The 227050-nt window shown below is 55.7% G+C and carries 222 protein-coding genes, 5 tRNA genes, 1 other RNA gene and 1 pseudogene (2 of these 229 running past the window's edge); 126 read left to right on the top strand and 103 right to left on the bottom strand.

What is annotated here, in order from left to right; all coding sequences use genetic code 11:
* From AC2FIP_RS04250 to AC2FIP_RS04235, 4 genes are all read right to left on the bottom strand, one after another.
* Window positions 1-1125, bottom strand: the 5' portion of a protein-coding gene (locus AC2FIP_RS04250; RefSeq protein WP_142634257.1) for an HlyC/CorC family transporter. 183 nt of this gene lie to the left of the window's left edge; 1125 of the gene's 1308 nt are visible here — the first part of the coding sequence; its start codon is at window positions 1123-1125; the stop codon falls past the left edge of the window.
* Between the two features lie 63 nt (window positions 1126-1188).
* Entirely contained in the window at window positions 1189-2142 is a 954-nt protein-coding gene (locus AC2FIP_RS04245) for a site-specific tyrosine recombinase XerD (protein WP_496677775.1), read from the bottom strand.
* A 2-nt stretch (window positions 2143-2144) separates the two neighbouring features.
* Window positions 2145-3668, bottom strand: a complete 1524-nt coding sequence (locus AC2FIP_RS04240; protein WP_496785274.1) for a hypothetical protein — start codon at window positions 3666-3668, stop codon at window positions 2145-2147.
* A complete protein-coding gene (locus tag AC2FIP_RS04235) occupies window positions 3658-3825 on the bottom strand; it encodes a hypothetical protein (RefSeq protein WP_496696107.1) in 168 nt (55 codons plus the stop codon). The genes AC2FIP_RS04240 and AC2FIP_RS04235 overlap by 11 nt, the downstream gene beginning before the upstream one ends.
* A gap of 61 nt (window positions 3826-3886) precedes the next feature.
* On the opposite strand from AC2FIP_RS04235, the gene AC2FIP_RS04230 reads away from it, so the two are divergent.
* On the top strand, window positions 3887-4474 hold the full coding sequence (locus AC2FIP_RS04230; RefSeq protein WP_142634251.1) for a shikimate kinase: 588 nt from the start codon (window positions 3887-3889) through the stop codon (window positions 4472-4474).
* Entirely contained in the window at window positions 4475-5581 is a 1107-nt protein-coding gene (aroB, locus tag AC2FIP_RS04225; protein WP_496695191.1) for a 3-dehydroquinate synthase, read from the top strand.
* Here the strand turns inward: aroB and AC2FIP_RS04220 are convergent, their stop codons facing one another.
* Both AC2FIP_RS04220 and ssb read right to left on the bottom strand, forming a co-directional pair.
* On the bottom strand, window positions 5582-6652 hold the full coding sequence (locus AC2FIP_RS04220) for a site-2 protease family protein (protein WP_496785272.1): 1071 nt from the start codon (window positions 6650-6652) through the stop codon (window positions 5582-5584).
* A gap of 18 nt (window positions 6653-6670) precedes the next feature.
* Window positions 6671-7174: a single-stranded DNA-binding protein gene (ssb, locus tag AC2FIP_RS04215; RefSeq protein WP_496690674.1), complete on the bottom strand. Its 504-nt coding sequence runs from the start codon at window positions 7172-7174 to the stop codon at window positions 6671-6673.
* Window positions 7175-7381: 207 nt separating this feature from the next.
* Here ssb and AC2FIP_RS04210 point away from each other — a divergent pair, with 207 nt between their 5' ends.
* Window positions 7382-7960, top strand: coding sequence for a lytic transglycosylase domain-containing protein (locus tag AC2FIP_RS04210; protein ID WP_496785271.1), 579 nt, complete (start codon window positions 7382-7384; stop codon window positions 7958-7960).
* Between the two features lie 141 nt (window positions 7961-8101).
* Here AC2FIP_RS04210 and AC2FIP_RS04205 read toward each other — a convergent pair whose 3' ends face one another.
* The 5 genes from AC2FIP_RS04205 to miaA all read right to left on the bottom strand — a co-directional run bounded on the left by AC2FIP_RS04205 (window position 8102) and on the right by miaA (window position 15806).
* Window positions 8102-10189, bottom strand: a complete 2088-nt coding sequence (locus AC2FIP_RS04205; protein ID WP_142634241.1) for a dipeptide ABC transporter ATP-binding protein — start codon at window positions 10187-10189, stop codon at window positions 8102-8104.
* A 92-nt stretch (window positions 10190-10281) separates the two neighbouring features.
* Entirely contained in the window at window positions 10282-11745 is a 1464-nt protein-coding gene (locus tag AC2FIP_RS04200) for an ABC transporter permease (RefSeq protein WP_142634239.1), read from the bottom strand.
* Between the two features lie 13 nt (window positions 11746-11758).
* Window positions 11759-12805 (bottom strand): ABC transporter permease, encoded by a 1047-nt coding sequence (locus tag AC2FIP_RS04195; RefSeq protein ID WP_281972213.1) that lies wholly within the window; start codon window positions 12803-12805, stop codon window positions 11759-11761.
* 117 nt (window positions 12806-12922) lie between these two features.
* Complete coding sequence (locus AC2FIP_RS04190) at window positions 12923-14593, bottom strand: ABC transporter substrate-binding protein (protein WP_496785269.1); 1671 nt, start codon at window positions 14591-14593, stop codon at window positions 12923-12925.
* Window positions 14594-14912: 319 nt separating this feature from the next.
* Window positions 14913-15806 carry a tRNA (adenosine(37)-N6)-dimethylallyltransferase MiaA gene (miaA, locus tag AC2FIP_RS04185; protein ID WP_496785268.1) on the bottom strand — a complete coding sequence of 298 codons (894 nt, stop codon included), beginning with the start codon at window positions 15804-15806 and terminating at the stop codon, window positions 14913-14915.
* Window positions 15807-15901: 95 nt separating this feature from the next.
* On the opposite strand from miaA, the gene pyrH reads away from it, so the two are divergent.
* The 14 genes from pyrH to AC2FIP_RS04115 all read left to right on the top strand — a co-directional run bounded on the left by pyrH (window position 15902) and on the right by AC2FIP_RS04115 (window position 30780).
* Entirely contained in the window at window positions 15902-16654 is a 753-nt protein-coding gene (pyrH, locus tag AC2FIP_RS04180; RefSeq protein WP_496695200.1) for a UMP kinase, read from the top strand.
* Window positions 16655-16904: 250 nt separating this feature from the next.
* Window positions 16905-18131, top strand: a complete 1227-nt coding sequence (locus AC2FIP_RS04175; protein WP_496785266.1) for an aminotransferase class V-fold PLP-dependent enzyme — start codon at window positions 16905-16907, stop codon at window positions 18129-18131.
* A gap of 48 nt (window positions 18132-18179) precedes the next feature.
* A complete protein-coding gene (locus AC2FIP_RS04170) occupies window positions 18180-19604 on the top strand; it encodes a cryptochrome/photolyase family protein (RefSeq protein ID WP_496785265.1) in 1425 nt (474 codons plus the stop codon).
* Window positions 19605-19673: 69 nt separating this feature from the next.
* Window positions 19674-20882 carry a class I SAM-dependent methyltransferase gene (locus AC2FIP_RS04165; RefSeq protein WP_496695206.1) on the top strand — a complete coding sequence of 403 codons (1209 nt, stop codon included), beginning with the start codon at window positions 19674-19676 and terminating at the stop codon, window positions 20880-20882.
* A 16-nt stretch (window positions 20883-20898) separates the two neighbouring features.
* Window positions 20899-21339 (top strand): TrgA family protein, encoded by a 441-nt coding sequence (locus AC2FIP_RS04160; protein WP_496695208.1) that lies wholly within the window; start codon window positions 20899-20901, stop codon window positions 21337-21339.
* Window positions 21340-21367: 28 nt separating this feature from the next.
* The gene (locus AC2FIP_RS04155) at window positions 21368-22486 is read left to right on the top strand and encodes an NUDIX domain-containing protein (protein ID WP_496785263.1); all 1119 of its coding nucleotides are present in this window, start codon (window positions 21368-21370) and stop codon (window positions 22484-22486) included.
* Between the two features lie 66 nt (window positions 22487-22552).
* Window positions 22553-23587, top strand: coding sequence for a cysteine synthase A (locus AC2FIP_RS04150; protein WP_142634220.1), 1035 nt, complete (start codon window positions 22553-22555; stop codon window positions 23585-23587).
* A complete protein-coding gene (locus tag AC2FIP_RS04145; protein ID WP_496690667.1) occupies window positions 23587-26013 on the top strand; it encodes a DUF3772 domain-containing protein in 2427 nt (808 codons plus the stop codon). Before AC2FIP_RS04150 ends, AC2FIP_RS04145 begins: the two co-directional genes overlap by 1 nt.
* Before the next feature lie 88 nt (window positions 26014-26101).
* Window positions 26102-26191: transfer RNA gene (locus AC2FIP_RS04140), tRNA-Ser, on the top strand.
* A 363-nt stretch (window positions 26192-26554) separates the two neighbouring features.
* Complete coding sequence (locus tag AC2FIP_RS04135) at window positions 26555-27514, top strand: glycosyltransferase family 2 protein (RefSeq protein ID WP_496785261.1); 960 nt, start codon at window positions 26555-26557, stop codon at window positions 27512-27514.
* Entirely contained in the window at window positions 27511-27897 is a 387-nt protein-coding gene (locus AC2FIP_RS04130) for a GtrA family protein (protein ID WP_496695215.1), read from the top strand. Before AC2FIP_RS04135 ends, AC2FIP_RS04130 begins: the two co-directional genes overlap by 4 nt.
* 9 nt (window positions 27898-27906) lie before the next feature.
* The gene (locus tag AC2FIP_RS04125) at window positions 27907-28656 is read left to right on the top strand and encodes a methyltransferase domain-containing protein (protein ID WP_282021316.1); all 750 of its coding nucleotides are present in this window, start codon (window positions 27907-27909) and stop codon (window positions 28654-28656) included.
* On the top strand, window positions 28653-30062 hold the full coding sequence (locus tag AC2FIP_RS04120; protein WP_496785259.1) for a hypothetical protein: 1410 nt from the start codon (window positions 28653-28655) through the stop codon (window positions 30060-30062). Before AC2FIP_RS04125 ends, AC2FIP_RS04120 begins: the two co-directional genes overlap by 4 nt.
* Before the next feature lie 40 nt (window positions 30063-30102).
* Window positions 30103-30780, top strand: a complete 678-nt coding sequence (locus tag AC2FIP_RS04115) for a YrbL family protein (RefSeq protein ID WP_271946735.1) — start codon at window positions 30103-30105, stop codon at window positions 30778-30780.
* Between the two features lie 3 nt (window positions 30781-30783).
* On the opposite strand, the gene AC2FIP_RS04110 is transcribed toward AC2FIP_RS04115, so the two are convergent.
* Entirely contained in the window at window positions 30784-31662 is an 879-nt protein-coding gene (locus tag AC2FIP_RS04110; protein WP_496785258.1) for a LysR family transcriptional regulator, read from the bottom strand.
* 211 nt (window positions 31663-31873) lie between these two features.
* On the opposite strand from AC2FIP_RS04110, the gene AC2FIP_RS04105 reads away from it, so the two are divergent.
* Together AC2FIP_RS04105 and AC2FIP_RS04100 are read left to right on the top strand one after the other, a co-directional pair.
* Window positions 31874-32122 (top strand): hypothetical protein, encoded by a 249-nt coding sequence (locus AC2FIP_RS04105; RefSeq protein WP_496695224.1) that lies wholly within the window; start codon window positions 31874-31876, stop codon window positions 32120-32122.
* Between the two features lie 43 nt (window positions 32123-32165).
* Window positions 32166-33170, top strand: coding sequence for a GlxA family transcriptional regulator (locus tag AC2FIP_RS04100; protein WP_496785257.1), 1005 nt, complete (start codon window positions 32166-32168; stop codon window positions 33168-33170).
* 7 nt (window positions 33171-33177) lie between these two features.
* Here the strand turns inward: AC2FIP_RS04100 and AC2FIP_RS04095 are convergent, their stop codons facing one another.
* The 5 genes from AC2FIP_RS04095 to AC2FIP_RS04075 all read right to left on the bottom strand — a co-directional run bounded on the left by AC2FIP_RS04095 (window position 33178) and on the right by AC2FIP_RS04075 (window position 39159).
* On the bottom strand, window positions 33178-33738 hold the full coding sequence (locus AC2FIP_RS04095; protein ID WP_496785255.1) for a sarcosine oxidase subunit gamma: 561 nt from the start codon (window positions 33736-33738) through the stop codon (window positions 33178-33180).
* Window positions 33731-36676, bottom strand: coding sequence for a sarcosine oxidase subunit alpha family protein (locus AC2FIP_RS04090; RefSeq protein WP_496785254.1), 2946 nt, complete (start codon window positions 36674-36676; stop codon window positions 33731-33733). Before AC2FIP_RS04090 ends, AC2FIP_RS04095 begins: the two co-directional genes overlap by 8 nt.
* Window positions 36673-36960: a sarcosine oxidase subunit delta gene (locus tag AC2FIP_RS04085; RefSeq protein WP_281972199.1), complete on the bottom strand. Its 288-nt coding sequence runs from the start codon at window positions 36958-36960 to the stop codon at window positions 36673-36675. Before AC2FIP_RS04085 ends, AC2FIP_RS04090 begins: the two co-directional genes overlap by 4 nt.
* Before the next feature lie 14 nt (window positions 36961-36974).
* Window positions 36975-38225 carry a sarcosine oxidase subunit beta family protein gene (locus AC2FIP_RS04080; RefSeq protein WP_496785252.1) on the bottom strand — a complete coding sequence of 417 codons (1251 nt, stop codon included), beginning with the start codon at window positions 38223-38225 and terminating at the stop codon, window positions 36975-36977.
* 85 nt (window positions 38226-38310) lie between these two features.
* A complete protein-coding gene (locus tag AC2FIP_RS04075) occupies window positions 38311-39159 on the bottom strand; it encodes a LysR family transcriptional regulator (RefSeq protein ID WP_496785251.1) in 849 nt (282 codons plus the stop codon).
* A gap of 108 nt (window positions 39160-39267) precedes the next feature.
* Between AC2FIP_RS04075 and AC2FIP_RS04070 the strand changes: the two genes are divergently transcribed.
* Genes AC2FIP_RS04070 through AC2FIP_RS04045 form a run of 6 tightly spaced genes read left to right on the top strand, consistent with a single transcriptional unit; the run spans window position 39268 to window position 44956 of the window.
* On the top strand, window positions 39268-39867 hold the full coding sequence (locus AC2FIP_RS04070) for an amino acid synthesis family protein (RefSeq protein WP_496785249.1): 600 nt from the start codon (window positions 39268-39270) through the stop codon (window positions 39865-39867).
* Entirely contained in the window at window positions 39839-40618 is a 780-nt protein-coding gene (locus AC2FIP_RS04065; RefSeq protein WP_496785248.1) for an alpha/beta fold hydrolase, read from the top strand. The genes AC2FIP_RS04070 and AC2FIP_RS04065 overlap by 29 nt, the downstream gene beginning before the upstream one ends.
* Window positions 40615-41523 carry a flavin reductase family protein gene (locus AC2FIP_RS04060; protein ID WP_496785246.1) on the top strand — a complete coding sequence of 303 codons (909 nt, stop codon included), beginning with the start codon at window positions 40615-40617 and terminating at the stop codon, window positions 41521-41523. The genes AC2FIP_RS04065 and AC2FIP_RS04060 overlap by 4 nt, the downstream gene beginning before the upstream one ends.
* A gap of 12 nt (window positions 41524-41535) precedes the next feature.
* Entirely contained in the window at window positions 41536-42570 is a 1035-nt protein-coding gene (locus AC2FIP_RS04055; protein WP_496750519.1) for an LLM class flavin-dependent oxidoreductase, read from the top strand.
* 8 nt (window positions 42571-42578) lie between these two features.
* On the top strand, window positions 42579-44057 hold the full coding sequence (locus tag AC2FIP_RS04050) for an aldehyde dehydrogenase (protein ID WP_496700192.1): 1479 nt from the start codon (window positions 42579-42581) through the stop codon (window positions 44055-44057).
* Window positions 44058-44089: 32 nt separating this feature from the next.
* Window positions 44090-44956, top strand: coding sequence for an urea carboxylase-associated family protein (locus AC2FIP_RS04045; protein WP_496785245.1), 867 nt, complete (start codon window positions 44090-44092; stop codon window positions 44954-44956).
* Here AC2FIP_RS04045 and argE read toward each other — a convergent pair.
* The 3 genes and pseudogenes from argE to AC2FIP_RS04030 form a co-directional block, all read right to left on the bottom strand.
* The gene (gene argE / locus AC2FIP_RS04040) at window positions 44953-46110 is read right to left on the bottom strand and encodes an acetylornithine deacetylase (RefSeq protein WP_496785244.1); all 1158 of its coding nucleotides are present in this window, start codon (window positions 46108-46110) and stop codon (window positions 44953-44955) included. The two genes, AC2FIP_RS04045 and argE, sit on opposite strands and share 4 nt — an antisense overlap.
* Window positions 46107-46352: pseudogene (locus tag AC2FIP_RS04035) on the bottom strand (M24 family metallopeptidase); the annotation flags it as partial. The gene argE and the pseudogene AC2FIP_RS04035, both read right to left, overlap by 4 nt.
* Window positions 46348-46554, bottom strand: coding sequence for an aminopeptidase P family N-terminal domain-containing protein (locus AC2FIP_RS04030; protein WP_496677804.1), 207 nt, complete (start codon window positions 46552-46554; stop codon window positions 46348-46350). The pseudogene AC2FIP_RS04035 and the gene AC2FIP_RS04030, both read right to left, overlap by 5 nt.
* A gap of 155 nt (window positions 46555-46709) precedes the next feature.
* Here AC2FIP_RS04030 and AC2FIP_RS04025 point away from each other — a divergent pair, with 155 nt between their 5' ends.
* From AC2FIP_RS04025 to AC2FIP_RS04000, 6 genes are all read left to right on the top strand, one after another.
* On the top strand, window positions 46710-47753 hold the full coding sequence (locus tag AC2FIP_RS04025; protein ID WP_496785242.1) for a pyridoxal-phosphate dependent enzyme: 1044 nt from the start codon (window positions 46710-46712) through the stop codon (window positions 47751-47753).
* A gap of 576 nt (window positions 47754-48329) precedes the next feature.
* Window positions 48330-49421: an ABC transporter ATP-binding protein gene (locus tag AC2FIP_RS04020; RefSeq protein WP_496785240.1), complete on the top strand. Its 1092-nt coding sequence runs from the start codon at window positions 48330-48332 to the stop codon at window positions 49419-49421.
* 101 nt (window positions 49422-49522) lie between these two features.
* Entirely contained in the window at window positions 49523-50611 is a 1089-nt protein-coding gene (locus tag AC2FIP_RS04015; RefSeq protein WP_142634172.1) for an extracellular solute-binding protein, read from the top strand.
* 70 nt (window positions 50612-50681) lie between these two features.
* Window positions 50682-51956 carry an ABC transporter permease gene (locus AC2FIP_RS04010; RefSeq protein WP_142634170.1) on the top strand — a complete coding sequence of 425 codons (1275 nt, stop codon included), beginning with the start codon at window positions 50682-50684 and terminating at the stop codon, window positions 51954-51956.
* Window positions 51957-51961: 5 nt separating this feature from the next.
* Complete coding sequence (locus tag AC2FIP_RS04005; RefSeq protein ID WP_496704745.1) at window positions 51962-53173, top strand: ABC transporter permease; 1212 nt, start codon at window positions 51962-51964, stop codon at window positions 53171-53173.
* Between the two features lie 161 nt (window positions 53174-53334).
* Complete coding sequence (locus AC2FIP_RS04000; protein ID WP_496785239.1) at window positions 53335-54555, top strand: aminopeptidase P family protein; 1221 nt, start codon at window positions 53335-53337, stop codon at window positions 54553-54555.
* Window positions 54556-54576: 21 nt separating this feature from the next.
* Here the strand turns inward: AC2FIP_RS04000 and speB are convergent, their stop codons facing one another.
* Window positions 54577-55551: an agmatinase gene (gene speB, locus AC2FIP_RS03995; RefSeq protein WP_496785237.1), complete on the bottom strand. Its 975-nt coding sequence runs from the start codon at window positions 55549-55551 to the stop codon at window positions 54577-54579.
* 136 nt (window positions 55552-55687) lie between these two features.
* Between speB and AC2FIP_RS03990 the strand changes: the two genes are divergently transcribed.
* The 3 genes from AC2FIP_RS03990 (at window position 55688) to AC2FIP_RS03980 (ending at window position 58081) form a co-directional block, all read left to right on the top strand.
* A complete protein-coding gene (locus AC2FIP_RS03990; RefSeq protein ID WP_496785235.1) occupies window positions 55688-56530 on the top strand; it encodes a glycosyltransferase family 25 protein in 843 nt (280 codons plus the stop codon).
* Between the two features lie 127 nt (window positions 56531-56657).
* Window positions 56658-57026, top strand: a complete 369-nt coding sequence (locus AC2FIP_RS03985; RefSeq protein WP_271946797.1) for a group I truncated hemoglobin — start codon at window positions 56658-56660, stop codon at window positions 57024-57026.
* Window positions 57023-58081, top strand: a complete 1059-nt coding sequence (locus AC2FIP_RS03980; RefSeq protein ID WP_496695256.1) for an adenylate/guanylate cyclase domain-containing protein — start codon at window positions 57023-57025, stop codon at window positions 58079-58081. Before AC2FIP_RS03985 ends, AC2FIP_RS03980 begins: the two co-directional genes overlap by 4 nt.
* A gap of 5 nt (window positions 58082-58086) precedes the next feature.
* Here the strand turns inward: AC2FIP_RS03980 and AC2FIP_RS03975 are convergent, their stop codons facing one another.
* From AC2FIP_RS03975 to guaA, 8 genes are all read right to left on the bottom strand, one after another.
* Complete coding sequence (locus AC2FIP_RS03975) at window positions 58087-58701, bottom strand: TetR/AcrR family transcriptional regulator (protein WP_142634158.1); 615 nt, start codon at window positions 58699-58701, stop codon at window positions 58087-58089.
* Window positions 58702-58805: 104 nt separating this feature from the next.
* Window positions 58806-59675: a polyphosphate kinase 2 gene (gene ppk2 / locus AC2FIP_RS03970; protein ID WP_281994702.1), complete on the bottom strand. Its 870-nt coding sequence runs from the start codon at window positions 59673-59675 to the stop codon at window positions 58806-58808.
* A gap of 49 nt (window positions 59676-59724) precedes the next feature.
* Window positions 59725-60684 (bottom strand): alpha/beta fold hydrolase, encoded by a 960-nt coding sequence (locus AC2FIP_RS03965; protein WP_496785795.1) that lies wholly within the window; start codon window positions 60682-60684, stop codon window positions 59725-59727.
* Window positions 60668-61585 carry a homoserine O-acetyltransferase MetA gene (gene metA, locus AC2FIP_RS03960; protein ID WP_496785233.1) on the bottom strand — a complete coding sequence of 306 codons (918 nt, stop codon included), beginning with the start codon at window positions 61583-61585 and terminating at the stop codon, window positions 60668-60670. Before metA ends, AC2FIP_RS03965 begins: the two co-directional genes overlap by 17 nt.
* A gap of 39 nt (window positions 61586-61624) precedes the next feature.
* Entirely contained in the window at window positions 61625-62497 is an 873-nt protein-coding gene (locus tag AC2FIP_RS03955) for an ATPase (RefSeq protein WP_496700201.1), read from the bottom strand.
* A gap of 233 nt (window positions 62498-62730) precedes the next feature.
* Window positions 62731-63855 carry an OmpP1/FadL family transporter gene (locus AC2FIP_RS03950; RefSeq protein WP_142634147.1) on the bottom strand — a complete coding sequence of 375 codons (1125 nt, stop codon included), beginning with the start codon at window positions 63853-63855 and terminating at the stop codon, window positions 62731-62733.
* 125 nt (window positions 63856-63980) lie between these two features.
* On the bottom strand, window positions 63981-64880 hold the full coding sequence (locus AC2FIP_RS03945) for a DMT family transporter (protein ID WP_496749033.1): 900 nt from the start codon (window positions 64878-64880) through the stop codon (window positions 63981-63983).
* Window positions 64881-64976: 96 nt separating this feature from the next.
* The gene (gene guaA, locus AC2FIP_RS03940) at window positions 64977-66536 is read right to left on the bottom strand and encodes a glutamine-hydrolyzing GMP synthase (protein WP_496785231.1); all 1560 of its coding nucleotides are present in this window, start codon (window positions 66534-66536) and stop codon (window positions 64977-64979) included.
* 277 nt (window positions 66537-66813) lie between these two features.
* Between guaA and AC2FIP_RS03935 the strand changes: the two genes are divergently transcribed.
* Window positions 66814-68358, top strand: a complete 1545-nt coding sequence (locus AC2FIP_RS03935; protein ID WP_496785229.1) for a trimethylamine methyltransferase family protein — start codon at window positions 66814-66816, stop codon at window positions 68356-68358.
* Here the strand turns inward: AC2FIP_RS03935 and AC2FIP_RS03930 are convergent.
* On the bottom strand, window positions 68351-68659 hold the full coding sequence (locus tag AC2FIP_RS03930) for a DUF6477 family protein (protein WP_496785227.1): 309 nt from the start codon (window positions 68657-68659) through the stop codon (window positions 68351-68353). The two genes, AC2FIP_RS03935 and AC2FIP_RS03930, sit on opposite strands and share 8 nt — an antisense overlap.
* Before the next feature lie 241 nt (window positions 68660-68900).
* Here AC2FIP_RS03930 and AC2FIP_RS03925 point away from each other — a divergent pair, with 241 nt between their 5' ends.
* Together AC2FIP_RS03925 and AC2FIP_RS03920 are read left to right on the top strand one after the other, a co-directional pair.
* Window positions 68901-70007 carry a DUF6456 domain-containing protein gene (locus AC2FIP_RS03925; RefSeq protein WP_496785226.1) on the top strand — a complete coding sequence of 369 codons (1107 nt, stop codon included), beginning with the start codon at window positions 68901-68903 and terminating at the stop codon, window positions 70005-70007.
* Window positions 70008-70059: 52 nt separating this feature from the next.
* The gene (locus AC2FIP_RS03920) at window positions 70060-70980 is read left to right on the top strand and encodes a hydrogen peroxide-inducible genes activator (RefSeq protein ID WP_496700205.1); all 921 of its coding nucleotides are present in this window, start codon (window positions 70060-70062) and stop codon (window positions 70978-70980) included.
* Between the two features lie 46 nt (window positions 70981-71026).
* On the opposite strand, the gene AC2FIP_RS03915 is transcribed toward AC2FIP_RS03920, so the two are convergent.
* On the bottom strand, window positions 71027-71575 hold the full coding sequence (locus tag AC2FIP_RS03915; RefSeq protein ID WP_496687851.1) for a peroxiredoxin: 549 nt from the start codon (window positions 71573-71575) through the stop codon (window positions 71027-71029).
* A gap of 265 nt (window positions 71576-71840) precedes the next feature.
* On the opposite strand from AC2FIP_RS03915, the gene lipA reads away from it, so the two are divergent.
* Window positions 71841-72791 (top strand): lipoyl synthase, encoded by a 951-nt coding sequence (gene lipA, locus AC2FIP_RS03910; protein ID WP_496785224.1) that lies wholly within the window; start codon window positions 71841-71843, stop codon window positions 72789-72791.
* Window positions 72788-73933 carry an amidohydrolase gene (locus AC2FIP_RS03905; protein WP_496785223.1) on the top strand — a complete coding sequence of 382 codons (1146 nt, stop codon included), beginning with the start codon at window positions 72788-72790 and terminating at the stop codon, window positions 73931-73933. The genes lipA and AC2FIP_RS03905 overlap by 4 nt, the downstream gene beginning before the upstream one ends.
* Before the next feature lie 51 nt (window positions 73934-73984).
* Here AC2FIP_RS03905 and AC2FIP_RS03900 read toward each other — a convergent pair whose 3' ends face one another.
* Window positions 73985-75001 carry an alpha/beta hydrolase gene (locus AC2FIP_RS03900; RefSeq protein WP_496785222.1) on the bottom strand — a complete coding sequence of 339 codons (1017 nt, stop codon included), beginning with the start codon at window positions 74999-75001 and terminating at the stop codon, window positions 73985-73987.
* 179 nt (window positions 75002-75180) lie between these two features.
* Window positions 75181-75720: a hypoxanthine phosphoribosyltransferase gene (gene hpt, locus AC2FIP_RS03895; RefSeq protein WP_496695281.1), complete on the bottom strand. Its 540-nt coding sequence runs from the start codon at window positions 75718-75720 to the stop codon at window positions 75181-75183.
* A 72-nt stretch (window positions 75721-75792) separates the two neighbouring features.
* Between hpt and AC2FIP_RS03890 the strand changes: the two genes are divergently transcribed.
* Together AC2FIP_RS03890 and AC2FIP_RS03885 are read left to right on the top strand one after the other, a co-directional pair.
* Complete coding sequence (locus AC2FIP_RS03890) at window positions 75793-76239, top strand: type II toxin-antitoxin system RatA family toxin (RefSeq protein WP_142634123.1); 447 nt, start codon at window positions 75793-75795, stop codon at window positions 76237-76239.
* Window positions 76240-76277: 38 nt separating this feature from the next.
* Complete coding sequence (locus tag AC2FIP_RS03885) at window positions 76278-77573, top strand: MmgE/PrpD family protein (RefSeq protein WP_496695283.1); 1296 nt, start codon at window positions 76278-76280, stop codon at window positions 77571-77573.
* On the opposite strand, the gene pyrC is transcribed toward AC2FIP_RS03885, so the two are convergent.
* On the bottom strand, window positions 77570-78607 hold the full coding sequence (gene pyrC / locus AC2FIP_RS03880) for a dihydroorotase (protein WP_496785220.1): 1038 nt from the start codon (window positions 78605-78607) through the stop codon (window positions 77570-77572). The two genes, AC2FIP_RS03885 and pyrC, sit on opposite strands and share 4 nt — an antisense overlap.
* Window positions 78608-78768: 161 nt before the next feature.
* Between pyrC and AC2FIP_RS03875 the strand changes: the two genes are divergently transcribed.
* Window positions 78769-79677 (top strand): AAA family ATPase, encoded by a 909-nt coding sequence (locus tag AC2FIP_RS03875; RefSeq protein ID WP_271946832.1) that lies wholly within the window; start codon window positions 78769-78771, stop codon window positions 79675-79677.
* On the top strand, window positions 79677-80933 hold the full coding sequence (locus AC2FIP_RS03870; RefSeq protein WP_496785219.1) for a vWA domain-containing protein: 1257 nt from the start codon (window positions 79677-79679) through the stop codon (window positions 80931-80933). Before AC2FIP_RS03875 ends, AC2FIP_RS03870 begins: the two co-directional genes overlap by 1 nt.
* 3 nt (window positions 80934-80936) lie before the next feature.
* Here the strand turns inward: AC2FIP_RS03870 and AC2FIP_RS03865 are convergent, their stop codons facing one another.
* Window positions 80937-81437: a hypothetical protein gene (locus AC2FIP_RS03865; protein WP_246097135.1), complete on the bottom strand. Its 501-nt coding sequence runs from the start codon at window positions 81435-81437 to the stop codon at window positions 80937-80939.
* 225 nt (window positions 81438-81662) lie between these two features.
* On the opposite strand from AC2FIP_RS03865, the gene AC2FIP_RS03860 reads away from it, so the two are divergent.
* The 5 genes from AC2FIP_RS03860 to AC2FIP_RS03840 all read left to right on the top strand — a co-directional run bounded on the left by AC2FIP_RS03860 (window position 81663) and on the right by AC2FIP_RS03840 (window position 87563).
* Window positions 81663-82631 (top strand): XdhC family protein, encoded by a 969-nt coding sequence (locus tag AC2FIP_RS03860; protein ID WP_496785217.1) that lies wholly within the window; start codon window positions 81663-81665, stop codon window positions 82629-82631.
* Window positions 82628-83629: a molybdopterin-binding protein gene (locus AC2FIP_RS03855; protein ID WP_496785215.1), complete on the top strand. Its 1002-nt coding sequence runs from the start codon at window positions 82628-82630 to the stop codon at window positions 83627-83629. Before AC2FIP_RS03860 ends, AC2FIP_RS03855 begins: the two co-directional genes overlap by 4 nt.
* A 147-nt stretch (window positions 83630-83776) precedes the next feature.
* Window positions 83777-84262 (top strand): (2Fe-2S)-binding protein, encoded by a 486-nt coding sequence (locus AC2FIP_RS03850; RefSeq protein ID WP_496785214.1) that lies wholly within the window; start codon window positions 83777-83779, stop codon window positions 84260-84262.
* Window positions 84263-84316: 54 nt separating this feature from the next.
* Window positions 84317-86677: a xanthine dehydrogenase family protein molybdopterin-binding subunit gene (locus AC2FIP_RS03845; RefSeq protein ID WP_496785213.1), complete on the top strand. Its 2361-nt coding sequence runs from the start codon at window positions 84317-84319 to the stop codon at window positions 86675-86677.
* Between the two features lie 94 nt (window positions 86678-86771).
* Window positions 86772-87563: an FAD binding domain-containing protein gene (locus AC2FIP_RS03840; RefSeq protein WP_496785211.1), complete on the top strand. Its 792-nt coding sequence runs from the start codon at window positions 86772-86774 to the stop codon at window positions 87561-87563.
* Window positions 87564-87615: 52 nt separating this feature from the next.
* Here AC2FIP_RS03840 and AC2FIP_RS03835 read toward each other — a convergent pair whose 3' ends face one another.
* The gene (locus tag AC2FIP_RS03835) at window positions 87616-88515 is read right to left on the bottom strand and encodes a MurR/RpiR family transcriptional regulator (RefSeq protein WP_496785210.1); all 900 of its coding nucleotides are present in this window, start codon (window positions 88513-88515) and stop codon (window positions 87616-87618) included.
* 84 nt (window positions 88516-88599) lie between these two features.
* Here AC2FIP_RS03835 and AC2FIP_RS03830 point away from each other — a divergent pair, with 84 nt between their 5' ends.
* From AC2FIP_RS03830 to AC2FIP_RS03820, 3 genes are all read left to right on the top strand, one after another.
* Window positions 88600-89367: a beta-keto acid cleavage family enzyme gene (locus tag AC2FIP_RS03830; RefSeq protein ID WP_496785209.1), complete on the top strand. Its 768-nt coding sequence runs from the start codon at window positions 88600-88602 to the stop codon at window positions 89365-89367.
* Window positions 89364-90680, top strand: a complete 1317-nt coding sequence (locus AC2FIP_RS03825) for an aspartate aminotransferase family protein (protein WP_496785208.1) — start codon at window positions 89364-89366, stop codon at window positions 90678-90680. The genes AC2FIP_RS03830 and AC2FIP_RS03825 overlap by 4 nt, the downstream gene beginning before the upstream one ends.
* A 73-nt stretch (window positions 90681-90753) precedes the next feature.
* Window positions 90754-91143 carry a hypothetical protein gene (locus tag AC2FIP_RS03820; RefSeq protein ID WP_496785206.1) on the top strand — a complete coding sequence of 130 codons (390 nt, stop codon included), beginning with the start codon at window positions 90754-90756 and terminating at the stop codon, window positions 91141-91143.
* A gap of 48 nt (window positions 91144-91191) precedes the next feature.
* Here the strand turns inward: AC2FIP_RS03820 and infC are convergent, their stop codons facing one another.
* The 7 genes from infC to cobA form a co-directional block, all read right to left on the bottom strand.
* Window positions 91192-91773 carry a translation initiation factor IF-3 gene (infC, locus tag AC2FIP_RS03815; RefSeq protein ID WP_246097134.1) on the bottom strand — a complete coding sequence of 194 codons (582 nt, stop codon included), beginning with the start codon at window positions 91771-91773 and terminating at the stop codon, window positions 91192-91194.
* A 123-nt stretch (window positions 91774-91896) separates the two neighbouring features.
* Window positions 91897-92730 (bottom strand): ferredoxin--NADP reductase, encoded by an 834-nt coding sequence (locus AC2FIP_RS03810; protein ID WP_496708667.1) that lies wholly within the window; start codon window positions 92728-92730, stop codon window positions 91897-91899.
* A 109-nt stretch (window positions 92731-92839) separates the two neighbouring features.
* A complete protein-coding gene (locus tag AC2FIP_RS03805; RefSeq protein WP_496695306.1) occupies window positions 92840-93247 on the bottom strand; it encodes a DUF934 domain-containing protein in 408 nt (135 codons plus the stop codon).
* Window positions 93244-94005 carry a phosphoadenylyl-sulfate reductase gene (locus tag AC2FIP_RS03800; protein WP_496749015.1) on the bottom strand — a complete coding sequence of 254 codons (762 nt, stop codon included), beginning with the start codon at window positions 94003-94005 and terminating at the stop codon, window positions 93244-93246. The genes AC2FIP_RS03805 and AC2FIP_RS03800 overlap by 4 nt, the downstream gene beginning before the upstream one ends.
* Window positions 93995-95659 carry a nitrite/sulfite reductase gene (locus AC2FIP_RS03795; protein ID WP_496749014.1) on the bottom strand — a complete coding sequence of 555 codons (1665 nt, stop codon included), beginning with the start codon at window positions 95657-95659 and terminating at the stop codon, window positions 93995-93997. The genes AC2FIP_RS03800 and AC2FIP_RS03795 overlap by 11 nt, the downstream gene beginning before the upstream one ends.
* A 65-nt stretch (window positions 95660-95724) precedes the next feature.
* Window positions 95725-96039, bottom strand: coding sequence for a DUF2849 domain-containing protein (locus tag AC2FIP_RS03790; protein WP_142634089.1), 315 nt, complete (start codon window positions 96037-96039; stop codon window positions 95725-95727).
* Complete coding sequence (cobA, locus tag AC2FIP_RS03785; RefSeq protein ID WP_496785205.1) at window positions 96039-96815, bottom strand: uroporphyrinogen-III C-methyltransferase; 777 nt, start codon at window positions 96813-96815, stop codon at window positions 96039-96041. Before cobA ends, AC2FIP_RS03790 begins: the two co-directional genes overlap by 1 nt.
* Before the next feature lie 142 nt (window positions 96816-96957).
* Here cobA and AC2FIP_RS03780 point away from each other — a divergent pair, with 142 nt between their 5' ends.
* Window positions 96958-97437 (top strand): Lrp/AsnC family transcriptional regulator, encoded by a 480-nt coding sequence (locus AC2FIP_RS03780; protein ID WP_142634084.1) that lies wholly within the window; start codon window positions 96958-96960, stop codon window positions 97435-97437.
* 3 nt (window positions 97438-97440) lie between these two features.
* Here AC2FIP_RS03780 and AC2FIP_RS03775 read toward each other — a convergent pair whose 3' ends face one another.
* A complete protein-coding gene (locus AC2FIP_RS03775; protein ID WP_496785204.1) occupies window positions 97441-98622 on the bottom strand; it encodes a cytochrome P450 in 1182 nt (393 codons plus the stop codon).
* A gap of 47 nt (window positions 98623-98669) precedes the next feature.
* On the opposite strand from AC2FIP_RS03775, the gene AC2FIP_RS03770 reads away from it, so the two are divergent.
* From AC2FIP_RS03770 to AC2FIP_RS03745, 6 genes are all read left to right on the top strand, one after another.
* A complete protein-coding gene (locus tag AC2FIP_RS03770) occupies window positions 98670-100403 on the top strand; it encodes a sensor histidine kinase (RefSeq protein ID WP_496785203.1) in 1734 nt (577 codons plus the stop codon).
* Window positions 100400-101629, top strand: coding sequence for a sigma-54-dependent transcriptional regulator (locus AC2FIP_RS03765; protein WP_271946867.1), 1230 nt, complete (start codon window positions 100400-100402; stop codon window positions 101627-101629). The genes AC2FIP_RS03770 and AC2FIP_RS03765 overlap by 4 nt, the downstream gene beginning before the upstream one ends.
* A 362-nt stretch (window positions 101630-101991) precedes the next feature.
* On the top strand, window positions 101992-102993 hold the full coding sequence (locus tag AC2FIP_RS03760) for a DctP family TRAP transporter solute-binding subunit (RefSeq protein WP_496679567.1): 1002 nt from the start codon (window positions 101992-101994) through the stop codon (window positions 102991-102993).
* 113 nt (window positions 102994-103106) lie between these two features.
* Window positions 103107-103784 (top strand): TRAP transporter small permease, encoded by a 678-nt coding sequence (locus AC2FIP_RS03755; protein WP_142634075.1) that lies wholly within the window; start codon window positions 103107-103109, stop codon window positions 103782-103784.
* Window positions 103784-105160, top strand: a complete 1377-nt coding sequence (locus AC2FIP_RS03750) for a TRAP transporter large permease (protein WP_271946870.1) — start codon at window positions 103784-103786, stop codon at window positions 105158-105160. Before AC2FIP_RS03755 ends, AC2FIP_RS03750 begins: the two co-directional genes overlap by 1 nt.
* 156 nt (window positions 105161-105316) lie before the next feature.
* Window positions 105317-105628, top strand: a complete 312-nt coding sequence (locus AC2FIP_RS03745) for a DMT family transporter (RefSeq protein ID WP_142634071.1) — start codon at window positions 105317-105319, stop codon at window positions 105626-105628.
* Here the strand turns inward: AC2FIP_RS03745 and tpiA are convergent, their stop codons facing one another.
* Window positions 105629-106378: a triose-phosphate isomerase gene (tpiA, locus tag AC2FIP_RS03740; RefSeq protein ID WP_496785201.1), complete on the bottom strand. Its 750-nt coding sequence runs from the start codon at window positions 106376-106378 to the stop codon at window positions 105629-105631.
* Between the two features lie 125 nt (window positions 106379-106503).
* On the opposite strand from tpiA, the gene AC2FIP_RS03735 reads away from it, so the two are divergent.
* Window positions 106504-107418, top strand: a complete 915-nt coding sequence (locus AC2FIP_RS03735; protein WP_496785200.1) for an isopenicillin N synthase family dioxygenase — start codon at window positions 106504-106506, stop codon at window positions 107416-107418.
* On the opposite strand, the gene AC2FIP_RS03730 is transcribed toward AC2FIP_RS03735, so the two are convergent.
* Entirely contained in the window at window positions 107415-107780 is a 366-nt protein-coding gene (locus AC2FIP_RS03730) for a HesB/IscA family protein (protein WP_142634067.1), read from the bottom strand. The genes AC2FIP_RS03735 and AC2FIP_RS03730 overlap by 4 nt on opposite strands.
* Window positions 107781-107980: 200 nt before the next feature.
* Here AC2FIP_RS03730 and AC2FIP_RS03725 point away from each other — a divergent pair, with 200 nt between their 5' ends.
* On the top strand, window positions 107981-108310 hold the full coding sequence (locus AC2FIP_RS03725; RefSeq protein WP_496785199.1) for a hypothetical protein: 330 nt from the start codon (window positions 107981-107983) through the stop codon (window positions 108308-108310).
* Window positions 108311-108332: 22 nt separating this feature from the next.
* Here the strand turns inward: AC2FIP_RS03725 and AC2FIP_RS03720 are convergent, their stop codons facing one another.
* From AC2FIP_RS03720 to AC2FIP_RS03710, 3 genes are all read right to left on the bottom strand, one after another.
* Complete coding sequence (locus AC2FIP_RS03720; protein WP_142634063.1) at window positions 108333-108695, bottom strand: SUF system Fe-S cluster assembly protein; 363 nt, start codon at window positions 108693-108695, stop codon at window positions 108333-108335.
* Window positions 108696-108791: 96 nt separating this feature from the next.
* Complete coding sequence (locus AC2FIP_RS03715; RefSeq protein ID WP_142634061.1) at window positions 108792-109070, bottom strand: NfeD family protein; 279 nt, start codon at window positions 109068-109070, stop codon at window positions 108792-108794.
* Window positions 109070-109960, bottom strand: a complete 891-nt coding sequence (locus tag AC2FIP_RS03710) for an SPFH domain-containing protein (RefSeq protein WP_142634059.1) — start codon at window positions 109958-109960, stop codon at window positions 109070-109072. The genes AC2FIP_RS03715 and AC2FIP_RS03710 overlap by 1 nt, the downstream gene beginning before the upstream one ends.
* 173 nt (window positions 109961-110133) lie before the next feature.
* Here AC2FIP_RS03710 and AC2FIP_RS03705 point away from each other — a divergent pair, with 173 nt between their 5' ends.
* Window positions 110134-111045: a nucleoside hydrolase gene (locus tag AC2FIP_RS03705; protein ID WP_496700227.1), complete on the top strand. Its 912-nt coding sequence runs from the start codon at window positions 110134-110136 to the stop codon at window positions 111043-111045.
* A gap of 63 nt (window positions 111046-111108) precedes the next feature.
* Window positions 111109-112239 (top strand): tRNA guanosine(34) transglycosylase Tgt, encoded by a 1131-nt coding sequence (tgt, locus tag AC2FIP_RS03700; protein ID WP_271946882.1) that lies wholly within the window; start codon window positions 111109-111111, stop codon window positions 112237-112239.
* A 49-nt stretch (window positions 112240-112288) separates the two neighbouring features.
* Here tgt and AC2FIP_RS03695 read toward each other — a convergent pair whose 3' ends face one another.
* Entirely contained in the window at window positions 112289-113458 is a 1170-nt protein-coding gene (locus AC2FIP_RS03695; RefSeq protein ID WP_142634053.1) for a sugar-transfer associated ATP-grasp domain-containing protein, read from the bottom strand.
* A 351-nt stretch (window positions 113459-113809) separates the two neighbouring features.
* Between AC2FIP_RS03695 and lon the strand changes: the two genes are divergently transcribed.
* On the top strand, window positions 113810-116218 hold the full coding sequence (lon, locus tag AC2FIP_RS03690; protein WP_496785198.1) for an endopeptidase La: 2409 nt from the start codon (window positions 113810-113812) through the stop codon (window positions 116216-116218).
* 112 nt (window positions 116219-116330) lie between these two features.
* Here lon and AC2FIP_RS03685 read toward each other — a convergent pair.
* A tRNA-Val gene (locus AC2FIP_RS03685) sits at window positions 116331-116405 on the bottom strand.
* Between the two features lie 143 nt (window positions 116406-116548).
* Window positions 116549-118375 carry a M10 family metallopeptidase C-terminal domain-containing protein gene (locus AC2FIP_RS03680; RefSeq protein ID WP_496785196.1) on the bottom strand — a complete coding sequence of 609 codons (1827 nt, stop codon included), beginning with the start codon at window positions 118373-118375 and terminating at the stop codon, window positions 116549-116551.
* A 562-nt stretch (window positions 118376-118937) separates the two neighbouring features.
* Here AC2FIP_RS03680 and AC2FIP_RS03675 point away from each other — a divergent pair.
* The 3 genes from AC2FIP_RS03675 (at window position 118938) to uvrA (ending at window position 122162) form a co-directional block, all read left to right on the top strand.
* Window positions 118938-119014: transfer RNA gene (locus tag AC2FIP_RS03675), tRNA-Asp, on the top strand.
* 44 nt (window positions 119015-119058) lie between these two features.
* Window positions 119059-119135: transfer RNA gene (locus AC2FIP_RS03670), tRNA-Asp, on the top strand.
* A gap of 168 nt (window positions 119136-119303) precedes the next feature.
* A complete protein-coding gene (gene uvrA, locus AC2FIP_RS03665; protein ID WP_496785195.1) occupies window positions 119304-122162 on the top strand; it encodes an excinuclease ABC subunit UvrA in 2859 nt (952 codons plus the stop codon).
* 17 nt (window positions 122163-122179) lie between these two features.
* On the opposite strand, the gene AC2FIP_RS03660 is transcribed toward uvrA, so the two are convergent.
* The 6 genes from AC2FIP_RS03660 to AC2FIP_RS03635 form a co-directional block, all read right to left on the bottom strand.
* Window positions 122180-122506 carry a site-2 protease family protein gene (locus AC2FIP_RS03660; RefSeq protein ID WP_496785193.1) on the bottom strand — a complete coding sequence of 109 codons (327 nt, stop codon included), beginning with the start codon at window positions 122504-122506 and terminating at the stop codon, window positions 122180-122182.
* 470 nt (window positions 122507-122976) lie between these two features.
* Window positions 122977-123369 carry a hypothetical protein gene (locus AC2FIP_RS03655; RefSeq protein ID WP_496785192.1) on the bottom strand — a complete coding sequence of 131 codons (393 nt, stop codon included), beginning with the start codon at window positions 123367-123369 and terminating at the stop codon, window positions 122977-122979.
* A 95-nt stretch (window positions 123370-123464) separates the two neighbouring features.
* Window positions 123465-124337 (bottom strand): 3-hydroxyisobutyrate dehydrogenase, encoded by an 873-nt coding sequence (gene mmsB, locus AC2FIP_RS03650; RefSeq protein ID WP_496785191.1) that lies wholly within the window; start codon window positions 124335-124337, stop codon window positions 123465-123467.
* 3 nt (window positions 124338-124340) lie between these two features.
* The gene (locus AC2FIP_RS03645) at window positions 124341-125381 is read right to left on the bottom strand and encodes an enoyl-CoA hydratase/isomerase family protein (RefSeq protein WP_496785190.1); all 1041 of its coding nucleotides are present in this window, start codon (window positions 125379-125381) and stop codon (window positions 124341-124343) included.
* Between the two features lie 7 nt (window positions 125382-125388).
* The gene (locus AC2FIP_RS03640; RefSeq protein ID WP_142634037.1) at window positions 125389-126531 is read right to left on the bottom strand and encodes an acyl-CoA dehydrogenase family protein; all 1143 of its coding nucleotides are present in this window, start codon (window positions 126529-126531) and stop codon (window positions 125389-125391) included.
* Window positions 126532-126659: 128 nt separating this feature from the next.
* On the bottom strand, window positions 126660-127775 hold the full coding sequence (locus AC2FIP_RS03635) for a carboxylate-amine ligase (RefSeq protein ID WP_142634035.1): 1116 nt from the start codon (window positions 127773-127775) through the stop codon (window positions 126660-126662).
* Window positions 127776-127919: 144 nt separating this feature from the next.
* Here AC2FIP_RS03635 and AC2FIP_RS03630 point away from each other — a divergent pair, with 144 nt between their 5' ends.
* Window positions 127920-128765 (top strand): class I SAM-dependent methyltransferase, encoded by an 846-nt coding sequence (locus tag AC2FIP_RS03630; protein WP_496693212.1) that lies wholly within the window; start codon window positions 127920-127922, stop codon window positions 128763-128765.
* 77 nt (window positions 128766-128842) lie between these two features.
* Window positions 128843-129319, top strand: coding sequence for a fasciclin domain-containing protein (locus AC2FIP_RS03625; RefSeq protein WP_496695341.1), 477 nt, complete (start codon window positions 128843-128845; stop codon window positions 129317-129319).
* Window positions 129320-129374: 55 nt separating this feature from the next.
* Here the strand turns inward: AC2FIP_RS03625 and AC2FIP_RS03620 are convergent, their stop codons facing one another.
* Both AC2FIP_RS03620 and AC2FIP_RS03615 read right to left on the bottom strand, forming a co-directional pair.
* Window positions 129375-129962: a L,D-transpeptidase gene (locus AC2FIP_RS03620; RefSeq protein ID WP_185956612.1), complete on the bottom strand. Its 588-nt coding sequence runs from the start codon at window positions 129960-129962 to the stop codon at window positions 129375-129377.
* Between the two features lie 200 nt (window positions 129963-130162).
* Window positions 130163-131662 (bottom strand): CoA-acylating methylmalonate-semialdehyde dehydrogenase, encoded by a 1500-nt coding sequence (locus tag AC2FIP_RS03615; protein WP_496785188.1) that lies wholly within the window; start codon window positions 131660-131662, stop codon window positions 130163-130165.
* Window positions 131663-131763: 101 nt separating this feature from the next.
* On the opposite strand from AC2FIP_RS03615, the gene AC2FIP_RS03610 reads away from it, so the two are divergent.
* The 3 genes from AC2FIP_RS03610 to coaD all read left to right on the top strand — a co-directional run bounded on the left by AC2FIP_RS03610 (window position 131764) and on the right by coaD (window position 133741).
* Window positions 131764-132666, top strand: coding sequence for a LysR family transcriptional regulator (locus AC2FIP_RS03610; protein ID WP_496785187.1), 903 nt, complete (start codon window positions 131764-131766; stop codon window positions 132664-132666).
* A 60-nt stretch (window positions 132667-132726) separates the two neighbouring features.
* Window positions 132727-133164 carry a CBS domain-containing protein gene (locus tag AC2FIP_RS03605; protein WP_142634023.1) on the top strand — a complete coding sequence of 146 codons (438 nt, stop codon included), beginning with the start codon at window positions 132727-132729 and terminating at the stop codon, window positions 133162-133164.
* Between the two features lie 85 nt (window positions 133165-133249).
* Window positions 133250-133741, top strand: coding sequence for a pantetheine-phosphate adenylyltransferase (coaD, locus tag AC2FIP_RS03600; protein WP_142634021.1), 492 nt, complete (start codon window positions 133250-133252; stop codon window positions 133739-133741).
* Here the strand turns inward: coaD and gap (AC2FIP_RS03595) are convergent.
* The 3 genes from gap (AC2FIP_RS03595) to gap (AC2FIP_RS03585) all read right to left on the bottom strand — a co-directional run bounded on the left by gap (AC2FIP_RS03595) (window position 133733) and on the right by gap (AC2FIP_RS03585) (window position 136036).
* A complete protein-coding gene (gene gap, locus AC2FIP_RS03595) occupies window positions 133733-134737 on the bottom strand; it encodes a type I glyceraldehyde-3-phosphate dehydrogenase (RefSeq protein ID WP_142634019.1) in 1005 nt (334 codons plus the stop codon). The two genes, coaD and gap (AC2FIP_RS03595), sit on opposite strands and share 9 nt — an antisense overlap.
* An 82-nt stretch (window positions 134738-134819) precedes the next feature.
* Window positions 134820-134963: a hypothetical protein gene (locus AC2FIP_RS03590; RefSeq protein WP_496679620.1), complete on the bottom strand. Its 144-nt coding sequence runs from the start codon at window positions 134961-134963 to the stop codon at window positions 134820-134822.
* A 71-nt stretch (window positions 134964-135034) separates the two neighbouring features.
* On the bottom strand, window positions 135035-136036 hold the full coding sequence (gene gap, locus AC2FIP_RS03585) for a type I glyceraldehyde-3-phosphate dehydrogenase (RefSeq protein WP_142634017.1): 1002 nt from the start codon (window positions 136034-136036) through the stop codon (window positions 135035-135037).
* 184 nt (window positions 136037-136220) lie between these two features.
* Between gap (AC2FIP_RS03585) and AC2FIP_RS03580 the strand changes: the two genes are divergently transcribed.
* Window positions 136221-137183, top strand: a complete 963-nt coding sequence (locus AC2FIP_RS03580; RefSeq protein WP_496785186.1) for a DUF808 domain-containing protein — start codon at window positions 136221-136223, stop codon at window positions 137181-137183.
* Window positions 137184-137241: 58 nt separating this feature from the next.
* Here AC2FIP_RS03580 and tkt read toward each other — a convergent pair whose 3' ends face one another.
* On the bottom strand, window positions 137242-139266 hold the full coding sequence (tkt, locus tag AC2FIP_RS03575; RefSeq protein WP_496785185.1) for a transketolase: 2025 nt from the start codon (window positions 139264-139266) through the stop codon (window positions 137242-137244).
* Window positions 139267-139500: 234 nt separating this feature from the next.
* Here tkt and AC2FIP_RS03570 point away from each other — a divergent pair, with 234 nt between their 5' ends.
* The 3 genes from AC2FIP_RS03570 to AC2FIP_RS03560 are packed head-to-tail and all read left to right on the top strand — an operon-like array spanning window position 139501 to window position 140992.
* Complete coding sequence (locus AC2FIP_RS03570) at window positions 139501-140247, top strand: hypothetical protein (protein ID WP_496785184.1); 747 nt, start codon at window positions 139501-139503, stop codon at window positions 140245-140247.
* Entirely contained in the window at window positions 140247-140642 is a 396-nt protein-coding gene (locus tag AC2FIP_RS03565) for a cell division protein ZapA (protein WP_281994664.1), read from the top strand. Before AC2FIP_RS03570 ends, AC2FIP_RS03565 begins: the two co-directional genes overlap by 1 nt.
* A 5-nt stretch (window positions 140643-140647) precedes the next feature.
* Window positions 140648-140992, top strand: coding sequence for an MliC family protein (locus AC2FIP_RS03560; RefSeq protein WP_246097133.1), 345 nt, complete (start codon window positions 140648-140650; stop codon window positions 140990-140992).
* Here AC2FIP_RS03560 and grxD read toward each other — a convergent pair whose 3' ends face one another.
* The 6 genes from grxD to AC2FIP_RS03530 all read right to left on the bottom strand — a co-directional run bounded on the left by grxD (window position 140993) and on the right by AC2FIP_RS03530 (window position 148066).
* Window positions 140993-141355: a Grx4 family monothiol glutaredoxin gene (grxD, locus tag AC2FIP_RS03555; protein WP_142634005.1), complete on the bottom strand. Its 363-nt coding sequence runs from the start codon at window positions 141353-141355 to the stop codon at window positions 140993-140995.
* 1 nt (window position 141356) lies between these two features.
* Window positions 141357-141632, bottom strand: a complete 276-nt coding sequence (locus AC2FIP_RS03550; RefSeq protein WP_282021284.1) for a hypothetical protein — start codon at window positions 141630-141632, stop codon at window positions 141357-141359.
* Window positions 141633-141867: 235 nt separating this feature from the next.
* Window positions 141868-142104, bottom strand: coding sequence for a BolA/IbaG family iron-sulfur metabolism protein (locus AC2FIP_RS03545; RefSeq protein WP_142634001.1), 237 nt, complete (start codon window positions 142102-142104; stop codon window positions 141868-141870).
* Window positions 142105-142238: 134 nt separating this feature from the next.
* A complete protein-coding gene (gene purL, locus AC2FIP_RS03540) occupies window positions 142239-144398 on the bottom strand; it encodes a phosphoribosylformylglycinamidine synthase subunit PurL (protein WP_496785182.1) in 2160 nt (719 codons plus the stop codon).
* Between the two features lie 234 nt (window positions 144399-144632).
* Window positions 144633-146882 carry a mechanosensitive ion channel family protein gene (locus AC2FIP_RS03535; RefSeq protein ID WP_271946936.1) on the bottom strand — a complete coding sequence of 750 codons (2250 nt, stop codon included), beginning with the start codon at window positions 146880-146882 and terminating at the stop codon, window positions 144633-144635.
* Window positions 146883-147160: 278 nt separating this feature from the next.
* A complete protein-coding gene (locus tag AC2FIP_RS03530; RefSeq protein WP_142633997.1) occupies window positions 147161-148066 on the bottom strand; it encodes a LysR family transcriptional regulator in 906 nt (301 codons plus the stop codon).
* A 169-nt stretch (window positions 148067-148235) separates the two neighbouring features.
* On the opposite strand from AC2FIP_RS03530, the gene AC2FIP_RS03525 reads away from it, so the two are divergent.
* From AC2FIP_RS03525 to AC2FIP_RS03480, 10 genes are all read left to right on the top strand, one after another.
* Window positions 148236-151655 carry an indolepyruvate ferredoxin oxidoreductase family protein gene (locus AC2FIP_RS03525; RefSeq protein ID WP_496785181.1) on the top strand — a complete coding sequence of 1140 codons (3420 nt, stop codon included), beginning with the start codon at window positions 148236-148238 and terminating at the stop codon, window positions 151653-151655.
* A 78-nt stretch (window positions 151656-151733) separates the two neighbouring features.
* Complete coding sequence (locus AC2FIP_RS03520; protein ID WP_496748989.1) at window positions 151734-152612, top strand: lysophospholipid acyltransferase family protein; 879 nt, start codon at window positions 151734-151736, stop codon at window positions 152610-152612.
* Between the two features lie 8 nt (window positions 152613-152620).
* Entirely contained in the window at window positions 152621-153430 is an 810-nt protein-coding gene (murI, locus tag AC2FIP_RS03515) for a glutamate racemase (RefSeq protein WP_271946944.1), read from the top strand.
* Window positions 153431-153524: 94 nt separating this feature from the next.
* Window positions 153525-154553 carry an N-acetyl-gamma-glutamyl-phosphate reductase gene (gene argC, locus AC2FIP_RS03510; RefSeq protein ID WP_496785180.1) on the top strand — a complete coding sequence of 343 codons (1029 nt, stop codon included), beginning with the start codon at window positions 153525-153527 and terminating at the stop codon, window positions 154551-154553.
* A 7-nt stretch (window positions 154554-154560) separates the two neighbouring features.
* Window positions 154561-155007, top strand: a complete 447-nt coding sequence (ccmE, locus tag AC2FIP_RS03505; RefSeq protein ID WP_281972148.1) for a cytochrome c maturation protein CcmE — start codon at window positions 154561-154563, stop codon at window positions 155005-155007.
* Window positions 155008-155128: 121 nt separating this feature from the next.
* Window positions 155129-155740, top strand: coding sequence for a holin-associated N-acetylmuramidase (locus tag AC2FIP_RS03500; protein WP_496691290.1), 612 nt, complete (start codon window positions 155129-155131; stop codon window positions 155738-155740).
* The gene (locus AC2FIP_RS03495; RefSeq protein ID WP_496700243.1) at window positions 155731-156309 is read left to right on the top strand and encodes a holin family protein; all 579 of its coding nucleotides are present in this window, start codon (window positions 155731-155733) and stop codon (window positions 156307-156309) included. The genes AC2FIP_RS03500 and AC2FIP_RS03495 overlap by 10 nt, the downstream gene beginning before the upstream one ends.
* A 75-nt stretch (window positions 156310-156384) precedes the next feature.
* The gene (locus AC2FIP_RS03490) at window positions 156385-158349 is read left to right on the top strand and encodes a heme lyase CcmF/NrfE family subunit (protein WP_142633981.1); all 1965 of its coding nucleotides are present in this window, start codon (window positions 156385-156387) and stop codon (window positions 158347-158349) included.
* A complete protein-coding gene (locus AC2FIP_RS03485) occupies window positions 158346-158804 on the top strand; it encodes a cytochrome c-type biogenesis protein (RefSeq protein ID WP_496691288.1) in 459 nt (152 codons plus the stop codon). The genes AC2FIP_RS03490 and AC2FIP_RS03485 overlap by 4 nt, the downstream gene beginning before the upstream one ends.
* Before the next feature lie 71 nt (window positions 158805-158875).
* Window positions 158876-159652, top strand: coding sequence for an enoyl-CoA hydratase-related protein (locus AC2FIP_RS03480; RefSeq protein WP_496695361.1), 777 nt, complete (start codon window positions 158876-158878; stop codon window positions 159650-159652).
* 5 nt (window positions 159653-159657) lie between these two features.
* Here AC2FIP_RS03480 and bmt read toward each other — a convergent pair whose 3' ends face one another.
* Complete coding sequence (bmt, locus tag AC2FIP_RS03475; protein ID WP_496785178.1) at window positions 159658-160671, bottom strand: betaine--homocysteine S-methyltransferase; 1014 nt, start codon at window positions 160669-160671, stop codon at window positions 159658-159660.
* Between the two features lie 118 nt (window positions 160672-160789).
* Window positions 160790-161107: a DUF1476 domain-containing protein gene (locus AC2FIP_RS03470; protein WP_142633973.1), complete on the bottom strand. Its 318-nt coding sequence runs from the start codon at window positions 161105-161107 to the stop codon at window positions 160790-160792.
* 186 nt (window positions 161108-161293) lie between these two features.
* Here AC2FIP_RS03470 and purC point away from each other — a divergent pair, with 186 nt between their 5' ends.
* The 7 genes from purC to AC2FIP_RS03435 all read left to right on the top strand — a co-directional run bounded on the left by purC (window position 161294) and on the right by AC2FIP_RS03435 (window position 170256).
* A complete protein-coding gene (purC, locus tag AC2FIP_RS03465) occupies window positions 161294-162049 on the top strand; it encodes a phosphoribosylaminoimidazolesuccinocarboxamide synthase (protein ID WP_271946969.1) in 756 nt (251 codons plus the stop codon).
* Between the two features lie 129 nt (window positions 162050-162178).
* Entirely contained in the window at window positions 162179-162838 is a 660-nt protein-coding gene (locus tag AC2FIP_RS03460) for a MarC family protein (RefSeq protein ID WP_271946972.1), read from the top strand.
* Between the two features lie 95 nt (window positions 162839-162933).
* Window positions 162934-163164, top strand: a complete 231-nt coding sequence (gene purS, locus AC2FIP_RS03455; RefSeq protein ID WP_142633967.1) for a phosphoribosylformylglycinamidine synthase subunit PurS — start codon at window positions 162934-162936, stop codon at window positions 163162-163164.
* A gap of 22 nt (window positions 163165-163186) precedes the next feature.
* The gene (gene purQ, locus AC2FIP_RS03450; RefSeq protein ID WP_142633965.1) at window positions 163187-163855 is read left to right on the top strand and encodes a phosphoribosylformylglycinamidine synthase subunit PurQ; all 669 of its coding nucleotides are present in this window, start codon (window positions 163187-163189) and stop codon (window positions 163853-163855) included.
* A 36-nt stretch (window positions 163856-163891) separates the two neighbouring features.
* On the top strand, window positions 163892-165670 hold the full coding sequence (locus tag AC2FIP_RS03445) for a sensor histidine kinase (protein ID WP_496691283.1): 1779 nt from the start codon (window positions 163892-163894) through the stop codon (window positions 165668-165670).
* Window positions 165671-165682: 12 nt separating this feature from the next.
* Window positions 165683-167017 (top strand): sigma-54-dependent transcriptional regulator, encoded by a 1335-nt coding sequence (locus AC2FIP_RS03440; RefSeq protein WP_142633961.1) that lies wholly within the window; start codon window positions 165683-165685, stop codon window positions 167015-167017.
* Between the two features lie 506 nt (window positions 167018-167523).
* Window positions 167524-170256: an Rne/Rng family ribonuclease gene (locus AC2FIP_RS03435; protein ID WP_496785177.1), complete on the top strand. Its 2733-nt coding sequence runs from the start codon at window positions 167524-167526 to the stop codon at window positions 170254-170256.
* 45 nt (window positions 170257-170301) lie between these two features.
* On the opposite strand, the gene AC2FIP_RS03430 is transcribed toward AC2FIP_RS03435, so the two are convergent.
* Complete coding sequence (locus AC2FIP_RS03430; protein ID WP_271946987.1) at window positions 170302-170535, bottom strand: sulfurtransferase TusA family protein; 234 nt, start codon at window positions 170533-170535, stop codon at window positions 170302-170304.
* A gap of 105 nt (window positions 170536-170640) precedes the next feature.
* On the opposite strand from AC2FIP_RS03430, the gene AC2FIP_RS03425 reads away from it, so the two are divergent.
* The 4 genes from AC2FIP_RS03425 to AC2FIP_RS03410 all read left to right on the top strand — a co-directional run bounded on the left by AC2FIP_RS03425 (window position 170641) and on the right by AC2FIP_RS03410 (window position 174971).
* Window positions 170641-171393, top strand: a complete 753-nt coding sequence (locus tag AC2FIP_RS03425) for a cytochrome c biogenesis CcdA family protein (RefSeq protein ID WP_496785176.1) — start codon at window positions 170641-170643, stop codon at window positions 171391-171393.
* 63 nt (window positions 171394-171456) lie between these two features.
* On the top strand, window positions 171457-172671 hold the full coding sequence (locus tag AC2FIP_RS03420) for a hypothetical protein (RefSeq protein WP_496785175.1): 1215 nt from the start codon (window positions 171457-171459) through the stop codon (window positions 172669-172671).
* Window positions 172668-174017, top strand: coding sequence for a cytochrome P450 (locus AC2FIP_RS03415; RefSeq protein WP_496785174.1), 1350 nt, complete (start codon window positions 172668-172670; stop codon window positions 174015-174017). The genes AC2FIP_RS03420 and AC2FIP_RS03415 overlap by 4 nt, the downstream gene beginning before the upstream one ends.
* A 72-nt stretch (window positions 174018-174089) precedes the next feature.
* Window positions 174090-174971 carry a fructose bisphosphate aldolase gene (locus AC2FIP_RS03410; RefSeq protein WP_496785172.1) on the top strand — a complete coding sequence of 294 codons (882 nt, stop codon included), beginning with the start codon at window positions 174090-174092 and terminating at the stop codon, window positions 174969-174971.
* Window positions 174972-174977: 6 nt separating this feature from the next.
* Here the strand turns inward: AC2FIP_RS03410 and AC2FIP_RS03405 are convergent, their stop codons facing one another.
* From AC2FIP_RS03405 to fumC, 4 genes are all read right to left on the bottom strand, one after another.
* Complete coding sequence (locus tag AC2FIP_RS03405) at window positions 174978-175580, bottom strand: DNA-3-methyladenine glycosylase I (protein WP_496695376.1); 603 nt, start codon at window positions 175578-175580, stop codon at window positions 174978-174980.
* Between the two features lie 68 nt (window positions 175581-175648).
* Window positions 175649-175864 (bottom strand): ribbon-helix-helix domain-containing protein, encoded by a 216-nt coding sequence (locus AC2FIP_RS03400; protein WP_142633946.1) that lies wholly within the window; start codon window positions 175862-175864, stop codon window positions 175649-175651.
* A complete protein-coding gene (locus AC2FIP_RS03395) occupies window positions 175861-176037 on the bottom strand; it encodes a DUF4169 family protein (protein ID WP_142633944.1) in 177 nt (58 codons plus the stop codon). The genes AC2FIP_RS03400 and AC2FIP_RS03395 overlap by 4 nt, the downstream gene beginning before the upstream one ends.
* Window positions 176037-177431 carry a class II fumarate hydratase gene (fumC, locus tag AC2FIP_RS03390; protein ID WP_281994652.1) on the bottom strand — a complete coding sequence of 465 codons (1395 nt, stop codon included), beginning with the start codon at window positions 177429-177431 and terminating at the stop codon, window positions 176037-176039. The genes AC2FIP_RS03395 and fumC overlap by 1 nt, the downstream gene beginning before the upstream one ends.
* Before the next feature lie 206 nt (window positions 177432-177637).
* Here fumC and AC2FIP_RS03385 point away from each other — a divergent pair, with 206 nt between their 5' ends.
* On the top strand, window positions 177638-178201 hold the full coding sequence (locus AC2FIP_RS03385) for a hypothetical protein (RefSeq protein WP_271947005.1): 564 nt from the start codon (window positions 177638-177640) through the stop codon (window positions 178199-178201).
* 34 nt (window positions 178202-178235) lie between these two features.
* Here the strand turns inward: AC2FIP_RS03385 and AC2FIP_RS03380 are convergent, their stop codons facing one another.
* The 7 genes from AC2FIP_RS03380 to AC2FIP_RS03350 all read right to left on the bottom strand — a co-directional run bounded on the left by AC2FIP_RS03380 (window position 178236) and on the right by AC2FIP_RS03350 (window position 182976).
* A complete protein-coding gene (locus tag AC2FIP_RS03380; RefSeq protein WP_281972137.1) occupies window positions 178236-178694 on the bottom strand; it encodes an SspB family protein in 459 nt (152 codons plus the stop codon).
* A gap of 76 nt (window positions 178695-178770) precedes the next feature.
* A complete protein-coding gene (gene chrA, locus AC2FIP_RS03375; protein WP_496708426.1) occupies window positions 178771-180027 on the bottom strand; it encodes a chromate efflux transporter in 1257 nt (418 codons plus the stop codon).
* Window positions 180024-180827 (bottom strand): chromate resistance protein ChrB domain-containing protein, encoded by an 804-nt coding sequence (locus tag AC2FIP_RS03370; protein ID WP_496785171.1) that lies wholly within the window; start codon window positions 180825-180827, stop codon window positions 180024-180026. The genes chrA and AC2FIP_RS03370 overlap by 4 nt, the downstream gene beginning before the upstream one ends.
* 129 nt (window positions 180828-180956) lie before the next feature.
* Entirely contained in the window at window positions 180957-181388 is a 432-nt protein-coding gene (locus AC2FIP_RS03365) for an ester cyclase (RefSeq protein ID WP_496785170.1), read from the bottom strand.
* Between the two features lie 100 nt (window positions 181389-181488).
* Window positions 181489-181834: a transfer-messenger RNA gene (gene ssrA / locus AC2FIP_RS03360) on the bottom strand.
* Window positions 181835-181871: 37 nt separating this feature from the next.
* Complete coding sequence (locus AC2FIP_RS03355; protein ID WP_496785168.1) at window positions 181872-182234, bottom strand: DUF4345 family protein; 363 nt, start codon at window positions 182232-182234, stop codon at window positions 181872-181874.
* Window positions 182235-182241: 7 nt separating this feature from the next.
* A complete protein-coding gene (locus AC2FIP_RS03350; protein ID WP_496785167.1) occupies window positions 182242-182976 on the bottom strand; it encodes a FadR/GntR family transcriptional regulator in 735 nt (244 codons plus the stop codon).
* Window positions 182977-183132: 156 nt separating this feature from the next.
* Between AC2FIP_RS03350 and AC2FIP_RS03345 the strand changes: the two genes are divergently transcribed.
* The 17 genes from AC2FIP_RS03345 to AC2FIP_RS03265 all read left to right on the top strand — a co-directional run bounded on the left by AC2FIP_RS03345 (window position 183133) and on the right by AC2FIP_RS03265 (window position 198854).
* Window positions 183133-183855: a DUF2182 domain-containing protein gene (locus AC2FIP_RS03345; protein WP_496785794.1), complete on the top strand. Its 723-nt coding sequence runs from the start codon at window positions 183133-183135 to the stop codon at window positions 183853-183855.
* A 4-nt stretch (window positions 183856-183859) separates the two neighbouring features.
* On the top strand, window positions 183860-184564 hold the full coding sequence (locus tag AC2FIP_RS03340) for a DUF1326 domain-containing protein (protein WP_496785166.1): 705 nt from the start codon (window positions 183860-183862) through the stop codon (window positions 184562-184564).
* 140 nt (window positions 184565-184704) lie between these two features.
* Window positions 184705-185808 (top strand): dimethylsulfoniopropionate demethylase, encoded by a 1104-nt coding sequence (locus tag AC2FIP_RS03335; protein WP_496785165.1) that lies wholly within the window; start codon window positions 184705-184707, stop codon window positions 185806-185808.
* A gap of 85 nt (window positions 185809-185893) precedes the next feature.
* Window positions 185894-186889 (top strand): acryloyl-CoA reductase, encoded by a 996-nt coding sequence (gene acuI / locus AC2FIP_RS03330; RefSeq protein WP_496785163.1) that lies wholly within the window; start codon window positions 185894-185896, stop codon window positions 186887-186889.
* Between the two features lie 186 nt (window positions 186890-187075).
* Window positions 187076-187639 carry a ribosome recycling factor gene (gene frr, locus AC2FIP_RS03325; RefSeq protein ID WP_496785162.1) on the top strand — a complete coding sequence of 188 codons (564 nt, stop codon included), beginning with the start codon at window positions 187076-187078 and terminating at the stop codon, window positions 187637-187639.
* 9 nt (window positions 187640-187648) lie between these two features.
* Window positions 187649-188380, top strand: coding sequence for an undecaprenyl pyrophosphate synthase (gene uppS, locus AC2FIP_RS03320; protein ID WP_271947031.1), 732 nt, complete (start codon window positions 187649-187651; stop codon window positions 188378-188380).
* Window positions 188377-189159, top strand: a complete 783-nt coding sequence (locus tag AC2FIP_RS03315; RefSeq protein WP_142633917.1) for a phosphatidate cytidylyltransferase — start codon at window positions 188377-188379, stop codon at window positions 189157-189159. Before uppS ends, AC2FIP_RS03315 begins: the two co-directional genes overlap by 4 nt.
* Window positions 189159-190334, top strand: coding sequence for a 1-deoxy-D-xylulose-5-phosphate reductoisomerase (gene dxr, locus AC2FIP_RS03310; protein ID WP_496704647.1), 1176 nt, complete (start codon window positions 189159-189161; stop codon window positions 190332-190334). The genes AC2FIP_RS03315 and dxr overlap by 1 nt, the downstream gene beginning before the upstream one ends.
* Window position 190335: 1 nt before the next feature.
* Window positions 190336-191688 carry an RIP metalloprotease RseP gene (gene rseP, locus AC2FIP_RS03305; protein ID WP_496785161.1) on the top strand — a complete coding sequence of 451 codons (1353 nt, stop codon included), beginning with the start codon at window positions 190336-190338 and terminating at the stop codon, window positions 191686-191688.
* Window positions 191689-191780: 92 nt separating this feature from the next.
* On the top strand, window positions 191781-191909 hold the full coding sequence (locus tag AC2FIP_RS03300; RefSeq protein WP_496695396.1) for a hypothetical protein: 129 nt from the start codon (window positions 191781-191783) through the stop codon (window positions 191907-191909).
* A 128-nt stretch (window positions 191910-192037) separates the two neighbouring features.
* The gene (gene bamA / locus AC2FIP_RS03295) at window positions 192038-194398 is read left to right on the top strand and encodes an outer membrane protein assembly factor BamA (protein WP_142633911.1); all 2361 of its coding nucleotides are present in this window, start codon (window positions 192038-192040) and stop codon (window positions 194396-194398) included.
* A gap of 108 nt (window positions 194399-194506) precedes the next feature.
* Window positions 194507-194989 (top strand): OmpH family outer membrane protein, encoded by a 483-nt coding sequence (locus AC2FIP_RS03290; protein WP_496785160.1) that lies wholly within the window; start codon window positions 194507-194509, stop codon window positions 194987-194989.
* 72 nt (window positions 194990-195061) lie between these two features.
* Window positions 195062-195535 carry a 3-hydroxyacyl-ACP dehydratase FabZ gene (gene fabZ / locus AC2FIP_RS03285; protein ID WP_496691266.1) on the top strand — a complete coding sequence of 158 codons (474 nt, stop codon included), beginning with the start codon at window positions 195062-195064 and terminating at the stop codon, window positions 195533-195535.
* Window positions 195532-196317, top strand: coding sequence for an acyl-ACP--UDP-N-acetylglucosamine O-acyltransferase (gene lpxA / locus AC2FIP_RS03280; protein ID WP_271947043.1), 786 nt, complete (start codon window positions 195532-195534; stop codon window positions 196315-196317). The genes fabZ and lpxA overlap by 4 nt, the downstream gene beginning before the upstream one ends.
* 4 nt (window positions 196318-196321) lie before the next feature.
* Window positions 196322-197116: an LpxI family protein gene (locus AC2FIP_RS03275; protein ID WP_496708432.1), complete on the top strand. Its 795-nt coding sequence runs from the start codon at window positions 196322-196324 to the stop codon at window positions 197114-197116.
* Window positions 197116-198273, top strand: a complete 1158-nt coding sequence (gene lpxB, locus AC2FIP_RS03270) for a lipid-A-disaccharide synthase (protein WP_496785158.1) — start codon at window positions 197116-197118, stop codon at window positions 198271-198273. Before AC2FIP_RS03275 ends, lpxB begins: the two co-directional genes overlap by 1 nt.
* On the top strand, window positions 198273-198854 hold the full coding sequence (locus AC2FIP_RS03265; RefSeq protein ID WP_496785157.1) for a cadmium resistance transporter: 582 nt from the start codon (window positions 198273-198275) through the stop codon (window positions 198852-198854). The genes lpxB and AC2FIP_RS03265 overlap by 1 nt, the downstream gene beginning before the upstream one ends.
* Here the strand turns inward: AC2FIP_RS03265 and mnmA are convergent.
* A complete protein-coding gene (gene mnmA / locus AC2FIP_RS03260; protein ID WP_281994637.1) occupies window positions 198851-199996 on the bottom strand; it encodes a tRNA 2-thiouridine(34) synthase MnmA in 1146 nt (381 codons plus the stop codon). The two genes, AC2FIP_RS03265 and mnmA, sit on opposite strands and share 4 nt — an antisense overlap.
* A gap of 129 nt (window positions 199997-200125) precedes the next feature.
* Between mnmA and sciP the strand changes: the two genes are divergently transcribed.
* The 5 genes from sciP to AC2FIP_RS03235 all read left to right on the top strand — a co-directional run bounded on the left by sciP (window position 200126) and on the right by AC2FIP_RS03235 (window position 205791).
* Entirely contained in the window at window positions 200126-200419 is a 294-nt protein-coding gene (gene sciP, locus AC2FIP_RS03255; protein WP_281994636.1) for a CtrA inhibitor SciP, read from the top strand.
* 82 nt (window positions 200420-200501) lie between these two features.
* Window positions 200502-201218, top strand: a complete 717-nt coding sequence (ctrA, locus tag AC2FIP_RS03250; protein WP_496691262.1) for a response regulator transcription factor CtrA — start codon at window positions 200502-200504, stop codon at window positions 201216-201218.
* A gap of 123 nt (window positions 201219-201341) precedes the next feature.
* Window positions 201342-203468, top strand: coding sequence for an NAD-dependent DNA ligase LigA (gene ligA, locus AC2FIP_RS03245; RefSeq protein ID WP_496785156.1), 2127 nt, complete (start codon window positions 201342-201344; stop codon window positions 203466-203468).
* The gene (recG, locus tag AC2FIP_RS03240; RefSeq protein ID WP_496785155.1) at window positions 203465-205555 is read left to right on the top strand and encodes an ATP-dependent DNA helicase RecG; all 2091 of its coding nucleotides are present in this window, start codon (window positions 203465-203467) and stop codon (window positions 205553-205555) included. The genes ligA and recG overlap by 4 nt, the downstream gene beginning before the upstream one ends.
* 62 nt (window positions 205556-205617) lie before the next feature.
* Entirely contained in the window at window positions 205618-205791 is a 174-nt protein-coding gene (locus AC2FIP_RS03235; protein ID WP_496676229.1) for a hypothetical protein, read from the top strand.
* A gap of 186 nt (window positions 205792-205977) precedes the next feature.
* Here the strand turns inward: AC2FIP_RS03235 and AC2FIP_RS03230 are convergent, their stop codons facing one another.
* Window positions 205978-206616: a MarC family protein gene (locus AC2FIP_RS03230; RefSeq protein ID WP_142633886.1), complete on the bottom strand. Its 639-nt coding sequence runs from the start codon at window positions 206614-206616 to the stop codon at window positions 205978-205980.
* A 60-nt stretch (window positions 206617-206676) separates the two neighbouring features.
* The gene (locus tag AC2FIP_RS03225) at window positions 206677-207129 is read right to left on the bottom strand and encodes an iron-sulfur cluster assembly scaffold protein (RefSeq protein WP_281972123.1); all 453 of its coding nucleotides are present in this window, start codon (window positions 207127-207129) and stop codon (window positions 206677-206679) included.
* A 48-nt stretch (window positions 207130-207177) separates the two neighbouring features.
* Here AC2FIP_RS03225 and hisI point away from each other — a divergent pair, with 48 nt between their 5' ends.
* Window positions 207178-207567, top strand: a complete 390-nt coding sequence (gene hisI / locus AC2FIP_RS03220; protein ID WP_496707809.1) for a phosphoribosyl-AMP cyclohydrolase — start codon at window positions 207178-207180, stop codon at window positions 207565-207567.
* A gap of 4 nt (window positions 207568-207571) precedes the next feature.
* On the opposite strand, the gene gluQRS is transcribed toward hisI, so the two are convergent.
* The 4 genes from gluQRS to AC2FIP_RS03200 all read right to left on the bottom strand — a co-directional run bounded on the left by gluQRS (window position 207572) and on the right by AC2FIP_RS03200 (window position 211504).
* The gene (gene gluQRS, locus AC2FIP_RS03215) at window positions 207572-208468 is read right to left on the bottom strand and encodes a tRNA glutamyl-Q(34) synthetase GluQRS (RefSeq protein WP_496785153.1); all 897 of its coding nucleotides are present in this window, start codon (window positions 208466-208468) and stop codon (window positions 207572-207574) included.
* The gene (locus tag AC2FIP_RS03210) at window positions 208465-209079 is read right to left on the bottom strand and encodes a class I SAM-dependent DNA methyltransferase (protein WP_496704634.1); all 615 of its coding nucleotides are present in this window, start codon (window positions 209077-209079) and stop codon (window positions 208465-208467) included. The genes gluQRS and AC2FIP_RS03210 overlap by 4 nt, the downstream gene beginning before the upstream one ends.
* Before the next feature lie 37 nt (window positions 209080-209116).
* The gene (trmFO, locus tag AC2FIP_RS03205; RefSeq protein ID WP_496785151.1) at window positions 209117-210457 is read right to left on the bottom strand and encodes a methylenetetrahydrofolate--tRNA-(uracil(54)-C(5))-methyltransferase (FADH(2)-oxidizing) TrmFO; all 1341 of its coding nucleotides are present in this window, start codon (window positions 210455-210457) and stop codon (window positions 209117-209119) included.
* 261 nt (window positions 210458-210718) lie between these two features.
* Window positions 210719-211504: an enoyl-CoA hydratase gene (locus AC2FIP_RS03200; RefSeq protein ID WP_496785149.1), complete on the bottom strand. Its 786-nt coding sequence runs from the start codon at window positions 211502-211504 to the stop codon at window positions 210719-210721.
* Between the two features lie 58 nt (window positions 211505-211562).
* On the opposite strand from AC2FIP_RS03200, the gene AC2FIP_RS03195 reads away from it, so the two are divergent.
* Window positions 211563-212006: a PaaI family thioesterase gene (locus AC2FIP_RS03195; RefSeq protein ID WP_142633872.1), complete on the top strand. Its 444-nt coding sequence runs from the start codon at window positions 211563-211565 to the stop codon at window positions 212004-212006.
* Between the two features lie 59 nt (window positions 212007-212065).
* Here the strand turns inward: AC2FIP_RS03195 and AC2FIP_RS03190 are convergent, their stop codons facing one another.
* Complete coding sequence (locus tag AC2FIP_RS03190; protein WP_496704631.1) at window positions 212066-212293, bottom strand: DUF1127 domain-containing protein; 228 nt, start codon at window positions 212291-212293, stop codon at window positions 212066-212068.
* A gap of 99 nt (window positions 212294-212392) precedes the next feature.
* On the opposite strand from AC2FIP_RS03190, the gene AC2FIP_RS03185 reads away from it, so the two are divergent.
* The 4 genes from AC2FIP_RS03185 to rpsI all read left to right on the top strand — a co-directional run bounded on the left by AC2FIP_RS03185 (window position 212393) and on the right by rpsI (window position 215435).
* The gene (locus AC2FIP_RS03185; protein WP_496691254.1) at window positions 212393-213796 is read left to right on the top strand and encodes an aminotransferase-like domain-containing protein; all 1404 of its coding nucleotides are present in this window, start codon (window positions 212393-212395) and stop codon (window positions 213794-213796) included.
* An 11-nt stretch (window positions 213797-213807) separates the two neighbouring features.
* The gene (locus tag AC2FIP_RS03180; protein WP_496785148.1) at window positions 213808-214338 is read left to right on the top strand and encodes a GNAT family N-acetyltransferase; all 531 of its coding nucleotides are present in this window, start codon (window positions 213808-213810) and stop codon (window positions 214336-214338) included.
* A gap of 147 nt (window positions 214339-214485) precedes the next feature.
* Complete coding sequence (gene rplM, locus AC2FIP_RS03175; protein ID WP_113790645.1) at window positions 214486-214944, top strand: 50S ribosomal protein L13; 459 nt, start codon at window positions 214486-214488, stop codon at window positions 214942-214944.
* A 5-nt stretch (window positions 214945-214949) separates the two neighbouring features.
* Window positions 214950-215435 carry a 30S ribosomal protein S9 gene (gene rpsI / locus AC2FIP_RS03170; protein WP_281972117.1) on the top strand — a complete coding sequence of 162 codons (486 nt, stop codon included), beginning with the start codon at window positions 214950-214952 and terminating at the stop codon, window positions 215433-215435.
* Between the two features lie 102 nt (window positions 215436-215537).
* Here rpsI and AC2FIP_RS03165 read toward each other — a convergent pair whose 3' ends face one another.
* The 11 genes from AC2FIP_RS03165 to AC2FIP_RS03115 all read right to left on the bottom strand — a co-directional run bounded on the left by AC2FIP_RS03165 (window position 215538) and on the right by AC2FIP_RS03115 (window position 226439).
* Entirely contained in the window at window positions 215538-216626 is a 1089-nt protein-coding gene (locus AC2FIP_RS03165; RefSeq protein WP_496785146.1) for an SGNH/GDSL hydrolase family protein, read from the bottom strand.
* Window positions 216627-216779: 153 nt separating this feature from the next.
* Window positions 216780-217445 (bottom strand): YrbL family protein, encoded by a 666-nt coding sequence (locus AC2FIP_RS03160; RefSeq protein WP_496785145.1) that lies wholly within the window; start codon window positions 217443-217445, stop codon window positions 216780-216782.
* 144 nt (window positions 217446-217589) lie between these two features.
* Window positions 217590-218750: an ABC transporter substrate-binding protein gene (locus AC2FIP_RS03155; RefSeq protein ID WP_496688051.1), complete on the bottom strand. Its 1161-nt coding sequence runs from the start codon at window positions 218748-218750 to the stop codon at window positions 217590-217592.
* Window positions 218751-218779: 29 nt separating this feature from the next.
* Entirely contained in the window at window positions 218780-220666 is a 1887-nt protein-coding gene (locus tag AC2FIP_RS03150; protein WP_496785144.1) for an AMP-dependent synthetase/ligase, read from the bottom strand.
* A 5-nt stretch (window positions 220667-220671) separates the two neighbouring features.
* Window positions 220672-221445, bottom strand: a complete 774-nt coding sequence (locus tag AC2FIP_RS03145) for an ABC transporter ATP-binding protein (RefSeq protein ID WP_496785142.1) — start codon at window positions 221443-221445, stop codon at window positions 220672-220674.
* Entirely contained in the window at window positions 221442-222206 is a 765-nt protein-coding gene (locus tag AC2FIP_RS03140) for an ABC transporter ATP-binding protein (protein ID WP_496691247.1), read from the bottom strand. The genes AC2FIP_RS03145 and AC2FIP_RS03140 overlap by 4 nt, the downstream gene beginning before the upstream one ends.
* Window positions 222203-223300, bottom strand: coding sequence for a branched-chain amino acid ABC transporter permease (locus AC2FIP_RS03135; protein WP_142633851.1), 1098 nt, complete (start codon window positions 223298-223300; stop codon window positions 222203-222205). The genes AC2FIP_RS03140 and AC2FIP_RS03135 overlap by 4 nt, the downstream gene beginning before the upstream one ends.
* A gap of 3 nt (window positions 223301-223303) precedes the next feature.
* Window positions 223304-224179 carry a branched-chain amino acid ABC transporter permease gene (locus AC2FIP_RS03130; RefSeq protein ID WP_496785141.1) on the bottom strand — a complete coding sequence of 292 codons (876 nt, stop codon included), beginning with the start codon at window positions 224177-224179 and terminating at the stop codon, window positions 223304-223306.
* 74 nt (window positions 224180-224253) lie between these two features.
* Window positions 224254-225282, bottom strand: a complete 1029-nt coding sequence (locus AC2FIP_RS03125; protein ID WP_496785140.1) for an alcohol dehydrogenase catalytic domain-containing protein — start codon at window positions 225280-225282, stop codon at window positions 224254-224256.
* Window positions 225283-225483: 201 nt separating this feature from the next.
* Window positions 225484-226005 carry a hypothetical protein gene (locus tag AC2FIP_RS03120; RefSeq protein WP_281972111.1) on the bottom strand — a complete coding sequence of 174 codons (522 nt, stop codon included), beginning with the start codon at window positions 226003-226005 and terminating at the stop codon, window positions 225484-225486.
* 344 nt (window positions 226006-226349) lie between these two features.
* Window positions 226350-226439: transfer RNA gene (locus AC2FIP_RS03115), tRNA-Ser, on the bottom strand.
* 144 nt (window positions 226440-226583) lie between these two features.
* Here AC2FIP_RS03115 and AC2FIP_RS03110 point away from each other — a divergent pair.
* Window positions 226584-227050, top strand: the 5' portion of a protein-coding gene (locus AC2FIP_RS03110) for a DUF2059 domain-containing protein (RefSeq protein WP_271948056.1). It continues 355 nt past the right edge of the window; only the first 467 of its 822 coding nucleotides appear in the window; it begins with the start codon at window positions 226584-226586; its stop codon lies beyond the right edge, outside the window.

Below are 227050 nucleotides of genomic sequence, written 5' to 3'. Positions count from 1 at the left end.
ATCGCGGATCGTCATTGCGCCTTCAACAAGGTACTGGCCGTCTTCGGTTCGCGTTACCGGGACGTCCTCATCAATGTCAAACTCATCAGCAATCTCGCCGACGATTTCTTCGAGGATATCTTCAAGCGTGATTAGACCCCTGAGTGAACCATATTCGTCGACCACCAGCGCAAAATGGCTATGCATCCGCAGGAATTCCCGCATCTGATCGTCCAGAGTGGTCGTTTCAGGCACAAAATAAGGGGCGTTCGCTACCTTTGAGACATCGAACTCTTTCAGTCGGTTGTTTTCACGTTCGCTGCTTCCTGCATGAGCATACATAGCGCGGAACAGGTCTTTGGCGTGAACAACCCCAACGATGTTTTCTGGTTCGTCCCTAAAGACAGGCAGGCGTGTATGGGGGCTTTCAAGGCATTGTTTCAGGATCGCCTCGGGAGCGTCATCCGCATCAACCATCTCGATATTCGAACGATGGAGCATGATCTCTTCAACCGCACGTTCACCCAGATCCAAAGCGCCCAGAATGCGGTCACGGTCTTCCTTCTCGACCACGCCTTCGGAATGGCCCAAATGCAGGGCCCCAACGATTTCGTCGCGCACGGCCAGAATGTTGCTATCCGGGTCGATCTGTACACCGAAGAGGCGTAAAACTCCCCGTACCAATAGGCGTACGGCCGAAACGACCGGTGAGAATAGGGTGACAACCACGCTGATGATCGGAGCAACGGCGGATGCCGCTTTTTCCGAATTGGTTATGGCATAGGTCTTGGGCAAAACTTCAGCAAAGATCAGAACCAACAAGGTCATGACCAGGGTTGCCAATGCTACGCCGCTTTCGCCAAAGAGGCGCGTGAACATCGCTGTGGCCAACGAGGCCGCAAGAATGTTGACCAGGTTGTTGCCCAGCAAAACCGATCCGATCAGCCGTTCGTTGTCGTCGGTGATGTCCAGCGCCTTCTGCGCCCCGCGCGACCCTTTGTCCGCCTGCGCCCGCAGCTTGCCGCGTGACGAGGCCGTCAGAGCCGTTTCAGAACCCGAGAAAAACCCCGATAAGAAGAGCAATAGCAATATGGCACCGGACGTAAGCCAGAATGTGCCGTCGATCAGAGAAGTTGAGGGTTCCATCGGTCCTTAGCTGCTTGTGTTTCTGCGTCTGTTATGGGGGCGCGGCTTGACTGGATCAAGGAGTTAGCCCTTTTCAACTGGATCTTTAGCTAATGGGTGATGCTGCAACACCAGTTCAGCCAGCCGTTCTTCCAGGACATGAGTATAGATTTCTGTGGTCGCCACATCCGCGTGACCAAGCAATGTTTGGATCGATCGCAAATCGGCACCGTTGGCAAGAAGATGTGTCGCAAAAGCGTGACGCAAGGTGTGAGGTGTAACCTTTTCGGGCGAAACCCCACCGTGAACCGCCAGTTCCTTGATCAGATGATAGAACATATGCCGTGTCAGATGCCCGGCCTTGCCACGTGAGGGAAAAAGAAATCGGGAACTCTGCCCACCCTTTGTAACACGCTTTTCCTCAGTCTCATCCCGAGCCGCCAACCATGCCGAAAGCGCCTGTCGAGCCGGAGGGGACAGTGGAACCATCCGCTCTTTGCCGCCTTTTCCCAATACCAAGAGCATCCTCGGATCGCCGCGCGCCGATGACACCGGCAACGATACCAGTTCAGTGACACGCATCCCGGTGGCATACAGGATTTCCATCAGGCAGGTATTGCGCAGCTTTTCGATGTTGTTTCGCCCGCTTTCGCGCGCAGCAACCAATAACCGGTCCACCTCGGATACATCCAGAGTTTTCGGCAGCCGCTTTGGCCGTCCTGGGCCTTTGATCTTGATCGCGGGGTTTGTCGAACGCCAGCCTTCCTCGAATGCGAACCGATAAATCTGTTTTATGGCAGACAAACGGCGGGCGCGGGTGGATTGAGCCAATCCCTGTGCGTCGCAACTGATCAGGTAATCCTCAACCTGCTTGGCGTCGGCCTCGGCAAACCCAATTTTCCGGCGCCGCAGCCAGGCCGCAAAATCCTTGAGATCGCGGCCATAGGCAACAAGCGTATTTTGGGCAGCGCCTAACTCGGCGGCCTGTGCTTCCAGAAAGGTCGAAATCCAGATTTCGTCAGAGCCCGGAGACGTCATGATCACTTGCCCTGCAGGATCAGCAGGTTCAGCGCGGCGCGGCGCGCGGTATCTTCTAGACCGACCCGGCGCAGGGTTGCCATGGCTGCTGTCAGGTCGACCAGATTTCCCCGCGATCCATGGGCAAACAGGACCATCGTCTCCAGAAGCGCCTCACCGAGGCGGCCTTCGTCCAGCATGTTGCCAATATCGGTTGGCACCGGCGCCGCCCATGCAAACCCCTCTGCGATGGCATCCGCCAGCGGCGAAGGGGAGGGCGCGCGCCCCGGATCACCCTGAGCCAGCGCAGCCAGAAACTGACTTTCTTCAGAATTGTCCGGAGCCGACAACGCCGCTGTTTCATATAGATCTGACAGCAACAGAATGCGCCACCGCAGATCCTCGGCCGCGGGTTTCTGTAGTTTGACCTGAGAGAGGCGCCCGGCGAAAAGTTCAGCGAATGGCACTTCCAGGCCGACATTGCGCATCTGGTTCCAAACCACCGGCAGAGCTTTGGCGATCTTTGCGGAATTGCCAGAATCCAGTGCTTTTTCGAACCGCTGTATCGACGATACCCGGTCCCATACGGCTCCAGACGCCGCCGGAGACCGTTCTGTATAGAGCCCCAGCAGTTGATTTGGCGTTAGCGCTCCAACGCGGGTCAACCGTTCTGCGGCTTCGACCTGAGCCTTCCAGCCCGCAACATCCCTCAGATCCGCATTTGCGAAGACGCGGGGCAAAGCAGCCGAGGGCAAACGCTCGCCAATAGCTTCGAACAAGCGGAACATCAGGGGCGAGGGGTCGTCCGGTTGCGGCAGATACTCGGCGTCTTCGTACAGTTCAGGGCTTAGAAACCTGTCCAGAACCTCCAGCTCTTGTGGTGCCAGAACCTGTAGGGCATGGGCTGCCTCAAGCGTGAGAGCGGCCGAGTCCCAATCCCCACGCCGGGCCTTGCAGAAAATCTGAGCGGCATAGTCCCGTGACAAATGCGGCTGAGCAATCAGCGCCGTGCAACTGCGATCTTCATCCCCGGTCAGAAGGGTGGCGTCGAACCAGCGTTGAAATCGGTCGAGACTGTTCGTCGGGCCGGCCAGCTGTACCAATGATTGCGTGGGGTCCGCAGCGCCAAGATGCATGAGGCGGTCGAGCCGCGCCAAAAGCAAAATCTCTTCCCCTTTACTGGACGTCGGTGCCCGAGCTTCGGTTAAAAGCAACGTGAACAGCAAACGCTGCATTGCAGGGTTATACTTGACCGGGACGCTTTCGATCAGTTCGGACAGGCGTTGGGGATCGCTGTTCTGCCACATGTCGACAGGCAATCCTGTGACAGTCGAAGCAACCAGGCCCAGGGGTTGTGACAATGCCTGAAGTGGGGTCACAAGAACATCGGGCTGACCGCCGGGCTGCGCCACGGGTGGCTCAAGCAAAACCGTCCCCGGAAGATTTTCCGGAGGATTGGCCAGCCATTCAATAACAGAAAGGGGTTCCTGCTGCGCCTGCGCTGTTCCTGCAAGAAACAGCGCAACCACCGCCACTTTATTCGACATTCAGTATTACCGGCTCCCTGACCTCGCTTTGCGGCGCAGAGAAATCCGCACCAAAAAACTCACCCAGGTAGACATATCCCACCAGCCCGATGAAACACAGGCAAATCAGATATATCAGGAACTTGATCAGACGGCCCATGGTCAAACGCTGCCTCAATTTTCTCTTTTGACCAAGTTATAACTGGCATTTTTCCTAAGATCACGTCATTCACGATGAAATGAGCGAAATTAAGCATAACACCCATGCGGCATCTGCCGTTTCGGACTATACACTGCACAAAACAGTGGTGCTTGTAGGTATGATGGGGGCCGGAAAGACCGCCGTAGGCCGCGCATTGGCCGCTCGGTTGAGGGTTCCTTTCCTCGATAGCGATGCCGAAATCGAATCAGCGGCCAACATGACCATCCCCGAGATATTCGAGCGTGATGGCGAAGCCTTTTTTCGCAGCAAGGAAAGCCAGGTTATCGGGCGGCTTTTGGTCGAAGAAAAAGGTATCCTTTCTACTGGCGGCGGTGCCTTTATGACTGAACAAAACCGCGACATGATCACTCAACGCGGGGTGTCCGTTTGGTTGCGCGCCGATTTGGGTGTGTTGTGGAATCGCGTTCGCCACAAGGATACGCGCCCGCTTTTGCGCACCGAAAATCCGTTTGCGACCCTTCGTGCATTGTACGATCAGCGTGTTCCGATCTATGAACGCGCCGATCTGGCGGTTTCCTCCGACGGGGATGTCTCGATTGAAGATATGGTAGAGCGTGTCGTCAAAGCTCTGATGACGCGACCTGATGTTTTGGAACGGAAATAGATGCACCAAACCGTACATGTTGAGCTTGGGGATCGGTCCTATGATGTTGAGATCGGCCCCGATCTGCTGACGCAGGCCGGTCAGCGCATAGCGCCTTTGCTACCGCGACCCAAAGTAGCGGTTCTGACCGATGAAAACGTGGCGAGCCTGCATCTTGACGCGTTGCGGGATGGGTTGGCCAGCGCAGGGATCGAAATGTCCGCATTGGCGCTGCCCGCGGGCGAAGCGACCAAAAGCTGGCCGCATTTTGAGCGTGCGGTCGAATGGTTGTTAGCCGAGAAAATCGAGCGGCGTGACGTGGTGGTTGCGCTCGGAGGTGGGGTTATAGGTGATCTCGCCGGATTTGCCGCGGCCGTTTTGCGCCGGGGCGTACGGTTTGTTCAGATACCAACTTCGCTGCTTGCGCAGGTCGACAGTTCGGTCGGCGGCAAAACCGGGATCAACGCACCGCAGGGCAAGAACCTGATTGGCGCATTTCATCAACCCTCACTGGTGCTGGCGGATACTTCGGTTCTGGGCACAATGACCGACAGGGATTTCCTGTCCGGTTATGGTGAGGTCGTAAAATACGGGCTGTTGGGGGATGCGGCATTCTTTGAATGGCTCGAGGGCCATGGCCCCGATGTCTCGGGCGGGGATATGGCCGCGCGGGTTCGGGCCGTCACCCGATCCGTTCAGATGAAAGCCGACATCGTCGCTCGTGATGAGACCGAGCAGGGGGATCGCGCCCTGCTGAATCTCGGGCATACGTTCTGTCATGCGCTTGAGGCTGCGACCGGGTATTCTGATCGTTTGCTGCATGGTGAAGGCGTTGCGATTGGATGCGCACTGGCATTCGAACTGTCGGCGCGACTTGGTTTATGTTCGCAAGAGGACCCAAGCCGGGTTCGGGCACATCTGCGTGCGATGGGCATGAAAACCGACATCTCCGATATCCACGGGGATTTGCCCGACGCCGAAGCGCTGGTCGAGCTGATGGCGCAGGACAAGAAGGTTATCGATGGCCAGCTGCGTTTCATTCTGGCCCGAGGCATCGGGCAGGCATTTGTCACGTCGGATGTTCCGCGGGATGCGGTTTTGAGTGTCCTCAAGGACGCGCTGGGTTGATCAACGTCCGCGAATGATCATTAACTCGCCAATATTTTCACGGGTAATATAGCCGACCATCTGATCTGACCGCGTGCAGACGGCAACTGCGGGGGCACCCCCGTGGAACTGTTTCAGAACCGCTTCCAATCCGCTGCTCAGGGTCACTGTCGGGATTTCCTCGACCATGATTGAACTGGCCAATTCTGACCGGGGAATATCTTTGGCGAGGGCAGCAAACAGCCGGTCGCGCGTGACAAAGCCCTGCAGTTTCCCTGTTGCATCCAACAATGGAAATTCATGCTGGGTGGTGTGAATAACCGCTTGAGCGGCGGTTGCAAGCGTGTCGCTTGGCGATAGGGCGTGAAATTCGGTGATCATGGCGTCGCGGGCCAGAACCTGACGCGCCACTGATCGCATTGCGACGTCCTGGCTTTCTGCATTGGCGGCAACGAATACAAAAACCGCGATCAGAACCAACAACGGATTGCCTGTGCTTAGCCCCAGAAACCCCAATCCTACCGCCACTATCTGACCGGCAAATGCGGCAATGCGCGTGGCCTTGACCCGATCCATCCTCAGGCAGAGCAGCGCGCGAAAAACGCGTCCACCATCCATCGGGAATGCGGGGATGAGATTAAATGCGGCCAGAAGAAGGTTCACATAGGCGAGGCGGTTCAAAAGCCCGGTCTCGGGTGAATCAATATTGGCGAGTGTTTCAAATGGCATTCCTGCGCCCAAAAAGACGAGGATGATCCAGATGATGACGTTTACCGCAGGACCGGCCAAAGCCACCGATACCTCTTGCATGGGGTTCTCTGGCATCCGTTCCAATCGGGCAAGACCGCCGATCGGCAATAAAGTAATGTCCGGAGTTTTTATGCCATAGCGCCGCGCCATCAGCGCGTGACCAAACTCATGCGCGACCACACATGCAAAAAGGGCAAGCACGAAAATCAGATTCCCGATCGCGGCCTGCATCCCTCCGGTAGAATAGGCAGCGAATCCAACCCATGCCAACAAGAGGAAAAAGGTGACATGGACCTTCAGTTCCGACCCCAATAGTCGGCCGAGCGAGAAGGACCATGTCATGATGTGTCTCCGGTGTGCTTAGAACGGAATCTCGTCGTCGTCTATTCCACCAGATGCGGGTGCCGGGGCGCTGGATTGTCCGCCATAGGGGTCACCATAGCCACCACCTGCCTGGCCGCCACCGTAACCGCCGGATTGACCGCCGCCACCGCCACCGCCGCCGCCTTCTCCACGCGCATCCAGCAAAGTCAGCTCGCCGCGATAGGGGCGCAAAACCACCTCAGTGCTATAGCGGTCCTGACCGGACTGATCCTGCCACTTGCGGGTTTCCAACTGACCTTCGATATAAACTTTGCTGCCCTTGCGCAGATATTGCTCGGCAATGCGGGCCAATGGTTCTGAAAAAATCGCGACCGAGTGCCATTCTGTCCGCTCGCGGCGTTCGCCGGTGTTGCGGTCTTTCCAGGTCTCGGAAGTGGCGATGCGCAGATTGCAGACCTTGCCACCGTTCTGGAACGACCGTACCTCGGGATCGCGCCCCAGATTTCCCACCAGAATGACCTTGTTGACAGAACCCGCCATGTATTTCCCCGTTCTTAACTGACTTGAGTGCGCCCGAATCTGGCGCTGTGTATTTCTGAGACCCTATACGCCCTGAACCATGGTTGGAACATGGATCATGAGAAATGAACTGGTCGGGAGTTTGCACAGAGAAAATTTACCATGCTTTCATTATTGGCTGAAATACATATACTCACTCGGGTTCGTGACAGTGCGGGACAGGCATTAATGCGTTTCAGATTTTGTTTTTTATTGGTTCTATGCTTTGCGTTGACCTGTGGACTCGCTGCGGCGGATACGCTGTCTACCAAAAGCCGTAAGGACATCTTTCTGAAGCAATCCAAATATTTGGACGGCCGTGCGGCCACCCAGTACCGCGATTCAGATCGGTTGAAGCCTAAGACGCCTCAACCACAATTCAGTAAGCGATATTCCGGCAACTATCGGGGTGAGTACCTGACGATGGCGCGGCTAGCGGCTCGTAAACACGATGTTCCCGAAGAGCTGTTCCTGCGCCTTGTTCAGCAGGAAAGTGGATGGAATCCGCATGCCGTGTCACATAAAGGCGCGTTGGGTCTGGCCCAGTTGATGCCCGGGACCGCGCAATTATTGGGCGTGAACCCGCGCGACCCGAAACAGAATCTTGAAGGTGGGGCCCGGTATTTGTCCTGGCAATACCGCAAGTTCAAATCCTGGCGGCTTGCGCTGGCCGCCTATAATGCCGGACCTCAGGCTGTTGAAAAACACGGTGGCGTACCACCCTACAAGGAAACCCAGAATTACGTGAAGGTGATTTGGGGCGGTTAGGCCGCCCGATGAATTGCCGGATCAACAGGTGATGCGGCTTGGCCAAATCAGCGCGTTCAGTGACAGGCTGCTCGAGGTCGTGTCGCATAATTAGGGTGCCGGATCCACCTTACCGACACCCTTGTTGCGTACCCAATCCCATTACTCAGCGGCGATTTTTATGACGGGTTCCATACGTGCCAGGATGTCGTCTGCCAGATGGCATTTGACCTGATGACCGTCTGCCAGGGTTTTCACGGGTGGGACATCTCTTTCGCAAAGACCGTTGGGGACTTCGGATTTCCAGCGACATCGGGTCTGAAACGGACAGCCAGGAGGCGGGTTCATCGCTGATGGGATGTCGCCTTCCAAGACGATGTGCTGCTTCTCGACCGATGTATCGGCGATGGGGACCGCGCTCAGCAGGGCTTCTGTATAGGGGTGATAGGGCGGTGCAAACACCTGATCAGTGGTGCCCAGCTCGACCACATGGCCCAGATACATCACCATCACCCGGTCGCTGAGATAGCGCACGATCGACAGATCGTGGCTGATGAACAGCAGTGTGGTTTTGTGCTCGCGTTGGATCTCCATCAGCAGGTCGGTTACCGCCGCCTGCACCGATACATCCAGCGCCGAGACCGGCTCATCCGCCACCACGATCCGCGCATCCCCGGCAAAGGCGCGGGCAATGCCGACACGCTGTTTCTGACCACCCGAAAGCTGTCGCGGCATCCGCTCGGCAAAGGCGCGGGGCAGTTTCACCAAGTCCAACAGTTCGAGCATCCGCTTCTTGCGCTCGGCCTCGGACTTACCGACGCCAAAGATTTCCAGAGCGCGGATGATCTGACGGCCCACGGTCATCGAAGGATTCAACGTGTCGAATGGATTCTGGAACACCATCTGAACCTCGCCCACCGTCTTAGCGTCGCGCTCTTCGATGGGCACGTCCTCGATATTGCGGTTGTCCAGCAGGATCTGCCCGTCCGTGGCCGTCTCCAACCCCATAAGAACTTTGGCAAAGGTGGATTTGCCGCAGCCGGATTCGCCCACAATGGCAAGTGTCTCGGATTCATGCGCCTCAAAGCTCAGAGTTTCGTTTGCTTTGACTACCTTCGCTTCGCCGCCGCCAAACAGTGCATTTGCCGCAACCTCATAGTATTTCTTGAGATTTTCCATCTTCAGAACAACGCGGCCAATCTCACCTTTTTCCTTTTGCTCGGCCAGTGTGATGGGCGCGTTCCAGTCGATCTCCTGAAATTTCAGACAGCGGGTATGATGCCGGTCATTGCCTGGCACGGCCTCCATCAGAATGTTCTGCGCGTCACAGCGACCTTCCTCGAAATAGTCGCAGCGTGGGCCAAAGTTGCAGCCCGGAGGGCGCTCATGGGGCAGGGGGAAATTGCCCGGAATGGCCACCAGCGGGCGCGCGTTCTTGTCCGCACCCGGCAGTGGAATCGACCGGAAGAGCGCCTGCGTATAGGGGTGCTGCATTTCGTCGAACACATCCTTGATCGAGCCGCGCTCGACCGCTTCGCCGGAATACATCACGCACAGCCGGTCGCAGGTTTCCAGCACCAGCCCCAGATTGTGGCTGATGAACAGCATAGAGGTGCCGTATTTCTTGCCCAGATCCTTGACCAGCTCGACCACCGCGGCCTCGACGGTCACGTCAAGCGCGGTGGTGGGCTCGTCCAGGATCAGCAACGATGGCTTGGACATCAGCGCCATCGCGATCACGATGCGCTGCTGCTGGCCTCCCGACAGCTGGTGGGGGAAAGAATTCAGCATCCGTTCAGGGTCGGGCAAGCGTACATCGGTGACCACTTCCAGCGCACGGGCATAGGCCTCGTCCTTGCTGACGCCCTCGTGGATCATCGGTACTTCCATCAGCTGCCGACCGATCTTCATCGCGGGGTTCAGGCTGGCCATAGGTTCCTGATAGATCATGGCTATTTCATTGCCGCGAATATCGCGCAGTTCTTCGGCCGTCATCTCGGATAGGTCACGACCCTTGAACTTGATGGATCCGCCAACAACACGCCCGTTCTTGCCCAGATCCTGCATGACGCCCAACGCAACGGTGGATTTCCCGCACCCCGATTCCCCAACCAGCCCCACAGCTTCACCAGGCTGCACGCTGACCGAAAAATCCATCACTGCAGGGATCTCGCGCAACCGCGTGAAAAACGAAATCGACAGCTTGTCGATCTCCAATATCGGGCCCTCATAGGACGCAAGTTTGGTCATCTGTGTTGCTCCTCACCAGATCCCGGGGATCCCCTTCATCTGGCCAAAAATACCTCGGGGGTCCGGGGGCAGGGCCCCCGGCCGCTCATACATCAGTCCTTCAGACTTTCTTCGCGCAGGCCATCAGCCAACAGGTTCAACCCAAGAACCAGTGTCAACAGCGCCAGCGCAGGTGGCAGGGCAGGGTGCAGATAGATCGACAAGAGCTTGCGCCCTTCATTGATCGTCGACCCCCAATCGGGACTTTCGGGTGGTAGCCCGAGGCCAAAGAATCCCAAGGTCCCCAAAAGGATGGTCGTATAGCCAATGCGCAGACAGAAATCGACGATCAGCGGCCCGCGCGCATTGGGCAGGATTTCCCAAAGCATGATGTACCATGGACCTTCACCACGGGTTTGCGCTGCGGCAACATAATCGCGGGTTTTGATGTCCAACGCCAGGCCACGCACGATACGGAATACCGTGGGTGAGTTTACGAAAACCACCGAAACGAACACGACCAGAATGCCGCCGGGGATATTGAACAGGTCCAGATAGGTGGGCAGTCCCCAGATGTTGTAGCTGTTGGTTTCGATGATGTAGCCGTCTGTTGAAATCAGAGATAGATAGAGCCACATCGCGATGCCCAACACTCCGATCAGCAGAGGTGTGCGGAAATTGGGCCGCGTATAGAACCGCGAATTCAGCAGGACGCAAAGAAACAGGATCGGAAAGACGAACAACACAGCTGCCATATAGTTCGGCACACCGGTTGCCACGATCTCGGGCGTGACCAGCAGATAGAACAGCAGGATTACCGGGAAGGCCAGGATCAGGTTTGCCAGGAAGGACAGGAACGTGTCCAGACGTCCGCCATAAAACCCCGCAGGCAGGCCCAGAGTAATCCCGACCATGAAGGCAAATATGGTTGCCATCGGTGCGATCTGCACCACGATCCATGCCCCTTTGACCATCCGGCTGAACACATCGCGGGCCAGATTGTCCCCACCCAGTAGATACCAGGAATATGTTCCGTCCTCGGTGCTGGGCATTGGAGTTCCGGGCAACTTGTTCTTCATACCTGAAACTTGCGCCAGCGGATCATGCGTAACGATCAGGTCCAGCGCACCAAAAATGCCGGTAAAGACCCAGAACATCACAAGGCCAAAACCGATCATGCCGATGGGGCTGTCGAACAGTTTGCCGTACAGGCCAAGCTTGCGCTTGAAGGCGATTGACATTGCAAACAGGATGATCAGCGACATCCAGACAGGTAAAAACTGCCGAGAGATCGCTCCGATAATCCCGGCGCTTGTCCCCATCAAAATGCCAAGCACCACATATGCCAGACACAGCGCAACGCAGGCGAAAAAGCTGTATCTTAGCGCGATCTGCGTCAGGCCGCGCAGGCCGGTATCTGCATTGATTGTGCCGTCGATATTCACGACGACCGGCGTTTCGGGCAACACGATGCTGCCCAAGATCCAGACGATGATTGATACCCCTAGTGCAACCAGTGCGATCATCAGCAAGGGGTTCAGAATGGCGATAGAGCCGGTCCAGGTAAGTGGTTCCATGTTCTGTCCCTCCTTACGAAATTCGGATGCGTGGGTTGAGGTAGACATAGCCGATATCCGAGATCAGCTGCGTTACTAGCACCACAAAGACCGACACTACCGAAATCGCCAGCAGAAGCTGGATGTCGTTATTGCCTGCTGCCTGAACCAGCGCCCAGCCGAACCCTTTATAGTTAAACAGGGTCTCGACGATCACCACGCCGTTCAGCAGCCAGGGAAACTGCAGCATGATGACTGTGAACGGTGCGATCAGCGCGTTTCGCAGCGCGTGCTTCATGACGATATTCGGGAAGGAAACACCTTTGAGCCGCGCGGTACGGATATATTGCGCCGTCATCACCTCGGTCATCGAGGCGCGGGTCATACGAGCGATATAGCCCATCCCGTAGAGAGCAATAGTCAGTACCGGTAGAAAGAAGTTCTCAAAGGTCGGGTTCTCCATCGCCTGTGTCGCGGTGCCTTTGAACCATTTCAGGCCAACGGCAGACGAAGTGAAGATCGCGATAAAGATCACGCCCGAGACATATTCCGGGGTCGCTGTCGTCGTGATGGCGAATGTTGAAAGGGTTCGGTCGGTGGCCGATCCTTCTTTCATACCCGCAAGCACCCCAAGGATCAGCGCCGAAGGGACCATCAGCAACATAACCCAAAGCATCAGCCGACCGGTTAGGGCCAACCGAGTGCCAACAACTTTCGAAACTTCCTCTTTGAAAACGGACGAGTATCCCCAGTATCCCTGCAGGATGCCGCAGAAACTTGGCGAGCTTTCTGCAGTTTCGCCGGGCAGGATACATCTTCCTTGCACACTACCGTCGTCGTTGGTGTGCCGATAGGATGGCAGCACGCCCAACCATTCGCCGTATTTGATCGGCGTCGGCTGCAGATACCCGTTTTTCAGCAGATAGCTTTCAACCTGTTCGTCGGACATACGAAAATTACCCTGCGTTTTCGCAAGCTTTTCGAGGTTTGGATACAGGTTGGTGAGGAAAAAGACCAAGAATGTCAGGCACAAAGCTGTGATGAGCATGATGCCGACACGCTTTAGAATGAATAGTCCCATATTAGCCCCTGTTGGTGGCCAGTGCAGGTGTCAAAAGCCCCACACTTCGCTGTTTTTTGGTCGCCACGATACGGACGAAAAAGCCGCGCCCAATCGGCGCGGCTTGTATCTGTCGGCTTAGGAAAGAATGCCGAACTTATAGATTTGTGGCAGGTCGGCGATGTGCTTTTCAACCCCAACCATATTGTCCCGGTGGTGACGCATCGCCGTCCGCCAATAGGGTTGGATGGTCACGCCTTCTTCGATCATGATCGCCTGCAGCTTGGCCATGACTTCGCGACGTTTGTCGACATCCGCGATCGAGTTTGCCTCGGCCAGAAGCGCGTCGAACTCGTCATTGGCAAAACCAGCCTCGTTCCAGGCTACGCCCGATTTGTAGGCCAGCGCCAGAACCTGCGTGCCCAGCGGGCGGTGGTTCCAGTTGGTCGACGAGAAGGCGTATTTCGTCCAGTCGTTCCAGAAGGTCGAACCCGGAAGAACCGTATGACGTGCCTTGATGCCGGCATCGTTCAACTGAGCGACCACGGCCGCGGTCGTGTTGCGGCGCCAGTCGTCGTCGATGGACTGAACCTCATGCTCGAAGTCACCCATTCCGGCCTCGTCCATCAGCGCTTTGGCCGCTGCGGGATCAAAGGGCAGGCGGGTCACAGCCGAGTCATATTCCGGGTGCATCGGGCCAACATGGCAGTTGTCGGCAGGAATGCCGTATCCTGACATGCCCAGCTCCAGGCAGACGGCGTTGTCGACGGCCATGGCCAGGGCCTGCCGCACACGTTTGTCGGCGTAGATCTTGTTGCCGTCGGCATCTTCGGCCAGCTGGTTCGGGCGGATGACGATTGTAAAGCCCGATGGGATCTCGGACCGTGTCAGACCGATGCTGTCAAAGATGTCGACGAATTCGCCGACCGACTCCCAGTTCATGTCGATCTCTTCGGCCTCATAAGCAGCCAGGAAGGCCGCAGGGTCTGTGCCGTAGTCGATGAATTCGATCCGATCGATATAGCCACCCTTGCCCGCAGCATATCCCCACCAGTCGTGCTCTTCATTGCGGATCAGTACACCCTTTACGCCCACTTCGTGGCTTTCAGGGATCATGAAGCCAGTGCCAATCGGGTTGGCCAGCATATTGTTGGGATCGTGGCTGCTGTGCACGATGGCTGCCGGATAGTCGGCCATACCAGGAATGATCGTGATATCGGGCGTGTTGCAGGTTAGCTTGACCGTGTGATCATCGACCACAGTGATTGCACCTTCACCCGCTTTCTGGGTTGCCTCGTCAACCAGGGATGACATGCGCGATGCCATCGAGTTCCCCTCGACTGCCGCGTCACACCACATTTCGATGTTGCGGGCGACATCCGCTGCGGTGAAGTCATCACCATTGTTCCACTTGACGCCTTTGCGAACGTTCAGCGTGTGCTCAGTCGCGTCATCGTTGGATTCCCAGCTTTCCAGCAACATCGGCTTGAACGAACCGTCATTGTTGTATTCGACCAGATATTCCAGCCAGCCAGCCGTGAATGTCGCAATTTGCGTCCAGTCATAAGTACGTGGATCTTTCAGGCCGCGCACTTCCATCTGATAGCGGATAGTTCCACCGCGCGGTGGCTCTTGTGCTTGTGCCGGAGACGCCAGGCCGATCATTCCATAGGCGGCGGGGACGGTAACCCCCAATGCCGTCACGCGCGCCAAAAACTCGCGGCGGCTTAGTTGCCCGTCGCGGTACTCTTGCGCGTGCATTTCCGCGGCACGATGGATCGGCGCTCCGGTAATGGTTTGGTGTTTCATTAATGTCTCTCCCTGTGACATCGATTTTGATGAAGTAGCTCTGAACCGCTCAGACCAGTTGGTGCCAGGCAGCAGGTTCGTGTGTTCTTTTTTGGATAAGCAGCATCCCCATGGCGTCATTCGGCACCAGATTTCCCATGAGGTCAATGTCGGAAATCGTCATCAACTGCACAAAAGCGACATGTTGCGGCCGAAGTTTCCGTCATCGCGGATGCTTAAACTGTGCTCTAGGTAATTCGAATAGTGACCGCCAATCAGATTCGATCACTTCGAATCTGCGGTTGGTGTCCTGAAAATGGGTTTGTAACTACGTTAAGTATCACTTTGATAAATCAACGCGAATCCAGTTTTTCATGCGTGCGCGAAACCACGTGCGCTGACGTTTGGCAAATTGACGGGTCGAGATTGTGGCACGCTCGCGCGCGTCATCCAGTGTGATACGGCCTTCAAGATAGGCTACCAACTCGGGAACGCCGATGGCCTTGAAAGACGGCAGCGAGGCGTCATACCGGTTTCGCATCGCCTCAACTTCTTCCAAAGCACCACTTTCCAGCATCAGGTCAAACCGGCGCCTGATCCGATCCAATAGCCATTCTTTGTCGACATCAAACACAATGGGCACGGCGTCTTGCGGGTTCAGAACCGGAGGAGGGGTGTCGGCTTGCCAGTCCCGCAAGCTGCGCCCGGTGGCTTGCTGAACTTCCCACGCACGTTGAACGCGGGCGCGATTCCGGGTGTCAATCCCGGCCAGGGTTTTGGCATCGACCCCATCAATCAGTGTAGCTAGGTCCAGTTGATCCGCGGCAGCCCGAACTTTGGTCGGAGTCGCCGGGATATCGGCCATACCTTCGGTCAGGGCAGAAAAATACAAACCTGTACCGCCCACAATGATGGGGCGCTTTCCGCCGGACAGCAATGGCTTGACCTCGCGCAACCAGTGGCCAGTCGAATAGTCCTGATCATAAGGCACATGACCATAAAGCAGATGCGGCGCGCGGGCTTCTTCCTCGGCGGAGGGACGCGCCGAGATCACGCGCCAGCAATCATAAACCTGGCTTGCGTCTGCATTGACGATCACGCCGCCGAACGTTTCGGCGATCTTCAGCGCCAATGCTGATTTCCCCGATGCGGTAGGCCCGGCGATCAAGACGGGTTTGTCGTCAGGAATAGGGGGAAGGCTGTCCCAAAACTGCGTCATCTTGGCATTGGCCATTCAGGTTGCCTCATTCCTCATCATCCGCATTGAACCCGCGGAGCTTTTGCTTCATTTTGCGCCGGAATTAAACCCGTGCCAGCCCGGAGCGCAACATGACCCTTTCCCCCACAACCGACACTGTCGATACAACCAAGGCGAAATACAGCCGAGTGATGCTGAAGATTTCGGGCGAGGCGCTGATGGGAGATCAGGGTTTTGGCCTGCATCCGCCCACCGTTCAGCGCATCGCGCAAGAGGTAAAGTCAGTTCACGATCTAGGGGTCGAGATTTGTATGGTCATCGGTGGTGGCAACATCTTTCGCGGTCTCAGCGGTTCAGCTCAGGGGATGGAACGGACGACGGCGGATTACATGGGTATGCTGGCTACGGTCATGAATGCGCTTGGCATGCAATCGGCGCTTGAGGAGGTTGGCGTGTTTACTCGTGTGATTTCGGCCATTCGTATGGATGAGGTTTGCGAGCCTTACATCCGCCGCCGCGCTGTGCGGCATCTGGAAAAGAAACGGGTCTGCATCTTTGCCGCTGGAACAGGGAATCCGTATTTCACCACAGATACTGCAGCGACACTGCGCGCCAATGAGATGGCTTGCGAGGCGATCTTTATGGGTAAGAACGGCGTGGACGGTGTCTATGACAAAGACCCCAAAGAACATGCGGATGCGGTGCGTTATGACACGGTCAGCTACGATGACGTGTTGGCAAAGCGGCTGAAAGTCATGGATGCATCAGCCATTGCGCTAGCGCGCGACAATAACCTGCCTCTGATCGTATTCGGATTGGATGAGCCGGGCGGTTTCCGCGGTATCCTAGCCGGTGAGGGAACCTACACAAAAGTTCAGGGCTGACACCCGAACGATACTCATTTTCAAGGCCGGGCATAATTGCCCGGCTTTTTCTTTGGTTCAGGGCACAGTGTTCTTGACGATGGCAAAAGCTGTGGGCAATTTGTCGGCGTACTTGCGCGGCAAAGGCGCAGGTTCTGCGGGCACCTGATAGTGTCGGCTGGGCTGGAAGACCTGCCATGATTTCTGAGGGTTCCGAAATCATGCTCGGGCACCTCTTGGATAAGCAAGCATGATCAAGGAGGCACGTGCCATGAGCACTCTGGATATCAATTTTGTTCAGTCGCAGTTCCCGGCTTTTTCCGAACTCAGCCTGCAGGGACAGGCATTTTTCGAAAATGCTGGTGGATCATATACTTGCAAGCCGGTGCTTGATCGTTTGACGCGCTATTACACCCAGCGCAAGGTACAGCCCTATGCCCCCTATGATGCCAGCCGTCTGGCCGGAGAGGAAATGGACGAGGCCCGCGCCCGAATGGCTGCGATCATGGGTGTGGATGCAGATGAACTGAGCTTTGGTCCGTCGACCACGCAGAACACCTATGTTCTGGCGCAGGCATTCCGACAGTGGATGCAGCCGGGTGATGCGATTGTCGTGACAAATCAAGATCATGAGGCCAATTCGGGGCCTTGGCGCCGTCTTGCTGATGAAGGCATAGAGGTTCGCGAATGGCAGATAGACCCCGAATCCGGGTCTCTGAACCCGCAGGATCTTGAGGACATTCTGGACGAAAAGGTGCGTCTGGTCTGTTTTCCGCATTGTTCGAACGTGGTCGGGGAAATCAATCCGGTTACCGAGATAACTGCGATTGCACATGCGGCAGGCGCGTTTGTCTGCGTCGACGGTGTCTCTTACGCGCCGCATGGATTTCCGAATATCGGTGATCTGGGACCGGATATCTATCTGTTTTCGGCGTATAAAACCTATGGCCCTCATCAGGGATGCATGGTGATCCGCCGGGCATTGGGTGAGCTGTTGCCCAATCAGGGGCACTATTTCAACGGCGATGTTCTTTATCAACGCTTTACCCCTGCAGGGCCGGATCACGCACAGATCGCCGCCAGTGCGGGGATGGCGGATTACGTCGATCTTTTATGCGAACATCATGACGGACCCGGAACTGGTGCTGCAGCGCGGGGGGCGTTTGTCCACGACCTGATGCGCGGGCACGAGATCGCCCTGCTACAACCGGTTCTGGATGCGGTTAAAGATCGCAATGCAGTCCGTCTGATCGGAACCTCTGATGCCTCGCGGCGTGCGCCAACGGTCGCGCTGGCGCTGAACCGAAATGCTGAATCTGTTGCTGCCAGTCTTGCATCGCATGGGGTTATGGCCGGTGGCGGAGATTTCTATGCCGTGCGTCCTTTGCAGGCCATGGGTGTGGATCTGGGTCAAGGTGTTTTGCGAGTCAGCTTTACGCATTACACATCGAAACGAGAAATTGATCAGCTTTTGAATGCGTTGGACGCTGTTTTGTGATCCAGTTCTGGCACTGCTGCGTAGAAAGGTAAACAATACGGAGCAGTCATGGGACCCAAGAGCCCGCCGATAATTATGTGGTTCCGACAAGATTTGCGACTGTCGGACCATCCTGCACTCAGTGCTGCCTCGGCAACGGGGCGGCCAGTTATTCCGGTCTATATTTTCGACGATCTCGGGCAGGCCTTGGGTGCGGCTCCTAAATGGCGCCTCGGCAAGGGCCTTGAGGTGTTTGACCGCGCGTTGGCGCAGTTGGGAAGCCGTCTGATCTTGCGGCGCGGGGATGCGTTGGAGGTTCTGCAAAACCTAATCAACGAAACCGGATCCACCGAGGTCTATTGGTCTCGGGCTTACGATCCGGACACGATTGCCCGAGATACAAGGATCAAGACGGCTTTGACCAAACTGGGCGTACAGCCCAAATCGTTTTCCGGGCACCTGCTTTTTGAGCCCTGGACCGTCCAGACCAAGACCGGAACGCCTTTTCGCGTGTTTACACCAATGTGGCGATCGGTACAAAAACGCGAGGTTCCATTTCCACATGCGCGACCCGCCGCGCTGGTTCCGCCGAAGGAATGGCCGCATACAGATACTCTGGAGTCGTGGGAAATGGCCGCGGGAATGCACCGCGGGGCATCAGTTTGCGCCCGCTATGTACAGCCAGGGGAAGACGCAGCGTTCAAAACGCTCCATCGGTTCTTGGAACGGCTTTCGGGGTATCCCGAAGCCCGGGATCAGCTGGCCGAGGATGGAACGTCGGGCATTTCCGAATATCTATCGCTGGGTGAGATTGGACCGCGTAGCGTCTGGCACGCCCTTCAGGGCGCAGAGATGTTCGGCATGTCCGGTACCCAAGCCTATTTGCGACAGTTGGTTTGGCGTGAATTTGCCTATCATTTGATGTTCCATATGCCTCATTTGTTAAGCAACAACTGGAAACCGGAATGGGATCAGTTCCCTTGGGGCCAAAACACCTCTAGACCCGAGATCATTGCTTGGAAGCAGGCAAGGACAGGCATTCCCGTGGTCGATGCTGGGTTGCGACAGATGTACGTCACGGGTCGCATGCACAATCGCGCCCGGATGATTGTCGCCAGTTATTTGACCAAACATCTAATGGCGCATTGGAAAATCGGTATGGGCTGGTTTTCTGATTGCCTGACCGATTGGGATCCGGCCTCAAATGCGATGGGTTGGCAATGGGTTGCTGGGTCCGGCCCTGATGCGTCCCCGTTTTTCCGTATTTTTAACCCCGAGGCGCAGCAAAAAAAATATGATCCCTATTGCGACTATGTGCGGAAATGGGTGGCCGAAGGACAGTCAAACCCGCCCTCGAGCGCACTTGATTATTTTGAAGCCATTCCCTGCAAGTGGGGTCTTGATCCGTCTGCGCCATACCCAAACCCTGTTGTGGGTTTGGCCGAAGGGCGCGCGCGTGCCTTGTCGGCCTATGAGGGCCGAAAAAGCCGGTAAAGAACTGAAAACTTGCCAGAAACACAAACTCGTTTTAGCCTTCTACAACAACCGCACAGGGGAGAGCGGATGGTTCTAACTACAATCGAAGGGCAGACAGACCTGCCAAGATATTTTGCACATGTTCTGAATATGCTGAACCAGATGGAGCGGGGGCAGCTTGATATTGCCTTGCCAGACGGTCGTGTATTTCGAACCGAAGGTAAACGCCCTGGTCCTGTCGCACGGGTCGATATTCACAATCCGGACGTATTTGCGCGACTTATCCGGGAGGGTGAGCTGGGGTTTTCAGACGGATATCTGGAAGGCGATTGGAGCACACCAGATCTGCGTGCCTTCATGGATCTAGTGCATCTGGGTACCGAGACCGTGTACGACGATTTCACCGGGAAATTTCTGGTACAGGCCTATGAACGCCTGCGCTTTTGGCTGCATCGAAACAACCGTCGACAGGCTAAAAAGAATATCTCTTATCATTACGATTTAGGTAATGAATTCTATGGGTTATGGCTGGATGATACCATGACCTATTCCAGTGCATTGTTCGAAACCGGACAGGAAAGCTTGGAAAAGGCACAAACCGCTAAATACGCCAGTCTGGTTGATGAAATGGGTGCCAAACCCGGTGACCATATTTTGGAAATCGGCTGCGGATGGGGTGGTTTCGCCGAATATGCAGCAAAAGAGCGTGGCCTGCGGGTCACAGGCTTGACGATCAGCAAGGAACAGTTGAGCTTTGCCCGTCAACGCATTGAAAAAGAAGGACTTACGGATTTAGTTGATCTGAAACTGCAGGATTATCGTGACGAACGGGGCCAATATGACGGGATCGCCTCTATTGAGATGTTCGAGGCGGTTGGTCAGAAATATTGGCCGGTTTATTTCGACACCATCCGAGATCGCTTAAAACCTGGCGCACAGGCAACCTTGCAAATCATTACAGTCGGCGATCATCGCTGGGATGTGTATAAGAATGGTGTTGATTTCATTCAGAAATATATCTTTCCGGGGGGGATGCTTCCGGCTCCGACAATTCTGCAGGAGCAGGTGGCGAATGCGGGTCTGACCGTGGTGAAGTCAAAAGAATTCGGCAAAAGCTATGATCTGACACTGCGCCGCTGGTACGAGACGTTCAATGACAAATGGGACGAGATTTCGGGAATGGGGTTTGATGAGCGTTTTCGCCGCATGTGGAATTATTATTTGACCGCTTGCGGCGCGGCCTTTGACACCGGCAACTGTGATGTGACACAGATCACCATAGCGAAACCTACTTAGTAAACGGACCTTTAGAATGCCCAGCGCCTCACGTCTTGTCGCAGCCCTTTGTCTGGCGGTGGTGGCATTTTTGGTTTCCAGTATGATCATCGCAAATGGTGAAGAAGGCAAAAGCTATGGCTACTTCACTGTCGTCAACATGGCACTTGGGGTCGCGTGTGGTTGGAAAATCATGGGTAAACGGACCGGCAAAGGGTGGACCGCTGCCGTCAATAACGGACTGACAGGCATTGCCTCGCTGGTGTTTTGGGGTCTTTTCGTTCAGGGCACCTATGAGATGTTCCGCTTGGCCATGCGCCACCGTTATGATGGACCGTTCGAGGCCCTTACTGCGATTTTCAAAATCAGCGTTGGCTATGGCGAACAGTTGTTAGCTCCGGAAATTCTGTGGACTTTGGCTATTGGCGCTCTTATCGCCGGTTTGGCGACGGAAGAAGCAAGCCGCCGCTGGCGCTAGCACCCAAACACCAACGCGAGATACCCTTGTGAACGATCTGTTTTTCTATGGCACGCTTCGGCATCTGCCACTGCTGCAATTGGTGCTTGGCCGTCCGCTGTCACGCCTGACTTTGTCAGAGGCCAAGCTGAAGGATCACGCGGTTTACGGCGTGCGCGACGAGGCATTTCCGATGATCAAGCCAGAACGTGGGGCCGTTGCGGATGGCCTTCTGGTTCAGGGCCTCGAACCCGAGGATTTCAGGCGATTGATATTCTATGAAGGGGGGTTTGATTATGATCTGCAGCGGCAGCCCGTTGAATTGCCCGATGGCTCTGTTGTCGAAGTCAGCGTGTTCTTTCCCGAGCCTGACCTGTGGTCGCCCGGTGAGCTATGGTCCTTGCAGGACTGGGCAGACGCGTGGGGGGATCTGACCCTAACCGCCGCGCAAGAGGTCATGGGTTATTACGGCAAGGCCGATGCCGTCAAGATCGCGCGCAGTTTTCCTTCGATCCGAACCCGCGCCTGGGCCAAGCTGGCTGCACGCAAACGCGGAACCGGTGACGCGCGTGATCCGAAGAAGGATGTGATCGTACACGAGCATACCCATGCCTATATTGACTATTTCGGCATGCAGGAGGTTCAGCTTCAACACCGAAGGAATGACGGCACGATGGGGTCGATGCTGAACCGCAACGGATTGATGCAGGGCAGTGCTGTGGTGGTTCTGCCATATGATCCGGGGCGTGACTCGGTGCTTTTGGTTGAACAATTTCGGACACCGGTTTTCCTGATCGAAGACCCCGAGCCGTGGATGTGGGAACCCGTTGCAGGCATGATTGACCCCGGTGAAACGCCGCAACAGGCTGCGCGGCGTGAGGCGATGGAAGAAGCCCAGATCAACCTCAAGTCGCTTGAATTTGCCGGAGAGGCCTATTCGTCCAGCGGATCGTCCACCGAATACGTCTATCTTTACGTAGGGTTGGCCGATCTTGAGAAAACGATAGACGATGGCGGGTTGGCCTCAGAAGGTGAGGATATCCGCACCAAAATCATTCCCTATGCTCAGTTCATGGATCAAGTCGACGGGCATGGGTTCAAGGATTTGCCGCTATTGTCACTGGCGCATTGGCTGGCTCGGAACAGAGACAGGTTGCGTGGGGCGTGATCGCGGCTTGTGGTTGTTGCGTAGCAACTGTAAATCTTCGTTGATACGTAAAGAAATGAGGGCGCCATGCGCATTGCGAAAGACCTTGCCGACGCAGTAGGGAAAACTCCGTTGATCCGGCTGCGCCGTATCAGTGAGGAAACCGGGTGTGAAATTCTTGGCAAGGCCGAGTTCATGAATCCTGGTCAATCGGTCAAGGACCGTGCCGCTCTTTATATCATTCGCGATGCCATAGCACGGGGCGACCTGAAACCTGGGGGCACCATCGTTGAAGGCACCGCCGGAAACACCGGTATCGGTCTGGCGCTTGTCGGGGCGTCGATGGGCTTCAAGACCGTGATCGTGATCCCGGAGACCCAGTCCGAAGAAAAGAAAGACATGCTGCGTCTTGCGGGTGCACAGTTGGTTCAGGTCCCGGCAGCGCCGTATCGCAACCCAAACAACTTTGTACATTACTCTCGCCGTCTAGCTGAAGAACTGGCGCAGACGGAACCCAATGGCGCAATCTGGGCCAATCAGTTCGACAACGTCGCCAACCGTCAGAGCCATGTCGAGACCACCGGCCCCGAGATCTGGGAGCAAACCGGCGGTAAGGTCGACGGCTTTGTCAGTGCGGTTGGTTCAGGTGGCACGTTGGCCGGTGTGGCCGAGGCGCTGCAGCCCAAAGGCGTCAAGATCGCATTGGTCGATCCGATGGGGGCCGGGTTGTATTCCTATTACAAAACCGGTGAGATCGCGATGGAGGGAAGCTCGATCGCGGAAGGTATTGGCCAGGTGCGGATCACCAAGAACCTTGAGGGGTTCAAACCGGATTTCGCCTATCAGATGACGGATAACGAAGCGTTGCCCTATATCTTTGACCTTCTGCGCGACGAAGGTCTGGTCATGGGCGGATCGACCGCCATCAACATGGCTGGCGCCGTGCGCCTGGCCAAGGATCTGGGTCCGGGCCATACCATTGTTACGATTCTGTGTGATTATGGCACGCGCTATCAATCTAAGCTGTTCAACCCGGAATTCCTGCGCGAAAAAGAATTGCCTGTTCCTGATTGGATGACCGAGGCGCCGCGTAGCATTCCGGGCGTTTTCGAGGACGTATGATGTTGCGGCAGGTCCGCCTGTTTCTGGCCCTTGTTTCACTTTTGTTTGCAGTTCTGTCTGGTCCTGCAACGGCCCAGCTTTCGGATCGGCAAAGTGACTACTATCAGGGTTGGGTAAAAACGGCGGATCGGGCCGAAGATGTGATCGAGGCCAATCGGGCCTCGAACGCTTCGCTGGAAAATCTGCGATCGGAAATTCATACCTATCGAGATGTTTTCAACAGCGCGCGTGGTGCAAATACCGAACGTATTCAGACCCTGGAAAGCCAGATCAAGGCTTTGGGTCCCGGACCGGAAGGTGATGCAACCGAACCGGAAGACATTGCTACGCTGCGTTCACATCTTGAAAACCAACTGAACGCGCTGCGGGTGCCGCATATCATTTCCGACGAGGCCTTCAGTCGCGCCAACGGACTGATTGCAGAAATTGACCAGATCCTGCGAAATAGGCAGAAAAAAGAGCTGTTGGAGCGCGGCCCATCGCCACTGAACCCCAGCTATTGGCGACCAGCCTGGGTTGACCTGACTGAAGCGGGCCGAAGCCTTTTCAACGAGGCTGTGCAGAACTACCAAACAGACGTGGTGCATGAGCAGCTTCGCAAACAGGGGCTTGGAATTCTTTTGCTGGTCTTCGTGGCCATTGTTTTGCTGGGCTATGGAAAACGTTGGTCCGAGGCTGCTGGGAACTATCTGCGTACCATAGGGGGGCAGGGAACTGGCGTATGGACATTCCTGACATCGCTGTTTCGGATAATTCTGCCATGGCTGGGTGTTTTGTTGCTGGTAAAAGCCGTCGTCTTGACGGGGATATTGGGATTGCGGGGAACCCTTCTGATACAAAACGTACCGTTCTGGGCGGCCATTGTTCTGTACTACGACTGGATTGGTCGTCAGGTCTATGTAATGCAGCAGGCGCAGGGTTTCAGAAAGCTCTCGCCAAAGCGGATCACCGAGCTTCGAATCTACCTGGATCTGCTTGCCGTTTTTCTCATTTTGCATGATCTTGGGAACCTTTTCGAACAGATCGAGAATACTTCGGATGCGACGCGCGCGGTTGTGGGCTTCCCAGTTATTCTTGCAACTGCTCTGGTTCTGTTGCGTGCGCGGCAGATACGGCTTGCCGAGGTGCAGGCAGAACCTGATGGCAATGCCCGTGGAACCGGGGTCATCCAGCTGGTCGAATTCTTGCGCCGAGCATTGTTCCTGTTGGGAGTTGTCAGCCCAGTTCTGGCTGCCATCGGTTATAACAACGCGGCTGAGGCCATTGTTTTTCCAGCGGTAAAATCGTTGATCCTGATTGCCGCACTGATCATCCTTCAACGATTCCTGACTTCGGTTTATGGATTGATAACCCGCAAGGGTGAGGCAGCCCGGGACACATTGTTTTCGGTTCTGATTGGCTTTGCCATGGCCATTTTGGCCCTGCCGGTTCTGGCGCTGATCTGGGGCGCACGCGAGACCGATTTGTTAGAGGCATGGTCGCGGCTCCTTTTGGGGTTCGACATTGGGGGCGTGACCGTCTCGCCCAGTAATTTCTTTACTTTTCTGGTGGTTTTCCTGATCGGATACGGACTGACACGCGCCCTGCAGGGTGGGTTGCGGACCTCATTGCTGCCAAAGACGAGCATTGATCCCGGTGGTCAAAACGCGATTGTTTCTGGGACGGGGTATGTCGGTATCTTCCTGGCAGCCTTGGTCGCCATCATGGTTGCGGGTTTCGATCTGTCGTCTCTGGCCATCGTGGCCGGGGCGCTATCTGTCGGGATCGGATTTGGTCTGCAAACTATTGTCTCGAACTTTGTGTCCGGCATTATTCTTTTGGTCGAACGTCCGATCTCAAAAGGCGATTGGATCGACGTAAACGGGATGATGGGTTATGTGCGCGACATCTCGGTACGCTCGACCCGAATTGAGACCTTCGATCGAACAGATGTCATTGTCCCGAACTCGGACCTGATCAGCGGTGTTGTCACCAACTATACCCGTGGAAACACGATCGGACGCGTCATTGTCCCGGTCGGGGTAGCCTATGGTACCGATACCCGCGTGGTCGAGACAATCCTGGGCGAAATCGCCAACGCACATCCGATGGTATTGGCGAATCCGGCACCCAGCGTAGTGTTTCAGGGGTTCGGTGCGGATTCTCTGGACTTTGAAATCCGCGCCATTTTGCGGGATGTGAATTGGGTTCTTTCGGTGAAGTCCGACATGAACCATGAGATCAATCGCCGCTTTGTCGAAGAGGGGATCGAGATACCGTTTGCTCAGCGTGATGTCTGGCTGCGAAACCCCGAGGCCCTTCAATCGTCAGGTAACGCGCAAATGCCCCCATCTGAGCCTGTTTCAGAGACAAAAGCACCCCCGGCCTCTTCGCCCGCCGAATTGACCGAGGCTGATCTTTCCGACGGTGATGGTGACGAACCTTGAGGCAAGTTCGGGCCTGAAACGAGCCAGAGAATTTTACACTAATCGGGCCTTGCAAATCCCCAGGCGATAGTCCAAATAACGCCCGCACGGAGAGGTGGCCGAGTGGTCGAAGGCGCACGCCTGGAAAGTGTGTAGGCGGGAGACCGTCTCCAGGGTTCGAATCCCTGTCTCTCCGCCACAACACCAGCTCTTGTCTTGGACGCTTAGGTGTTTCACATCTCAGACATTGTTTTGGAGCCCCCGAGCAAAAAAGGCTCGGTAAGCGATTCACAAAACCCATGTTGAGCGAAATCATCCAATTTAGATGGCCCCGAATTACTGTTTCTTGCAGGCAAGGGAATTTCAGGATGCAAGGCAGTCAAACTGTTGGTTAGGGCCTATTCCTGTGTCGGTTGGGTAACTACAGGTGAAAACTCGGCGCCCGGCTTGTTTGCTGATGCGTGTGTTGAGATATCAATACATCTACAACGCCAAGTGAACGTTATTCCTTGGCTGGTCCGTTTTGCGTTAGGTGCGCAGCAAAATTGCGCCCGGAGGTTAGATGTTACTGTCTGTCGTCATTCCATGCATGAACGAAGAGGAGTCGATCCCCTTACTGGTGGAGCGCCTGATCGCTGCGACTGAACAGTGGAACGCCGAATCCGAGATTATTCTGGTGGATGATGGGTCTAATGACGAAACATGGCGCGCAATCTGTGCCCAAAGCGAGTTTCACCCGCGTATTCGCGGTTTGAAGCTATCGGGTAACCGCGGTCACCAGATCGCTCTGACAGCGGGGCTGAATGCAGCCCTAGGGCAGCGGATTTTCATGTTGGATGCTGATCTGCAAGACCCGCCGGAGCTGTTGTCGGACATGATGGCGATGATGGATCAGGGTTATGATGTGGTTTACGGGCGTCGGAGTGAGCGAAAAGGCGAAAGTTGGTTTAAGAAAGTAACAGCTCATAGTTTCTACCGCATATTGAACCGGCTTTCGGACGTACCCATTCCAAATGACACGGGCGATTTCCGGCTTGTCAGCCGTCGGGCGCTGGATGCGGTTCTGAGTATGCCGGAACGCGCGCGGTTCGTTCGGGGCATGTTCGCTTGGGTTGGTTTCCGTCAAATCGGGATCGAATACATCCGCGACCCACGGATCGCGGGCGAGACCAAATACCCGATGTCCAAGATGATCCGCTTTGCGCTTGATGCACTGGCAAGTTTTTCGATCAAACCGCTGCAGATCGCCACACGAATGGCATTTCTGACACTGATTATCGCCGCGCTAATGGCGGTCTACGTCTTTTGGTCCTTGATCCTTTACAACGCAGTTGCGGGTTGGGCGTCGACGGTTCTGGTGATCAGTTTCTTCTCGGGTATCCAGCTGTTGACGCTTGGAATCATGGGGGAATATCTCGGACGTCTGTATATCGAGGCCAAAAACCGACCACTCTATTTTGTAGATCAAGAGACCTCAGAGATTTCGGACACCATAGTAGAAGAGAAGACCGCGCAGAAATGAACGAACGGCGCCGCATAATCCGGTTTGCCATCGTGGGCTTAGGCGTGGCTGGTTACTACATGCTGGCTTATCTGGGCCTGTTGGGCGTGTTTCATTCGCCCTGGATCGCCAATGCATTGGCTTTTGGGTCCGCAATCCTGATCCAATATATTGGGCAAACAGTCTGGACCTTCGGGCAGGCGCTGGTGGTTCCTGCACAGTTTGGGCGGTTTCTTTGCATGGTCGGAATTGGGCTGCTGGTTTCAGCTGCGATTACCGGACTGGCCGGCCCTCGTTTTGGCCTGAGCGAAGTTGTCTCGGCCGCTGTCGTTGTAGTTGTTCTACCTGTGATCAACTTCGCGTTCCTACGGCTGTGGGTCTATAAACCGCAGAATTCAACCTAGAGATTGGCAATGTCGCATATCTATTCAAACGAGTTCTTTGACTATATTGACCAGGGCGCCCGGCGGTCCGCAAACAGGCTAATTGCTTGCCTTCTAGGAAAAATCTCTGCGGACAGTGTCGTGGACTTTGGCTGCGGGCGGGGTGTGTGGCTGTCGGAGTGGCAGGCCGCGGGTTGCAAGGATATTGCCGGTGTCGATGGCGACTATGTGGATCGTGACAAGCTTGCGATACCGGCTGAGGCGTTTATCGGTGCAGATCTGTCCAAACCGGTCGAGCTTGGACGCCAGTTTGATTTGGCTCAGTCGCTTGAGGTCGGTGAACACTTGCCGCATGACGCGTCGGCCAGCCTGGTTCAGAGTCTGACCACACATAGCGATCTGGTCCTGTTCTCAGCCGCCGTTCCGGGGCAGGGCGGCGAGTTTCACATAAATGAACAGCGCCTGTCCTTTTGGCAGGGTTTGTTCGCTGAACGGGGATACACGGCCTATGATTGTTTGCGGCCTGAGATGTTCGGGGATCAATCGATCGAACCCTGGTATCGGTATAATTCTGTCCTCTATGCGAACCAGTCAGGGGCAGCCCGGCTGTCTCAGGACGTGCTGGATACCAAAGTCGCGCCCGGCGCGTTGAAAGAGGTCGGCAGTTTAGGCTGGACCCTACGCAAGCTGGTTGTGCGTGCCTTGCCCCGGTCGGCTGTCACCGCGATCGCGCAGGTCCGGGCCTCTGTTATTGCAAGGTCATATGGCGACAAATCATGACGGAAAAAACACCTCGGCAGGAGTTTCTTTTTCTGTCCCTGCTTTGCACCGCTGCGTTGTTCCTGATCAACTGGCCACAGCTTTTCGACCCTTTCGTACGTCATGATGATTTCCCGGCGCTGCTGGGCTGGACCGAGATTGCCTACCACAAGGCCTTGGATGAAGGTCGTTGGTTGAACTACTGGTGGCAGTTCCGGCCATTTCTATGGCCCTCACAGATAAGCATGTATCTCTATAACATAGCCTGGGGCTTGTTCTCGGCTGCGGCGGCAGTCGCGATCATGGAGCGTTCGGATCCGATCTGGTATAAAGGTTATCTTGCGCTATTCATTGCGTTTTCGGTTCCAGCATTCCTAATTTCATACTGGTTCAACACGTTGCTGCCGGGGATCTGGGTTATCACCTTGTACAGCCTGGCAGTTCTGTTTCTTCCGCATCGTGTGTCGCTGGCCCTGTTGGTTCTGGCAGTGCCCTTATCCTTCATGGCCTACACGACCTATCCGTTCCTGTTGCTGACACTGATCCTACTGTCAAACAAGGCACCAAAAACCTATACAAACGTCGCTGTTACGTTGATCATTTTCTTTGTCAGCCTGGTTCTGGCGCTGCTGTGTGTTTACACCCTGAACTACTTCTACCATGGCATATTCGGTATTCCGGTTGCTGAATGGCGTGGGCCGAACGAAGTAAATTCGGTCGATGACCTGCTTCTGAACCTTACCAAGGTCAAAGTATTCCTCCGATCCATCATCTATACAATGGGCGGAGGGACAATCAGCTATGGCTTGATGCTCTTGGCCCTATTTGCAGGCGCCTGGGGGTTCCTGTTTACCCGAAGACGGCTGTTTGCCGTCGCGATCCTGATGGCTGCACTTGCTGGCCTGGCACCGCTTATCCTCAAGGCGATGATGTCGGGGGTGCAGGTCCCTGTCCGGGCATTGAACTGGCTTTGGATCTTGTTTGGGGTCGTGCTCACCACGTGTGGGGTTCAGTTTCTGCAGTCTTCAAAAAGATGGTTAAGTGTTTCGCGTATCTTGTTGATGTGCGTGTTGATGATCAATTTGATGCTCATTGGAAAAACATCGTTTATGTTCATCCCGCCTTGGCAAAAAGCAACGCGCGCATTGGCGCAAAGCCTGCCTGAACAGGCCGAAACCGTGTATATTTATGGACATTTTCTTGGCGTGAATGGTGCGGCAGACGCCAGAGTTCAATTCGAACGGGGGCTGCGGTTGCGGTTAAACTATCTGACCGGTGCCGAGATCATCATGTGCTGGAAGCAGCCCGATAGATGCGATGGGATTACACCTCCGTTCGATCCAGGCGACTGGGTCTCGACGCCTGTTGTCGCATCAACTGGTGACCAGGCCTTTATCCTTTTGCCGCGTCCCAATCTGGGGCCCTGATCAAAAGGTGAGTTGTAACAGGTTTGAGAAAATTCTATGAATGCGCCCACTTGGGCTGTCCGGCATTCAAGGACACAGACCCCAACCCCTGTTGGAACACCCGGACATGATTGACCTGAGCGACCACAAACCCCTGCGAAAAAGTCGCAACTATCTGATTTATCAGCACCCCGAGGTCGAAGGGGCGCTGCTGAAAGTGCGGGTGGACGAACCTGTGCGTAGCCATTTTCTGCCGCGTTATGCCGAATGGCGCTATGGCAATCTGCGCCAATGGAACCGCGAAGCAAACGAATATCTGGCGGCGCTCAACCGAGGATGCCCCGAGATCGAGAGGTTGGCGCAATTCATGGGATATGCGCCAACATCAGCGGGCCCGGCGATAGTGGTTGAAAAACTGACCGGCCCGGACGGAGATCTTGCGCCAACCCTGCATTCGGAACGCGTCGCGCTGGCCAAGGATCACGCCGGACGTGAACGTCTTCATGCTGAATTGATGGAACTGTTTGACGATCTCGAAAGCGGCCGGATCATTGTGGGTGACATGGGGTTCGAAAACATCGTTCGTGCGCAGGAAAGAGGCGGCAAGCTGACCGTGATTGACGGCGTTGGCGAGAGGGTTCTTTTTCCGCTGTCACTGGTCAGCGAAACAGCGTTTCGCAAGTCAATCGACCGTCGGCGACAGAGGATGTCGAGTGGCTTTGGTTTAATGAAGACCTGACCACTAAACTGCTACGCGCAAGGGAAACGCGCGTTCGACCTCTTTTGCTATCTCCGCAATCAGCGCTTTTGTCACGGCGTTGCGGTTGTTCATCTGAACCCGCGCGACATAGGCAAGCTCTGGAGGGGTAGGGAAGACATCGTTGATGACTTCCATGTCAGGTGTAATGTGCATCCCGTTCAATAGCGCTATGCCCAGCCCTGATCGAACAGCCGACTGGATTCCTGCTGCACTTGGACATTCCAGGATATTGTCAAAACGGTTGTCCCGCTGCTGACTGTCTTCCATTCCCCACCTTCGGTAGAAACACTGTGTGTCAAAGGACAGAAACGGAACCGGTTCTGACAGATTCAGACGATAGTCGGGTGATTTGACCCAATGAAGGGAATCCTGAAACAGGATCAGATCTTCGGGCTGCACGTCGTTGCGAAATATCTGAATCACCGCCAAGTCTAATTCACCGGCCTTCAACCAATCCTGAACATTCAGGCTTTGACCAGTGCGGGTTCGTACGCGAACATCGGGGTACAGCCGCGTGAAACGTCCAAGAATTTGGGCGATCCCGCTGGTTGTCGCATCCTCGGTCATGCCAAGCCGCAAGTGGCCGGTGAGCGGCCTGTTACCAAGTGAGGCCACCGCTTCGTCATGCAGAGTGGTAATTCGACGGGCGTATTCACAAAGACGCAGCCCGTCTTCGGTGAACAAGGGGGCACCTTTGCGGCGAGTCAGCAGTTTGCAATTCACTGCGCGCTCTAAACGGCCAATCTTATGGCTGACTGCCGATTGCGAAAGCGCCAGATGTCGGGCCGCACGGGTCACACCACCATAGGTCGCGATTGCGAGCAGCGCGCGCAAGGCGTCTATTTCCAAACGTTCGTTCATGAAATCCCATGACAGATTTTGATCATTGAATGATAATCATTCATTTGCGGCAAAGGCAAATGTCAGATTAGGTATCGCGAACACAATGTACGCGGAGCTTCGAAATGAACAATCTATACCCGGAGGATATCACAGACTTCGAACATCAGTCGGAATGCAAATCTGGCCCGCTGACGCAGTCTTCTTCTTTCGGCAAAGGTAAGTGTAATTGATGACGGAAGACAGAATAGCTAACCGCCGCCTGACAACATTGTTTGAGATCACCGGATCGGTTCTGGCTATGGCTTATGCCTTGCTGATTGCTTCGAATATTGGCGCTGAGATTCTTGGATTCTCCCTACTGTTGGTGTCGTCGGCACTGTTTGCCGCATGGGCATTGATTGATCGGCGCTGGACGTTTTTGCTGTTGCAGGCGTTCTACGCGACCTCTGCCATTATTGGACTGATCCGTTGGGCATAAACTTGGTGTAGGGTTGCCGCCAGGAACTTGTTAGGACGGATCTATGACGGATCAGGACAGAATCGATATCGGCTTTCTGCTGTTTGATGGCTTTCCGATGGCTTGTTTGACATCGGTGATTGAACCCCTGCGGGCGGCCAATGAAATCGCGGGTCATCAAGCGTTTAGATGGTCGCTGGTTTCTGAACGTGGCCAAAAGGTTCAGTCAAGCGCAGGGGTTGGGTTCGAAGCAGATCGCGCGTTGGCGGATTGCAGGAATATCGACATTTTATTCCTGCTCAGCAGCCCGTCTTCGGTCTTTGGCAACGCTGTTAGCGGCAATGCCTTGCTGCGTGGTCTTGGGAGGCACGGAACAGTTCTGGGCGGGATCAGCGGTGGCGTATTCCCTCTTGTGCGATCCGGTGCAATGGCAGGTCAGCCGGTCTCGGTCCACTGGTGCTATGAGGCGGCATTTGAGGCCGAGTTTCCCGATATGGACGCCCGGAGCGAAGTGATCGTGCGCACCGTGAAGCGCTATACCGCCGCCGGTGCAGCTGCAGGGTTCGACCTGGCACTGCATTTGGTTCACGATCGCTTGGGCGGTGACATTGCGCATGAGGTTGCGTGCTGGTTTCAACATCCGATGATGCGCGGTGCGGCAGTGCGTCAGCAGGTACCCAATGCGACAGCGCCGAAAACGGGAGACCGCCTTCCACCGCTTGTTTCACGCAGCGTTGAAATGTTTGCCGCCAATATTGGTCAAGCGATCTCGATTGCCGAAGTTGCGAAACAAATGGGCGTCACACCTCGTCAGATCGAGCGGGCATTCAAACAGGCAACCGGACACAGCCCCAGCCATTATTACCGCGCAATGCGGATGAAAGCGGCGCGTCAGATGGTAGTTTATACCAAAGATCCCATTTCCCAGATCGCGGCCGCTGTCGGCTATGGATCTGTCGCGCCCTTGGTGACACATTACCGGTCGGCTTTTGGCCTGAGCCCCAGCGAGGACAGGCGCCGCATCAACCGTTTCCGGGTTGAGGATAACGCCCCTTTGCCCTCGGTCTAGGCGCTGACTAAAGCGCCGATCGCATCGCCGTCAGGATCGCATGGTGCAGAGATTTGGCGGACGAGCGCGGACCGTACAGGCTGTAGTGATCCGAACCACGACACAGCACGAAACAGCCAATATGGTGGATCGAGCTGCGCGCCGCCGTTCCCTTAGTCAATATGCGCAGATCCAACTGGCACAAAAGCTCCAGCACTGCTTGAATGTTCGCACCAGCCAAGTCGAAACGCACCCAGGCATCGGTCTGTTCCGTGACAGAGGCCGCAGACCCAATGGCAGATTTTACTTGCGTAGCAAGGTCCTCGTGCGTGTCATGCGGTGCTTCAACCATCCATTGCTCTGGCCCCGCCCAAAAGGCGGTGATTGCGGTTCCTTCAAACCTCTGGACCTTTGGTGCCTCAGCGCCAATTAGTTTCTTCAATGCGGCTTTGGCCGCTGTTTCCTGACCGAGCCGCGCCGCGACTGATGCCAACGCCACGCCCGGTATCTCGGAACAGGTGACAGGCCCAACCGTGTCTACCCGAGGGTCAGCCGCGCCGAGGGCGGTTATCGCAACCAGATTATCCACGCAGACGTTCTCCTTCAGGGTCAACGAAATGGGCCGAGACGATTTCCACCTCGACCGTCAGGTCCGTCAGCGGCGAGACAAGGCGCATTTTCTCGCCCAGCCTGTCGCCGCCGTTTTTCAACAATCCCAGCCCGATGCTACTATTCAGAATGGGTGAGTAGACGGCTGAGGTGACATAGCCCTGATCGTGGGCTGCATCGACCGGGCCGTCAGTGTTCATCAGGTGGCCACCGGCGGTTACCTTGTTTTCAGGCTCCAACGGTTTGATCCCCACCAGCATCAGTGCATCGGGTTGGTTCAGTCCCTCGCGTTCCGACAGGGTTGATCCGATGCTGTCCTTCTTTTTGGACACCATGCGGCCCATTCCCAGGTTCAGGGCGGTTGTGGTGCCGTTCAACTCGCTGCCTGCAGCATGGCCTTTTTCGACCCGCATGACGCCCAGTGCTTCGGTGCCATAGGGGACAACGTCGAACTCTTCGCCCTCGGTCATCAGCCGCCGCATCAGCGCGTCGCCATAGCGAGAGGGAACCGCGATTTCGAATGCCAACTCGCCAGAGAACGAAATCCGGAACAGCCGCGCCCGATGGCCGCCACACACGGTGATGGTGCCGCAGGCCATGAAAGGGAAGCCCTCATTCGAGATGTCGAATTCCGGGTCGACGATCTTTTGCAACAGCTTGCGCGAATTGGGCCCGGCGACCGCATATTGCGCCCATCCCTCGGTGGTGGAAATCAACTGCACGTCCATGTCCGGGCACAGGCACTGGCGCACGAACTCCATGTGGCGATAGACCAATACGGCATTTGCGGTCGTTGTGGTTACGACGAAATGATCCTCGGCCAGTCGCGCGGCGGTGCCGTCATCCATGGCTATGCCATCTTCGCGCAGCATCAGGCCATAGCGGGTTTTGCCGACTGCCAGCTTGGCGAAAGCATTGGCATAGACGCGGTTCAGGAACGCTGCCGCATCGGTGCCCTGGACGTCGATTTTGCCCAATGTCGTGCAGTCGCACACCCCGACCGAGGCACGCGTCTGACGCACTTCACGGTCCACGCTCTCGCGCCAATGGGTCTCGCCGGGCAGGGGGAACCACTGCGCACGAAGCCAGTTTCCAACCTCGACAAACACCGCGCCGCGTTCTTCGGCCCAGTGATGTGAGGGCGTCAGGCGCGTAGGGTGGAACTCTTTGCCCTTCATCCGGCCTGCGAAAGTAGCAATCGGGACGGGGGTATAGGGCGGGCGGAAGATGGTGGTACCGGTCTCGGGGATCGACTTACCGGCCAGCTCGGCCATGATCGCCAGCCCGCCGATATTCGAGGTCTTGCCCTGGTCCGTGGCCATGCCCAGCGTGGTATAGCGTTTCAGATGCTCGACCGAACGGAAGCCCTCCTGATAGCTGAGACGGACATCCTTGACCGTCACATCGTTCTGTTGGTCAAGCCAGGCGCGTTTGCAGCCCTGGACGTACCAGAATGGTGTCTGCGCGATGGGCGCGTCCTCGGCCTCGGGCAGATCGGGTTTGGCACTGGTCAGGTCCAAAGCGGCGATTGCGGCCTCGGCGCCAGAGCGCAGCGCGCCGTGGGTCGACATATCGCCGTTTGCCGCGCCGGCAACGGACATGCCCACCGGCAGGTCCGCACCGGGAACAAAGGCGGCCAGCGTCTCATCCCAGGTGGGGCGGCCCCGCTGATGACAGGTCATGTGGACATTCGGGTTCCATCCGCCCGAAACGCCCAAGGCACCACATTCCAATGTCCGGGTTGAGCCATCGGGCAGGGCGACTTCGACAAAGCTCAGCCCCAGGCGGCCTTTAGTATTTGTGACCTGCGCACCCTGCAGAACTTCGTAATCGTGGCTGATAGGTGCGTCCTTGCGTACATCGATCACTGCGGTGATTTTAACACCTTTGGCGTGCAGATCAGCTGCGGTGCGGTGACCGTCATCATTGTTGGTAAAGACCGCGACGCGCTGCGATACCGCTGCTCCAAACCGGTTGGCATAGGTCCGCAGGGCGCTGGCTGTCATGATGCCGGGGCGATCATTGTTCTCGAATGCGATTGGCCGCTCGGTCGCGCCTGCGCACAGCAGCGCCTTTTGGGTATAGATGCGCCACAGGACTTGCCGGGGTTTGCCTGCGGGCAGGCTGGGCAGATGATCGCCCGTACGCTCGACCGCGCCATAGATGCCGTGGTCAAACGCGCCAATCACTGTGGTGCGCGGCATCAAGCGAACATTTGGCAGCGCGGACAGTTCGGCCACAGCCTGCGCCGCCCAGTCAGACGCCGCAGCATCGTCAATGATGAGTGTTTCGCTGTTCAGGCGACCGCCAAGGGCGAAATCCTCATCCGCCAGAATGACATCCGAGCCCGCACGACCCGCGGTCAATGCCGCCATAAGACCGGCTGGTCCGGCACCAATGATCAGCAGATCGCAATGGCGAAAACCCTTGTCGTATTCGTCCGGGTCCTCTTGCATCGAAAGCGATCCAAGGCCGGCTGCGCGACGGATGATCGGCTCGTACAGCTTTTCCCAGAAGGCTGCAGGCCACATGAACGTCTTGTAGTAAAAACCCGCAGACAGGAAGTTGGAAAACATGTCATTCACGGCCAGCGCGTCGAATTTCAAGCTGGGCCAGCGGTTCTGTGATCGCGCCTCAAGCCCCTCGAACATCTCGGTCACCGTGGCGCGCGTGTTGGGCTCTTTGCGGGCGCCCGAGCGCAGTTCGACCAGGCCGTTCGGCTCTTCGGATCCTGCGGTCAGCAATCCGCGCGGACGGTGGTATTTGAAAGACCGCCCGATCAGACGCACATCATTGGCCAGCAGGGCAGATGCCAAAGTGTCGCCGGGATGGGCGGTATAGCTGCGCCCGTCAAAGCGGAAGTTCAGCGTTGTATTGCGGTCGACCTGTCCGCCATTCAGCCGGTTCACCTGCGTCATTTGGAGCGCCCCCGTTCGCGGGCCACATCGCGGGCCAGTTCCACCTTTGAAATCTCGTGGGTCAGCGTGTTGCGCGTGACGACCAGCCAGGATCGGTCACCTGTTTCGTGGTACCAAAGTTCACGGTGCTCGCCTGCCGGGTTGTCACGCAAATAGGCATAGTCGTGAAAGGCCTCGGCGGCATTTTCCGCCTGCCAATCGGGGCGGTCAATCAGCGCGGCGTCGCCCAGATAGGTGAATTCTGATGCATCGCGAGGCCCAAGAAGGGGGTGGTTTATTATCATGTCTGGTGTCCCCTTTAATGCAGGTTGGGCTGATTGCCCGCGCCTTTTTCGTCGATCATCCGGCCCGTGCGGAACCGGTCCAACCGATAGGCTGTTGCGACAGGGTGCGGTTCGTCTTTTGCAAGCAGATGCGCAAAGCAATAGCCCGAAGCCGGAGTTGCCTTGAACCCGCCATAGCACCAGCCCCCGTTGAAATAGAGGCCCTCGACCGGCGTTTGGTCAATGATCGGTGAGCCATCCATCGACATATCCATCACGCCGCCCCACATCCGCAGCAACCGGGCGCGTCCGATCATCGGCATCAATGCCATGCCACCTTCGCAAACATCCTCGACCACGGGCAAGTTGCCGCGTTGGGCATAGGTGTTATAGCCGTCAAGATCGCCACCGAACACCAGCCCGCCCTTGTCGGACTGACTGACATAAAAATGCCCCGCGCCATAGGTGATGACACTGGGCAGGACAGGCTTTAGCCCCTCAGATACAAAGGCTTGTAGAACGTGGCTTTCGATAGGCAGGCGCAGTCCGGCCATCCCCATAACGCGCCCCGAACTGCCCGCAACGGCGCATCCGACTTTGGAGGCGCCGATAAAGCCTTTGGTTGTTTCGACCCCAAGACATTTGCCATCTTCGATCCGCAGCCCGGTAACTTCACAGTTCTGGATAATATCGACGCCATGCAGGTCGGCTGACCGGGCATAGCCCCAGGCCACTGCATCATGGCGCACGGTACCGCCGCGCCGTTGAACAAGGCCGCCCTTGATCGGAAAGCGAGCGTCGTCGAAATTCAGATAAGGGTGTTCGCGCTGCACCTGATCTGCGTCCAGCAATTCGGCATCGGCCCCGTTCAGGATCATCGCATTGCCACGTCGCGTATAGGCGTCACGCTGTCCGTCTGTATGGAACAGATTGACGATACCGCGCTGACTGACCATTGCGTTATAGTTCAGGTCCTGCTCGAGCCCTTCCCACAGCTTCAGCGAGAACTCATAGAACGGCTCATTCCCATCCAGCAGGTAGTTCGAGCGAATGATCGTGGTGTTTCGGCCCACATTTCCGCCACCGATCCAGCCTTTCTCGATTACGGCAACATTTCGTTGGCCGTAGATTTTGGAAAGGTAATGCGCGGTTGCCAGACCATGCCCGCCGCCACCGATTACGATGATGTCGTAATGGGCATTAGGTTCAGGTTCACGCCAAACCGGTTTCCACCCTTTGTGGCCGGTTAGCGCCTCTTTGATAACTCGAAAGCCGGAATATCTCATGAATCGGACCTTTTCTTCCAAACTTCATTATTTTCGGGCGCGGCGATATCCCCATATGCGACATGGGTGTGTCTGAATCAGACCCTCAGGCACAAGAAATAAGGCCGGAAAACCAATCGGTGAAATCCGATACCTCGGCTGAGTTGCGAAGGACGGATAAAAAATAGCCCTCACTGGCGGGTGCGGAATCTTTGCTGGCAAGGCGGACTTTGCCTGATTTCAGGGCTTGCTCTGCGATGATAGAATTCACCAGCGCAACACCGCTGCCTGAAACAGCAAGTTGCAGGGCGAGGCCATAGGAATCCACAAAATATGATGGCTTGCGCAGTTTCTGGCCGGTGATTTCACCCCATGACGCCCAACTGTCCGATGTGCCAACGGATTCGATCAGAGGCAGATCAAGCCAATTGCCGCTTAGATTCGGCGACACCACCGGGACAAGGCGATTGGGATTCAACGGTTTCGCATTTTTCCCGACTTGTTTTTCTGAACCAAAGCGTACCTCAATATCAGCGCGCGATGCTGCATATTCGTCGGGCCAGATAGTGCTGACAAATCGGAGTGAGGTTTCCGGGTGATGGGCCTGAAATTCGGGTAATGCCGGCGAGATGACCCATTCGATGATGCTGATAGAGGCAGCCACCGTGATATGGCGAGCTTTTTCTTCGGCCAAATAGGGTGAGGCTGCGGAGTGCAGCATATCCAAGGCTGCCTCGACCTGTGGCAGCAGCTTCCGCCCTTCATCCGTCAAAGAAAGACCGCGCGCGTGGCGGTGGAACAGAACGACGCCCAGACGGGTTTCCAAGGCTTTGATTTGTTGGCTGACTGCGGATTGCGTCAACCCGATCTCATCTGCCGCCGCGGTCGAACTGAGCCGCCGCGCGGCCGCTTCGAATGACCGAAACCACGTTAGAGGAGGGAGTGTTTTTGCCATCGGTAACTGACCTATTAGTGTTGTTAATACCTAAGGCTCAAGTTCTTTCGTTTGTCAAAAGATGTTTCTAACGGTGATATTTCCTCAAGCAGATTTGGGGAGACGGCAGTGCAGCCAAATATCAGAAAAATAGTGACTTTCGACGAAGAGGTTCTGGTTGAAGGGTTTCGGGCAGCGGACCGCCCGTGGCGCATGTTTGCCGTTGCGGCGATTGTGTCGAACCCCTGGGCTGGCCGGTATGTCGAGGATCTGAGGCCGGAAATTCTGGCCTATGGGCCTGTGCTGGGGCAAATGTTGACTGACCGGATGGTCACGCTTGCAGGCGGCGGCGAGGTGATCGAAGCCTATGGCAAAGCGGCGGTTGTTGGGCTGGATGGCGAGGTCGAACATGCCTCGGGCCTGATCCACACGCTGCATTTCGGGAATTACTATCGTCAAGCGGTTGGGGCCAAGTCCTATCTGTCCTTCACCAATACCCGCGGTCCGGCGAACACTCCGATCATGGTGCCCATGATGGACAAGAATGATGCCGGGCGTAGATCGCATTATCTGACGCTGCAGTTTGCAATCCCCGACGCACCGCGCGCGGATGAAATTGTGGTCGTGCTGGGTGGCGCAACCTCGGGCCGTCCTCATCATCGGATCGGCGACCGTTATCAGGACCTCAAGGATTTGGGCCATGACGTGGACAACCCGGCCTCGGTCTGAACTCAGCACCCTGGCGGTGATTGATCAGGGCCAAGGGCCATTGGTCATTCTGCTGCACGGGGTTGGCCTGCGGGCCGAGGCGTGGGGTGCGCAGATCGACGCTCTGGTCGCGGCGGGGTATCGTGTCTTGTGCCCGGATATGTCAGGACATGGTCAGTCGAGCTTTGATCATCCGACTGGCTTGGAGGCATACGTGCACCGCACGGCGTCCGTGCTAACAGAGCCCGCTGTCTTGATCGGCCATTCAATGGGCGCCCTGATAGCGCTCCGACTGGCGACGGATGTGCCAGATAGCGTTCTTGGCGTTGCGGCATTGAATGCGATCCATCGGCGTCCGGCTGCCGCGCGCAAGGCCGTCGTCGCACGTGCCTCGGCCTTGGACGTATCGGGGCCAAATGATCCCACTGTCACGTTGCAACGTTGGTTTGGCGAAGCCTCGTCCGCCGAGCGACTGGCCTGCCTGCGCTGGCTGGCTGAGGTTGATCCGGCGGCCTACAAATCCGCGTATACCGCTTTTGCCGAAACGGACGGTCCTTCCGATGATGAACTGGCCCGTATCGCTTGTCCCGCCTTGTTCATGACCGGCGCGGATGAGCCGAATTCGACGCCTGAAATGTCTCGGGACATGGCGCGTTTGGTTCCCTCGGGACAAGCGGCAATCATCGCAGGTGCCGCACATATGTTGCCGATGACTCATCCCGCCGAGGTAAATGCTCGGCTGTTGGAGTTTGTAAGGGATTGCCAGCCATGACCAGCATAGACCCGCGCGCTTTGCGCGACGCTTTTGGCAGCTTTATGACCGGGGTGACAGTGGTGACGGCACGGGATCCGCAGGGCGCGCCAGTTGGGTTCACCGCAAACTCGTTTTCGTCCGTATCGCTTGACCCGCCATTGCTGCTGGTGTGTCCGGGGAAGTTTCTGTCCAGCCACGATATTTTCGCCAACTGCACCCGGTTTGCAGTGAATGTGCTTGCAGATGGACAGCAAGAGATATCGAACACTTTCGCTGGGTATAAAGGGGACCGGTTTGCAAAGGTCGCGCACAGCAATGGCCTTTTTGATCTACCCCTAATCGACGGGGCGCTGGCGCAGTTTTGCTGCAAGACCCATCAGGTCCTTCCCGCCGGTGATCATACCTTATTGATCGGTGAAGTGGCAGAGTTCTCGCACTCGGTCGGGCAGGGTCTTGGATATGTCGGAGGGTCGTATTTCAGCCTGGGGCTCGAACGTGAAATCGACGCCATGGTACCGACGATATGCGGCGCGATCATCCGCAAAGATGACAGTGTTTTGCTGGAGCAGAGCAACGGTGCCTATCGTCCCGTTCAAATCGCCGGGGTCGAGCGGGGTGGGCAGCGAAACCGATTGACCCAGGGCTTGTCAGAACGTGGACTGAAGGTAGAGGTTGAACAGGTCTATTCCTCATTCGACGATGCGGAAACAAAGCAGCATTACACCTATTTTCTGGCCAGCTGTTCCCGACCAACGCCGCTTGAGGGCGCCGAATGGATCAGAACGGATGACCTTCCGAACCTAAAATACGTGTCCGGTGGTGTCCGCCACATGATGACCCGCTATGCGATGGAAGCCAAAGAGGGGGATTTCTCTCTCTACCTAGGTGACGCCTCGCAGGGCGACATTCACAGCTTACGATAAAGGAGCAGGTCAATGGAATTTTCCCTGTTTGCCCATATGGAACGTTTGTCGCCAGATCAGCCGCATGACGTTCTGTATGACGAATTCGTCAGCCTTGTGAAAATGGCGGACGAGGGCGGGATGCGCGCCGTCTGGACGGGTGAGCATCACGGGATGGAGTTCACCATCGCGCCTAACCCCTTTATCTCGCTAGTCGATCTGGCCCATCACACCCGGAATGTACGGCTGGGGACGGGTACGGTAGTCGCCCCGTTCTGGCATCCGATCAAATTGGCCGGAGAGGCCGCCGCGGCAGATCAGATTACCAAAGGCCGGATCGAACTGGGGATCGCACGCGGCGCATATTCTTATGAGTATGAGCGCCTGATGCCGGGGATGGATGCCTGGGAAGCGGGCCAACGGATGCGGGAAACAACCCCTTTGCTTCCGCAGATCTGGCAGGGCGATTGTGCGCATGAGGGTGAGTTTTATTCCTTTCCGGCGACCACATCTGCGCCGAAACCGTTTCAGAAAAACGGTCCGCCGATCTGGATCGCGGCGCGGGACCCCAATAGTCATGAATTCGGTGTCCACAACGGGTTTAACATCCAGGTCACCCCCCTGTGGCAGGGCATGGAAGAGATTGAAACGCTGATGGACCGCTTCAATGCAGCCTGCGACAGCCATACCGGACCGCGCCCCAAAATCATGCTGTTGCATCACACATATGTCGGCAAAGACGCAGACGATGTTGCGCAAGGCGTTCAGGAATTGCGCCGGTATTACAACTATTTCGGTGCCTGGTTCATGAATAAACGCCCGGTCGCACAGGGTTTGATCCAACGGATCACCCAGGACGAGATGGATGCAAACCAGATGTACACAAGTGATAAGCTGGCGCGCGACCTGACGGTTGGTACAGCGCAGCAGGTTATTGACCGGATCAAACGTTATGAAGATTTGGGCTATGATGAGTTTTCGTTCTGGGTCGACAGCGGGATGACGAACGAGCGAAAACGTGCCTCTTTGGCGCGGTTCATCGACGATGTCATGCCAGCCTTTCAGTGAGGAACACTATGGGAAATCTACCGCATTTTCAGCTTTTCATTGATGGCGCCTGGTCTGAGGGGGCGACGTCTCAGGTTATGACTTCTGCAAATCCCGCAACTGGGCAGGGGTGGGCTACGTTTTCCTGTGCGGCACCTGAGGATGTCGACAGGGCAGTCGCCGCCGCCAAACGTGCGCTTGATGATCCGCAATGGCGCGACATGACGGCCACCGCGCGCGGCAAGCTTCTTTATCGCCTGGCCGACCTAGTTGCCGAAAACGCTGCACGGCTTGGAGAATTTGAGACAACAGACAGCGGTAAACTGCTGGCAGAAACCTCGGCGCAAACTGGGTATGTCGCGGATTACTACCGCTATTTCGCAGGGCTTGCGGATAAGGTTGAAGGGACGGTTCTGCCCATCGACAAGCAGGATATGCATGTGTTTACCACGCGCGAACCCATTGGTGTTGTCGCGGCTATTGTGCCTTGGAATGCACAAATGTTCCTGACAGCGACTAAGTTGGGCCCGGCGCTTGCGGCTGGGTGTACCGTCGTGCTGAAGGCATCCGAAATTGCGCCGACCCCGATGCTGGAGTTCGCGCGTTTGATTGAACAGGCAGGATTCCCCGCGGGCGTTGTCTCGGTCATCACCGGGGATGCGGAAAACTGTGCAATTCCACTGACCCGCCATCCCGATCTGGATCGCATCGCCTTTACCGGTGGCCCCGAGACAGCGCGCCATGTGGTCAGGAATTCTGCCGAAAACTTCGCCGTCACTTCGCTGGAGCTTGGTGGCAAATCACCGATACTTGTTTTTGAAGACGCGGATCTGGATGGGGCCGCAAATGGCCTGATCGCCGGAAACTTTGGCGCGTCGGGGCAAAGTTGCGTTGCGGGCACGCGCGGGCTTGTGCAGCGATCCGTTCTGCAAGGCCTGATCGGCCGCATCAAAGAAAAGGCGGGTGCAATCGTTCTGGGTGACCCGCTGGATGCCGGTACCCATGTCGGACCGCTATGTACCATGGCGCAAGTGAACAAGATCGAAGAGACCCTGGCCAAGTCAGCGGAGCAGGGGGCCGTGGTCCATTTCGGCGGGCAACCTGCGGATCGGCCCGGCAATTACATGAACCCAACACTGGTCGAGTGCATATCGCCCGAGACCGAGACGTTGAAAGTTGAGATGTTTGGCCCGGTTATGTCTCTGCTGCCCTTCGATACCGAAGAAGAGGCCATAGCATTAGCCAACAGCACGGTCTTTGGGTTGGGGTCTGGCGTGTTCACGCAGAATCTGGCGCGGGCGCATCGGGTGTCCAAGCGGATCAAGTCGGGGATTTGTTGGGTTAATACCTATCGCGCGATCTCTCCTATCGCGCCGTTTGGCGGATTCAATCAATCAGGGTATGGCCGTGAAGCCGGGGTTGAGGCGATCCTGGATTACACCCGGACCAAGACCACCTGGATCAGCACCTCGCAAGAGCCGATGGCGAACCCGTTTGTGATGCGCTAGGTCTGTTGTCAGACAGATATCGGAGCGCGGTCATGAAGTTGAAACATCCGAATTTTGAACCTCCGGCAGACGCAAATGACCGGAGGGCGATCCCTCCAGTCATTTGCTATCCGCCCGAAACGATACCGCAACCTGATCTGGCTGCGTTGACTGACCTGAGGCAGCGCGCGGTGAAAACCGCCGAAGTCATAGCAGCCCCGCGTGATGCGGCCTGTATTGAAGTGCCCGCGGGGGCCTTTATTCGGGTGGTGTCGGTCGATGGCGCGCAGGTCGGTGATCTGAACATGTGGTACAAGCACGACCTGACCGAACGGTTCTATTCCGGCAAAACCCGCGCGCTGCATGGCACGCATCTGTCGACCGGGGATCGGATGTGGTCAAGTTTTCCGAATATGCGGCCCATGGCGACCATCGTTACGGATACTCTGGATTGGTATGGGTTCGATTCATACGGCGGATCCGTGCATGACGTAATCGGGACCCGCTGTGACCCCTATACCGGGCGATTGCTGTCTGGCGATGACTACCATTATTGCTGCCATTCCAACCTGACACGGGCATTGGCCAGCCATTGTGGCCTGCCGCTGCATGAGGCCGAAATGCACGTCCACGACGTGTTGAACGTCTTCATGTGCACCGGATTTACGCAGGACACAGGCCAATACTTCATGAAGGCAAGCCCGGTGCGTCCGGGTGATTATCTGGAATTCTACGCCGAGATTGACCTGATCGTCGGCCTTTCAGCTTGTCCCGGGGGCGATTGCTCGTCCGAGCATTCCTCGGACGCAGCCGCCTGTTATCCATTGGTTATGGAAGTCTATGACCCCGGTGAAGACATCCGAAACGCGCATATTCAGCCCAAGCGATCTGCTTATGATCGCACCCATGGGGCAGGTTAAGAGGTCAGGCGTTGCCCAAGCCGGTCCAGCATCCGACAGCATAGGTCGAGCTGTTCGATCTCGACGTACTCATCTGCTTTATGGGCCTGTGTGATCGAGCCGGGACCGCAGACAATCGCATGGGTGCCAAGCTGCTGAAACAGGCCAGCTTCAGTGGCGAATGACACAACACCTGTTCCGTTCGCCCCGGTCAGCTCGGCAACCAGTTTGCGGGCGGCGTTTTCTTCCATTGGCTCAAGGCCTGCAACCTCGGCCGTGATATCCTGCGTGATGTTGGCTTCACTATGGACGGCCTGCATTTCGGGCAGCAGGCTGTGCGTCACATAGTCAGTCAGGGTTTGCTTGACGAAATCTGCATCGCTGGCCTGAACCGGGCGCATTTCCCAGCCGATATCGGCTTTGCTGGCAATGACGTTATGGGCGACGCCGCTATTGAAGAACCCCACGTTTATAGTGGTCCAGGGTGGCTCGAAGGGGCTGTTTGTTGGCGCGCGGGATTTCAATATCTGGCGCAGTTCCAGAAGTTTTCCTACATAGCGTGCCGCGTATTCCGCCGCATTAACCCCATCATCGGGGGCCGAGCTGTGTCCTTCGAGCCCGACAAATCGTGTCGTGTATTCATAGCACCCCTTATGCCCTTCGATCAGGCACATTTCGGTGGGCTCTCCGATTATTGCGATATCTGGCACAATTCCTCGTTCGGAAAGATCGTTCACCATGTTCTGCGCGCCCAAACATCCGGTTTCTTCATCATAGGTGAAGGCAAAGTGCAGCGGTTGGGTCAGTTTTCTGGCATCCAGCGTTTCGGCAAGTGCAAGTGCGGCGGCGATGAAGCCCTTCATGTCACAGGTGCCACGTCCGTAAAGTCTGCCATCTTTCTCGGTCATCAAAAACGGGTCTGATGTCCAGTTCTGATCCGCGACGGGAACCACGTCCGTGTGGCCGGATAACAGGATGCCGCCGGGAATGTCTGGGCCTATGGAAGCAAATACATTGGCCTTGGTGCCAGTATCATCCCGGGTTTCGATGCAGCGTGCACCCAAGGCCTGCAACCTGTCCCTTAGATAGCTGATGATCTGAAGATTGCTGTCTGCAGATACCGTTTCAAACGCGATCAGATCGGCGAGGATATCTTGGGTTCTTTGCAGGGTCATGGCTTTACAAACAGCTTTCTTGGGCGGTTACAGAAACATTCGGCAGGACCGGTATCGGTGATCAGGATCGACTCGGTGATCTCTAACCCCCAGTCATTCAACCAGAGGCCAGGCATAAAGTGAAACGTCTTGCCAGGTTCCAGGATTGTCTCATCCTCGGGACGCAGAGATATCGTGCGCTCACCCCAGTCCGGGAGATAGCTCAGACCTACTGGATAGCCGCAGCACGCGCGGCGTTCAATGTGGACGTATCTGACAATCTGGCATCCACACTGTACGTCGTTCCCCATTCGTATCCTGATTGCGTTCCCACCGGATCGGGTCTGCGTCATGAAAGACCAAAATGCCCTGATGGACGTAGAACGACCACCCCTCGTATCCGGTTAGCCACGTCATGTTCGAAGGGGCTTCGAAGAACAGCGCGTCCAGCCCGGCCTTGGCCATGGCTTTTCGTGTTTTGGACAGCTGGCGGTTAAATTCCCCCCGTGTGAATACCGGATTCACTTGGCTCATCGGGTCCTCGTGTCGTGATTAGAGACGTGTTGACAGAACTTTACGAATCCGATCACGTCAATGGACAACTCAGGAAGGAAATACTGTTGAAACTCAGTTCAAACCCACACCGCGGCAAGGAAAAATTGATTCCTGATGCTCCATTTCCTTCGATAAACGCGGCTCGCGTAGCTGATTTGTTAACAGTATGCCCTGCAGCAGCAGAAACCAATCTGGTTGAAGCCAAGGATTTGGCCAATGTCGCCGATCTATGGGTCAAAGATGAGCGTGGGCGCATGAACCTCGGGTCATTCAAGGCTTTGGGGGCTGCCTATGTCATCGCCCGCCACGCTGCTGATCTGGCGCAGACACCGGATAAGTCTACTTTACGCGGGAAAACCTATGTCACCGCTAGCGCGGGTAACCACGGGATGAGTGTAGCAGCAGGTGCACGGATATTTGGGGCTGATGCAGTGGTCTATATCGCCGAAACCGTACCTGAAAGTTTCGCGGAACGCCTTCGTGCGCAAAAAGCCAGGGTCGTTCGTCAAGGCACGGATTATGCCGCCAGTATGGAGGCTGCTGGCAAAGCGGCGCAGGCTAACGGTTGGACATTGCTATCTGACAGTTCGTGGGACGGGTATTACGAGCTGCCGCACACCCTGATGGAGGGATATCTGCAGATGGCTGCAGAAGCGGTGCGCCAATGCCCAAATGCGCCCACGCATATCATTTTGCAGGCCGGGGTAGGTGGGCTGGCAGGGGCGGTTGCAGCTTATGCGCGCCATGCCTGGGGGGATGGACCCAAAATCATTGTCGTGGAACCCGAAGCGGCCCCTGCGTTGCAAGCCAGTATCGAAGCAGGTACCTGCGTCTTTGCGGATGGGCCTGACAGCATCATGGGGCGGCTGGACTGTAAAGAACCCTCGCTGATCGCGCTGAATGGTCTGGCGCGGGATGCAGACTGTTTTCTGACGCTCTCGGATGACGACGTGGTGCGGTATTTACCGGCCATGGCAGAGGCTGGGTTGGCGACAACTGCTTCGGGCGGGGCCAGCGTCGCAGCAGCGATGAATGCAGATGTCTGCGAGGCCCTGAACATTGGAAGCGATGCCCAAGTTCTGTGCATTTTATCCGAAGTACCGGATTGAAGAAGGTCAAGAAGCATCTGAATCCTGCCCTGGAATAAGCGCAGGAAGCAGCAAGTTAAGAGGGTGCAACTGCCCCCAAAGGCAGAATCCGATTGCGCCTGAAAACGCGGGGTTCGCAAATCCGTACCTCTGCCCTATCAAAATGAGATTAATAGCCCCCCAAAGCGCGGTTTCTAGATTGGATTGCACCAGATAATTTTGGCGTTTTCCGATCGGTCACGGATTTTCGACATGCGAATCTCTCAGCAACTCAGTATCGATGTCGAGGTCTGGGCCGGGAGATACGGCGGTTTAAATAGCAATTATAACTCATTTAAATAATTATATTTATGTTGTTGAATGGGAAGTTAAATCGAGGCGAATGAAGCAAGTTAATTACGCCATTCAAGGCCTTGCGTTGCGGACGAGATATCGAAATATCAGTTGAGCTGAAGTGAATTACAGGATTCTTTGTCGCCTAGCTGTCACATTTATGGTTGCGTGGTTGGTCCCCCATGTCCTTAAATAGGGTGGACTGGTCTTTGAGATCCGGATGAACCGGGCAAGCAAAGACCGCACAGGGGAGCCAAGTTGGTAATGTCAAATGACGCAGCGTTCGTCGAATTTCAGCGTGTTCAAAAATCTTATGACGGCGAGATACTCGTCGTAAAAGACCTTAATCTCTCGATGCCAAAGGGTGAGTTTCTAACTATGCTCGGCCCCTCGGGGTCAGGCAAGACAACTTGCCTAATGATGTTGGCCGGATTTGAAACCGCTACTCATGGCGAAATCATGTTGGACGGACGCCCGATCAACAACATTCCACCACATAAGCGCGGGATTGGCATGGTGTTCCAAAACTATGCACTGTTCCCGCATATGACTGTGGCTGAAAACCTTTCGTTCCCGCTTGAAGTGCGCAACATCGGCAAAAGCGATCGGGAAGAAAAAGTGAAGCGTGCGCTGGATATGGTCCAGATGGGCGCCTTTGGCAGCCGCCGTCCGGCGCAACTGTCCGGTGGTCAGCAGCAGCGGATCGCCTTGGCCCGTGCTTTGGTGTTCGAGCCTGAGCTAGTTTTGATGGACGAACCGCTGGGTGCGTTGGACAAGCAATTGCGCGAACATATGCAGTTCGAGATTACCCGTCTGGCGCATGAGCTGGGGATTACAACAGTTTACGTGACCCACGACCAGACAGAGGCGCTGACGATGTCGGATCGTGTGGCCGTGTTCGACGACGGACGCATCCAGCAGCTTGCGCCGCCGGATCTGCTCTATGAAGAGCCCGAAAATAGCTTTGTTGCCCAGTTCATTGGTGAAAACAACACCTTGGAAGGCGTTGTTAAGTCAATCGACGGCGACTCGTGCGTGGTTGCACTGGATGATGGATCAGAAATTGACGCCAAACCGGTCAATGTCAGCGCTGCTGGTGAACGGACCAAGGTTTCAATCCGTCCCGAGCGGGTCGAATTCAACAAAGATCGCCTGCATGCTGATGCGCATACGCTCAAGGCGACTGTCAAAGAATTCATCTATATGGGTGATGTCTTCCGGTTCCGCCTGTCCGTGGCGGGTAATGAAGACTTTATCATCAAGACCCGAAACGCCCCCGACGCGATTCGGTTGTCGCCCGGCCAAGAAGTCGAGATTGGCTGGTTGGCTCATGATTGCCGGGCGCTTGACGCCTGATGCAGAACATCCCGCGGTGAATCGCTGGGGGATAAATGACGGCCGGGTTGCCCCGTGATCCGGTCTGTTCAGAAATTTACGGGTATAACAGGGAGTTAACAATGAAAGTTAAGACCACTTTGATGGCAAGCGCCATTGTTGCTGTGGCCGGCGGCGCCATGGCCGAAGAAATGACTATCGTGTCTTGGGGCGGCGCCTATTCCAAGTCGCAGTTGAAGGCTTATCACGAGCCCTATTCGGAAAAGAGCGGCATCACTATCCTTAACGATGACAGCTCGGCCGAAGCGGTTGCCAAGCTGCGCGCGATGAACGAAGCGGGCAACATCACCTGGGACGTAGTGGATGTTGTTGCTGCGGACGCAATTCGTCTGTGTGACGAAGGTCTGGCGATGGAGATCGACCCAGACACAATGCTGGCCCCGGCGCCCGACGGCACCTCGGCTGCCGATGATTTCGGTGACCTGCTGGTCAGCGAATGCTTTATCCCGCAGATCGTCTATTCGACTACATTCGGCTATCGTACGGACCTGGTAGGTGACACACCTCCGACTGATGTCTGCGCCGTATTTGATCTGGAGGCCTATCCGGGCAAGCGTTCACTGGAAAAGCGTGCCATCAACAACATGGAATGGGCGCTGATCTGTGATGGCGTCGCCAAAGATGACGTTTATGACGTTCTGGCGACTCCAGAAGGTCAGGATCAGGCGTTGGCGAAACTGGGAACCATCAAGGACAACGTCGTCTGGTGGTCCGCGGGTGCCGACACGCCGCAGCTTCTGGCCGATGGCGAGATCATCATGGGCTCGACCTATAACGGCCGTCTGTTCAGCGTGATCGAAGAGCAGAAGCAGCCCGTTGCCATGCTTTGGGACGCGCAGATCTTTGACCTGGACGGCTGGATCATCCCCGCCGGTCTGAGCGAAGAGCGTCAGCAGCGTGCGCTGGACTACATCATGTTCGCAACGGACACGCAGCGTCTGGCGGATCAGGCCAAGTACATCTCGTACGGTCCGGCCCGTGCCTCGTCGGCTCCGCTGGTTGGTCAGCATGCCGAGCTTGGCATCGACATGGCGCCGCACATGCCGACCGATCCGGAAAACGCCAAGAACACGTTCCTGTATAACTACGAGTTCTGGGCGGATTACCGCGATGACATCGAAGCGAAATTCCAGGCTTGGCTTGCGAAATAATCGTTTGATTTCATGAAACAGTCGGGGGCGGTGCGCCGCCCCCAGACCCAAGCAGAGTCAAGGGGCACAGATGACTGACGCAAGCCAAAATGCGGGGCCGATGCTGGCAGCGGACGGAACGCCGCTTAAGCAATCGCTGGCACGTTCACTGCGGCGGCAGAAGTTACGAGCATTGATGCTCGTCGCTCCGCTTCTGCTATTTGTCATGTTTTCCTTTATCGTGCCGATTGCTTCAATGCTGTTCCGCTCGGTTGAAAACAGCATGGTTTCAGAGACCCTCCCGCTTACGGTGGAAGCCCTGCAAAGCTGGGACGCCCAAAGCGGTGAGCTTCCGGACGAAGCAGTATACGACGCATTCGTTCGCGACATGGTCGTTGCCGTTGATAGCAAAACCCACACCCGCCTTGGCTCGCGTCTGAACTACGAGGAGACTGGCATGTCTTCTTTGTTCCGCCGCTCTGGCCGGAAAATGGGCAAGCTTGACCCTGAAACCGATGGACCCTTCAAGGACCAGATTATCGAGATTCACGAGGGCTGGGGCGATCCTAAGACGTGGGCCGTGATCAAGACCCATTCGCCAACGGTTACCAATGGTTATTTCCTGAACGCGGTCGATATGCGCCGCACGCCCGAAGGCGCGCAGTCGCAGCCTGAAGACAAGCAGATTCTGATCAAGCTGTTTGGCCGCACATTGTTCATGTCGCTGGTGATTACAGTGTCCTGTATCCTGCTGGCCTATCCGGTTAGCTACCTGCTGGCGACCCTACCGATGCGGGTGTCGAACCTGCTGATGATCCTTGTCCTCTTGCCTTTCTGGACCTCACTTCTGGTGCGGACCTCGGCGTGGAAAGTGATGTTGCAACAGCAGGGCGTGATTAATGAAACATTGGTCTGGCTTGGACTTGTGGCCGATGATGCACGACTGGTGATCATCAATAACCAGATCGGCACGATCATTGCGATGACGCATATCCTGCTGCCGTTCATGATCCTGCCGATGTATTCAGTGATGCAGACGATCCCGGTGACTTACACGCGGGCGGCGAAATCCATGGGCGCGACCAACTGGACGACCTTCTGGCGCATCTACTTCCCACAATCCATTCCGGGTATCGGCGCGGGCTCTATCCTCGTGTTCATTCTGTCGATCGGATACTACATCACGCCTGAAATCGTTGGCGGCACAAAGGGTGTCTTCATCTCGAACCGGATTGCCTATCACATATCGTCCTCGCTGAACTGGGGACTGGCTGCGGCCTTGGGTACGATCCTGCTGGGTGTCGTCATGCTGCTCTACTGGGTCTACGACAAGATCGTGGGCATTGATAACGTGAAGTTGGGATAATCGACATGGCTGCACTTACACCGATATCCCGCAAACCGCTCTCAATGGTTCTGCCCAGCGTCGCCTTAGCAGGTGCCTTCGCCGGCGTCTTTGTCGGCGCGGGCAACGGCTCGATCCTTTTGGGCATACTAGGTGGCGCAGCTCTGATCGCCGCGCTGGCCTGGGTCTACATCAACGTTCTGAAGAACGAAAAACTGGCGCGCTGGATCAATATCCTGGGTTTCGGCGTCATAGGTTTCCTGTTGTCAGGTCCGATGGGTGGCATTCTGGGCCTGTTGGGCGGTTGGTTTTTTATCTTCTTTATCTATTGGCTCTATGAAGGCCGGTATCGCCGCAAACTGCTCAGCTATCTGACGCCAAAACAGGTGTTCTATCACTATCTGTTTCGGGTTATCTGCGGTGCGATCTTCGTGTTCCTGATCACCCCGATCCTTGTGGTTCTGCCGCTGTCGTTCAACGCGCAGGATTTCTTTACCTTCACCCCTGAGATGTTGAGTCTGGACCCCGAAGGGTATTCGCTAAAGCACTACCGCGATTTCTTCACCAACAATGAATGGCAGCGCAGCTTCAAGAACTCGCTGATCATCGCGCCGATTGCGACGATCATCTCGGTCTCGCTGGGCACGTTGGCGGCCATCGGCCTCAGCCAGAGCCACGTACCCGGCCGCCGCGTCATCATGGGCGTCCTGATCTCGCCGATGATCGTGCCGTTGATCATCTCGGCCACCGGCATGTTCTTCTTCTACAGCGATATCGGTCGCTTCATGGAAGGCACGCTGGGCATGAACAAGAACTTCGTGGGCTATGTGAAAGTTGTCCTTGCCCACGCCGTTCTGGGCATCCCCTTCGTCATCATCACCGTGACTGCGACGCTGGTGGGCTTTGATCGCTCTCTGACACGGGCGGCGGCGAATATGGGCGCGGGCCCGGTGCGGACGTTCTTCAAGATCCAGATGCCCCTGATCCTGCCGGGCGTGATCTCGGGCGGCCTCTTCGCCTTTATCACCTCGTTCGATGAGGTGGTTGTGGTGTTGTTCGTTGGCTCTGCCAGCCAGAAGACACTGCCATGGCAGATGTTCACCGGCCTGCGCGAACAGATCAGCCCGACCATTCTGGCAGTAGCGACCATCCTTGTGGTGATCTCGATTGCGCTGTTGACCACGGTAGAACTGCTGCGGCGGCGGTCTGAACGCCTGCGGGGGCTCAGTCCCGCTTGACGCGACTCACAAGGTGATTTAGCGATTTCACCATGCACCCCGGTCACGATGGCGTCGTGACATCTAGGCGGGTGCATGGCTCTCGGTTCCCGAGGCCGCTTGTCCTGAACGCCGGGACTTGTGGCCGGGCTTTGCCTGTCCGGCATCGAGGAGAGACCAAGATGAATGATCTAAACAATCGCCCCGAATTTTTTACCTGCCACAACGGTGACAAGGCGCCTTTGCCCTTTAGTAAGGCGGAATATGCACGCCGTCTGGCCAGCTTGCGCGCCACGATGGCCGCCCGCGATATTCCAGCAGTTCTGCTGACTTCCATGCAAAACATCGCCTATTACTCGGGCTTCTTGTATTGCTCGTTCGGGCGTCCCTACGGTTGCGTTGTCACTCAGGACAAATGCACCACCGTGTCGGCCAATATCGACGCCGGCCAGCCTTGGCGTCGCTCGGTTGAAGACAACGTGATCTATACCGACTGGAAGCGGAACAATTACTGGCGCGCGGTGGCTGATCTGATTGGATCAGCCGGTCGGGTCGGGATCGAAGGCGATCATATGACACTGGCAATGCGCGACACCGCACTGGATATGCTGGGCCAGCCTGAACTGGTTGATATCGCACCTGACACGATGGCCGCACGCATGGTGAAATCCGCCGAAGAGATCGAGTTGATCAAAGGCGGCGCACACACTGCAGATGTGGGCGGCGCAGCCATTCACGCGGCGATCCGCGAAGGCGCGACCGAGATCGATATCGCCATGGCAGGCCGTGACGCGATGGAGGCCGAGATTGCTCGTGCCTATCCAGAGGCCGAGTACCGCGACACCTGGGTCTGGTTTCAATCCGGCCTGAACACCGATGGCGCACATAACCCGGTCACCAAGCGGGCGCTGGAAAAGGGCGATATCCTGTCGCTGAACACATTCCCGATGATCTCGGGCTATTACACTGCGCTGGAACGCACCTTGTTTCTGGGCGAACCTGACGCTGACAGCCTGCGCATCTGGAAGGCAAACGTCGCCGCGCATGAGTTGGGGCTGAGCCTGATCAAACCGGGCGCGACCTGCTCGGGGATCACGGCTGAGATCAACCGTTTCTTCGCCGACGAAGGCCTGCTGCAATACCGGTCCTTTGGCTATGGCCATTCCTTCGGCATACTCAGCCATTACTACGGTCGTGAAGCGGGTCTTGAACTGCGCGAGGATATCGACACGGTTTTGGAACCCGGCATGGTCGTGTCCATCGAGCCGATGCTGTGGATTCCCGAAGGACAGCCCGGTGCCGGTGGCTATCGTGAGCATGACATTCTAGTGGTCGAAGAGGCCGGTGCCGAGAACATCACCGGTTTCCCCTATGGGCCTGAACACAACACGATCAGCGCCTGATCACATGGGCGGGAAGGGCGTTCAGCCCTTCTTGCCCCGTTCGTGAAAGATAAACCCGATGAAGTTCAGCAGCACCTGCGCCGCCAGAATCTGCGTGCTTTCGGTTGGGTCGTAACTTGGGGCGACTTCAACAAGGTCGATCCCGACCACGTCACCCCGTTTCGCCAGCCCCTGAAGAATTTCCAGCACATCGTAATACAAAAAACCGCCATGGCTGGGCGTACCCGTGCCAGGTGCGATTGAGGGGCAAAACGCGTCGATATCAATCGTAACGTAATACCGCGCGCCCTCGGGGATGCGCTCCAATACACCCTCGGTGCCCAACTTGCGCACCTGTCGTACGGACAAGATGTCCGAGCCGCGAGCGCGGGCATCCTCATACCCTTCCTTGGCGGTAGATGACACGTTTCGGATCCCCAACTGGGTCATGCCGGCGACATAAGGCTTTTCAATCGCCCGCCGCATCGGATTTCCGTGGCCAGCAGTGACGCCATGACGCTCGTCAACGAAATCCAGATGCGCGTCGATCTGGACCACATGGATCGGACCGTTCTGCGCGCACTCTGTGGCAAAGGCGTTGATGCAGGGGATATTCACCGAATGATCGCCGCCGATGGTGACGGGCAGGGCGCCTGCAGACAGAATGCGTTCGACGCCGTATTGAATATTGGCGTGGCTCTCATCTGTCTTGGTGTGGATAATGTCGGCATCCCCAATATCGACCATCCGCACTGATCCATCCAGATAAGTGGCGTCATACTCATGGTCATAAGCTCCGGCATGGCCAAAGCTGAACAGGGTTGAGGCCTCGCGTACAGCACGGGGCCCAAAGCGCGCGCCGGACCTCCATTGGGTGCCAAAGTCGAAAGGCGCCCCCATGATTGCGACATCTGCATCGATGTTCTCCCAATCTTCGACATAAGGTGACTTGCCGAAGGTTGAAATGCCGACGAAAGGCAGATTAAGTCGCCCGCCGCTATACCCATGTGATGACATGGCGAGTCCCCCGTTTCTTGCTATTCATTGGCAGCTTAGACAGGAATTTCAGGCGGCGATAGGTGGGGGTGATCTGTGGGCTTGATTGTCCGATTGTGCGATGTGTATCTGGTGCAGACATTAAAAAGGAAGAGCCGTGGGCCATCATGAACTGCCACCGGGAACGGGTGTCTACTATATCAATCTGGATCGGGTACCCGAGCGGCGCGACTTTATGGAGGCGCAGTTCGCCCATACCGGGCTGATTGGGGCCGCGCGTTTCAGTGCGACCGACGCGCAACAAGAAGGCGCACTGGATGGTCACGGCTATGTTGCCGGTTCTGGCAGCCGCTGGGGTCTGAAACAAAGTGAAGTCGCTTGTTTCGAAAGCCATCGCGCCGTTTGGAAGCGTGCCGTTCAGCAAGACCTGAAGGCTGTTGCGATCTTTGAAGACGATGTCGAAATGTCGACCCAAGCTGGCGGTGTGATTGCCAGATTGCTCGAAGCAGGGTCAGGGTTCGACTTCCTAAAGCTGGACTATTCCCCCCGGTCGCTGAGGTTTGGCCCGGAACAGCAGATATCCGGCGTACCGGTTCGCCCGATGCTGGAAATGGCACCCAGCGCGGCCGCATATATCCTGTCGCAGGCGGCCTGCCGTAAATTGTTGAAGTGGTCCGAGAAATACTCGGATCACCTGGATGATTTCGTATCTATCCCCCGCCCGGATTGGCAAATGTATCAGTGTTTTCCAGCTGTCGGTGTTCAAATGATCTGGTCGAAACAGCAAGCTCAGGCTGAAGATTCCGTGAAAGTCAGTGAACGTTCACAAAACAGAAAGACCAATAGCGGTCTGGATAAGGGACCCCTGTGGTTTCGCATTCGTCGCGAATTGCAGGCCGCGAAACGCAAGTTGTATTGGCGCCAGAGAGGCGAAGCCCGATTGCTTGAAAGCGGGGGGTATGTCGGATTTATCCCCTGTGCCGAAGACCTGAGGGTTTAGTTTAGATCATGGGCTGATCACGGCTTTCCAACCAAGCAAAAATAGTAATTCTCGATAAGCGTTAACAAAACTGTCAAATTGATATAATCTTCCAGTGTTGTTGGTGTTTTTCCGGTTTGGGGTTGGTGTGGGTCAGACAATCTATGAGCATTATGGCGGTTTCAAAACGATCAGCCGGATCGTTATGACCTTTTACGAAATGGCACTGGAGTCTGATCAGATCGGTGACCATTTCGAAGATATCGACATGCCAAGGCTGATTGATCACCAGACCAAGTTCGTATCGTCTCTGATCGGTGGCCCGACATCTTTTAGTGATGATCGAATTGAAGCGGTTCACAGAAATCTGAACATCTCGCACGCAGATTTCGACGAAATGGCAGATCTGTTTGGTGAAGCGCTGGCGTTACATGGAATGGAAGATCGGCACGTAAAGATTGCCTTGGGAGCGATCGAATCCAAACGTGCAATTATTGTTACGCGCGATGCGGCATGAGCATTCTTGCGATCAATGAACAACTGCTGCGCGCGATCGGTGTTGGTGTCGCAGTGGTTCGGGCTTCGGATCTTACATTCGTATTCTGCAACGGCCCTTTTCAGGAATGGTTTGGCCCTCCGGCTGATGGACAGACATTGTTGGATATTTTTCCTGACCTTGATGCGCGTGAACTTGAAGACGTAAAGCAATCGGGGCTCAGATACTCGGTCGAATTGCAGATCAAGCCGAAACGCAGGACATTGGTTTTCGCAACGGCAGTTTCTCTGGCAAACGGTCTTTCGGAACAGGTTCTGGTCATCGAGTTTCAGAACATCACCAAAATCCGCGAACTTGAAAGCATGATTGACAGCTACTCGACTATGGTCGAACGCAACACGCGCGAGTTGGAGCGTGAGAAGGAGCGGGTTGAAAGGCTGTTGCTGAACCTGATGCCGCGCGCTGTTTATGAAGAATTCAAGACATTCGGTGTGGTCACGCCGCAGCTTTACGATCAGGTGTCAGTTGTGATGCTGGACTTTGTGGGGTTCACGGATTTTGCCGCCAAGACGGACCCGACGGTTACCCTAAGCGAGTTGAATGACATCTTTACGGCCTTTGACCGGATCGTTGAACAGTTCGGATGTGAGCGGATCAAGACCATTGGCGATGCTTATCTTGCGGTGTCAGGTATGCCGGATGCTACGCCAGATCATGCGACTGCTGCTGCCCATTGTGCAGTCAGGTTCCTTCGCTATCTTGAGCGGAGAAATGAAAGCCATCCGCACAAGTGGCAGGCACGTGTGGGGCTGGGTATGGGGCCGGCGGTGGGATCAGTGGTTGGTATTCAGAAATATGTCTATGATGTTTTCGGACCCGCCGTGAACATCGCTTCCCGGCTACAAGTCTTTGCAAACCCAATGAATATTGTTGCGCCTGAAGAAATGAAATACGCCCTGATTGACGAGTTTCAGGTCTCTGATATCGGGCGTGTGGACATCAAGGGTATGGGTGAGATGGATCTGATTAATGTCACATCCGGTCTCAGCATTCCGCAACGGAAACCGGTGTTCTGACGGCCTTATTCGTCCGGAGGCACCAGCCCTAATCCCCGCAGATAAATACCAATCCCCGTTTCCAAAAGATCTTCGGGCGGGAAGGGTGCGGTGGCGCCGGTGTTACGGGCAAACAATTCGACTACACCGTGACTCAGCGCCCAGATATGTGCGCTGAACATTGAAGCCGGCGGACGTTTTTCCGGCGGAATATGTTGCGACAGATCGGCTGCAGCTTTTTCCAGAACATCTCTGGCCCGGTTTGCAGCCAGGGCAAGTTCTGGGGTGCGGTTGACGGAAATCCCACTTTCGAACATGGCGATATAGTGGCCAGGATTCTTGCGCGCAAAGGCCAGATAGGCGCGCCCGGTTGCTTCGAATGCAGCCAGCGCCGAAGGCTGGCCTTTGTCATAAGCGAATTGAATTAGATCGGCGAACATCTCGAACCCCTGGCGCGCCGCCTCGGCGATCAGGTCCTCGCGCCCGTGATAGTGGCGATAAACAGCTGCAGGCGTGACGCCTGCCGCTTTTGCAGCCTCTGACAGGGTGAACCCGGTCGGACCCTTTTCCTCGATCAGGGACAGAGCTGCGTCGATCAGAGCCTGTTTCAGGTTGCCGTGGTGATACCCGCGTTTTGTCATCCCTGATTCAGACGCCTTTTTTGTTCAATTCTTGAGGAACTAAGACATAAACCGGTAGCACGTATTCGTCCAATCTTTGTGATGATATTGGCCGGCAAGAAAGATCAGGCATCCCAGATATCTGGCCCGCCACATATCTTGGTGTCGATATCGCCAATCGCATTTTTGTCCTTTTCATCATAGTCCAGCGCATGAAGCACGGTTCGGATTGCTGCCAGCCTTGCCCGTTTCTTGTCGTCGGAACGAACTATGGTCCAGGGGCAGGCTTCGCTGTGACTGCGTGTAAGGGTTTCGGAAATCGAAGCAGAGTATTCATCCCATTTGTCCAAACCAGCGATATCGATTGGGCTTAGCTTCCAGTGTTTCAATGGGTCCGTTTCGCGCGCAAGAAACCGGTTCAACTGCTCGGCCCGTCCGACGTTCAACCAGAACTTGAACAAGCGGATACCATCGTCACACAGGCCGGTCTCTAACGGCAGAACCTGGCGGAAGAAGCGTTCACGCTGTTCTGTGTTGCAGAACCCAAACACATTTTCCACCACGCCGCGGTTATACCAGCTGCGGTCAAAGAACACGATTTCTCCGGCTGCGGGCAGATGTGGGATATAGCGCTGAAAATACCATTGGCTGCGCTCTTGATCCGATGGCTTGCTGAGCGCAACGTTCCGAGCCCCACGCGGGTTCAGGTTCTCACGGAACCGCTTGATCGTCCCGCCTTTTCCAGCGGCATCGCGGCCTTCGAAGATAACAGCGACACGCTGGCCGGTTTCCTTCACCCAAAGCTGCATTTTCACAAGCTCGATTTGCAGGGACTGCATTTGTTTCTCATACGCCTTACGCTTCATGCGTTCGTCATAGGGGTATGTAGGGTTCAGAATGTCATCCTTATCGGCCTCTTTGATCTCGTTCCGGACTTCTTCTGGTGCACGTTTTTTGTAATATTCCTCGATGGTGCCTTTGCCAGTTCGTGTCATGAGTCACCTCGCGATAAAATCTATATCTTACTATGGATTAGCCTCGGAATTAACGCAAACCCGCACGCTGAGCAGCCCGGATGATTGCGGCCGCTACTTCGGGTGCGGCAACGATCTGTGGCATATGGCCAATTCCCGGCAATTCGATCAGTTCAGCGCCGGGGATTTGGTCGATCAGGGGTTCCGCATGCCATTCCAACCCGACCGTTGTGTCGGCGGTGCCATGCACAACCTCGGTCGGGACCGAAATATCCTTATAGCGCGGCTGCAGCGCACGAACTTCGTCCAACAGATTGGCGCGTTGCATTGCGTTGGCATGCATCGAAGCCGGGCGCATGGTCAGCCCGGGGCCGAAATGTTCGGCATAGCCTTCGGGTGCAGTTTGGGGGGAAAAGACACCGTCTAGGGCCTGCTCGACATACCAATCGGGGACAAAGGCGTTGATCAACGGCAGCACAAGCGCGTTTCCGGGCTTGGTCGCGGCCATTCGGTTGAAACCATCCAGCGGCGTTTCCCAAGGGATCGCGGCGGGGGCAATCAACACCAGCGCCGAGATGTGTTCGGGCTGTGTAACCGCCCAGGCCAGCGACACCGACCCGCCATAGCTTTGCCCTGCAACAATGGGTTTGTCCGCGCCCAGCTTGACAGCTGCACGGCGTAGGATTTCGGCTTGTTCTTCAAGGGTTTCGCCGTCCGGATTGAAGCTGTCGGAATACCCCAGTCCGGGCCGGTCAAAAACAATGACACGGAAATCTTCTGCCAGAATTGGGGCGAGGGCAAAAGTCATGTCCCGAGTGTTGCCACTGGACCCGTGGATCAGCACGACATCGGGCCCGTGCCCCATGACTACGGCATGAACGCTGACTCCATCGACGTCGATCAGCTGACCCTCGGGTGGGAAACTGGCCTCGGCTACAGCTTCGTTCCGTGACACGCGCCAAGTTGTTACGGTGGCCAGGCCAGCAATCAGCAGGGCAAGAGCTATGATGGTTTTAAGAACCAATTTGATCCATATCGAACGGTGTTGTCTGATAGATTTCGTTAATCCAGTTGCCATAGAGCAGGTGCGCATGGCTGCGCCATCTGTTCTGAGGCTGGCGCGAGGGGTCGTCGTCTGGATAGTAGTTCATCGGCACGTTTATCGGTGTGCCGTTGTCGATATCGCGATCATATTCCTGCTTGAGCGTATCACTGTCATATTCAAAGTGGTTGAAGATATAAATCGCGCGATGGTCCTTATCTTCGACTAAGCAGGGGCCTACCTCATCACTACCCAGCAAGGTGGTCAGGCCCGTTGCGTTGTCGATTTCGGCCTGCTTCATCTCGGTCCACCGGCTGACCGGGATGACGCAATCATCGGAAAACCCGCGCAGAAACGGTGAAGAGGGGGCCAGATTGCGGTGCCGGAAACATCCGAAAGCCTTGGCGTCCAAAATATGCTTACGCACCCCATGGAAATGGTTGATCATCGCCATTCCGCCCCAGCACACGCCAAAGGTCGAATGGACATTTGTCTGGGTCCAGTCAAATACTTCGCTGATCTCTTCCCAATAGGTGACATCCTCGAATTCAAGATGTTCGATCGGGGCGCCGGTGATGATCAGGCCGTCAAATTTTTGGTCCCTTACCTCCTGAAACGGGCGGTAGAACTCGGCCATATGCTCGGCTGCGGTGTTCTTGGTCCGATGTTCGGTCATACGGATCAGCGACAGGTCGATCTGCAGAGGGGTTGCACCGATGAGTCGCGCGAACTGGTTTTCGGTCTGAATCTTCTTGGGCATCAGATTCAGCAACCCAATCCGAAGGGGGCGAATATCCTGACGCATTGCCTGATCCTCGGACATGACCATGACGCCCTCATTGGTGAGAACGTCATATGCGGGCAGGTCAGAGGGAATCTTGATCGGCATCGGATGCAAGCCTTTGGTTTGAGTGTGTAAGTGCCGTAGTTAATCGCGCTTTGGCCGGGTCTCAAGTGCACGTTCGATCAACTCATCGAAATCACCGTCGTCGCGAATACTGTGCATGTCGCTGGCAGCGATCGTCAGACCCCAGTTGTCGGCCATCGCCCTGTATCTCGGTTGCCGGTGCGCAAGAGCTTTGGCATAGGTCCAACGAATGAAGGCGTTGGGATCGACCTGTTCGGCGGAACAGCCCTGTTGGGTCAGATATTCGTCCCAGACACGTGTCAGGAATTCGGGCTGATAAGACATGGGCTTGGGCGCACGGTCAAAGCGCCTGATCAGCTCGGACGTGTGGTCGTCATCACCTTTGATCCAAATCATCAGCGTTTGGCGCGACAGTTCGGACAAGACCTGATCGCGCGGATCGTCGGGATCAACCCATTCGCAGATCGAACCGCCGGTATCGCAAATGAAATGCGGGTATTGGTACAATCTCTGCGCCCGATCCACGAAATACTCGGTATCCAGCAGAGCGTGAATTTCTGCCAAACGGAATTGTTCCTGACGGCGTTTATACTCTGTCAGCTCCATGCCGCCCTGTGCCGGGTTGCCCGGTTTTCCCAGATAGGCGGCGACAGGGGTCAAGTTCTCGAACGAGATATTTGATCCGATGTAAATGGAATCAGACAACAGCAGGTCACGCAGGAAAGGGACCTTCATGGCCTCGGCTTTGGCGTTGTCGATGATATACTCGCCCATGTATCGCGTGCCGATCCGGTAATCGACCGAATAGTGGAACCAGTCCCCGGAATCGCGCAGAACGTTGGACACATAGGTCTTTCCCAGGCCTGACATGCCAAAAAACAGCACCTTTTTGCGCGCGGCTTCCCGCCAGTCTTTTGCCGAGTTGTAGATCATTGTCCACTATCCCTTTTCCGACCTTGCTAAAACGGGCGGGGGGCGGCGTCAATCGCGCGTGCAGCGGTTGTTTAGAACCAACAGTCTTGGGCACAGGTTTCGTTATGCCAGAATGGGAGTAGATATCTGTTCCTTGCCACGCAGGACCGCATCATCTCAATTCGTGATCATGCGGATCTATGCAAAAAAGGCTCCGCCGGAGGGCGGAGCCTTGTGAACAGTTTTGCCGCTGATCAGTTCAGAGAGTAGGTCAACTGAAGGCCGACGCTCCAGGCAGAGTTGCCGCTGAATTCACCACCCGTGGTGGTTGTCGCATCGCCAATGTCCGTATAACGGACACCGCCCGAGATCTGAGCATTTTCCACGGTGTAAGTACCGCCTACGCCAATGCTCCAGAAACCGTCAGTCGGCCCCAAGTTTGATACTTCGGTACCATTCGACTTTTCGTAAGATGTGGATATCGCGCCAGAAAAAGCCTCTGAGAACTGATATCCCATTCCAAGAGTATAGGTGAATGTGTCGTCGTCAAAGTCGACGAGGTTGTCCCCAACGATCCCGACATAGGCGGCAGGTGCCACTACTGTCTGAGGCCAGTCAACCCAGCGGATCGATCCGAACACCAGCGTTTTTGGGGCAACCCCGGTCTGGAAATCCAGGTTGATGGATTGCGGTGTCTCGACCCTGGTCGTGTCATCGATTGTTTGTAACCCGGCGGGGACGGGCGGCACTACGTTGAACGACTCGGTCGACGACAGATCGTGAGTGATCTTGGAGTTGTAGACCAGCGAAACCCGAGCTGCGATTTCAGGTTTTTCCCAGGCAACCCCGACGAGATAACCAAAGTCAGTATCGGCATCCGCATCAAATTCGTATCCGGCTGCTGCCGGTACAACGACTTTTGCGCTAGCACGTTGCGCGCGAATACCGCCAATGGCGCTGAAGCCACCGTCAAGCTTGTAGCGCAACAATGCGGTGAGGGAGTCGACATCAGCGCTGGCCCTCAGAATCCCGCTGCGTCCTCCAAACGCTGCAGTTGGATTCTGCGACAGGGGATAGTCGGCGGAATACCCAATATCCGCACCGAATGGTTCGTCATAGATCAGCGCAAAGTCCAGTTTGTCAGTAAATGAACGTTTGTAAGCCAGGCCCGGTGAGAAGAAAGCATTCGACACATCACCTGATTCTACGCCATTTTGTTCACCGCTTACGTCAGGTGACGCATATCCAAGACGAAGTTGGACCACGGATCCCTCTTCGAAAATGATATTGATTCCCTGTCCACTACGGTCCAGACCACCGGCTTGAATGCTTGTTGCGCCCACGCACAAAGCACACGCCTGTAGAAGCGTCTTCTTCATCCATTCCTCCCAATTATATCGCTAAGTTGCGCGAATTTGTGGTGTCTGCGCACAACCGAGTTATTCTTACAGGTGGATTTCACTCTCTCAACAATAGCTGGTCAACGGGTGACTGAACGTTACCCTTAGTGAGTGTTGCGAGAATCTGTTGCTAAACTGTTACGGTTTTCCGACTGAACGTTGAGGAAGATACCCACAAAAATGACAGCAGCCCCCACGAGCGTCCACTGATCGAGAGCCTCATGATAGAAAAGCATACCGACAATCGCGATTGTAGGAAGGCGCGCAAAATCGAATGGGATCACAACCGTAGCCGGTGCGATTGAGAGTGCATTCGTAATGCAGAAATGCGCTAATAGGCCTGCAAGCCCTACAAGCAAAAGCCAAGGCGCGGTTGCCATCGTTGGTAACGCAAGTTCTCCGTCGATCGCAGAGGCTCCCAACCCAAGACCGGCCTGTATAACGGTCAGCCAGAACATGATGCACCCGATGCTTGCAGAACGCGTGAGTTTTTTGGTGGAAATTGTAGTCAAAGCGAAGAACACCGCCGACATCGCGGCGGCGACAATTCCTGCGCTTAACGGAACAGCCCCCGGTCGTGCGACTATAAGGATACCAGCAAAACCGATAAGTGCTGAAAGGACCCGCACGACTGTCAACCGCTCGGCCAGCAGCATCGGGGACAGCAGGATCACCCAGATCGGTTGCGTAAACTCAAGTGCAAAGACCTGTGCCAGTGGTGCCACGGAAACAGCGTAGAACCAGAGATTCTGACCGGTGAAATGCAGGGTATTTCTTACCCCGTGAAGGCCAATCCGTTCGGTCGATACCTGATGCCACTTTCCCGTAACCGTCAGGACAAGGCTGACCACGCACATGCCGACCAGGCTGCGATAAAACATGATTTCAAAGGTGTCATGGGTGACGCTCAGCTCACGTCCGGCCACGGCCATAGACGTAAAAGATGCGATTGCCCCGATCATCCACAGCGCGGCTTTGCCGATTTGGGGTTTGCTGCTTTCCATTGAGTTGCCCGCGCACTAGGAGTTCTACGATGTTGATTGGTAACTAAATATTTGTGTCGCAGAAACAAAAAAGCCGGGCGCTGGCCCGGCTTGTTTTCATTCCCACTCGATTGTGCCCGGAGGCTTCGACGTGATGTCATAGGTGCATCGGTTGATGCCTTTGACCTCATTGATGATCCGGGTGGCGGTTTCGCCCAGGAATTCATGACTGAACGGGTAATAGTCGGCGGTCATTCCGTCGACTGAGGTAACTGCCCGCAGGGCGCAGGCATAGTCGTACGTGCGGCCATCGCCCATGACACCGACGGTTCGAACCGGCAGGATCGCCACGAAGGCCTGCCAGATATCATCATAAAGCCCATGTTTGCGAATCTGGTCGATAAAGATCGCATCGGCTTCGCGCAGGATATCTAGTTTTTCGCGGGTGATTTCACCGGGGCAACGGATTGCCAGACCAGGGCCGGGGAAGGGGTGGCGGCCGATAAAGCTTTGGGGCAGGCCCAGCTCGCGTCCCAATGCGCGGACTTCGTCCTTGAACAGTTCGCGCAGCGGTTCGACCAGTTTCAGACCCATTTTCTCTGGCAGACCACCAACATTGTGGTGACTTTTGATCGTGACCGAAGGCCCGCCCGAGAACGAAACGGATTCGATCACATCAGGGTAGAGGGTACCTTGGGCCAGGAATTCCGCCCCGTCGATCGTGTCGGCATGTTTCTGGAACACGTCGATGAACAGCTTGCCAATTATCTTGCGCTTGGTTTCCGGGTCGCTTTGCCCCTCAAGCTCACCTAGGAACAGATCGCTTTCATCCGCGTGGATCAGCCGAATATTATAGTTGTCGCGGAACATGCCGACGACTTCGTCTGCCTCGTTCTTGCGCAACAGGCCGTGATCAACGAACACACAGGTCAGCTGGTCGCCAATCGCCTCGTGGATCAGGATCGCCGCGACCGAACTATCGACACCTCCGGACAGACCGCAAATCACTTGTTTGTCGCCCACTTGTTCGCGGATCGTCGCGATCATCTGCTCGCGATAGGCACCCATGGTCCAATCGCCGCTGAATCCGGCGAGCTTTACAAAATTCTCATAAAGCTTGGCGCCCTTTGGTGTGTGGTGCACCTCGGGATGGAACTGTACTGCATAAAACTGGCGGGACGTGTCTGCGGTGATCGCAAACGGTGCGTTGGGCGAGGTGCCATAAACCTGAAACCCCGGCGCGATTTCACTGACATGGTCGCCGTGACTCATCCAGACCTGTTCATCGCCGTCGGTGAACCAACCATCGAGAATATCCAGTTGGCCTTTGGGGGTCACAAAGGCGCGGCCGAACTCTGCGGTGCCATGGCCGCTTTCGACCTTGCCGCCCAACTGGTGCATCATCACTTGCTGCCCATAGCAGATACCAAGGATAGGAACGCCAATGTCAAAGATTTCCTGCGGGACCCGCGGAGACCCTTCTCGTGTCACGCTATCGGGACCGCCCGAGAAAATAACGGCCTTTGGGGCCATTTTCCGAACAAAGTCCGTCGTAACATTCTGATAAGGATGGATTTCACAATAAACATTCAGCTCACGCAGGCGGCGCGCAATCAGTTGCGTTACCTGGCTGCCGAAGTCGATGATCAGAAGGCGGTCATGGGTGTCTTGGGTCATGGGTCTGCTACTAGGTTGCGAAGATGATAAGCGCAAGGGATTTCAAGTGGTATAGACACGCCAGTTGGTCGCGGTTAGGGCCCGCTTGTCTGGTGGACGGTCCCGAAGCGAATGACGAAGAGCCGCGCGACTTCAAAAACATGTGCTGGGTCATTTTGTGGCGGTTGTCCCCGACATTTTGTCGCTTTTTCCCCTATAGCGCCGTTATCCACGACTGCCATTGCGGCGGGTTCCTGTAACACACATGTAAATTCAACAACTGATACGGGATTTTCTCATGACAGAGGCAAACACCCGGCGCAGGGCGAGAGGTGGCGGTGGCGCTGCCCGCCGGGCCGAACGTACAGCGGTTCGTATCGAGACCGCAAAGTACATCGAACGCAATATTCCGAATTTCGAGGTTCTCAACGAAGAAGCGTTGCAGATCATCGAAACAAATGCGGAAACGCTTCTGGCCGAAGTCGGCGTCAATTTTGTCGACAACCCTGCGGCACTGGAACGTTGGAAAGACGCGGGCGCCGATGTGGATGGCGAACGGGTGCGCATCCCACGCGGCCTTGCGCGCGAGTTGATCAAAACTGCGCCAAGCGAGTTCACGCAGCATGCAAGAAACCCTGAAAAGTCCGTGGTCATCGGCGGTCGCAATCTGGTTCTGGCGCCGGTCTATGGCCCTCCGTTCGTGCGTGATGCGCAAGGTGGCCGTCGCTATGCGACCATGGACGATTTCAACAAGTTCGTGAAACTGGCTTACATGTCAAAGTGGCTGCACCACTCGGGCGGTACTGTGTGCGAACCCACAGACGTTCCGGTGAACAAGCGTCACCTGGACATGCTGATGGCGCATATGACCTTATCGGACAAGCCATTCATGGGCTCGGTCACCGATCCCAGCCGCGCTCAGGATTCGGTGGAAATGTGTGAGATCCTGTTCGGCAAAGAGTTTGTTCAGGAAAACACGGTCATGACTTCGCTGACCAACATCAACTCGCCGATGACCTTCGACGATGTGATGATGGGGTCGCTGGAAGTCTACGCCAGGAATAATCAGGCCTGCATCATCTCGCCGTTCATCGTCGGTGGTGCGATGGCGCCGGTTTCGATAGCGGGGACATTGACACAGGTTCTGGCCGAAGTTTTGGCCGGTGTCGCCTACAGTCAGATCATCCGCCCAGGAGCGCCTGTTATCTTTGGTGCTTTCGTTTCGTCGATCGACATGAACTCAGGCGCGCCAACCTTTGGCACACCCGAGGCGTCAATGGTTACCTATGGCGCGGGACAGCTGGCGCGGCGTCTGGGTCTGCCGTTCCGCTCAGCCGGGTCGTTCTGTGGCTCGAAACTGCCCGATGCGCAGGCCGCTTATGAGACTGCGAACTCGCTGAACATGGGGCTGATGGCGGGTGTGAACTTCATGCTGCATTCCTGCGGCTGGCTAGAAGGTGGCCTGGTTGCGGACTTTGAAAAGTTCGTCATGGACGCAGATCAGCTTGGCGTTCTGCACGGTCTGGCCAAAGGTGTCGCCTATGATGAAAACGCCCAGGCCATGGACGCAATCCGCGAGGTCGGCCCGGGCGGCCACTATCTGGGTTGTGCTCATACGCAGGCAAACTTCAAAGAGGCGTTCTGGAAGTCCGACCTGCTGGACTACAAACCTTACGAAACCTGGGAAGACGAGGGTGCGCGCGATACGCGACAGTTGGCCTCGTCTCGGGTCGAGCATTTGATTGCCAACTACAAGCAACCGGAACTCGACCCGGGAATTCACAGCGCTTTGGCCGAATATGTTGAAAAGAAAAAGGCCTCTATGCCGGACGCTTTCAGCTGATAACTGAAAACTGTGAGGCGCGGCTGGCTTTGTACAGCTGCGCCTCACCCAATAGCGCGATCAGAAGGTCCAAATGACGGACCAGCGAATAGCCTGCATCTTCTGCCAGTCTCTGCGCGTTAACCTCTCGTTCAATATCCATCAAACGCATCAGCGCCGCACCCGACCCAGGTAGCGATCCGTACCCAAGTATGCGTTGCAGGTGGCGTTCCCGATCATAGTCCTGCGCCCCGTGCTTGGCTGCCCGTGCCAATAGGCGGGGGCGGCGGAGGGCGGAAATCATGGTCATCAGGTCCTGCATATTTGGGCTCCACATGTTGGATTAACGTTGGCCCATTTGTTTCACAACCTAAGCGGGTGTTGCCTTAATCGGGTTCTCCCCGAACTCTCGCTTCATGAGTGTTTATGAATTTGAATGAAATCTGGTCATCACCTCCGGCAGTTAACGAACGAGTAACGAAAGCGACTCTAGTTAGAATTGGTTAACAAAGTCACCGGGGGCGATAGAGAACAGATTGTTTCGTCGATGAGGGCACAGAACTATGGAAAACAACATGGCTTTCACCATTCCGGCTTGGGTACCTGAGGGGGCACAACGATACCTGGCCCACACAGAAACCGGCCAGTCGATCCGCGATATTGCGCGATCTGCGGGGTGCCATGCTTCGACCATTCTTAGACAAATCCGCCGAATTGAGATGCGCCGTGACGATCCATTGGTGGATGCAGCTTTGCAGTCGTTGGCCGAAGAACATTTTTCGGTCAATGATGCTTCTGATCGCGCGTTTTCAGCGTTCAGTCATGATTCACACGTCGAAAAAGAAGAGGAATTCAACCACGAGGCCCTAAGGGTACTGCGAAGACTGTGTGAGACCGGTTCGGTCCTGGCTGTCGCTGAAGAAATGAACAAAGCAGTGGTGGTGCGCGATACCGGCGACGCCGCTGCGACCAGGACTGCAGTGGTTGATTGCAGGATCGCACAGGCATTGGCGTTGAAGGACTGGATTTCCTGCGACAACCCAGGCCGGATATCGCGCTACCGGATTACCAGCGCGGGCCGCACGGCACTGAGCCAGTTAATGGCCGACTTCGAGAACCAGGCAAGGTCTCGCAACGAACATGGAATGGCAGACGCGCCTGCTTCGTTTCATGGGGCGCCCTCTCACGCGACGACAAATCGCGCCCATCCAGAACGTTCCAGAAGAATGCGCTATAGCGCCGCGGAAAGCCCGCTTATCGCGCTGGCCAGACGCCGGGACCGGGATGGAAAGCCGTTTTTAGATGAAGCACTTGTCGGGGCAGGAGAGCGCCTGCGCGAGGATTTTGAACTGGCTCAGATCGGACCTCAGGTTGCACAGAACTGGGACCATTTCTTGACTGCCGGTGGGCGCGGAAATTTTGGAAGCGACGACACTGGCAACCGGGGTTCTTCAGAAGCGCGCGACCGCGTAGAGCGTGCATTGTCTGATCTTGGACCGGGGCTGAGCGACGTGGCTTTGCGCTGCTGTTGCTATCTGGAGGGGTTGGAATTGGCGGAAAAGCGAATGGGGTGGTCAGCGCGGTCCGGCAAAATCGTTTTGCGTATCGCATTACAGCGCCTGAAACGTCACTACCAGGATCAGGAAGAGCGCAGCCGTATGATCGGATAACACTTTGATCGGTTTTGGTTGCGGTTTCAGGGTGGAGTGATAGCTAGGGGTTATGAATTTTACCCTTCGACAGCTCCTATACTTTAACGCCGTTGCGCAGCAGCGCAACTTTGGGCGGGCGGCGCAGATGTGTAACGTTTCGCAACCGGCATTATCGGTTCAGATCAAGGCGTTAGAAGAGACCCTCGGTGGTGCCCTGTTCGAGCGTAAGGCCCGTGACATATTGCTTACCCCTTTGGGGCGGGATGTGCTTGAATATGCGCGTCAGATACTTGGTGCCTCGGACAGGCTCGACCAGTTTGCCAAAGATCACTCAAGCGGGCATCGGTCTTTGTCGATCGGAATAATCCCGACGATTGCGCCCTATGTTCTGCCAGGTGTTCTGGCGGGGTTAAGGGCGGCCGATGTTTCTTTGAGAGTGCAGATACGCGAAGCGCGGACAGAGCGCCTGTTGACGATGCTGCGCGCTGGTGAGATCGACGCAGGTGTGGTCGCGCTGCCCTCCGGGGGAAGCGAATTGTTCGAACTTCCCTTGTTCGAGGATCGGTTCTTATTGGCTGGAAGTTCGGCACGGTTGCGCAATTTTTCCAGCGATACAGAGCGTTTGCGCCCTTTGGACCTTCAAAATGCACAGCTTATGCTACTGGATGATGGGCACTGCCTGACGGATCAGGCCCTGGAGGTTTGTGGTCAGGACCGCAGCAGCGGTCTGATTAACATGGGTGCCTCGTCTTTGGCGACATTATCCCGTTTGGTTGCCGAAGGGTTTGGATTGACGCTCATGCCAGAGCTTGCCGCCCGTTCCGAATCCGACGCGGTACCGGGTCTTGAGCTGATGCGATTTGCCTCGCCGCAGCCCGCAAGGACAGTGGGGCTAGTTCGTCGATCTTCTACCTCGCAAGAAGATTGGTTCGAAAGCCTGGCGGATACCATTCGGACCGTCGGCGAGAGCATTGTCACGCAAACGCGCTAGTCACAAAAAAGCCCGCCTGAAGCGGGCTTTTCTGTTGAGGACGAACTCAGGCCAGTTCCGGCTCTTTGACTTCGTTCAGATGTTTCATCAGGTTTTCCGGTGACGAAACGCCATAGGGATCCTCGGGGCAGTTATCCATCAGTCCAGGCTCTTCAAACCAGGCTTCTACGATGCCGTCATTGATGATGGCCGCATAGCGCCAGGACCGCATGCCAAAGCCTAGATTATCTTTGTCGACCAACATGCCCATTTTACGTGTGAACTCGCCCGAGCCATCAGGGATGACCTTGACGTTTTTCAAGCCTTGATCCTGTGCCCATTTGTTCATGACAAAGCTGTCATTCACGGACATGCAATAGATTTCGTCCACACCTGCGGCTTTGAAATCTGCGTGGCCGTTTTCAAAACCGGGCAACTGATAGGTCGAACATGTCGGGGTGAATGCGCCAGGCAGTGAGAACAGAATCACGCGCTTTCCTGCGAAATAGTCCGCCGTGGTCTTGTCTTCCCAGCGGAAGGGGTTTGGTCCTTCGACAGAGGCGTCTCGGACGCGGGTGTGAAAGGTCACTTCGGGCAGTTTGGTGCCAGATTTCATGATCGAACTCCTGTGAATCACGTACGGTTTTCGTGGACTTAAAAGGATTCCAAATCCGCTTCAATGGCGGATGTTCCAGGTGCGTCAGAATTTACCTGACAACGCGTAAGTTGCAGTTAATGATAGGAAATTATTTAGAATTTTGGCCCTGAGACGTCAAAGTCTTTCACCCTGATGCATAGCGGCTATGCATGGGTGGTGTAATAGCAGAGGTCAGTTTATGTTATGGGTAAACCGAATTGACCCAAAGTCAGAAAGACAGGCCGTGCGCGATCTGAACATTCCCGAACAAAGACACCCAGAAAAGGCTCATCGGCCCGACAATTCGCAGCCGAAAAAGCCCAGTTGGATACGCGTCAAAGCGCCCGGTGGTCAGGGTTATGCCGACACGCGCAAGATCATGCGTGACAACAATCTGGTTACGGTCTGTGAAGAAGCCGGATGCCCCAATGTCGGTGAATGTTGGAGCCAGGGCCACGCGACCATGATGATCATGGGCGAGATTTGTACTCGCGGCTGTACCTTTTGCAACATCGCCACCGGTCGCCCGGATTCGCTGGATGCGTTTGAACCGGGTCGCGTTGCTCATGCGGTTGAAAAGCTGGGGTTGAACCATGTGGTCATCACCTCTGTCGACCGCGATGACCTTGCAGATGGCGGGGCAGAGCATTTTGCGCAGACCATTCGCGCCGTGCGTCACCGGTCTCCGGGTACGACGATTGAAATACTGACGCCTGACTTTCTGAAATGCGAGCCGTCCGTTCTAGAAGTTGTCGTTGAGGCAAAGCCAGACGTCTTTAACCATAATCTTGAAACCGTACCCGGCCTCTATCCCGAAGTGCGCCCGGGCGCGCGGTATTTCCACTCTTTGCGTCTATTGCAGCGCGTGAAAGAGATGGACCCGTCGGTCTTTACCAAATCCGGGATCATGGTCGGTTTGGGTGAGGATGGTCAGCAGGTCCGGCAGGTCATGGATGATATGCGCGCCGCTGAAATTGATTTCCTGACCATCGGTCAGTATCTGCAGCCCACGCCCAAACACCACGGAGTCGATCGGTTCGTGACGCCCGAAAAATTTGCAGCCTATGAAAAGGCGGCATTTGGCAAAGGGTTCCTGATGGTATCGGCCACACCTTTGACCCGGTCGTCTTATCACGCCGGAGACGATTTCGCCCGGCTGCGCGAAGCCCGGAACAACAAGCTGGGGCTTGCATGACGCCAGCGCGCCTGGCTGAGCTGGTCAAACTGCGCCAAGCACTGCATCGGATCCCAGAAATTTCAGGGGTCGAGGAACAGACCGCCGCATTGGTTGAAAATCAACTGCGGTTTTGTAAACCCGACCAGTTGCTGACCGGTTTGGGTGGCCACGGGGTAGCCGCCGTTTTCGACGGTGTGTCCAAAGGGCGCACGGTTTTGATCCGGTGCGAATTGGACGGATTGCCGATCCCCGAAATCTCGAACCAGCCTTATCGGTCCATTCACGAAGGCCAGGGCCATCTGTGCGGACATGACGGGCATATGACGATGGTGATTGCCTTGGCCGAATGGCTTTCGGTCAACCGTCCCGCCCAAGGTCGGGTGGTGCTGTTGTTTCAGCCTGCGGAGGAAACCGGCAAAGGTGCTATGCAGGTGATTGCAGACCCGCAGTTCAGTTCAATCGTGCCTGACTACGCATTTTCGCTGCACAATCTGCCGGGGTTGCCAATAGGTCAGGTCGCTCTGTGTTCTGGGGCGGCAAATTGCGCCTCGCGCGGGATGCGTATCCGGTTGTTCGGCAAAACCTCTCATGCTGCCGCGCCTCAGGATGGGGTTTCGCCCGCCGGAGCGATCTCGCGCCTACTGCCCGCTCTGACGGCGCTTTCAGAAGGTGATGATCTGGGGCCTGAGTTTGCCTTGGTCACCCTGACACATGCGCGACTGGGTGAGGCCAGTTTCGGCATCGCACCGGGGCAGGGAGAGTTATGGGCCACTTTGCGTACAGTTACTGACGCGCGCATGGTGCAGCTTTTAGTCGATGCCCGCGCGCTGGTTGAACAGGTTGCCACCAGCGAAGGGTTAACCTGCAAAATCGAATATGATGACATATTCGACGCCTGTACCAATCATTCGGAGGCAGTTTCTATCTTGCAAGCAGCGGGTCGTTCATCCGGGCATCCGATGCAGATGTGTGACACCCCGCAGCGCTGGTCCGAGGATTTCGGCCATTTCGGCAAGCTCGCAAAAACGGCGATGTTCTGGCTAGGATCAGGGGCTGATCAGCCCCAATTACACAACCCCGATTACGACTTCCCTGACCAGGCTCTACCTGTTGGGGTCAGTGTTTTCACCGCCGTGATTGACGCGCTGCTGAACTCATAGACCATATTCAACCCTTTGCCGGTGATGGTGATTCACTGGTTTGCATGACAGTCAGATGTTTTCGCGCAGGATCTGTACCACTTCATCATGTGCGGCCCGTGCGGCGGGGATGTGTTTGGCAAAGTGAATAAAGGGGTGGGTCAGGTTCTTTTTCAGCCGGACGTCCGTCCTGACGCCCGCTTCTTTCAGTTTTTCGCCATAGGCGAGACCTTCGTCGCGCAGGGGGTCAAAACCGGCGACCATCAGCGCTGCGGGGCAGACTCCTTCGACGTCCCCAAGCAAAGGCGAGGCCAGGGGATCCAGAGCGTCTGCTTCGGTGCGAAGGTAATGTTCTGTATACCATTCCATCTCGGGCTTTTCGAGGAGGAACCCAAGGTCGAACAGCTCATAGGAGCGCGTCTGTTTGCTCATATCGACCCAAGGCACCCAAAGCATCTGGAACCTGGGCGGATGGTCGGCGGTCTTGCGCTGCTGAGCGACAACAGCCGCAATATTGCCCCCGGCACTGTCGCCTCCGATCGAAATCCGGTCGGGGTCGAATCCCAATTCGGCGGCTTCTGAAACGACCCCGTCATAGGCGGCCAGACAGTCAATGATTCCGACAGGGAACTGATGCTCGGGCGAAAGGCGATAGTCGACGGCCAGTACGACGCAGTTGACCTCGAATGCAATCCGGTTGCAGACCTCACGATGCGTCGTGAGCGATCCCATCGCATATCCGCCGCCGTGGTAGAAAACGAATACAGGCGCTTTCTCGGGCAGTCCATTGGGCCGATGGGTTTCACAATTTATGGGCCCGTTTGGGCCACTAAAGACATGTTTGGTGAAAGGCACATCCGGGCTGAGTGGAAAGGCCAGCCAATGGGCCTTGGTGTCGTAATCCAAGCGCTTTTGTTGGATCGGAGGGATAACGCCGGGCGGGTCCGAAAAATTCTTGACGATGTAGCTGATCAAGGGGTCCAGGGTCTGACCATCTTTCTGGATCGGAGGGCCGCCCAGCACGCGAAGGACAGGCGCGGGCAGGCGACAAATGGCGCGCGAGGCAGTCCTGAGCATTGCGTTTTTCAATTCGAGCCCTCTTTTCTGATACCATCCGAACATTGGATTAGTTTTTGAAAAGGCGCAGTTTTCCGGCTTTCAGTCAACCAAAAGAAACAGAGAAACCTGGCACCACTTACTGGTTGCCCTTGAACGGGCCCTGCGCTGCATCTGTGAATTTCTGGGAATCGGCGACTGGCAACCCGCGGTTATTCGGTGAACCTGACCTTGCCAATGAAAGGCAGGTTGCGGTTGCGCTGTGCATAGTCGATGCCATAGCCGACGACAAACTCATCAGGAATTTCAAACCCGATCCAGTCCGAACGGAAATCGACTTCGCGCCGGCTGGGCTTGTCCAGCAATGCGATCGAGCGAAGTTTTCCGGGGTCGCGGCTTTGCAGAAGATGAGTAACATGGTTCAGCGTGTGCCCGGTGTCGACGATATCCTCGACCACCAGAACGTCGCGACCCTCAATAGCGCCGCGCAGGTCTTTTAGAATGCGGACTTCCCGGCTGCTTTCCATCGCATCCCCGTAGGATGACGCCTCAAGGAAATCCACTTCAATGGGCAAGTCCAATTCGCGCACCAGATCGGCGATAAAGACAAAGCTACCACGCAGCAGGCCGACAACAACCAGCTTGTCGGTTCCGTCGAATTCGGCAGTGATTTCGCGGCAAAGTTCTTCGATCCTGGCGGCAATGGCCTTTGCCGAGATCATCTCATCAATCACATATCCGCGCTGGCTCATCACTGCCCCCTTGATCTTTGGCGCGCAACATACGACATGACGCGCCATTGTCACCTGCAAAAACCGGACGCCATGCCTATACATTCGGAAACGCGACACCTGCCTTACACTGCGCAACAGATGTACGATCTGGTTGCCGATGTAGCAAAGTATCCCGAGTTTTTGCCCTGGTGTGCGGCTGCACGTATTCGACGCTCATATGCAGCAGGAGAGGCACAGGTGATGGAAGCTGACCTGATCATTTCGTTCAAAGTGTTCCGCGAACGCTTTGGCAGCCGGGTTACCCTGTTTGCCGAACAACGCCGGATCGACACGGAATATCTGGATGGGCCCTTCAAATACATGAAGTCGGACTGGCATTTCGAGGACGCGGCAGAAGGCGGGTGCAACGTTTCGTTCCATGTTGATTTCGAATTCAAGAATGCCATTCTTCAGGGTATCATCGGAGTGGTCTTCAATGAGGCGATGCACAGGATCGTGAGGGCGTTCGAGGGCCGGGCAGAGGAATTGTACAGCTAAGTCTTTACCCGAAAGCGGCGCTTGCTAGACTGCGCCACATGACTGATTTTACCACAGCATTGGCCGATTTTGCCTCGGGGCCTGTTGCGACCTCGTCAGAGGCCCGTCTCGTAACCTCTCTGTCTGCGCTGGATTGGGTAGCTGTTGGCCGCGTCGGTGTTAGCGAACCCGTATCTCAGACCGTGCGCGCGCTGGTTCTGGATGAAGGGGGCAACCCGCAGGCCCATCTATTTGGCGGGGGGCTGGCTCCCGTCAGGGCAGCTGGTTTGGTTAACGGAACCATTTCCCACGCTTTGGATTATGATGACACGCATTTTGCGCATATCGGGCACCCTTCGGTCGCGGTTATGCCTGCGGCCTTTGCCCTTTGTGATTGGGACGACCGGATTCTTGTCGATATCCTTGAGGCCGCTCTTGTCGGGATGGAGGTTTCGATCCGCGTAGGGCTTTGGCTGGGGCGTGCGCATTACCAGGGCGGGTTCCATCAGACCGCGACGTCAGGTGCCTTTGGTGCGGCGGTCGCCGCTGGCCGGGTGCTGCGGTTCAATACGGAAAAGATGCGCCGGGTTCTTGGTCTGGCTGCCACCCGCGCCGCAGGGCTGAAAGCTCATTTCGGCACGATGGGAAAGCCCTATAATGCCGGGCTAGCTGCCGCTGCAGGGGTTGAGGCTGCGCTGTTGGTGTCCAAGGGGTTTGAACCCAACTCGGATGCGCTTGAGGGGCCCTATGGTTTTGGTGCAACTCATATGGGTCAGTCCGAACAGGCCGCTGCTCTGGATGGAATTGGAGAGACGTGGCTGTTCAAAGATGTAAGCCATAAGTTTCATGCCTGCTGTCATGGGTTGCACGCCGCATTAGAGGCCGCACGTGACCTGGATATTGCAGAGCCCGAAGTAGCCGAGATCAGGATCAGGACCCACCCACGTTGGATGACAGTGTGTAATCAAACCTCTCCGACCACCGGGTTGGGGGCCAAGTTTTCCTACCGGACGGTAATTGCTATGCAAGCGCTGGGATATGACACAGCCTTGCCAGACAGTTTTTCGGATAAGGTATGTGCGGATAGGCGCCTGCAATCGCTGCGGGACCGGATTTCAGTCGAAGCCGATGAGACGCTGTCTGAAACTCAAGCGGATCTGTCTTTGCTGCGCCGCGATGGGGCACGTAAACAGGCCAGCCACGATTTGCTTGGCCCTATGACATTGGCCGACCGGGAAGATCGGGTCAGAAGCAAGGCGGCCAAGCTGATCGGTGCCGAGGACGCAGACGCGATCTGGTCGATGCTGCGTACCGGTGGCCGCACCCGTGATCTGGCGAAAATGCTGGCGCGTTAGACGACGCGCCAGTGCAAGGGGAACCCGGGTTCGAATACTGTTACCGGGCCGTCGTCAGTTTCGATCTTGTCGGGATATTCAACGGGGTCGCCCTTGGTAAGGGTGATGGTTTCTTTATTCACCGGCAGGCCATAAAACGCAGGTCCGTTCAATGATGTGAACCCTTCCAGCTTGTCCAGCGCACTGGCTTTGTCAAACATCTCGGCCACCAGGGACATGGTGTTTGTAGCGGTGAAGCATCCCGCACAGCCACAGGCCATTTCCTTGTTTGCATCTGTGTGTGGCGCGCTGTCGGTGCCAAGGAAGTAGCAAGACATCCCAGAAGTTGCGGCGCTCATCAAAGCCTGGCGATGGGTCTCGCGCTTGGCCACGGGCAAGCAGTAGTAATGCGGTTTGATCCCGCCCACCAGGATGTGATTGCGGTTGATGATCAGGTGATGGGCCGTGATTGTTGCGGCCAGATCATCTCCACCGGATTGCGCATAATTTGCACCCTGAGCCGTCGTGATGTGTTCCATCACCACCCGCAAACCAGGAGTCGCCTGGCGCAGTGGATCAAGTATCGTATCGATGAAAACCTCTTCGCGGTCGAAAATGTCGACCTCGGCATCGGTAACTTCACCATGGACACACATCGGCAGACCGATCTCAGCCATTCTCTCAAGCACCGGGCGGACCTTGTCGAAATCACGCACGCCCGAGGCGGAATTGGTGGTTGCGCCTGCGGGATACAGCTTTACGGCCTTGATCAGCCCACTTGCATGGGCTGCGGCGACATCCTCTGCGTCGGTGTCTTCGGTCAGGTACAAGGTCATCAGCGGCTCGAACGGCATGCCTTCGGGCAGGGCGGCCAGAATGCGGTCGCGATATGCGGCGGCCTGATCGCCGTGCACAACTGGCGGAACGAGGTTCGGCATTATGATCGCACGGGCAAAATGGCGTGCGGTTTCGGGCAGAACGGCCTGCAACATGGCGCCATCGCGCAAATGCAGATGCCAGTCATCGGGGCGGCGAATGGTCAGCGTATCAGTCATGCGCACCCGCTAGCACAGCCTCGGCCAAAGACCAACCAAACCGTGAGGATCTGGTGCAAAAACTTCACCTATTTGCGGCGATGGCGTCTGGGTGGCGGGGCCGGGGCCTTGACGCCCCTGCGCTTGCATGACCTGTTAAGCAACGAAAGAAAGAGGGTTCCATGACGCAGCAAGATTCCATTGATACCGTGCAGCAGATGCTGGGCTCACAGGGTTACGTATGCGGTCGAGCCTTGGCGACAGTGGTGTTTTTGTCATTGAAACTGGGCCGTCCACTGTTTCTTGAGGGTGAGGCTGGTGTCGGAAAAACCGAAATCGCTAAAGCACTGGCCGCTGGTCTGAACCGCCGTCTGATCCGCCTGCAATGTTATGAGGGGTTGGACGCATCCTCGGCGGTTTACGAATGGAATTTCCCGGCGCAAATGGTGGCGATCCGAACTGCCGAAGCCTCGGGCGGCGCTGACCGGGGTTCGTTGCAGACCGAATTGTTTTCTGACGACTACCTGATCGAGCGTCCGTTGCTGCAGGCCATGCGCCCGGATGAAAACGGGGCACCCGTCCTGTTGATTGACGAACTTGACCGCACGGATGAACCGTTCGAGGCCTTCCTGCTGGAAGCGCTCAGCGATTTTCAGGTCACCATCCCCGAATTGGGAACTGTCAAAGCGCCGGAGCCACCGATTGTCATCGTTACATCGAACCGAACGCGAGAAGTGCATGACGCCCTGAAACGCCGTTGCCTGTACCATTGGGTCGATTACCCGGATTTTGACCGTGAAATTGAAATTCTGAACGCCCGCGCCCCCGAGGTCGCCGAGGCGCTAAGCCGAGAGGTCGTCGCCTTTGTCCAACACCTGCGCACAGAGGATCTGTTCAAGAAACCAGGAGTGGCCGAGACCATCGACTGGGCCAAATGCCTGCTGGCGCTGGACGTCATCAACCTTAGCCCCGAAGTGATCGGCGACACTCTGGGGGCGATCCTGAAATATCAGGACGATATCCAGCAACTGCAAGGGTCCGAGGCGAAACGTATTCTGGATGAAGCCAAGGCGTCGCTGGAACCTGCCTGATGGCTGAACAGCTCCCTCTCGACATCCCCGACAACCCAAAACTGGCGCAGAACATCACTCATTTCGCGCGGGCTTTGCGCAAGGCCGGGTTGCCCATCGGCACCGGGCGGGTCGTGGATGCGATCCGGGCGGTTCAGGTTGCGGGCTTCTCGGAGAAGCGCGACTTTTACTGGACGTTGCACGCTTGTTTCGTGACCCGACCCGAGCATCGGGCGGTCTTTGCACAGATCTTTCGCATGTATTGGCGCGATCCGCGGTACATGGAGCATATGATGTCGATGATGTTGCCAGCGATCCGCGGCGTCCAGGAAGAGCGCAAGGCCGAAGCTGCAGAGAAACGCGCGGCCGAGGCTCTGCTGGACGGCGTTGAACGGGACTTGCCTGACAGCTCTGACATCGAGGAAGAAACTGAGCTGGAGATAGATGCGTCGCGGACCGCGTCCTCGGAAGAACGGTTGCGCAATCTAGACTTTGAGCAAATGAGCACCGAAGAAATTGCCTTGGCCAAGCGCATTCTGGCACAGCTGAAATTGCCGGTAAAACCAATCGAGTCGCGCCGAGGCCAAGCCAGCCACCTTGGGCATCGGATCGACCGCGCCCGCACGCTGCGCGCATCCATGCGGCAGGGTGGTGAACTGCGGGATATCGCGTATTTGAAGCCGAAACAACGGTGGCCGAACCTTGTCGTTCTCTGCGATATCTCAGGATCTATGAGCCAGTACTCTCGTATCATCCTGCATTTCCTGCATGCGGTTTCAAACTTCAAAGGCGCGGGGTGGGCCAAGGTTCATGCGTTTACCTTCGGCACGAGGTTGACGAATATCACCCGGCACCTGCGCCAACGCGATGTGGATGCTGCCCTGTCGGCGGCAGGGGCCGAGGCGCAAGATTGGGAGGGTGGCACGCGGATCGGGGAATGCCTGCACGCTTTTAACCGTGACTGGTCGCGTCGGGTTCTGGGGCAGGGTGCGGTGGTGTTGTTGATTACGGATGGTCTGGATCGGGGCGAACCCGAGGTGCTTGGAAAAGAAATCCAGCGCCTGCATCTGTCAGCCCGCCGTTTGATCTGGCTGAACCCTTTGTTGCGATGGGATGGCTTTGCGCCAAAAGCGCAGGGGGTGGCGGCGATGCTTCCCCATGTTGACAGCTTTCGGGCCGGTCATTCCATTGCGTCGCTGGAAGATCTGGCCAAAGTCATCTCAAAACCGGATGACATGGGTGAGAAAGCGCGGTTGATGGCCGCGCTTTCGAAGTAGGTCTCAACCAAGCTGTTCTTCGTTGCACTTACGCGCCATTTCCATCGCTTTATACGTACCGGTCAGATCAACGGTGAAGGCGAATTCTTTTTCGGGGAACACGACCATAACTTTCTGTTTGGCAAGGTCTTCGGCAAACTTGGGGTCATCCGACAGCACATAGCCACCCGAATAGCCTTTGGTGATGTTGCCCTTCATGCCGGTGGCTTCTCCAAGATACAGGTTTTCGCCCAGCAGGATCGCCACAGCCTCGGTTTCGCCACGCTTGATGTTGGTTTCAGCTTTGGTGAATACGCCAACATATCCCACGCCGCGGTCTTCGGTCAGGCCCATTTGAACCACGTTTTCCGCGTCATCGACAGCTTCGATCAGGCAGGATTTCTTGTCTTCGTCGATGAAGATTTTCCATCCGTCCACTTCGCCATAGCGCAGGAAGGTATCTGCGCTGGCCACTGTCGCTGCTAGCATTCCCAATACTGATCCGAGTGTAATAATGTGTTTCAAGTCTCTGTCTCCTTTTGAAAATAATCTGCGTCACAGCTGCGCATGATCCGCGTTTAGGTCAGAATCGGGAGGGCTGGCAATCAATGCTTGGGATGTTCGGCTGAAACCCGCGGGGCTTTGCATAGCATTTGGAATTTCTTTCAAGGCCCATGAGTTAGCCTGATGGCTTACTTTTCATCCTGCCAAACCTGCCTATGTTGGTGCGGGAAACGCCAGGAGGGCGATATGGACAGATTCGACAACAGCCCCGAGACTGCTCTGGATTGGTATGAAACGGGAAAGCCAGTTGCGCTGGCTACGGTTGTTCAGACTTGGGGCAGTGCCCCCAGACGTGTTGGCGCTCAGCTTGTGATAGCAGGTGATGGCCGCTTTGAGGGGTCAGTATCGGGTGGTTGTGTCGAAGGTGCGGTTGTCGTCGAGGCGTTGGAAGCGATCGAAGAGGGTGAAGCGCGCCTACTTGAATTCGGGGTCAGTGACGAAGATGCTTTTGCGGTCGGGCTGGCCTGTGGCGGAACAATTCGGGTACTGGTCGAACCTATTGGATCGGTCCTTCCTGAAAGCATATTGCGCGATCTGGTCGCTGCACGCGCGCAGCGCGAGCCTGTGGCTTATGAGGTGAATATCGAATCCGGCCATCGTGCGTTGCAGCGCGATCGTTATCCCGAACGCATGCGCATGGACCGGTCCGGTTTCGAAGAGGATGCGAAGACATTTGTTTCGGTCCACAATCCGCCCTTGCGGTTGATAGTGGTCGGGGCCGTTCATATTGCTCAGGCCCTGGTCCCGATGGCGCGAATTGCGGGGTACGACCCTGCGATTGTGGATCCGCGAGATGCGTTTGCAACCGCCGCAAGATTCCCTCTGGAAACCGTGCTGACGGATTGGCCGGATGAGGCCGTTGCAAAGCTTGGAATGGATGCGCGAACGGCTGTTGTCTTGCTGACCCATGATCCAAAACTGGATGATCCCGCGTTAGAGGCAGCCCTGAGAGCCGGTGTGTTCTATATTGGGGCGCTGGGGTCTAATCGAACGCATGCGAAACGCGTCACCCGGATGAAAGAAGCCGGATTTACTGAAAAGCAGATTTCACAGATTCACGGTCCCGTAGGCTTGGATATCGGCGCCGCCGATCCCGCGGAAATTGCGATTTCAATATTGGCCGAAATGACTGCGGTGTTGCGGGGCAAAGCATGAAGTTTGGCTCGGTTCCTCTGCGCGAGGCCGCCGGTGCAATTCTGGCGCATTCAGTAAAAGCCCAAGACACAAAGCTGCGTAAGGGCCTCTTGCTCACGCAAACTCATCTGGATGAAATGGCCGCCGCCGGGTTGACCTCGGTCACTGTTGCGCAGCTGGAACCCGGTGATTGTCACGAAAACGACGCTGCCCGGAGGTTGGCAGAGGCTTTGGCCCCGGACCCGGCAACCGTGGGATTGCGCGTCACCGAGCCGTTCACAGGGCGCGTTAACCTCTTGGCGAGAGGCCCCGGAGTCACTGTTCTGGACGTACAGGCGCTGGAAGCGTTCAACTTGGTTAACCCAATGATTACCGTGGCCACAGTTCCCCAATATCAACAGATGGGATCAGGCGGGATGGTGGCGACGATCAAAGTCATTTCTTATGCCGTTCCCGGCGAAGATGTGGTGCGTGCCTCGGCGCTGGCACAAGGGGCGGTGCGCCTGTCTGGCCCGGTGTTTCGCAGTGCTGGCCTGATCGTCACAGACATCCCCGGAGGTGTTTCGAACGACAAGGGTATTGCCGCAATCCGAGGGCGTGTCGAAGCCCTGGGTATGGGTTTGGATGACATTCGGGTGGTGCCACATGAGATTCAGGAGCTGTCTGCTGCATTGACGGGCGTCAAAGGGGATATTGTCCTGATTTTGACGGGCTCAGCAACTTCGGATGCACATGATGTTGCGCCGCAGGCTGTTCGTGTTGCAGGCGGTCAGGTGGATCGGTTTGGAATGCCAGTAGATCCGGGCAACCTGTTGTTCACCGGTCTGCTGGACGCCAGACCTGTAATCGGTTTGCCGGGGTGTGCGCGCTCTCCTGCACTGAACGGTGCGGATTGGGTTTTGTCGCGCGTGGCTTGCGGGATTGAAACGACAGCGGCGCATATTGCAGGCATGGGGGTCGGTGGATTGCTCAAGGAAATCCCGACCCGGCCACAGCCACGCGCATCTATCAAGCGGTAAGGCGTTTGACATCAATTTAAGACCCAGATCGGGCCGCTTTGTTCGGCATTGTGATCTGTCCTAAACGGCGCCCTGCGAAATTTTTGTTCTCAAACAATAAGTCCCGTGTTTAACTCGACAGAGAAAAATATGACATGGGAGGAACTTATGACACAGGTCACCATGACCGTGAACGGGAGGTCTGTTAGCGGTGAGGTCGAGGGTCGGACGTTGTTGTCTGGATTTTTACGTGATCATCTGTCGCTGACCGGAACGCATGTTGGATGTGACACGGCGCAATGTGGGGCGTGTGTTGTTCATGTGAATGGCGCGGCGGTGAAGTCGTGCAACATGCTTGCGCTGGAAGCGGACGGGTCCGAGGTCGCCACGATTGAGGGCCAGGCCGCTGAGGATGGGTCTTTGAACGTGATTCAGCAGGCGTTTCAGGATCATCACGGGTTGCAATGCGGGTTTTGTACGCCGGGCATGGTGATGAGCGCCGCCGCCTTGCTGAAAGAGAACCCGCGCCCGAGCGAAGTCGAGATTCGAAAGTATCTGGAAGGCAACCTGTGCCGCTGCACAGGCTATCACAACATTGTCAAAGCGATCATGGCCGCATCGGGCCAGGACGTAAGCGGCATCGCTGCCGAGTAATACCGACGTAAAGAATTTTCGACGAAAATTCTTTTTCAGGGAGGAGAACAAGCAATGCCCAAAGACAGTGGCATCGGAGCCAGTTCCAAACGGCGCGAGGACGTGCGCTTTTTAACCGGAGCAGGCAATTACACCGACGATATCAACGTGCATGGCCAGGCCTATGTGCATTTTCTGCGGTCCGACATCGCGCATGGCCGGATCAAAAGCATCGACACCTCTGCTGCCGAGGCCATGCCGGGCGTGGTCAAAGTGTTTACCGGCAAGGATTTCGAAGGCGTGGGCGGCATGCCCTGTGGCTGGGAAGTGACCGACAAGCACGGCGCACCGATGCAGGAACCTCCGCATCCCATTTTGGCACAGGGCAAAGTGCGCCATGTGGGCGATCCGATTGCTGCTGTGGTCGCCGACAGCCTGGAACAGGCCCGCGACGCGGCTGAGGCGATCGAGCTTGATATCGAGGAGCTGCCCGCCGTGATCGACATGAAGGCCGCCGCGCAAGAAGGCGCGACGCTGGTCCATGACGATCTGAAAAACAACATCTGCTATGATTGGCAGCTGGGCGAAACCGATGATGCCAAGGTCAATGAGGTCTTTGCCAATGCGGCCCATGTCACCACGCTGGATCTGGTGAACAACCGTCTGGTTGCCAATCCGATGGAGCCGCGTGTGGCGGTGGGCGAGTACAGCCGCGGCACCGAAGAATACACACTTTATACCACGTCGCAGAACCCGCATGTGATCCGCCTGTTGATGTGTGCCTTTGTTCTGGGCCTGCCCGAACACAAGGTTCGCGTGGTCGCGCCGGATGTGGGTGGCGGCTTTGGCACCAAGATCTTCCACTATGCCGAAGAGGCGTTCTGCACCTTCGCCGCCAAGGCTTGTAACCGCCCGGTCAAATGGACCTCGAGCCGGTCCGAGGCGTTCATGTCTGACGCGCATGGGCGCGACCATGTCGGACAGATCGAACTGGCGCTGGATGCGGACAATAACTTTATCGGTCTGCGCACCAACACCTATGCAAATATGGGTGCGTATCTGTCGACCTTCTCCAGCTCGGTTCCGACATGGCTGCACGGGACGCTGATGGCGGGCAACTACAAGACGCCGGTCATTCAGGTCAACGTCAAGGCGATGTTCACCAATACGGTCCCGGTGGATGCCTATCGCGGCGCGGGCCGTCCTGAGGCGACGTTCCAGTTGGAGCGGGTCGTGGACAAGGCAGCGCGTGAACTGGGTGTCGATCCGATCGCCCTTCGACGGCAGAACTTCATCACCCAGTTCCCCTATGACACACCGGTGGCGCTGACCTATGACACAGGCGATTATAATGGGACGATGGACAAGCTTGAGGCCGCTGCTGATCTGGCAGGCTTTGCCGCGCGTCGCGCTGAAAGCGAGGCCAAGGGCAAGCTGCGGGGGCTGGGCGTCAACTGCTATATCGAGGCTTGCGGCATCGCGCCCTCGAACATCGTTGGTATGCTGGGGGCCCGTGCGGGTCTGTATGATGCGGCGACTGTGCGGGTGAATGCCACCGGCTCGATCAGCGTCATGGTAGGTGCCCATAGCCACGGGCAGGGGCATGAAACGGCCTTCCCGCAGGTTGTGGCGGACATGATCGGTATCGACGAGTCGATGATCGAGATCGTGCATGGCGACACGTCGAAGATTCCGTTTGGCATGGGCACCTATGGCTCGCGGTCTTTGGCGGTCTGTGGATCGGCGATGGTAAAGGCAACTGAGAAAGTGATCGACAAGGCCAAGAAGATCGCGGCGCATCTGTTGGAGGCGTCCGAGGCTGATATCGAGCTGAAGGACGGTCAGTTCAGCGTGGCAGGGACCGACAAGTCGGTGGCCTGGGGTGATGTCACCCTGACGGCCTATGTGCCGCATAACTTTCCGCTGGAGGTCGAGCCCGGGCTGGAGGAGACCGCCTTTTATGACCCGGCCAACTTTACCTTCCCGGCTGGCGCCTATGCCTGTGAGGTCGAGGTTGACCCCGAAACCGGTCGGGTCACCATCGAAGCCTTCACCGCCGCTGATGACTTTGGCAATATCGTCAACCCGATGATCGTGGATGGTCAGGTGCATGGCGGCATCGGTCAGGGCATCGGTCAGGCATTGCTTGAAAACTGTGCCTATGACGAAAACGGTCAGCTGCTGAGCGCGTCCTTTATGGATTACGCCATGCCGCGTGCCGATGATGTGCCGTTCTATGCGGTGGATCACTCGAGCCAGACGCCATGTACGCATAACCCGTTGGGTGTGAAGGGCTGTGGTGAGGCCGGGGCAATCGGTTCACCACCTGCGGTGGTCAACGCGGTGCTGGATGCGTTGAATTCAGGCGGCAGAGCCATCGATCATATCGATATGCCGGTGAGTCCATCGCGTGTCTGGACCGCGATGCACGGGTGAGAGGTTGGGGTGCGAGGGGTCAACCCCTCGCGCTCCCCGAGATATTTATAGCCAGATGAAGGGCAGAACAGAGCCTTTCGGAAAGGAAGACGAAATGTACAATTTCGAATTTGAGAAACCCTCGACCATAGCCGACGCGGTTGCCGCTTTAGGGGCTGAGGATGCGCAGGCGTTGGGTGGTGGGCAAACCCTGATCCCGACGCTGAAACAACGATTGGCGGCGCCATCGGCACTGGTCTCGCTCAGCGGAATTCCCGAAATGCAGGGCGTCTGTGTTGGGGATGACGGGTCGGTTTCTATCGGGGGCGCAACGCCGCATGCAGTTGTTGCTCAAGAGGCAGCGGGATCATACCCGGCGCTGGCCGCATTAGCCGGTCAGATCGGTGATCCGGCGGTGCGCAACCGCGGCACGATTGGCGGCTCGGTTGCGAATAACGATCCGGCGGCCTGTTACCCGGCGGGTGTGCTCGGATCCGGGGCCACGATCGTGACCAACGCCCGTCAGATTGCAGCAGATGCGTTTTTTGATGGCATGTTCTCGACCGCACTGGATGAGGGTGAGATCATCACATCCATCCGCTTTCCGGTGCCACAGGCCGCGAGCTATCAGAAGTTCTTGCAGCCAGCCTCGCGCTTTGCGTTGGTGGGTGTCTATCTGGCCCGGTTCGCCGACGGTGTGCGTGTGGCGGTCACGGGCGCCAGCGAGGATGGGGTGTTCCGCTGGTCCGAAGCAGAACAGGCGCTGAATACTGAATTCCGACCGGACGCGTTGATGGGGCTGAAGATCAACCCGGCCAACATGATCGGCGATCTTCATGGCAGCAAAGCGTATCGCGCGCATCTGGTCAGTGTGATGACCAAGCGGGCTGTGCTGGCCTGCATGTAATTAAGTCGGCTTTTAGTCGCAAAGCCCCGGGGTGTGTCCCTCGGGGCTTTTTCTATTTTCGGCGAATTTTCGGAAGCTTGTTTGGCTGCCAATAGGCCCCGGTATCTTCGCGCGCCTTTTGATAGGCCTCAACGCGGTGCGCTGCTGTTTTGCCACCGGCGTCAAATAAATGGCCGATGAGACATTCCAACACAGCCATGACACCGGTAAAGCTCGAGGTGTGATGTTGTGACCTTGTGCTGACGGTAAAGGCGACATCCGGTTCAACGCCCGGCGCAATTACTTCGCTATCCGATATCAGGATGACCCGAAGTCCTTTTTCCCGGGCGTACCTCACGGATTTTATCGTTTCGGCCGAATAGGGGCTTACGGTGATTGCCAGCAGGCAATCCTTGTCATCCGCGTCCAGCAGATCATCAGTGGCCGAGCCAATGTGGCGGGGGATCAACTGAATGCCCGGGTGCGCCATGCGCCCGTTATAGGAGAAATAATAGGCCAGCGCGTAACTAGCACGAGTGGCTGTTACGAAGCATCGGCGGGACCCGAGTATATGTTCAATGGCCAGGTGCGCTGTGTCGGGCCTCATCAATCGCAGCGACCTGACAACGACATTCTGTTCGTTGCGGGCAAGCTTGGCTTGAAGTTGACCATGGGCTCCTTCAGCGTGCATGTGGGTTTGCCAGGCAGGGCCAAGGAATTCTTCGTTATCCGTCGCCAGATTTTGACGGAACGGAGAGCGGAAGGCCTGAAACCCACCATAGCCCATATACTGGGCAAGCCTGACAAGGACATTTGCACTGACACCGATCTTCTCGGCAGTTACCCGTATCGGGTCGAGGCCAAAATCCGCGGGGTGATCTATGATGTATTTGGCTGCCGCCTGAAGTCTGGGCGGCATCTGGTCGATGTTTTTCCTCAGGTGATCTGTCAGCTGGCGTTGGGTCTCTGTCATGAAAAAAACATATGTTATGAAAGAAGGAGGTGTAAAACATAGGCCGCTTGCATAGATGCGGCAACAGGTAAACGGGGGCAGGGAATGTCACAGCATCGGTCGAAATCCGAACCCTACATTCTGGCGGCGCCCAATGGTGCGCGCCGAGGTGCGGCAGATCACCCAGCCCTGCCTGTCACAACCGTGCAAATTCTTGAAGCGGCCAGAGCATGCCATGAGGCCGGTGCGGCCGGTCTTCATCTTCACATTCGGGACACAGAAGGCCGTCACTCTTTGGACGCGGGACAGTATCTGGAAACACTTGCCGAACTTCGGCGGAGGGTTCCGGCCCTGGACATCCAGATCACAACCGAGGCGGCAGGGATTTTTGATGTAAGCAGCCAGTTCGAATGTCTGAGGAAGGTTAGACCGGCTTGGGCGTCGATCTCGGTCCGCGAAATCGCGCGCGATAACGATCTGGCTGACCGGATCTATGGTCTTTGCGCGGATCAGGGGACGCGGGTTCAGCATATTCTTTACGACGCTGAAGATGCGGCCCTATTAACAAGGTGGCAAAAGCGTGGTGTTGTGCGCGAACAGCAATCCGACCGTTTGCTTGTTCTGGGGCGCTATCGGACTGATCAGGAATCAAAGCCCTCGGATCTGGATGCGTTTCCTGACGGGGATTCGCCTTGGATGATCTGTGCCTTTGGAAAACGAGAGCATGACTGTCTGGTACATGCGGCGTCCTTGGGCGGTGATGTCCGGGTCGGATTTGAAAACAGCATCGCAGACCGGAACGGAGACACTTGGGACAATAACGCCACCTCAGTCGCGGCCCTTGTCGCCAGATTGAAAGAGGATAGATCATGAGCCACGTTTTCCCACGCCATACGAAATCTCAGCTGCCAGTCGCGGTTGGCGGCGAAGGCTGCTATCTGATCGATGCTGAAGGTAAGCGGTATCTGGATTGCGGTGATGCTGCTGTGTCCTGTCTTGGCCACTCAAACCGGGCGGTGATCGAGGCGGTTCAAAGCCAGGTTGAAAAGATCGCCTTTGCGCATACCGGGTTTATGACGTCCGAACCTGCCGAAGCCCTTGCGGACCTTCTGATTGATCATGCGCCCGGGGATTTGGATCGCGTTTACTTCGTATCCGGAGGGTCCGAAGCAACAGAGGCCGCCATCAAACTGGCGCGGCAGTATTTTCTTGAGATCGGTCAGCCCGAGCGCCGCCACGTCATCGCGCGCCGCCAAAGCTATCATGGAAACACTTTGGGGGCCTTGTCAGCGGGGGGAAATGCCTGGCGCCGTGCGCAATTCGCACCGATGCTGATCGAAATGACCCATATCGCGCCCTGCTACGAATATGCCGAAAAGCAAGATGGTGAGAGCAGCCACGCCTATGGTCAACGGGTGGCCGATGAGTTGGAGGCCGAAATTTTGCGTCTTGGCCCTGAAACCGTCATGGCGTTTATGGCCGAGCCAGTCGTGGGGGCAACGCTGGGGGCGGTCCCGGCGGTCGAAGGGTATTTTAGGCGCATACGTGAAATCTGTGATCAATATGGCGTTTTGCTGATCCTGGATGAGGTCATGTGCGGAATGGGGCGCACCGGGCATTTGTTTGCCTGCGATCACGATGGAATTGCCCCGGATATTCTGTGCATCGCCAAAGGTTTGGGGGCGGGTTATCAACCTATCGGCGCAATGTTGTGTACGAGCCGGATATATAAGGCGATCCAAATTGGGTCAGGGTTTTTCCAGCACGGGCATACCTATGTCGGCCATCCGGTGGCAACTGCGGCGGCATTGGCGGTGCTGAAGGAATTGACGAGCCAACAACTGCCCCAGCGCGCCGAGTTTATGGGGCATAGACTGCAATCTGCGCTGGAAACTGCGTTCAGCGAGCACCCTAATGTCGGCGATATTCGGGGCCGCGGGCTGTTCCGCGGTATCGAGCTGGTCTCGGATCGGGCCAGAAAAACACCGTTTGATCCCTCACTTGGTTTCGCGGGCAAGATCAAGAAGGCGGCGTTGAACGCTGGTCTGATCTGTTACCCCATGTCTGGCACGCGCGATGGTCGAAGTGGTGACCATATTCTGTTGGCGCCGCCTTTCATTATCGACGACGCACAGATTGAGGAATTGGTTGATAAGCTGGGGGTTGCACTCAAAGCCGCGATCTGACGCTCTTTTGATCTGACTTTCTCTTTTTACTCAATAGGGTATCGACAAAAGGTCAATTCCTGAAGGAGCGATGATGATTGTCGACATCTGGAAGAGTTTTCGGGACTTGCCCGCCTGGGTACAGATCTGGTTGGTGGTGCTGCTCATCCCGACCAATCTGGCACCTCTGGCGTATCTGGATCAGCCAAATGGTATTCTAATCGCAGCACTCGCAATCGGTGGGATGGCATTGAATCTTCCGATCATGCTGGCGACCCGAGGGATGAGCAAAGCGATGGCAATTCCGCATCTAATATGTTGGGTGCCAATGGTTTTCGTCGTGATTGCAGCATTTGCAAGCGAAGCCGAACTGGCGACCGGATATGCGAAATTTCTGGTGTTTCTACTGGTTATTGACCTGATTTCGCTGGCATTTGATGTGAATGACGCAAGGGTCTGGCTCAAAAGCCGAAGCGCAAAATAAAACCCCCTCAAACCGAGGGGGTTTCGAATAACTCAGTTGTCGCAGGGCTTACTTCTGCGGCAGCGGGCCGATCATCATGATCATCTGACGGCCTTCCATCTTGGGCATGTTCTCGACCTTGCCGATTTCCTTGGTGTCCACGGCAACACGTTCCAGCAGCTCACGGCCCAGATTCTGGTGTGCCATCTCACGACCACGGAAGCGCAGAGTCACTTTTACCTTGTCGCCGTTTTCAAGGAATTTGAACACGTTGCGCATTTTGACTTCATAGTCATGAGTATCGGTGTTGGGCCGGAACTTGACCTCTTTCACCTCAATGACTTTTTGCTTTTTGCGCGCTTCGGCCTCGCGTTTCTGCGTTTCGTATTTGAATTTACCAAAGTCCATGATTTTGCAAACCGGAGGGTTTGCATTCGGCGAAATCTCGACCAGATCCAGGCCGGCTTCGTCCGCGAGTTGCATGGCTTTGGCGGGATGAACCACCCCGACATTTTCACCTTCGGCGCCGATAAGGCGAATTTCGGGGGCACGGATCTTATCATTGACGCGCGGGCCGGTGTCTCTCTGAGGCGGCGCGTTGTGAGGTCTGCGAGCTATGGGTTCATTCCTTTGATGATTGCAGAATTTCAAGCCCGGAATTTAGACTGGGCTGCGGGACGTTTCAAGCGGCATAAGTGACCACCAGCGTGAATTTCCCATGATATTCCCGCGTTTTTGCCGATCTGATGTCGCATATCAGACCGGCAAACCGGATTAGCCAACAAAGGCCTTTTCAATGACGAATTCCTTGGGGTCGGAATTTGCGCCTTCGCGCAGTCCGAAATCCTCGAGGATTTTTTTGATATCCAGGTTGAAAGCCAATGATCCGCAAACCATCGCGCGGTCCGTATCCGGCTGGATGCCGCCCTCAATCCCCAGATCGGCAAATACTGTGCCGTCTTTCAACAGCTCTGTAATGCGGCCCATTTTGGGGCTCTGTTCGCGTGTGGTGGTCGGGTAGTAACGAATCTTGTCCGCAAAACCTTCGCCCATCAGCTCAGCCAGCATTTCGTCCTGGCGAATGTCTTCGATCAGCTGACGACCATATTCCAGCTCGGCCACTTCGCGGCAGGTATGAGTGATGATGATCTCGTCATAATCCTCATAGGTCTGCGGTTCGCGCAGCAGTGAGGCGAAGGGTGCAAAGCCGGTGCCGGTGGCAAAGAACCACAGGCGCTTACCGGGCAGCAGGGCGTCATGGACCAGCGTGCCAACCGGCTTGGGCCGCAGGATGATCTGATCGCCTGGTTTGATGTGCTGAAGTTTCGAAGTCAGCGGGCCGTCCTGTACCTTGATCGAATAGAACTCAAGCTCCTCATCCCAGGACGGCGAGGCGATGGAATAGGCGCGCAGCAGGGGTTTGCCGTTGTCGCCCAGCAGGCCGATCATCACAAACTCGCCCGAGCGGAACCGCAAGGACGCGGGGCGCGACACTTTGAATGAGAACAGGCTGTCAGTCCAATGCTTGACGTCTGTCACAGTCTGGGCGTCCGGCAGAACGGGGGCCTTCACGGCGGTTGCTTCGGTCACGGGTTTCATCTCTGTCATCGTTTCACTGCCGGTGGAGTAAACCGACATCTCCGTTTAATCTTTGATCCAAGTCAGGAAAAGGGGGCTCTTGCCCCTACGTTCCTATTTGAGGCTGCGAAAGGCGATTTTAGCCGCGCAGGCGGGCCTGATAGTTGTTGTCCTGCCAGTTGGCGCGAGCCACCCATTGATCTTCGGGCTGACGATCGGCCAGAGTGTCTTCAATCTCGACCTCATCAAAGCCGCTGCGCCGCGCCATGGCATACTGGTCGGCCAAGACATGGCCTTTGGCGCGCAAGCGACCGGTATAGCCTTTCAGGCGCAGGGTCCGCGCGATGGTAAAACCGCGCCCATCTGCAAAGGACGGGAAATCGACGCGCACCATCTTGGCGCAGCCCAGCCGTTCGGCAAGTTCATCCGGATCCGTGTCCGAGCTGACATCCAGCGCGACCACATCATTGGCCGCGTCTTCCAGCGTGACATAGCCATCAGTCCAATCATCGGGGGCGAACCCCTCATCGGTTACGATAACGTTCATGTGTTCTCTCCGGCGCGCATCATCTTGCCATCGACAAAATGAATGCCGCATTCTTCCTTGTTCTGATCGCGCCACCGTCCGGCGCGGGGGTCTTCGCCCTGTTTGACCGGCGAAGTACAGGGCGCACAGCCGATCGAAGGGTATCCTTTGGCCACCAGCGGGTGCCTGGGCAAGTTGTTCTCTTCCATATAGGCGCGTACATCTTCGGGCGCCCAATGGGCCAGCGGGTTGACCTTGATCCGGCCTGTGCCGTCCTCGACCTCAAAGAAATCAAGCGTGGCGCGGGACCCGGCCTGAAACCGTTTGCGCCCGGTGATCCAGCCATCATATCCCAACAATGCCTGTTGCAGCGGGAAGGTCTTGCGCAGGTTGCAGCACGCATCCATGTCCCGCAGACGCAGCGCGCCATAGGGGTCGTCGCGTTGAACATCCTCGTCATCCGCGCGGATGATCTTGACGTTTAGCAACCCCAACCGCTCGCTCACCTCCTGCTGATACTCCAGCGTTTCGGTGAACAGCATCTGCGTGTCGATGAACAGCACCGGGGTCATCTTGTCGACCACGGCCGCCATATGCAGCAACACCACCGATTCCGCACCGAAACTTGAGACCAGAGCGAGATCATCGATCTCTTCCATTGCTCCGTGCATCACGTCATGCGCGCTGTGGTGGCGGAACCGGGCGTTCAACTCACTGACCCGTTCGGTCAGTTCACGTCTATCCCGGCCCAGTTCAGTCTGGATCAGATCAAGCGGCATTCGCTCGCGCCTCGGGGTAGAGGGCCGCCTTGAACGGAGCCATTCCGACACGGCGATAGGTCTCGAGGAAGGTTTCTTCGGTGCCCTCACGCTGCTCCAGATAGGTTTCGACTATGCGCTCAACGGCCGGAACGATCTCATCATAGGCAAAGCCAGGACCCGTACGATCGCCGATTGCGGCGTTTTCCGTGCCGTCACCACCCAGAGTGATCTGGTAGTTTTCGACGCCTGCACGATCCAGACCAAGAATGCCGATATGGCCGACATGGTGGTGACCACAGGCGTTGATGCAGCCCGAGATCTTGATCTTCAGGTGGCCTATATCATGCTCCAGTTTGAGGTCTTCAAACCGGGTCGCAATTTCCTGAGCAACCGGGATCGAACGCGCCGTTGCCAGCGCGCAATAGTCCATGCCGGGGCAAGCGATGATATCGCTGATCAGGCCGATATTGGCGGTCGCCAGCTCGTATTCCTTCAGCTTTGCGTGGATCGCGGGCAGGTCCGATTTGTGGACATGCGGCAGGATCACGTTCTGCTCATGGCTGATGCGCAGCTCGTCATAGGCGAACTCTTCGGCCAGATCGGCCATCACGCGCATCTGCTCGGCAGTTGCATCACCCGGCGTCGCGCCGTGTTTCTTGATCGAGATTGTCACAATCGCGTGGTCCGCATTCTTGTGCGGCGCAATGTTTGTATCCACCCACGAGCGGAAGATCGGATCATTGGTGTAGGCGCCTTCAAACGACGCAACCGACGCTTCGCGGAAGGTAGGTGCAGCGAAGTGGCCCTTGATCTCTTCCAGCAGGTTCATATCCGCGCCTTTGAACTGCGGGCGGACCTGCAGGAAACGCTCGTTCACCTTGGCGCGGATGGCGTCGATGCCGTGTTCATGCACGGTGATCTTGATGCGCGCCTTGTACTTGTTGTCACGGCGACCGATCTGGTTCCACACGGACACGGTGGCCTCAAGGTAGGCCAGCAGGTCGTCGAAGGCGACGAAGTCAGACAGCTCTTTACCGATCATGGGCGTACGGCCCAGACCGCCACCGACGATGACACGGGCACCCAGAACGCCGTCACGCTCGACCAGTTGCAGACCGATATCATGCGCCTTGATCACGGCGCGGTCATTTTCGGACCCGGTGATGGCGATCTTGAATTTGCGCGGCATGAACTGGAATTCCGGGTGGTCGGTCGACCACTGGCGCAGCAGTTCCGCATAGGGGCGCGGATCGGCGACCTCATCCGCGGCGGCACCGGCGAAATGGTCGGCGGTCACGTTGCGGATGGTGTTGCCGCTGGTCTGGATGGCGTGCATGCCAACCTCGGCCAGCGCGTCCAGCATATCCGGGACGTCCTGCAGCTTGGGCCAGTTGTACTGGATATTCTGACGCGTGGTGAAGTGGCCGTAGCCCTTGTCCCACTTTACAGCCAGCAGGGCCAGTTGGCGCATCTGCGCGCTGTTCAGCGTACCGTAGGGAATGGCGACCCGCAGCATATAGGCGTGCAGCTGCAGATACAGGCCGTTCATCAGCCGCAGCGGCTTGAACTCATCCTCGGTCAGCGAACCGTCAATGCGGCGCTCGACCTGGGCGCGGAACTGTCTGTTGCGTTCTGCCAAAAATGCTGTGTCGAACTCGGAGTAGCGATACATGATTAGCTGTCCTTAAGTGCAGCCCCGAACCTGGGGCCTTTGTAGGGGAGAGAGAGGGCCAGAGATCAGGCCCGGGGCTGCGGGGAAGTTTCCTGTTTGCCGTGGGCATAGTTGGACGGACCAGTCCGGCGGAAGTCTTCCCGAAAATGGGTTGGCTCTGGGCCTTCGTCGCCAGCTATGGCATCCGCCAGATAGGCACCGACAATCTTGCCTGCCTGACGTTCGGCATCCAGAAGGCGGATCTGTGCGTGGGCTTCGTCTGTGATCAGCTCTGCCTCGGATAACTCACGCGACCAGCGGTCGTCCTCGGTCAGATAGATGACGTCACCTTCCAACAGATCGTTGGCGGTTACCACTTTGGGGGTAAAAGCGCGGGCCATCAGGCGTGCTCCTTTTTGAATTCAGTCAGGGCCTTGGCTGCCTGGCGGGGGGCAAGGCCGTAAAAAGTAAGGGTGGGGCCGTCCATGTCCGAGGCGTTCAGATCGGCGGGCATGTGATCCAGCGTCGTGGTCAATATGCGCTGATCGGGACGCGACGCGTTTTCGATCAGCGTCACAGGTGTGGCCCGGTCGGCGCCGTGCATGATCAGGCGGCCCTGAATAAACCGGGCAGACTTTTTGCCCATATAGATCGCCGCCACCGAACCGGGCTGCGCCAGGGCGCTCCAATCGTGATCGGCGAACCCCTTCATGTCGTGCCCGGTCAGGAAACGGATCGAAGAATTGCGCCCGCGGCGCGTCTGGCTTTGCCCGATGCCCGCAACTGCGGCCGAGGCTGCGGTGATGCCGGGGATAATCTGCCACGAGATGCCAGCTGCTTCGACGGCGTCGATTTCTTCGTCCAAACGACCAAATACGGTGGGGTCACCGGATTTCAGGCGTACAACGCGTAGACCCTTCAGGGCGTGCTCTACCAGCAGCGCGTCGATGTCTTCCTGTTTCCACGAGGGGCCAAACCCGGCTTTACCAACATCGACCAGGTCGGCCGTTTGCCCGGCAAGGGCCAGCACCTCGGCGCTGATCAGCCGGTCATGCAGGACAAGATCCGCGCGCTCGAACGCGCGCAGGGCTTTGAGCGTTAGCAATTCGGGATCACCAGGGCCTGCGCCGACAAAGTCGACATGGCCTGCGTCCTGATATGTTTGCGTCACTTGCATGTTTCGGTCCGGGTTGGTTTGACTTGACCCTCAATATAGGAAATATTCCCGGTATTGCGCCATATGCGCGCATAAATAAGAACAAGCGTTTCGCTGTGTTGATCAAGCGATACGAAAGTTTCGAAACGAGGAAGAAATTGGAATGTCAGTGCGGATTGATGACACGGATCGGAAAATTCTGGTTGAGCTGCAGCGCGACGCCAGCCAATCGCTGGACGAAATAGCAGCCCGCGTCGGCAGTTCCAAGACGCCTGTCTGGAATCGCATCCGCAAGCTGAAAGGGGCCGGGGTGATCGGTCAGCAGACGGTATTATTGGATGCCGAGGCGCTTGGTTTTGAGGCGACGTTCTTCGTGCTGATCCGCACCTCTGAACACGAGGCGGATTGGCAGCGAAAGTTCCTCAAAGCCCTGCGGGACCGCCCCGAAGTGCAAGAGGCGCACCGGCTGGCGGGGGATATCGACTATATCCTCAAGGTGCGGGTTAAGAACGCGCGCGCCTATGACGTGTTCTATCAGACTCTGATTTCCGAGGTGCGCGTCCACAATGTGACGGCACTGCTGTCGATGGAAGAGATCAAGTCGACGACCATGCTGCCGCTGAATGCCCTGATCGAGAACTAGCGGTCAGACCTGAACCATCAACCGCTTTAGCCCGTGAAAATGGTAGCTGTTGGAATATTCCGGTTCGGCGCTGAGCGCTAGGTTGGGACAGCGTTCGAACAGTGCCGCCAGCGCTATTCGCATTTCGAGTCGGGCCAACGGTGCTCCGAAGCAGAAATGCAGACCCGCGCCAAAGCTGCTGTTGGTCAGGATGGGGCGGGTTGGATCGAACTTATGAGGTTCGGCCCAGACTTGGGGATCACGGTTCGCGGCTCCAAGCAACAAAGCGACTTCGTCACCGCGTTTAAAACTGTGCCCGAACAGGTCGATCTCTTCATAGGCATAGCGCGTGAACATATGCAGCGGGGGATCAAAGCGCAGGATTTCTTCGACGGAGGCGTCAATCGTTTCAGGCTGAAAGGCAGCGGCTTTTACACCTTGTTGCAATACGGTCCTAAGCCCATTTCCCAGAGAATGAACCGTGGCCTCATGACCGGCATTCAACAGCAGAATGCAAGTTGCAACCAACTCGTCACGCGACAGTTTTTCACCATCTTCTTCAGCGGCGATCAACCGGGTAATCAGGTCATCCCGAGGGTCAGACCGGCGCTTTTCGACGTAAGACGAGAGAAAGTCGGTGAACTCTTTTGCCGAGGCCGCCGCCGCATCTTCGGTCTCGCGTGTGCGGCTGGCCTGATACATCGCCACCATGTCATGGGACCAGCGCAAAAGCTCGGGCGACATCTCTTCGGGAACGCCTAGAAGGCGGCAGATCGTAACGACCGGAACTTGCGTGCAATAGGTGTCCAGCAGATCGAACGGCGCATCCGGAAAGGCGTCGATCAGCTTGTGGCTGAGGTCTTGGATCGTTGGTTCCAGTGCCGCAATGGCACGTGACGTAAAGGCGCGCATGACCAGGCGTCGAAGCCGGGTGTGGCGCGGCGGCTCTGCTTCTAACAACGAATGAGATTCGACCATCAGCCAGGGGGCTAGATGCGCAGGACCTGGACGTTGCATTTCCGCCGGTACTTCGCGACCGAAACGACGGTCCTTCAGCAAGGCCTGAACCGCCCGGTGGGATACAGCAGCGTGCATCCGGTAGTCGGCCCAATACACAAGGTCGCCATGCGCGCGGGCCGCATCATAAATCGGATAAGGGTTCTGGACAAAATTCGGGTCAACAGGGGATTGATGCAAAGTCTTCATGGCGGGCACACTTGCCATGAGGCGCGTTGAATGCAAGACCCAATGTCATGCAAAGGGTATGGTTAATTTCGACATTTCTGATTGCTGTTGGGCTGCTCTCTGTTGGAGTGTGGTCATACGGCTTTCGTCAGGCTTTGTCGCCGCTGAGCGATAAGGCTGAGGCCGATCTGGAATTGGCCGCCGACCGCCTTAGCACACAAATGCAGGTCTATCAGGAACTGGCTGTCTTGATGGCCAGCCACCCGGCTGTTCGAACGCTTTTCACGCCGAGTGATCGCGCCATCGCGCAGGCTGTGTTGCTGGACGTGGCAGACAAAACTGCCGCCGTTAACATTGTCTATCTGGACCGTCTGGGCAGGGTACTTGCAGCCGCCCACCCGGTGCCTGAATTGACGATGGCAGACCATCCCGCATTCAGGCGCGCCATGCAGGGTGCTATGGGCAGTGCCCACGGGGTCGAGTCCACAAGCGGCGATCGAACCTATTCCTATGCAGCTCCTGCCTTTGGTCCCACCGGTATAGTCGAAGGCGCATTGATGGTTATAGCTGATGTGCAGGATGTCGAACAGACTTGGCGGGGCAGTACCGAGGCCATTTTCTTTATTGATGGGGAAGGTGTGGTGTTCATCTCGAACCGTTCCGACCTGTTGTTCTGGCGTCGGGCCGAAGGTCAACCGGGGCTGGTGCCGCCCGAGGGGCAGACGGTTGATTTCTCGTCGAATCTGATCGGACGACACGAGCTTTGGACCTTGAATTGGGGCCGGTATCTGCCACGGCGTGCGTTACACCTTACGCTCGATTTACCGGTGATAGACATGACAGCAGAGGTGCTGGTGGATGTGGCCCCGGCGCGCCGTCTGGCGAATTTGCAAGCAGCGGCGGTCGCTGCGATCTGTCTGGCCTTCGGGGCGCTTTTGTTCATGGCAACCGAACGCCGGCGTGCGCTTGCTGAGGCCAATGCGGTGCTGGAAAGCCGTGTGACGCGCAGAACCCATGCGCTGACCGCCGCGAATACCGCCCTGCGGCGCGAGGTTCATGAGCGGGAAGAGGCCGAGGTCGCTCTGAAGCATGCGCAGGAAGAGCTTATACAGGCCGGGAAGTTGAGTGCGCTCGGGCAGATGTCGGCGGGCATCAGCCATGAGTTGAACCAGCCGCTGATGGCCATTCGCCAATTCGCCGAGAATGGAACGGCTTTTCTGACCAGAGGTGACGAGTCAAAAGCCGCCGAGAACCTCACCAGAATTTCCGATTTGGCCGCGCGAATGGCGCGAATTATCAAGAACCTCAGGGCTTTTGCCCGCAATGAAAACGAGCCCATGGGCAGAGTTGATCTGGTTCAGGTAATAGAAACGGCGTTGGAATTGACCGAGGCCCGGCTGAATTCGGAAAACGTTCGTATGGAATGGCAGGCTCCAGATGTCCCTATCTATGCTTGGGGTGGCGAAGTGAGATTGGTGCAGGTGTTCGTAAATCTGATTAACAACGCCGCCGATGCCATGAGTGAGCAACAACAACGCATGATCAAGATCGCGATAAACAGTGACAAGACCCTGACGGTCACGGTCAGCGACACAGGTCCGGGGATCGAGAACTCGGAGAAGCTGTTCGAACCGTTCTATACCACCAAAGCTGTCGGTTCGTCTGAGGGTATGGGGCTGGGGCTGTCGATCTCTTATGGTCTGGTTCAAAGCTTTGGTGGTAATATTCGGGGCACCAACGCTCCGACAGGTGCGGTATTCACTGTGGAACTGGAGCATTTCAGCGAAGTAGGGGCAGCATGACCCGCAAAGTGCTTTTGGTCGATGACGACTCGGCAGTGCGCGAAGCGCTGGCCCAGACGCTGGAGCTTGCCGATTATGAACCCGTAACAGCCGGGTCCTTCGTGGCGGCGAAGGATCATATCCGGGCGGATTTCGCGGGAGTGATCGTGTCGGATATCCGGATGCCTGGTCGGGACGGGTTTCACCTGTTGACCTACACCCGCGATATGGATGCTGATCTGCCTGTCATCCTGTTGACTGGAGAAGGCGACATACCAATGGCAGTGCAGGCCATGGGGCAGGGTGCATTCGACTTTTTGGAAAAGCCCTGCGCCGCGGCAGATCTGCTAAAGGTGTTGGGCAAGGCATCCGAAGCGCGAGAACATGTCCTGCAACAACGCGCAATGAAAAGCGAACTCGAACGCGGCGATCCAGCGGCACGCCTGCTGTTCGGTCTCTCATCAAAGGCCGAAGAACTGAGGGAAAGGGTTCGTACAGTAGCCCAGACAGGGGCCGAAGTTTTGGTCACCGGACCGGCTGGCAGCGGAGTGTCCAAAGTTGCCGAGGTCGTTCACCTAATGTCGCCGCAAAGTCAGGGCCCATTTGTCAAACGTCCATCCGCCGGTTTGTCGACCAGCGATCTGGTTCATGTCTGCGAAGATGCAGCCGGTGGTTCCCTTTTTCTGGACGAAATCTCGGCCATGCCCGAGGCCACGCAATATGCAGCACTGGAGATGGTTGAACAGGGTGTAGGCGCCCGAATTCTGGCGGGCACGACCACTGACCTAGCCGAATTGTCTTCGGATGGACGGTTCCTTGCAGATTTGTTCTATCGTTTAGATGTGATGCGCGTTCGCATACCGTCGCTTGCCGAGCGCCCCGAGGATATACCTGTAATCTTCCGCCACTATGTAGCACAGGCAGCCGAACAGGCCGGGATAAAGGAACCGGAAATCACGTCGGACCATCTGGCATCGCTGATGACCAGAGACTGGCCGGGCAATGCACGGTCGCTGATGTCAGCCGCAATGAGGTTTGTGCTGGGAATGCCCGAGGATGTCTCGCAGGCCGCAGAACTGGGGTTGAGCGAGCAGATGGCACGGGTCGAAAGATCTCTGCTGATTGCTGCCCTTGGCCGGCATAACGGCAAAGCATCAGAAGCCGCAAAGGCGCTAAAGCTGCCTCGCAAGACCTTTTACGACAAACTGGCGCGATATCACATTCGTCCGGAAGACTACCGTAGGTGAAAGCTCCTGCCAGCTTTTCCCGCATTGTCATGCGGTTAAGCTGTTGGGTGTAGCAGTCCGCTGACGCGGACCGTGGGAAGAGCCAAAACCTGGTAAACGATTCGCGTTCGGCGAATCGCTATTTGTGCGGATATCCACACAATGGCGCATATATATGTGCGGATTCTCGCACGGCTTCCCGAATGGCTCAAATGGATACCAGACAGAAAGTTCGTAACACTCAGTAAATAAATGATAAAATACTACCCGGTAGTGAAGCCCACAATAAGTTGAGGGCTTGACCCCGATTCGGTTCACTCGCCGCCATGGGACGGCTTCTGCGCGTCCGGAGACGTAGTGAAGTATCTGGGAGAACTCGACTGATGAAATTTTTGACAACGGCAGCGACGGCCGTCGCTCTAACCGTAACAGCAACCGCAGGCATGGCCGCTTGTGAAGACGGCGAAATCGTCGTGAAATTCGCGCATGTGACCAATACCGATAAACATCCCAAGGGTATTGCAGCCTCGTTGCTGGAACAGCGCGTTAATGATGAGATGAACGGCGTGATGTGCATGGAGGTCTACCCGAACTCCACGCTTTATAACGACGATAAAGTCCTTGAGGCGATGTTGCAGGGCGATGTGCAACTGGCGGCCCCGTCATTGTCCAAGTTCGAGAAGTTCACCAAGCAATTCCGCCTGTTCGACCTGCCGTTCATGTTCAAGAACATTGACGCGGTAGACGCATTTCAGGCTTCGGCTGACGGTCAGGCGATGAAAGACAGCATGCAGCGCCGTGGCCTGCAGGGGCTGGCATTCTGGCACAATGGCATGAAACAGATGTCGGCCAACAAACCGCTGGTCGATCCGTCGGATGCCGATGGCCTGAAATTCCGCGTCCAATCCTCTGACGTGCTGGTCGCGCAGATGGAGGCGATTGGCGGAAGCCCGCAGAAAATGGCTTTCTCAGAGGTTTATGGCGCGTTGCAGCAAGGTGTCGTCGACGGACAGGAAAACACTTGGTCCAACATCTACGGCAAGAAGTTCTTTGAGGTTCAGGACGGTATCACTGAAACCAACCACGGTGTCATCGACTATCTGGTCGTGACATCGGTTGACTGGCTGGACAGCCTGGATCCTGCGGTGCGGGAACAGTTCCTGACCATTCTGGGCGAAGTGACAGAACAGCGGAACAAAGAATCCTTCTCGGTGAACGAGGAAGCTAAGGTCTCGATCACAAATGCGGGCGGTATCATCCGTGAACTTAACCCTGAACAGCGTCAGGCCTGGATCGACGCCATGAAACCTGTCTGGGAACAGTTCGCCGGTGACGTGGGTCAAGAAAAGATCGACGCCGCACAGGCTATCAACGCCGGGTTCTGATCCTGGTATACGCCGCGCGTCCGGGGACTGGGGAGTATTCGACGCGCAGGCAGGGTGGGCCGATTTGGCCCGCCCAAACAGCACTTATCTCAAAAAAATGTGGGGACAGATAGATGTCTGGTGCGCAATCCGGCCAAGGCGGGCTGGTCGACCATATCGAAGAAACCTTGATCGCATCGTTGCTGGGCCTGATGACGGCTGTGACATTTGCCAATGTGATCGCAAGGTATTTCTTTAATTCCAATATCCTATGGGCACTGGAGCTGACGGTTTTCGCCTTCGGCTGGTTGGTGCTGCTTGGGGCGTCTTATGCCGTCAAGAAACACGCTCATCTGGGAGTGGACGCCATCCTGAACATGCTCAGCCCGGCGCCTCGACGGATTTTGGCTCTGATCGCTGTAGCCTGCTGTCTGGTGTTTTCTCTGCTGATGCTAAAAGGCGCATATGACTATTGGGCCGTGTTCGCGGATCTGCCGCCCACATCGGGGCGATGGTTCCCTACCGGGTTCAACTTCGATGCGCGCAGTCAGAGCTTTTATGAGGTCGACGACATTCCGATGGTTGCCCCGCTGCGGTTTCTGGAGGATCTGATCAACTATGGCGAGGGCTATGAAAAACTGCCCAAGGTGGTGCCGTATCTGGTTCTGCCCGTGTCGATGCTGCTTTTGGTGATCCGCTTTGCGCAGGTTGCGGTACAGATTTGGCGCGGCGAAGCCGATCGGATGGTCGCTAGCCACGAAGTCGAGGACGAGATTGAAGAAGTCCGCGCTCAGCAAGGAGAGCACAACTGATGGATGTCATTCTTCTGTTCTCGATGGTCGTAGGCTTACTGTTGATCGGTGTACCGATTGCGGTGGCTCTGGGGCTCAGTTCGACCCTGTTTCTGCTGATCTATTCCGACAGTTCGCTCGCTTCGGTCGCAGGTACCTTGTTTGAGGCTTTCGAAGGGCATTTTACCCTGCTGGCGATCCCTTTCTTCATTCTGGCCTCGTCCTTCATGACCACGGGCGGCGTGGCTCGGCGCATCATCCGTTTCTCGATTGCCTGCGTGGGGCACTTGCCCGGAGGTCTGGCGATTGCGGGCGTGTTCGCCTGTATGCTGTTTGCGGCCCTGTCGGGGTCGTCTCCGGCTACGGTAGTGGCCATTGGTTCGATTGTGATCGCTGGTATGCGGCAGGTTGGCTATTCCAAGGAATTCGCCGCCGGCGTTATCTGTAACGCAGGAACGCTGGGTATTCTGATTCCGCCGTCGATCGTGATGGTGGTCTATGCCGCCGCTGTCGAAGTTTCTGTCGGGCGCATGTTCCTCGCCGGTGTGATCCCCGGTCTGTTGGCTGGGCTGATGCTGATGATTACCATCTATGTGATGGCCAAGGTCAAGAACCTACCCAAGGGTGAATGGAAAGGCTGGGGCGAAATCCTTGTCTCGGCACGCGAAGCAGGTTGGGGTCTGTTCCTGATCGTGATCATTCTGGGTGGCATCTATGGGGGTATCTTTACCCCGACCGAGGCCGCTGCGGTGGCCGCAGTCTATGCATTTTTGATTGCCAGCTTCGTCTACAAGGACATGGGCCCCCTCAGCACCGAGGGTGAGGAAAAGAATATCTCTTTGCTCAGAAAGCCTTATGCGCTGATCACGGCGATTTTTCACCCCGACACCAAGCAGACGTTGTTCGAAGCTGGGAAACTGACCGTTACCCTGCTGTTCGTTATCGCCAACGCCTTGATCCTTAAACATGTTCTGACCGACGAACAAGTGCCGCAGCACATAGCAACTGCCATGCTGTCGGCAGGTCTGGGACCGGTGACTTTCCTGATCGTGGTTAATGTGATCTTGCTGATCGGCGGCCAGTTCATGGAGCCTTCGGGCCTGCTGGTTATCGTAGCACCACTGGTGTTCCCGATTGCAATCGAGCTGGGCATCGACCCGATTCACCTGGGCATCATCATGGTGGTAAATATGGAGATCGGGATGATCACCCCGCCGGTCGGCTTGAACCTGTTCGTGACCTCGGGTGTTGCGGGCATGCCGATGATGGGCGTTGTCCGGGCGGCCCTGCCATTCCTGGCGGTCCTGTTCGTCTTCCTGATCATGGTGACCTATATCCCGTGGATATCCACCTTCCTGCCCAACACCTTCATGGGGCCGGAGATCATAACAAACTAGCGGGTCCAACCGCTGAGAAAAAGACCGGGCAGGGGATCTCTGCCCGGTCTCTGCGTCTTGAACGGGGCGCCAAGGGGATTATCTAAAGGGCAGAGGACGACCTCTCCATCACGGGACAGTATCCGGGACGACCCGGACTGATCAGAGGTCTCTTCTATGCCCTGGATTATCCTGTTGTTTGCCGGCCTGCTTGAAATTGTCTGGGCCGTGGCGATGAAACAATCTGCCGGGTTCACCCGGTTCTGGCCGACCGCCCTGATGGCGGTTTCGATGCTGGGTTCGTTCACCTTGCTGGCGCTGGCCATGCGGACGCTGCCTTTGGGAACAGCCTATGTCATCTGGACGGGAATAGGAGCGGTTGGCGCGTTTACCTTTGGTATTCTTTTTCTGGGCGAAGCCCTGACCGCCACGCGGATCTGCGCGGCAGTCTTGATCATAGCCGGGATGGTGACGATGAAAATGGCCTGATCAGGCCTTTTCCAGAGCCTGAATGATGCCCGAAAAATCGTCAGCCTTCAGGCTCGCCCCGCCCACCAATGCGCCATCCACGTTCGATACGGCGAAAATCTCGGCGGCGTTTGATGGCTTGACCGAGCCGCCATAAAGCAGCCGGACCGAACGTCCAACGCCTTCGCCAAAGCGCCGTTCCAGCCGCGCGCGGATAAAGTCATGCACCTGACCGATTTCATCCAGAGTGGGCACTTTGCCCGTGCCAATGGCCCAGATCGGTTCGTAGGCGACTATTAGGTTTTCGCCCGTTGCCTGATCCGGGATCGAGCCGGACATCTGACCGCCGATTATATCCAGGGTATTGGCGGCCTCGCGCTGTTCCAGGCTTTCACCGACACAGATGATTGCCTTTAGCCCACCATTCATAGCGGCAATAGACTTAGCACGAACATCTTCATTCTGTTCACCATGATCTTCGCGGCGTTCAGAATGGCCAAGAATGACGGCTGACGCTCCGGCGTCGGCCAGCATCTGGGCGCTAATGTCACCTGTATGCGCGCCCGAGTTTGCCGCGTGGCAATCCTGACCGCCTATCTGGATGTTTCCGCCCGGGACCTTCTCTTTGGCCCGATGGATCAAGGTGGCAGGTGGGCAGATCAGAATATCAACTGCCGGGGCAGCATGCATGTGAGAAAGGGCCTGAAGCTCGCTCAAGTCGGCAGCATTACCATTCATCTTCCAGTTTCCAGCCGCCAGTTTACGCCGCATATCGCGTCCCCTTGAAATAAATCGGTTTTCTGGTGACCGGATATCATTGCCAGTCAGGTCTGACAATTCCGGTTGCAGAGCCCGTTGCAAAACGGCAGTTTCCGCCGCGATGAGGAATGAGCAATATGATCGAACATCTTGATCTTAAAAAACTGGATCAGCGCGACACGGTGGAATTGGCCAAATTGACCCGCGCCGTCGGTGAAGTTGGGTTTCTGACCGTCTCCAATACTGGTATCTCCGCCAGTCGGGTGGAACGGGTCATCTCGGCATATCACGCATTCTTCCGGCTGCCAGAGGCCGAGAAACGGCGTGTTGATATGGCTGTGACCGGGTCCAACCGCGGGTGGGGCGCCTCGCGCTCGGAACAGGTAGATCCAGCTGCAAATCCTGACTTCAAAGAGGTGTTCGATTGCGGATACGAGCTAGCTGAGACCAATAGGTACTTTGGCAAGAACCTCTCGGTTTATGCCCCGAACCAATGGCCGGAGATTGTGCCCGAGTTTCGATCAATCATCGAGGCCTATTATGGTGACGCTTGTTCGGTTGCCATGCGGGTGTTGCGCGCCATTTCGGTGGCATTGGGCAAGGATGCCAACAGCTTTGACACTGCCTTCGACACGCCCATGGCCCTGTTGCGCGGCAATTATTACCCGCAAAGGCCAGTCTGGGCAGGCGAAAAGGATTTCGGTATCGGAGCGCACACTGATTATGGCTGTCTGACCCTGCTGGCCACCGATGGTCGAGCCGGGTTAGAGGTACAGATGCCGGACCAGAGTTGGGCTCAGGTCCAAGCGCAGCCCGGAACATTCATTATCAATTTTGGGGAGATGCTGGAGTTCTGGACGGCAGGGGCGGTCAAGGCAACTCTGCACCGTGTGATCGGTGGATCTGCTGAAAGGCTGTCGGTTCCTTTGTTCTTCAACCCGTCTTATGACACCAATGTTGCCCCGCCACATTCAGAGAATGTCATCCAGGCAGGAGAGCACTTGACGCGTCGGTTCAACGAGACCTATGTGCACTTGCAGGCAGCGTCTTAAGGCTGAGTTGCAATGCTTTCGTCGAACTTGATGGATTCTCCGCAACCGCAGGCATCTACAACATTCGGGTTGCGGAACTTGAAACCGGATTCAAGTAACGAGACCTCATAGTCGATCTCTGTTCCAAACAGGAACATCTGTGCCATCGGGGCGATCATGATCCGCGCGCCGTCCTGCTCGACCACTTCATCATTGGTGTCAGGCTGGTCGACATAGTCCATGGTGTATTCCATCCCGGCACAGCCGCCTTTCTTGACGCCAATACGCAAACCAGCATGACCGCCCGAAGTCATCAGGCGGGCAATCTGCTCTGCAGCCTTTGGTGTCATTGTTACGGCCTGTTTGCCGGGGATGCCGAACATCATGATCTCCGTCGTTGTTCGTAGTTGCTAATGTAGTGCCCCGAGGCATCAGGCTCAAGACATAGCAGGTTTTCTTACCTAAGTTTTCCTGTCGGAATAGTTTTTCTACCCCAGCGGGTAAGCAAAGCTTGCTTTGCAAATTACACTCGTCATAGCCTGACCCATGATCCACTTTTGGAAAATATTTGAGGCTGAATAGCATGAAAAGACTTTGGTTTAGAAAAAAAGATATTCTTACAATTCCTTCTCTGATGCTGTCTGTGTTTTTGGCTCAGACGGCGATCGCAGAAGAAAAGCAACATCCGGTAAACTGTGCAACGGCAGAAGGTGATTTGCGCGCGATTGCAACCGAACGAAAACATGCGGAGGAAGAGCAGGCCAAAAGTGTAATTGCCATTACACCTGCTGGGGCGCTTCTAGGCCTTGTGACTGGAACCGAAAAGAAAAGACTAACTATGTTATCAGGAGATTACATACAGAAGCTTAACCAGAGGTCGGACGAAATCAAATCGACCTGCGGAATTCAATAACAGCAGGCCTTCGCACTTGGTCTTACATAAATCCAAGTTCCAGGCGCGCTTCGTCTGACATCATTTCCATGCCCCAGGGGGGCTCCCAGGTCAGTTCCACGTCAACTTCTTTTACGCCGGCCACGGGTTCGATTGCCTCGACGATCCACCCAGGCATTTCGCCGGCAACCGGGCAGCCGGGCGCGGTCAGTGTCATGATGACCTTGACCGCGTTTTCCTGGGTGATGTCGATCGTATAGATCAGACCCAGATCATAGATGTTTACAGGGATTTCGGGGTCATAAACCGTTCGGCAGGCGTCGACCACCGGCTCATAAAGAGGGTGTTCAATCGTTGAAGGGGCAATAAGAGGTGTGCCTTCAAACTGTTCGCTCGGGTGAGTCATTCGTGCCTCGGGTTTGTTACCTGACGAATTATATAGGGAAAGCCTCGGGCAGCGTCCAGAGGCACAATGACACCCCCTTAAGGGGTGCCATAAGATTTAGTCGTTTATGTCATGTCTAAACTTCTTCACCTGGCCATGGGGCAGAGCAAAGACGCGGCGCAGGATCAGCCAGGCAATCAGCGACAGAGTCGCAAAGATCATAAGCAGGATCGGCAGCGACGGTACTATACCAGGGATTGCCAGCAGAATACCCGTCAGCCCGGCCCCGATGGCGAAACCCAGAAAGATGAACCCAGGTAGGACTATTTCGAGGATGCCCAAAGCCAACGCGCCAGCCAGCCATAGCCACCATGTTAACCAAAAGGGATCAGCCATTATGTACGTCCTTTCAACATGTTGAAGGCGTTTCCGAAAGCTTCAAGCGCATTGGCAGGCACAACGATAGTCTGCGAGCCATTGCCGGTGCCCAGCGTGTTCAATGCCTCAACCTGTTTCAATGCAACCTGGTACTGAGCCGCCTCGATACCGTTTTCCTTTATCGCCTGGGCAACAACACTGGTTGCATAGGCTTCGGCTTCGGCTTGAATGCGGCGCGCTTTGGCCGTTTGTTCGGCTGCATAGAGTTCGGCGTCGGCCTGAAGCTCAACAGAGCGTTTCTTGCCCTCGGCCTCGGTTACCTGCGCGCGGCGCGCGCGTTCAGCATTCAACTGTTGCAGCATCGCGTCACGGGTCGCCTGATCGAGGTTAACGTCCAAAATCTCGGCGCGCGTCACTTCGATCCCCCAGTCATCCACTGCGGTTTCGACGCTTCCTTGAATCTGAGTGATCAGTTGAGCACGGTTCGACTGAACTTCGTCCAGGTCCATCTTGCCGATTTCCGCCCGGACGATACCGGCAACGGTCGTCGCGATAGCACCATCTACATCGCGGATGCGGTAGACTGTCTTTTCCGGCTCTAGGATGCGGTAAAAGACCGAAGTGTCGATTTGGACCAGAACGTTATCTTTGGTGATTGCATCCTGCGTTGCATTGGGAAGCTGGCGTTCCAGAATGGATATCTTGTGCCGCGCAACATCCAGTAAAGGAACGATAAAGTTGATCCCAGGGCCAAGCACCGAATGCAAGCGCCCGAACCGTTCGACCACATATTTTTCTGATTGCGGCACGATTTTAATGCCTTTTAGCGTGATGATGACGATCAATGCCGCCGCGAGCAGGTAAATTATGTTCGAAGAAAGCAATCCAATGATTTGGTCTTCGGTCATATCTGTCCTCTTTTATTGTGTACGATAGTATACATTTGGGGGTTGAATCGCCCTTTTTCAACTCTGGTATGGAGGGATTGTGCTTGGATTCAAAACGCTGATCCATGGATTTTGGTTAGTTTTTGCTATTGTGACCGCTTTGCATCCCCTCGCGTTTGCGCTATCGGGCTGGGATGAAACTGATTATTGATACAGACCCCGGCATCGACGATGCGATGGCCATTGCATATGCCGCTGCAGCCCCCGAGATTGACTTGATCGGCCTGACGACCGTTTTTGGCAACACCCACGTTCATCAATCCAGCCGCAATGCACGGTTTTTGGTGGATAAACTTGGGTTGGACATTCCCGTCGCCCAAGGCGCTGCCTACCCACAGGGAACAGGGCACCACGCACCGTCCGAACATGTTCACGGTCCCGAAGGTTTTGGGGATATTACCGATATCCCGGAAATCGGGGCGAACCATGATTTGAATGCCACGGAATTCCTGGTGAAAATGGCGCGCCGCCACAAGGGAGAGCTGACGGTTTGTGCAATCGGCCCCTTGACTAATATTGCTGCGGCGATGCGTTTGGATCCTGAGTTTTCGCAGAACATCAAACAGTTGGTGATCATGGGTGGGGCGGTTTTCTGCCCAGGAAACATCACGGAACATGCCGAAGCAAACATCTATCACGATGCCCTTGCCGCAAATGAAGTGTTTGCAGCACCGCCGGCGACCGTTGTGGTTGGTTTGGATGTCACCTTGAAAACGCTGTACAAAAGTGCGGATTTTGACGGTCTGGCCCAACGCTCGCCCGATATGGGGGCTTTCCTGCGCGACATCTCGGTATTTTACCTGAAATTCTACAAGGATATCGGCGGGTTGGAGGGCTGCGGCCTGCATGACTCGACTGCTGTGATCGCCTGCACCCATGGCACGATGTTCGAGATGGTCGAAACCGGGGTTGAGGTAATTGTGGGTGGTACGGAATCCGGTGCTACGCGTCCGGACTCGACGCGACCGGCTGTGCTGGTATGCCGGGATGTTGACGGGGCAGGGGTTGTTGATCTGTTTACCCGGCAGGTTGCCTCTTTACCCTGACAACTTGCAATGGCTGAACAGATCGGGCAAATCCTGCCCGGTTCAGCGACCCGAGGATGCCCAATGACAGACCGTTTCTCATTTGACCTGAAGGCCACCGACGGCAAGGCCCGCGCCGGGGTGATCCACACGCCGCGCGGTGAGGTGCGTACTCCGGCGTTCATGCCAGTGGGGACTGCTGCGACGGTCAAAGCGATGATGCCGGAGAGTGTGCGTGCAACCGGTGCCGATATCTTGTTGGGAAACACCTATCACCTGATGCTGCGCCCAACGGCTGAACGCATCGACCGTTTGGGCGGGTTGCACAAGTTCATGAACTGGGATCGCCCGATCCTAACGGATTCCGGTGGATTTCAGGTCATGTCCCTGGCTGGTCTGCGCAAACTGACCGAAAAGGGCGTGACCTTCAAATCTCACGTGGATGGGTCCAAGCACGAGCTGACCCCGGAACGCTCGATGGAGATACAGCGCCTGTTGGGGTCGGACATCGTGATGTGTTTTGACGAATGTCCGGCCCTACCCGCAGATCGGGATCGAATTGCTGAATCAATGCGCTTGTCGATGCGATGGGCCGATCGATCGCGACAGGCTTTCGGCGACCGTCCTAGACATGCGTTGTTTGGGATCATGCAAGGCGGGCTGGAACAGGATTTACGCGAAGAAAGCGCCGAGGCGCTGAAAGCGATCGGATTTGAGGGTTACGCGGTTGGCGGTCTGGCCGTGGGCGAAGGTCAGGAGGCAATGTTTGGTTGCCTCGACTACGCTCCTGACTTTCTGCCAGCCGACAGACCGCGCTATTTGATGGGCGTTGGAAAGCCTGACGACATTGTCGGAGCTGTCGCCCGCGGGATCGACATGATGGATTGTGTCTTACCCTCACGGTCCGGTCGCACAGGACAGGTGTTCACTCGTTACGGCGTGGTCAACATAAAGAATGCCCGCCACGCAGATGACCCGCGCCCGCTGGATGAGGCCTGCTCATGCCCGGCTTGTTCGAACTACTCTCGCGCCTATCTACACCACGTGTTCCGCTCGAACGAGATGATTTCGGGCATGCTGCTGACCTGGCATAATCTGCACTATTTTCAGGAAATCATGCAGGGTATGCGCGATGCCATTGCTGCTGGCACATTCGATGTCTGGCAGGCGACCTTCCATGCGCAGCGCGCGCAAGGGGATATTGAACAGATTTAGGTTCAGCGCCTTTTCAGTCGACCTAACAAGACACCAGATTGAGGGCGCTTTACCTGCGTTTACCGAACAGCCAGCGCTTCTTTTGTGGTTTTGCATCAAGGTCGTAGCCAAACCCTTCGAAAAAGCTACGAACTTCTGGTGTCAACATCCCACGGCCACTTGCATATTGAGGCAGGTCGAAGCCACCGCCATAGTTCAGCTCGACAACGACCGGACCAGACTCGGTTATAGCGATGTCGGTCGACTGATATCGAATTGGCTGAAAGGTTCTTGCAGCACGGTCATTTATTTCGATCAATTCGTCCCAAAAAGGCAGTTTCAAGCCCATTAAACCGGGGTTGTCAGGATGGTCATCCAGGAATTCTGTTTCCATCTTGGCGCGGCGCGCGACGGTTTCGATAACACCGGTTTCGATATTGATCGAACAAGCAAGGTTCCCCGGTCTCCAGAAGGCGTCCGCAATATTGGGGCCCTGCGGAAGTTTAATAACGGCAACTGGGCAAAAGACGTCGTTTTCTCTTACCAGAGTAACCATTCGCACCGTTGCAAGGGCTGAAGCGTAGTCTTGGATTGCAGAGTGATTTTTGAGCAAAGGTTGCACGACATATGAATTCTGCCCAACGAACTCGTCTAGGAATGCCTCATAGGTGATCGGCGGTTGGCCTGCACAAGTGATAGTGGATTGATCCGCATCCTCGATCAAAAAGGCCCCAAAGCTTACCATCCCCTCGACGATCTTTCCAAAAAGCCCACCTTCCAGATGGTTGCAAACGAGATCGCGCAACGCCTCTGGAGTGTTGATCTTCGTAACCCCGGGGTAGTGTCGGTTCGAACGGTCGATGACGCCAACGGTTTCCGGGACAGGTACACCCGCTGTTTCAAGCAAAGTAGAAGCCAGTATCTTGTCTTCTGCGGCACTGTTCCAACCATGGTGGTTACACTTGTGGGCGATGGGCCAATGGAGATCATTGGAGATGTATGCCGCGCGTTCGGCGTCGGTAAAGCGGTCTTCGTGATGAAGGCCATTGCGCACATACTCAACCATATTCAAACGGCTGGGAGGCTTTGCCATTTGATTGAAGCTCCGTTGGACTTGTAAAACAGAGCGCCCAGAGCTTTTGGCGGCATGCGCTAAAAGCGTCGCATGATCGGAGTCGCGGGCAGATAGGTACCGTTGATGGTCGGATTCCGCAGCATTGATATTTTTTGGATTTGTCATCTCTACGACTCACAGTAATCGATCAGAAGTTGGGGTATGCAATCATATTGTTTGCAATGATGGCAGGCTTTGGGCAGCTGCCTGTTAGATAGTGTTGTACTTTTGCTGTTGGTTTCTGAATTTCCAGGCAGGCAATCGCCGAAGAAACCAAGCGGGGTCAAATTGAGAATTTGACAAGACCGATCATGTTATCGTCTTGCGGAGGCGCAACCTTCCGGTCATTGTTAGGTCCACTACAGGTAAGGTTGAAATAGGACGCTTGGCGCACCACCTTTACCTTCCAGACAGGAGACGGCCGGGGGTTGCCTAGATGAGGGACCAGTGCCGTCTTGCCAAAGATAAGGATTGAGCATGCAAGAGCCCCTGAATTCCTCATACCCAGTACTTCCGCTACGCGACATTGTGGTTTTTCCTCATATGATCGTGCCTTTGTTCGTGGGTCGGGAAAGGTCTGTCCGCGCACTTGAGGAAGTGATGCAGGACGATAAGCAAATTCTGCTGTCTAGCCAGATTGATCCAGGTGATGACGATCCGGAAATCGACGGAATCTATCGCTCGGGCGTGCTGGCAAATGTGCTGCAGCTGCTGAAGCTTCCAGATGGAACCGTGAAAGTTCTGGTCGAGGGGCAAGCGCGCGTACAGATTACAGAATACCTTGATAACGAAGAGTTTTTTGAGGCTCGTGCAGAATATCTGACCGAGATTCCGGGTGATGTGACCACTACACAAGCGTTGCTTCGCACCGTTGCCGACGAGTTCGAGCGCTATGCCAAAGTCCGCAAGAACATTCCCGAAGAAGCACTGACCGCTGTTGGCGAAACCGCCGAACCCGCCAAGTTGGCCGACCTTGTGTCGGGACATCTAGGTATCGAGGTCGAGCAAAAGCAGGAACTGCTGGAAACACTGTCGGTCAGCGAGCGGCTGGAAAAGGTCTATGGCCTGATGCAGGGCGAGATGTCGGTTCTGCAGGTCGAGAAAAAGATCAAGACCCGTGTCAAAACCCAGATGGAGAAGACGCAGCGCGAGTATTACCTGAATGAGCAGATGAAGGCCATTCAGAAGGAACTTGGCGATGGTGAGGACGGCTCGAACGAAGTGGCCGAGCTGGAAGAGAAAATCGCCGAGACCAAACTGTCGAAAGAGGCGCGTGAAAAGGCCGAAGGTGAGCTGAAGAAGCTGCGCAACATGAGCCCGATGTCGGCTGAGGCCACGGTCGTACGCAATTACCTCGACTGGATTTTGGCCCTGCCTTGGGGCACCAAGTCCCGCGTTAAAAAGGATCTGGGCCGGGCGCAGGAAATTCTGGATGACGATCACTATGGGCTTGAGAAGGTCAAGGAACGGATCGTCGAATATCTGGCGGTTCAACAGCGTTCGAAAAAGCTGAAAGGCCCGATCCTGTGTCTTGTTGGCCCTCCGGGTGTTGGCAAAACGTCGCTGGGTAAATCTGTTGCCAAAGCCACTGGGCGCGAGTTCATTCGCATCTCGCTGGGTGGTGTGCGTGACGAGTCCGAGATTCGGGGCCACCGTCGGACCTATATCGGTTCGATGCCCGGCAAGATCATCCAGGCGCTGAAAAAGGCGAAAACCACGAACCCGCTGATCTTGTTGGATGAAATCGACAAGATGGGGCAGGATTTCCGTGGCGATCCGGCCTCGGCCATGCTGGAAGTGTTGGACCCGGAACAGAACAGCACGTTCATGGATCACTACCTTGAGGTTGAATATGACCTATCCAACGTGATGTTCCTGACTACTTCCAACAGCTATAACATGCCCGGGCCTTTGCTCGACCGGATGGAGATCATTCCTCTGGCGGGCTACACCGAAGATGAAAAGAGCGAGATCGCCAAGCAGCACCTGATCAGTAAGCAGATCAAGAACCACGGTCTGAAAGCCAATGAGTTCGAACTATCCGATGAGGCGCTGCAATCGATTATCCGCACCTACACCCGAGAAGCTGGCGTGCGGAACCTCGAACGCGAAATCGCCAAGGTGGCGCGGAAGTCGCTGACCAAGATCATCAAGAAAGAGGCGGAGTCGGTCACGGTGACAGCTGACAACTTGGATGAGTTTCTGGGTGTGCCCAAGTTCCGCTATGGTCTGGCCGAACAGGACGATCAGGTCGGCGTTGTAACCGGTCTGGCTTGGACATCCGTTGGTGGTGATCTGCTGCACATCGAGGCGCTGAAACTGCCCGGTAAGGGGCGGATGAAGACCACTGGTAAGCTGGGCGATGTGATGAAGGAATCCATCGATGCAGCCTCGTCTTATGTGCGGTCAATCTCACCTAAGATCGGGGTGAAGCCACCCAAATTCGACAACCTGGACATCCACGTCCACGTACCGGACGGGGCAACGCCCAAGGATGGTCCTTCGGCCGGTTTGGCAATGGTGACCTCAATCGTATCGGTTCTGACGGGTATCCCGGTGCACAAGGATATTGCCATGACAGGAGAAGTTTCCTTGCGCGGCAATGCGATGCCCATCGGTGGATTGAAGGAAAAGCTGCTGGCGGCTCTGCGCGGCGGGATCAAGACTGTTCTGATTCCGGAAGAGAATGAGAAAGACCTGGCCGAAATTCCTGACAACGTGAAGGAGGGACTGAAAATCATCCCGGTCACGCATGTTTCGGAAGTTCTGAAACACGCTCTGGTTCGGGATCCTGAACCTGTCGAATGGGACGAAGCCGCAGAAGAGGCCGCCGCGGCTGCAGCCAAAACGGCTGAGAACACGTCCCCGTCCGCCAGGGCGCACTAAAGGTCAGAATATGGCAACCAGGGGCGGGGTTAGCACCTCGCCCTTTTTCTTTGGTCAGACCAAATAGTCAGCCAATTACTGTCTTTGCATGTCGGATCGCAGAGTAGAGAAATGGTGGGTGATAAGAGATTTGAACTCCTGACATCTTCGATGTGAACGAAGCGCTCTACCACTGAGCTAATCACCCGTGAGCAGGGGTCTTATAAGGAGTTCAGCAAAGCCGCAAGAGGTCTTTGCGCCTTTTGGGCCCCGGGGGTTACGCTGCAAATGCCCAGTCGAGGTGCCCATATACGGGCGGCCTTGTGGGGCCGCCCTTTCACTTTTTTGATGTCAAAGAATGAAATCGTCCTGGGTCAGATCGTGCAAGCCAGAGATCTTGATAACCATCTCAGGATTTTTGTCGCCGTCAGTATCCACAAGAACAAGTGTGAAGTCGTTCTTGGTGCCTGCGTTGTTTTTCTTGACGTAATAGATTTCGCCTTCGTCCGACGTCTGGGCGGGTGTTGTACCGTTGAAGACAAATGAATCATCGCCGTCAATTACGGTGCTTGCATCGATCGCACTTAGGTCGATCTTGTCTTCACCCTGAGTGAAATCGGTAATCCGGTCGGCATATTTCGCTTTGCGCGAACTTTCGGTTGTTGACGTAAACACAAAGTCATCGGCCCCTTCGCCGCCGGTCATGGTGTCCCTTCCGGCACCACCGATCAAAGTATCGCTGCCTGCGCCACCATTCAGGGTATCTTTGCCAAGGCCTCCGTCCAGGCGGTCAGACCCTCCATTACCCTGCAGGATGTTTCGACCGTCCGTACCTGTAATGTCGTCATTTTGCTCGGACCCATCGACGTTTTCGACACCCGTAATGGCATCGGTTCCGTATCCGGTCGCCTGAGTGTTAATGTCAGAAAGATCAACGGTTGCCGCGCTCGTGCCGGTAAAACGCAGCCAATCAACGCCCTTGCCGCCGTTAATGAAATCGTCACCGTCTCCGTCCTCGGCGACAAAGTTGTCCGTCCCTTTGTGACCGTTCAGCACGTCGTTCCCAACACCCCCGGTCAAGGTGTCATTGCCCTGACCACCAAGAACTATATCGTTACCCTCACCACCAAAAATAACGTCGCTACCGCCGACACCCACCAATAGGTTATCAGCTTCATTCCCGACGATGAGATCGCCCTTTTTGCCGCCCACAGCATTCTCAATGACGACTCCATTTGCGATCGTAAATCCGCCGGTTATGCCTTTGGCATGGGATGGAGTGCCGCCTGCATCGCTGCCATCAAGATCCGCGTCATTGAGGTTGATTGTGACGCTGCGCTTAACACCATTTGCTGAAATCGTATCGACCCCATCGGTGTCCCAGATGGATGTCCAGAAGGTCCCGGCGCCATTTTTGCCTTTGATTTTATAGACGTTGTCGTCGGTGTTGTGGTCCGTCGTTCCGTAGATCGCCTGCAGCGCAGCTATATCAAGGGCCATGGGCGAAGCCGTGCCGCCAGCCTTATATGTCTTCAGAGGAATAACTTCGGGATATCCCGAGTTGTAGGACATGATCGTGTAAACACCCTGATTCTGCCCATCTGTCCCGTAATCGGCGAAGGGCTGCGTAACCCCCGGGAAAATAGTCGAGCTGCCGCCTTCATCATGTGGGTGGGCTAGACCAAGGCCGTGAAGAATCTCATGAATGATTGTCGCAAACCCTTCACCGCCTTTGCGTAAGGCCTCTTTGCTAAAAAGAGGCGTATCATAGGCAAAGATGCCGAACAGGGCGTCAATGCCAGAATCCTGCAGCAGGGGGTCGTCACCCGGAACTTGATGGACACCAAGAGATCCGGGTCCGCCAAGATCGTTTTGCGTCAGTAAAGCGTAGGTGATGTTAACGTCATTAATCTCGCCTGCTGGTGTCAGAAAGCCGACTTCGTTGAACTCGATCGGTATGATCGTTTCGATAATTGCAAATGCTTTGCGGATTGCTTCCTTCATGTAGGAGGCAAAGCCACGGCGACCTAACGATCCATCATCGAAGGAGTATGTGATTGTGCCCGGAGCACTGACGCCTCCGGCGCTGGTGTCCCAAGAGGTGCCCCAAATCAGGCTGTCCACATAAACATGGCCGGTAGCACTTGCGCCCGGATAGAATGTGCTGGCAACTGACATCTTAAATTTCTTCCTTGTCTAACACGCCGTTTGTTCCCGGTTTTTCCGGAATACAAAATTGGCGCCGTATATATTGACCGGTTCTAGAATCGGTAATTCTTCCTTTGGCATCAGAAATTTCCAACGTTTTGGCCCGAGGATCAACCGAGCGTATGAAGTCTCTTTTGGCAGAGGTGTTTGTAATCGTCTTGCAGACCATTTGTGGTTGAAATGAGGCAGAACGCGGCAAGCTTTGAGTAACTCTCTGCCAGCAAGTCGATATGACTGTTCACTTTGGGTTTATGCCAGAATAAGCTTTGGGAAGAGTTTGGGGGCTGTCCTGAGATCTGGATCTAGCGGACCCATTCCAGGTGATGTGCTGCTCAAGGTTTCAGAATATTTTTGTCTGGCCAAAGGCAGCGGGTTGTGAATTATCGGCTGGTTTCTGTTTGGCCATTCGTCGTGTGACGAGAAAACATCTCTAACAAAAATTACGTTCTGAGAAAAAACTTCAATTCGCCGCTTGACGATGTCCGGGCGTGGCCATAATACACCCCAACGTTCAGCAACGAACGGGCAGCGGGCGGTTGTAGCTCAGTTGGTTAGAGTACCGGCCTGTCACGCCGGGGGTCGCGGGTTCGAGCCCCGTCAACCGCGCCATCGCTGCCATCCTTGGTCCAGGGTAAAGGCCACGAAATAGATGCGCGGTTGTAGCTCAGCTGGTTAGAGTACCGGCCTGTCACGCCGGGGGTCGCGGGTTCGAGCCCCGTCAACCGCGCCATTTTCCACTAGTTTTCAGAAATCATACCGTTTACCGGGTGACACTATTGGTTTTGTTGTCAGTAGGTGGCGGCAACATCTCTCTCGTTCACATTTTGTTCTAACTTTTCTGTTGGAGACTCAGTGTGGCTCGCTTATCTCTAGGACACTTATGTGTTGGGGGCCAAACATGGCTGAGCTGAAGAATATCGAGGTGCGCGGCGCGCGCGAACATAACCTCAAAGGCATTGACGTGGATATTCCGCGTGACCAGCTTGTGGTCATCACTGGTCTGTCAGGCTCGGGCAAGTCGTCGCTTGCCTTTGACACGATCTATGCGGAAGGGCAGCGCCGGTATGTCGAAAGCCTGTCGGCCTATGCCCGGCAATTTCTGGATATGATGGAAAAGCCAGATGTGGACCATATCAGTGGTCTATCTCCGGCTATTTCCATCGAACAGAAGACGACCTCAAAGAACCCACGGTCTACCGTGGGTACCGTGACCGAGATTTACGACTATCTGCGTCTGCTGTTTGCCCGCGCTGGTACACCGTTCAGCCCTGCCACGGGCAAGCCGATCGAAGCCCAGCAGGTGCAGGATATGGTCGACCGGATCATGACGATGGAGGAGGGCACGCGAGGGTATCTCCTGGCCCCGATCGTTCGGGACCGAAAGGGCGAGTATAAGAAAGAGTTTCTGGAGCTGCGCAAGCAGGGGTTTCAACGCGTCAAGGTTGATGGCGCGTTTCATGAGCTGGACGAGCCGCCGACACTGGACAAGAAATTCCGCCATGACATCGACGTTGTGGTCGACCGGTTGGTCGTGCGCGAAGGTATGGAAACGCGGTTGGCGGACAGCTTGCGCACGGCGCTTGATTTGGCCGATGGCATTGCGATTTTGGAAACCGCACCGCGTAAAGGCGACCCGGAACGGATTACGTTCAGCGAGAATTTTGCCTGTCCTGTCAGTGGCTTCACCATCCCTGAGATTGAACCACGCCTGTTTTCCTTCAATGCACCCTTTGGGGCCTGTCAGGATTGCGACGGGCTGGGTGTCGAGCTGTTCTTTGATGAACGCCTTGTCGTTCCGGATCAGACACTGAAACTTTATGACGGCGCCTTGGCACCCTGGCGCAAAGGTAAGTCGCCGTATTTTCTGCAGACCATCGAAGCCATCGCGCGACATTATGAGTTCGACAAAAACACGCCGTGGAAAGATTTGCCCGAAAAGGTGCAGCAGGTGTTCTTGCGCGGGTCGGGTGAGGAAGAAATCCAGTTCCGCTATGACGAGGGTGGCCGGGTATATCAGGTAACCCGCAGTTTCGAAGGCGTTATCCCGAATATGGAGCGCCGCTATCGCGAGACTGACAGCGCCTGGATACGCGAAGAATTCGAACGCTACCAAAACAACCGGTCCTGCGGCAGTTGCGAAGGCTATCGACTGCGGGCCGAGGCGCTGGCCGTCAAGATCGCCGGATTGCATGTCGGGCAGGTTGTGCAGATGTCGATCCGCGAGGCGCTGGCGTGGGTTGAGGATGCACCAAACCATCTGAGTGCTCAGAAAAATGAAATCGCGCGGGTGATACTCAAGGAGATTCGTGAGCGGCTTGGGTTCCTGAATAACGTTGGTTTGGAATACCTTACGCTGTCACGTTCAAGTGGAACGCTTTCGGGCGGGGAAAGTCAGCGTATCCGTCTGGCCAGCCAGATCGGTTCGGGTCTGACCGGGGTGTTGTATGTACTGGACGAACCTTCGATCGGGTTGCATCAGCGCGACAATGACCGCTTGCTGGGTACTCTCAAAAACCTGAGGGATCAGGGGAACACGGTCATCGTCGTAGAACATGACGAGGAAGCCATCCGCGAAGCCGACTATGTCTTTGACATCGGACCGGGCGCAGGCGTGCATGGCGGACAGGTCGTCAGCCATGGTACCCCGTCCGAGATCGCGACCGATGCAGCCTCGATCACCGGCCAATACCTGTCAGGCACACGCGAAATCCCGGTGCCGTCCGAGCGGCGGAAGGGGAACAAAAAGAAAGTGACTGTGGTCAAGGCCACCGGGAACAATCTGAAGAAAGTGACCGCTGATTTTCCTCTGGGCAAGTTCGTCTGTGTGACCGGCGTATCCGGCGGTGGCAAATCGACCCTGACGATTGAAACCCTATTCAAGACAGCCTCAATGCGGTTGAACGGCGCGCGGCAGACACCTGCACCGTGTGAGACGATCAAAGGGCTCGAGCATCTGGACAAGGTGATCGACATCGACCAGCGGCCCATCGGGCGTACACCACGCTCCAACCCGGCCACGTATACGGGGGCGTTCACGCCGATCCGTGACTGGTTCGCTGGTCTGCCCGAGGCCAAGGCGCGGGGGTATAAACCCGGTCGGTTCAGCTTTAACGTCAAGGGCGGTCGGTGCGAAGCCTGTCAGGGCGACGGCGTCATCAAGATCGAGATGCACTTTTTACCCGATGTCTATGTAACCTGCGAAACCTGCAAAGGCGCGCGGTACAATCGGGAAACGCTCGAGATCAAGTTCAAAGGCAAGTCCATCGCGGATGTCCTTGATATGACAGTGGAAGATGCACAAGAGTTCTTCAAAGCCGTGCCGTCGATCCGCGATAAGATGGACGCGCTGGCGCGGGTCGGTCTGGGGTATATCAAGGTCGGGCAACAGGCGACGACCCTGTCGGGCGGTGAAGCGCAGCGGGTGAAGCTGTCAAAGGAACTCTCCAAACGCTCAACTGGTCGGACGCTTTACATTCTGGATGAGCCGACGACCGGTCTTCATTTCGAAGACGTCCGCAAGCTGTTGGAAGTGCTGCATGAATTGGTTGATCAGGGTAACACGGTTGTTGTGATCGAACACAATCTGGATGTTGTCAAAACGGCCGACCACATCATTGATATCGGGCCCGAAGGCGGTGACAGTGGTGGTGAAATTGTCGCCACGGGAACGCCCGAAGATGTTGTTGCTGTGGAACGCAGCCATACGGGCAGGTATTTGAAACAGTTGCTGAACCCCGAGCGGGTCGCGGCGGAATAACCTCCGTCGCGGCAACTTCAGTATCTGGCGTATCGCAGCGTCTGCCAGTGGCGCAGTATTGGCGGAAAGAACAGGAACACGAAGCCGAAGCTGACATAGGCAAAAATCATCATCGGGATCCACAGCAGAACGCCAACCAGCCCAGTAAACCCGGAAACACGCGCGGCTGAGTTCGCCGACATAATGCGCGTGAGCAAAGCAAAGAGCAGACGCCCCCAATCCAGCGGCATCAGGGGCAGCATGTTAAACGGCGCCAGCCACAGGTTTAGCTCTGCCGTCACCACCAGAACCCAGCCAATTTCGGGCGAGTTGGAAACGGTTCCAGCAATGAACACACGGTCCACAGGGTCAGGTTCACAATCGGCCCCATGGCCACAATCAATTCGTCTTCATATGCCGAGGTTGACCGGCGATGTTCGCAGAATCCGCCGCCCCCATAAAGGACGACTCGATTGACGGGCACGCCCTGCACAAGACAGCCCCATGCGTGGCCCAACTCCTGCAGGAGAATCGAAATCAACTAAATCGCCACGAAGGCGAGCGCATAGGGCAGGTTGACCGGATCGACGTTAAATCCGACAACGATCAAAACCAGAAAATAAGGCTTTGGCTGAAATGTATCGGTACGTTCCATCGGCCGCGGGGCTCAAATAGCACGTTTTCAGTATTCATAATAAAACCTCGAAATAGTGAGGTTTATGATGATGTTAGATCGTGTCAAAATTTTAAAACAGGCCGGAAAATGCCCGAGCCTGCTTACTTTTTCAAATCGACTGTGGTTGGTTTTCGCCCGCTTGAATTCAGGCCGTGCTTGTCAGTTCAGGATGTCTGCAACCGCGCCGATCAGGTTCAGAACTTTGCGTGTATCTGGGTCGACCCGATACACGTAGTCGCCTGCGCGGACATAGCTTCCCCTATTCAGCCCATACCGAAACGGATCATCAATCCAGCGATAGTCGCCATTGATAAACTCGCCATTTCTGTACAGCTTTTTGGCCTGTCCCGGAGGGACACAGGGTACGTTTTTCTTAGCCAGACCCGGCGGGCAGTGGCCGGCGTTTCCAGTTGCAACAATACCGCCCTGAGGCGCAATGCGGATGACCTTATTCTTGTTCTTGCCGTTTCCTTTCCCGTTACCGGCCATGGCCGCCACCGGGGTCACGACCAGAGCAAGAACAGTAAGCGCTTTGACCAAATTATGCGTCATCGTAGCCCCCTGGAATCGATGTTGAACTTCTCCATTAGATGGACATCGGCAGGAAAGGGGTCAACCCAATGGGCAGGAAGCCGCCCAAGGGCATCCTAGTTCCGACCGCGCTTTTCAAATCGCGGAAGCATGGCCGAGAAGTCCAGCCCCAGCCCATCTTCGCTTTCGACGAATTGCTGATACAGCTCGGTCGCCAACATCCCCATTGGGGTGTCGGCATCCGAGCTTTCCGCCGCCTGCTGACTGAGACGCAAGTCCTTCAACATCAGTTCGGCGGCAAAGCCGGGTTGATAACCATTGTCGGCCGGGCTTTGCGGGCCGATGCCTGGGGCAGGGCAGTATGCGTTCATCGTCCAGCTATAGCCCGAGGAGGTGCTGACAACGTCGAACATTTTCTGCCGGTCCAGCCCCAACTTGTCGGCCAGCGCGAAGGCCTCGCAGGTTGCAATCATGGTGACGCCCAAAATCATGTTGTTGCAGATCTTGGCCGCCTGACCCGCGCCCGCGTCTCCGCAATGCACTGCCTTTTGCCCCATGATGTCGAGCAAGGGCCGGGCTTTTTCGAATGCCTCGGCGCTTCCACCTGCCATGAATGTCAGTGTCCCAGCCGAGGCGCCTCCGATACCGCCCGAGACGGGCGCGTCGACGGCCAAAACTCCCGCAGCCAATGCCATATCGGCAACAGCTCGGGCGCTGTCGACATCCACTGTCGAACAATCGACCCAGACGGCCTCTTCATTCATCGCTGGAATGATCTCATTTGCGACGGATCGAAGTATCTGGCCATTCGGAAGCATGGTGATGACGATGTCTGCGTTTTTTGCAGCGTCGGCCGCTGACCCAGTCAAAGTAACACCGGAAACCGACACCTCGGCCATATCAAACCCAGCGACTTCATGCCCGGCATTGGCAAGATTGACTGCCATTGGATTGCCCATGTTTCCAAGGCCGATAAACCCGATTTTCATTCTTTAATCCTCCTCGAATGTCAGGGCGACGCTGCCCAGGGGCCGCAGCATTGCGGAAATATCCACAGCGGGAACAGGTTTGCCATGGTGACGCCAATTTGGAGAGCGATCCTTGTCTATGATCTGCGCGCGGATACCTTCCAGAAAATCTCCGTGTTCCATGGCGCGCGCCGTAAAACGGTACTCCATCTCCAGGGCTTTTCGGATCGACAGATCCAGCGCCTTAAGCCGATGAATCATTTCAATGGTACAAGCCACCGATAGTGGAGAGTTGCGGCCCATCAACTTTTGCGCCGCGTCAGAGAACGGGGTTTCGGAGAAGCGCAACGCGTTGAGGATGTCGTTCAACCCCTCGCCATTGAAAAGCACGTCGATTTCCGCCTGAACCTTTTCAAGGTTACCTGTGGGTGGTGTCTGGGAATGCTCCACCAACAGGTCTGTGCTCCCGGAAGCTTCGAGCAGTTCGATCAGGCCGGGCCATTCTTCAATGGGGATAAAATGGTCGGCAAAGCCCGCATAAATGGCGTCCGCAGGGCCCATTCGGTGACCTGTTGTGCCCAAGTATTCTCCCAGTCGACCCGGAGCCAGCGCGAGCATCAGAGAGCCACCAACATCCGGCACCAAACCGATAGAGCACTCGGGCAGGGCAATCTGAGATGTTTCACCGACTATGCGATGGCTTCCATGGCACCCAATTCCGACGCCGCCACCCATAGTAAACCCTTGTAGGAAACTGACCACGGGTTTGGGGTATTCGAAAATCAGCGCATTCAGCCTGTATTCATCGCGCCAGAAAGTCTGCCCATAGGCATAGTCGCCTTTGCACCCGGTATCATAAAGTTCTGCGATATCTCCCCCGGCGCAAAATGCCTTATCGCCAACGGCGTCCAGTATGATCAGGTCAACTGACTCGTCCTCGCGCCAGTTGCGCATGGCCGTATCTATCGCCATGCACATGTCATAACTCAGCGCGTTCAAAGCTTTGGGGCGTGTCAGAGTGATGCGTCCAGCGCGGCCGGTAGTGTGAATTTCAATATCTGACATCGGGGTCTCAGCGTTGGGCAAGCATCTGACGAGAAACAATGACGCGCATGATCTCGTTTGTGCCTTCCAGAATTTGATGAACGCGCAGGTCGCGGACAAGCTTTTCGATACCGTAATCGGCGAGATACCCATAACCGCCGTGCAGTTGCAGGCATTGGTCGACCACTTTTGATCCGGTTTCAGTCACGAATTTCTTGGCCATTGCACAGAACTTGGTGGCGTCCGGTGCGCCCGTGTCCAGTTTCCAGGCTGCCTGACGCAAGAACGTCCGGGCCGCCTGCAATTCTATTTCCATATCCGCAAGCCTGAACTGCAGCGCTTGAAACTGATCAATCGACTTCCCGAATGCCTGACGCTCGGACATATACTGAAGCGTCATGTTCAGACCTGCTTGTGCCGCCCCCAAAGAACATGAGGCAATATTCAAGCGACCGCCATCCAGGCCCATCATCGCATATTTGAATCCGTCACCTTCTGTACCCACCAGATTGCCCGCCGGAACTTTGCAGTCGTCAAACTGAACCTGTGCCGTTGGTTGGCTTTTCCAGCCCATCTTTTGTTCAAGCGCGCCAAAGCTAAGACCTGGAGTGCCATCTTCGACATACAGAGTTGAAATCCCTTTGGGGCCATCCTGTCCGGTGCGCACCATACAGACATAAGCATCTGAGTATCCGCCGCCCGAGATGAAGGCCTTTGTTCCGTTCAGCGTATAACCTTCGTTCGTGCGTTCGGCGCGAGTTTTCAGCGCGGCTGCGTCCGAGCCTGATCCGGGTTCGGTCAGGCAGTAGCTGAGGACTGTATTCAGGTTAAGAATATCCGGCATGATCCGCGATTTCAGCTCATCCGCGGCAAATGTGTCCAACATCTTGGCGCACATATTGTGGATCGTCAGGAAGGCCGCGACTGAAGGGCAAGCCATCGAAAGGGCCTCGAACACCATCGTCGCATCCAGCCTACTAAGACCGGAACCGCCACTATCTTCGGACACATAGAGACCGCCAAAGCCAAGCTCCCCTACACGGGGCCAAAGGTCTTTGGGAATAGTGCCATCTGCCTCCCATTGCCGGGCGAAGGGTGCGATATGCTCCTGTCCGAACTCATAGGCCATATCGAAGATAGCAGTTTGCTCTTCGGTTGGTGCAAAATCCATTGGTTTCCTCCCACGTCGCCGGATGAATTGAACGAGTGTTTATTTCCTGATTCTTACAGAAATTTTGCACGCCCAGCAATTCCTGACAGGGATATTGCGAAAACGATTAGATCATACTTTGAAGCAGGTTATAAATCCTGATGGAATTCTTCGATCAGATGCTGAACCACAGCCCTGCCTGCATCCGCACCTTTGGCCGTCGCTTCGGCGTGAACACGTCGTTGCCGCGTGGCAGATGTGCCGTTTTGTGCGATTTGCTGTAGCCGGGCAAGTTCAGTCATGGTGCCCAGTGCTTCGGCATCTTCGGCCAGCATACCCATCAGTTCACCCATAAGTTCCGGCATGGGCTTGATGGATCGATCCCCGAAATCAATCATGCCTTCGCCGACTCCGTAACGCTGCGCACGCCACCGGTTTTCACCAATCAGGAACCTGTCATATTGCCTCCAACGCAAATTGCGGTCTTTCAGACGGCACAACATTCGGACCAGCGCCTGCACCATGGCGGCCAGCGACAATGTGTGCTCCAACCTCGGCTGTACGTCCATGATGCGTGTTTCAAGCGTTGGAAAGCGATGCGAGGGGCGCAAATCCCACCAGATTTTCGAGGTATCCTCGATCACGCCAAGTTCGACCAGAATGCCTGTCGTACGTTCATATTCCGACCAACTTGCCAGGACCGGTGGTAATCCGGTGCGGGGCAGGTTGTCGAATACGGTCAGACGATAGGAAGACAGGCCGGTATCCTCTCCGTTCCAATAGGGCGAGGATGTGGACAGCGCCAACAGATGCGGCAGGAAATAGGAAAGCTGCGGCATCAGGTCGGCCCGCAAGGATGGTTCTTCAACACCGACATGCACATGCATCCCGCAGATCAGCATCCGTCGCGCGACACCGCCCAGGGCATGCTGCAAGGCGTCATAGCGCTCTCGGCGCGTGTGGTGCTGTTTCTTCCAGTCCGCAAAGGGGTGGCAGGACACAGCAATCGGGGCCAGATTGTATTCGGCGGACCGATCCGCCACACCCGCCCTCAGGCGTTTCAAATCTTCTCGGGCCGTGCGGATCGTCGCATGGGGGCGGGTGCCAACCTCGATCTGGCACTGCAGAAACTCAGGGCTGACCTGGCCCTGAAAATCGGCCTGGCAGGCTTCCATCAGGGCAGCGGGTGCTTGGGCAAGTTCAAGGCTGTCGCGGTCGACCAGAAGATACTCTTCCTCAATGCCCAGCGTGTATTCCTGCTGCATGGCGGCCCTCTTTCTAGCTTTATGCGAAACAGTGAATACGGAAATACGCTTTTTGCCAAGTGTTTACCGGCAGAGTCCTTGCGGTCATCGGGCTAGCAACGGTAAGGAACGGGTCAAAGTTCAGAAGAACCCCGGAGCCTTTGTGTGAAACCCAGGAAATTCCCCCGGCTGAATGCCGTTCTCGACCGATTTGGTGTCAGGCTGATTGACAAAGTCACGGAACGGGACGAGCGCGCCCGGCTGGAGGCGTTCGAAAGGGCAGGCGGGCTGACCCGTCCGGCTTATTCGTTGTCACCGGGAATGGCCGATTTCGACATCTCGCAGCTGGTAGCCGAATATGGTGAACATGCCGCCGCTTTGGCTGCATTGAAAGATCCGTCCCGCAATCAAACCGGGTATAGGATCGGCAACGGGTATTATGACAGCCCAGATGCGGATGCGTTGTATCTTATGGTCCGTCGTTTCAAACCCAAGCGGGTGATTGAGGTTGGCTGCGGTAATTCAACGCGCGTGACACGGCAGGCTGTATTGGATGGCGGGCTGCAGACGCAAATCACCGCGATTGATCCTTATCCGCGCGCGGACATCGCGCATGTTGTCGATCAATTCGAACAGAAACGGTTGGAAGAGGTCGATCCAGCCCTCTTCGAACAGCTTGAAGCGGGTGACATCCTGTTCATCGATTCCAGCCATGTTGTCCGGATGAGCAATGATGTCGCGCATCTGTTCTGTCGCATCATACCGGCCTTAAAACCGGGCGTTGTGATCCATGTGCACGATGTTTTTCTACCCTACGAATACCCCAAGCGGTTCTTCTATGACTGCCCGGGATGGGGCGAGCAATATATGTTGCATGCATTGTTGCAATCTAGTGCATATTCAATGCTTTGGCCTGGATACTTCTTGCAACAGGATCGCCAGGATGCGGTCGAGGCGCTACCGTTTTTGAAAGATGGGCGCGCGCAAAGTATTTGGGTTCAGGTCAAATAAATCTGACACTAAATTGATCCGGTGCAGCGAAACGCCCGTACCCCTTTCCATAACAACCTGGATAGGAGATCTCAAATATGTTTCGCCGTACTTTCCTGAGCGCCGCCGCCGCAATCGCACTTACCTTGCCGGTTCAAGCGAAGGCCGCCGATATCGTGGATACCGCCGTATCTGCTGGATCATTCACCACACTGGTCGCAGCGGTTCAAGCGGCGGGTCTGGTCGATACGCTGAAAGGGGACGGTCCGTTTACGGTTTTTGCCCCCACGGATGAGGCCTTTGCCGCACTGCCCGAAGGGACGGTGGAATCGCTGCTACTGCCCGAGAACAAAGACCAACTGGTCGCAATCCTGACTTACCATGTGGTTCCGGCCAAAGTCATGTCTGGGGACATCGCTGGCAAGCGCGCCAAAGTTCTGACCGTGCAGGGTGATCGCCTGAGTGTGAATGGTAAAAACGGCGTCAAAGTGAATGGCGCCAAGGTTGTACAGGCCGATATCGAGGCCAGCAATGGCGTGATCCACGTCGTCGATGCGGTGATCCTGCCGGAATAATTGGCAACCACCGTGATCAAGCAAAAACCCCGGCCGTTATGGCCGGGGCATTCTGTCAGACCAATCTGACCTTGGTGCCAACCTGAACCAGCGGATATAACTCTTCAACATGCTGATTATAAAGGCCAATACATCCAGAAGAACTTTGGCGTCCAATCTTGCGTGTATCGTGCGTGCCGTGCACCAGATATGCTGGCCAGCCCAGATACATCGCCCGCGTACCCAGCGGATTCCCGGACTCGCCACCTTCTATTCGGATGGGCAGGTTCGGGTCGCGCTCGCGCATTGAGGCGGTCGGGGTCCAGCTTGGGTTTTCGCGCTTGCGTACTACCTCGGTATAACCACGCCTTGTGAGTTCTTCGCTCATAGGGACTGAGCTGGGGTACAGTTTGTACGTCCCGTCAGCCCCCCAATAGTGTACAGCGCGGCTTGTGATATCTGCCAGCAGGCAGCCGACACCTAACTCATCGAAGTGATCCTGCCAATTCTGGTGCGAGAATGAGGAGACATTCCGCCGCACAGCGAGCTGTGTGCTGATCGCCTCTTCGTCGAGCGGGAAAGCATCGGCGCTGCTTTGTGCCCGCACCAATGCAGGTGTCATCAACAGAGACGCTGCACCTAACAATGCAGAGCGACGGGTCATGCGGGGATCTGACAAATTGGCCTCCGGTTCAGGAACTGCTCGCGCGAAACTGCGTGTAACTTATGTTTTGCTGATCAGATTTCCTAGGGAGTGTTGAGTGAATTTATTGTGAAGCGAAGTCACAAGCGAAACTTGGCCGTGTATTAAAAAAGCCCGGCCAGTGGTGGCCGGGCTGTGTGGATCCGCCGCTTTCGTTTGGATCAGTCCATGGCTTTGAAGTTGAACTCGCCGCCTTCTTTGATGCCTGACGGCCAACGCGCGGTGACCGTTTTTGTGCGTGTATAGAATTTGAAGCTATCCGCACCATGCTGGTTCAGGTCACCGAACATGGATTTCTTCCAGCCGCCAAAGGTGTGATAGGCCAAAGGAACCGGGATCGGAACGTTGATGCCGACCATGCCGATATTGATCCGGCTGGCAAAGTCGCGCGCGGTATCTCCATCGCGGGTGAAAATCGCCGTGCCATTGCCGTATTCGTGATCCATAGCCAAGCCAATCGCTTCTTCGTACGATCCTGCGCGGACGGTCGACAAAACCGGACCAAAGATCTCTTGCTTATAGATGTCCATGTCGGGCGTCACGTGGTCAAACAGGTGAGGGCCGACGAAGAAGCCGTCTTCATAGCCCTGCAGGCTAAAGTCACGATTATCGACAACCAGCTTTGCGCCTTGTTCAACGCCCGAGCTGATCAAGCCCAGAATACGCTCTTTGGCAGCACCGGTCACGACCGGTCCCATGTCAACATCATCGCCGGCAGTGTAGGGGCCGACCTTCAGTTTCTCGATACGCGGAATAAGCTTTTCGATCAGCGCGTCGGCGGTATCCTCTCCGACCGGGACGGCAACCGATACGGCCATGCAGCGTTCGCCAGCCGCGCCGAAACCGGCGCCAACCAGGGCATCTGCTGCCTGGTCAAGATCGGCGTCGGGCATGACGATCATGTGGTTCTTGGCGCCGCCGAAACACTGCGCGCGTTTGCCGTTGGCCGTGGCGCGCGAATAGATGTACTGCGCGATAGGGGTCGAGCCCACAAAGGAAACGCCCTGAATGATCTCGCTGTCCAACAGGGTGTCCACGGCCTCTTTGTCGCCATTGACCACCTGGAACACACCTTTGGGCAAACCTGCCTCAACGAAAAGTTCCGCCAGCATCAAAGGTACTGAAGGATCGCGTTCGGACGGTTTCAGAACAACAGCGTTGCCACAGGCCAGGGCAGGGCCCACATGCCACAGAGGCATCATGGCCGGGAAGTTGAACGGCATGATCGAGGCCACAACCCCTAAAGGCTGGCGCATAGAATACATGTCGATGCCTGGGCCCGCACTGTCGGTGAATTCGCCTTTCAACATCTGCGGAGCACCGATGCAGTATTCGATCACTTCTAGACCGCGCTGCAGATCGCCTTTCGCGTCAGGGATCGTCTTGCCGTGCTCGCGGCTCAGCGCTTCGGCCAGCTTGTCCATGTCGCGGTTCATCAGGTGAACCATCGCCATCATCACGCGCCCGCGTTTTTGCGGGTTCGTTGCACCCCAGACCGGTTGTGCGGCTGCGGCGCTAGCAATGGCTGCTGTGGTCTCGGCAGCACTTGCCATCGGGCATTTGTACTGTACCTCGCCGGTAGCGGGGTTGAACACGTCATCATATCGGCCGGACGTGCCGGCGACATTCTCACCGTTGATGAAATGGGACAGTTCGTTCATTGCGAATTCCTCCGAAGGTCTGCGCGCAGAATAGGCTTGCATAAATGGCTTGAACAGAGGCAATGTCCCAAAGGTGTTTTGCAAAATTGCAAAGGTGAAGCGTGACACCTAATTGGGATGATATGAGGGTCTTTCTGGCCGTAGCCCGCGAAGAAAGCCTTTCGGCGGCGGGACGATTACTTCGGATTGACCCGGCTACGGTCGGACGCCGTGTAGCGCGGTTGGAAGCGTCTCTGGATGCGCCGCTGTTCACCAAATCGCAGCAGGGATATGTGCTGACCTCAGCTGGTGAGCGTTTGATGGACCACGGTCTAAAAGCCGAAGAAGCGATGCGCGCTGCAGCAGGCGCCATGGCAGAACCATCTGAGAGGCTGAGCGGGCAAATCCGGATCGGCGCACCGGACGGGTGTGCGAATTACTTGTTGCCGCAGGTGTGTGGCAAGATTTGTGACACCAATCCCAATCTGGACATACAAATTCTGGCCTTGCCGCGCGTCATCAACCTTTCCCGCCGTGAAGCCGATATGGCCGTGACCGTCAGCGCACCGACCGCTGGAAAACTGCTTGTACAGAAAATTACCGATTACAAACTTCATCTTGTCGCAACGCAGGAATACCTTGCCGATCACCCTGCGGTTCATTCCATCAGCACGTTAGGGGGGCATCGTATGATCGGATACATACCTGATATGATATTCGACCGCGAACTTGACTATCTGGTCGATCTGGGTGTTGACCGTGTCGCGCTGGCCTCGAATTCGGTCTCTGTCCAACTGCGGCAGGTTTCGCAGGGATCAGGGATCTGCATTGCGCATGATTTCACGCTGCCATTTCACCCGAAGTTGAAGAAAATATTGGTTGATCAAGTGAGTTTGACACGCAGTTTTCATCTGGTTCGACATCAAGGTGACCAACGAAACGAGCGGTTGAATCGGTTCGCGCAGGCCCTGTCCCAGGGGATTCGCGATGAAGTTGAGCGGCTTGAGGCTGAAGCTTCACCTTGACAGGCTATTTCATTCCGGCAACGCTTTGGAAAACACGAAGTTATTTCGGAGGTTACGTCAATGCTTGTTCAGGCCATTCTGAAATCCAAAGCCACCGGAGGCGTGGTGACAGTTGCTCCTTCGCGCACAGTTTCAGAGGTTGCAGGAATTCTTGCAGAAAAGCGCATCGGAACGGTGGTTGTATCAGAAGACGGCGGTAAGACCGCATCAGGCATCTTATCAGAGCGTGACATTGTGCGCGAACTGGCCGCAAGCGGCAGCGGATGCCTATCAAAACCCGTAAGCGCTTATATGACCCGCGAGCTGGTGACAGCGACGCAACAGGATACTGTCCAGGATATAATGTCGCGGATGACCGAAGGGCGCTTTCGCCATATGCCGGTTGTTGAGGACGGTAACCTCGTTGGCATTGTTACCCTAGGCGACGTTGTCAAAGCACAGCTTTCCGAACTGGCAATGGAAAAAGACGCATTGGAAGGCATGATCATGGGCCATTAAGCCCATAGAAACGCGACGCAACTACTTGCACCCATAGCCAAGTTATGTTTGCTTGCGCAGAAATTTCGTTGCGCAGGAGGCGGCAATGAGGGTTGGATTGTATCCCGGAACATTTGATCCGATCACCCTGGGTCATATTGATATCATCCGTCGCGCGGCTGCTCTGGTTGACAAGCTCGTGATTGGGGTAGCGATCAATCGGGAAAAGGGGCCGTTATTTTCGTTGGAAGAACGGGTCGAGATGATCGAAGCCGAGTGTTCCTTTCTTTCCGAACAGACCGGAACTGAAATTGTCGCCCATCCTTTTGAAAACCTGCTTATCAACTGTGCCCGCGACGTAGGTGCTCAGGTCATTGTCAGAGGCCTGCGTGCTGTTGCGGATTTCGAGTATGAGTTCCAGATGGTCGGTATGAACCGCGCATTGGACGACTCAATCGAGACGGTGTTCCTTATGGCTGAGGCCCGCCATCAGGCGATTGCTTCGAAGCTGGTGAAAGAGATCGCGCGATTGAACGGGGACGTGTCGAATTTCGTCACGCCCCGCGTAAATGACGCGCTGCGTGCGCGCTTAGGATAGCGCGCCCATCGCGGCCGCCGTGTCCAGCATCCGGTTCGAAAAGCCCCATTCATTGTCGTACCAGGCCAGCACCCGGACCAACGTGCCGTCTGTCACCTTGGTTTCAGCCAAAGATACGGTCGAACTGTGTGCGTCGTGATTGAAGTCGATCGACACTAGTGGGCGGCTTTCCGCAGCCAGGACACCGCGAATATTGGCCGCGGCATCAATGAACAACTGGTTGACCTCTTCTTCGGTTGTTGGGCGCGACACCTCGGCCACCAGATCCACAACCGAGACGTTCGGAGTGGGTACACGGATTGCCTGTCCAGTCAATTTACCTGCCAACTGGGGCAATACGAGACCTACGGCTGAGGCTGCCCCCGTAGTGGTGGGAATCATCGACAATGCAGCCGCGCGTGACAGATACGGGTCTTTTCCGGCGGTATCGTGAACTGGTTGGCTGGCTGTATAGGCATGAACGGTTGTCATGTTTCCGTGGACAATGCCCAAACCCTCGTCCAGCGCCGCAGCAACGGGTGACAAACAGTTGGTCGTGCAGGATGCGTTCGAAACGATCGTATCCTCGACGGTCAGCTCATGGTCATTTACCCCGAAGACGATGGTTTTGACCGCACCATCCCCGCGGGCAGGAGCAGAAATCAGAACTTTTTTGGCGCCGTTGTCAAAATGGCGCGCCGCGGCTTCGCGCGTGCGAAACACGCCTGTGCATTCGAGAACAACGTCAATATCGGACCAATCGAGTTTCTCAGGCTCACGTTCGCTGGTTAGGCGGATCGGGCCTGCACCGACATCCAAACCGGCGTCGGTCAGGGAAACGGGCTTTGTATAACGTCCATGCACACTGTCGAATTCAAAGAGATGCGCGTTAATTTCGGGCTTGGCCAAATCGTTTATGGCCACGATCTGAACGTCGGTCCGCCCAGATTCCATCAAGGCCCGCAAAACACCGCGCCCGATCCGTCCAAATCCATTGATTGCCAACTTGAGTGTCATGGTCTGCTCCGTCTGGGTGTCTGTTATTGCAAAGTTAGCGCTAACAAAGCTAGATCAAGGAAAAAGTCAAGAAAAACCTCTGTCAGCGCCAGAAGGCGAGCCAGTCCAGGAAGGTGTAAAGTTTCTTTCCCAGGAAGATCAGGTTCTCAGAGTCGAACATTGCGTAATCGACTAGCAGACAGCCAAGTATTAGAAGGCCAAGCCAGATAGCAATTTGATTGGTCATGTTGGCCCCGAATGAAAACACCCGCCCAGATAAACTGAGCGGGTGTAAAGGTACAACATTTCTACGGCGTTTTAGTTAAGCCGTCCCATGGCCACGGCGACGTCTGCCATACGGACCGAGAAGGCCCATTCGTTGTCATACCAAGCCAGAACACGAACCATGCGGTTGTTAACGACCCGTGTCTGGTCTGGTGCGAAAATCGAGCTTTCTTCAGTATGATTGAAATCGGTCGAGACCAGCGGCGCAGGCTCATATCCCACGACGCGCTGCATTGATCCCCGTGATGCTTCACGAACGATGGCATTAACATCTTCGACAGTCACGTCACGCGCCGCATGGAAAGTCAGGTCGACAGCAGAAACGTTTGGTGTTGGTACACGGATAGCCGAGCCGTCCAAGCGACCCTTCAGGTTCGGCAGAACTTCGCCCAGAGCTTTGGCTGCACCTGTTGAAGTTGGGATCATGGACATTGCCGCAGCGCGAGCGCGATACAGGTCACTATGACGGCGATCCAGTGTCGGCTGGTCGCCGGTATAGGCATGGATCGTAGTCATGATACCGTGTTCGATCCCGATACCTTCGTCCAGCACCTTGGCAAGCGGAGCAAGGCAGTTCGTGGTGCAAGAGCCATTCGAAACCATTCTATCTTCAGTAACCAGGCTGTTGTGGTTCACGCCATAGACAATGGTTTTATCAACATTCTTACCTGGCGCAGACAAAAGAACCTTCTGAGCACCGCGTTCCAGATGCGTTTTGGCTTTCAGGCCATCGTTGAATTTTCCGGTGCATTCCAAAACGACGTCACAACCTTCCCAATCAAGCTCGTTCATATCGTAAGTCGAGAACACCTCCATTGGGCCGCGGCCCAAATCCATGGTGTTGCCTTCGATCGAAACATCGCGGGGAAAGCGGCCGTGGATGCTGTCGTATTTCAGCAGGTGGGCGGTGGTTTCCAATGGGCCGGTCGCGTTGACCTTGATCACTTCGATGTCGTTGCGGGCCGATGCCGCAATATGCGACAGGGTGCAGCGGCCGATACGGCCAAATCCATTGATGCCGACCTTGATGGTCATCTGACGTCTCCAAAAATGCGCTTGCTCTGCGGGGCATATAGCGGCACAGACGCTTTCTCAAAAGGGCAAAAGTGACATATTCTTAACGTGTTAGCGCAAACCTTCGCCGGTTGCGCTAACGCTTGCGCTAGCCGCCGGATCGGGTAGGGTCCCCTGGCGACAGGTGAGATGAGAGGAAACACGCATGAGTGGTTTGTTGGCACTGTTGGATGATGTTGCTGGCATAGCAAAGGTTGCTGCGGCGTCAGTGGACGATGTGGTCGCTGCCGCCGGCAAGGCCGGGGCCAAGACTGCGGGCGTGATCATCGACGATGCAGCAGTTACTCCGAAATATGTGCAGGGCTTTGCCCCGGCGCGGGAATTGCCGATCATCTGGCGCATTGCGCGCGGCTCGATTTTCAACAAGATTATCCTGCTGTTGCCAGTCGCTTTGTTGCTGGCCAATTTTGCACCCTGGTTGATAACGCCCTTGTTGATGCTTGGCGGGTCCTATTTGTGCTTCGAAGGGGCAGAAAAGATATTTCACCTGCTTTTCCCTCATGGCAGCCACGTTATAGACGAAGATATGAAGGTCAAAGACCCGGGCCATCTGGAAGAGCAGAAGGTCAAGGGTGCGATCAAAACCGATTTCATCCTGTCCGCCGAGATCATGACAATCGCCCTTGCCGCCATCGAAGCACCGAATATCTGGATGCAGGCGGCAACGCTGGCCGTTGTAGGACTAGGTGTGACCCTGGCCGTTTATGGCTCGGTCGCCTTGATCGTGAAGATGGACGATGTGGGCTTATTTCTTGCGAAGAACGCACCAACGCCGATCGGGCGCGGATTAGGGCGTGGATTGGTCAAGGCGATGCCGGTTGTCATGAAAGTGCTGTCGATTGTCGGCACAGCTGCGATGCTGTGGGTTGGCGGCTCGATCATCATTCACGGGCTTGAGGTTCTGGGTTTTGGCTGGTTGGGGCATCAGATCCATGACATGGCCTATGCAGCCGGGCATGCGGTTTCGGCGCAATGGGAAGGTGCCGTGGAGTGGATTTCCAAAGCCACGATGGATGGCATATTCGGACTGGCCTGGGGGTTCGTGCTGATCCCGATTGCAACCAAAGTGGTCGCGCCGATTTTGTCTCGGAAATCTGAAACGCATTAATCAGAAAACGAAAAGGGCGGCGCATGGCCGCCCTTCGCTTGATGTTTGAAATTGGGAATTACGGCTCCAGCAATTCCTTGACCTTTGCAACTGTGGCCTCGGCAGTGATGCCGAAATGTTTGTACAGTTCATCAGCGGGGGCAGACGCGCCAAAGCCCGACATGCCGATGAAGCCTGCCTTGGCGTCACGGCCGCGTTCACCCAGCAGCCAGCGGTCCCAGCCTCCGGCGCGGACGGCGGCCTCGATGCCGACACGGACGGCTCCACCGGGCAGAACCCGCTTGCGATACGCTTCATCCTGCTCGGCGAACAGTTCCATGCATGGCATCGACACGATGCGCGTGCCAATGCCCTCGGCCTCGAGCATCGCCTTGGCTTCCATCGCCAGCGACACTTCCGAACCGGTTGCGATCAGGATTGCCTGACGCTTGCCTTCGGCTTCGGCAAGAACATAGCCGCCTTGTGCAGTCAGGTTTTTGGTTTTGTGATCCTTGCGTACGGTTGGCACGCCCTGGCGGGTCAGAGACAGGACCGAAGGGCTGTCCTTGAAGGTCAGCGCCAGTTCCCAGGATTCCGCTGTTTCAACGGCATCCGCCGGGCGGAAAACATAGGTATTCGGTGTCGCGCGTGAGATCGCCAGATGCTCGACCGGCTGGTGGGTCGGGCCGTCTTCGCCCAGACCGATCGAGTCATGGGTCATCACAAAGACCGTAGGTATCTTCATCAGCGCTGCAAGCCGCATCGAGGGCCGCGCATAGTCGGTGAACGCCATGAAGGTACCGCCATAGGGGCGGATGCCGCCATGCAGCGCCATACCGTTCATCGCGGCGGCCATGCCGTGTTCGCGGATACCATAATGGATGTACCGACCCTTGCGGTTTTCCGGCAGGAACACGCCCATATCGGCCGATTTCGTGTTGTTCGAACCGGTCAGGTCAGCAGAGCCGCCGATAGTTTCCGGCATGATCGGATTGACCGCGTTCAGAACTTTCTCGGACGAGGCACGGGTGGCCAACTTGGGCTGATCTTCCGACATCTGCTTTTTGAACGAGCGGATGGCACCGGCCAGTTTTTTGGGTGCCTCGAACGCATAAGAGCGGTTGAACTCGGCTTGTTTGCGTTCAGAGATCTGCGCGAAACGCTCCTCCCACGCAGACCGCTCGGCCGCGCCGCGAGAACCGATTGCTTCCCAGGCAGTTTTGACATTTGCCGGAATTTCGAACGCGCCATGCGGTGCGGCATAGGCCTCTTTGGCCGCTTTCAGCTGTTCCTGATCGGTCAGGGCGCCGTGGCCTTTCGAGGTATCCTGCGCGGCGTGACCCAAAGCAATATGGCTTTCACAGGCGATCATGGTCGGCTTGTTTGACGATTTCGCCTTGGTGATGGCCTCGTCGATGGCCTGCGGATCATGGCCGTCAATCTCGATGACCTGCCAGCCCGAGGCGGCAAAACGTTTCACCTGATCGGTCCGGTCAGCGATGTCGACCGTGCCGTCGATGGTGATGTTGTTGTTGTCCCAGAACACGATCAGCTTACCCAGCTCGTGACGGCCGGCCAGCGTGATGGCCTCTTGGCTAACGCCTTCCATTAGGCAGCCGTCGCCCGCGATGACATAGGTATTGTGATCTACGATCTTCTTGCCGTAATGAGCGCGCTGGATTTCCTCGGCCATGGCAAAACCAACAGCGTTCGAGATCCCCTGACCCAGCGGGCCGGTTGTGGTTTCGATCCCGTTGACAAGGAAGTTCTCGGGGTGACCTGCAGTTTTTGCGCCCAGCTGACGGAAATTCTTGATCTGTTCCAGCGTAACGTCAGCGTTCCCAGTGAGATACAACAGCGAATAGATCAGCATCGAGCCGTGACCGGCGGACAGGATGAACCGGTCGCGGTCGGGCCAGTTTGGGGCCGAGGCGTCGAATTTAAGGTGCTTTTCGAACAGTACAGTCGCGACATCGGCCATGCCCATTGGCATACCGGAATGGCCGGAATTGGCGGCGGCGACGGCGTCGAGGGTCAATGTGCGGATGGCCGCAGCTTTGTCCCAGTGTTCGGGGTTGGCATTGCGCAGCGCAGTCAGGTCCACGGGTGTTGTTCCTTTGGATTACAGGCAGATGGCCGCTCAATACCATTCAGCCCTCAAAGTGCAAGTAGAACTGGGTGCTACAGGGTTTTGCTGGATCAAGAATGTGACCCAAGTCGTTGAAAGCAAACAGTGGGTATTTTCGATGCCATTGGGTTAGACTAGGCCAAGACGCGTACAAGGTTGATTCGGATAACCTCGCGAAACAAGGAACCTTGATAAAAAGGTGGCAGGGGCATGAGCCAGATCGAAGAACTACAACGCCGTATTGTGGCCGCGATGGATCGGATTGGATCCGGCATTGCGACAATGGCGGAAGTTGGCGCAGGCAGCGGTGGAGAAGATAACACTCTGCGTGTAGCTCTGGATGATGAGAGGGTTGCGAATGCTCAACTTGAAGAGCGTCTCAGATCATTAAAAGAAAGGCACGCTTCCGAAGTCGATGCCATGCGCCTAGAAATCGAAGGCTTGCGTAATACCCCGTCCGATAATCAGGAAAGTGCAGCGCTGCGCGAGCAACTCGACGATGCCAGGGCACAGCTTGCCTCGGTCGAAGCCGCACGGGCCGAGTTGGCAAGCGCAAAGGCAGCATTGGAAGATCAGGATGTTGTCGAAGAACTGAAAGCCGAAAATGCCCGTCTTCGTTCGGAATTGGCGGATAGTGAACGCGTGGCGGAACTGAGCGCCGAGTTAGAAATGCTGCGCGCCGAACGCAGTAGCCATGGCTCGGCGATGTCGCGTCTGGATGATGATCTGCAGCGCATGCGCAAAGCCAACGAACAACTACGAATGTCGGTCGAAGAGCTGCGCGCAGCTGCAGAAGACGGAATGACCGATGCGGATCTGTTGAACCGTGCCACAGCTGCCGAGCTTGAGGCAACGCGCGCAGCGCAGGCCACCGATGCGGCCGAAGCACATGCCGTGCTGGCCCGGTTGGAACCGTTGCTGTCTCAGGCGAAACTGGCCGAAGGAGAGGTGGAATAATGCCTGAATTGACCATTCAAATCGGGGGGCGCGGCTTTGAGGTTTCGTGCCAAGAAGGCGAAGAGGTTTTCCTGCAAGCTGCTGCAAAATTGCTGGATGATGAAGCGCAGGTATTGTCGGATCAGATCGGTCGGATGCCTGAATCCCGGATGCTTTTGATGGCTGGATTGATGTTGGCAGACAAAGCCGCCGCCACGGGTGACAAAATCAACTCGCTAGAAAATAAGCTGGCGGAGGCCGAAGCCGAGCTTCGGAACCTGCGTAGCATGCCACAGCCCGAGCCGGAAAGAATTGAAGTTGCCGTGGTTCCACCTTCGGTCACTGACACCTTGGCAGAGTTGGCTGCTCGGGCCGAGGCAATGGCGGCATTCATAGAAGAAAAGTCAACGAAATGATAAATATGCGTACTATTGCTATTGCGACTTTCATGTCTGTGTCAGCGCAGGTTTCCTGGGCTGGGATCGATATTCTGCCCGTCACATTTACTTGTGATAACGGCGTGCCTCTTGAGGTTGCCTATTTCAATGCCGAGGACGGATCCAGCGCGGCAGCCATGATGGTCGACAATAAGCTGGTGACTTTGCGCCAAGCTCAGAGCGGCTCTGGTATCCGCTATGAATCCGACGGAACAACTGGCACTTACATCCTGCGCTCCAAAGGCTGGGACGCCACGGTGAGCTTTCTGGCGACAGGTGCAGATGCCGCCAGCGAGCAGGTCTTATTGGGAAATTGCGTCAGCCGCTGATCAGGCGTTTGCTTCTCTGATTTTATCAGCGGCTTCCTTGTTGTAGCCGACACCGTTTTCGTCAAACAGCGTGTCCAATTCGCCCGACAGGGTCATCTCGGTGATGATGTCGCATCCGCCTACGAACTCGCCTTTGACATAGAGTTGCGGAACAGTCGGCCAGTCAGAATAGTCCTTGATCCCCTGACGCAAGCCTTCGTCGGCCAGTACATTCACGTCAGCAAATTCTACGCCCATGTAGTTCAGCACGCCTGCCACGCGCGAGGAGAATCCGCATTGCGGCATTTCCTTGGTGCCTTTCATATATAGCACCACATCATTGGCTTTGACGGTCTCATCGATCTGGGTTTTCACGTCGGTCATGTTACTTTTCCTTGTCATCCGCATCCGGGGCGGTCGTTTCATCCTGTGATGGGGCGGCGACCCATCCTTCCTTTTCCAGCCGTCGGTGTTCGGCCTGCGCCAGGGCCAGCGGATTCAGCCCGTATCTCTCGATGCCGTCAACCTTGCTGATTTTGTCCGGGTTTGGACGCATGTCGACCAGTTTACGCTTTCTGTTTCGTTTCACATAGGCCTCGATCAGCGCGGCGGCAACTATCAAAGCCGCGATTGCTGATATCCAAGCCAGCCATGTACTCATTTTTTTGGAGCCATGGCTTTAGCATATTCTTGAGGGTCTCTGGTGATACGGGAAACTGTTACATGACCGCCACCGCCGCCCAACACGGTTCCGTGGTCAATCAGTTGCTCGCCTTGACCGGGTTCTGTGCCCCGAATTTTGTCAGCACGCTCATTCTTTATCGTAGATCTGAAAATGATGACGCTACCGACGAGGGCGATCAATCCACAAATTCCGTAAATCCAGAAAGTCGTGCTCACTCAGGCACTTTCGTCGTCAGCGCCAGCGCGTGCAAATCGCCATCCGGGCCGTCCATCTTGCCTTTTAGGGCCGCATAGACTGCTCGTTGCTGTTGCACCCGATTTTTGCCACGAAAGCTCTCATCCACGACCATGGCCGACATATGTACGCCGTCGCTGCCGCCGACCTGAATGTCCGCATCGGGAAACGCGTCGCGCAGCAGGTTCTCAATCTCGTGGGCGCTCATCGGCATGTAGGTTTCTCCTGAAAGTCTTTCCCAAGATGTAGTGCGCCGGGGCGGGGCGCGCAAGGGTCAGATAGACGCCCCGAAATGACAAAAACCTGCACTTGTCAAAGTGCAGGTTTTCAGAAGCGCAGGTGCCAAAATCAGGCGACGGCTTCGGCGAAGCTGTTGCGGAAAGTGGCAGTCAGTTCATCAAGCAAGGCCTCAGAAGAGCCGATGCGGACGCTGTCGCCCGTGAACCGCCCGACCGATACCAGTGGAACGCCAGCCTGACCTGCAGCAATCATCAGGGCTTCGGCCTGGTCAAAGTTGCAGGCGACCAGATAACGGGCCTGATCCTCGCCAAACAGGAATTCGGTCGAGGCGTCGTCAAGCGTTATGCCGACGCCGGTTGCTTCGGCCAGTTCGAAGGCTGCCAATGCCAGACCACCATCGCCAAGATCGGTGCAAGCCTTGATCATCTCTCGGTTTGCGCGGATGAACTCTCCGTTGCGCTTTTCGGCGTCCAGATCAACATGCGGCGCGTCGCCATCTTCGCGGTTGAACACTTCGGCCAGAAGGGCGGATTGGCCCAGATGCCCCTGCGTATCGCCGATGACCAGAGCCACGTGGCCGTCGCGGACCTCATTACCTATGATCTCGTCCGTGTGCGCCAGAAGGCCGACCGCTCCGATTGTCGGGGTCGGCAGGATCGCTTGACCGTCGGTTTCGTTGTAAAGCGACACGTTGCCGGACACGATGGGCATATCCAACGCTGCGACGGCCTTACCAATGCCTTGGATCGCGCCGACGAACTGGCCCATGATCTCGGGCTTTTCCGGGTTGCCAAAATTCAGGTTGTCGGTGGTCGCTAGTGGCAATGCCCCGACGGCGGTCAGGTTGCGGTAGGCTTCGGCAACAGCTTGCTTGCCGCCTTCTACAGGGTTGGCTCGCACATAGCGCGGGGTCACGTCACTGGTGAAAGCAAGAACCTTGTCGGTGCCGTGTACACGAACCATGCCGGCGCCCAGACCAGGCGTACGCACGGAATCGGCCATAACCATGGTGTCATACTGCTCGTAAACCCATTGCTTGCCCGCATAGTTGGGCGAAGCGAGCAGGGCGCGCAGACCGTCGATTGGGTCGATCTGAGGTACGTCGGCCAGATCTTCTGCTTGCGGTGTAGGCTCCCACGGGCGATCATATTCGGGCGCGGTTGAGGAGAGTTTGGACAGAACCAGATCGGCTTTGACCTCACTATTATGCATGATCAGAAAGCGATCTTCGGCGACGGTTTCACCCACGATAGCGAAATCCAGATCCCATTTATCGAAAACGGCGCGAGCCTCGGCCTCAAGCTCGGGTTTGAGAACCATCAACATGCGTTCTTGGGATTCCGACAGCATCATCTCATAGGCTGTCATGTTCTCTTCGCGCTGGGGGACGTTTTCCAGATCAAGCCGAACGCCCAGACCGCCTTTGTCACCCATCTCAACTGCGGAACAGGTCAGGCCCGCCGCGCCCATATCTTGGATCGAGATCACTGCGCCGGTTTGCATCAGCTCCAGCGTCGCTTCCATCAGGCGTTTTTCGGTGAACGGGTCGCCAACCTGAACGGTGGGGCGCTTTTCCTCGATCGTGTCGTCAAATTCGGCGCTGGCCATGGTGGCTCCGCCCACGCCGTCGCGTCCGGTCTTGGCTCCAAGATAGACAACCGGCATGCCGACGCCCGATGCGGCTGAGTAGAAAATCTTGTCACTGTCAGCCAGCCCGGCTGCGAAGGCATTCACAAGGCAGTTGCCATTATAGGCCGGGTGAAAGCGCACTTCGCCGCCAACGCAAGGCACGCCGAAACAGTTGCCATAGCCGCCGATACCTTCGACCACGCCATTGACCAGCTGACGGGTCTTGTGGTGGCCGGGTTCACCAAAAGACAGCGCGTTCATCGAGGCGATTGGGCGCGCACCCATGGTGAAAACATCGCGCAGGATACCTCCAACACCGGTGGCCGCACCTTGATAGGGTTCGATGTAAGACGGATGGTTGTGGCTTTCCATCTTGAAGACCACGGCCTGACCATCGCCGATATCGACCACACCTGCATTTTCACCCGGTCCGCAGATCACCTGGGGTCCAGAGGTGGGCAGGGTGCGCAGCCATTTCTTGGAGGATTTGTAGGAACAATGCTCGTTCCACATGGCCGAGAAAATGCCCAACTCGGTAAAGGTTGGCTCGCGCCCGATAATCTCCAGGATCATCTCGTATTCTTCGGGTTTCAACCCGTGCGCGGCAATCAGATCCGGTGTGATGGCGGGCTCTTGCATCGTTTGTCCTGTATCCATGGTGGCCGAGATTGCGGGCCTTGTAGGGCAAGGGCGCGTCTGTGGGAAGGGCCAAGTCAGCGCAGGGTCGAATAACGTAACCGGCATATGCCAATTTCGAGCTTTTCTGCGCTTTGTGTACCCAGAAAAAGAAACGGAACCGCGCCAGTGGCCGGTTCCGTCTATAGTACTTCCTGCCAGGCGGCCCAAAAGCCGCGTGGCGTCTGTATCTGGTCTTTAAGCTGGGGTTTCTCCCTTGTTGATCGAGTCCGCCGCAGCGGCCCCAACAGCAGCTTTTTGTTGTTCGGTAAGGTTCTCGGCCTCTTCCAGACCAGGAATTGCTACGCGAACTTCGCGGCGGGCAAAGTCGATGCCATTGGCATTGAACTCGGCCTTCACCCGGTTGAAGATTTCCTTGCGAAGCGTGAACTGCTTGCCCGGCTTGGCCATGAACTTGCCGCGGATGATCATGCCAACATCGTCAAAGTCGAAAACACCTTGCGATTTAAAGGGCTGCAAGAAGCCTTCTTTGTGGGTTTCGTCCGCCATCATCTCGGCGCCGATCTTCTTGAAGATCTTCTTGACCTTGTTGGGATCAGTGTCAAACGGCACGGTGAACTTTAGCTTCATGATCACCCAGTCACGGCTGAAATTGGTCAGCTTTTGAATCTCGCCATAGGGGATCGTGTGAACGGGCCCACGGTGATGGCGGAGCTGCATCGAACGGATCGAGATTTTCTCGACGGTGCCCATGGTGCCACCGACATCGACATATTCACCCACGCGAAACGCATCGTCGATAAGGAAGAAGACACCGCCGACGATATCAGCCACCAGCTTCTGAGCGCCGAAACCGATCGCAAGACCAAGGACACCGGCACCTGCCAGAAGTGGGGTGATGTTGATGCCCAGCGCGCCCAATGCGAGCAGGCCGAAGATGACCGCAATCGTGACTTGCGCCGTGATCCGCAGCAGGGGAAGAACCGTCGCCAGACGTGAGCCGCCTGCACCGCCACCCTCGCCACCGGCCTCTTCATCCAGCTCTTCTGCCGTTGTCTGTTCCTTGGCAAGACGACGGTTGATCCATAGTGAGACGACCTCGTTCAAGATGTATCCGACAGCGATGATCATCAGGAATTCGATAACCGTACCGCCAACGTCGGTTCCGATCCCGGCAGAGGCGACATGTCGAAGATCAAGCTGCCAGACCCGCGCGATCATAAAGACCACAAACAGGCCCGCCAGCACGCGACCGATCCGGATATAGCTGCGCTTGGCTGATTTATAGGCGCGTTCGGCCAATGGTCCGTCGCCCAACATTGGGGGTTGAAGATGGCGCACGAGGCCACGGATCAGCGTATCAAGCGCTGGTGCGATCAGCAGCCAGAACATCGTCGTGAAATGTGGCCCTTTGCCAAGCAGGGCAAGTGTTCTGGGATCACGCTGTGCGATCAGGAATTCGACCAGGAACCATATCACCACCGAAACGCCGATAGCGAAGTAGGGATAGTAATGAGCGACCTTTTCATCGAATTTGGTGTGATCCGGGTCCGTGCCCAACATCATCTGAGACAACCCTTCGCGCGCGGTCCAGGCGATGATCCCAATGTATATATGGATGCCAGCGTTCAGCCAGAAACCGATACGCGTATCGGCCGGGGTGATACCGTTAAGCAAGTTGAACCGTACGATAAAGAGCGTGAGGCCGATCAATAGAAGAAGGCCAATCAGGTTGCGATGCAGATATTTGGCCCAATGATCGTCTATGTTGACCAACCGGTAATGTGGCTTTTTGGGCGCCAGTACAAAGCGTGAGGCGGCTGCGCCCAGACGCGGAATCCAAATCAGGTAGAAAACGAATGGGGCGGCATAGGTAAGCTGTTCTGTCGTCAGCAAGCCCCGTCCAATCGCCCGGATAACAACATAGAACACAACAAGTCCTGCGATTTCCCGGCAGAAACGGCGGAACAAGTAACGTACCGCGCTCCAAAGATCAGCATCGGAATTCCCATCGGGCTCTTCGTGCCATTTGCGGGTGAGAAACCCAAACAATTTTTCAGCAGCGTATCCGGCCACCAGAACTGCTAGGATCAGCCCAAACAGGCCAAACACCCCGGTAGATCCGAATTTCGCTGAGAAATTGCTGAACGCCTCAACCTGGGCGCTGACAATATTTGGCAATGTGGTCAAAACCTGCGTCCAAGAGGTAACCATCTCGGCCCAGATTTCACTGATTTCGGTAAGCGGATCTTCATGGTTTTCGTTTGCTGCCGCCTGCTTTTCTGCAACCGCGTCGAGCCGTTCCAGCAAAATGGCGCGAACCTGATCGTCGGACATACGTGCCACCAAGCCATCAACCTGATCGGGCGTCAGGTCCTCTGGAATTGTGACCGTAGACGACGCCGTCCCACTGTCTTGTGCGTGTACTGGTACCGCAAGAAGAATGGCGGAAATCAACGCCAGTAATAGGCGGAGTGGATGGTGCATGAATTTTCCCTCGAACACGAATTTTTGATCTTTTACGGGATCATAGGCGCGGAGGTGGAAATTTCCCAGCAGTTTTCGGCTGTTCGGTGTCACCGATTAAGCCAGGACCAAAAAAAAAGGCCGAGCACTAAGCTCGGCCGTAGTCCAACAGGGAGGTATGAAGATGATGAGCGTTACAGCATCACCGCCTTCGAGTGCTCATTTAGGCATCAGTTTGATAACGATCAAGGCGTTTCAGTGTGATAGTCCGTCATGTCCGCTATGACGTTGACGCATAGCTATAGTTTCCCCATTTTCTTCAGGTGTTTACGCTGCGCGATGATCTCGTCCTGCACAAAATCGCGGAAGGCTGCCACGCGTTTGGAATGGCGTAACTCTTCGGGGTAGGCGAGATAAACAGGAACGTCAGCCGTTTCGATGTCTGAAAGTACCGGCAGCAGATGCGGGAAATCATGCGTGACATAATCGGGCAGCAAGCCAATTCCCAGATTGTGCAGTACGCCCTGCAAGACACCGAAATAGTTGTTCACTGTCAGCAACGACGCCGGGTTATAGGTCATCAGATGCCGTACCATTGCCGCACTGGCCCCTACTTGGGGGGCTGAGGGGGTCTGACAGATAAGTCGATGGCTCGAGATTTCTTCGAGGGAGGCAGGTTGACCGCTTTCCTTAAGATATTCCGGGGTAGCATAAAGCAGCATCTGTACTGTCATCAGGCGCTTGCGCACCAGATCAGCCTGGCTAGGCTCTTTCATACGGATGGCGACATCGGCCTCGCGCATTGGCAGGTCAAGAACGCGTTCCTCAAGCATGAGGTCGATATTTAGGTCCGGGTATTGTTCATACAGCTTTGGCAACCTCGGAGCGAGCCATAGAGTCCCAAAGCCAAATGTGGTTGTGACCCGCAGCACACCAAAGACTTCTTCTTCGCTGTCTCGTATGCGCGCTGCTGCCGCGTCCAGTCGCTTGGACATTGCCGAGGTGGCGTCGAACAGCAGCTCACCCTGTTCGGTCAGAATCAGACCGCGGGCGTGACGATGGAACAACGTCGAATCAAGTGACTCTTCCAATGCCCGAATTTGTCTGCTGACTGCCGATTGAGATAGGTTCAGCTTATCGCCTGCATGTGTCAGGCTGCCCGCATCTGCAACCGCGTGAAATATCCTAAGCTTGTCCCAATCCATCGCCGCAACTTTCGTTATCCTGCCGAACGCCTATATGAAATAGGTGACAACTTCCACATTCAAACGGCGAAATCCTTGCGTTTCAGAGGATAAGCTCTAGGCAGGTCAGTTATTATGACCTAATATGGAAGCAGATGAAGCACACTGATCTGACGAGGGGAGGCGTTTGATGAGTAAGCCACAAATTTCTTTGAACGACCGTTTCGACCTAAGCAAAAACACGGTTTTATTGAACGGCACTCAGGCGCTTGTGCGCCTTATGCTGATGCAAAAGGCGCGCGACACGAAATCGGGTCTGAACACTGCAGGATTGGTGACGGGATACCGCGGATCGCCTCTTGGAGCGGTCGACCAGCAGATGATGCGCGCGCAGAAACAGCTGACAGAAAGCGATGTCACTTTTCAATACGGTCTGAATGAGGATCTTGCGGCAACCGCGCTTTGGGGCAGTCAGCAGGCCGGGTTAAGGGGTGACGGCAAGTTCGATGGCGTCTTTGGTCTGTGGTACGGAAAAGGACCTGGTGTAGATCGGTCAGGCGACGTGATGCGCCATGCCAATATGGCAGGGACGGCGGCGCATGGTGGCGTTCTGATGGCCATGGGGGATGATCACACGGGCGAAAGTTCGACCGTTCTGCATCAGTCCGAGTGGTCGTTGGTTGATATGTACATGCCAGTGGTCAGCCCGGCCGGAGTACAAGAGATACTCGACTACGGCGTTTACGGATTCGCGCTCAGCCGGTTCGCCGGTGTCTGGGTCGGTCTCAAGACCATGAAGGACACGATAGAGGTGACTTCGGTTGTTGATGGCAACCCCGATCGCATGAATGTCGTGGTGCCCGAGTTTGATATGCCCGAAGGAGGGCTGAACATCCGGCTTGGCGATACGCCTCATCTGCAGGAAGAGCGCATTATTGATTACAAGCGTTTTGCGGCTGAAACGTTTTCACGCGCTAACCGGATGGACAAACGTGTCTGGGGCAAACCCGGTGCAAAGATAGGTCTGGTGGCCGCTGGCAAGAACTGGCTGGACCTTACCCACGCGCTTTCCTTGCTGAATATTGATGAGGCCGAGGCCGAGCGCCTTGGCATCACGACCTATAAGGTCGGACAGACGTTCCCACTGGACATGGCCGGATTTCACGACTGGGCAGAGGGTCTGGACCTGATCGTAATCGTTGAAGAAAAACGCAAGCTGATCGAGGTTCAGGTCAAAGAAGCGATCTTTGACGACCGCCGTGGTCGACGAGTCTATGGCTGGTACAAGGGTGGTGCTGGGACGCTGCATCGGGAAGAGCTGTTTCCCACCCGCGGTGCCCTTGATCCGAACATGATCGCAGAAAAGCTGGGCGGTATCCTGATTGAAGAAGGCCGCGATACCGACGGGGTCCGTGCAGGTTTGACCAAGTTGACCGAAGCGCGCCGGGCGGACAATGCCGAGGAAATAGCCTCACGCCTTCCGTATTTCTGTTCTGGATGCCCGCATAACAGTTCGACCAAGGTACCAGACGGAAGCCGGGCCTATGCAGGCATCGGATGCCATTACATGGTTCAATGGATGGATCGAAGCACATTTGGCTTTACTCAGATGGGTGGCGAAGGGGCAAACTGGATCGGGGAAGAGCCGTTCTCGACCACCAATCATGTGTTCCAGAACCTCGGAGACGGCACCTATAACCATTCCGGTGTTCAGGCGATCCGGGCAGCTTTGTCGGCGGGTACGAACATCACCTTCAAGATTCTGTTCAACGATGCAGTCGCAATGACGGGCGGGCAGGGCAATGAGGGTGATCTGACCGCCGAAAGGATCGCGGCCGAGGTCAAGGCTATGGGCGTCACACATGTCGCGCTGGTCTATGACGAAAAAGAAGATGTAAACTTCAAAGCCTTACCCGCAGGAGTAGAGAGCTTTGAGCGTGCCGAACTGATGACTGTGCAAGAGAAATTCCGCACCTATGAGGGCGTCTCGGTCATCGTCTATGTCCAGACCTGTGCCGCTGAGAAACGCCGTCGCCGTAAACGCGGAACCTTTCCCGACCCGGACAAAAGGGTCTTTATCAATACGGATGTCTGTGAGGGCTGCGGTGACTGCGGCATCCAATCGAACTGTGTTTCGATTGTTCCCAAGGAAACCGAACTTGGCCGGAAGCGCGCGATTGACCAATCGAGCTGTAACAAGGATTTTTCGTGTCTGAGTGGGTTCTGCCCCTCCTTTGTGACGCTGGAAGGCGCGAAGATTCGCAAAGAAGCGACGACCGAACTTGATCTGCCCGATCTTCCGATGCCCGAGCTGCCTGAAATAGTGGGCACACATAATGTTGTCATCACCGGCATCGGTGGGACCGGAGTTGTCACGCTGGGCGCGATTCTGGCACAGGCGGCCCAGATTGACGGCAAAGGCGCCGGAATGATGGAGATGGCAGGCTTGGCCCAGAAAGGCGGTGCGGTTCATATTCATTGCCGTATTGCCAACCGGCCAGAAGATATCAGTGCAATACGTGTGGCAACGGGTGAAGCCGACACATTGATCGGTGGTGATTTGGTTGTGTCCGCCGGGGCCAAAACACTTGGCCTGACACGCTTGGGTCAGACCGGAGCGGTGGTCAACAGCCACGAAACCGTTACCGGTGACTTCACGCGCGACACTAAGTTTAGGATTCCTGGTGAGAGGCTGGAACTGGCGCTGCAAGCTCGATTGAAAGAAGACGTTTCCCTGTTTGATGCCACTGAGCTTGCGCGCGCAGTGATGGGAGATTCAATCTATTCGAACATGATGGTTTTTGGGGCCGCATGGCAGCGCGGGCTGATACCCGTCAGCCTCGATGCGGTGATTGCAGCCATTGATCTGAACGGAACGGCGGTAGAACGCAACAAAAGAGCCTTTGAGATCGGTCGTTGGGCGGTTTTACACCCGGAAAAAGTCGATGAGATTCTACGGCCAAGTGTTTCCGACCTCCCGAAATCACCAGAGCAGGTCATCGCGTTCCGCGCCGATCATCTAACCCAGTATCAAAGCGCTCGTCTGGCGAAACGCTACCGCAAAATCGTTGACTCGTTTGAGGATGCAGAAATTCGTGATGCTGTCGCAAAAGGGTATCATAAACTGTTGTCTTACAAAGACGAATACGAAGTAGCCCGGTTGTTACTGTCCAGTCGGGAGAAAGCCGCCGCTGAATTTGATGGCGAATTCAAAATGACATTCCACCTTGCCCCACCGCTGCTTGGTGGCAAAGGACCAGATGGCCGACCCCGCAAACGGAGTTTCGGCGAATGGATGCTGAACCCGCTGAAATTCATGTCTCGGCTAAAAGTTCTTCGAGGTACTCCGCTGGATATCTTTGGCTATAGTGTCGAACGTCGAATGGAGCGTGAGCTGATCAAGCAATATGAACGTGATCTCAAAGAGATCACTCCGCTGATTTCCATCCAAACAAAGGATGCCGTAATTTCGCTCGCTAAGTTGCCCTTGGATATCAAAGGTTTTGGACCCGTCCTTAAGGCGAATGAGGCGAGCGCCGCCAAACGCAGAGAGGAATTGTTGACCACGATACGGAACGGAGGACCTGAATTACAGGCCGCCGCCGAGTAATTCGTCACAACCGTGTCACGACAGCTAGGCAAAATTGTTACTTGCATTTAAAATGCAGGTACAAAACCGGAGACTTCCATGCCCTCGCGACGCCATGTTGCACGTGACATTTCTTATGCCTATTCCGCCGAAACCAAAAGCGGACGGATGGTCATCAAGCTTATGGAGAACACCACAGGCCGCCTGCGCCTTATCAGGCGTGCTGATGGGTACGAAAAAGACGTGGCCAACGGGCGAGATTTCTGGTCGGTCATGGTTGAGAGATACGGTTTGTCTCTGGATGTGGTTGGCGGGTCATTGTCTAATATTCCCCGTGATGGCTCTCTGATTCTGATTGCCAATCACCCATACGGAATTCTGGATGGGTTGATGATGGGGCACATGTTGTCCAGTACGCGTGGGGATTTTCGCATTCTGGCCAACCATGTGTTTCGTAAGGCAGAGGATCTGAATCGGGTCGTTCTGCCGATTTCATTCGACGATACAAAAGCTGCGATGAAGCAGAACCTGGAGACCCGGAAGAAAGCTTTGAACTATCTGGGCGAGGGCGGCGCGATTGGCATATTTCCCGGCGGTACCGTCAGCACAGGGGCAAAGCCTTTCTCGTACCCGATGGACCCGGGCTGGCGTGGCTTCACAGCGCGGATGGTTGCCAAATCAGACGCGACAGTTGTGCCGGTCTTTTTTGACGGTCATACCTCACGCCTGTTTCAGATTGCCAGCCATCTGCACAATACATTGCGCATGGGATTGCTGATCAAGGAATTCAAAAAACGCGTTGATACCCCGGTCCAAGTGGTGATCGGAGAGCCCATCGGCCGCGACGTTCTGGACCCGTTGGCCAAGGATACGCGCAAGATGATGGATTTCTTGCGCAAAGCAACGTATGAGCTGTCTCCAAAGCCACTAAAGTCTTATGACTATGGCTATGAATTTGAGGAACGGCATCGCGCCTAAAGGGGCAAATGGCAGTAGGCATTTTTGATTCTGGTTTGGGCGGTCTGACCGTTCTGAACGCCGCGCAGAAACGTCTTCCCGACGTTGATTTCCTGTATTACGCGGACAGCGCACATGCGCCTTACGGGGTGCGTGATGTAGAGAATATCTATGAGCTGACCCGGGGTGCGGTGAACGACCTCTGGAACCGGGGTTGTGATCTGGTGATTCTGGCCTGCAATACGGCCAGCGCTGCTGCTTTGCGGCGGATGCAGGAAGAGGGCGTGCCTCAAGGCAAGCGCGTCTTGGGCGTTTTTGTTCCTTTGATCGAAGCGCTGACTGAGCGGCAATGGGGCGACAACAGCCCGCCGCGTGAAGTCGCGGTCAAACATGTCGCTTTGTTTGCGACCCCGGCCACCGTATCCAGTCGTGCGTTTCAACGCGAATTGGCCTTTCGTGCGATTGGCGTAGATGTTGAGGCGCAGGCCTGCGGTGGGGTCGTTGATGCCATCGAGGAAGGCGACATGATCCTGGCCGAAGCGCTGGTGCGAAGCCATGTGGACGCCCTGAAACGCAAGATGCCAGAGCCTCAGGCCGCAATACTGGGCTGTACGCACTATCCCTTAATGGCTGAGGCGTTTCAGAAGGCCTTAGGACCCGACGTTGAGGTGTTCAGCCAGGGTGATCTGGTTGCCGAAAGTCTGGCAGACTATTTGCAGCGGCACCCGAACATGCAGGGTGCGGCGAAGGGCGGTTATCTGACCACTGGTAAGCCAGGCGTTGTCAGTGATCGCGCCACCCAGTTCCTCCGACGACAAATTACTTTTGAGGCTGTCTGACTTTGGTCAAAGACGCGGCCTGAAAGAACCCGTAATCCCATGACCGTCACAGTGACGGGCATGAACAGTGGCATACAGTTTCAAGAGGTCCAAGATGACCCACAAAATCGCAATTCTGGGCGCTTCGGGTTATACCGGCGCTGAACTGGTTCGGTTGATCGCCGAGCATCCGAATATGGAAATCGCTGCACTTTCTGCCGAGCGGAAAGCCGGACAGTCGATGGCGCAGGTGTTCCCTCATTTGCGGCACCTGCAGCTTCCGGTTCTTGGCAAGATTTCGGAAATCGACTTTTCAGGGATCGACCTGTGCTTTTGCGCGCTGCCACATAAAACCAGCCAGGAAGTTATCCGCGATCTGCCGAAGGACCTGAAGATCATCGACCTGTCCGCCGATTTCAGGCTACGCGACCCTGAGGAATATGAAAAATGGTATGGCAACCCTCATGCGGCTTTGGAGCAGCAGGAGGAGGCCGTTTACGGCCTGACCGAGTTTTATCGCGATCAAATTCGCACGGCCCGCTTGGTTGCCGGAACAGGCTGCAACGCCGCCACCGGACAATATGTTTTGCGCCCTTTGATTTCGGCCGGTGTCATTGATCTGGATGACATCATTCTGGACCTCAAATGCGCTGTGTCTGGTGCCGGGCGATCGCTGAAAGAAAACCTGCTGCATGCCGAACTTAGCGAAGGGTATAACGCATATGCTGTTGGCGGTACGCATCGGCATTTGGGGGAATTCGATCAAGAATTTTCTGCCCTTGCAGGGCGCCCGGTCAATGTTCAGTTCACTCCGCATCTGGTTCCAGCAAACCGGGGTATCCTAGCCACTACATATGTCAAAGGTGACCCCACGAGCGCTTATGAAGCGCTTGTGAAAACCTATGAAAGCGAACCATTTATCCAGATGCTGCCATTTGGCGAAACACCCTCGACCCACCATGTGCGCGGCTCGAATTTCTGCCATATCGGCGTGGTCAGCGACCGGATCGAGAGGCGCGCCATTGTGATCGGAGCACTGGATAACCTGACAAAAGGTAGCAGTGGCCAAGCCTTGCAGAACGCTAACCTGATGTTAGGTGAAGCTGAAACTGCGGGTCTGATGATGGCCCCACTTTTCCCATGAGGAACAAATGAAAACGCTCAAGAAACGTCGTCGCGTTCAAATCATCCTTCTGTCAATCGTTGCTTTGGCAGTGTCTACGGCGTTGATCGGATACGCTATGCAGGACGGCATCAATTTCTTCCGCTCGCCCAGTGAAGTAATGGCAGAGCCGCCAAAACCGACTGAAATATTCCGGATCGGTGGTCTGGTCGAAGAGGGTTCGATCGTGCGGGGGCAAGGGGAAACCGTGCGTTTTGTGGTGACGGACGGCGGCGAAAGCGTGCCGGTCACGTTTACTGGAGTTTTGCCTGATTTGTTCTCGGAAAACCAGGGTATGATTGGCACCGGAAGTTACGTAAACGGAGTCTTTGAAGCCTCAGAAATTCTTGCGAAACACGATGAGACCTATATGCCAAAAGAGGTTGTGGACGCGTTGAAAGAACAAGGTATTTACAAGGAGGCCGGCGAGAGCTGAGCCATAGGCTTTGAGATCGGAATTCGGGCGTTGCGTGGATCGACATGCAGCGCCCTTTCTATTTTCGTTGTATTAACAGAATTGTCCGAGCGTCTGTCTGTCCCAAGTTGGAGAACAGTACATGCAGACGGTTCGGCAGATCGCGGAACAGATAGTTACGCGTGAAGGTGGTTTTGTCGATGACCCCGACGATCCGGGTGGAGCGACAAAATTCGGCGTAACAATCCATACCATGCGCAGATTGCAACTGGACCTGACGCAGGACGGGATGGTTGATGTATCCGATGTAAGGCGGCTGAGCCGGTCGCAGGCCGTTGAAATCTTTATCCGCCACTATTTCTCAAAACCGCGATTACACCTACTGCCTAACATTCTGCAGCCATCTGTTTTCGACATGTACGTGAATTCAGGCGCTCAAGCTGTTAAAATTATGCAATATTTGCTGCGTGAAATGGGGTATCGTGTCGTCGTAGATGGCGTTGTAGGCCCGCAGACGGCGCAGGCATGTAGTGCTGCGTCTGAACCGGACCCTGTCGCGCTGCGGGATGCCTATGGCGTTGCCAGGAGAAACTATTATTTCCGAATAGCGGAACGGCGTCCAGCCTCTCGCAAATATGCTCGGTCCCGGTCTGGGGCAAAAGGTGGCTGGATACGACGCGCTGAGGAATTCCTGTCACCGACCTATCATCTTAGCGACGCAGAATTTCAAAGGAGGGTTTCTGAATGGGGCTGATCTCGGGGATATTTGCGTTCTTGTTTGGCGAGGGCCGGAATGTCGTGCGTGAAACAACCGAAGTCTTTCGTGAAAATGCTGAGCAGGGCGCTAAACGCGACCTGACGCGACAACAGGGAGTACTGGAACAGTATAGGGCTGAGTTCGAGCGGGTTCAAAAAGGTGCATTTGACCGTTTTATGGATGGGCTCAACCGGCTGCCGCGCCCCGCCATGGCCTTGGGAACATTGGGACTGTTTGTCGCCGCTATGGTAGATCCGCTTTGGTTTGCCGCTCGGATGCAGGGGATTGCGTTGGTGCCTGAGCCCTTGTGGTGGTTGTTGGGCGTGGTCGTCTCGTTCTATTTCGGCGCAAGACACCAGACCAAGGTGCAGGATCTGCAGCGTGAAATTTCGGCAACGATGACACGTACTCCGAAAGTTATGGAAAACATCGAAACACTGGCAGAGATGCGGGACCGTTTGATTGGGGTCGCTGATACTGGGACAGATGCAGGCTTAGCCGATGAGGTCCTAAAGCCCGATTTCAACCCTGCGCTCGAGGATTGGCGGCGGGGTCGGTCCGCCTGACCCGCGACACTATGTGCGTCCTGCAGAGGCGAAAGTGATTGGTGATTGTCCCTCAACAGGAATATATGCGGGACCATGATTACAGAACTTGGTCACTTCGCGCTGATACTCGCCTTTCTCGTCGCCATCGTTCAGACGGTCATTCCGCTGATAGGGGCGGCGAAACGGTGGACTGGCTGGATGTCCTTCGCAGAAACCGCCGCTATTGCACAGTTTCTGTTAGTCGCCTTCTCTTTCGCGGCGTTGGTCTGGGCCTTTACCACCTCTGATTTCTCATTGCGGATAGTGGTTGAAAACAGCCATTCCGCCAAACCGATGCTGTATAAAATCAGCGGCACGTGGGGCAACCACGAAGGGTCAATGTTACTGTGGGTCCTGATCGTCGCAGTTTTCGGGGCCATGGCCGCTTTTTTTGGCGCAGGGTTACCTCCGACGCTCAAAGCGCGCGTGCTGGCGGTTCAGGCAGCCGTAGGGGTGGCGTTTTACGCTTTTATCCTGCTCACCTCGAACCCATTTGACCGTCTGATTATCGCCCCGTTCGATGGGCGGGACCTCAACCCATTATTGCAAGATCCAGGTTTGGCATTCCACCCGCCGTTTCTGTATCTGGGCTATGTCGGCCTGAGCATGGCATTCAGCTTTGCAGTGGCCGCGCTGATCGAAGGGCGCGTGGATGCATCTTGGGGGAGGTGGGTGCGTCCCTGGACGCTGGCCGCATGGATTTTTCTGACCATTGGGATCGCGCTTGGATCCTGGTGGGCCTACTACGAGCTGGGCTGGGGCGGGTTCTGGTTCTGGGATCCGGTCGAAAACGCTTCTTTCATGCCGTGGCTATTGGCGGCAGCCCTGTTGCATTCTGCTATCGTGGTCGAAAAGCGTGAAGCGCTGAAGAGCTGGACCATCCTTCTGGCGATCATCGCCTTTGGCTTTTCGCTGATCGGGACGTTCATTGTGCGATCGGGGCTTTTGACTTCGGTACATGCCTTTGCCAATGATCCTGAACGCGGCGTGTTTATCCTGATCATTCTTGTGGTCTTCATTGGCGGTGCGTTGACACTCTATGCGGCACGCGCGCAAGCGATGGAGGCCAAGGGCGTGTTTGGTATGGTCAGCCGCGAAAGCGCCCTGGTGCTGAACAATATTCTACTGGCGGTCAGCTGTTTCGTTGTGTTCTTCGGAACCTTGTGGCCGATGGTGGCCGAGATGGCATTTGATCGCAAACTCTCGGTCGGCGCGCCGTTCTTTAATGCGGCGTTCACACCGTTCATGGTTGCGCTGGGGATTGTATTACCGCTTGGTGCAATGCTTCCGTGGAAACGTGGAAAGCTTGGCAAGGCGGCGCATTCGTTGCGGTTCGCATTCCTTCTGGCAGTTGCGCTCGGCTTGCTCGTTTGGGTCATGCAGACCGGTCGCAGCGCATTGGGACCCGTGGGGCTGTTTCTGGGGGCCTGGATCACATTTGGCGCTATTGTGGACCTTTGGAGCCGTACTGGAAGAAAAAACAACCTACAGCGTCTGTTCAGACTGCCCGGTGCCGATTGGGGCAAGGCTGCAGCCCATACCGGACTGGGGGTTACGATCTTTGCCATCGCCGGGCTGACCGCATGGGAGGTCGAGGATATCCGCGTTGCGCAGACGGGGCAGCCTTTCGAGGTTGGCCAGTTCACCCTGACACTTGAACAGGTTCGGAATGTCGAGGGGCCCAACTATTTCTCAACCACAGCCGATGTTAAGGTCGAACAGGCCGGTCGAACAATCGCAACACTGCATCCGGAAAAACGCGACTACCCAGTTTCAAGGATGCCAACGACTGAAGCTGCGATTGACTATCGGTTTCTCAGGGATCTTTACGTCGTCATTGGAGATCAGCAGGCAAATGGTGGCTGGGTCGTGCGGACTTATATCAAGCCTTTAGCGAATTGGATTTGGGGCGGGTGCCTACTGATGGCGCTCGGAGGCGTTCTTAGCCTGTGCGACAGGCGTTTTCGCGTTGCGGCAGGCGCGCGCAAGACGCCGACGCAGGGGGTTCCGGCGGAATGAAACGGTTTCTACTGATACTGCTTTTATTGGCAACGCCAAGCATGGCTGTCCAACCTGACGAGGTGCTTGATGATCCGATCCTGGAACAGAGGGCGCGGGATCTGAGTGCCGGCTTGCGCTGTCTGGTTTGCCGCAACGAAAGCATAGACGAAAGCAATGCAGGATTGGCCCGTGACTTGCGCCTGTTATTGCGCGAACGCCTGGTGGCCGGCGACACAGATGGACAGGCGATTGACTTTATCGTTGATCGCTACGGCGAATATGTTTTGCTAAGGCCAACAACGTCAGGATCGAACATCCTTTTGTGGCTGGCCGGTCCGATCATGCTTTTGATCGCTGTGGCGACTGGTTTCAGCTTTTTACGCAAAAGATCGGCGGAACAGGACCGAAGGGAAGGTGACGGCCTCCTTAGCGACGCCGAGAAAGAACGATTACGCGAAATCCTCAAAGATTGACCTTCGGTTCACCTTTTCCTTCATTGGAAATTGAGGCAGGGTCGCAGGCGCAGCGAACCTTGGAGGGGTGGATGGAATACGAAGCGATCCTGTTGGACATTGCGGATGATCTGGCAGTGGTAACTCTGAACCGCCCAGAGAAGTTGAACGCAATGACCGCTCAGTTGCGGGCCGAAGTCACGCACGCGATGAAATACGCTGCCACCCATGCCCGCGCGATTGTTTTGACCGGTAAGGGAAACGCTTTTTGCTCGGGTCAGGATTTAGGTGATGCCTCAAGCACCGGGAAGATTGATCTTGAGCGCACGCTGCGCGACGAATACGAGCCCATGCTTGAAGCAATCTATAATTGCCCGGTTCCAACAATCGCCGCAGTAAATGGCGCTGCTGCGGGGGCAGGGGCCAATCTAGCGCTATGCGCGGATATCGTGATCGCGACGGAGAGTGCTTATTTCCTGCAGGCTTTTGCCCGTATCGGCCTGTTGCCCGACGCTGGAGGCACCTGGTTTATGCCGCGCCAGATGGGGTTCGCCAAAGCCATGGGCGCTGCTCTTTTTGCCGATAAGATCAGTGCTCGTCAGGCCGACGACTGGGGCCTGATCTGGGAAGCCGTTCCCGACGCGGAGTTCGAAGCGCATTGGCGCAAGCGGGCCATGTATCTGGCCAAAGGTCCAACCTCAGGGTTTGGCGCCATCAAAAAGGCTATTCGCGGCACCTATGAAAACACTCTGCCGCAACAGCTCGAGGCAGAGGCGCATCTGCAAGGTGAATGTGGCCGCAGCCGAGACTTTTCCGAAGGCGTCGTTGCCTTCATGCAAAAACGCCCCCCGAAATTCGAAGGGCGTTGAGGTTGTCAGGCGCGGCGGCGTTTACGCACGCGGCGTTCCGGAAGGGCGGACTCGCCAGTCCCGTCAGTTGCGGATGAGAACGGGCCCAACGCGTCCGTGATCTGATCAAGGGTTGGGCGTATACCGGAGGGGGAAGCGTCAAGCGCAGCTCTCATGTGCCGCAGATGCTCGGGCATTGTGCCGCAACACCCGCCGATAATGCTTGCGCCAGCCTCTCGTGCCATGGTCGCATAATGGCCCATCAGTTCCGGCGTGCCGTCATAATGAATATGTCCATCCACATATTTCGGAATACCGGCATTGCCTTTTGATATCAGCGGCCGTTCCGTACCTTGTGCGACAAATCCAAGGACAGTGCGCAGAATATCAGACGCGCCAGTCCCGCAATTTGCGCCAAAGGCAACCGGCGGGTTAGGGAGCGTTTCAACCAACTGAGCAAAGTCGGCGGATGTGACACCCATCATTGTGCGGCCAGCCGTGTCAAAGCTCATCGTGCCACACCAAGGCATATCGACCAGCGCAAAGGCTTCTGCCGCGGCCCTGAACTCTTCTGGGGCGCTGATGGTTTCGACCCAAAGAACATCGACACCGCCGTCCTTCAATGCCTGCGCCTGTTCGTGGAACATTTCCACGGCATCGGCATGGGACAGGGCACCAACAGGCTGCATGATCTCGCCGGTTGGTCCGACCGATCCCGCGACGATAACCGGACGGTTGGCTTTGTCAGCAACCTCACGGCCAAGTTCTGCGCCTGCGCGGTTGAGTTCACCGACCCGGTTCTGAGCCTCGTGCAGTTTGAGACGCGCAGATGTCCCGCCGAATGTGTTGGTCAGGAAAAGGTCGCTGCCTGCGTCTACTGAGCCCTGATAGAGCGCGCGGATTTTATCCGGTGCATCGACGTTCCAAAGCTCGGGCGCATCGCCCGACTGCAGGCCCATGTTGAATAGGTTTGTACCTGTTGCTCCATCCGCCAAAAGAGTCGTGTTGGAGTCCAGAAGTTTGCTGAGCGCATTTGTCATAAGAATATTCCGAAACTGGCGAGCCGCGCTAAAAATGCGAGACGCCCCGTGTCTCATGACCGGGGCGTCAAATCAAATTCATAAATCTCATGAAGATCATGAATATTGCGGGGAGACCTTAGTTAGTTTCGTTGAGAACCTGTGCTTTGGCCTCGACCAGAAACTCGGCCATCTTTGCACGGATATCGTCATCCGAAGACAGATCCCCGAGATCGCCGGAAACTTTGCGCACGACATCCTCGTGCCCGGTTTCTTCCAGGTCTGAAATCACAACGGATTTTGCGTATTCATCGGCTTCATTACCGGTTTTGCCCAGTTTTTCGGCCGCCCAAAGGCCAAGCAGTTTGTTGCAACGCGCCTGTGCTTTGAACTGCATTTCTTCATCATGGGCGAATTTTGCTTCGAATGCATTTTCGCGCTCGTCAAACGTAGTCATCAGTTGGACCCCTTGGGTTGGTAGTTCTTTCCTTAATGATATGACGATACGACGATCCGGGTGCAAGGTATTTGCGCTGCGTCAAAGCCTCTCGGGCCTCGGAACTTGCGGGAAGGTGGGGGTTGGACTAAGAGAGCGCCAAGGCGAAGGAACTTTTTCCCTCGCGACAGTCTGGAAAGGTCGCTCATGGCGCGTCGCAAGAAAATTTACGAAGGTAAGGCCAAGATTTTGTATGAAGGCCCTGAACCGGGTACAATCGTGCAGTATTTCAAGGATGACGCCACCGCCTTCAACGCTGAAAAGAAGGACGTGATCGACGGGAAAGGTGTGCTGAACAACCGCCTGAGCGAATACTTCATGAACGGACTGAATCAAATCGGTGTACCGACCCATTTCATCCGTCGCCTGAACATGCGCGAACAGTTGGTCCGCAACTGCGAAATCGTACCGCTTGAAGTTATTGTGCGCAATTTCGCGGCTGGCACGATGTCCAAACGCCTTGGCATTGCCGAGGGGACACAGCTGCCGCGCCCGATAGTGGAATACTGCTACAAGGACGACGCGTTGGGTGATCCTCTTGTCACCGAAGAACATATCGCCGCCTTTGGATGGGCCAGCCAGCAGGACATGGAAGACATTCTTAGCCTCGCATTGCGGGTGAATGATTTCATGAGCGGTGTGATGCTGGCGGTTGGCATTCGTCTGGTCGATTTCAAAATTGAAATCGGTCGCGTCTATGAAGGTGACTTCCAGCGCCTGATCATAGCGGATGAAATCAGCCCAGACAGCTGCCGTCTTTGGGATATCGAAACCGGCCAGAAGCTGGACAAGGACGTGTTCCGCCGCGACTTGGGCAGCCTGACCGACGCCTACTCGGAAGTTGCGCGTCGACTAGGCGTTCTGCCGAAAAGCAATGTGTCCAAACCGACCTTGATCAACTGATCGAACGCCGAAGAACAACGCAAAAACGCCGCCGATATTGGGCGGCGTTTTTATTTGAGATCGGGTATTTGACAGGGCCGCAGCTTGTCCGGCATTGTTTGTTGAACAAGCGTAATCGGGTGAACAAAAATGGCCGAGCTATTTGATCAGGCAGTATTTTTAAAGTTCCTCGCTGCGCTGCTGGCGATTTTCAACCCGCTATACGGCATCCCGATCTTCCTCAGCATGACCGAGGGGTACAGCCCGCCAGAACGTAAACGCGTTGCAATGGTTGTGACAGCCACAGTGGTGATTGTATCACTGATTTCGGTACTGATCGGCGAAGAAATTCTGGCGCTTTTCGGTATCGACATTCCGTCTTTTCGCATCGCCGGTGGGTTGATTATTCTAGGGGTTGGCATGTCGATGCTGAACGCGTCTGACCGGTCAGAAAGCGATCAAAAAGCCGTTAAAGATGGCGCGCAGAAGAAGAACATTGCGGTTGTTCCCCTGGCTATCCCGTTGACGATTGGGCCCGGCACTATCGCGACAACCATTGTGTTCGCGCATAGTTTGCCCGACGGCGCCGAGGTAGTAACGTTGGGGGCGGCCGTTTTGATTGCCTGCGCTATTGTCGGGCTGGGATTGTTATTCGCTGACCCTATTTCCAGGTTCTTTGGGCCGACAATGATCAATGTGATCACCCGTGTTATGGCCATCATTTTGGTTGCCGTAGCGGTTGAAATGGTTCTGACAGGGACCTTCAACGCAATAGATACGCATTATCCCGCGCTAAAGGGTTCCGGGTAGGTGCTGACAAGGGTTGTCGAACGCCGACAGTCGCGCTATCCCCGCGCACAACGGAACGGGCCTCAAATACCGGCCCTCAGCTGGAGTTGCAGTAAATGAAAGCACGTGTGCATGTGATGCTGAAAACCGGGGTACTTGACCCGCAGGGTGAAGCGGTGCGCCACGCATTGGGTGCCATGGGTTTTGATCAGGTTGAAGGCGTCCGTCAGGGCAAGGTGATTGATCTTGAACTCGCCGAGGGTGCGACGGAATCGGACGTCACCGAGATGTGCGAAAAACTGTTGGCTAACACGGTCATCGAACGCTACGAGATCGAACTGGTCTGAACCGCTTGTAGGAGGGCTAGCCATGCGCGCAGCTGTCATCGTTTTCCCCGGTTCCAACTGTGATCGGGATCTTGCCGTTGCCTTTGAACAGGCCGGGTTCCAGGTAGATATGGTCTGGCATAAAGATGCCGCTCTGCCCAAGGGCGTGGACATTGTCGGTGTACCCGGCGGGTTTTCTTATGGAGACTACCTGCGCTGCGGAGCGATTGCCGCACAATCCCCGATCTGCAAGGCCGTGGTGGACCACACCGAACGTGGTGGGTATGCGGTTGGTATCTGTAACGGTTTTCAGATCCTGACCGAGACCGGAATTCTGCCCGGCGCTCTGCTGCGCAATGCAAACCTGAAATATATCTGCCGGACCGTTGGCCTGAAGGTCGCAACCAGCGACAGCGCCTTTACCCAAGGCTATAACGCTGGCGATGTGATCGGCATTCCGATTGCACATCATGATGGAAACTATTTCGCGGATGAGGCTACATTGTCCGCGCTCAGGGATCACGACCGGATCGCATTCACCTATACCGAGAATCCAAACGGCTCGGTTGGCGACATTGCGGGCATTCTGTCTGAAAACCGCCGTGTTCTTGGTATGATGCCGCATCCCGAACGGGCGGCAGACGAAGGGCATGGTGGCACCGATGGAACGGCATTGTTTCGCGCATTGTCGGGCATTGTCGCACCGGCGTGACTTGAGCTTGCATCTTAGCCCGCGTAACTTTCGTGGATGAGTTCCGACACACGCTCTACCTGGTCTGCACTGTTCAAACCGCTCCGCGCTGCGCCTCTTGGCTGGCCTTTGCGCGCGGCTGTTCTGGTGCTTTTGCTGGCAACGGTTGCGACGATATGGATAACCAACAGCCTGCTGACGGATCGGTTTACTGAATCCACGCGAAACCGGGCCGAGCTGCGCCTTGCTCTGTATTCCGGGAACCTGCTGAGCGAGCTGCGCAGAAATGCGATTGTACCGCAGCTATTGGCACGCGACCCGACGCTGATCTCGGCGCTGCAATCCAGTGATTTTACCCTGTCTACGCAGCGACTTATTTCTTTTGTCGAAGAGATAGGCGCCGCATCCTTGATGCTTTTGGATCGGGATGGCCGATCTGTTGCCGCAACTGATCGCAACCGGCTGGGCGAGACGCACAGAAACGCGCCGTATTTTGTAGATTCCATTCGGTCAAATTCGACGATCTTCACCGTGATTGAAAAGGAATCCGGTGGTTACAGCTTTATCTATTCGCGCCGGATGGAGGCCTCGTCGGACATCCTTGGTGTCATCGTTGTCGAGGTTGATCTGCAGAAATTCGAACGCGCCTGGGCAGGGATCTCCGATGCTGTTCTGGTCGCTGACAGTACGGGCACCATTATTCTGTCGACTGAACCGCAATGGCGCGGAGTAGAGGAGGGGGCCGCCATGCTGCGGCAGCCGCCGCAAAGTGCCATCCAGCGCGCAATCAGGGCTACGACCGATTGGACGGCTCTGCCCCCCGACGCCTATTTACAGGGCGAGGCGGTGATCCGCATGGAGACACGCATTCCATTCCGCGGCTGGACCATGACCTCGTTCACGACCTACGCCTCGATCCGTGAGAAGGTAAACAGCGTTCTTGCATTGGAAATCATGGGTTTTGCGATTCTGTTAGCGCTTGCCTTCTATGCGCTCAGCCGTCGGGCCACGTTTAGAATGGCCCTGTTCCAGCGCGAGTCGGCAGAGCTTCGCGCATTGAACGCAAGGCTGCAGCGGGAAATCGCTGAGAGGGAACGGGTTGAAAAGACGCTGGAAGTGGCCGAACAGACGCTTGCCCAAAGCTCGAAACTCGCCGCCTTGGGCGAGATGTCGGCCGCTGTCAGCCACGAGCTGAATCAACCTTTGGCTGCAATGAAGACCTATCTTGCCGGCGCGCGTTTGCTGCTGCGACGGAACCGCCCCGAAGAGGCGCTGGCCAGCTTTGGCCGCATCGACGGCCTGATTGAACGGATGGGCGCAATAACACGCCAGCTCAAGTCCTACGCCCGCAAGGGTGCGGATGCGTTTTCACCAGTTAACCTTGGCGAAGCGCTCGCTTCGTCCCTCTCCATGATGGAGCCGCAACTGCGTCAAAGGCACGTCAAGATTACGCAGATACTGCCGGAAGAAACCGTACTAGTCATGGGCGACCGCATGCGGATCGAACAGGTGATGGTGAACCTCTTGCGTAATGCCTTGGACGCCACCAAGTCTGTATCGGAACCGGATGTTGAAATCATACTGGCCGCGGGTGACCAAGCGGTGCTGACTGTACGCGATAATGGCTATGGGATTGAAGACATCGAAAACCTGTTTGAGCCGTTCTACACGACCAAACAACCCGGCGATGGAGTCGGTCTGGGGCTTGCCATCTCATCCGGTATCGTGAACGACCATGGGGGACGGCTGACCGCGCGCAACAGCCAGCACGGTGGCGCGGTGTTTGAGATGCAACTGCCGATACTTGGAAGCGATGGCCTTGAGGCCGCTGAATAACGAGGAATGAATATGGCACAGGCCATGAAAATCGCCATTGTTGATGACGAACAGGACATGCGCCAGTCGATCAGCCAATGGCTGGCACTGTCGGGATATGACACTGAAACCTTTTCCAGTGCCGAGGATGCACTGAAAGTTCTGGGTCCGGATTATCCGGGTATCGTCATATCGGACATCAAGATGCCTGGTATGGACGGGATCCAGCTGTTGAAAAAGCTGATGGGCGCGGACAGCACCTTGCCGGTCATCATGATCACCGGCCACGGTGACGTGCCAATGGCGGTTGAGGCCATGCGCGTGGGTGCGTTTGATTTCCTCGAAAAGCCGTTTAACCCGGATCGGATGTCCGAACTGGCCAAACGTGCCAGCAATGCCCGCCGGTTAACGCTGGACAATCGGGCCCTGCGCCGCGAGCTGTCCGGTGGCACTCAGATCATGAACAAGCTCATCGGTGCCAGCCCCGTGATGGAGCGCCTGCGCGAGGATATTCTGGATCTGGGGCAGGCTGACGGTCATGTTCTGATCGACGGAGAAACCGGCACCGGGAAAACCCTGGTTGCACATGCGTTGCACGCTGTTGGCAGTCGCGCAGGCAAAAAATTTGTTCTAGTTTCCTGTGCTGCCCTCGAAGAAGAGGCCTTGGGAAAGCGTCTGTTCGGCCCGATGATGCCAGAAGACAGCCAGTTGCCCGCGATTGAGGAAGCCCGGGGTGGAACCCTGGTTCTGGAGGATGTCGAGGCGCTCAGCGATACGCTTCAGGCGAAACTGCTGAGTGTCATGAATGATCAGGGCACGCCTGCTGAAACCCGCATCGTCGCCATTTCCAACCTGCAGGAAGCTGGGAAAACCAGCGAGGACGTTCTGCGCCCCGATCTCTTCTACCGGCTTGCAGCATTGCGGATCACAATGCCGCCGCTGCGTCAGCGCGGTGAAGACATTCTGACCCTGTTCACACGGCTGAGCGAGCAATTCGCCGAAGAATACGGCTGCGATGCACCTCAGGTCAGTGCGCAAGAGGCGGCTCAGCTTTTGCAAGCGCCGTGGCCCGGAAACGTACGGCAGCTGATAAACATCGCGGAACGTGCCGTGCTGCAATCCCGTCGCGGATCGGGGACGATTGCGTCTCTGTTGATGTCTGATCACGAAGAAATGCAGCCCGTGATGACGACCGAAGGCAAGCCGCTCAAGGAATATGTCGAGGCATTCGAGCGGATGCTGATCGACAATACCATGCGGCGGCATAAGGGGTCGATTGCCTCGGTTATGGATGAACTATGCCTGCCGCGTCGGACATTGAATGAGAAGATGGCCAAATATGGCCTGCAACGTTCCGATTACCTGTGACAGGCTTGAGGCGATGCCTTTGTCGCCCTTTGGGTGATACCAAGTAATGTTTTTAGCTGGATAACGAGATCCCGACCGGTGGTCGGGGTCTTCAATGCAGTTTGCCCATTGTCTTTTCCACAGGACTGCTTTTATTGTAACCAGACGGGCCGGGCGGATTTGACGCCGAAAAGTCCCGATCTTTGAGATTCGCTGCTACGCCACTGGTGGAGACCAGGTCCCACACTGGCCAAGCAGACCGATTGTGCCCCTTAACGGGGTGATTGAACGCCTGAGCCCGCAGAAAAGCGGGCGAAAGGAATAAATGGGCAGGCAGCGGTTGTTCGCGCCTGTCGGAGAAGAACCGCGATGACGCGCGCGCAACGACTGAGTGTACGGGCAGGGGGCCACAGTGCCAGACCCTGCAGCGCGCCGTCTGAAATCGCCCTGACAAGACACCACCCCAAAAGCACCCGTCCTCCTGGACGGGTTAGGACAACGCGTTTGGCGCGGTGCACCAAGGAAACATGGCTAAGAAAATGCTTATCGATGCCACCCACGCGGAAGAAACCCGCGTCGTGGTGGTTGACGGAAACAAGGTCGAGGAATTTGATTTTGAATCCGAAAACAAACGTCAGCTAGCTGGCAACATATATCTAGCAAAAGTTACACGGGTCGAACCCTCGCTGCAGGCAGCTTTTGTTGACTATGGCGGAAATCGCCACGGATTCCTGGCGTTCTCCGAAATTCATCCCGACTATTATCAGATTCCCGTCGCTGATCGCGAAGCTCTGATGGAAGAAGAGCGCGCCTATGCCGAGGCAATGCGTGCGCGTGATGAGGCTGAGGAAACCAAGCCCAAAAGACGCCGTTCGCGCTCGCGCGCCAAGGCCGCCGATATCAAATCGGATGATGCAGTGGAATCGGTCGAGGTCTCGTCCGAACCCACAGGCATGGAAACGATTGACCTGGATGAGAGCGATGAGGCCAATGATCCTTCTGTAGAAGAAGGAACATCTCCGGCCGATCATGTGGCAGAAACTCCGGTAGAAGAGCCGACGGACGAACCGGAGGCGGAAGAAGCAACCGCAGAAACTGAAGACGCGCCTGCGGAAGAAGTCGACCAATCAGATGCTAGCGCTGATCAGGACGGCACGGACAAAGAATCCGAGGCGCAGGAAAGCACCGCGACTGAGACGGACGCGGATGACGCGACAAGCGCTGAAGCCAACGCCGAGGACGCCCCTGACGAGGTTGGCGACGACGAAGAAAACACCCGTACGGACGCCACCGCAAAAGACGAGACCATTGAGTCGGTTGCCGACGAAGATGACAGCGAAGACATCCGTCCACCGCGCAAACCGCGCGCGCGCCGGTACAAGATTCAAGAAGTCGTGAAAGTACGCCAGGTTCTGCTTGTGCAGGTCGTCAAGGAAGAGCGTGGCAACAAAGGAGCAGCTCTGACCACTTATTTGTCACTTGCTGGCCGATATTGTGTTTTGATGCCGAACACCGCGCGGGGCGGCGGCATCAGCCGTAAGATTACCAACGCGCCTGATCGCAAAAAGCTTAAGGAAATTGCGGCTGAGATTGACGTCCCGACAGGGGCCGGTCTTATCATTCGGACCGCCGGGGCGAAACGCACCAAATCCGAAATCAAGCGCGATTACGAATATCTGCAACGTATGTGGGAACAGATCCGCGAGCTGACGTTGAAATCCATCGCGCCTGCGAAGATCTATGAAGAAGGCGACCTGATCAAACGGTCGATCCGCGATCTCTATAATCGCGACATCGACGAGGTTCTGGTCGAAGGCGAAGGCGGATATCGCATCGCCAAGGACTTCATGAAAATGATCATGCCGTCGCACGCCAAGAATGTGCAGCGGTACGAAGACGCGCTGCCATTGTTCGCGCGCTATCAGGTGGAAAGCTATCTGGCGGGGATGTTCAACCCGACGGTACAGCTGAGATCGGGTGGCTATATCGTGATCGGCGTAACCGAAGCGCTTGTCGCGGTCGATGTGAACTCGGGTCGGGCAACCAAAGAAGGTTCGATCGAGGAAACGGCACTGAAGACCAACCTTGAGGCCGCCGAAGAGGTAGCCCGCCAGTTGCGTCTGCGTGATTTGGCCGGTCTGATCGTCATCGATTTTATCGATATGGACGAGCGGAAGAACAACGCCGCCGTCGAAAAACGCCTGAAAGAAAAACTGAAAACAGACCGTGCGCGCATCCAGGTTGGTCGCATATCTGGTTTTGGTCTGATGGAAATGAGCCGACAGCGCCTGCGTCCCGGTATGTTGGAGGCAACGACACAGCCTTGTCCGGCCTGCCATGGCACCGGCCTGATCCGTTCGGATGACAACATGGCGCTGAGCATTCTGCGCCAGATCGAGGAAGAAGGTACGCGCCGTCGCTCACGTGAGGTGCTGGTGCGCTGCCCGGTCAGCATCGCCAACTTCCTGATGAACCAAAAGCGCGAGCATATCGCACAGATTGAGGCGCGCTATGGTCTGTCGGTTCGCATCGAAGGGGATGTGCATCTGGTAAGCCCTGATTTCTCGATGGAGAAGTTCAAGACCGCCAGCCGGATTGTTCCCGAAGCCAGTGCGCCGGTTGTATCGGTTGATGCCACGCTGATGGAAATGGTCGACGCCTCTGAAGAAGAGACCGTCGAGGAAGAAACGCCGCAGGCTGAAGATGAAACCAAACCCAAGCGCAAGCGCCGTCGGCGTCGTCGCAAGAAGGGCAATGGTGGTGCCGAGGGGCAGGATTCTAACGGGCAGGAGGCTGATGAAGATACAGCTGAAGCGTCCGAGGAAGCTGTGGAAGAGCCTGCAACAGATGCCGTAGAAGCGGTGGAAGAGACGCAGGAAGAAGCGCCTGCCAAGCCTAAACGCCGCCGGGCTCCGCGTCGCAAGAAGAAGGACGCCGAAGATGCCGAGACGATAACCGAACAGGTCGTCAAAGCTGAACCAGAGGCCAAGGTCGAATCTGAAACGGAAGCTCCGGCAGAAATCGAAACTGTCGAAGCCGAAGCAGCACCGAAACAGGAAACGGTTTCGGAAACTGCCGTGCCGACAGAAGAAACGCCGGAAGCGGCAGAGCCTGTTCAAGAGGTTGTTGCGGTTGAAGCCACTGAGGAACCAGAAGTAGAAGTCACAGAGCCTGTGCTGGAAGTGGTTGCGGATGAACCGGAAACGCCATCGGAGCCTGCCAAGCCAAAACGGCGCGGTTGGTGGTCGTTGGGCCAGTAACTTGAAAAGGCGGGCCTCAGAGCCCGCCTTTTTCTTTGATAGGCCTCAAACGGACTTCTGGATGGTGTAGACCTGATGCCCGTCAGATTCTTCCTGTGACAGCAAGCGATGTCCACTTTCCATGCAGAAATGTGGAACATCAATGACTGCAGCGGGATCATCCGCCAGCACTTTCAAGACCGCTCCCGCGGGCATTGACTTGAGCCGTTTACGGGCCTTCAGGACGGGCAGAGGGCACAGCAGCCCCAACGCGTCCAGTGTCTCGGTTTGGTTTGACATGTACCTGAGATATTTCCACTTTCAGACGGTGTCCAGCGTGCAACCACGAGGATGTGACCGAATGGCCCCGTGACGCGGGCGACTTCATGACATATGTGCTGAAACATGTTCGGAATTGATATCATTGACGCAGGGCTGATGCCCGCCATGTTCATCGCATTGCTCGGTGGGTTGATCAGCTTTTTATCGCCCTGCGTGCTGCCGATTGTGCCGCCCTATCTCGCCTATATGAGTGGCGTCACGATCAACGAGATGCAGGATGAGGCCCGTGCACGCAGAAAGGCGACACTTTCGGCGCTGTTCTTTGTTATGGGGCTGTCCACGGTGTTTCTGTTGCTTGGCTTCACAGCCTCTGCGTTTGGGGCGTTCGTGCTGCAGAACCAGGTGCTGTTCGCCAAGATCTCGGGCGCGGTTGTCATAGTCTTTGGCCTGCATTTCCTGAACGTTTTCCGCATCCCATTCCTTGACCGTGAGGCCCGGATCGAAGCCGGCGACAGCGGCGGGTCTGTCTTTGGGGCCTATATTCTGGGTCTGGCCTTCGCCTTTGGCTGGACGCCCTGTATCGGCCCGCAACTGGGTGCGATCCTGTCGCTGGCTGCCTCCGAGGCATCCGTCGCACGTGGGACATTGTTGCTGGGCGTCTATGCAGCGGGTCTTGGCATACCTTTCCTGCTCGCCGCGATGTTCCTGAACCGATCCATGTCGATGATGAACCGAATAAAGCCCCATATGGCACTGATCGAGAGGATCATGGGTGGCCTGTTGCTGTTTGTTGGTATCATGCTGATCACCGGCCTGTTCACTGAGTTCAGTTGGTGGCTGTTGGAAGCCTTCCCGGCGCTGGCAAACTTTGGGTAACCCTCTTATCTGACTTACTTTGGCTGTAATGCTGCGCTAACCTGCGTCGCAGAAGGTAAGACCATGAGCAGTCAGACAAATCAGCCTCGGGTGAAACGGCGTAGGGTATTCTATATTCCCGGATATGACCCGATCCCGCCACGGCGCTATCGCGAGCTTTACCGCAGTGAAAGCGCAAGACAGTCGGCTATTTCAGGGTATGAAATCTCGGTCTCGCCCAAAACCGGAGAGGGCTTGTATGGATGGCACGTCCAATCGGTTCAGGACGGGGCTGAAGTTCACACAGATGTCGAGGTGCTGGTCTGGTCCGACATCGTACGCTCCAGCATGTCGAACTCGATTGCGGCCACCTATCTGCAGATGCTGCGTACGGCATGGATCTATATCTCGACCGGCGTGTTATGGCGCCTGATGCGATTGCGCAAAGGTCCGGTGATAGCCGCGCTTTATCCGATCGTGATGCTGATCGCACAGCTTTTGGTCGCAATGGCTGTGGTCATCGGATTGACGGTTCTGCTTGCGCCGGTCCTGTCTTTGGTGGCGTTGGTTCTGTCTATTGGTGTTGCCTATGTGCTGATGCTGTGGTTCCGGAAAATCGACAACAAGCTGTTCGTCTATTACCTGATGCACGATTACGCCTATTCAGCGGCTTCAGGCGGAAAAACGCCTCCTGAATTGGCCGGACGCCTATCGGAGTTCACAAATGCGATTGCCGCAGCTCTTACCGATGAAACGGATGAGGTTCTGATCGTCGGCCACAGTTCCGGCGCTCATCTGGGTGTCACGGTTCTGGCCGATCTGATCCGATCCGGACGGGTGGGCACAGACGGGCCAGAGCTGTCCTTTCTGACATTGGGGCAGGTGGTTCCCATGGTCTCGTTCCTACCCAACGCATATGATTTGCGCGCGGACCTGAGGTTTCTTTCGAAACGCGAAGACTTGGCTTGGGTCGACATTTCTGCACCCGGGGACGGCTGCGCATTCGCTCTGTGTGATCCTGTCGCTGTAAGCGGGGTCGCGGATGCCGATCAGCGCTGGCCTTTGGTGCTATCTGCTGCGTTTACGCAAACGCTGTCAGCAGAACGGTGGCGCGCCCTGAGGTGGCGGTTTTTCAGACTGCACTTCCAATATCTCTGCGCCTTTGATCACCCGGACAGATATGACTATTTCCGCGTGACTGCCGGGCCTCTGTCGCTTGGGCATCGGTTCGCAGGGCGTAAACCCTCGGGATCACGGATTGCGCAATCCGTGTCCAAATATGTATCGGTGCAGCCATGACCCCGCCAAAGCCCACATCGCGGCCAGACAGGGTTTCGCTGTGGCGCTATTTCAGGTTGTTTCGCAAGGACATCCTCTCGGCACAGCCGCAGCGATTGTACCGCGCATGGATGGCCGAGTTTAAGACGCCGTTCTTTCGATCATACCTGACGAACCAACCAGAGCTTGTTGAAACCGTTCTGAAAAAACGCCCCGATGATTTTCCGAAATCAGACCGTATTGGCGAGGGTCTGCGGCCGTTGCTGGGGAATTCGGTCTTTCTGACCAATGGAGAAAACTGGAAACGCCAGCGCCGGGTTATCGACCCGGCGTTTGAGGGCGGGCGCCTGAAAGATACCTATCCGGCCATGGTTCAGGCGGCAGAGGCCTGCGTCGCGCGTCTGCGCGGGCAGGCCGGTTCTGTCATCGAGTGCGAAGAGGTTACCAGTCACGTCGCCGCGGATGTGATCTTTCGAACGCTTTTTTCTGTACCGATTGAAGACCGCGTTGCGTCTCAGGTTTTTGAGAAATTCCGAACCTATCAAAGAGAGCAACCGCTGTTGAATTTGGCGGCGTTTCTGCCTCTGCCCAAATGGATGCCGCGGCTACATTCCAGAAAAACTCGCAAGACCGCGCGTGAAATCAGGACGCTGATCACCGAAATGACCGCTCAACGCGCGAGGATGATTGAAGCCGGGCAGGCGCCGCATGATCTGGCAACAAAGATCATGACAACGGCTGATCCCAAGACCGGCAAGTGTTTTGACACGCAGGAGATGGTTGATCAGGTGGCGATCTTCTTTCTGGCAGGCCACGAGACCAGCGCTTCTGCGTTGGCTTGGGCATTGTACCTTTTGGCGACCCACCCGGATTGGCAGGACAAGCTGGCGGCCGAGGCGCAAGGGCTGGACCTATCCGATTTTACCACCGTATCGCTGTTGAAGCTCAGCCGCGACGTGTTTCGCGAAACGCTGCGCCTGTACCCTCCGGTCCCGATGATGGTGCGAGAGGCCTCATGCCGCGAAAACTTCAGGGGCCGGGCGATTAAACCGGGCTCACAGATAGTCATCAGCCCATGGCACCTGCATCGGCACGAACGTCTGTGGGCAGACCCCGACGGGTTCGACCCGGCCCGCTGGGCCAAGGGCAATGAGGAAAGCTGTCCCAGAGAGTCTTTCATCCCATTCTCGGCCGGGTCGCGCATTTGCATCGGTGCCGGATTTGCAATGGTCGAAGGTCCGCTATTGCTGTCGTCACTATTGCGGAAGTTTAGGTTCGAAATCTCGGACACGCCAGAGCCGGTTCCGGTGGCTCATCTGACCGTCAGATCCAAAGATGGAATTTGGTTGCGCCTGGTTGAGCGCTAACAAACTACCATCGACATGCTCCATGCTGTATGCGGTTGAAAAACGCGGAATCATTTCGAACGGGAAAGTCATATGTCCAAAACACAACAGCGCGAGCAGATGTCCAACGGTGCCGGTTTTATTGCTGCACTGGACCAAAGTGGCGGCTCGACCCCCAAGGCGCTGGCGCTTTATGGGGTAGACGCGTCAGAATACCGCTCGGACGCAGAGATGTTCGGCGAAATCCAGAAGATGCGCGCGCGTATCATTCTGGCGGATGGCTTCACAAACGACAATGTCATCGGCGCGATCCTGTTCGAACGCACGCTCGGCGAAGAGATTGATGGCCGTAAAGTCGCAGATTTTCTTTGGAACGTAAAAGGCATTGTTCCGTTTCTGAAGATCGACAAGGGCCTCGAGGATGAGGCCAATGGCGTTCAGGTCATGAAACCGATCCCGGGTCTGGCCGACACTTTGGCTAAAGCCGAAGGCGTTTTCGGCACTAAGGAACGTTCCGTGATTCATGAGGCCAACGCCAAAGGCATCGCAAACGTTGTCGCGCAGCAGTTCGATGTGGCGCGTGAAGTCGTTGCCGCCGGGTTGGTTCCGATTGTCGAGCCCGAGGTGAACATCAACTCGACCACCAAAGCCGAAGCCGAAGCAATTCTAAAATCGGAAATCTTGCAGAACCTAGATCAGTTGGATGATGGTCAGGATGTCATGCTTAAGCTTACCATCCCCAGCCAGGCTAATCTGTATGACGATCTGGCTGACCACCCCAGAGTTTTGCGGGTCGTAGCCCTGTCCGGCGGATATTCGACCGAACAAGCCTGTGATCTGCTGGCGCAGAATAGCAAGATGATTGCGTCTTTCTCTCGTGCGCTGACCGAAGGACTGTCGAAAAAGCAGTCAGATGCCGAATTCAATACGGCCCTCGGCAGCAATATCGATAAGATTTCTCGCGCCTCTGCCTAAGCTTCGCTATTCCGGTTTAGTGAAATCGCGGCGCATCTGCGCCGCTTTTTCCCGCATTGAGCACTCGGTCGCATGATCGTTTACAAGACCCATGGCTTGCATGAATGCAAAAACCGTGGTCGGGCCCACAAACTTCCATCCCCGCTTTTTAAGGTCTTTGGACATGGCAATAGATTCAGCCGAAGTTGAGGCTGTTTGTGGCGCTGGCGGTGAACTGGCCTCATAGCGCCAGACATAAGCTGCAATCGACCCCTCAGCTGCCACCAGCTCCTGGGCGCGCCGGGCGTTGTTGATGACTGCTTCGATCTTTCCGCGGTGCCTGACAATGCCTGCATCCAGCAAAAGACGGGTGACATCTGCCTCATCAAACTTCGCTATTGCGTTGTAATCAAAATGTTTAAATGCTTCTCGAAAGTTCTCGCGTTTGGAAAGAATGGTGCGCCAGCTGAGGCCGGACTGAAAGCTTTCAAGGCACAGCTTCTCAAACAAACGCTGATCGTCGCTGACCGGATAGCCCCATTCATTGTCGTGATAGTCGAAAAACTCTGGCGCAGACTGACACCATGCACAACGCGGTTGACCGTCTGGGCCGGTAATTGTCTTGCTCATCGCGATGTACCCCTTTTGTTCTGGTATGAGCATAGGCGTTTTTCAGAGGTCAAATCAAGAACGGAAAGTCAGCCGCGATACCAGTTCAGAATATAAACGCGTATTGCCGAAGCCAATCCGACCTCAGGGTCGCGGTTAAAATCAATTTCCGCAGCTAAGGCGTTGATTGCCATATCTTTATCAGCCGCAATGGCACGAAAGGATTTCCAAAACTCGTCCTCAAGAGATACCGAGGTTCGATGACCTTTAAGCGTCAATGAGCGTTTGATGGGACGTCCACTCATTTGTCGATCTCGTGTCCATCCAAGTCGCGCCGGGACTTTTCCAGGTGTTTTTTACTTGCGTCTTTCTCGGCTTTGTTGCGCCCAAATGACACGGCGTTCTGGTCGGCGCGGGCCTTTTTCTCGGCCCGCGCCTTGTCTTTTCTGTACCGGTTCAGATTGACCGGCTTTGCCATCAGTCCTTGGGCCCAATCATTTGTTCGGGGCGCACAACCGCGTCAAAGGTTTCGGCGTCGACAAAGCCAAGCGCGATGGCCTCTTCCTTAAGGGTGGTGCCGTTTTTATGCGCGGTCTTAGCAACAGTCGTTGCGTTGTCGTACCCAATGGTTGGCGCCAGCGCGGTGACCAGCATCAGCGATTCCTTCATCAGCTTTTCGATGCGTGGTTCGTTAGCCTGAATGCCTAGCAACATCCGCTCGGTAAAGCTGTCTGTGGCATCACCAAGCAACTGGATCGACTGCAAAAGATTGTAGGACATCATGGGGTTATAGACGTTGAGTTCGAAATGCCCCTGGCTGCCGGCGAATTTTATGGCGGCATCGTTGCCCATGACATGTGCTGCGACCTGAGTCAGTGCTTCGGCTTGTGTTGGGTTTACCTTGCCTGGCATGATGGACGATCCAGGCTCATTCTCAGGCAGGATCAATTCGCCCAGTCCGGAACGCGGTCCAGATCCCAAAAGTCTGATATCATTTGCAATTTTATAGCAGCTGCCAGCAATGGTCGCCAAAGCACCCGATAGGAAAACCATCGCATCATGGGCGGCCAGCGCCTCGAACTTATTCGGAGCGGTAACAAAGGGCAGGCCGGTGATATCTGCCATGTTCGCAGCGACCGCCTCGCTCCAACCGGTTTGGGTGTTCAGGCCAGTGCCAACAGCGGTTCCGCCCTGGGCAAGCTCGTAAATTCCCGGCATCGCGGCGTTAACCCGTGCGATACCCTGACGAATTTGATGGGCGTAGCCGCCAAATTCCTGACCCAGCGTCAGCGGCGTGGCATCCTGCGTATGGGTCCGGCCGATCTTTATGATGTCTTTGAATTCTTCGGCCTTCTGCTCCAGCCCCGAGGCCAGCTTTTCCAGACCCGGCAGCAGAACGTCCCGAACGCTCATACCTGTGGCGATATGCATGGCCGTCGGGAACGTGTCGTTCGAGGACTGGCCCATGTTGCAATGATCGTTCGGATGAACCGGGTCTTTTGTGCCGATTGTACCACCCAGGATTTCGATAGCCCGGTTCGCAATAACCTCGTTCGAGTTCATGTTCGACTGGGTGCCGGATCCTGTTTGCCAGACGACCAGCGGAAAGTTGTCATCGAACTTACCTTCAAAAACCTCACCCGCGGCCTGAATCACCGCATCCGCAATCCGCGCGTCCAGTTTCCCCGTCGACTTGTTCTGCATGGCGCAGGCTTTTTTGATCACACCCAATGCCCGCACGATGGCCACAGGCTGTTTTTCCCATCCGATCGGGAAGTTCATAATCGAACGCTGGGTCTGTGCACCCCAATATTTGTCTGCGGGAACTTCCAACGGGCCAAAGCTGTCGGATTCGGTGCGGGTTTGAGACATCGGTCACTCCGTCATGTATACCATTGCATGCCAATTACAGTCAGCAGCGTCGCGGTGCAATCGGCCAGTTGCGCGCACCATAAACTTATGCCTGACAAAGGTATAGGCGCAGAGCTGCGTCATTTTTCTCGTCGCAATCGCCATCACCGCCATTGTACGCGCCGGTGGGTGAGCTACTATAGAGTCAGAGCACGCCGGAGGCCGCAATGCGTCTGAATCACCCGACCACTTGCCTGAAATTCATTATCTATTCCTTTGCCACCGTTCTGTGGGCCTCCTTGGTGGTAAATCCGCTTCATGCGGCAGATATTGAGCCCTTTGTTGGCAGTTACGTTGGGTCTGCCAATGTCGTCGATGCAAACGGGACCGAAACACCTCGTGATATGAGTGTGTCAATCCAGGAATTGAAGAACGGGTTCAATGTTAGTTGGAAGACGACAACTTACAAACTGAATGGCCGCGTCAAGGAACAGGCATTCTCGATTGATTTTCAGACCTCGGACAGATCGGACATCTTTTCCGCGGCCATGAAGCGCAATGTATTCGGCCATGAAGTTCCGCTTGACCCGATGCAGGGGGAACCGTTCGTCTGGGGCCGGATTGAGGGTCAAACTCTGACCGTGTTTTCGTTGTTCATTGCAGAAAATGGCGGCTATGAGCTGCAGCAATATGACAGAACGCTGGCAGAAGGCGGTCTGAATCTGTCATTTTCCCGTTTCCGCAACGGTACCAAATCACGTTCCGTAGAGACGTTCCTGACGAAAGAGTAAGCCCCGCAAACCGCGAGGCTTTCCAGCGCATATACTATTTTCTGAAGCTGTCCAGCGACACGACATCAGCGTCATGCTGTTGCGGTTCTTCTTCGACCTCGATTATCTCATCGTCCATCGGATCAAAGTCATCCTCTTCATCCGGGCTTTCAAAACGCAGGCCAAATTCCACAGAGGGGTCGACAAATGTTTTGATCGAGGCATAGGGGATGTACAAAGGTTCCGGCGCGTCGCCAAAGTTGAGCGTGATGGCAAATCCGCTTTCGCCGACCTCAAGATTTTCGAACCAATGCTGCATCACGACAGTCATCTCTTCCGGATAACGATCATGCAGCCAGTCGGCAATTTCCACGCCGTCACACCTGGTGTCAAACGTAATGAAAAAGTGGTGCGCACCCGGCAGGCCATTTTCTGAAACGCTGGTCAGAACCGTCTTGATCAGCCCGCGCATGGCGGTGTGCATCAGGTTCCCATAGTCGATGTCTTGCGACATGTGTCATCCTCAAAAGTGGCTTCCCTCAGCATAAGGGATTCCTTTGGAAACGAAAGGCCGGTTACACGCTGACTGTTCAGAGAAAAAACAGGCCGGTGCCAGCAGCTAGCATAACCATTAGCGTAAGCGCCATGCCGAATTTAAGTTTAAAAATCAACGCTCCGGCGAAGACAGTCAGCACAGCGGCTTTCACATCCAATGAGGTCAATTCAGGCCAGGGCAGGCTGATTGGTCCAAAGGTTTTATTTGGCAGTTCTGAAAACAGCACATTCAGGGCAAACCACACGGATAGGTTGAGAATCACCCCAACTACAGCAGAGGTAATACCTTGCAGGGCCGCCGATAACCGGGGCCGCGCAGCGATGTGGTCAAGATAGGGGGCTGTGAGGAATATCCACAGAAAGCAGGGAACGAATGTTGCCCAAAGTGCAACGATACCTGCGGCGATGGCCAGCATCGATCCGCCCGAGATCTGACCGGTCAGCATAGCGACAAATTGTGTTACCAAAATCAAAGGCCCCGGTGTCGTTTCCGCCAGACCAAGCGCGTCGATCATCTGATCTGTGGATATCCAGTTATACTGATCCACAACGGTCTGCGTCATGTAAGCTAGAACAGCGTAGGCCCCGCCAAATGTCACAACTGCGAGGCGGGCAAAGAACCAGCCAAGATCGCTGAGAAGTTTCTGACCAGAAAGACTTAACAGCCACAACGGGCCAAGCCACAGAACCAACCAGATCGAAGCGTTCCGCAGCACTTCGCTTAGGCGCGGGGTGGGGGTGTCGACCGGTCGGGCGGCGACGCCGTTGAAGCTCAGATACCCCCAAAGGGCTGCCGCCGCGATGATCGCGGGGAAGGGGAGGTCGAACAGAAAGATTGCCAGAAACGCGAGGCCCGAGATCGCACGATGTGAGACGTCCGACAGCGCTTTGCGGGACAGGTTTCGCAGGGCCTGTAGCACGATGATGATCACCGTAGCTTTCACGCCCAGAAACGCGGCCTGCACCAGAGGAAGCGCGCCATAGGCCGCGTATAGTGCCACCAATGCTGAGATGATGATCGCACCGGGCAGAACAAACAGGCTGCCTGCGATCATACCGCCCGAGACGCCGCGCAGACGCCAGCCGGAATAGGTTGCAAGCTGCATCGCCTCGGGGCCGGGCAGCAACATGCACAGCGACAGCGCCCGAAGATAGGTTTCCTCATCCAGCCAGGGGCGCTTTTCGACGAGTTCCTGATGCATCAATGAAATCTGAGCTGCGGGTCCGCCGAAGGACAGCAATCCAATGCGGCCGAACACTTGGATGAGTTCAGGGAATGTTGGTGTGGTCATTTTTCGACTGCCGGCCAATCGTGTTTCTCGTCAAACCCGTCGCGGGCCCAGAGATACAAGGCATCGTACAGATGCATCCCGGCCTCGATGGCCTGATGGTCGTCTTTATATAGGCGCGATAGCCCCACCGAAACCGCAAGAAGCCCGGCTGCTTCGGGCGCCAGATCATGCCTGTTCGTATCCGCGGCCCGGACAACTGTCGCAAGCCTGTTCATTGCGGGCGTAGCAAGCTGGAAATCTTTTACCAAAGCATCAAATGTGCAGTTATCCCCACGATGGCTCCACCGGACGCCCTCAACATCGAACGGGGTGGCGTTAAAGACTTCGGATACCTTTGCCACTTCGGATGGGGCAACAAACAGAAAACGTGCGTTGGGGTCGATGAACCGGCGGATCAACCAGGGGCAAGCGATGCGGTCAATCTTAGGCCGATGGCGCGTTACCCAGAGTGAAGGAGACGCTGGTATATCTGTAAATTGGATGCGTGGTGCATCGGGCGTGTCGCGCCATGCGTATATGCCGCCTTCCAAATACTCAGCGGCAATGCCTTCGCTCCTCAGCCAGGAAACAACGGCCTGACTCAGTTTTTTGCCCTTTTGGCAGATGATGATGCAGGGGCGGTTAGCGATGAGCCCCTTCAACCCATCCAGATCCTGCGCCGGGTGACGAACCGAGCCCGGTATCAGATAGGGGTCCTGTTCAAAATCGGCATCGGTGCAGATATCCACCAGAACCGGCGCCCGAGGCGTTCCGATCAGACGTAACAGTTGTTTCGGTGTGATTGCATTAGGCGCAGGCATGGCATGTCTCCTGTGATAAACGGATACATGCGAAACTTGGGCTGGCGCCTCACGGGGCGTTCGCAATCTTACCCCATGGGCTTTGCTACCGCGACAAGCCAGTCGAGGTCAAGATTGCGAAACCAGTTGCTAGGCCCAGTCGAGCCGTTGCCCTGTCATACAAACAGGCAAGGTGTCTTCGGGAAACTGGCCAAGTTGTTCGAACAGGGAAATAAAGTCGAACTGGTTATAGGCCTCGACTATACGCCCCTCTTTAATGCGGCCAATCATACTGCCAGATGCCTGCAGCGGCGCACCGTTATCGGCGCGCGTTGTGCTTACCTTTAATATTGCGGATACCCAATCGCCATTTTCGATGATTTTGGGAAGCTCAACATGGATATCGCCCAGAATGTGGCGAAACGCCAAGACCAGATCCCGAAAATCATCGGCCCCCACCTGCATTTCCGGAATCAGTCCTTCGGCTGTCGTTTCCGGCGCGAAATATCGATCAATCGCATCGGTATTTCCGTTTTCCCAAACCTCTGAATACCATTCTCTGAGTATATCTGCGTGTGACATCCCAGCTCTCCTTTTCCTCACGGGCCGAGCATGACGCGAATGAGTGAACAAACTCTGAACGTGAACACAGACAGGGTTAAACAGCAGACATTTAAGGGAAAATGCAGGTTTCTGTTGCCAGGTACCTGCGAACCCCGCCTTACGCTGCTAGGCGCAAGGGCTTAAGTTTCGGTCTTGCTACTGCTTACGCAGCAACTGCAACCGGAGCACGATTGTCATTTGCAATTGTACTGTTTGGGCCGGTACGGTGGCACCCCGCCGAGACAAAGCTAACCCCTTTAGACGTTCGTCGATCCTATTTCGGCCCCGCGATCCTCAAATGAAGGATGTTGGTGGAGCCGCCGGGTACCGCCCCCGGGTCCGATCCGCTTATTACGAGCGCGTTTATGTCCATAGTCCCGAAGGACATCCCCTATATAGGTGAGCCACAAGGGGAAAGCAAACCCCATACTTCAACGAAAAGACGGATTATATAATAACGCCTTAGCTTGGTCGGTTAATGTTTGCCAGGATCAGCCACAGCGCCAATATCAGCTCGATTCCCCCAAATGTCATCGCTTTGATCAAAGGGGGGTGATCCAGAATGACGGAAACAAACCGGCCCAAGGCTGCGCCGGCATAAACAACGCCCAACATAGCATAGGCCATGGGAGTGTTCAGCCAAATGACCGCAATTCCTGTGACGACAAAAAGCCCACCGACCGAAGCTCGCATTTCGCTTAGACCCATGGTGCTGTTTGTGGGTGCCAGGTCTAGCGAGGCCGCGGTCCAGGCGGGCGCAAGAAACCCAAAGAGGCCGAAGCCGATTGTCAGAACCGCCGCTGCAATATTCAATATCGACGTCATTGTACCCTCATTCGGTTGGTTTGCGCCGCTGTTTGGCGGCGTCCAGGGCAAGCTTACGGGTATAAGCTTCGAGATCCACCAGCGCTGAATCAACCGCAGCAGCGTCACGCCGATCCAAAGCATCGGCAATCTGGTTGTGTAACACGATGATCTCTTCTCGGGACCGCGCCGTAAACGTGATCATGTTCATCAAAGGCTGCATCGCCTCGACGGCGCCGGCCAGTTGATAGGACAACACCGGATTGCCGGCCCCATCGACCAATGCCCGGTGAAAGGTCACATCCGAGGCGCAAAAGGCTTCGTCTGTCAGCCCGGGTTGAGCCTGCCGAAATATCTCGGCACGCATCGTCGCCAGATGATCCGCCGTCCTGCGTTCGGCTGACAAAGTAGCGCAGGCGCGTTCCAGCGAATACCGAGCCTCGCAAGCCGTTTCAAAACTGACCGCATTCATGGACAGCAGCAACGTGGATGTGGTGATCTGTTGGGAATACGCATCCTGATAGCTCAGCCGGTTGACAAATGCGCCACCGGTCGCGCCACGTTGGGTGCGGATCAGGGACTGTGCCGCAAGGCGTTTAAGGGCCTCACGCACGGTTGGTCGGGACACCTGAAACTGGTCGGACAGTTCCGCCTCAGAAGGCAGGCGTTCATCGACAATCAACTGACCTGAAATGATTGCATCGCGGATTGATTGGGCGATCTGAACCGAAAGATCAGCGGGTTTCTTGGGGTCGATTTTCATTTTGAGCAGGACCGCAGGCAAAATTTCATTTGTCTGACATTTAAAAGTCTGACATTTGAATTGCAAGGACTGAGTCGGGAGGGACAAGTGAATCGCGCGGTTCTACGAAATGGATTTTGGTTGGGATTTTACGCTCTGATCCTGTGGGCGTGGTGGATGATGTTCGTGATGAACCGCGCCATGGATCTGGACTGGATCGGTCGTCCCGGAGCAATGGGGCAGGCGATGCGCGCCATGGATCCCAGGATGGACATGTATATGCCCATGGCAGAGTTCGGCCCGCTGTTTTGGATGTGGGCCATCATGATGGCTGCGATGATGTTGCCGACCATTATTCCAACTTTGCGCAGCTATGATGATCTGATCCGCAGTGCAAACGGGACGCGGTCCGGCTGGATTGGTGTCTTGGTGGGTTATTTCGTGGTCTGGGTCGGGTTTGCCGCGCTCATTACCGGGGTGCAGTTGGTTTTGCTGTTTGGTGGTGTTGTAGACATGCTGGGCATTGCGAAATCCGGGTTTGTTGCGGGCGGGTTGATGATTTCCGTCGGCGCCTTTCAGTTCACCCGCGCCAAAGAGCTGTGCCATAGGGTCTGCCATGCGCCGATGACCTACTTTCTTAGCCACTGGAAAACCGGGTTCGCGGGTGGATTTCGCATGGGGCTTGGACTTGGCGCATTTTGCGTTGGATGCTGTTGGGGCTTTATGGCGCTCGGCTTTGTGGGAGGCGTCATGAGCCTGCTGTGGATGGGTCTAGCTACCTTTTTCATGGTTCTCGAAAAACTACCCCAGATCGGTCACGTGATTACACGACCGCTGGGATTTGCTCTTATCGCGGGCGGCTGTGCCTTGCTCGTGTACCCCTTTATCTATGGAGGATAAGCTATTGGCTAAGAACAAAAAACCAGAGGCAGATCGCCTGCCGATCAGCCAACGTATCGACAGCCGCATGCCCAACCCCAAGCGGCGTGAGATGAGCCCGACGAATTGGGCGATCAAGGGAGAGCTGATCCTTAACTGCTCGTGCGATCTGTTCTGCCCCTGTGTCGTATCGCTGGGCGCGCATCCTCCGACCGAGGGTCATTGTCATGCCTGGATGGGGATTGTCATCGATGAGGGCCATTACGAGGGCGAAGATCTGTCGGGCCTCAATGTTGGCCTTCTGGTCGATATTCCGGGTCGCATGGGTGAGGGGCAGTGGAAAGTTGCCGCCTATGTCGACGAACGGGCCAGCGGTAAGGCCTATAACGGGTTGCTCCAGATATTCAGCGGTCAGGCCGGGGGCACGACCGGCTTGTTTACCATGCTGGTCAGCGAAATTATCGGGGCCGAACGTGCTCCGGTTCAGATCGAACGCGACGGGACCAAGCGCCGCATAATGATTGGTCGGAAAATCCAGGGCGAAATCGAGATGTTGGCGGGCAAAGACCCCGAGCATCCGGTGATGGTCTCAAACTCGAAATACTGGATGGGACCGGACATTATCGTGGCGCGCGGAACCAAATCCAGGGTCCGCGATTACGGTCGGGTCTGGGATTTCGGTGGAAAATCCGCAGAAATTTGTCCAATCGACTGGCAGGGGCCGAAATAATACGAAATCACAAAGGATTACGTGCAATACGTGATCCAAATTTTCAATCGCCAGACACGCCATCGCGGCCTGCTGCACCAGATGCTGACGGGACCGCAGGCTTCGAATTGTGATCTGGCATTATGCCCGAGGAGGCTTGAGTGGCCAATATTTCCTTCTCTCGCCGGTTGCGGCGCACACCTTTTTCTGAAGGGGTCGAAGCCGCAGGCGTAAAGGCATTCACGGTTTATAACCGGATGCTATTGCCAACTGTATTCGACAGCGTCGAGGCTGACTACCGGCACTTGAAAAAGCATGTGCAGGTCTGGGATGTCTCGTGTGAGCGACAGGTCGAACTCAGAGGTCCCGACGCGGCACGCCTTATGCAAATGCTGACGCCACGCGATTTGAGAGGCATGTTGCCCGGCCAATGCTATTACGTCCCTATCGTTGATGAGACCGGTGGCATGTTGAATGATCCGGTTGCGGTGAAACTGTCCGAGGACCGCTGGTGGATCTCAATCGCGGATAGCGATTTGTTGTTATGGGTCAAAGGAATCGCGAACGGCTATCGGTTGGATGTTCTGGTGGATGAGCCGGACGTCTCACCCCTGGCCATACAGGGACCGATGGCGGATGAGTTGATGTCCCGCGTATTCGGCGAGCGCGTCAAAGACATCCGGTTTTTCAAGTTCGACATGTTCGAGTTTGCGGGCCGTGATCTGGCCATCGCAAGGTCGGGCTATTCCAAACAGGGCGGGTTCGAGATCTATGTCGAAGGCAGCGATATCGGAATGCCGCTGTGGAATGCGCTGTTTTCGGCCGGTGAGGATTTGAACGTGCGGGCGGGTTGTCCCAACCTGATCGAACGCATTGAGGCTGGGTTGCTGTCCTACGGAAACGATATGACCGACGACAACACCCCGCATGAATGTGGTTTGGGCAAATTCTGTAACACGCATACCGCAATCGGCTGCATTGGCCGGGACGCATTGTTGCGGGTCGCGAAAGAAGGGCCGATCCAGCAAATCCGTCCGATTGAAATCGCCGGGTCGGCTGTTGGTGCCTGCGTTGCTCCATGGTCGGTTTACGCGCAGGGGAAAAGGGTGGGGCAGATTACATCTGCCGCCTGGTCTCCGGATTTCAACACCAATGTTTCCATTGGGATGCTCAAACTCAGCCATTGGGACGCGGGCACAAGGGTTGAGGTCGAAACGCCCGACGGTATGCGTGAGGCGACTGTACGGGAAAAATTCTGGATCTGATCGAAAACGCCGCATCGGGTTCAGAAACAGGATATTACACGGGGTCAGGGCTTTACTCTGACGTCCAAAACAGGAGGACATTTTGATGTTCAACGCACTGGTGATGGAAAAAGACGAGGAAAGCGGGCTGGCCAGCCCCTCGGTTCAACAGCTTTCGGAAGGGGATCTGCCGCAGGGTGAGGTTACCGTGGCGGTTCAGTATTCAACGGTAAATTATAAGGATGGTCTTTGCCTGTCGCCCAAAGGCGGGGGGCTGGTACGCAGCTATCCGCATATTCCTGGCATCGACTATGCGGGGACGGTCGAGTCGTCTTCGGATGAGCGATATAAACCGGGTGACAAAGTGGTCCTGACCGGTTGGCGTGTCGGTGAGGCGCATTGGGGTGGGTACTCACAAAAAGCCAATGCCCGTGCCGATTGGTTGGTTCCGCTGCCCGATGGGTTGGAGCCCCGCCAGGCGATGGCCGTCGGAACCGCTGGGTTCACCGCGATGCTGGCGGTTATGGCACTTGAGGATCATGGGCTGAAACCGGGGCAGGGTCCGGTTTTGGTCACAGGGGCAGCAGGTGGTGTTGGCTCGGTCGCGACGGCGATTCTTGCCAATTTGGGATACGAAGTGGCAGCCGTCACCGGACGGCCGGAAACCAGCGATTACCTGAAGTCTTTGGGCGCCACGACCATTGTGCCACGAGAAGAGTTGAACGAGACAACTAAGCGCCCCCTGGAAAGCGAGGCATGGTCTGGCTGTGTGGACGCGGTCGGCGGCGCAATGCTGGCACGCGTTTTGGGTCAGATGAAATACGGCGCTTCGGTCTCGGCCGTGGGGTTGGCTGGCGGCGCGGGCCTTCCGGCAACTGTTATCCCGTTCCTTTTACGCGGTGTGAACCTCTTGGGGATCGACAGCGTGATGCAGCCTTATGAAAATCGGCTGCGGGCCTGGCAGCGGATAGCAACCGACCTTCCGATGGACAAGCTTGAGGCGATGATCCATCCCGCAAAGCTGAGCGATCTGCCCCAATTAGGGGCGGATATCTTGCAAGGTCAGGTTAAAGGTCGTGTTGTCGTAGACGTAAACGCCTGATCCGGAATGAATATGTCTGACCGACCGCATTGATTTGCGGTCGGTTAATTTTGTGGCTGCAGGTTCGCGAAAATCCGGCAAACACCTCTGGTCAATGGCGTAAATACGGATCATCATTGCTATACATCCCAAATTGAATGGCTTATGAGCCATGCAAACAGTACCTGAAGACGGGGAGTGAGCAGAATGTCTGAAGATTTCGAACTGGACACAGACGACCTGAAGCGCCGCATGGACGGCGCAATGTCAAACCTCAGAACCGAATTTGCATCGCTGCGCACCGGGCGTGCCTCGGCCTCGATGCTCGAGCCGGTGATGGTCGATGCCTATGGTTCGATGACGCCGATCAACCAGGTGGGAACGGTCAATGTGCCCGAGCCGCGTATGGTAACGGTCAATGTCTGGGATAAAGGGCTGGTCGGCAAAGTGGAAAAAGCGATCCGTGAAAGTGGGCTGGGCATCAACCCTCAGCTCAACGGAACGATCATCATGCTACCGATCCCGGAACTGAACGAAGAACGCCGTCGCGAGTTGGGCAAAGTCGCCGGGCAATATGCCGAACACGCACGGGTCTCGATCCGGAATGTGCGCCGCGACGGGATGGATCAGATCAAGAAGGCCAAGGCCGACGGTATGTCCGAAGATGACCAGAAGTTCTGGGAAAGCGAAGTGCAGGATCTAACCGATCAGATGATCAAGGTAGTAGATGCCGCGCTTGAGACCAAGCAGGCAGAAATCATGCAGGTCTGAGACCGGGTGATGCCCTCTTCCTCGCATACCATGCCCGAAAGAGGGCCCCAGCATGTCGCGATCATCATGGATGGTAATGGTCGCTGGGCGCAGGCCCGCGGGCGACCTCGTCTGTTTGGCCACCACGCCGGGGCAAGACGTGTGCGCGATGTGGTCGAGGCCTGCCCGAGGCTTGGTATCAAATATCTGACTGTTTTTGCGTTTTCGACCGAGAACTGGAAACGCACTCAGGTCGAAGTTGCCGGTCTGATGAGCTTGTTTCGGCGCTATATTATCAAGGAAACCCGGACGCTCCGAGACTCGGGTGTTCGGGTGCGTTTCATCGGTGACAGGGTCAGGTTGGATGCCAAACTGATCGAATTGATGGATACGCTTGAGGCCGAGACCGAGGGAAATGATCTGGTTCACCTTACCATTGCGTTGAACTATGGCGGTCGGGATGAAGTCGCGCGGGCTACCAAACGTCTGGCCCAGGATGTCGCTGACGGGCGCTTACATCCTGATGATGTAGACGAAGAAACGCTGCCGAAATATCTGGACACACATGTTCTTCCCGATCCTGATCTGGTGATCCGAACCAGCGGCGAGGCGCGTATTTCCAATTTTCTGTTATGGCAATCCGCCTATTCGGAATACGAATTCATCGACACGCTCTGGCCAGACTTCACTGCGGCAGAGCTTGAGCGCCTGTGCCGGAGCTATGGCAGCCGCGACCGACGGTTCGGAGCTGTACCGGCATGAGTGACGGGCGCTGGTCCGACCTGACTGCCCGCGTATTGTCGGCGGGAGTCCTTGTTGCCGTTGGCGCTGTCGAGGTCTGGCTGGGCGGTCTGTGGTTCGAAGCCTTCATTTCCATTGCTTGCGGGCTGATGACCTGGGAACTGGTCCGTATGATCGACCCGGGCAGGAAAGCTGTTGCGATCCAGCTTGCCATATTGACCGGTTTTGCGGTGGTGCTGAGTTACCATCTTCCGGCACTCTACAAACTTCCCTTCTTGCTTGCTCCGGCACTGGTCGGGGCAGGGCAGGTCAGCCGGTACCGGGGTATCTATACTCTCTTCGCGCTGTGGATCGCGGCCGCGGGGCTGGGCTTTATCTCAATCCGGACGAATATGGGATTTGTCTGGATGGTCTGGCTGATATCGGTCGTCGTCGCCACGGATGTCGCCGGATATTTTGTCGGAAAGGCATTGGGTGGACCAAAATTCTGGCCACGAGTCAGCCCGAAAAAGACGTGGTCGGGAACAGCAGGAGGCTGGGTAGCGGCTGCCATTGTTGGCTTAGCCTTTGCGGCTTACGGCGGCTTCGGAACTTGGTTCATCGTGATCTCGGTTCTGGCGTCAATGGCCAGCCAGGCCGGCGATATTGTCGAAAGCGCGGCCAAACGAAAATTCGGCGTCAAGGACAGTTCGAACCTGATTCCCGGCCATGGCGGCTTCCTTGATCGATTCGATGGGATGATGGGGGCCGCTCTGTTCGTTCTGCTTGTGGGGTTGATTTTTTCCCCCGGAGCCATGTGATGCGCAAAATCTCTGTTTTTGGCGCGACGGGTTCTATCGGGCAAAACACGATAGATCTGATTGACCGAAATCCATCAGCGTATGATGTTGTCGCCCTGACCGGTGGAGCCAATATCGAACAACTTGCGCGTGACGCCAAACGTTTGAAGGCGGATATCGCGATTACAGCCCACCCAGACCGGCTTGAGGACCTGCGAGCGGCCTTGGCCGGTTCTGATGTCGAGGTCGCCGCCGGCGCGAATGCTCTGGCCGAAGCTGCGGCGCGACCGGCTGACTGGGTCATGTCTGCCATCGTTGGGGCTGCGGGGTTGCAACCAGGGCTGACGGCGCTTGAACAGGGCGCGACGCTGGCTTTGGCGAATAAAGAAACGCTTGTCTGCGCGGGTTCTTTGGTTCTGGATACTGCCCGAAAGCACAATGCCCGATTGCTACCGGTGGACAGCGAACATTCTGCCGTTTTTCAGGCTCTGGTCGGTGAAGATATGGCATCGGTCGAGCGTATCATCATCACTGCCAGCGGCGGCGCCTTCCGGGATTGGCCACTGAGCAAATTGGCCTCAGCCACGGTTGAGCAGGCCTCGAGCCACCCGAACTGGAATATGGGGCAGCGGATCACGATTGATAGCGCTTCGATGTTTAACAAGGCGCTCGAGGTGATCGAAACACGCGAATTCTTCGGAATATCCCCGGATATGATCGAAGTGATTGTGCATCCGGAATCCATCGTTCATGCGATGGTCGGGTTTAACGATGGCGCGGTTATGGCCCATATGGGCGCGCCAGATATGCGCCACGCGATCGGATATGCCCTGAATTGGCCAAAACGTCAGACCCTTCCGGTCGAAAGGCTGAACCTTGCAAAGCTGGGACAGTTGCGATTTCAGGAACCAGACGAAAACCGATATCCGGCTTTGCGGTTAGCGCGCGACGTCATGGAGCGGGGCGGGCTGTCCGGAGCGGTTTTCAACGGAGCCAAAGAATGTGCACTCGACCATTTCATTGCAGGTCGCATTGGTTTCCTTGATATGGCAGACATCGTGGCCGCCGTCTTGGATCGTTTCGATGCACAAGACAACCATATTGACGCCCCAATGACCCTTGATAACGTGCTGCAAACCGACCATCTGGCACGTATATGGGTCGATAACGCCGTTGCGCAACGAGCAGGAAAATAAATTGGACGTACTCTCACTGATCCCACAATTCGGCAATTTGATTTACACCATATTCGCCTTTGTGATCGCGTTATCCGCCATCGTAGCCGTACATGAATACGGGCATTACATCGTTGGCCGTTGGTCCGGCATCTACGCCGAAGTGTTCTCAATCGGTTTCGGTCCCGTTCTCTGGAGCCGTATCGACAAAAGAGGAACGCGCTGGCAGATCGCAGCGCTTCCATTCGGCGGGTATGTCAAGTTTCTGGGTGATGCCAATGCAGCATCCGGCAAAGACGAAGCGGCAATGTCTGAAATTTCCGAGCAAAGCCCGGAGGAGCTGCGCCGCACAATGCATGGCGCGCCACTTTGGGCCAGGACGGCAACTGTTGCGGCAGGGCCAATCTTTAATTTCGCAATGTCGATACTGGTCTTTGGCCTAATTTTCTTTACGCAAGGCGCAACCAGAGACCCTCTGACCGTTGGGTCTCTGCATCCTCTGCCGGGGACAGTTCAAGAGCTGCGTGAAGGTGATGAAATCCTCGCGATTGCAGGTATTGACCTGCCAGATTTCGAACAAGAAGGATCGTGGAGCGAGTTCGTAGACTCTTTGCCCGTTGACCCCGTTCTTGATTACACAGTTCTTCGTGACGGTGACACATTGGACGTTTCCGCACCTTGGCTGTTCCCCCCCCTGATTCAACAGGTTGTTCCGCGCAGCGCAGCAATGGATATCAGCCTGGCACAGGGGGATGTCATAACAGCGGTTAATGGCGACCCGGTTTATGCCTTTGAACAGCTCAAGGACCATGTGGAAGGCTCTGATGGGCGGCCACTGCTGTTGAATGTCTGGCGTGACGGAGCGGAACTGGAGTTTGCCCTGGCTCCTCGCCGCACGGATGAGCCGCAGTCTGATGGTGGTTTTGTAACGCATTGGAGGATCGGGATCGTCGGCGGCATGATGCTAGAACCTGCAACCGAAAGGGCGGGCATCCTGACATCTCTTGGCGGCGGTGTGCGACAAACATTGCGTATCATTGACGGGTCTCTTTCAGGTATCTGGCACATGGTGACCGGAGCGATCAGCACCTGCAACATGTCCGGCCCGATCGGAATCGCCGAAACCTCGGGTGCGATGGCCAGCCAGGGAGCGCAGAACTTCATCTTCTTTATCGCCGTTTTGTCAACTGCTGTCGGTTTGCTGAACCTGTTTCCGATTCCGGCTTTGGATGGAGGACACCTGGTATTTTACGCATATGAGGCCATCTCGGGGAAACCACCCAGCGACAAAGCGCTGCGGATTTTGATGGGCATCGGAGTGTCAATCATTCTGGCTCTGATGCTGTTTTCCGTCTCAAATGACCTGTTTTGTTGATTTGGGCGGAGCTTGCACAATCTAGTCGCAATTCCGCCCCAATTCCCTCATAGGATGTGTTCGTTTCATAATTTTGTCTGTCAGAGGCGATCATGGCGAATGCTATCAAAAAATCATATCGCAGCTTTAGCTTCCTGCTTGTGCTGAACTGGGACTCGATCTTGTTTTTCGGCGCCACTGCGTTGGCTATGGGTGGATGCGCTTATCTGATCACCATGTGATTCTGTTCCTTTCTTTTTATTTGCTGAACAGCGGCCCATTGGGCCGCTTTCTGTTTTTCGGCTTTTGACAAGGCCAGACAATCCCGTTACTCAGCTTTAAAGTCTTAAAATTCTGGGTAGAGAAAAATATGACCGACAGGCGAGGCGCAGGCACATCCTGCGGGGGGCAAAAGCCGGTAAACAAGATTTTGTGGCAGGCCCTAACATTCTTTTTCCTATTTGCCACAGTTAGTTTGCTGTCACTGCCGCAGGCTGCTCAGGCGCAAAGCTACACCATCAACTCGTTCGAGGTTGAGGGGAACAGGCGCATCGAGACATCGACAATCATTGCACGTTCGGGAATCGAGCCTGGGCAGACGGTGACAGCTGGACAACTCAACGATGCCTTCCAACGGCTGCTTGACAGTGGTGTTTTTGAAACAGTCGATTTGACCCCTCGTGGCAGCACTTTGGTCATCAAAGTTCAGGAATATCCGACGATCAACCAGATCAGCATCGAGGGCAACAAGAGGCTTAAGGATGAGCTGTTGCTCAATGCCGTTTCGTCTCAACCCCGCCGGGTCTTTACGCCTCAGGTCGCTGAAGCTGACGCAGACATGATTGCCGAAATCTATTTGGCTCAAGGACGTGTTGCAGCAACCGTCATCCCCAGAATCATCCGCCGCAGCGACAATCGGGTAGACCTCGTTTTTGAAATCTCCGAAGGTACGACGATCGAGGTTGAGCGCGTAAGCTTTGTTGGCAACCGGGCCTATTCCGACCGGCGTCTGCGCCGTGTGCTTGAAACCAAGCAAGCCAATTTCCTGCGCACGTTCCTGCGGGGCGATACTTTTATCGCTGACCGGATCGAGTTCGACAAACAAGTCATCCGTGATTTCTACTTGTCGCGTGGCTATGTCGATTTCCGCGTCAACAGCGCCAATGTTGAATTCACACGTGAGCGCGACGCGTTTTTCCTGGTGATGAATGTAACTGAAGGTCAGAAATTCTCATTCGGCAAGATCACCACCGTAAGCGAAATACCCGGTGTGGATGCGGCCGAATATCAGGCCGCACTCAAGATCAAGCCGGGTGTCACCTATTCTCCTTCACTGGTCGAAAACTCTATCGCCAGGCAAGAGCGTTTGGGCATTCGGCAAGGGGTGGACTTTCTGCGGGTTGAGCCGCGCGTCACGCGCAATGCACGTGATCTGACGCTGGATGTTGAATTCGTTCTGACCAAAGGACCGCGTATCTTTGTCGAGCGTATCGACATCGAGGGCAACACCACCACGCTTGACCGCGTGATCCGCCGTCAATTCGATACCGTCGAGGGTGACCCATTCAACCCGCGTGAAATCCGGCAGGCGGCTGAACGTATCCGGGCATTGGGCTATTTCGCTGTCGCTGACGTTGAACCGCGCGAGGGTTCGACGCCCAGCCAAGTGATCGTGGATGTCGACGTCGAAGAACAGCCAACAGGCTCGCTCAGCCTCGGTGGTAGCTACTCGATCTCTGACGGTTTCGGCATTGCGATCGGCCTAAGTGAGTCAAACTTCCTAGGCCGTGGACAGACCGTCGGGGTTACGATTTCGACCGCACAGGATTCAGAAGAGTACTCCCTGAATTTCACCGAACCCTATCTTTTGGGCCGCAAGCTTCGCTTTGATCTTGGTCTGGGTTTGGCGTCGACCGACTCCAGTTTTGCCAGCTATAACACCGAGCGTGTGTTCTTTAACCCTCAGTTGAGCTATGCGATCGGAGAGCTGTCTTCGTTGCGCGTTCGCTATGCCTGGGAAAACAGCGAGATGAAGCAGCAGGACAACGAGGCAAACGGCGCGGTCATCGCCTCTGAGATTGATCAGGGTGAACGCACGACTAGTTCTTTGGGTGTGTCCTATGTATATGACAGCCGCCTTGGTGGGCTTAACCCCAATGCCGGTGTTCTGTTTGAGGTTGGCCTGGATGCCGCTGGACTGGGTGGGGACAACAAGTTCTACAAAACCAGCGCACGCGGGATTGCCCAAACACGCGTTCTGAGTGAAGAAGTCGTTCTGCGTGCATCGCTTGAAATGGGTGCAATGCACTGGACTGGCAACGATTTCAGCCGGACGTTGGACCGCTTTGTGTTGGGCCCCAATAAATTCCGCGGGTTCGAGCCAGCCGGTTTGGGGCCACGGGATCTGTCAAATGGTCAGGATGACGCTATCGGCGGGAATTACTATTGGGTCGCGCGTCTGGAATCGGACTTTCCTCTGGGCTTGCCCGAAGAATTGGGCCTGCGTGGAGGCGTGTTCTATGATTTCGGTAACCTGTACAATATCGACGATGTAAACACTTCGGGTGCCAACATTGTCGGTGCGGATGGGTCTATCCGTCATGTTCTGGGTGTTGCAGTCCTATGGGAAACACCGTTTGGCCCGCTGCGCTTTAACTTTTCGCAAGCGCTCAAGAAAGAGGACTTTGACAAGGAACAGAATTTCGACCTGACCATTCAGGCGAGGTTCTGATCTCGGATGCGAGGTGGTCTTCAAACCTATATGCAGGGCCCCATTCGGGCCCTGTGTCTTTTTCTGACCTTAACCCTGGCAGGACCGGTTACCGGACAGCAGCTTGGCGTGACACAAGCCAGCGTCCTGACAATCTCCAGCGAACGGCTGTTTTCTGACTCGGCGTTTGGACGTCGCATTCTCAGTGAGATCGAAGCAGAAGGGGCTCTGCTGGCTGCCGAGAACGAGCGGATCGTTGCAGAGCTCAGCGCGGAGGAGAAGGACCTCACCGAAAAGCGCGCCTCTCTGTCTGCTGAAGAATTTCGTCCCCTCGCAGAGGCGTTCGACAGAAAGGTTCAGAACCACCGAGAAGGGCAGCGCGCCAAGCTTGATGCCCTTGCGCGTCGCAGTGAAGATGCACAACAGATGTTTTTTGAACTCGCCCGCCCAGTATTGATCGATCTTTTGCGCGAATCTGGCGCCTCGGTCATTATTCAACGCTCCAGCGTGTTTCTCAGTTCGGATCTGTCCGATGTGACAGATGCCGCCATCACCCGAATTGATACAGCCATTGGTGATGGAACAACACTTGACGAAGGTACAGGCGAATAGGTTTGCTTGCCCTCGGGTCGCGGTGTTGCTAACCACATTGAAAAGAGAAATCCAGAACAGGATATCAGAACTATGAGCACGGACACCAAAAGCGCCGACATTCAGCTGATTCAACGGATATTGCCGCACCGCTATCCGTTTCTGCTGGTCGACAAGGTGGTCGAGATTTCAGGCTATCAGTCAGCGGTCGGCATCAAGAACGTCACCATGAACGAGCCGCATTTCCAGGGCCATTTCCCTGGTACACCGATCATGCCTGGTGTGACCATTGTTGAAGCAATGGCGCAGACCGCAGGTGTTATGCTTGGCGTTGGGATGGATGTCATCGACAGCGACTTGTTGATCTATTTCATGAATATCGACAAGTGCAAGTTCCGCCGCAAAGTCGTGCCCGGTGACGTGCTCGAGATGCATGTTGAAACTGTGCGCGGCAAGAAGGGTGGCAAGATTTTCAAGTTCTCTGGCAGGGCCACGGTTGATGGAGAGGTCGCAGCCGAAGCTGAGTTCTCGGCTTATGTTGATTGGGACATGGAAAAGACAACATGAGCGGCATTCACCCTAGCGCAATCATCGAAGACGGTGCTCAGATCGGAGAGGGCTGTGTCATCGGCCCTTTTTGTTTTGTTGGTTCAAGGGTGCGGTTGAAAGACCGGGTAGAACTGAAGTCGCATGTTGTTGTTACCGGTGACACCGAGGTGGATGAAGACACCATAATCTTCAATTTTTCGGTCATCGGTGAAATCCCGCAAGACCTTAAGTTCGGCGGTGAAGATACGCGGCTGGAAATTGGCAAACGAAACCGTATCCGTGAACATGTAACAGTGAATTCTGGAACAGACGGCGGTGGCGGTGTAACCCGGATTGGCGATGACTGTTTGCTGATGGCTGGTGTTCACGTGGCTCACGACGTTCAGATTGGCAATCGCGTGATCATGGTGAACCATTCTGGTGCCGCGGGACATTGCATTATCGAAGACGATGTTATCGTCGGTGGGATTTCGGGTTTGCATCAATGGGTTCGTGTGGGCCGAGGGGCGATTATCGGCGCGCTGACGATGGTGCCCAACGACGTGATTCCCTATGGGCTTGTTCAAGCGCCTCGCGGCGAGCTGGACGGCCTGAATCTTGTTGGCCTCAAACGGCGTGGTGTCGCACGAGCTGATATTTCAGCTTTACGCGCAGCGTTTCGCGAATTGTCCGATGGTGACGGAACTTTTATGGACCGTGCCAAGCGCTTGGGTGAAGATGCCGAAAGCGAATATGTCCGCGAAATCGTCAATTTCGTAACCGGCGATTCGGATCGGTCCTTTCTGACACCGAGGAAGTAATATCATGTTGGCACTGATCGCGGGAACAGGTGTGTTGCCGGACGAAGTGGTTTCCTGTCTGGCTGAACGGCCCTTGATCTGTGCGATGGAAGGCTTTGCCCCGGATACTCTGTCTGCCGACATCGTTTTCCCGCTGGAACAGCTTGGATCATTCATCGCAGATCTCAAAACCCGTGGCGTAACTGAAATCTGTATGGCCGGAGCGGTTCAACGTCCCGCCGTTGACCCGTCGCGCATTGATGCCGCGACGATGCCGTTGGTGCCTATTCTGGTGCAGGCGATTCAGTCCGGCGATGACGGCGCATTACGGGCTGTCATTGGGATATTCGAAAACTCAGGCCTGAATGTCCGTGCCGCGCATGAGATTGCGCCTGAACTGCTGCCTCCGCTTGGTTGTTTGACAGAGGCACAGCCCTCAGACGCGGATCGCGCAGATGCGGATCGGGCATCCAGTATCCTGCGTGCCATGGGGGCAGCTGATATCGGCCAGGCCTGTGCAGTTTCCAAAGGGCAGGCTTTGGCGATCGAAGGAATTTTTGGCACCGCATGGATGCTCGAGTCTCTGACTCAACGGCCCGATGCGGGGGGTGGGGTGCTTTTCAAGGGTCCAAAGCCCGATCAGGACTTTCGCGCGGATCTGCCAGCTATTGGACCTGAAACCATTTCCAGCGCCGTCGCAGCTGGTTTGTCCGGGATCGTGATCGAAAAGGGCGGGGTGCTTGTATTGCAGCGACAACGTGTAATTGCTGAGTGCGATCGCCTGGGTTTGTTCCTTTATGTGCGTGAGCGAACCAACTGATGCGGGTGTTTCTGGTCGCCGGCGAACCTTCGGGCGATCGATTGGGCGGCGCGTTGATGGAAGGGCTACGTGCCCTTGTCCCAGATGTTACATTCGACGGGGTCGGCGGACCATTGATGCAGGCCCAGGGTCTGAACAGCCACTTTCCGATGTCCGAATTGTCAGTGATGGGCCTGATCGAAGTATTGCCAAAATTCTTTCACCTCAAGCGCCGGATATCTGAGACAGCGCAGGCCGTGCTGGACACCAAACCTGACGTATTGATCACCATCGACAGTCCGGACTTCTCGTTGCGCGTTGCCAAGCTGGTCAAAGCGGCAAGCGATACTCGAACCGTCCACTATGTGGCCCCCAGCGTTTGGGCGTGGCGACCGGGGCGTGCGGATAAGATGGCCAAGGTCATCGACCATGTGCTGGCGTTGCTTCCGTTTGAGCCGCCCTATATGGAACGCGCCGGGATGGAATGCGATTTTGTTGGCCATCCGGTTGCAAACGAGCCCATCGCCTCTGATCGCGATATCCAGGAGTTTCGCGCCGCCTATGATCTTGGGGATGCTCCGCTTGTTCTTGCCTTGCCGGGGTCGCGCAAGGGTGAGGTTGACCGTCTGGCGCCTGTATTTGGTCAGGCCTTGGGGCAATTCCTAGCCGACCGGCCGGGTACGCGGGTTATTGTTCCGGCGGTTGCACATATGGTCGAGGCCGTAACTGAACATCTGAAGACGTGGCCAGGGAATCCCGTCGTGATCGACCCGCGCAATGTTCCGACCGAAGAGGCGGTTCAGCAGAAATGCGCAGTCTTTGCCGCAGCGGACCTTGCTCTGGCGGCATCGGGTACCGTGTCGCTTGAACTTGCAGCCCAGGCAACACCCATGGTGATTGCCTACCGCCTCAGCTGGCTGACCCAGAAACTGGCAGTACGTATGGTCAATCTGGACACGGTTACATTGGTCAATCTTGTCTCGGAAACGCGTTCCATTCCGGAATGCCTGCTGGATGACTGCCTGCCGGACAAGATTGCCGTAGCGCTACGCGAGGTCGCCCTGAAACCTGACGCGCAGCGCAACGCGATGGATCTGACAATGGAGCGCCTGGGCCGTGGCGGCGACGCCCCTGGTTTCAGAGCTGCAAAGGCCGTGTTGGCCAGAATGCCGTCCTGATGGCCGAGTTCATCCTCTTTGGTTTTTCGGCCTTTCTGGCATTGATACTGACCAATCTGGATAATCTTGCCGCATTGGTGGCTCTGATCTTGGTGTCAGGGGACAAACGGGCCGTCTTTGGCTTTCTGTTCGCACAGGGCTTGGTGATTTCGGCGTCCTTGCTGTTCGCCATGGGGATCGAGGGTGTGATACCGGGCTGGGCCGGGTATCTGGGGGTGATCCCGCTGACACTGGGCTGTCTGGCCGCCATCCGCCAATGGCGCGGGCAGGGCGCCGATACACCGGCGCATCTCGAAGCCGGAGCGTCAATTTTGGTGACAACCTTACTGTTTACTAGCCTGTCGATGGACACTTTGGCCGTTCTGGCGCCGTTACTGGCGGATTCCACGCCCGCGTTTCGGATCGCCGGAGCCCTCGGCGCAGGGCTTGCCGTGGTAGGATTGGCCACGCTGGCGCTGCTGGGCGCCAAATCTCCGCTCATCAGTGGTCGCATCGCGCGCAAGCTTGAGATGCTTGTTCCTTACGTGATGATCTGCGCTGGTCTTTATATTCTCAGCAACTCGTGGACCGACGCAGTTTAGTATCCGCGCCAAATCCAGCCGCCGCCAAAGATGCGGCTGCCTTCGGACGCATAGAAGACACAGGCCTGACCGGGCGACACACCTTCTTCCGGGGTCAGCAACTCGACCTCGGCCGTGGTTTCCGAAAGCGGGCGGATGATGGCCTCACGCGGGGGTCGGGTCGAGCGAACCTTGACCAGGACGTGCCATTCATCGCGTGACGTAAACGGCTCATCACCCAGCCAGTTGATCTCACGCACCGGAATGGTGCGGGTGGCCAACATCTCTTTGGGGCCAACCACAACCTGTTTCTTGTCGACATCCAGCTTCACCACGTAAAGCGGATCGCTGAGGCCTCCGATACCAAGCCCGCGGCGCTGACCAATGGTATAGTGGATCACCCCGTTATGCTGGGCCAGCACACGACCATCCGCATGAACGATCTCACCCGGTTCCGCCGCGCCGGGGCGCAGCTTTTCGATTACGCTGGCATAGTTGCCGTTGGGCACGAAACAGATGTCTTGACTGTCGGGCTTGTCGGCAACAGCCAGCCCATATTGCGCAGCCATTTCGCGCGTTGCGTCCTTGGAGGGCAGGTGGCCCAGCGGAAAGCGCAGGAAATCCAGCTGTTCCGGGGTCGTCGAGAACAGGAAATAGGATTGATCGCGGTTGGCATCCTCGGCGCTGTGCAATTCCGGCCCGTTGGGGCCTGTCTTGCGCTGAATATAGTGGCCGGTGGCCATGCAATCAGCCTCAAGATCCTTGGCGGTTTCCAGCAGATCCTTGAATTTCACCCGTTCGTTACAGCGAATGCAGGGAACCGGCGTCGCACCGGCCAAATAGCTGTCGGCGAATTCGTCGATCACGGCGTCCTTGAAGATGTTCTCATAATCCAGAACGTAATGCGGAAACCCGCGTTCCTCGGCCACGCGGCGCGCATCGTGAATGTCGATACCGGCACAGCAGGCCCCCTTTTTGGCCAGCGCAGCACCGTGGTCATACAGCTGCAGGGTGACGCCGATGACGTCATACCCCTGATCCGCCAAATGCGCGGCAACGACCGAGCTGTCCACACCTCCGGACATGGCAACTACCACCCGCGTTTCAGACGGGGGCTTGGCAAAGCCAAGAGAGTTCAGCGGTGTCTCGGTGTCGAGGGCCATGACGGTTCCAGTACGGGTTAAGAAAGACCGGCAGAATATAGGAAAATTCTAGATACTCTCAAGGGGCGGTTTCACAACACATTAAGTAGCATGGTGTCAGCTTTGTCGCAGCACGAAGAGGACCGAAAGATGTATTTGCACAAAGTAGAGGGGCCCAGGTCGGTAACCCTGCCGGATGGAACGGTTTTATCCCGGGCTGATCTGCCGCCAAAAGAGACAACCCGCTGGGTGGCATCCCGTAAAGCGATTGTAGTCCGGGGCGTTCTTTACGGATTGATCACGCTTTCGGAAGCCAAAAACCAATATGGCCTCAGCGATGAAGAATTTAATTCCTGGGTTTCTGCGGTCGCAGAACACGGAACGGACGCTTTAAAGGTCACCACGATAAAAAAATATCGACAACCTAAAGGAGAGTGTGAATAAATGATTCAACGGTAACGTCAGATTAACCATTTTTGAGCAGGCTCGATTTTAATTGGTAAATTGAGCTGAATTGGAGCAGTAAATGCGTATACTTCTTGTCGAGGATGATCCAACCACGTCCAAAAGCATCGAACTGATGCTGACACATGCCAATCTGAACGTATATGCGACAGATTTAGGCGAAGAAGGGATCGACCTGGCAAAACTTTACGATTACGACCTGATCCTCCTTGATCTCAACCTTCCGGATATGAACGGGCATGAAGTGCTGCGCCAGTTGCGGGTTGCGCGGGTGGAAACGCCGATCCTGATCCTGTCGGGGGCCGACGATACAGAAAGTAAAATTAAAGGCTTCGGATTTGGTGCTGACGATTATCTGACCAAACCATTCCATAGAGAAGAATTGGTTGCACGTATTCACGCCATTATTCGCCGCTCAAAAGGGCATTCTCAATCCATAATCCACACCGGGCGCGTTGCAGTGAATCTGGATGCGAAAACCGTCGAAGTGGAAGGCAAGGCTGTTCACCTGACCGGCAAAGAATATCAAATGCTCGAACTTCTGAGCCTTCGAAAGGGAACAACCCTGACTAAAGAGATGTTCCTTAACCATCTCTATGGGGGAATGGATGAGCCCGAATTGAAAATCATTGACGTCTTTATCTGCAAATTGCGCAAAAAACTTAGCAATGCCACCGACGGCGAAAATTATATCGAGACCGTCTGGGGCAGGGGGTATGTGTTACGCGATCCTCAGAAAAACAGCGTCGATGAACCTCGCATTGCGGTTGGCGCCTAGGCGCGCAAGTTTTTCGTCGCCAAGGGTCCGGGGCGACACCCTCGCTCACTGAACAGCACGTCTGGACCTAGCCATGCCCTCGCCCTATCACTGAACTCCAAGAACATTTGACGGGGCGAGGGCATGAGCAATTCCATTTCTGTATCAGACCTGACGGAAGATCAGGCACGCAATGAATTGGCGCGGCTGGCTGGGCTTTTACATCATGCGAACGCATTGTATCACCAGAAAGACGCCCCCGAGATTTCTGATGCCGACTATGATGCGCTGAAACTCAGAAACTCAGAAATCGAGTCGCGATTTCCGCAACTCAAGCGATCTGACAGCCCATCGGATATCGTTGGTGCCCGCCCCGCCGATGGGTTCTCCAAGATTTCACATGCCGTGCGCATGCTGTCTTTGGGCAACGCTTTTCATGACGAGGGCGTCTCTGATTTCGATCGGTCTGTCCGAAAATATCTAGGGTTGGATGACGAGACGAGTTTGAGCTATACGGCTGAGCCCAAGATCGACGGTCTCTCCCTTTCGCTTCGGTATGAGAGGGGTAGGCTTGTCCAGGCGGCCACGCGGGGAGACGGAGAAGTCGGGGAAAATGTTACCGCAAATGCGCTGACTATTTCGGATATCCCACAGGTAATCACCGGCGCACCAGACATCCTTGAGGTTCGCGGCGAGGTCTATATGTCTCACGACGACTTTGATCGTCTAAATGAGAGCCAGTCCAAGAAAGGCGAAAAAACCTTCGCCAATCCGCGAAATGCCGCCGCAGGATCCCTTCGTCAGTTGGATTCCGCAATTACCCGTTCTCGTCCCCTCAAGTTTTTTGCTTATGCCTGGGGGGAGCTGTCTGAGCCTCTGGCAAGCACCCAATACGAAGCCATACAGCGCCTGAAGGAATTCGGATTTTCAACCAACCCGCTAACCCGTTTATGCGCGGATACAAAGCAGATTCTGGATCACTATCGCAGCATCGAGCTGCAGCGCGCGACGCTTGGATATGACATTGATGGTGTGGTCTACAAGGTAAACGATCTTGCGCTGCAATCACGGCTTGGGTTCCGGTCCAGCACACCACGTTGGGCAATTGCGCATAAATTTCCGGCCGAGCTTGCCTGGACCCGTCTTGAAGCGATCGACATTCAGGTTGGCCGCACCGGCGCGCTGAGCCCGGTGGCCAGGCTGCACCCGGTTACTGTCGGCGGTGTGGTCGTGTCGAACGCAACGTTGCACAACGAAGATTACATTTCTGGTAAAGACGCAAAAGGCGGCGAGATACGCGAAGGCAAAGACATTCGGATCGGCGACTGGGTTCAGGTTTATCGCGCCGGCGATGTGATCCCGAAGGTTGCCGATGTCGACATTTCGAAACGCCCGGATGATGCCGAAAAGTTCATCTTCCCGGAAAAATGCCCCGAATGTCACAGCGATGCGATCCGCGAGGAAGGTGACGCGGTCCGTCGCTGTACCGGTGGCGTTATCTGCCCTGCGCAAGCCGTTGAGAAATTGAAGCATTTCGTCTCACGCAAGGCCTTTGATATCGAAGGGTTTGGAGCAAAGCAGATTGAGATGTTCTATGACGATCCCAATCTGCCAGTTCGGACCCCGGCTGATATTTTTACTCTGAAACAACGAGATAGTGCAAACCTGAACAGGCTGGCTAATCGCAAGGGATGGGGGGCGCAGAGCGCCACCAATCTGTGGCAAGCGATTGATGAAAAACGAGTTATTCCACTGGGTCGGTTGCTGTTTGCACTGGGCATTCGACATGTCGGCGAGGCAGCGTCGAACCTAATCGCAACGCATTACGGATCATGGGATGAGCTGGAAAAAGCGGTTACCATAGCGCATAGTCAGACCGGGTCAGAATGGGATGAGCTGCTGAACGTTGACGGTGTTGGTGAGGTTATGGCCCGCGCATTGGTTTCAGCCTTCGCCCAGCCTGCCGAACGGCAGAGCATCGACGATCTTGTGGCTCAGCTTGATGTCCAAGACGCGAAACGGCCCGATACCTCGGGTAGCCCCGTTGCGGGAAAGACCGTGGTTTTTACGGGAATGCTTGAAAAGATGACCCGCGCCGAAGCCAAAGCACGTGCCGAGGCATTGGGCGCTAAAGTGTCGGGGTCGGTGAGCAAAAAGACCGATCTTTTGGTTGCGGGACCGGGCGCTGGATCAAAGGCGAAAAAGGCGGCTGAGCTTGGGATCGAGACGCTCGACGAAGATGGCTGGTTGCAGCTGATCGACGGCAAATGAGCGGTCGTCCCGAATCTCTGTTCCCGCTGTTTTCGCGGCTGGAAACGCTTGACGGCGTGGGGCCGAAGACGGCTCAGGTCTTGGCGCAGTCAGGTGTCGAGACCCCGCGCGACGTCTTGTTCGGGCTGCCTTATGCGGTGATTGATCGGCGCAGGCGCGATACCATTCAAGGCGTCGATTTGCCTTCGACGCTGACCGTAGAAGTCAGCGTTGGCATCCATCGCCCCCCTAGAAACAAGGGCGGTGCGTACCGTGTCCATGTTGAAGACAGCCAGACTGAATTTCAGTTGGTGTTCTTTCATGCCCGCGGCGATTACTTGCAAAAAGTGCTCCCTCAGGGCGCGCGCAGGGTGATTTCTGGCAAGATCGAGCTTTTCGACGGCATTGCTCAGATGGTTCACCCGGATCACATGCTGCCGCCTGCGGATGCAAAGGATATCCCTGAGTTTGAGCCTGTCTATCATTTGACCCAGGGGCTGACCCAGAAAACTGCCTTCAAGGCCGCGCGTAGCGCGGTTGCACTCTCGCCGGAATTGACGGAATGGATTGATCCCGCGCAGGTCGCAAAAGAGAACTGGCCAGACTGGCTGAGCGCTGTACAAGCAGCGCATAATCCGCAGGGTGCGGATGATGTCGCGTCTTTTTCTCCAGCGCATGAGCGTTTGGCCTATGATGAGCTGTTCGCGCATCAACTGACGTTGGCATTGGCCCGCCAAAGAGAGCGCAGGGTCAAGGGGGTCGCCAGCGCTGGTACGGGCAAGCTGCAATCCCGTGTGTTGTCGAACCTGCCATACAAGCCCACCAACGCCCAACAGCGCGCTATTCAAGAGATCGCAGGGGATATGGCCTCCGATACGCGCATGAACAGATTGCTTCAGGGGGATGTTGGGTCCGGCAAGACTCTGGTAGCGTTCATGGCACTGCTGGTCGCGGTCGAGGCGGGCGGGCAGGGCGTCATGATGGCCCCAACCGAGATACTCGCTCAGCAGCATCTGGAAGGGTTGCGCCCCCTCGCCGAAGAGGCGGGCGTGGTTCTGGAAATCCTGACCGGTCGCGACAAGGGGGCGGATCGGCGTGCCAAGCTGTTGGCGCTTCAACGGGGGGATATTCACATTTTGGTGGGCACTCACGCCGTATTTCAAAGCGATGTCGCGTTTCAGGAATTACGGCTGGCAATCGTCGACGAACAGCACCGATTTGGGGTCCGTCAACGTATGGAGCTGTCGGAAAAAGGCAAGGGGGCGGATGTGCTGGTCATGACCGCAACGCCGATCCCGCGCAGTCTGGCCCTGACCCAATATGGTGACATGGACGTGTCCGTGCTTGATGAAAAGCCGCCGGGGCGAAAACCTGTCAAAACAGCGATTGTCAGTACTGAGCGGATTCAGGAAGTCGTCTCGCATTTGCAAAAGGCTATTGCTGAGGGCCGCCAATGCTACTGGGTCTGCCCGCTTGTCGATGAGTCTGAAGTCTCGGATCTGACCGCGGCTGAGGAACGGTTCAAAAGGCTGCGTGCCATTTTGGGGGACGGGGTCGTAGGGCTGGTTCACGGCCAAATGCCGCCCGCCGACAAAGACGCTGCGATGAAGGCATTTCAGCAGGGGCAAACCAAAGTTCTGGTGGCGACCACGGTAATCGAGGTTGGCGTGAATGTTCCAAATGCCTCGATCATGGTCATCGAAAGGGCCGAGATTTTTGGCCTGGCGCAGCTGCATCAGCTGCGCGGTCGTGTTGGGCGAGGCGAGGCAGAATCGACATGTCTGCTGATGTATCAGCCGCCCCTCGGCGAAGGGGGGCGCAAAAGGCTGGAAGTTCTGCGCGAAACCGAAGACGGGTTCAAAATCTCTGAGACAGACCTGCAAATGCGCGGAGCGGGCGATCTGATCGGTACCGCGCAGTCAGGTCTGCCGAAGTTCCGTATCGCCGATTTGGAAAGGCAGGCCGGTTTGATGGCAGTTGCGCAGTCTGACGCAAGGGCTCTGCTGGGCGCGGACGCCAAACTTGAAACGCAAAGGGGCAAGGCGGCTCGTGTTCTTTTGTGGCTGATGAAACAGGATCAGGCAATCCGTTTGATATCAGTTGGTTAGACGAAAACAGGAACATTAGTTCACAAATGTTCTCAAAAAGTTCTTTACCAAGACATCAAAATATGAGAACAAAAGGTCAACAAAGGATTAAAACCCTGACCGGAGGAACCCATATGCTGACCCAGATCAAGACCACCCTAAGTCGTTCCCAGTCGACGCTGTTGCAGGACGCAGCAGGTGCGGTTGCACTGGTGGTCATACTTATGGTCGCACTTCATCTTCCCGGAACGTATTAAGCCTTTCTGCCTGCGATCTCGTGCCGATCACGCCGCGCTTGTCATCCCCATTTCAATCAAGGGTGACCTGCCTGTCCCAATACCCTTGAAGGGCCATGCCTCGGCCCCGCGCGGATATCCGGACCCCACATGAGAAACGCATTACCTGCCGCCGCCCTTTCCGCCCGGAAGGAGCGGCGGTTTTTTTTAGAGCTGGCCGGTTTTCATAATTTCCAACAACGCCGACAGAACCGAGTTTACTGCGACCGATGCCAGGATCATCCCCATGACACGGCTGATGATGGCGGCGCCTGAATGGCCGATCAGCCGAATGATCGGTTCGGCCAGCAACATCAGGACAAAGGCAATCGCAACAACCGACAGCATGACCAAAGCCGTGATCCCCTGATCAGCAACACTGTACCTGTTGTTATCGGTCAAGATGACGATGGCCAGCATCGCACCTGGTGAGGCAAGCGAGGGGACGGCAAGAGGAAAGATCGCTGGGTTGTGTTTGTGGAGTTCGTCTTTGATGTCGTCCTCGGCAGCGCGCTGCTCGACTTCCTGTTTGGGCTCGCCAAAAATCATGGTCAGCGCGAACAGGAAAAGGATAATGCCGCCAGCGACTTGAAAAGAGTTCAGGCCGATATCCAGTGCCTCGATCAGCAGTTGCCCGAAGACCAGGAAAAACAACAGAATCCCGGCGCTGATAAGCGAGGCCACAAGCGCCATTTTGCGGCGTGCAGCGGCCCCAAGCCCTGCGGTAACAGCGATGAAGACCGGGATTGTTCCAATAGGATCAATAACAACCCAAAGCGTGACAAAATGCTCAAGTAAACCGTTCAAAACTGGAATTCCCTTCGTATATTCCGAAAGGCTATAACGTTTCGCCCGTCAAAACCATGTTTAGGCGCAATTTGCACGTTCCGCCTGTTCAAATGCCTCTGCGGTTGCATCAAGAACCAGCAGGATCGAGGCATGGCGGTTCTTATATTCCCGTGCGGGCATCAAAACTTCTAGCCCATCAAATGGGGCCTCGGGTGCCGATCCATCCTTTTTCAGCATGGCGGACAGTTGCTCGCGCGCCTTTTCGACCTGAGCACGCGTTGTTCCGACGATTGCCCCGCCAACAACCGAAGCGGAGGCCTGTCCCAAAGCGCAGGCTTTCACGTCCTGACCGAACTCTGAAATTCTGCCATCCTGAACTTTGACATCAACCGTGATGGTCGACCCGCATAGGGGCGAGCGTTTTTTCACCGTAGCGTCAGCATCATCAAGCCGGCATAGGTGTGGGATGTCAGCAGCAAGGGCCAGAATTCGGCCAGAGTATAGCTTTATCAGGTCATTCTCGCCGGACATGGCTTTCCCTCGTTGAATGTTCCCAATACATAGTGGCCATCCACCGGGATGCAAAAGGTTTTTGTCATGTCTTCCTCAGTCACGTTCGATGCATCAAGTCTGAAATTCAATGAGGCCGGGTTGATTCCCGCCATCGCGCAGGACGAAAACACGGGCGAGGTGTTGATGATGGCCTGGATGAACCAGAGCGCCATTGAAAAGACGCTTGAAACCGGACGCGTGACCTATTGGTCGCGCTCGCGTCAGTCGTTCTGGATCAAGGGCGAAAGCTCGGGCCATGTTCAGGAATTGGTCGATTTCCGCGTGGATTGCGACCGGGATTGCCTGCTTGTTCTTGTGCGCCAGACCGGCCCGGCCTGCCATACCAACCGTCGGTCGTGCTTTTACACAGCGGTCAGAGACGGGGACGAGGTCGAAATCATGACCCCTATGGCTTGATCGGTCAAAGCCCCACCATCGCCCGAATATCTTCGGGCGTCGCCCCTTCGTCGCGGAACTTGGCAATGGCTCGCGCATCGTCGCGTTTAGCCAGCCGTTTGCCGGCCTGATCGCGTATCAGGCAGTGATGCAGGTAGATGGGTGTCGGCAAATTCAACAGCGTCTGCAGCAGAACGTGGATACGTGTGGCTTCGAACAGATCCTGACCGCGAACCACATGCGTAACTTTTTGTGCAGCGTCATCCAGAACGACCGACAGATGATATGACGTCCCCATATCCCGACGCGACAGAACGACATCCCCGATCGTGTCCAACATCTCGGCCTGGGTGAACCGGACTTTACCGGATTCCGCGCTCGGGCCTTCTCCGATCTCTTGAAACGATGCGGTGTTATTATCGTTCTGAAACAGACTTTTAGCTTGTTCTACAGCTGCCGCCATATCCAATCGCAACGGAACATCCAGAGGGCGCGGTTGCTCCGTTGAACCCAGCTGTTCCCAGCGTACACGACAGGTCCCCGGATAGATAATCCCGTCCGGACCAAGAAGTGGGGCTCCTTCCTGGGGAGCGCTGGCCGCGTTGGCGATGTCTTTTCGGTTGCAGCTGCACGGGTACAGCAGCCCCCGCGACCACAGATCGTCCAGCACGGAATCATAGATTGCGGTTCGCGTGGATTGGCACAGCACCGGTTCAGGCCAAGACAGGCCAAGCCAATGCAAATCATCGTAAATCTGGGTTTCCCATTCCGGACGCGAGCGAGATCGGTCGATGTCCTCGATTCTCAGCAAAAACAGCCCATTATTCGACTTTGCAAAATCATGGGCCAAAATCGCCGAATACGCGTGGCCCAGATGCAGTGGTCCTGTGGGCGAAGGTGCAAATCTTGTTACTAAAGTCACACTTTTTCAACAATATAGACGTCAGACTTCATGTCCATTCCCGGAAGGTGCGGGCCGTATTCGCGGAACAGCAATCGTGCCGCGCCCATATCCAGCCAATCGCTGAGGCGAACGGTATAGCTGTGATCTTCAAGCGTATGATCATTAAAGGAAAAAGCAATAAGGCCGCCTGACGGTAACGCGTTGATGAGCATATCCAAAGTCTCAGGTGGTGCGGCACCCACGCCGATGACCCCGATTGCGGTGATGACCTTATACGCGCCAGACTGCAGAGGGCTGGGATCTGCGATGTCAAAGCTGATCAGGTTGCGATAAACCCCTTTGGCCTTGGCGCCCTCTAACATCTGCGGGGTGGGGTCTATTCCATCGACGACCTCAAACCCGACCGCGTTCAGCGCGACACCTGACAGGCCGGTACCGCAGCCATAGTCCAGAATTGGGGTTTTGGGCTCGGGCAGTTGCGACCAGAGAGCCCGGGCGATACGTCCCGGGGTCGCATAACCGTTTGACCCAACCTCATCATCATAAGACGAGGCCCATTTTTGATAATGTGCTTTGGTCGCCTGAGGCGAATCCAGCCCATAGACATCCTTTAGGAATTTATCGCTCATACCGATATGTTAGGACGTCGGGGCCGGACCCGTCCAGTCACCAATGCGCCAACCACTTGGTCCATTCTTCCTTGGCCCGGTCAGTATAGGCCTTGTAGCGGTCTTTTCGGCCACGCCGACCGCCTTTTAACCCATCGACAGGACGGAACAGACCGAAATTCACGTTCATAGGCTGGAATGTCTTTGCCTCGGCACCGCCAGTGATGTGGTGGATCAAAGCGCCCATGGCACTGTCCTGCGGAACTTCGGGAACGGTACGGCCCAACATCTCGGCAGCAGCCAGACGTCCGGCCAAAAGACCCATCGCGGCGCTTTCCACATAACCTTCGACACCGGTAATTTGACCAGCGAACCTGATATTGGGCTTTGATTTCAGTCGCATCTGGGAATCCAGCAATGTCGGAGAATTGATGAACGTATTGCGATGAATACCGCCCAGCCGCGCAAAACTGGCATTCTCCAACCCCGGAATCATGCGGAACACATCGGTTTGGGCTCCGTATTTCATCTTGGTCTGAAAGCCGACAATGTTGAACAATGTTCCTAGCGCGTTATCCCTGCGCAGTTGAACCACCGCGTGAGGCTTTACCTCGGGCTGATGCGGGTTCGTCAGGCCGACCGGCTTCATCGGTCCGTGGCGCAACGTTTCACGACCGCGCTCGGACATAACCTCTATCGGAAGACAGCCATCGAAATAGCCTGCGGTCTCTCCTTCATGGAACTCGGTCTTGTCCGCGGCCAGCAGGGCGTCGATGAAGGCGTCGTACTGGTCTTTGTCCATCGGGCAATTCAGATAAGCGGTCCGCTCTTCTTCGGTTTCGCCCTTGTCATACCGCGATTGCATCCAAGCTTTGCTCATGTCGATGCTGTCTGCATAGACGATTGGTGCAATGGCATCAAAGAACGCCAACGACTCGGCGCCGGTTTCCGCGCGGATTGCTTCTCCCAATCCAGCAGACGTCAGTGGGCCGGTGGCGAAAATCCATTGGCCGTCATCGGGCAGGGCGGTCACTTCTTCGCCAGTGATTTCGACAAGGGGGTGAGCCTTTAACCTGGCCGTCACAGATTCCGCAAACGGGTCGCGATCTACAGCCAATGCGCCCCCGGCCGGCAGTCGGTGCGCATCTGCCGTTTTCAAGATCAACCCTTCGGCCTCGCGCATTTCCCAATGCAGCAGTCCAACGGCGTTCTGTTCGTCATCATCCGACCGGAATGAGTTCGAGCAGACCATCTCGGCCAAGTTGCCGGTCTGATGCGCAAAAGTTCCGACTTTTGGGCGCATTTCGTGAATCACGACCTCGACGCCCATTTCCGCCGCCTGCCATGCGGCCTCGGACCCGGCCATGCCGCCGCCCACGATATGCAATTTCTGTGTCATAAGCTGCCACATAGGGCACAGAAGATCGCAACGCAACACAGCAGCGATGGCGCACGGGAAATCATGTTTTCGAGGGATTTTTGGGGTCGCCGATGCGGGAATGTCTGCGCTAGTGAGAGAAACCAGCTCGGAGGGACCTTCCGCCCACGGCGACCCAAAAAGTGTTCAAGGCCTTAGCCTCGTCTCAGCATTGCCACAGTAACGCCCATTTGAAAAGTCCAAAAATGGCGACATTGCGGAAAAATATGCATGACAAATTCCTTATTGGCTCCAATTTGGATCTCTTTTTCCGATAAATGCAGATATTCCTTCTTCGGTATCCCGATGCATCATATTCTGAGCCATTACCTCGCCGGTATAGGAATAGGCCTGATCCAATGGCATATCCAACTGGCGGTAGAAGGCCTGTTTTCCGACTTTCACGGCAGATCCCAGTTTTGAGGCAAGCTGCTCGGCCAGTGAAACAGCCTCATGCTCCAACAGCATTTCTGGCACCACGCGATTGACAAGACCCAGCTCAGTAGCTCGTGACGCCGGAATGAAATCCCCGGTCGTCAACATCTCGAAGGCGTGTTTGCGTGGAATGTTTCGGCTAAGAGCAACCATTGGGGTCGAACAGAAAAGCCCGATATTCACACCGTTTACGCCAAACCGCGTCCCTTCGGCAGCTACAGCAAGATCGCAGGTTGCAACCAACTGGCATCCGGCCGCCGTAGCAATGCCGTGCACCTGGGCAATAACCGGCTGCGGAAGCGACTGAATTGAAAGCATCATTTTCGCACAGCGATTGAATAGGTCCTGGAAATAGGCTTTGCCGCCGTCTTCAGATTGGCGCCCTGCTGTCATCTGTTTCAGATCATGACCCGCACAAAAAGCTTTGCCTTTACCAGAAAGGATCACCGCCCGGATGGAACTGTCTTCGCGCAGGGCATCAAGTTCAGTCTGTAGCGCAGCCAGCATTTCGTCACTTAGGGCGTTGAGTCGGTCTGGCGCATTCATTGTAAGCCTAGCCACGGCGTCTGCGTCATTTCGTTCCAGAATTCCCATCTTGCCCTCCGATCTGATGTGAGGCCAACTCTAGGTCGGCAAATCCAGGAGGGGAAGTATGTCATTGGCAATGAATCGGGAGGAACTGGAGGATTATATGAGCCAAATCTTCCCCCAGGTCAGTCAGGATTATTCGGTCCAGGATCTGACCGAAGAGTCCATCGTCATGAGACTTGCCGTTGGCGATCGTCATTTGCGCCCCGGTGGGACCGTCTCGGGGCCGTCTATGTTTGGATTAGCTGATGTAAGCGTTTACGCACTGATCCTGGCGCGCAGGGGCCAGCAGTCTCTGGCCGTGACAACCGGTTGTTCAATGGACTTCATGCGTAAACCGGATGGAAATGCAGATTTGATTGCGCGCTGCACCTTGCTGAAGCTAGGAAAAACCCTTGCCGTAGGTGACGTTCTAATATTTTCGGAAGGGTCAGACAAACCCGTCGCACGCGCAACGATGACCTATTCTTTGCCACCAGAGGGGTCAGCTGCGGCAGCTTTTGGGTGAAAAAATGGCCGGGATAAACCCGGCCAAGGAAGAGGTCCCATATAGGGACTGGGGATTACCTAGCCCTGCCAAAAAGGGCGTTCGACCTCTCGTCTGGCCTGATAATTAGTCAGGCCCACATCCTTCAGCAGCCTGTCATCGAGATTGGACAAGTTAATTCGGCTGCGGCGTTGCCGCTCCCATTTTGTGACCGTCGCCGCAAACCGCACGGCCAGTGCGGCAATCAGCGGCAGCCGGGGGCTGTCGTTAAGCGCTATCAGGGCGGGGTTGTGCATTGCGCGTGTCATCTTGGGGTTCCTTTCAAATTGTATTGACACAAACGTAATATGTTCGGTATGAACACTTGATACATTTATAATTGTGCTGCAATCAAAGGAAGAATTGTAATGGATACAATTTGGCCAGAGTCACTGCCTAAATCCAAAGGGCCAAAATATACACTGGTCGCCGATACAATTCGAAAAGCTATAGATAACAATCTTTTGGAAGTTGGTACAAAGCTGCCGCCGGTGCGGGAACTTGCCTATAGGTTACAAATCACACCGGGCACCGTTGCGCGCGCCTATACGATACTCACAGACGAAGGTCTGCTCAGCGCCGAAGTAGGACGTGGTACATTTGTGGCCCCGCCCAAGGCGCCTCTGCTCGATGATGTCTGGGCTCGGCAACTTCATCTCAGAGATGACAAATATGAAGCCAATGTCAGCCTGTTCAGCCCAAGGCTCGCCGATATGGGGCAGGTGGCCCTGATCCGCGAATGTATGCAGAAAGTGGCACAATCCGATCCACGCCTGTTTATGAACTATCCAACCCGCGATGCGTATAAACCTATGCGACAGGCTGTTGTAGATTGGCTTTCCGATTTGCCATTGGGACCAATTTCGCAGGACGATATCGTTCTGACCCACGGCGGACAAAACGGCCTTTGCCTTGTATTTCAGACAATATTACGCGGACCAAAGCCGATCGTTCTGGTTGAGGATCTGTCATATGCGGGGTTCCGACGGGCCGGTGAGTTGATGCGTGCAGAGGTCGTTGGCGTAAAGATGGACAAATGGGGCGTGGATCCCAACGCTATGGAGCATGCCCTTCGCCAGTCGGCGGCGCAGGCCATATGTGTCTCACCCGAGGTTCAAAATCCGACCGGCTCACATACACCACTGGAACGCCGCAAAGAAGTTGTGGAAATCGCGCGGCGGTTCGGCGTCCAGATAATCGAGGACGACTGCTACCGCATGGGTGATGCAAGAGCGCCCAGCTATCGCGCCCTGGCGCCGGAAAGGGGATGGCATGTGTCGTCGATCTCGAAGATTTTGACGCCCGCACTGCGTGTCGGGTTTGCCATAGCGCCGCGCGAGCGCAGCGTTGATCTGCGCCGTTCAGCGGAATATGGCTATTTTGGCCTTGCTCAGCCGCTTGCCGAACTGGCGCGGCTGATGTTGTCTGATCCGCGGACGCGCCAAATCGCAAAAGATGTCCGGACCCGGATGGGGGAATATGTGCGCGTGGCCGTAAACGCCCTAGGTGGGTTCGACCTGAACTGGGCCTCAGATGTACCTTTTGTCTGGCTGAACTTGCCTTCTGGTTGGCGAGCAGCTGCGTTCAGCCGCGCGGCCGAGCGAGAGGGAATTCAACTGCGGTCTGCCGATGAGTTTGCTTTGCGTGACGGGCGCGCACCCAATGCGGTTCGCATAGCCATGAACGGGCATGTATCGTTGGATCAATTCGAGGACGCAATGCAGCGTCTCAGGCGTCTGCTGGATAATCCACCCGAACAGATTTCGGTGTAAGAGGACGCTTGATGGATATTCGCGAAATGCGGGGCAGGGGATTTGTCGTCACACCTATGCTCAATAGTGACTTCGAAGACCTGCACCTTGCAGCCAGCGATCCGTTGATTTGGGCCGGGCATCCCGCCAAATCCCGCCATCAGAAAGAAGTTTTCGCCCCTTATTTCGATTTTCTGTTGAGCGCAGGTGGGTCAGTGACAGTACGCGAAGAGGCGACAGGCCGGGTCATCGGGTGCTCTCGCTATTATGAGCCTCCCGAAGTTCCCGGGGGCATCGGCATCGGATACAGCTTTATTACCCGTGATCACTGGGGCGGAGCCAGCAATCGGGCGATCAAATCGCTGATGGTAAATCGGGTGTTCGGCGAACTGGATGAGGTCTGGTTTCATATCGACCCAACCAACTTGCGATCACAAAAAGGGACCGCGAAACTTTGGGCGCGGTACGTTGATACCCAGCAACTTGTTCTTGGTACCGGGGCTGGGCAGTGGATGCGTTGGGTATTGACGGAAAAAGATTGGCAAAAACATGGGGTAAAATAATACCTATTTTGTAATGCATTGTTTTTGCTAAGTTAAAACTGATTTGTGTGTATTGACCCGCCTTTCGCGTGGGTTTAAACCCCATCCATCGAATTCGGACCGCTCCGTATGGGGGCGGTCTTTCACATCAAACAGGACTATCCTGCCATGAAAACCTTTTCTGCAACACCTGCAGACATCGACAAGAAATGGATCCTGATCGACGCCGAGGGCGTTGTTCTGGGCCGTCTTGCCTCGATCGTCGCCATGCGTCTGCGTGGCAAGCACAAAGCGTCGTTCACCCCGAACATGGACATGGGCGACAATGTCATCGTGATCAACGCTGACAAAATCCAGATGACCGGCAAGAAGCGCGAAGAGAACTTCTACTGGCACACTGGCCACCCGGGCGGCATCAAGTCGCGCACCAAGCAGCAGATCCTCGAGGGCAAATACCCCGAGCGCGTCGTGACCCAGGCGGTCAAGCGCATGCTGCCGGGCAACCGCCTATCGCGTCAGGTTATGACCAACCTGCGTGTTTATGCCGGTGCCGAGCATCCCCATGAGGCGCAAGCGCCCGAAGTTCTGGATGTTGCATCCATGAACAAGAAAAACACCCGGAGCTAATGACCATGGCTGATCAGATCAATACTCTCGAAGAGCTGAGCGCCGTTGCAGGCGTTGAAGCCGTGGCCGAAGAAGTCATCGTGCGTGAACCCGTACGTGACGAACTGGGTCGTGCCTATGCCACCGGCAAGCGTAAAGACGCTGTTGCCCGCGTTTGGATCAAGCCGGGCTCCGGCAAGGTCACCGTGAACGGCAAAGACCAGGACGTGTATTTTGCACGCCCCGTTCTGCAGCTGATCCTGCGCCAGCCTTTCCAGGTTGCCGGCGTAGAAGGTGAGTTCGACGTTGTTGCAACCGTCAAAGGCGGTGGCCTGACCGGTCAAGCCGGTGCGGTTAAGCACGGCGTGTCGAAAGCGCTGCAACTGTACGATCCGTCGCTGCGTGGCGCACTGAAAGCCGCTGGCTTCCTGACCCGCGACAGCCGCGTTGTGGAACGTAAGAAATACGGTAAGCGCAAAGCGCGTCGTTCGTTCCAGTTCTCCAAGCGTTAATCGCTGGCACGAACCTTCAAGACTGTTTCAAACGGCCGCACAATGTTGCGGCCGTTTTTCTTTTGTTGATTGGGATTTAGTTTGCCGAATCTGTTGTCGAACTCAGCCAGCTGCTTTGGTTTCGATCAGCGGGGCCAGAATCTGGAACATGAAGTCAGACAGAACCCTGTTGCCGTCCGCATTCAGATGGCCATCGTATCTGAAATACAGGTCTTCACCCTTGGTGCTGTATTCCTCAGCGAGGTAGGGCAGCGCTTCGTGCCACTGAAACCCTTGCTCGGCCACCATCCCCTCCATCAGGCGGTCGGGTAGGCCGGGATCGACCTCGGGATCAGAAGATGTTTTCGCGGCCTGAAGAACCTGAAACAACTGTGGGACGGACACGACCACAAGCTCGGATCCCTGCGACTGCGTGAAGGTTGCCATGCGGGAAAACACCTGCTTTGTCGTCTCGACTTTGGCTTGAAACAGATCGCTCATCGGGGTGGTGAAAAAGGCCTTTCGCGGCGTCATCAGGTACAGTTGGGTATAGGTCTGATCGTTCGCCATCAGCATTCGCTTTAACAGCGTTACCGAGTGTAGCGAGGATTTCTTGATATTCCCCGAGCCTACAACCGAACTGACATCGCTAAAGGCGACATCAACGCCATCAACGGTCCGAATGGGCTCATTTGCGAACATATCATTGGGAAGAAAGGTCACCAGCACGATATCAGGGTCATATTTTTCGCTTAACCGCTCAAGATACAGCGCCTGTTGAGATGTGTTATATCCCGGAACACCTGCGTTGATCAGCTGAACAGGCATGCCTTGATCCAGGAACTTCTGGGCCAAGAGTTCTGGCCAGATATCGCCCAGCTCATTTGAGGCGCCGAAGGTAAAGGAATCTCCCAGCAACAGGATCTTGATGGTTTTTCCATCGTCTGATGCACTGGCTGGAAAGCGGGTTTCACGAAACCCGTTTTCGTCGACTTTATACTCAACCGTGAATTCTGGTGCATTTATGGCGACGACGGTGTTTGGCCTGTTCGTATGCCCGACGACCGGGTCCTTCAATCCAAGTGGACCACCCTCTGGATATGTTGTCAGAACGCCTTGTGGTGACAGCCAACGGATGCCCAGCTCCACACCAGCAAGAAGCGTTGCAGAGATCATTACGATGATCAGAAAGTTCAGAGTTTTTGACCGCATTTTTTATCTAACTACCTAGAATACCATTTACCGAATTGGTCCCGTTATCGTTGTAATGACGAGGACGCACAAAAAACATTTCTGAATGTTGAGATTAACAGCCCGCACACGTCAAGCGTGAGACGAAAAGAAAGTCACTCCAACACGGATTTGTCAGTCCGTTTCACGTCCTAAAGCCTGTTGAGCCAAAGCAAGGAATTTCTGCCGAGTCTGGTCGATCTTTCGTTTGTTCAGGCTTGGGAACCACCGGCGAACAGGGATCGCCTGCTTATTTCCGAAACTGTCTATCCAGACCCATCGTCCAGACCCGTGGGCCAGCGTCTGATAGACGATGTTGCCGGGGTTCTGGTTACTGACCAAAACGTTCTCTTTGACCAAAATGTCAAAATGCGCGTTCAACGAATCCAAGTGATGCGGCTTAAGGTGACGGCTTTGGACCAAGCCAATAAGACTGGGCGATAGCTGTCCGTCAGGCTCGGAAATCCGCTCGTACATAAGCGCCAGACCCAGGTCCGTCTGAACCACACCTCGCACCTCACATACGGGGATAGGGGCAGCGGATTTCTGGTGACGCACCATAAGATCAAACGACTCGTGAAACTCGCGCAGAAATCCTTTGAACGCCGTCGAGCGTCGAAACATCCGATCAAACCAGGTATCCGTCACAAGATGAGCTTCGTCATCTATCGTCTGAGGTTGCGGGATCTTCAGCAGAGTGTCCGGCAGATCAGGGTGTTGATAGACAAATTGCCGATTACCCTGCGCGATGATCTTACGATCTTTCAACGATAACAGATTTTCGATTCGAGTTTTTTCCATTTCGCCTAACTATAGTGGTTTTGCATTGGAACCAATTATCCGCAGGTGGATAGCCCAAAACAAAATGAAAAAGCCGTCCGTATTGGAACGGACGGCTCATGGTTTCTAACGCCTGAATGCTGATCAAACTCTGTTTTTCAGACGTTACTCTTCGTGGACCAGCTTCCAAGCACCGTTTTCAACAACGCTCACAAACACCGTGTCGGCACCTTGGTGGTCGTCCGGCGAAAACGAGATGTGATTTCCAACCAGTTCGTCGTTGTAGTCGAGTGTCTCCATCGCAGCGATAAAACTGTCATGAGTCAGATCGGGGCCAGCGGCGTCCAGCGCCTTAACCATCATTTCAGCCGCAGAATAGCCCAACATCGCAAATCCAACGGGGTCTTCGCCTGTTGCAGCCTTATACTCTTCGATGAAGGCTGCAGGGGCCGGTTGATCCGCGCGGGCCCACAAGTCCAGCCATGAGGCGGCGGCATAAAAACCATCCGTCACGCCACCCGGCACCTGGGCAACGACGGTCAGGAAGCTGGCTGATGTTCCCAAGAATTTCATATCCGTTAGACCCATCTTTTTGGCGGTGCCAACCACGGTGATCGCCTGCCGAACCCCAAGGGCCATGGTGACGATGTCGCAGCCTTCATCTCTGAGCTTGCTCAGAGAGCCCACGAAATCGGTCTCATCGGGCTTGTGGGTGGTTTCTGTGCCAAATCCGATCCCAGCCTCTTCGGCACCCGCCTTGCTGCCTTCCAGAATCTCCTCGCCGAAATCGGTGGGCAGATACATGGTGCAGACTGTTTGCGATCCGAATTCGCCGGCCAGATAGTTCACGCCGACACGCGCCTGATCGAAATAGGTGGAAAAGGACGTGAATTTGTTGCGCACTGGTTCTTGCAGCATTTTCTGCGACGACGTCAAAGGCGCGACATTCGGAATGCCCTTGGGATCCAGCAGTTTGAATCCGGCCAGGTTCATCGGCGTACCCAGAGATTGCAACATCGCAAACACCTTGTCGCGGTTCAGCAACTTGTTGTAGCCCTGCATCGCGCGCGGCATCTGATAGCCATTATCCTCAACCACAAAACGGATGGTCCGACCGTGAACACCACCTGCAGCGTTCACGCGGTCGAACACCACATTGGCGCCTTTGGTGGCTGGGACACCAACAGCGGCGAAGATACCGCTCAGATCATTGACCGAGCCGATTACGATCTCATCATCCGTAACACCCTGTGTCTGAGCGCTGGAGAGTGTCGCGACAGCCGTCAAAACTGTGGCAGCGGACAGCCGTTTAATCAGATTCCTCATTATAATCCTCCCTTTGGATAACGTTTTGTCTAATTGTACATGTCTTCAATAAGATGTTCGTGTTTCTTTTCCACAAAGCTGCGCTTGAGCTTCATTGTGGCCGTCAGTTCGTCATCATCTGCCGTCAGCAGAACATCTATCAGGCGGAAATCCTTGATCTGCTCAACCCGTGCGAAATCCTTGTTTGCGGCACCCACTTCGTCTTTGATCTGGTCCCGAACCTCGGCGGAGGCACAAAGAGAGGTAAAATTCGAGAAGGGGACCTTTCGATCCTGCGCAAATTTCTCCACGTTTTCCTGATCAATCATGATTAGTGCAGTCAGGAACTTGCGCTTATCACCAATTACAACTGCGTCCGAGATAAACGGGCTGAACTTGAGACGGCTTTCAATCTCGGCCGGGGCGATATTTTTGCCGCCCGCCGTGATGATAAGATCTTTGAGGCGGCCCGTAATGGTCACGAAACCGTCTTGGTCGATCTGGCCCATATCACCAGTACGCAACCAACCATCCGCAGTGAAAGTCTCGGCTGTTTTGGCGTTGTTTCGCCAGTAACCTTGAAAGATGTTCAGCCCTTTAAGCTGAATCTCTCCGCCTTCGGAAATACGGACGTCATTAACGGGCACAGCCTTTCCAATGGTTCCGATCCTGTTGTTTCCAAGTGTATTCAATGTTGCCAGGCCCGATGTTTCGGTCATACCAAAACCTTCGACCAGAGGTACACCAATGGCCCAGTACCATTTCAGCAAATCCGCCGAAATCGGGGCGGCGCCGCTTCCACCGCGCCGCATATTGTCCAGCCCCAGCATCCGGCGCAGGTTACGCAGAACCAAACGATCCCAAAACCAGTACTGCGCGGCAACACTGGCCGGGACCGGCTTGCCCGCCAGGATATATTCGGCACGTGCCAGACCCGCCTTTACCGCCATTCCAAAGGCCGCGCGCCCGGTCGAGGTTGCATCCTGGGCCATGATCTGAACCTGAGAATAGATCTTTTCCCAGACACGCGGGACCGCCGTAAACGTCGAAGGAGAAACCTCTTGCAGATTTGCGAAAACAGTCTCGGGGCTTTCGGCAAAGTTGACGACAGATTTCGTTGCCAGCGGGAAATATATGGAAACATCACGCTCGAGGATGTGGCAGAGCGGCAAAAAGCACAGCTGTTCATCTGTTTCCAATGCGGGCAAGGAATGGGCGCCGGCTTCGATTGCGGCCAGGATGTTCTCGTGGCTCAGCATTGCGCCTTTTGGCATGCCGGTCGTGCCCGATGTATAAACCAGAAGAGCGGTATCCTGCGGGGATGCAAGCGCGATTTCGGCGTCAAAGCGGTTCGGCTCTTCACGCTCGGTTTGCTGACCTAGCTCATAAAGATCGCCGATCAACATGCAGCGGTCATGGTCCAGGTCATGCAGACCTTCATCCTCAAGGATGATAACCTTCAAAAGATTGGAAAGATCACCTTCGACCTCAAGGAACTTGTCCAACTGCTCTTCATTTTCGACCACCAGAAAACGACTGCCACTGTCATTGATCAGATATTTCAGTTGCGCGGCCGAATCCGTCGTATAGATGCCCGAGGCGATCCCCCCGACGCCCTGAATGCCCATATCGAACCAAGCCCATTCTTTTCGGTCCTCGGACAGGATCGATACGACCTCACCGCGTTTCAAACCGAGCTTTTGCAGGGCGAGGCCTATCCATTTCGCGTGCTGCCAGTAATCCGCCCAGGAATAGGATTTCCAGATACCGAAATCCTTTTCACGATGCGCCGTACGCGCGCCCAAATCGGCACAACGCTTTTGAAATAGTTGCCCGATGGTTGTGCATTCGTCCACATAGACCGGTCGCTGACCGGGATTTGCGTTGTACTGAACACCGTTGATCATGATCTGAGAGGGCAGGGTGCTTATATTCATGCTGCTCACCTCCACGTCTTCTTGCGTTTCCAGCGACGGTTTTCACGCGAACCTTCTTCCTGCACGCCCAGATAGAAATTCTGGATATCTTCTGACCGCATCAGTTCATCCGCGGCACCATCCATGACAATGCGCCCAACCTCCATGACATAGCCGTGATGGGCCAGTTCCAGCGCAGCATTGGCGTTCTGCTCAACCAGCATCATCGTCATGTTCTGCTCGTCGTTCAGGCGCTTCAGGATGCCGAAAATCTCTTGCACAAGCAAAGGGGACAGGCCCAGAGACGGTTCGTCCAGTAACATGATCCTTGGATTTGCCATCAACCCCCTCCCGATTGCCAACATCTGTTGTTGGCCTCCGGATAAGGTCCCCGCCTCTTGATTGCGGCGTTCTTTCAGGATCGGGAAGTATGAAAAAACCAGATCGCGATCATGATCAATTTGCCCCCGGTCCGACGAGGTATAGGCCCCGAGACTCAGGTTCTCATCCACGGTCAAAAGGGGGAATACTTCGCGCCCTTCGGGTACGTGGACGACGCCTTTCTGCACAACTTTATGTGGCTCAGCCCCTTGAATTTCGACCCCGTCAAAGCTGATCTTGCCCTTTTCCGGGTCCATTACGCCGGACACGGTTTTCATCAATGTAGTCTTGCCGGCCCCATTGGCCCCAAGGATCGACACGATTTTACCCGGATGCACATCCAGCGACACGCCCCGGATTGCCATGATTGGCCCGTAAAAACTTTCGACATTGCGAATGGTCAGGATCGGATCGCTCATGACACTTTCCCCAGATAGGCCTCAACCACTGCCGGGTGTGACTGCACCTGCGCAGGAGTTCCCAGTGCGAGCATTGCCCCATCCGCCATTGCAAGGACCCGATCCGAGACGCCCGAGACCAAAGCCATGTCATGTTCGACCATCAGCACCGTAATCCCCATCTGCCGCCGGATATCATCTATCCACCAGCGCATATCGGTCGTTTCCTCGACCGACAGCCCCGAGGCCGGTTCATCCAGCAGTAACAACTTGGGATCGGTGGCCAGGGCGCGGGCAACTTCAACCACTTTGCGCACACCGTAAGGTAGGCCTGATATCATCTTGTCGCGATAGGCCTGCAGATCAAGAAAATCGATGATTTCTTCAACCTTTTCACGGTTTTCGATCTCTTGCCGCCGGGCCGACGGCAGGAACAGCACCTCGGATAAAAGTTTTGTCTTGCGGTGCCGATGACGCCCGACCAGCAGGTTCTGCAGAACAGTGGCGTGTTCGAACAGTTCGATATTCTGAAACGTCCGCGCAACACCAAAAGCTGCAACGCCGGACGGTTTCACCTGCAGCAAGTCATGCCCGTCATACCGGATTGAACCCTCTATTGGTTCATAAAAGCGCGAGATCAGATTGAAAACGGTCGATTTACCCGCGCCATTGGGGCCGACTATGGCAAAAACCTCGCCGTCTTCGACTGAAAAGGACAGGTCGTTCACAGCCGTGACGCCACCAAATTTCAAGGTGACATTCTTAAATTCAAGCAGGCTCATCTCAGACGCTCCGTCTTGAGATAGGATTTCTGACGTTTGAACATGTCCTTGCGATAGAAGGGAAACAGTTCGAACCATGTCCGGATTTTCAGCCAACGTCCATACATCCCCATGGGCTCAAACAGGATAAAGGCGATCAGGATCATGCCGAAGATTCCAAATTCCAATCCCGGAATTGCGACGGTGCTGCCCCCGAAAACTGCGCCGACATACTCTTTTGCGATCGACAAAAATTGCGGCAGAAACCCTATGACGACAGCGCCCAGGAATGCCCCGTGGATTGAGCCCAGACCACCGATCACGATCATCATCAGCAACTGAATTGAGATTAGGACGCTGAATGTCTCGTTATTGAACGCGCCCGAGAACATACCCATCAGAGCACCTGCCCAGCCGGTCACAGCGCAGGACAGGGCAAATGAGATCATCTTGGTTTGCGCAATATCAACACCCATCGCCTGGGCCGAGACCTCAGAATCTCGCACGGCGATGAAACTGCGCCCAAGCGGTGCGCGCAGCAGGTTGATATAGCCCAGAGTGACCAGAACCGCGACTGCAAGCACCAGCCAGAAGAATTGGACCGGCGTAGCCCAGCGATCGACCATGAATCCAAATATCTCGACCCCGCCGATATATTTACCGGCGACCCCGCCGGTGATCGGCTCGGCCAGGACAATCACGTCATCCATCAGGATCGATAGGGCCATGGTAAAGATTGCCAGGTAGATACCGTGAAGGCGCAGGGCCGGGATAGCAACGGTCACCCCTGCTATCCCGGTCAGGATACCGGCGATCGGGAAGGCCAGCAGGAATGGCAAGCCTGCCTCAATCAAGATGATATTCGCATAGCACCCAAAGGCCAGAAAAGCCGCATGCCCAAGGCTGACCTGTCCGGTATGGCCGGTCAGTATCATCAACCCAAGACCTGCAATCGCCCAGATCAAAACATTTGTCAGCTCACCCAGATAGAATGCGTCCAACCACCATGGAGCGGCGATCACGACGCCTAGAAGGATCAGGTATAGGCTCAGTTGATACCGGTCTTTCCAAGGCCGGATATCTTGCATGTAACTGGTCTTGAAAATGATCCGCATCGCTTAAACCTTTTTGACCCTAACTTGGCTGAACAGCCCATTGGGGCGAAAGATCAGGACAGCCAACAACAGCGCATAAGGTGCAATCTGACTGTACCCAGCAGCGATATAGCGACTGGCAAACGGTTCGATTACGCCAACGATCAAACCTCCGGCCAATGCTCCAGGTAAACTTCCGAATCCGCCAATGACCGCAGCGGCGAAGGCCTTAATGCCCAGAAGTCCTGTTGCCGGGTCCACGGATCCTTTGGCGGCAAACAAAATGCCTGCGATACCCGCAACCACGCCTGCCAACGCCCAGATGAAACCCTGCACGCGTTTTACCGGGATTCCCATATAATAGGCCGCCAGCTGATTTTGTGAGGCACCCTGCATTGCAAGCCCAAGCTTGGTGCGACTGAAGAACTGGTACAGCCCCCAGGTCAGCAGAACGGTAACGACAATAACCGCCACGTCCTCCATCCCCAGTACAAGGCCACCAAAACGCACTTCTTTTCCGGCCAGTGGATTCTGCAGCGTCTGCGGTTCGTGCCCCCAAATCAGACCAGCGACAAATCGGATTACAAAGCCCAGGGCGATGGTCAGAATGACCACAGCCGTCTGGCTTTCCCCGAAAAGTCGCCGAATGATCAACCGGTCCAGCAAGTACCCCAGCACGCCCATGATCCCCAACGAGATCGGCAAGGCTAGCCAAAAAGGCAGCCCCATATATTCGGCATTTGTAAGCCCGATGGTAACAAAGGCGCCCAGCATCATGAGGTCACCCTGTGCGAAGTTCACTGCCTCGGTCGCCTTGTAAATCAGAACAAATCCGAGCGCGATCAGCCCATAGACACAGCCATTCGCCAGCCCGCTAATCAGCAGCTGCGCATTATCCAAACTCACCTCCCTATACCGGTTGCTCCGGGTTCATTTAGATCCCGGGCCTCCTCCTTAGCCCGGGGTTTGTACTACTATGGCGTGATAATTACCTTTCCGTCACTCTTTTGCAGTGCATCGACCAGCCCGGACATAACATTTTTTAATGTGAGCTTTTCCGAAACATCTGTTTTCCAACGCCCGTCCGCAAAGCGGGCCTGAACCTCGGCAACGACACGTACCACATCTTCGCGAGGCGTCGCTGTCATCCATTGTGTCAGCCAAAACCCTTCGATTTTCTTACCCATAAAGATGAGCTGTCCCGTCTGCGTTAGTTTGGGCAGTTCAGGGCTGAGCTTGCCATAACACACCCAGCGCGCACCATTCGGCATCGCACAGAAAATTTGTTCGGAAATCTGGTCGGCGACGGCATCCAAAAAGACCCGAGGTTTAGGCTCTTTGCTAAGCGCTGCGAATTTCTGCAGCATGTCGGGGTCTGATGTTACCAGCACGTCATGCGCGCCCAGCTCTTTCAATGCAGCAACGGTCTCAGCGCGTCTCACGATCGCAATCGGCTTGAGCCCAAGATCGCGACCGAGGCTGCACATAAGCTTGCCTAACTGACTGGTTGCGGCAGATACGATAAAAGCATCTCCGGCCTGACGCGCCAGATCGACCATCGCCATGGCCGTCATCGGGTTCACAATCTGTGCTGACCCATCGTCATCCGAGATATCCGGGCGCAGTGGAATACACATTTGTGCATCGGTCAGAGCGTACTCGGCCCAGGCACCGGAATGAGTGGCCATGAATGCCACGCGCTGTCCCTGCAAACCCTCGGCTCCGGCCCCGGTGGCGACGACGTCTCCACATCCCTCAAACCCGGCCGGAGACCCCTTTACCCTAGGCTGCCCGTATTCACCCTTGATAAAATGCAGATCGGACGGATTAACCGATGATGCCCTCAGGCGGATCAGAACCTGTCCTGCGCCCGGCTCGGGCACAGGCATTTCCGTTTCGGCCAGCCAATCAGACGCATTTTGGATGTTGGGACCAGTGGCTTTACCCGAATACCCATGATGAGTTTGAACGATCGCAAACATGGAAGAGGGAAGGGGGGTCATGATCGTACCTTTTCTGAACGATAGGAAACTGTCGGGTCCTGCTTGATTGCATCGAACCAACAATTTCGAAAATAATGGCCATGATCGACATCAACCGTGGCATATGTGTTCAGATCAGCCAAGCAAATGGCCAAAGGCGCGTCAATCGAACTATTCTTTGACGTAGGGAAAGACCGCCTGTTTCGGCGGTCTTTCTAATTCTTACTGACCAGTCAACAGGGCCTGAAGTTCCTGAATTTTCAGCGCGATTGTTGCAGGTGAGGCTTTGATATCATCGAGAATACCAACCGCTTTTACCTTCAGTTCTTCTGCCAGTGTGCTTTCCTGAACTGAGGCCACCATGGCGTCATAGTCAAAGTTATCAACACTCATAGCGCCGCTCTCAACCCAGGAATTCAGCAGCTCTTGCCCCTGGTTGGTGAGGGCAGCGACCTCTTCTCCAGCCTGATCGGCCAGCTCAGTCGCTGTTTCACCGGCTTGAGTGGCTAGGTCAGACGCGGCTTCGCTGGACTGTTCGACGATTTCAGCCGCCTGTTCCGTAACGGAAGACGCAGCTTCGCCAGCCTGTTCAGTAACCGATTCTACGGCTTCGGACACGGCGTTTCCGGTTTCTTCAGCGGCGGCTTGCGGCTGTTCGACCGGTGCGGCAGGTTGATTCAGATAGTAATAGATTGCGGCGCCAACGCCGGCGACGACGACCCCTAGCAAGATTATACGCGACATGGGATTCTCCTTTGAAATATGTGTCGCCGAGATGGGGGGAAACTAGCGGACTGGAAAGGGGAATTCGTGGAACATCCTCTCAGAACAAGGGATTGAGCCAGTGTACGCCGATCTGGGCCGATCCCATGGCAATAACACGCCAACGTTGAACAACCAGTGGCCGAGATGTCATTCTTGTCAACCAACCCACAGGGTCGCACAAATGCCTGTTCGACAGGAAAGCACAGAGGCTAAGAATTCTCGTAGGTAGGCGCGCAAAGCGAATAAGGCGACAAAGACCTGCATTTCAGGTGCTTGAGCAAAATTTCGGAAAGCTGGTTACCAATCATGCGCTGAATGGCTGATGGCGGAGAGACAGGGATTCGAACCCTGGGTGGGCTTGCACCCACAACGGTTTTCGAGACCGCCCCGTTCGACCACTCCGGCACCTCTCCGCGGGGGTCTGTGAGGGGGGGATTTAGTGATGAACACCCGGGGGTGCAAGCAGAAAGTTTCATAATTTATCAATCCCAGGATTTTCCGTTGCCAGATGCCGCAAAACCCCTAGGCTTCTGTACATGAGACATTTTACGCACCACATGACCACCGCCCTTTCGCTGTTTCTTTTCACAGTTTTCATGTTGCCAATCCCGGCATCCGCTGCCGGGCGCGATAGGATCGAGGCATTCTTGACCACGACCGGTTTCGACGTTGCCCTTGAAAGTATTGCTCTGGCCTCGGCCTCGGCACCTCAGATGCTGGGTTTTGACCCCGATGGATTCGGGTCGGACTGGGCGCGGCTGACCGAAGAGGTGTTCGATACCAAAGACATGCATGAAACTGCAGTTTCGATTTTAGAGCAGACGCTCAGCGATCAGGCGCTGAATCACGCGGTAGAATTCTATGCATCAGATCTGGGTCAACGACTGGTCTCTGCTGAAAACGCTTCCCATCTGATCGAGGATGACGAAGCAAAACAACAGCAGGGCCAAGAGATAGTCGCTCAACTTGTCCGGGAAGGCTCTCAACGTGTTGAGAGTCTAAAAAGGATGAACACTGCCATCGA

The sequence above is a fragment of the Ruegeria sp. CDSB114 genome (genome assembly GCF_059611025.1).
The sequence above is the reverse complement of the archived record's forward strand: the minus strand, read 5'-3'. Positions and strand labels throughout refer to the sequence as shown.

Excerpts from the sequence above, each read along its gene's own strand:
- AC2FIP_RS04245 (WP_496677775.1), bottom strand. The coding sequence starts at position 2,142 with ATGACGTCTCCGGGCTCTGACGAAATCTGGATTTCGACCTTTCTGGAA.
- AC2FIP_RS04240 (WP_496785274.1), bottom strand. The coding sequence starts at position 3,668 with ATGTCGAATAAAGTGGCGGTGGTTGCGCTGTTTCTTGCAGGAACAGCG.
- AC2FIP_RS04230 (WP_142634251.1), top strand. The coding sequence starts at position 3,887 with ATGAGCGAAATTAAGCATAACACCCATGCGGCATCTGCCGTTTCGGAC.
- aroB (WP_496695191.1), top strand. The coding sequence starts at position 4,475 with ATGCACCAAACCGTACATGTTGAGCTTGGGGATCGGTCCTATGATGTT.
- AC2FIP_RS04220 (WP_496785272.1), bottom strand. The coding sequence starts at position 6,652 with ATGACATGGTCCTTCTCGCTCGGCCGACTATTGGGGTCGGAACTGAAG.
- ssb (WP_496690674.1), bottom strand. The coding sequence starts at position 7,174 with ATGGCGGGTTCTGTCAACAAGGTCATTCTGGTGGGAAATCTGGGGCGC.
- AC2FIP_RS04210 (WP_496785271.1), top strand. The coding sequence starts at position 7,382 with ATGCGTTTCAGATTTTGTTTTTTATTGGTTCTATGCTTTGCGTTGACC.
- AC2FIP_RS04205 (WP_142634241.1), bottom strand. The coding sequence starts at position 10,189 with ATGACCAAACTTGCGTCCTATGAGGGCCCGATATTGGAGATCGACAAG.
- AC2FIP_RS04200 (WP_142634239.1), bottom strand. The coding sequence starts at position 11,745 with ATGGAACCACTTACCTGGACCGGCTCTATCGCCATTCTGAACCCCTTG.
- AC2FIP_RS04195 (WP_281972213.1), bottom strand. The coding sequence starts at position 12,805 with ATGGGACTATTCATTCTAAAGCGTGTCGGCATCATGCTCATCACAGCT.
- AC2FIP_RS04190 (WP_496785269.1), bottom strand. The coding sequence starts at position 14,593 with ATGAAACACCAAACCATTACCGGAGCGCCGATCCATCGTGCCGCGGAA.
- miaA (WP_496785268.1), bottom strand. The coding sequence starts at position 15,806 with ATGGCCAATGCCAAGATGACGCAGTTTTGGGACAGCCTTCCCCCTATT.
- pyrH (WP_496695200.1), top strand. The coding sequence starts at position 15,902 with ATGACCCTTTCCCCCACAACCGACACTGTCGATACAACCAAGGCGAAA.
- AC2FIP_RS04175 (WP_496785266.1), top strand. The coding sequence starts at position 16,905 with ATGAGCACTCTGGATATCAATTTTGTTCAGTCGCAGTTCCCGGCTTTT.
- AC2FIP_RS04170 (WP_496785265.1), top strand. The coding sequence starts at position 18,180 with ATGGGACCCAAGAGCCCGCCGATAATTATGTGGTTCCGACAAGATTTG.
- AC2FIP_RS04165 (WP_496695206.1), top strand. The coding sequence starts at position 19,674 with ATGGTTCTAACTACAATCGAAGGGCAGACAGACCTGCCAAGATATTTT.
- AC2FIP_RS04160 (WP_496695208.1), top strand. The coding sequence starts at position 20,899 with ATGCCCAGCGCCTCACGTCTTGTCGCAGCCCTTTGTCTGGCGGTGGTG.
- AC2FIP_RS04150 (WP_142634220.1), top strand. The coding sequence starts at position 22,553 with ATGCGCATTGCGAAAGACCTTGCCGACGCAGTAGGGAAAACTCCGTTG.
- AC2FIP_RS04145 (WP_496690667.1), top strand. The coding sequence starts at position 23,587 with ATGTTGCGGCAGGTCCGCCTGTTTCTGGCCCTTGTTTCACTTTTGTTT.
- AC2FIP_RS04135 (WP_496785261.1), top strand. The coding sequence starts at position 26,555 with ATGTTACTGTCTGTCGTCATTCCATGCATGAACGAAGAGGAGTCGATC.
- AC2FIP_RS04130 (WP_496695215.1), top strand. The coding sequence starts at position 27,511 with ATGAACGAACGGCGCCGCATAATCCGGTTTGCCATCGTGGGCTTAGGC.
- AC2FIP_RS04125 (WP_282021316.1), top strand. The coding sequence starts at position 27,907 with ATGTCGCATATCTATTCAAACGAGTTCTTTGACTATATTGACCAGGGC.
- AC2FIP_RS04120 (WP_496785259.1), top strand. The coding sequence starts at position 28,653 with ATGACGGAAAAAACACCTCGGCAGGAGTTTCTTTTTCTGTCCCTGCTT.
- AC2FIP_RS04115 (WP_271946735.1), top strand. The coding sequence starts at position 30,103 with ATGCGCCCACTTGGGCTGTCCGGCATTCAAGGACACAGACCCCAACCC.
- AC2FIP_RS04110 (WP_496785258.1), bottom strand. The coding sequence starts at position 31,662 with ATGAACGAACGTTTGGAAATAGACGCCTTGCGCGCGCTGCTCGCAATC.
- AC2FIP_RS04105 (WP_496695224.1), top strand. The coding sequence starts at position 31,874 with ATGACGGAAGACAGAATAGCTAACCGCCGCCTGACAACATTGTTTGAG.
- AC2FIP_RS04100 (WP_496785257.1), top strand. The coding sequence starts at position 32,166 with ATGACGGATCAGGACAGAATCGATATCGGCTTTCTGCTGTTTGATGGC.
- AC2FIP_RS04090 (WP_496785254.1), bottom strand. The coding sequence starts at position 36,676 with ATGACGCAGGTGAACCGGCTGAATGGCGGACAGGTCGACCGCAATACA.
- AC2FIP_RS04085 (WP_281972199.1), bottom strand. The coding sequence starts at position 36,960 with ATGATAATAAACCACCCCCTTCTTGGGCCTCGCGATGCATCAGAATTC.
- AC2FIP_RS04080 (WP_496785252.1), bottom strand. The coding sequence starts at position 38,225 with ATGAGATATTCCGGCTTTCGAGTTATCAAAGAGGCGCTAACCGGCCAC.
- AC2FIP_RS04075 (WP_496785251.1), bottom strand. The coding sequence starts at position 39,159 with ATGGCAAAAACACTCCCTCCTCTAACGTGGTTTCGGTCATTCGAAGCG.
- AC2FIP_RS04065 (WP_496785248.1), top strand. The coding sequence starts at position 39,839 with ATGACGTGGACAACCCGGCCTCGGTCTGAACTCAGCACCCTGGCGGTG.
- AC2FIP_RS04060 (WP_496785246.1), top strand. The coding sequence starts at position 40,615 with ATGACCAGCATAGACCCGCGCGCTTTGCGCGACGCTTTTGGCAGCTTT.
- AC2FIP_RS04055 (WP_496750519.1), top strand. The coding sequence starts at position 41,536 with ATGGAATTTTCCCTGTTTGCCCATATGGAACGTTTGTCGCCAGATCAG.
- AC2FIP_RS04050 (WP_496700192.1), top strand. The coding sequence starts at position 42,579 with ATGGGAAATCTACCGCATTTTCAGCTTTTCATTGATGGCGCCTGGTCT.
- AC2FIP_RS04045 (WP_496785245.1), top strand. The coding sequence starts at position 44,090 with ATGAAGTTGAAACATCCGAATTTTGAACCTCCGGCAGACGCAAATGAC.
- argE (WP_496785244.1), bottom strand. The coding sequence starts at position 46,110 with ATGACCCTGCAAAGAACCCAAGATATCCTCGCCGATCTGATCGCGTTT.
- AC2FIP_RS04030 (WP_496677804.1), bottom strand. The coding sequence starts at position 46,554 with ATGGCCAAGGCCGGGCTGGACGCGCTGTTCTTCGAAGCCCCTTCGAAC.
- AC2FIP_RS04020 (WP_496785240.1), top strand. The coding sequence starts at position 48,330 with ATGTCAAATGACGCAGCGTTCGTCGAATTTCAGCGTGTTCAAAAATCT.
- AC2FIP_RS04015 (WP_142634172.1), top strand. The coding sequence starts at position 49,523 with ATGAAAGTTAAGACCACTTTGATGGCAAGCGCCATTGTTGCTGTGGCC.
- AC2FIP_RS04010 (WP_142634170.1), top strand. The coding sequence starts at position 50,682 with ATGACTGACGCAAGCCAAAATGCGGGGCCGATGCTGGCAGCGGACGGA.
- AC2FIP_RS04005 (WP_496704745.1), top strand. The coding sequence starts at position 51,962 with ATGGCTGCACTTACACCGATATCCCGCAAACCGCTCTCAATGGTTCTG.
- AC2FIP_RS04000 (WP_496785239.1), top strand. The coding sequence starts at position 53,335 with ATGAATGATCTAAACAATCGCCCCGAATTTTTTACCTGCCACAACGGT.
- speB (WP_496785237.1), bottom strand. The coding sequence starts at position 55,551 with ATGTCATCACATGGGTATAGCGGCGGGCGACTTAATCTGCCTTTCGTC.
- AC2FIP_RS03980 (WP_496695256.1), top strand. The coding sequence starts at position 57,023 with ATGAGCATTCTTGCGATCAATGAACAACTGCTGCGCGCGATCGGTGTT.
- AC2FIP_RS03975 (WP_142634158.1), bottom strand. The coding sequence starts at position 58,701 with ATGACAAAACGCGGGTATCACCACGGCAACCTGAAACAGGCTCTGATC.
- ppk2 (WP_281994702.1), bottom strand. The coding sequence starts at position 59,675 with ATGACACGAACTGGCAAAGGCACCATCGAGGAATATTACAAAAAACGT.
- metA (WP_496785233.1), bottom strand. The coding sequence starts at position 61,585 with ATGCCGATCAAGATTCCCTCTGACCTGCCCGCATATGACGTTCTCACC.
- AC2FIP_RS03955 (WP_496700201.1), bottom strand. The coding sequence starts at position 62,497 with ATGATCTACAACTCGGCAAAAGACTGGCGGGAAGCCGCGCGCAAAAAG.
- AC2FIP_RS03950 (WP_142634147.1), bottom strand. The coding sequence starts at position 63,855 with ATGAAGAAGACGCTTCTACAGGCGTGTGCTTTGTGCGTGGGCGCAACA.
- AC2FIP_RS03945 (WP_496749033.1), bottom strand. The coding sequence starts at position 64,880 with ATGGAAAGCAGCAAACCCCAAATCGGCAAAGCCGCGCTGTGGATGATC.
- guaA (WP_496785231.1), bottom strand. The coding sequence starts at position 66,536 with ATGACCCAAGACACCCATGACCGCCTTCTGATCATCGACTTCGGCAGC.
- AC2FIP_RS03935 (WP_496785229.1), top strand. The coding sequence starts at position 66,814 with ATGACAGAGGCAAACACCCGGCGCAGGGCGAGAGGTGGCGGTGGCGCT.
- AC2FIP_RS03930 (WP_496785227.1), bottom strand. The coding sequence starts at position 68,659 with ATGCAGGACCTGATGACCATGATTTCCGCCCTCCGCCGCCCCCGCCTA.
- AC2FIP_RS03925 (WP_496785226.1), top strand. The coding sequence starts at position 68,901 with ATGGAAAACAACATGGCTTTCACCATTCCGGCTTGGGTACCTGAGGGG.
- AC2FIP_RS03920 (WP_496700205.1), top strand. The coding sequence starts at position 70,060 with ATGAATTTTACCCTTCGACAGCTCCTATACTTTAACGCCGTTGCGCAG.
- AC2FIP_RS03915 (WP_496687851.1), bottom strand. The coding sequence starts at position 71,575 with ATGAAATCTGGCACCAAACTGCCCGAAGTGACCTTTCACACCCGCGTC.
- AC2FIP_RS03905 (WP_496785223.1), top strand. The coding sequence starts at position 72,788 with ATGACGCCAGCGCGCCTGGCTGAGCTGGTCAAACTGCGCCAAGCACTG.
- hpt (WP_496695281.1), bottom strand. The coding sequence starts at position 75,720 with ATGAGCCAGCGCGGATATGTGATTGATGAGATGATCTCGGCAAAGGCC.
- AC2FIP_RS03890 (WP_142634123.1), top strand. The coding sequence starts at position 75,793 with ATGCCTATACATTCGGAAACGCGACACCTGCCTTACACTGCGCAACAG.
- AC2FIP_RS03885 (WP_496695283.1), top strand. The coding sequence starts at position 76,278 with ATGACTGATTTTACCACAGCATTGGCCGATTTTGCCTCGGGGCCTGTT.
- pyrC (WP_496785220.1), bottom strand. The coding sequence starts at position 78,607 with ATGACTGATACGCTGACCATTCGCCGCCCCGATGACTGGCATCTGCAT.
- AC2FIP_RS03875 (WP_271946832.1), top strand. The coding sequence starts at position 78,769 with ATGACGCAGCAAGATTCCATTGATACCGTGCAGCAGATGCTGGGCTCA.
- AC2FIP_RS03870 (WP_496785219.1), top strand. The coding sequence starts at position 79,677 with ATGGCTGAACAGCTCCCTCTCGACATCCCCGACAACCCAAAACTGGCG.
- AC2FIP_RS03860 (WP_496785217.1), top strand. The coding sequence starts at position 81,663 with ATGGACAGATTCGACAACAGCCCCGAGACTGCTCTGGATTGGTATGAA.
- AC2FIP_RS03855 (WP_496785215.1), top strand. The coding sequence starts at position 82,628 with ATGAAGTTTGGCTCGGTTCCTCTGCGCGAGGCCGCCGGTGCAATTCTG.
- AC2FIP_RS03850 (WP_496785214.1), top strand. The coding sequence starts at position 83,777 with ATGACACAGGTCACCATGACCGTGAACGGGAGGTCTGTTAGCGGTGAG.
- AC2FIP_RS03845 (WP_496785213.1), top strand. The coding sequence starts at position 84,317 with ATGCCCAAAGACAGTGGCATCGGAGCCAGTTCCAAACGGCGCGAGGAC.
- AC2FIP_RS03840 (WP_496785211.1), top strand. The coding sequence starts at position 86,772 with ATGTACAATTTCGAATTTGAGAAACCCTCGACCATAGCCGACGCGGTT.
- AC2FIP_RS03835 (WP_496785210.1), bottom strand. The coding sequence starts at position 88,515 with ATGACAGAGACCCAACGCCAGCTGACAGATCACCTGAGGAAAAACATC.
- AC2FIP_RS03830 (WP_496785209.1), top strand. The coding sequence starts at position 88,600 with ATGTCACAGCATCGGTCGAAATCCGAACCCTACATTCTGGCGGCGCCC.
- AC2FIP_RS03825 (WP_496785208.1), top strand. The coding sequence starts at position 89,364 with ATGAGCCACGTTTTCCCACGCCATACGAAATCTCAGCTGCCAGTCGCG.
- AC2FIP_RS03820 (WP_496785206.1), top strand. The coding sequence starts at position 90,754 with ATGATTGTCGACATCTGGAAGAGTTTTCGGGACTTGCCCGCCTGGGTA.
- AC2FIP_RS03810 (WP_496708667.1), bottom strand. The coding sequence starts at position 92,730 with ATGACAGAGATGAAACCCGTGACCGAAGCAACCGCCGTGAAGGCCCCC.
- AC2FIP_RS03805 (WP_496695306.1), bottom strand. The coding sequence starts at position 93,247 with ATGAACGTTATCGTAACCGATGAGGGGTTCGCCCCCGATGATTGGACT.
- AC2FIP_RS03800 (WP_496749015.1), bottom strand. The coding sequence starts at position 94,005 with ATGCCGCTTGATCTGATCCAGACTGAACTGGGCCGGGATAGACGTGAA.
- AC2FIP_RS03795 (WP_496749014.1), bottom strand. The coding sequence starts at position 95,659 with ATGTATCGCTACTCCGAGTTCGACACAGCATTTTTGGCAGAACGCAAC.
- AC2FIP_RS03790 (WP_142634089.1), bottom strand. The coding sequence starts at position 96,039 with ATGGCCCGCGCTTTTACCCCCAAAGTGGTAACCGCCAACGATCTGTTG.
- cobA (WP_496785205.1), bottom strand. The coding sequence starts at position 96,815 with ATGCAAGTGACGCAAACATATCAGGACGCAGGCCATGTCGACTTTGTC.
- AC2FIP_RS03780 (WP_142634084.1), top strand. The coding sequence starts at position 96,958 with ATGTCAGTGCGGATTGATGACACGGATCGGAAAATTCTGGTTGAGCTG.
- AC2FIP_RS03775 (WP_496785204.1), bottom strand. The coding sequence starts at position 98,622 with ATGAAGACTTTGCATCAATCCCCTGTTGACCCGAATTTTGTCCAGAAC.
- AC2FIP_RS03770 (WP_496785203.1), top strand. The coding sequence starts at position 98,670 with ATGCAAAGGGTATGGTTAATTTCGACATTTCTGATTGCTGTTGGGCTG.
- AC2FIP_RS03765 (WP_271946867.1), top strand. The coding sequence starts at position 100,400 with ATGACCCGCAAAGTGCTTTTGGTCGATGACGACTCGGCAGTGCGCGAA.
- AC2FIP_RS03760 (WP_496679567.1), top strand. The coding sequence starts at position 101,992 with ATGAAATTTTTGACAACGGCAGCGACGGCCGTCGCTCTAACCGTAACA.
- AC2FIP_RS03755 (WP_142634075.1), top strand. The coding sequence starts at position 103,107 with ATGTCTGGTGCGCAATCCGGCCAAGGCGGGCTGGTCGACCATATCGAA.
- AC2FIP_RS03750 (WP_271946870.1), top strand. The coding sequence starts at position 103,784 with ATGGATGTCATTCTTCTGTTCTCGATGGTCGTAGGCTTACTGTTGATC.
- AC2FIP_RS03745 (WP_142634071.1), top strand. The coding sequence starts at position 105,317 with ATGCCCTGGATTATCCTGTTGTTTGCCGGCCTGCTTGAAATTGTCTGG.
- tpiA (WP_496785201.1), bottom strand. The coding sequence starts at position 106,378 with ATGCGGCGTAAACTGGCGGCTGGAAACTGGAAGATGAATGGTAATGCT.
- AC2FIP_RS03735 (WP_496785200.1), top strand. The coding sequence starts at position 106,504 with ATGATCGAACATCTTGATCTTAAAAAACTGGATCAGCGCGACACGGTG.
- AC2FIP_RS03730 (WP_142634067.1), bottom strand. The coding sequence starts at position 107,780 with ATGTTCGGCATCCCCGGCAAACAGGCCGTAACAATGACACCAAAGGCT.
- AC2FIP_RS03725 (WP_496785199.1), top strand. The coding sequence starts at position 107,981 with ATGAAAAGACTTTGGTTTAGAAAAAAAGATATTCTTACAATTCCTTCT.
- AC2FIP_RS03720 (WP_142634063.1), bottom strand. The coding sequence starts at position 108,695 with ATGACTCACCCGAGCGAACAGTTTGAAGGCACACCTCTTATTGCCCCT.
- AC2FIP_RS03715 (WP_142634061.1), bottom strand. The coding sequence starts at position 109,070 with ATGGCTGATCCCTTTTGGTTAACATGGTGGCTATGGCTGGCTGGCGCG.
- AC2FIP_RS03710 (WP_142634059.1), bottom strand. The coding sequence starts at position 109,960 with ATGACCGAAGACCAAATCATTGGATTGCTTTCTTCGAACATAATTTAC.
- AC2FIP_RS03705 (WP_496700227.1), top strand. The coding sequence starts at position 110,134 with ATGAAACTGATTATTGATACAGACCCCGGCATCGACGATGCGATGGCC.
- tgt (WP_271946882.1), top strand. The coding sequence starts at position 111,109 with ATGACAGACCGTTTCTCATTTGACCTGAAGGCCACCGACGGCAAGGCC.
- AC2FIP_RS03695 (WP_142634053.1), bottom strand. The coding sequence starts at position 113,458 with ATGACAAATCCAAAAAATATCAATGCTGCGGAATCCGACCATCAACGG.
- lon (WP_496785198.1), top strand. The coding sequence starts at position 113,810 with ATGCAAGAGCCCCTGAATTCCTCATACCCAGTACTTCCGCTACGCGAC.
- AC2FIP_RS03680 (WP_496785196.1), bottom strand. The coding sequence starts at position 118,375 with ATGTCAGTTGCCAGCACATTCTATCCGGGCGCAAGTGCTACCGGCCAT.
- uvrA (WP_496785195.1), top strand. The coding sequence starts at position 119,304 with ATGGCTGAGCTGAAGAATATCGAGGTGCGCGGCGCGCGCGAACATAAC.
- AC2FIP_RS03655 (WP_496785192.1), bottom strand. The coding sequence starts at position 123,369 with ATGACGCATAATTTGGTCAAAGCGCTTACTGTTCTTGCTCTGGTCGTG.
- mmsB (WP_496785191.1), bottom strand. The coding sequence starts at position 124,337 with ATGAAAATCGGGTTTATCGGCCTTGGAAACATGGGCAATCCAATGGCA.
- AC2FIP_RS03645 (WP_496785190.1), bottom strand. The coding sequence starts at position 125,381 with ATGTCAGATATTGAAATTCACACTACCGGCCGCGCTGGACGCATCACT.
- AC2FIP_RS03640 (WP_142634037.1), bottom strand. The coding sequence starts at position 126,531 with ATGGATTTTGCACCAACCGAAGAGCAAACTGCTATCTTCGATATGGCC.
- AC2FIP_RS03635 (WP_142634035.1), bottom strand. The coding sequence starts at position 127,775 with ATGCAGCAGGAATACACGCTGGGCATTGAGGAAGAGTATCTTCTGGTC.
- AC2FIP_RS03625 (WP_496695341.1), top strand. The coding sequence starts at position 128,843 with ATGTTTCGCCGTACTTTCCTGAGCGCCGCCGCCGCAATCGCACTTACC.
- AC2FIP_RS03620 (WP_185956612.1), bottom strand. The coding sequence starts at position 129,962 with ATGACCCGTCGCTCTGCATTGTTAGGTGCAGCGTCTCTGTTGATGACA.
- AC2FIP_RS03615 (WP_496785188.1), bottom strand. The coding sequence starts at position 131,662 with ATGAACGAACTGTCCCATTTCATCAACGGTGAGAATGTCGCCGGCACG.
- AC2FIP_RS03605 (WP_142634023.1), top strand. The coding sequence starts at position 132,727 with ATGCTTGTTCAGGCCATTCTGAAATCCAAAGCCACCGGAGGCGTGGTG.
- coaD (WP_142634021.1), top strand. The coding sequence starts at position 133,250 with ATGAGGGTTGGATTGTATCCCGGAACATTTGATCCGATCACCCTGGGT.
- gap (WP_142634019.1), bottom strand. The coding sequence starts at position 134,737 with ATGACACTCAAGTTGGCAATCAATGGATTTGGACGGATCGGGCGCGGT.
- AC2FIP_RS03590 (WP_496679620.1), bottom strand. The coding sequence starts at position 134,963 with ATGACCAATCAAATTGCTATCTGGCTTGGCCTTCTAATACTTGGCTGT.
- gap (WP_142634017.1), bottom strand. The coding sequence starts at position 136,036 with ATGACCATCAAGGTCGGCATCAATGGATTTGGCCGTATCGGCCGCTGC.
- AC2FIP_RS03580 (WP_496785186.1), top strand. The coding sequence starts at position 136,221 with ATGAGTGGTTTGTTGGCACTGTTGGATGATGTTGCTGGCATAGCAAAG.
- AC2FIP_RS03570 (WP_496785184.1), top strand. The coding sequence starts at position 139,501 with ATGAGCCAGATCGAAGAACTACAACGCCGTATTGTGGCCGCGATGGAT.
- AC2FIP_RS03565 (WP_281994664.1), top strand. The coding sequence starts at position 140,247 with ATGCCTGAATTGACCATTCAAATCGGGGGGCGCGGCTTTGAGGTTTCG.
- AC2FIP_RS03560 (WP_246097133.1), top strand. The coding sequence starts at position 140,648 with ATGCGTACTATTGCTATTGCGACTTTCATGTCTGTGTCAGCGCAGGTT.
- grxD (WP_142634005.1), bottom strand. The coding sequence starts at position 141,355 with ATGACCGACGTGAAAACCCAGATCGATGAGACCGTCAAAGCCAATGAT.
- AC2FIP_RS03550 (WP_282021284.1), bottom strand. The coding sequence starts at position 141,632 with ATGAGTACATGGCTGGCTTGGATATCAGCAATCGCGGCTTTGATAGTT.
- AC2FIP_RS03545 (WP_142634001.1), bottom strand. The coding sequence starts at position 142,104 with ATGCCGATGAGCGCCCACGAGATTGAGAACCTGCTGCGCGACGCGTTT.
- purL (WP_496785182.1), bottom strand. The coding sequence starts at position 144,398 with ATGCAAGAGCCCGCCATCACACCGGATCTGATTGCCGCGCACGGGTTG.
- AC2FIP_RS03535 (WP_271946936.1), bottom strand. The coding sequence starts at position 146,882 with ATGCACCATCCACTCCGCCTATTACTGGCGTTGATTTCCGCCATTCTT.
- AC2FIP_RS03530 (WP_142633997.1), bottom strand. The coding sequence starts at position 148,066 with ATGGATTGGGACAAGCTTAGGATATTTCACGCGGTTGCAGATGCGGGC.
- AC2FIP_RS03525 (WP_496785181.1), top strand. The coding sequence starts at position 148,236 with ATGAGTAAGCCACAAATTTCTTTGAACGACCGTTTCGACCTAAGCAAA.
- AC2FIP_RS03520 (WP_496748989.1), top strand. The coding sequence starts at position 151,734 with ATGCCCTCGCGACGCCATGTTGCACGTGACATTTCTTATGCCTATTCC.
- murI (WP_271946944.1), top strand. The coding sequence starts at position 152,621 with ATGGCAGTAGGCATTTTTGATTCTGGTTTGGGCGGTCTGACCGTTCTG.
- argC (WP_496785180.1), top strand. The coding sequence starts at position 153,525 with ATGACCCACAAAATCGCAATTCTGGGCGCTTCGGGTTATACCGGCGCT.
- ccmE (WP_281972148.1), top strand. The coding sequence starts at position 154,561 with ATGAAAACGCTCAAGAAACGTCGTCGCGTTCAAATCATCCTTCTGTCA.
- AC2FIP_RS03500 (WP_496691290.1), top strand. The coding sequence starts at position 155,129 with ATGCAGACGGTTCGGCAGATCGCGGAACAGATAGTTACGCGTGAAGGT.
- AC2FIP_RS03495 (WP_496700243.1), top strand. The coding sequence starts at position 155,731 with ATGGGGCTGATCTCGGGGATATTTGCGTTCTTGTTTGGCGAGGGCCGG.
- AC2FIP_RS03490 (WP_142633981.1), top strand. The coding sequence starts at position 156,385 with ATGATTACAGAACTTGGTCACTTCGCGCTGATACTCGCCTTTCTCGTC.
- AC2FIP_RS03485 (WP_496691288.1), top strand. The coding sequence starts at position 158,346 with ATGAAACGGTTTCTACTGATACTGCTTTTATTGGCAACGCCAAGCATG.
- AC2FIP_RS03480 (WP_496695361.1), top strand. The coding sequence starts at position 158,876 with ATGGAATACGAAGCGATCCTGTTGGACATTGCGGATGATCTGGCAGTG.
- bmt (WP_496785178.1), bottom strand. The coding sequence starts at position 160,671 with ATGACAAATGCGCTCAGCAAACTTCTGGACTCCAACACGACTCTTTTG.
- AC2FIP_RS03470 (WP_142633973.1), bottom strand. The coding sequence starts at position 161,107 with ATGACTACGTTTGACGAGCGCGAAAATGCATTCGAAGCAAAATTCGCC.
- purC (WP_271946969.1), top strand. The coding sequence starts at position 161,294 with ATGGCGCGTCGCAAGAAAATTTACGAAGGTAAGGCCAAGATTTTGTAT.
- AC2FIP_RS03460 (WP_271946972.1), top strand. The coding sequence starts at position 162,179 with ATGGCCGAGCTATTTGATCAGGCAGTATTTTTAAAGTTCCTCGCTGCG.
- purS (WP_142633967.1), top strand. The coding sequence starts at position 162,934 with ATGAAAGCACGTGTGCATGTGATGCTGAAAACCGGGGTACTTGACCCG.
- purQ (WP_142633965.1), top strand. The coding sequence starts at position 163,187 with ATGCGCGCAGCTGTCATCGTTTTCCCCGGTTCCAACTGTGATCGGGAT.
- AC2FIP_RS03445 (WP_496691283.1), top strand. The coding sequence starts at position 163,892 with ATGAGTTCCGACACACGCTCTACCTGGTCTGCACTGTTCAAACCGCTC.
- AC2FIP_RS03440 (WP_142633961.1), top strand. The coding sequence starts at position 165,683 with ATGGCACAGGCCATGAAAATCGCCATTGTTGATGACGAACAGGACATG.
- AC2FIP_RS03435 (WP_496785177.1), top strand. The coding sequence starts at position 167,524 with ATGGCTAAGAAAATGCTTATCGATGCCACCCACGCGGAAGAAACCCGC.
- AC2FIP_RS03430 (WP_271946987.1), bottom strand. The coding sequence starts at position 170,535 with ATGTCAAACCAAACCGAGACACTGGACGCGTTGGGGCTGCTGTGCCCT.
- AC2FIP_RS03425 (WP_496785176.1), top strand. The coding sequence starts at position 170,641 with ATGTTCGGAATTGATATCATTGACGCAGGGCTGATGCCCGCCATGTTC.
- AC2FIP_RS03420 (WP_496785175.1), top strand. The coding sequence starts at position 171,457 with ATGAGCAGTCAGACAAATCAGCCTCGGGTGAAACGGCGTAGGGTATTC.
- AC2FIP_RS03415 (WP_496785174.1), top strand. The coding sequence starts at position 172,668 with ATGACCCCGCCAAAGCCCACATCGCGGCCAGACAGGGTTTCGCTGTGG.
- AC2FIP_RS03410 (WP_496785172.1), top strand. The coding sequence starts at position 174,090 with ATGTCCAAAACACAACAGCGCGAGCAGATGTCCAACGGTGCCGGTTTT.
- AC2FIP_RS03405 (WP_496695376.1), bottom strand. The coding sequence starts at position 175,580 with ATGAGCAAGACAATTACCGGCCCAGACGGTCAACCGCGTTGTGCATGG.
- AC2FIP_RS03400 (WP_142633946.1), bottom strand. The coding sequence starts at position 175,864 with ATGAGTGGACGTCCCATCAAACGCTCATTGACGCTTAAAGGTCATCGA.
- AC2FIP_RS03395 (WP_142633944.1), bottom strand. The coding sequence starts at position 176,037 with ATGGCAAAGCCGGTCAATCTGAACCGGTACAGAAAAGACAAGGCGCGG.
- fumC (WP_281994652.1), bottom strand. The coding sequence starts at position 177,431 with ATGTCTCAAACCCGCACCGAATCCGACAGCTTTGGCCCGTTGGAAGTT.
- AC2FIP_RS03385 (WP_271947005.1), top strand. The coding sequence starts at position 177,638 with ATGCGTCTGAATCACCCGACCACTTGCCTGAAATTCATTATCTATTCC.
- AC2FIP_RS03380 (WP_281972137.1), bottom strand. The coding sequence starts at position 178,694 with ATGTCGCAAGACATCGACTATGGGAACCTGATGCACACCGCCATGCGC.
- chrA (WP_496708426.1), bottom strand. The coding sequence starts at position 180,027 with ATGACCACACCAACATTCCCTGAACTCATCCAAGTGTTCGGCCGCATT.
- AC2FIP_RS03370 (WP_496785171.1), bottom strand. The coding sequence starts at position 180,827 with ATGCCTGCGCCTAATGCAATCACACCGAAACAACTGTTACGTCTGATC.
- AC2FIP_RS03365 (WP_496785170.1), bottom strand. The coding sequence starts at position 181,388 with ATGTCACACGCAGATATACTCAGAGAATGGTATTCAGAGGTTTGGGAA.
- AC2FIP_RS03355 (WP_496785168.1), bottom strand. The coding sequence starts at position 182,234 with ATGACGTCGATATTGAATATTGCAGCGGCGGTTCTGACAATCGGCTTC.
- AC2FIP_RS03350 (WP_496785167.1), bottom strand. The coding sequence starts at position 182,976 with ATGAAAATCGACCCCAAGAAACCCGCTGATCTTTCGGTTCAGATCGCC.
- AC2FIP_RS03345 (WP_496785794.1), top strand. The coding sequence starts at position 183,133 with ATGATGTTCGTGATGAACCGCGCCATGGATCTGGACTGGATCGGTCGT.
- acuI (WP_496785163.1), top strand. The coding sequence starts at position 185,894 with ATGTTCAACGCACTGGTGATGGAAAAAGACGAGGAAAGCGGGCTGGCC.
- frr (WP_496785162.1), top strand. The coding sequence starts at position 187,076 with ATGTCTGAAGATTTCGAACTGGACACAGACGACCTGAAGCGCCGCATG.
- uppS (WP_271947031.1), top strand. The coding sequence starts at position 187,649 with ATGCCCTCTTCCTCGCATACCATGCCCGAAAGAGGGCCCCAGCATGTC.
- AC2FIP_RS03315 (WP_142633917.1), top strand. The coding sequence starts at position 188,377 with ATGAGTGACGGGCGCTGGTCCGACCTGACTGCCCGCGTATTGTCGGCG.
- dxr (WP_496704647.1), top strand. The coding sequence starts at position 189,159 with ATGCGCAAAATCTCTGTTTTTGGCGCGACGGGTTCTATCGGGCAAAAC.
- AC2FIP_RS03300 (WP_496695396.1), top strand. The coding sequence starts at position 191,781 with ATGGCGAATGCTATCAAAAAATCATATCGCAGCTTTAGCTTCCTGCTT.
- bamA (WP_142633911.1), top strand. The coding sequence starts at position 192,038 with ATGACCGACAGGCGAGGCGCAGGCACATCCTGCGGGGGGCAAAAGCCG.
- fabZ (WP_496691266.1), top strand. The coding sequence starts at position 195,062 with ATGAGCACGGACACCAAAAGCGCCGACATTCAGCTGATTCAACGGATA.
- lpxA (WP_271947043.1), top strand. The coding sequence starts at position 195,532 with ATGAGCGGCATTCACCCTAGCGCAATCATCGAAGACGGTGCTCAGATC.
- AC2FIP_RS03275 (WP_496708432.1), top strand. The coding sequence starts at position 196,322 with ATGTTGGCACTGATCGCGGGAACAGGTGTGTTGCCGGACGAAGTGGTT.
- lpxB (WP_496785158.1), top strand. The coding sequence starts at position 197,116 with ATGCGGGTGTTTCTGGTCGCCGGCGAACCTTCGGGCGATCGATTGGGC.
- AC2FIP_RS03265 (WP_496785157.1), top strand. The coding sequence starts at position 198,273 with ATGGCCGAGTTCATCCTCTTTGGTTTTTCGGCCTTTCTGGCATTGATA.
- mnmA (WP_281994637.1), bottom strand. The coding sequence starts at position 199,996 with ATGGCCCTCGACACCGAGACACCGCTGAACTCTCTTGGCTTTGCCAAG.
- sciP (WP_281994636.1), top strand. The coding sequence starts at position 200,126 with ATGTATTTGCACAAAGTAGAGGGGCCCAGGTCGGTAACCCTGCCGGAT.
- ctrA (WP_496691262.1), top strand. The coding sequence starts at position 200,502 with ATGCGTATACTTCTTGTCGAGGATGATCCAACCACGTCCAAAAGCATC.
- ligA (WP_496785156.1), top strand. The coding sequence starts at position 201,342 with ATGAGCAATTCCATTTCTGTATCAGACCTGACGGAAGATCAGGCACGC.
- recG (WP_496785155.1), top strand. The coding sequence starts at position 203,465 with ATGAGCGGTCGTCCCGAATCTCTGTTCCCGCTGTTTTCGCGGCTGGAA.
- AC2FIP_RS03235 (WP_496676229.1), top strand. The coding sequence starts at position 205,618 with ATGAGAACAAAAGGTCAACAAAGGATTAAAACCCTGACCGGAGGAACC.
- AC2FIP_RS03225 (WP_281972123.1), bottom strand. The coding sequence starts at position 207,129 with ATGTCCGGCGAGAATGACCTGATAAAGCTATACTCTGGCCGAATTCTG.
- hisI (WP_496707809.1), top strand. The coding sequence starts at position 207,178 with ATGCAAAAGGTTTTTGTCATGTCTTCCTCAGTCACGTTCGATGCATCA.
- AC2FIP_RS03210 (WP_496704634.1), bottom strand. The coding sequence starts at position 209,079 with ATGAGCGATAAATTCCTAAAGGATGTCTATGGGCTGGATTCGCCTCAG.
- trmFO (WP_496785151.1), bottom strand. The coding sequence starts at position 210,457 with ATGACACAGAAATTGCATATCGTGGGCGGCGGCATGGCCGGGTCCGAG.
- AC2FIP_RS03200 (WP_496785149.1), bottom strand. The coding sequence starts at position 211,504 with ATGGGAATTCTGGAACGAAATGACGCAGACGCCGTGGCTAGGCTTACA.
- AC2FIP_RS03195 (WP_142633872.1), top strand. The coding sequence starts at position 211,563 with ATGTCATTGGCAATGAATCGGGAGGAACTGGAGGATTATATGAGCCAA.
- AC2FIP_RS03190 (WP_496704631.1), bottom strand. The coding sequence starts at position 212,293 with ATGACACGCGCAATGCACAACCCCGCCCTGATAGCGCTTAACGACAGC.
- AC2FIP_RS03185 (WP_496691254.1), top strand. The coding sequence starts at position 212,393 with ATGGATACAATTTGGCCAGAGTCACTGCCTAAATCCAAAGGGCCAAAA.
- AC2FIP_RS03180 (WP_496785148.1), top strand. The coding sequence starts at position 213,808 with ATGGATATTCGCGAAATGCGGGGCAGGGGATTTGTCGTCACACCTATG.
- rplM (WP_113790645.1), top strand. The coding sequence starts at position 214,486 with ATGAAAACCTTTTCTGCAACACCTGCAGACATCGACAAGAAATGGATC.
- rpsI (WP_281972117.1), top strand. The coding sequence starts at position 214,950 with ATGGCTGATCAGATCAATACTCTCGAAGAGCTGAGCGCCGTTGCAGGC.
- AC2FIP_RS03165 (WP_496785146.1), bottom strand. The coding sequence starts at position 216,626 with ATGCGGTCAAAAACTCTGAACTTTCTGATCATCGTAATGATCTCTGCA.
- AC2FIP_RS03160 (WP_496785145.1), bottom strand. The coding sequence starts at position 217,445 with ATGGAAAAAACTCGAATCGAAAATCTGTTATCGTTGAAAGATCGTAAG.
- AC2FIP_RS03155 (WP_496688051.1), bottom strand. The coding sequence starts at position 218,750 with ATGAGGAATCTGATTAAACGGCTGTCCGCTGCCACAGTTTTGACGGCT.
- AC2FIP_RS03150 (WP_496785144.1), bottom strand. The coding sequence starts at position 220,666 with ATGAATATAAGCACCCTGCCCTCTCAGATCATGATCAACGGTGTTCAG.
- AC2FIP_RS03145 (WP_496785142.1), bottom strand. The coding sequence starts at position 221,445 with ATGAGCGATCCGATCCTGACCATTCGCAATGTCGAAAGTTTTTACGGG.
- AC2FIP_RS03140 (WP_496691247.1), bottom strand. The coding sequence starts at position 222,206 with ATGAGCCTGCTTGAATTTAAGAATGTCACCTTGAAATTTGGTGGCGTC.
- AC2FIP_RS03135 (WP_142633851.1), bottom strand. The coding sequence starts at position 223,300 with ATGCGGATCATTTTCAAGACCAGTTACATGCAAGATATCCGGCCTTGG.
- AC2FIP_RS03125 (WP_496785140.1), bottom strand. The coding sequence starts at position 225,282 with ATGACCCCCCTTCCCTCTTCCATGTTTGCGATCGTTCAAACTCATCAT.
- AC2FIP_RS03120 (WP_281972111.1), bottom strand. The coding sequence starts at position 226,005 with ATGTCGCGTATAATCTTGCTAGGGGTCGTCGTCGCCGGCGTTGGCGCC.